The organism is Streptomyces sp. NPDC051218, assembly GCF_044455475.1.
Taxonomy (GTDB): Bacteria; Actinomycetota; Actinomycetes; order Streptomycetales; family Streptomycetaceae; genus Streptomyces.
In genome coordinates, this window is the sequence record NZ_JBITEU010000002.1 from 509,150 (window position 1) to 734,770 (window position 225,621).

The window sequence follows — 225,621 nt, forward strand, 5'->3', positions numbered from 1 at the left end:
TCACCGCGGGCAACACGGCACCGAAGGTGAAGGTCGAGACCCCGGTCGACGGCAAGCTCATCGAGTTCGGCGACAAGATCCCCTACAAGGTCACGGTCACCGACCCCGAGGACGGCACGATCGACTGCTCCAAGGTCACCGTCAACCCGGCCCTCGGCCACGACGACCACGAGCACCCCACGACCGACATCCCCGGCTGCGAGGGCACGGTGGACACCGGTGACCTGGGCGGCCACCCCGAGGGCGCCGACCTCACGTACGTCCTCAACGCCAAGTACACCGACAAGGGTGGCGACGGCGTCGGCGCGCTGACCGGCTACGGCCGCTCCGTGATGCATCCCAAGCACAAGCAGGCGGAGTACCACGACGACCAGTCGGGAACCCGCATCGTCTCCCAGGAGGGCGCCGAGAACGGCAAGCGCATCGGCGACATCAGCGACGGCGACTGGATCGCCTACAGCCCGATGAGCGTGGAAGGCGTCAGCAAGGTCGGTTACAAGCTGTCATCGCCGTACGGCGTCGGCTCGATCGAGCTGCGCGCGGACGCCCCGGACGGCAAGCTGCTCGCCACGACACCCGTCCCCAACACTGGGGGCTGGGACACCTACCAGGCCACACCCGATGTGCCGGTCGAAGCACTTGCCGGCACCCACAAGCTGTATGTGGTCTTCAAGTCGCCGCAGAACAATTCCTTTGACGTAGACGCGGTGCAGTTCACGACGTCATAGTCACTCGGAAGTAGCCGGGGGCATAGACAAGTCCGCAGTGCGCCGCTGTCCAAGGCGCACTGCGGACTTGTCTCCCCGTCGGCGAATGCCGACGTCAGCGAGTACCGACCGCCGCGCGCACGGCCCTGCGGGCCAGCTGGCAGTCGTCGTGCAGCCGCCTCAGGAGCAGCCGCTGTTCCTCACCGGACGGCGCGGCACCCGGGTGGGCGGGTCCCGGTGCCGTCGGGGCCGCGTCGTGCATCGATCGCTGCACGGCCATCTCGTACGTACGGATCTCCCGGGTCAGTACCAGCATCAGATTGACCAGGAACGCGTCACGCGCCGCCGGGCCCTGCTCCTGCGCCAGCTGACTGATCTCGCGGCGGGCGACCGGTGCGTCACCGAGCACCGACCACAGGGTCGCCAGGTCATAGCCCGGCAGATACCAGCCCGCGTGCTCCCAGTCCACGAACACCGGGCCCGCGGGGGACAGCAGGATGTTCGAGAGCAGCGCGTCGCCGTGGCAGAACTGCCACGTGCCGTGCGGCCCGGCCGAGTGCGCGATGCCGTGCAGAAGCTTCTGCAGGTCACCCATGTCCCGGTCGGTGAGCAGGCCGAGGTCATGGAAGCGAGAGATCCGCTTGCCGTAGTCCATGGGCCTGCCGAACAGCTCCTGCGGCGGACGCCACCGGTTGAGGTGACGGATCGCGTTCAGCGCCAACCGCACGTCCGCGCGCGGCGGCGACTCCACGGGGTGGCGGGACAGCGCGGCGACGCGTCCCTGCATGCGCTCGATCACCAGCGTGCAGTCCTCGGGGTCCGCGGCGATCAGCCGCGGGGCCCGGACCGGAGGACGGTGCCGGACGAACGAGCGGTAGGCAGCTATTTCGTGCCGGATCCGCTCGGTCCAGACGGGCGAGTGGTCCAGTAAGCATTTGGCGATCGCGGTGCTGCGTCCCGTGGTTCCGACGAGCAGTACGGTGCGTCCGCTGCGGCGGAGCACCTGCACCGGATTGAACTCGGGACAGATGCGGTGCACCGAGGCGATCGCGGTGCGCAGTTGCGCCCCCTGGGGGCCGGACAAGTCGAGTCTCCCGCTGAGCGGTTGCGTGCCCGGCCCCGGAACGCGTCGTGTTCGGCCGGCGCCGAACGACCCGGCCGCGGGGCGCGCGGGCTCCAGATACGGGCCGCTGCCCGGCTGTCGGCTGTGCAGCGGCCGGGGCGGGGCGGACACGGAGGACGATGCTGTGTACATGGGCGTTACAGATCCCTTCGTGTGCCTGCGAATTGCGGCGCCTCCCGCCCCGGCCGCCTTGGTACACCCTGGGGAATGTCCCGCGGTGGTCAGGGTCGGGGTGGCGCATTCCTACCTGACACCCGGCGCCCCCTGGCACACCATGTGGCGCACCCTGGCGAACCCTGGCGAATAGTCGCTCAGCAACTGACAGAGGGTTACTGTCAACTCAGCCGAGAACCTGGGGGCTTGAAGTGAACGGACAACCCAACACCCGACTTTCGGACCTCTTCGGCCTGGCAGGCTGGTCCAAGGGGGAACTCGCGAGACTGGTGAACCGGCAGGCGGCGGCCATGGGCCACCCCCAACTGGCCACCGACACCTCGCGGGTGCGGCGTTGGATCGACACGGGAGAAATCCCGCGCGATCCCGTGCCGCGGGTGCTGGCGGCTCTGTTCACCGAGCGTCTCGGCCGTGTCGTGACCATTGAGGATCTTGGTCTGGTCCGGCACGGGCGCGTGGGGAAACGGCGTGGCGACGGTGGTGTGGAGCACCCCGACGGCGTGCCGTGGGCGCCCGAACGGACAGCCGCGGTCCTCACCGAATTCACGGGAATGGACCTCATGCTCAACCGACGCGGCTTGGTGGGCGCGGGTGCCGCGCTCGCCGCCGGCTCCGCACTCAGCAGCGCCATGCACGACTGGCTGCACACCGATCCGGCTCTCGTTGCCGACGCTCCCCGAACCAACCATCCCCTGCATGCCGACCCCGCTGGGTACGACCGCTATGAGGCCGCCCCCATCGGGTCGCAGGAGATCGAGGAACTGGAGACCTCCGTCGAGGTGTTCCGGGCCTGGGACGCGGCCCGCGGTGGCGGGCTGCAGCGCAAGGCCGTGGTGGGACAGCTCAACGAAGTGGGCGGCATGCTCGCCTACCGACATCCCGACCATCTCCAGCGCCGCCTGTGGGGCGTCGCTGCCAATCTCGCCGTCCTCGCGGGCTGGATGTCGCACGACGTCGGCCTGGAGCCCACGGCACAGAAGTACTTCGTGATCGCCGCGCACGCGGCCCGCGAGGGCGGCGACCGGCCGCGCGCCGGTGAGGCCCTGTCCAGGGCCGCGCGCCAGATGGTGCACATCGGGCGTCCCGACGACGCTCTGGACCTGATGAAGCTCGCCCAGTCGGGCTCGGGTGAGGAGATGCTGCCGCGTACGCAGGCCATGCTCTACACCATCGAGGCCTGGGCGCAGGCGTCGATGGGCAAGGGGCAGGCGATGCGCCGCACACTCGGCATCGCGGAGGACCTGTTCGTCTCCGACAAGGGGGATGTGCCACCGCCGAGTTGGATGCAGATGTTCGACGAGGCGGACATGCACGGCATGCAGGCCCTGGCATACCGCACACTCGCCGACCACGACGCGTCCGCCGCCAACACGGCCCAGCGTCACGCCAGGGAAGCGATCGACCTGCGGTCCAAGGGCCGCGACCGCTCGCAGATCTTCGACTACATCTCGCTGGCCTCGGCATGCTTCATCGCCGACGACCCCGAACAGGCCGATCGGTACGCACGGTTGGCGCTGGTGTCGATGGGCTCGAACTCCTCGCACCGCACCTGGGACCGGCTGCGCGAGATGTACCGCCTGACAGCTCAGTACTCGGGCTACGCGAAGATCGAGGACCTGCGCGAGGAGATCAAGATGGCCCTGCCCAAGGCGGCGGCCAAGACCGGAGGTGGCAGCCGGGTCCGCGCATAGGGCCCGGCAGGGCTCGGGTGCGGGTCAGGAATTGACCCGCGCGATCAACAGACAGGCGTCGTCCTCACGCGGGGCCACGCCGAACTCTTCGACGACCGTCCGTACGCAGTCCTGCGCACCGCGCGTCTCCATGAAGCGTGGCGCGAGCGCGAGCAGCCTGCTCGTGGCCGCGTCCCGGGAACGCCGGGGGACCAGTCCATCGGTGTGCATCAACAACAGGTCGCCGGGCTCGAGTTGCTCTTCGGCCTGCTCGTACGTGGCTCCGGAGGTGGCCCCGAGGATCACACCGCCCGGTGGCGTCAGCGCGCGCCCCGTCCCGTCGCGAAACAGCAGCGGGGCGGGGTGTCCCGCCTGCGCCCAGCTGAGGGTGCGGGTGGCGGGGGTGTACTGGCAGCAGACGGCGCTGCCGAGGGCCGGTTGTGCGGTGGTGTCCAGTAACTGGTTGAGCCAGGCCATGAGTTGGCCGGGGCGTACTCCGGAGACCGCCATGCCGCGCACGGCGCCGAGCAGCATCGCCATGCCCGAGGTGACGGTGACGCCATGTCCCGTGAGGTCGCCGACGCTGAGCAGGAACTGGCCGTCGGGCAGCTCCATCGCGTCGTACCAGTCGCCGCCGATCAGTGCACTCGTCGAGGACGGGAGGTAGTGCGCGGCGAGGTCGAGCGCCGCGGGCCCGCCGTGCGGGAACCGCAGGGAGCCGCGCCACGGCGGCAGTACGGCCTCCTGCAGTTCGACCGCGAGCCGGTGCTCCGTCTGCGCGATGTGCCGCTGGCGCTGCAGAGAATCACGGGTCTCGCGCACCACTCGCTGGCTGCGGCGCAGCTCGCTGACGTCCCGCAGGACCGCCCACATCGAGGCGGTGCTGCCATCAGCGGCGAGCACGGGCTCGCCCATCATGTGCACCTGTCGAACGCCGCCGTCGGGGCGCACGATGCGGAACTCACCGTCGATCGGCTTTCCGTCGATCAGGCAGTCCGTGACCATGGTCGTCAGCATCGGCTGGTCGTCGCCGTGCACCAGGGAGGGCAGTTCGTCGAGGGAGAGCGGGGGAGCTTCCGGGTCCCGCCCGAGGATTTGGTACAGCTCGCCCGACCAACTCGCCTCGTCGCTCAGGAGGTTCCACTCCGCGCTGCCGACCCGGCTGAGCAGCGAGCCGCGCTGCGGTTCGAGCGGCGGCGGCACGGCCGGAGCGGCGGGCCGCACGGCCGGTTCCACGGGGCCGTCCCGCAATTGGGCGAGGTGGTCGTCCAGGTCGTTGAGCTGGTGGACCGCCAGGTCGCACAGGGCCCGCTGCCAGCGCCCCTGCGGGTCGCTCTGATCGGGCCGGGCATCACGCCGCACGGCGTCGACCTCGCCGCGGAGCCGGCGCGTCTGCGTGATCAGCGCTTCGACCGAGCCGCGCTCGGGCGGCTGGGCGGAAGGGCGGTCCGCGAAGACATGGGACGGCATGAGGTGCTCCGTTGAGGATGCGGTGCGACCAAACGGGCGGGAAGGACCGCTAATGACTTTCGCACAGCGGGGAGGGGCTCGTAAGGGATTTGGCAACACACGACGCGTGGGTGCTTCTGGCATATGACGGAGTCCTTCGGAACGATATGTTCCGACCGCATGGTCCCGATCACCCGCGCAAGTAGCGAATGACGGCCAGGACACGGCGGTTGTGGTCATGTGACGCGGGCAGCCCAAGCTTGTCGAAGACGGCGGCCACATGCTTCTCGACGGTGCCCGCGGAGACGACGAGACTCTGCGCGATCGCCGCATTGGACCGGCCCTCGGCCATCAGCGAGAGGACCTCGCGCTCGCGGTCGGTGAGGGGCGCGAGCTCCTCCGCACGGCGCCCCGCCCCGGCCAGCTGTGTGACGACCTCGGGGTCCAGTGCCGTACCGCCCGCGGCCACCCGCTCCAGCGCGTCGGTGAACTCCGCGACATTCGCGACCCGGTCCTTGAGCAGATACCCGACGCCCGCCGAACCCGCGGCGAGCAGCCGTGTGGCGTACTTCGTCTCCACGTACTGGGAGAAGAGCAACACCCCTGTGCCGGGGTGGTCGCGGCGGATGTCGATGGCCGCGCGCAGCCCTTCGTCCGTGTGCGTCGGCGGCATCCGGATGTCGGTCACCGTGACATCCGGGCGGTGCTCGGCGACCGCGGCGCGCAGCGTGTCCGCATCGCTCACGGACGCACAGATCTCGTGCCCGCGCTCCACGAGCATCTGACCCAGCAACTCCCGCAGTACAGCGGCATCCTCAGCGATCACGACGCGCATGGCGGCATGCTCTCACGCGTGCAGCGGAAGCTCGACGGTGACCGCCGTCGGCCCGCCCTCGGGACTTCTGACATCCATCCGCCCATCGACCGTCCGTACGCGTTGCAGGAGTCCCGTCAACCCGCTCCCCCCGGCCGCGTCCGCGCCCCCGTGCCCGTCGTCACCGACCTGGAGGAGAAGCCTGCCGTCCAACTGGGCCACCGTGACGGCGGCCCGCCGGGCCCCGCTGTGCTTGATGACGTTCGCGAGCAGCTCGGCGGCGCAGAAGTACGCGATGGTCTCGATCGCCGGGGTCGGCCGCTCCGGTATCTCCGTCACGAGGTCGACGGGGACGCTGCTGCGCGCGGTGAGCGTCGCGAGCGCTTCCGGCAGGCCGTCGTCGAGGACCGGCGGATGGATGCCGCGAGCCAGATCGCGCAGCTCTGTCAGGGCCTCGGTGGCGTTGTGGTGCGCTACGTCGACGAGTTGACGCAGGCGCGCGACGTCCAGCGCTCCACCGCCCTTGTCGCCGCCCCGCCCGTCACCGGAGTTCTCCTTCTGACTCTCGCCCTCGCCTTCGCTCTCGTTGAGCCGCTGCCGGATCATGTCGAGGCTCATCGCGACCGCGACGAGGCGGACCTGAGCCCCGTCGTGCAGATCGCGCTCGACGCGGCGGAGCAGCGCCACCGAGTCGTCCACGGCCAGCGCCCGAGTCTCCTCCAAATCCCGTACACGATCGGCCAGTTGCCCGGGGCTGAGAAGAGCACCGATCAGCCACCGATCGGCCTCGGTCACCAGTCTTGTCACCCAGGGCGCAGCCAGCAGGGTGCCCACACCGATGGCGACCGCGAGGAACGTGCCGGCGAAGGTGTCGGCGTCCAGGCCGCCGACGAAAATCGGCGTGAGTACGGGCATGCCCTCGGGGGAGCCGGGCTCGGGGTGCTGCCCGAAGAGCGCCCACCGCAGTGGCGCGGTGAGGTTGACGAGCCCCGCGAGCCACCACAGGACGGCGTACGCCCCCAGACAGCTGACCGGCAGCTTCGCCAGCGCATAGGCAGCCGCCCGCCAACCGGCCCCGTCCCACAGCCGGGCGTCGAGTCGGCTGACCAACCGCCCCTCCGGACGCAGCGGCGGCGGCCCGGTCGTCCGGTCCACCAGGAACAGGGCCGCAAGGCGACGATGGACGGCGCCCAACGCACGGGCCAGCTGGAGCCCGGTGATGAACAGCAGAGCGCCGAGCACGGCGAACACCACCGACACGGTGAAGCCCGCTCCCAGAGCCAGCGCCACCGCCAGCAGCACGCCGCCCGCGAGGCCCAGCGGGAACCCGACCAGACAGTAGGCAACCTCGGCCCACGCCCGCCGCGTGAATGGGGCGCGCCCCACGGCTCGCACCAGAGCGCGCGCCCCTCGCACGCGGGTCGGCGTTCCGGGGCGCTCCGGCGCACCCGACCTGTTCTCGTCGAAGCTTGGTGCGTCGACCGCGACATTGGGTCCATGCCGCGTGGTGAAGCCCTGTTCCTCGATCATCACTACTCCTGCTGCGGACCTGACGGGGTCGGACAACCTCACGTTAGGTGTCCGCCAGGGTCCGCCGGAACGCGGATTTCCTCCGTCTGGCCTGGGGGTTTACCCCCAGGCGCCGGGCGGCGATGCGCTGCGATGGGTGCGTCGTCGCCTAGCCGGAGACGGAAAACTTGGTGTGCGGGGGCGACGGGACCGGGTAACGTCTAGGTCATGTTCTTCCAGACGCTGATTTACGAGTGAGAGCGTGATGGGCCCCTGCTGACGTCGTTCGATGTCGCCGCGCCCATCCCCCACCGATGAATCCGTAGATCACTTCACATCATTCCGGGAGAACCCGTGAGTAAGAACATCAACAACCCCGTGGGCATGGGCGGCGGCAAGCGCAAGAAGCTGTCCCGCGCCGAACGGCAGAACAACGGCCCGCACCGCAACCTCGACCGCCAGGGCGCGGCCGACCAGAAGGCCGAGCTGGTGCGCAAGATGCGCGAGAAGATAGGCGCAGCCGAGGGCGCAGAAGGCGCCGAGCAGGCGAGCGAGGGCTCTGCACAGAGCTGACGCACCGCCGCCGCGATGCGGCACCGCATGGGGCAGGGCCCGGACCGCGACGCGCGGTCCGGGCCCTGCTGTCGTACCGGGCGAGGCCCCGCAGGGGTGGGCGACCCTGCCGACCCTGCCGGCCTGCCGCACCTGTCCTCCCGGCCAGGTGCGGCTTAGACGACTACCTGACGGCCCTGTAGATCACGGAAGTGTTCTTGCACTCGCCGTCGGCGAACACCGCGATGGCGTCCAGCTCGGCCGGGTTCGCGGCCAGGTCCCAGCGCAGTTTCGTGGACACCCAGTCGGAGAGGTACCGGCAGTGTGCGCCGGGCAGCGGCGGCATCCAGCCCGCGGGGTCCTGGTCCGCCTTCGAGCGGTCGGTGCGTTCCGTGACGGTCACCAGGCTCGCGGGCGCGCTCTGGTCGTTGGCGAAGTCCTCGCGGCGTCCCGGGCTCCACTCCGCGGCACCCGAGGCCCAGGCCTCCGCGAGCGGCACCATGTGATGCACGGCGAGCTTGTCCGGGTCCTCCACCTCTTGGTTGTCGAAGTACGACACCCACTCGCCCTCGCTCAGCGCACAGTCGTCGCCGACCTCGGGGGCCTCCACGGCCTCGGCGATGAGCACTTCCGAGCGGGTGTCGCAGTCGTCCTTCTTGTCGAGTCCGGCGTTCCAGTGCTTGAAGTGACCGCGGGAGTATCCCTCGTGCTGTTCATCCGCGACCGGAAGCCGGTGCACCGCATCGCCCAGCGTCGTGACCTCAGTGTTCTGTGCGAGGACGGACGTGGGGGCTGCCAGCGGGGCGAGGGACAGGGAGAGCACGGCCAGGCCGCGCGCGAAGTTCTTGATCATGTCCACAGGTGTAGTGGCCGGCGGATCTCCGCAGGTGGTGCACGGCAGGCGACCCGGCCAGGTGGGCCAGGAGATTCACCGCAGAAACGTCTCGCCCCGTGCGGCCCACGCCATGTTTCCGTGAGGTTACGCCACTTCAGCAGGTCCGCATGTGCCGCTTGACCAGGGCTTCGGTGCCGGTGGGTGCTAGTTGCGCCACCTGCCTTCTCAGCATGTGAATGCCGCATGCCGGAAGTCTTGTTCCACGAACGGCGGTAGTCCTAGGGTCGGGCCACCCCGCACGACCGACCTGGCGTACGGCTGACATCGGGCTTTGCCGTGCGCACGGCACCCCTGTGGCATCCGCACGCGGAGTTCGGCGTGCGCGAGTGACAACCGCGCAGGCATGCGAAGTACGAAGAAGTACGAAAGCGGGCGAGTGAGTTGGCGAGCGAGCAGCGGAACGAACGGTCGGCGGAGCAGAACCAGGGCGAAGGGCACGGGCAGGTCGAGGGGCACGGGCAGGGCGAGGGGCACGGACTCAGCGAAGGGCACGGTCACAGCGAAAGGCAGGGGCCGGAGCGGGCGGGGCTTGGGGAGCGGCCCGGCAGACGCAGGTTTCTGGTCGGGGCCGGGCTCGCGGGTGCCGCCGGGTTCATCAGCGCCCCGGCAACCGGGACCGCCGCCGCGGCAACGGGCGGCCACGGCGCCGGACGGCCGGGCGAGAAGAGGCAGGGCGCGGATGACGATGCCGATTCGCCCGGTGCGGTGCGGGCCGACCAGTTCAAGGGGGCAAGGAAGCTTCTCGTACCGGAGCTGTTGATGTTGCCCCAGGGCCCGAAGCGGGGGCAGGCCGTGCTCGTCGACGGCGGGAAGTTCCGGGCGGTCGGGTCCGCGAAGAAGCTCATGGCCGCGTACCCCGACCTGCGACCGGTGCGCCTGGACGGACAGTTGATCATGCCGGGCTTCGTCGACGCGCATCATCACTTGACGCAGAGCTTCGGCAAGGCCCAGTCGTTCGGACAGCCTTCGGAGATCTTCAAGACGATATGGGAGCCGCTCGAGCACGCCCTCGACGAGGAGAGCGCCTACGTGTCGGCGAAGCTGGCCTCCCTCGAAGCGCTGCGCGGCGGCTTCACGACGGTTGCCGACGCCGGCACGCGGGCGCCGGTCGATGTGGCCGCGGTGGCGAAGGGAACCGAGGAAGCCGGCATCCGGTGCGTACTGTCCAAGGTGGTTTCCGACGGGAAGGGCGGGCCGGAACATCTCGGCAGGTGGGACGGGCATCCGCTGGTCCACCCCTCGCTGGCCATACCCGTGCCCGAGGACGCGTCCGCGAAGGTCATCAAGCGGACGGCGGACCTGTGCCGCGAGGCCCACGCGGTCTTCCAGATCCACGTCAACGAACATCTGGCCTCCGTCGAACGGTCGTTGAAGAGCGTCGGCCGACGTCCGGTCGAGTACCTGCGGCATGTCGGGGCGCTCGGCCCGCAGACGCTGGGCTCGCATGCCACCCTGCTCACGCCCGGCGAGATGCGGATGCTCGCCGACTCCGGCGCGGCCATCAGCTATAACCCCGTGGCCAGCGCCTGGAAGGGCAACGCCGTCGCGCACGCCACCATGCTGGCCGCGATGGGGGTGCGCTTCGGTACGGGCACGGACGGCACGCGCGGCGACGGATTCCGTCTCGTCGATGCCGCGGAGACGGCTCAGCGGCTCGCGTACGGCATCGCGTCGGGGGATTCCTCGTGCGGCGCCGGGCGGTTGTGGCTGGAGCACGCGACATCGCTCAGCGCCGACGCGCTCGGCCTCGGCAAGGTGACCGGGGAGATCGCGGTGGGAAAGGCGGCCGACTTCCTCGTCGTGGACATCAACGTCCCTGAGCTGACGCCTTCCTGGGACCTGGAGTGGGAACTCGTCCGCCTGGCCAATCGTGACCAGATCACCGCCGTCGTGGTCGACGGAAAGCTGCGGCTGTGGGAGGGCTGGCCGCCGGACTGGGACGGCCGCGAGCTGGTGGCACGGGCGGCGAAGGTCGGCCCCGAGGTGGTGCGCCGCGCGGGGTTGCAGCGCGTGGAGCCGTGGTAGTCGTCGTGCGGCGAATTTCAGCGGTCCGGCCCCGGGGTCTTCGCCCGGGGCCTCCGTACGAAGTCTCTGTACGGGCCCTTCATCCGGGCCACCCCTTCCCGGCTCACCGCTCCGGAGGAAGCCACTTGGCGACGGCGAGCGCCACCAGGGCGATCGCGGCGGCCAAGGTCGACATAGCGACGTGCAGGCCCGCGGTGAACGCGTCGACGACCGCCCTGTGCAGGCGGGGGTCGGAGGTGCGGGCCACGGCCTCCGCGACCGTCGTCGGCCGATCGGCACCGGACAGCTGCGGGGGGAGGCGGGCCGTGAAGACGGCGGTGGTGATCGTTCCGGTGACGGCGATCCCGATGGCACTGCCCAGCTCCCTGGCGAGACTCTGCAAGGCGGAGCCCGTCCCCGCCCTCTCCGCGGGCAGCGCGCTCATCATGGCGTGCGAGAGCAGCGGGCTCGCGGTGCCGCAGCCGAGGGCGGTGAGTCCGGCGCCCAGGGCGTAGAGCGCGTACGGAGTATGGGCGTCGGCGGCCGACACCACGCACAGCCCGGCGGCCAGGACCAGCATCCCGATGAGGACGGTGACGCGTCGGCCGCACACCCGCTCGATCAGCAGGCCGAGGCGCGGGCCTGCCAGCAGCGCCGCTGCCATGGGCAGCAGCCGCAGTCCGGCCTCGAGCGGCCCGTATCCCTTGGCGTACTGGAGGTACTGGCCGTTGAGGTAGAAGAGGCCGAACATCCCGGCGAAGAGCGTGGCCATTCCTGCCGCCCCCGCCCGCACGGCGGGCCGCGCGAAGAGCCGTGGGTCCAGGAGCGGTTCACGGGCGCGCAGTTCATGCCGGGCCCAGGCGGTGAGGAGCACGACCGCCGCAGCGCAGGCGGCCAGCACCGAAGGGGCGCTCCAGCCTGACTGTGGACCGGCGACGATCGCGTAGAGCAGGGCAAGGAAGCCGGTGGTGAGCAGGGCCGCGGCGAGTGGGGCGGCGGGGCTCGGACGGCGGGCGGTGACGGGGGCCACCGCGGCCACCAGGAGCAGGGCGCACAGTGCGAGCGGGATCAGGCAGAGAAAGAGGGTGCGCCAACTGCCGTACTCGATGGCGGCACCGCCGCCCACGTTGCCCAGTACGGCCGCGAGCCCCGTCATGGACGCCCACACGGCGACGGCCTTGCGCCGGGCCCGATCGGGCAGGCCGTCGACCAGCAGGGCGAGCGTGGTGGGCAGCACTGCGGCCGCGCCGACGCCGCTGATCATGCGCCCGGCGATCAGTACGGCGGCATGCGGGGCCGCGGCGCAGATCACCGCGCCGAGGGTGAAGACTCCCATGCCGCACATGAGTGTTCCCTTGCGGCCTCTGCGGTCGGCGAGCGCGCCGGCGGGCACCAACAGGCAGGCGAAGACGACGACATAGCCGTCCACGACCCACACCACGGCTTGAGCCGAGGGCCGCAGAGCGTCGGCCGACAAGTCGGGGATGGCCAGATTGACGGCGGAGACCATGCCGATCACCAGGGTCACGCACAGGCACATGGCCAGGGTGGTCAGGGCGGGCGGACGGTGGGGGAGTGGGGCCGGGCCCGGCTGCGGGTTCCGGTGTGCGGCTGGAGTGGGATCGGCGGGCTTGGTGTGATCCAACAGTGCCTCCGTGGGCGGGAGTTGAGTGACGTTGAGTCCCCCCACCGCACAGTGCGGCTGGCGTTTCGTCACGCCCACGCGGCTGCACGGTCGTTGGCGGGTGGAGATCCGCTACAGCGAGGAACTCGCTGCGCGTTCCGCGCATTTGGTCGCTCGGTCGAGCGTGGCGTGCAGCGTCAGGCGGTCCCCGCGCAGGTGCAGGAACTCCAGGTCGGCGGGGCGGCCGTCGGCGAGACGGGTGAGGCGTTCGACGGCGAGGATCGCGCCCCCCTCCGGCATCTCCAGGACCGCGCAGGTCGCCGGATCGGTCACCGTGGCGTGGACGGACACCTCGGCCGAGCCGAGCGGCAGGCCCGTCGCGGTCTCGATCAGATCGAAGACGTCGTGGTTCTCCAGCGTGCGCGGTGTCTTTCCGGCGAGTGCCAGGAGCGCCTCGCCCACCTCGGGGATGAGGTAGGTGCAGTCCAGGGACAGCGGGATGCCGTCCACGCGGCGCAGCCGCTCCAGGTAGACGGCGTGGCTCCCTTCGGGCAGGTCCAGTCGGCGGGCGACCGTGAGGGGTGGCCGCAGGACCCGTGCTTCGCGCACCTCGTTGACGACGGTGCCGTGCCGCTGTAGCACCTCGGCGAGACCCGACAGTTCGCCCAGCGGATGCTCGTAGGCGCGGCCGATGACGACCGTGCCCACTCCCCGGCGGCGCTCGACGAGGCCTTCGTCGCGCAGGAGGCCCAAGGCCTCCCGGACCGTGTTCCGTGAGGTGTCGAACTCGGCGATCAGGGCTCGCTCGTCGGGCAGTACTCCACCGGGAAAGGCGCCGCGCATGACCTGCCTGCGCAGCACGCTGGCCACGGTCCGGGCCCGGTCGGCCCGCGTCAGCGGCACGCCGGACCCGTCGCCGCTGGGCTTCGGATCGCGCATGGCTCCCTCAAGGTGGCTGCGTGGGTGTCTGTCGCGGGCAGGACGGCCCGCGCCGGACACCGACGCTAGGCGAGCCATGTTGCCGCGAAGTTACGCCACCCTACGTGACCTGCGGTGATGTCGTGACCTCGGGGTTTTCGGAGCGCGCCGAAGGGTGCGCCACTGTTACCGTGCGCCGATGTCATCGATCAAGCAGTTCCAAGTGGCCTTCGACTGCGCGGAACCCGAGCGTCTCGCCCGCTTTTGGTGCGAGGTGTTGGGGTATGTCATACCGCCGCCACCGGGGCAGTTCGCCGACTGGGACGATTTCAACCGTTCCGTACCTCTTGAGGATCAGGGTTCATGGTTCGCGTGCGTTGATCCCTCAGGTGTGGGTCCGCGACTGTTCTTCCACCGTGTTCCCGAAGGCAAGGTCGTCAAGAACCGGCTGCACCTCGACGTGCGGGTCGGCACCGGGCTCGTGGGGGAGGAGCGCCTCGCCGCACTGGAAGCCGAGTGCGCACGGGTGGTCCCGCTCGGCGCGGTACGCCTGGAGTTGCTGTACGACGGCACCGACTCGTGCATCGTGATGCAGGACATCGAGGGCAACGAGTTCTGTATCGACTGAGCGTCCTGCGAGACGAGACGCCGGGCTTACGTGACTCTTCGGCGTACGCAGTACACGACCGCGCCCGCGGCCAGAACCGCGGCGCCGGCGACGGTGGAGGAGAGCGGCAGGCTGAAGGCCAGGAGCAGGCAGCCGGTCAGGCCGAGGACGGGGATGGCGCGCGGCGGGCGGCCTTCGCCCGGCGTCAGGGTCCAGGCGGAGGCGTTGGCCACGGCGTAATAGGCGAGCACTCCGAAGGAGGAGAAGCCGATCGCCCCGCGCAGGTCGGCGAAGGCTACCAGGCCCAATACGGCTGCGCCCACGGCGAGTTGAGCCCGGTGGGGGACGTGGAAGCGAGGGTGGACCGCGGCCAGCGCGTGCGGCAGGTGACGGTCGCGGGCTATCGCCAGTGTCGTACGTGAGATGCCGAGGATCAGGGCGAGGAGCGAGCCGAGCGCGGCGACGGTGGCACCGATGCGCACCACCGGGACCAGGGCGGGCACACCGTCCGCGCGCACCGTGTCCGCGAGGGGCGCGGTCGCGTCGGCCAGAGCGCCGGGGCCGAGTACGGCGAGCGCGGCGGTGGCGACCGCCGCGTACACCACCAGGGTGATGCCGAGGGCGAGGGGGATCGCGCGCGGGATGGTGCGCCACGGGTCGCGGACCTCCTCGCCGAGCGTGGCGATGCGGGCGTACCCGGCGAACGCGAAGAACAGCAGCCCGGCCGCCTGCAGGATGCCGCCCACGCTCGCGTCGCCGCTCAACTCCAGCCGGGTGGCGTCGGTTTGACCGCTGGTGAGAGAGGCGACCACGACGGCGGCAAGGACCGCCAGGACGACGGCGACGAGGGCGCGGGTCAGCCACACTGTCTTCTGTACGCCGACGTAGTTGACGGCGGTCAGGGCGATGACGGCGGCGATCGCCACCGGACGTTCGTGCCCCGGCCAGGCGTACGCGCCCGCGGTGAGCGCCATGGCCGCGCAGGACGCGGTCTTGCCGACGACGAAGCCCCACCCCGCGAGATAACCCCAGAAGTCACCGAGACGTTCACGGCCGTAGACGTAGGTGCCGCCGGACGCGGGGTAGCGGGCGGCGAGCCGGGCCGACGAGGTGGCGTTGCAGTAGGCGACCACGGCCGCGACCGCGAGACCGACGAGGAGCCCGGATCCCGCCGCGTCGGCGGCAGGGCCGAACGCGGCGAAGATGCCAGCGCCGATCATCGCCCCCAGGCCGACGAACACCGCGTCGCTCACCCCGAGCCGCCGTTGCAGGCCGGGGATGTTCGCGGCGGGTGGGGTGCTCATCGACGGCTCCTCGGCAGCGGAACGCCTGGTTCACGCCAGGAGACGCTATCCGGCATCGCCTCAACACTGCGCGAAGACGTACCCCTTGGTGCCCTCGGGGCTCACGTCGCGGTCGCGCAGGGTGATGGACAGGCGAGCGCCCCAGGCGGCGCAGGCGCCGCGGTAGTCCTGGCGGGTGTACTCGACGGCGAAGACCTTGTCGTCGTAGGCATCGGCGAAGTCCCCGCACTCCTCGTACGCCGCGCACTCCTCGACGACGGCGAAGTCGAACCCGATGCGGCCGCGCTCGGGAAGGAGGTCGGTGGTGTTCTTCTGGGCGATGGCGAGGCCGCGGTCGTGGGCCCGGTCGGCGAGCAACTCGGCGAAGGCGGCGGCGTGTTCGGGCGTGAGGAGATCGTCGGAACGCTCGTAGGAGTCCAGGTTGTCGGGCTCGACCGCGTCGTATCCCAACTCAGCGCAACCGTCGATCCACGGCCCGACCACGTTCATCAGCCGGCCGCGCTTGCCGGGCGTGGAGATGTCCAGGAGCGGTTCGTCCCAGTCGTCGTCGACCACCAGGGAGCCGTCGTCGTCCTTCAGGAGCAGGTCGGGGTGCTTCTTCTTCCACCAGGTGATGGCATCGCCCGGCTGGGTCTGGAAGGCGTTGACGTAGCACACGTTGTACAGGCCCTTGGCCGGCTCGGCGGAGCGGTCGCGCGAGACCGCCTGCACGGCGTCCCCGGGCTGGTAGGGCCCGCCGAGCTGGTAGTCGAAGACGGCGTCGGGCTTCGGCGCACGAACGGAGTCGGCCCGGTCCGTGGCCGGGGCTTCCTTGCCGTCGTCGGTCGCGCAGGCGGCGGCCAGGAAGAGGGCGGCGGCGCAGGCGGCCAACCGGACCGGGCGCGAGTGGTACGGGTGGTGCGAGTGGTGCGGGTGGTGCATCGAAGACTTTCGTTCAGGGTGACCTCGAAAGGACGGCAGACCTCAGTGCGCGATGGAGTCGATCAGTTCGCGCGCGCCCTGGCGCAGCAGCGTGACCGCCACGGACGTGCCCAGCGTCGCCGGGTCGAGCGGACCGGCCCACTCGTGGGTGTTCAGGACCGTCTTGCCGTCCGGGGTGAAGACCCGGGCGCGCAGCGAGAGGTCGCCGCCCCGCTCGCAGCGCGCGTACCCGGCGATGGGGGAGTTGCAGTGGCCCTGAAGGACGTGCAGGAACATGCGCTCGGCGGTGGCCTCCCGCCAGGCGTCGGGGTCACCGAGGCCCGACACGGCGTCGATGGTCTCCGTGTCGTCCTCGCGGCACTGCAGGGCGAGGATTCCCGCGCCGATCGGCGGGCACATCGTCTCCACCGACAGGACCTCGCTGATCACGTCCATACGGTCGATGCGCTCCAGGCCCGACACCGCGAGCAGCAGGGCGTCCGCGTCCCCGGCGGCCAGCTTCTCCATCCGGCGCCCGGCGTTCCCGCGCATCGGCACGCACTCCAACTCCGGGTGCGAAGCCGCGAGTTGGGCGATGCGCCGTACGGACGACGTGCCGATGCGGGTTCCTGCGGGCAGTTCGTCCAGGGTGAGACCGCCCGGGTGGATGAGCGCGTCACGGATGTCGTCCCGCTTGAGGAACGCCGCGAAGGTGGTGCCCGCCGGAAGCGGCCGGTCCGCCGGTACGTCCTTGACGCAGTGCACCGCGAGGTCGGCCTCACCCGCGAGCAGCGCCGCGTCCACCTCCTTGGTGAACGCGCCCTTGCCGCCGAGCTTCGCGAGGTCCCCCATCCAGCGGTCCCCGGAGGTGGTGACCGGCACGACCTCCGTACGGATCCCGGGGTGCAGGGCGGCGAGTTCGGCGCGTACGCGCTCCACCTGGGCCAGCGCCATGGGCGAGGAACGGGAGACGATGCGGATCAGCTCAGGAGCGGACATGCGCACCACGATAGGCGCTCACAACAGCAGTCTGTTAAAGGGCTGGTCGATACGGCGGGGGCCCGGTGGCGGTCGGTCTTGGGCGTGCGCGACGCCCCGAGCCCTCATAGCGTGAGAAGCAGCCGGTCACCGTCCCGCCCCCGCGCAGGTCCCGGCGTCAGCCACCCGGGAGGTCCCATGTCAGCCGCCGCCGCCCACCAGCGGTCCCTGATCGTTCTCGAACGGATGGCTCCCACCCATCTGGCCGACGTCCTCGCCCTGGGGCGGGAGCTGTACGACACCTCGGTGAAGCCGTACACGTCCTGGTCGCTCTCGGCGATCGCCCGGCACTTGGATGCCGATGCCTCATCGTGCTGGGTCGCGCTCGACGGTGACGCCCTGGCCGGGTTCGTCTGCGGCTCGATGGGGTTCGACCAGCGTACGGACTGGGGGAACCTGGAGTGGATCGCCAGTGCCCCCGCCTATCAGGGCCAGGGTGTGGCCAGCCATCTGGTGCAGGCCTGCTGCGCCACGCTGACCGCCGCGGGCGCCACCGCCGTGGTGACCGACGTCGAGTCCCGCAACACCGCATCCGCCGCCCTGATGCGGCGCAACGGCTTCGAGGAGAGCGTGACGGTGACCCTCTTCGTGCGCGAGGCCCCCGACGCGGCGGTCTGATTCTCCGGGGTCTGCTATCCCGCACAGTCCTTGCCCGGCTCCAACGGCGGTGCCTCTACGCCCAGATGGGACTTGCAGCGTGGCGTGTTCCCCGGGTCCTCGTGCCAGGAGGCGGGACGCGGACGGATGAAGACCGCCGCCGCTGCCGCCGCGAGGACGAACAAGCCCGCGCAGCCCACGGCCGCCTTGCCGAACGCGGAGTTCAGCGCGCCCGCGTCCGCGTACGCCGAGCCGGACAGACCCACCGCCAGCGGCAGCGCGGCGACGACGAGCAGCTGCGCCACCCGCGCGGCGCTGTTGTTGACGCCGCTCGCCAGACCCGCGCGCCCCGCGTCGACCGAGGCGAGGACGGTCGCCGTCAGCGGAGCCACGAACAGGCTCATCCCCAGGCCGAGGACCACGACCGCGGGCAGGACCTCCGTGACGTACGCGGCGCCGGGCTCGATCCGCAGCATCAGGAGCGCCCCGGTGGCCGCGATCAGCGGGCCCGCGACCAGCGGCAAGGTGGGACCGATCCGCCGCGACAGATCCCCGGCCGCGGCCGAGAGCAGCAGCATCAGGATCGTGATCGGCAGCGTCGCCGTGCCGGCCTGCAGCGCGTCGTAGCCCAGCGTCGTCTGCAACTGCACCGGCAGCATGAACAGCAGCCCGCCGATCGCCGCGTACAGGCACAGCGTCATGACGTTGGCCGCGCTGAACAGGCGGGAGCGGAAGAGGGAGAGCGGCAGCATCGGGTCGCGGCGGCGGTGCTCCACCACGACGAAGGCGACACCCGCCGCGATGCCGCCGAGCCCCGGCAGGAACGCCGCCGCCTTCGAGGAGTCGCCCGCGGCGCCGATCAGCGAGAAGCTGATGCCCGCGAGGAACAGCGCCGCAAGACACGCCCCCGTCACGTCGAACGGCTTGTCCGCGGCGCCTTCGGCCCTGCTCTCCGGCACATGACGCACCGCGAAGAGCACGAGCGCCGCCAGCGGAATGTTGATCAGGAAGATCCACCGCCAGCCGGGACCGTCGATCAGCCACCCGCCCAGGAACGGCCCGACGGCGCCTGCGACCCCGCCGAGCCCCGACCAGGCGCCCACCGCGCGTGCCTGGTCCCGCGGCCGGAAGGACGTACGCACCAGGGCGAGCGACCCCGGGGTCAGGAGCGCACCGCCGATGCCCTGCAACGCCCGCGCCGCGATGAGCATCCCTGCGTTCTGCGCGAGTCCGCACAGCGCGGAGGCCAGGGCGAACCACACCACGCCGATGACCAGGGTGCGCCGCCGTCCGATGCGGTCGCCGAGCGCTCCGCCGAGCAGCAGCAGCGCCGAGAGCGTCAGCATGTAGGCGTTGACGACCCATTGCAGGGACGCGAGCGAGGTGTCCAGGTCGCGGCCGAGGGTGGGCAGGGCGACGTTCACCACGGTGCCGTCCAGCATCGCCATGCCCGAGGCGAGTACGGCGCAGACGAGGACCCAGCGGCCCCGCGCCGAGGCCAGGGCGACACCCCCGCCGGCGTCTTCCGTCGCCGCAGCCTCGGATTCGGTCGCCATCGGCCCTCCGTCCGCCTTATGTCCGTCGGCTTTACATGTGCACCGCGCCGCCGCCCGCGTCCGCGTGGGCCGGGGCGCCCCTGCGGTACAGCACGACCGTAACGATCAGTCCGACCGCGAAGAAGACCGCGGACCATGTGTACGCCGTGGAGTAACTCTCCATCGCCGACTGGGCCTTGACGGCCGGCGAAGGCTGTCTTCCCACGAGGTAGTTGGCGGCGGCGCTCGTCGCGAGGGAGTTGAGCAGGGCCGTGCCGATCGAACCGCCCACCTGCTGGCTGGTGTTGACCATCGCCGATGCCACACCCGCGTCATGGGCGGCGACGCCCGCGGTGGCCATGCTCATCGCGGGGGCGAAGACCAGGCCGAGTCCGAGACCGGCGACGAGCAGCGGCGGCAGCACGTGCGCCGCGTAACCGCTGTGCACGTCCAGGGCGGTGAGCCAGGCCATCGCGGCCGCCGCGAGCCCCATGCCGAGCGGCACGATCGGTTTCGCGCCGAACCGCGGCACGAGCAGGTTGGTCGTGACGACGGAGATCACCACCATCACGGCGACCATCGGCAGGAAGGCGAGGCCGGTCTTGACCGGCGTGTAGCCGAGGATCTGCTGGAGGTAGTACGTCAGGAACAGGAAGACGCCGAACATCCCCGCGCCGGAGATGAACATCGCGAGGAACGACGCCCCGCGGTCCCGGTCGAGCACCACCCGCAGCGGCAGCAGCGGATGCGCGGCCCGCGTCTGCCACCAGGCGAAGGCGGCCACCAGGACGGCGCCGACCACCAGGAAGCCCCAGGTGTCGACGTCGCTCCAGGCGTGCGTCTCGGCGTTCGAGAACCCGTAGACGACGCAGAACAGACCCGCGGAGACCAGCAGGGTGCCGGGGACGTCCAGCTTCGGGCGGTCGGCGGGCCTGCCGCCGTGCAGCAGCCGGGCGCCGCCCAGCATGGCGAACACCGCGAAGATCAGGTTCACGTACAGGCACCAGCGCCAGTCCAGATACTCGGTCAGGACGCCGCCCAGGAGCAGTCCGACGGCGCCGCCCGCGCCCGCGATGGCGCCGTAGATGCCGAACGCCTTCGCGCGCTCCTTGGAGTCCGTGAACGTGGTGGTGAGGAGGGAGAGCGCGGCGGGCGCGAGGAGCGCGCCGAACACGCCCTGGAGCGCGCGGGCCACTACCAGCATGGTGAAGCTGGATGCCGCGCCGCCGAGGGCCGAGGCGAGCGCGAAGCCGCCGAGCCCGGCGAGGAAGACGAGCTTGCGGCCCAGCAGGTCGGCGATGCGTCCGCCGAGGAGCAGCAGGCTGCCGAAGGCGAGCGCGTACGCGGTGACGATCCACTGGCGGTTGCCGTCGCTGAACCCGAGGTCCTGCTGGGCCGATGGCAGCGCGATGTTCACGATCGTCGCGTCGAGGACCACCATGAGCTGGGCGATTCCCACGATGCCGAGGATCAGCCAGCGGTGTTCGTGCCGTCCGCCGCTCGGCTGTGGGGGAGCGGAGGCCGTGGATCCTGCGGCCTGTCCGGAGTCGAAGGGTTCCGGCGCGGGTGAGCGGTCCATCGGTGGCCTCCAGACGCCCCCGTCACGCGAGACACCCCCGTCACACCGTAGGCGCGCTGCTCAGAGGCCGCGACCGGGACGCCACGGGGGCCGCGACCGGGACGCCCCGGAGGCCGGCAAGGGGCAGTGTCCCGGTCGCGGAAGCCGTTCAGCTCTGCGGCTCGCTGATGTTGACCATCCAGGGGATGCCGAAGCGGTCCGTGCACATGCCGAAGACGTCGCCCCACATCTGCTTCTCCATCGGCACGGCCACCGAGCCGCCCGCGGACAGCTTCTCCCAGTAGCCGCGCAGCTCGGCCTCGTCGTCGCCGCTGAGGCTCACCGAGAAGTTGTTGCCCGGGGTGTGGTCCATGCCCGGCGGGGTGTCGGCGCCCATCAGGGTGAAGCCGTTCGGCGCCTCCAGCATGCCGTGCATGATCTTGTCGGCGCTCGGGGTGTCCTGCTGGCCGGCTTCGCCGAAGGTGTTGAGCGCGAGCTCGCCGCCGAAGACCTCCTTGTAGAACTCCAGAGCCTGGCGGGCATCGCCGCCGAAGCTGAGATACGGGTTGAGACGCGAGACCATGAAAACCTCCCGGAACGGGGTGGAACGGTCATTTGCGCGGAGAGTAGCGCGGGGCACTGACATCGGCCCGGCGAGCGGCCCGTCGAGCGGCGAGCTGAGCGGCGCGGGGCGGCACGGGGACGCTTCAGGGGTGGCTCGTCCCTTGATGGGGTGAAAAGTCCGCTGCATGTAGCGTGCAGCCATTTGTCGTCGCCGGTTATTCAATCTTCATCAAATGCGGCCCGGCATCCGGACGAGCCTCTTGTGTGCGGACTGTATGCGAAATACGTTCTGCCGTATTCCTTGATCGTCCACGATCAGCCGGAACCACCCTGGCGGAGGTACCTACTCGTGCGCCGAAAAGCGGTTGCCCTCGCGGCAGTTGCCCTGGTGATGTCCCTGACGGCCGGCTGCAGTTCCCTGCAGTCATCGGCCACCGAGGTCGGCGGTGAGCGTATGACCGACGACCGCCCCGTGCGGGACGGTGGCACCCTCACCGTCGCCCTCAACGCGGACCCGGACAAGCTCGATCCGACCCTCGCGCAGACCCTCGTGGGCCGCACCGTCTTCGCCGGGATGTGCGAGAAGCTCTACGACATCGACGAGCACGGGACCGTGATCCCACAGCTGGCGAGGGCCCTGCCCAAGACGTCGAAGGACGGCCGCACCGTCACCTTCGGCCTGCGCAAGGGCCTGAGGTTCAGTGACGGCACCAAGCTCGACGCGGACGCCGCCGTCACCTCACTGCTGCGCCACCGCGACCTCGCGGGCTCGGCGCGCGCCACCGAACTCGCCCCGCTCGCCGGGGCGAAGGCGACCGGACCGTACACGGTGAAGCTCACGCTCAAGCAGGCCTACGTCCCCCTCGCGGCCGTCCTCGCCGACCGTGCGGGCATGGTGATGTCACCCACCGCGCTCAAGAAGTACGGCAAGAACTTCACCAACCACCCTTCCTGCGTGGGCCCGTTCAAGTACGTGGAGCGCGTCGGCGGCGACCGCATCGTGCTCGCCAAGGACCCCAACTACTACGCAGCCGACCAGGTCCACCTCAACAAGGTGATCTACAAGCCGATACCCGACGGCAACGTACGCCTGGCCAATCTGCGCTCCGGCGACATCCAGATCGGCGACCAGATGACACCCGTCGACGTACGCAGCGCACTCACCGAGCCCGGCCTCCAGCTCTTCAACTCACCCTCGCTCGGCTATCAGGGCATCGGCCTCAACGTCGGCAACGTCAAGGGCCTGGGGGAGAAGCCGGGGCACATCGACACGCCCCTCGCGCGCGAGCCGCGCGTCCGTGAGGCCTTCGAGCTCGCCATCGACCGCGACCTCATCAACAAGGTCGTCTTCCAGGGCATGTACGAGCCCGCCTGCGGCCCCGTCTCCTCGGAATCCGCCATCGCGCCGGGCGTCGAGGCGTCCGAATGCCCCCAGCGGGACGTCGCGAAGGCCAAGCGGCTGCTCAAGGAAGCCGGGGTGAGGACGCCGGTGCGCATCGAGCTGAAGGTGTCCACCACGCCCGAGTCCAGCCGCCTCGGCCAAGTCGTGCAGGCCATGACCAAGGAGGCGGGCTTCGCGGTCACCCTGCGCCCCACGGAGTACGCCACGATGCTCGAAGAGACCGACTCCGGGCGCTACGACGCCTTCACCAGCGGCTGGTCGGGGCGGCTCGACCCGGACGGCAACATCGCAAGCTTCCTCCAGACGCGCGGCGCGATGAACGCCTACGGGCTGTCGGACCCCGCCATCGACCGGCTCGTCGAGCGCGGCCGGGCAGAGGCCGACCCGGACGAACGCGCCAAGATATATGCGGAGTTGACCCGACGGGCCCAGGAGCGGCGCGGGCTCATCTACCTCTACCGCCAGAAGAATTACATCGTCACCGGCAAGGACGTCGCGGGCGTCCGCGTCTACGGCGACGGCCTGGTCCGCGTCACGACTGCGGGGTACACCCGATGAGCCCGAGTCCCTTGCCATCGAAGACCGCCCGCGTGAGCCCGGTGCGCCTGAGTCCCATGACGTCCTATCTGTTCACCCGGGTCCGCCAGTCCTTCATCACGCTCGTCCTCGTCAGCATGGTCGTCTTCGCCGGTATCCGCGCCCTGCCCGGCGACCCGGCGCTCGCGCTGGCCGGTGAGGAGCGCAGCCCCGAGGCGCTCGCCGCCGTCCGCGAGAGCTACGGCCTGAACGACAACATCGTCGTCCAGTACGGGCGGTTCATCGGACACGCGATCACCGGTGACCTGGGGACCTCCTCACGCACCGGCCTCCCCGTCTCCGACGCGATCACCGCGGCCCTGCCCATCACCCTCGAACTCGCCGCCCTGTCCCTGCTGTTGGCGGTCACGGTCGGCATCGGCGCGGGCATCGTCGCCGCCGTGCGGCGCGGAAAGCCCGAGGAGTGGCTCGCCAACGCCCTCGCCCTGCTGGGCCTTTCCATCCCCACCTTCTGGCTGGGCATGGTCCTGGTCCTCGCGTTCGCCATCGCCGTGCCGGTCTTCTCGGCCTCCGGATACGTGCCCTTCGGCACCGACCCGATCGACAACCTGCGCCGCATGGTGCTGCCCGCGATCGTCCTCGGCTCGGGTCTCGCCGCCGTCGTGATGCGCCAGACACGCGCGGCGATGCTCGACTCGCTCTCCGCCGACTACGTACGCACCGCGCGGGCCAAGGGCCTGTCCCGGCGCGAGATCATCGGCGGGCACGCCTTGCGCAACTCCCTGGTCACGGTCGTGACCGTGCTCGGACTCCAGCTGGGCCACCTCATCTCCGGGGCGGTTGTCACCGAGCAGATCTTCGTCCTTCCCGGCTTCGGCAAGCTCACCATCGACGCCGTCTTCACCCGCGACTACGCGACCCTGCAAGGCGTGGTGCTGTGCACATCCGCCGCGTACATCCTCATCAACCTGCTGGTCGACGTGGCGTATTCGGTCATCGACCCGCGCATCCGGCTCGGAGGTGCCCGGTGACGACAGCGCTGCTCACACAACTGGGGCGAATACGTTCCGCGGGCGCGGGCGGCGGCAGCGGAAGCGGCAAGCTGCGCGCCCTGCGCAAGAACCGGCTCGCCATGACCGGTGGCATCATCGCCGCCGTCTTCGTCCTCGCGGCGCTCTTCGCGCCGCTGGTCGCGCCGTACGATCCCGCGCGGCCCGACTTCGCCAACGCCCTTGCCGCGCCCGGCTGGTCGCACTGGCTCGGCACCGACGACCTCGGGCGCGACCAGCTGTCCCGGGTCGTGTACGGGGCGCGGGCGTCCATGCAGGTGGGCGTGGTCGCGGTGGCGCTCGCGTTCATCGTCGGCGTACCGCTCGGACTGCTCGCGGGCTACTACGGCAAGTTCACCGACAGCGTGGTCTCGCGGCTCACCGACACGATGCTGGCCTTCCCCTTCCTGGTGCTCGCCGTCGGGCTCGCCGCCGTGCTCGGCCCCTCGCTCACCAACGCCACCATCGCCATCGGGATCTCACAGATCCCGGCCGTCATCCGCATCACCCGGGCCGAGACACTGCGGCTGCGGCACGTCGACTACGTCGCCGCGGCCGTCGCCAACGGAGGCGGCGACGCCACCGTCCTCTTCCGGCACATCCTGCCCAACGCCACCTCCGCGCTGACCGTCCAGGCGACCGTCGGCATCCCCGCCGCGATCATCGGCGAGGCGCTGCTCAGCTTCCTCGGCCTGGGAGTCCAGCCACCCGAGGCGTCGCTCGGCGTGATGCTCTCCGGCGCCCAGTCCTTCCTCGCGCCCGCGCCGTGGATGGCGGTCTTCCCCGGACTCGCGGTCGTCGCGGCCACCCTGGCGTTCAACCTGCTCGGCGACGGCCTGCGGGACGTCCTCGACCCCCGAGGAGCCACCCGATGAGCCATCCCGTCAGCACGCCCGTACCGAGTGTGAGGCCCGTACTGAGCGTGCGCGACCTGTCGGTCTCCTTCCGCTCCGACACCCGCACCGTGCACGCCGTCGACCATCTCTCGTACGACGTCGCGGCGGGCGAAGTGCTCGCGGTGGTCGGTGAGTCGGGGTGCGGCAAGTCCGTCACGGCGATGGCCGTGATGGGGCTCCTGCCGCCCACCGCGCACGTCGAGGGATCGATACGGCTCGGCGGCGCCGAGATCGCGGGAGCGAGCGAGAAGGAGCTCGGGCGGGTCCGCGGCAAGGACATCGCGATGATCTTCCAGGAGCCGATGACCTCGCTGAACCCGGTCCTGACCGTCGGCCGCCAGATAGGGGAGGTGCTCCGCCGCCACCAGGGCCTGTCGAAGAAGGAGGCACGCGCGCGTGCCGTCGAACTCCTCGACCTGGTGGGCATCCCCGCACCCGCCCAGCGCGTCGACGAGTACCCCCACCAGCTCAGCGGTGGCATGCGGCAACGCGTCATGATCGCCATCGCGGTCGCCTGCGACCCGTCCGTCCTGATCGCCGACGAGCCGACCACCGCGCTCGACGTCACCGTCCAGGCGGGCATCCTCGAAGTCCTCCAGTCCCTGCGGGAGCGGCTCGGCACCGCGATCGTGCTCATCACCCACGACCTGGGCGTGGTGGCCGACGCCGCCGACCGCGTCCTGGTCATGTACGCGGGCCGCCCCGTCGAACAGGCCCCGGTGCATGAACTGTTCGCCGAACCACGTCACCCGTACACCCGCGGCCTGCTGAGCGCGGTCCTGCGCCCCGGCGGTGAGGGCAAGCGGCGGCTGCCCGAGATCCCCGGCCTGGTGCCGAGCCTCGACGCGCAGCCGGACGCCTGTACCTTCGCCCCGCGCTGCGCGCACGCCGACGACCGGTGCACGACGGGCAGGCCCGGCTTCAAGGCGGTGTCCCGGAACGCCGGTGCCGATGCCGCGCACCGGGCGGCCTGCTGGCACCCGCAGGACGCCGCCGTGCCCACGCCCACCACCCAGGAGGCCGGCCAGTGACCCCCACGCCCGTTCTTGAACTGCGCGACCTTCAAAGGCACTTCGCGGGGCCCGGCGGCCTCGTGCGCGCCGCCGACGGCGTCACGCTCACCGTCGGCCGGGGCGAAGTCGTGGGCCTCGTAGGGGAGTCGGGGAGCGGCAAGTCCACGGTGGGGAAGTGCGCCGTGCGGCTCGACGAACCCACCGGCGGCACCGTCCACATCAACGGCACGGACGTCACCCGCCTCTCCCGGCGCGCCCTGCGGCCCCTGCGCAAGGACTTCCACCTCGTCTTCCAGGACCCCTCGTCCTCGCTCGACCCGCGCATGTCCGTCGGACAGATCATCGCCGAACCCCTGCGCCTGCACTCCATCGCCAAGGGAGAGGCGGCACGCGCGCGCGTGGCGGAGCTCCTCGGCCAGGTCGGCCTGCGCCCCGAGCACGCCGACCGGCATCCGCACGAACTCTCCGGCGGCCAGCGCCAGCGCATCTCGATCGCCCGCGCTCTCTCCGTCGACCCGGACCTCCTGGTGGCCGACGAACCCACATCGGCCCTCGACGTCTCCGTGCAGGCCTCCGTCCTCAACCTCCTCGCCGATCTCCAGCGGGACCGCGGCTTCGGATGCCTGTTCATCACGCACGACCTGGCCGCCGTGGAGTTCCTCGCCGACCGCATCGCGGTCATGTATCTCGGCCGGATCGTCGAACAGGCGCCGACCGCCGAGCTGTTCGCCGACCCCAAGCACCCGTACACGCAGGCGCTCCTGTCCGCCGCGCCCGTGCCCGACCCGGCTGTGCAGCGCTCCCGCGAGCGCATCGTCCTCAGTGGTGAACTGCCGAGCCCGCTGGCCCCGCCGCCCGGGTGCCGCTTCCACACGCGCTGCCCGCTGGCCGTCGACCGCTGCCGCGTCGAGGCGCCCGAGCTGCGCACGCTTCCCGGAGACGGCCTTCGCCAGGTCTCCTGCCACCTGGTCGCGGACGACGGCACGGCTCCGGACGCTGCCGCCGCCACGGCCCTCCGTACGATCCCCAGTACCCGCACCGCACGCTAGGAGCAGCACTCTTGTTCACCACTAGGCCGACCCTCCAAGGCACCTTCGGCATGGTGTCCTCCACCCATTGGCTCGCCTCGCAGTCCGCGATGGCCGTCCTGGAGGACGGCGGCAACGCCTACGACGCGGCGGTGGCCGCCGGTTTCGTCCTGCACGTCGTCGAGCCCCACCTCAACGGCCCGGCAGGCGAGGTGCCGATCATCCTGGCCCCCGCCGACGGGGAGGTGCGGGTCCTGTGCGGGCAGGGCGGCGCGCCGGCCGGAGCGACCGTGGACCACTACCGCTCGCTCGGCCTCGAACTGGTGCCGGGCACCGGGCCGCTCGCCGCCGCCGTACCGGGCGCCTTCGACGCGTGGATGCTGCTCCTGCGCGATCACGGGACCAAGTCCCTCGCCGATGTCCTCAAGTACGCCATCGGGTACGCCGAGGACGGGCACGCTCCCGTGGAGCGCGTGGGCGAGACCGTCGAGACGGTACGCGAACTCTTCGAGACCGAATGGCGCTCGTCGGCCGAGATCTACCTGCCGGGTGGCCATGCCCCACGCCCCGGCGAACTCCTGCGCAACCCCGCACTCGCCGCGACCTGGCGCCGCGTGATCGAGGAGGCGGGCACCGGCTCACGCGTCGAGCAGATCGAGGCCGCGCGGAAGATCTGGAGCGAGGGGTTCATCGCCGAGGCGCTGATACGCCAGGCGGGCCGCCCCACGATGGACACCAGCGGAACGAGGCACACCGGAACGCTGACGGCCGCGGACCTCGCCGGGTGGGAGGCGAGCTACGAAGCCCCCGCGACCTACGACTGGAACGGCTGGACGCTGTGCAAGGGGGGCGGCTGGAGCCAGGGCCCGGCGTTCCTGCAGCAGCTGGCCCTGCTCCCCGCCACCCTCGCGGAGCTGCCCGCGTACGGCTCCGCCGACTACGTCCACCTTCTGATCGAGGGCTGCAAGCTCGCCATGGCCGACCGCGAGGCCTGGTACGGCGACGCGGAGGGCGACGGCACGGTACCGCTCACCGATCTGCTGTCCGCGGCCTACAACGAGGTGCGGCGGACGCTCATCGGCGAGAAGGCCTCGCGCGACCTGCGTCCCGGGAGCCCCGGCGGACGCACCGCGAAGATCTCCGCCCATGCGAGCGCCGTGGCCGCGGGCGAGCCCGGCTTCGACGCGCTCGGCCTGCCCGGAGCGGGCGCCGGCGAGCCGACCGTGGCCAAGAGCAGTACCTCACCCGTGCCCGGCGAACCGGCGGTCTCGGCGGACGGCGCGACCCGCGGCGACACCTGTCACCTGGACATCGTCGACCGCTGGGGCAACATGGTCGCGGCCACGCCGAGCGGCGGCTGGCTGCAGTCCAACCCGGTCGTCCCCGAACTGGGCTTCCCGCTCGGCACCCGCCTCCAGATGGCCTGGCTGGAGGAGGGCCTGCCCAACTCCCTCACGCCGGGCCGCCGCCCGCGCACCACGCTCACCCCGTCCCTCGCGCTCAAGGACGGCGTACCGGTGATGGCGTTCGGTACGCCCGGCGGAGACCAGCAGGACCAGTGGCAGGTCCACTTCTTCCTGGCGGTGGCGCTGCGCGATTCCGTACGCGGTGGACTCGACCTCCAGGGCGCCATCGACGCCCCCAACTGGCACAACGACAGCTTCCCCGGCTCCTTCTACCCGCGCGGCATGCGCCCGGGGAGCGTCACGGTCGAGTCCCGCATGGACGAGGCGGTCATCGAGGAGCTGCGGCGGCGCGGGCACGACGTGACGGTCGGCGAGCCCTGGTCGGAGGGCCGCCTGTGCGCGGTGGCGCGGGACCCGCGCACCGGGGTGCTCTCGGCGGCGGCCAATCCGCGGGGGATGCAGGGATACGCCGTGGGGCGTTAGAGAACCCGGGGAGCCCCCCGGAGGGGGCGCGGGGAACTGCGCGAGGACGGACCAGGACCCGCGGTCGGCGATGGCGCGAACCCGGCGGACGCAGGACCGATGAGCACTGTGGCACGGCCGGGTACGCGACATCGCGTACCCGGCTTACGGCGGGCGTCAGACGGCGGGCGTCACGGCCGACCGCTCGTGCCCTGTCCGTCGAGTGACTCCTCCGAAGACCGCTCCGGCTCCTGCGGGGCGGGCACGGACACCGCGGTCGCCGCCTCCCTGCGGCGCGCCACGGCGCCGCCCACCAGCGCGGCCACCGGCTGCGCGAAGCGTGCGGTCAGGGGGCCGACGATCACCAGGATCAGGACGTACGCCGTGGCCAGTGGGCCGAGCGAGGGCTCGATACCCGCGGTGACGGCGAGACCCGCGATGACGATCGAGAACTCGCCACGCGCCACCAGGGCGCCGCCCGCCCGCCACCGCCCCTTCACGGAGATCTTGGCGCGCCGGGCCGCCCAGTACCCCGTGGCGATCTTCGTGCACGCCGTCACGACGGCCAGCACGAGTGCGGGAAGCAGCACCGGCGGGATGCTCGCCGGGTCGGTGTGCAGCCCGAAGAAGACGAAGAAGACGGCGGCGAACAGATCCCGCAGCGGCGCGAGGAGGCTGTGCGCGCCCTCGGCGACCTCACCGGACAGCGCGATGCCGACCAGGAACGCGCCCACGGCGGCGGAGACCTGGAGCTGCTGCGCGATCCCGGCGACCAGGATGGTCAGACCGAGGACGACCAGGAGCAGCTTCTCGGGGTCGTCGCTCGACACGAAGCGCGAGATGACGCGGCCGTAGCGCACGGCGAGGAACAGCACCAGACCGGCGGCCCCGAGCGCGATGCCCAGGGTGAGACTGCCCGCGGCCCAGCCGACACCGGCCAACAGGGCCGTGATGATGGGCAGATAGACGGCCATCGCCAGGTCTTCGAGGACGAGGATGCTCAGGATGACGGGCGTCTCGCGGTTACCGAGGCGGCCCAGGTCGTTCAGGACCTTGGCGATGACGCCGGACGAGGAGATCCACGTGACGCCCGCGAGCACGACGGCGGCGACCGGACCCCAGCCCATCAGCAGCGCGGCGATGGCGCCCGGCACGGCGTTGAGCCCCATGTCGACGAGCCCGGCCGGGTACTGGGTCTTGAGATTGCTGACCAGATCGCTCGCGGTGTATTCGAGCCCCAGCATGAGCAGCAGCAGGATGACGCCGATCTCGGCGCCGATCGCGACGAACTCCTCACTGGCGCCCAGTGGAAGCAGCCCGCCCTCGCCGAACGCGAGCCCTGCGAGCAGATAGAGGGGGATGGGGGAGAAGCGGAACCGTCCGGCGAATCTGCCGAGCAGCCCGAGCGCGAGGATGATCGCGCCGAATTCGATCAGGAAGACAGCGGAGTGCACCGGATCACTCCCGCCCGAGTATCGCGGCGGCGCTCTCCACACCCTCGCGGGTGCCGATCACGATGAGTGTGTCCCCGCCGGCGATGCGGAAGTCCGGCGCGGGCGACGGAATGGCCTCGGCCCTGCGCAGCACGGCCACGATGGAGGCACCGGTCTCGGTGCGCATCTGGGTCTCGCCGAGCAGCCGCCCGTTCCAGTGCGAGGTGCCAGCCACCTCGATGCGCTCGGCGACCAGACCGAGGTCGGTGGTGTGCAGGAGGTTCGGGCTGTGGTGCGAGGGCATCAGCGCGTCGATCAGCGCGTCCGCCTCTCCCGAACTCAGCCGCAGCGAGAGCGCGCACTCGTCGGGGTCGTCGGCCCGGTAGGCGCTGAGGGTGCGCGCGCCGTCCCGGTGCGCGACGACCGAGACCCTGCGGTGTTCTCGGGTGGTCAGGTCGTACCGGATTCCGATGCCTGGGAGTGGCGTCTGGCTGAGACGTGAAGCGGACACAGCTCTTCCCCTAGTTGCTGCTGGGCGTCAATACGGCGTTAAGGTCACCCTATCGGCCCGTTCTTTGCCAGAACTTGGTGGTAGAGGCCCCGCTCCGGGGATAGGGCTAGGGCTGACGCTCCGCCAGCACCGTCTCGACGGAATCGGCTTCCGCGGGAGACTTGTCCTCGCGATAGCGCAGGACCCGGGCGAAGCGGAGCGTGACGCCGGCCGGATAGCGCGTGGACTTCTGCAGTCCGTCGTACGCGATCTCGACGACGAGCTCCGGGCGTACGGTCACGACGAAGCCGTCGTCGCTGACGGCGAGCTCACGCAGCCGCTCGGTCTGCCAGGCGAGCATCACGTCGGTCATGCCCTTGAAGGTCTTGCCGAGCATGGCGAACGTCCCGTCCTCGCGCCGGGCGCCCAGGTGCAGGTTGGAGAGCTTTCCGGTCCGCCGCCCGTGTCCCCACTCGGCGGCCAGGACCACGAGGTCCAGGGTGTGCACCGGCTTGACCTTCAGCCAGCTCGCACCGCGACGCCCGGCGATGTACGGCGCGTCCAGGGCCTTGAGCACCACGCCTTCGTGACCGCGGCGCAGCGTGTCGGCGAAGAACTCCTCCGCGGCGCCGACTTCTGTCTCGTCGGCGGGGTCGGCGACGACGGTGCGCCGCACCCGCATCGGCTCGGGGACGAGCCGCGCCAGGTGGGTGTGCCGCTCGGCGAACGGCAGGTCGAGCAGATCCTGCCCTCCGGCGTACAGGACGTCGAAGAAGACGGGGGAGACGGGGAGTGCGGCGGCCGCGGTGGTGACGTCGACACGGGACCCGACGCGTCCGGCGATCTCCTGGAAGGGGCGGGGTCTGCCGTCGCCGTCGAGTGCGATGACCTCTCCGTCGAGGATGAAGGTATCGCCCGCCAAATCCCGGGCGGCTGCGGTGAGTTCGGGCAGGCGGTCGGTGATGTCGTCGAGGGTGCGGGTGTAGACGCGGACGTCGTCCCCGTCGCGGTGCACCTGGACGCGGATGCCGTCCAATTTCTCCTCGACGGCACATGGCCCGCCCAGCTTGCCGACGCCTTCGGTGACTGAGCCGGCTCCGTGCGCGAGCATCGGGAGCACGGGCCGCCCCACGCTGAGCCGGAACTCGTCCAGGGCGCCCGGCCCCCTCGCGAGCAGGGCCTCGGCGACCGGAGTCACCGCCCCCGCCAGCATCACCGCGCGCCGCACCGCGGCCGGCGGGGCCTCCGTGGCGCGGGCGAGGCCCTCCACGGCGATGGCGTCGAGCGCGCCCTGGCGCACCTCTCCGGTCAGGAGCCCGACGAGGAACCGCTGCTCTTCCCCCGTGGCCGCGCCCATCAGCTCCCGCACCAGCCGCTTGCGCTCGCCCTGCGACCCCTGCCCGGAGACGGCGCCGATGGCGGTCAGGGCCTGGTCCGTGTCCTGGACGGTGAGGGTGGGCTCGGTGGCGGGCGGCGGCGACTCCTTCAGGAGACTCCACCCGATGCCCAGCCTCCCCTGGGGGAGACGGCCGGCGAGGTAGGGAATGACGATGGGGGCGTCGGCCGGGGCGGCCGCGCGGAAGAGATCGGCGAGGAGGGCGATCTTCTGCGACCGGGCGGGGGTGGTGGCCACGGTGGCGGATACGTGGGCCAGGCGGGCTAGGAGCATGCGGTGTCCTTTCCCCGGTCCCGCCCCGTCCCCAAACCGGGCAGGCGCTCAGCTCCCTCAGGCGCCCAGCTTCCTCAGGCGTGCGGGGCCCGGCCTTCGGTCCGTCCGGAGAGCCGACCAGGTGGAAGTGGCGTAGATCACACTATTGATCCCGCGCAACGCGTAATAAACCACCGCGCTTCGGACTCGAACAGGCACGGAAGAAAGCAGTGCGAGCAGCGGCAGCTGCGCCGGAACAGGAGTCCGATCATGGCCGTCACCCTTGAGCAGCCCGCCCGCGCCCGCCTGATCACACCCGAGGGACGCGAGCGTCCGGTTCCGGTGACCCTGCGCTATGCGGCCGCCGACCCCCTGGCCGTCCAGATCGCCTTCCCGCCGGAGGCCTCCCTCGACGGCGCGGAGGTCACGTGGATCTTCGCCCGTCAGCTCCTGGCGGAGGGGCTGCGCGCCCCTGCGGGCGGCGGCGACGTCCACATCTGGCCGTGCGGGCGGGCGCGCACGGTTCTCGAGTTCCACGCGCCGCGGGGCCTTGCCCTGGTGCAGTTCGACAGAGCCGTGCTGCGGCGGTTCCTGCTCCGTACGTACGCCCTCGTCGCGGCGGGAGGCGAGGCCGCGGGCCTCGACCTGGACCTCGACCAGGACCTCGCCCGCCTGCTCGGCGGGGTCTGACCCGGTCCGAGGCGGTCTGCGATCACTCCCCCCGCCCCGGGACGCCGTCGGCCTGGGCCGACCTCCGCCGCCGGGTCACCACCAGCGCACCGGCGACCAGGGCGGCGGCACCCACGGCCACGGAAAGGAGCACCGTCCAGTACGAGCCCGCGGCCGTCGAGTGGGAGGCGAGCTCGGCACCGGGCGTGGGACCCTGCGCCGTGCCCCGCCTCTCGCTCTCGGGAATGAGCGAACCCACCGGCCTGACGTGCCCCGCCGCCTTGAAGCCCCAGTCGAGCAGCGCCCTGGTCTCCTCGTACACGCGGTGGCCTCCCTCTGCCTGAGGGTTCATCACCGACACGACGAGCGTGCGTCCGCCGCGCTGCGCCGCGCTGATCAAGGTGTTGCCCGCGTGGCTCGTGTAGCCGTTCTTGATGCCAAGCAGCCCGGGGTAGGGGGCGACGCCGTCGGCTCCGGTGAGGAGCCGATTGGTGTTCTGGATGGGGTAGGACCAGTTGCCGTTCGGGAACTTGGCGAGCGATGTCGAGCAGTAGCGGGCGAACTGCGGGTCCGCGAGCCCCGCCCGGCCGAACACCGCCAGGTCGTACGCCGATGACACCTGACCCGCCGCGTCATACCCGTCGGGAGAGACCACATGGGTGTCGTGGGCGCCCAATGCGCGCGCCTTGGAGCGCATCTGACCGACGGTCTTCTGCCAGCCGCCGTTGAGCTTCGCCAGCACGTGCACGGCGTCGTTGCCGGAGCTGAGGAACACGCCACGCCACAGGTCGGCGACGGTGTAGCTGCGCCCCGCCTCGATTCCCACGAGGCTGCTGCCGTCCCCGACCTCGGAGAGCTCACTCTGCGTGACCCGGTGACGGGCGACGGCGTCCAGGTGGGGCAGGGCCGTGAGGGCGAAGAGCGACTTCAGGGTGGAGGCGGGCGGCAGTTGACGGTGCGCGTTGTGGGCGGCGAGCACTTCGCCCGAACGGGCGTCGGCCACCAGCCAGGACAGCGCCGAGACGTCGCGCGGCACGGCCGGGGCGCCGGATTTCGGCCGGACCTGGACGCCCGACCGGTCGAGGAGGTTCGAGGAATAGGCGGGCCCCGGCTTGGGCGGCGTGGGCTCCTCGACGGCCACGGCGACGGGTGTGGGCAGGAGGACCAGAGCGGCTGCCGCGAGGGCCGCGGTGCGGACGGATGAGGAGCGCGGGAGGTACCTGATGACCATTCAGTCACCGTACGAGCGAGGCCCGAAGCCCGCAGGTCAGCTTGGTCCGGCTGGATGTACGGGGTGGTCGGAGGCCGTGTGTGCACGGGACCTTCCGAACCCGCCCGTCCGCGCCCACACTGCTGGGCGAGGACGGCGGAGGGGGCCTGATGACCACTCGACGGGGACGGCGCGGAACGACGTGGAAGCCGTGGAAGCCGTGGGCGGTGTGCGGCGCCGTGCTGCTCCTGCAGTTGATGCTGATCTGGTCGCCGCTCCGGCCCTACGTGGCAGGGGCCTTGATCCTCGGCCTGCTCGGGTCCGTGCTGTGGTGGCTGTGGCGCACGGACCGAATGGCCCGCGACCGTGATCGCGCGTGGCGGAAGGAGGACGCGGTCCGGACGGGCCACCGGTCCCTGACACGGGCCGACGCGATGACCGGCACCGAGTTCGAGGAGCTGGTCGCCGGGCTGTGCCGCAGGGACGGGTGTACCGACGTACGCAGGGTGGGCGGGGCGGGGGACAACGGCGTGGACGTGGCCGGGCGGCTCCCGGACGCCCGGACCATGATCATCCAGTGCAAGCGGTACGCGCCGAGCCGCGCCGTCGCCGCACGCGACCTGCGCGATCTCCTGGGCTCCCGCGTGCACTTCGGGGCCGACGTGGCGATCTGTGTGACGACCGCGCGCTTCAGCCACCCGGCGCACACCTTCGCGGCGGAACACGGCATCGCCACCCTGCACCGCGACCACATGGGCCTGTGGAACAGCGGGACCACGCTCGAAGCACTGCTCGGCGTCAGCGACGCGGGCCAGGGCGACGTACGGCATCGGGCGCGCTGGAAGAAGACGTATGGATGATCCCGCGCGCCAGGGGAGTCGGGGAGCCGACCTGAGGCCCCTTGCTCCCTGGGTGCGCCGTGCGCCCGGGTTACTTCGGAAGGTTCGCCTCGATCGCGGCGATGACCTCGGGAGCGTCCGGCTCGGTCTGCGGGGCGAAACGCGCCACCACCTCGCCGTCCGCACCGACGAGGAACTTCTCGAAGTTCCAGCGGATGTCGCCGGTGTGTCCCTCGGCGTCCGCCGTGTCCACGAGCTTCCGGTACAGCGCGTGCCGGTCGTCGCCGTTCACGTCGACCTTCTCGGTCATCGGGAACGTCACGCCGTACGTCGCCGAACAGAACTCGGCGATCTCGTCCGACGTACCGGGCTCCTGGCCCATGAACTGGTTGCAGGGCACGCCGAGGACCGTGAAGCCCCGGGGCGCGTACTTCTCGTGGAGGCGCTCGAGGCCCGCGTACTGCGGGGTGAGCCCGCACTTGGAGGCGACATTGACGATCAGGACGGCCTTGCCGAGGTACTGGCCCAGGTTCGCCGGGCCGCCCTGGAGGGCGCCGAGCTCTGCATCTTCGTAGACAGACATGCTCCGGAGCCTACGCTCACGGGGCCGCGCAGATCACTACGGTCCCGTCCGGTTCAGGTGTCCGCGGGCGACCAGCTCCACCGTCGTGGCCACCGCGATCGCCTGGACCGCCATCAGGGCGATCAGCACGAACAGCTGCACCGCACCCGCGAGGACGGGTGACGCGCCGCCCAGGAGCATGCCGACGAAGGCGCCGGGCAGCGTGACAAGGCCCACCGTGCGGGTCTGGTCGAGGCCGGGCAGCAGGGCGTCCGACGCGGCGGGGCGGATCACCTCAAGGCGGGCGTCCCTGGACGGCAGACCCAGCGCGAGGCCCGCCTCGAACTCGCCCTTGCGGCCGCGGAGTTCGTCGAGGGCCCGGCGGCCGCCGAGTACCGTCGCGGTGAGCGCGCCGCCGATGAGGATGCCCGTCACGGGGATCATGGCGATGCCGTTCACCGGCAGCAGGCCGGTCAGGGTCAGGCCCGCCACCACCGGGACGACGGGCCCCGCGATCGGCAGCGCCGCCCACCACCAGGTGCCGTTGGCGGTGATGCGGCGCCCCGCCGTACGCGCGGCGACCGCGAACATCAGGAGCAGGAAGGCGAAGAGCGCCGCGACGTGGTGGATGACCCAGCCGATCACCAGGGACACCACGCCCAGCTGCACGGCCGCCCGCGCCCCCGCCACGAGGATCTCCCGCGCCCTGCCGCGCGAACCGTCGGGGGAGAGGCGGAACACGGCGGCCGTCGCCGCCGCGGCGAGCACCAGGACGAGCAGCACCACACCGAGCGTCGTGTTGACCGGAAGCAGGGCCTGAGCGGCGAGATCGCGCACGCGCCCACCCTAGGCGGCGGCGCGACGGCGGTCCCCGGGGATCAGGGAAGGAGCCTGGAACCGGTGATCGGAACTCGTGCGTCCGGGGTCGTCGCGAGCGGGCTCCGGATGTGAGGATGCGGGAGGAAAGACGCGATGCCGGACGAGTACGCAACGCCGGAAGAAAGAAGGGCTGACCTCATGGCGCAGCAGGTACAGGGCGTGATCGCGCGCGCGAAGGGCGAGCCGGTACGGATCGAGACGATCGTCGTGCCGGACCCGGGGCCCGGGGAAGCCGTGGTGAAGGTGCAGGCCTGCGGGGTCTGTCATACCGACCTGCACTACCGCGAGGGCGGCATCAACGACGACTTCCCCTTCCTCCTCGGCCACGAGGCGGCGGGCGTCGTGGAGTCGGTCGGCGACGGTGTCACGGAGGTCGCGCCCGGCGACTTCGTGATCCTCAACTGGCGTGCGGTGTGCGGCCAGTGCCGCGCCTGCCTGCGCGGCCGCCCCCAGTACTGCTTCGCCACGCACAACGCGAAGCAGAAGATGACCCTCACGGACGGCACGGAGCTCTCGCCCGCGCTCGGCATCGGTGCCTTCGCGGAGAAGACCCTCGTCGCCGCCGGGCAGTGCACCAAGGTCGACCCGGCCGCGTCGCCCGCCGCGGCCGGGCTGCTGGGCTGCGGGGTCATGGCCGGTATCGGCGCCGCCATCAACACCGGCAACGTCGGTCGCGGCGACTCGGTCGCCGTCATCGGCTGCGGGGGCGTCGGCAACGCGGCGGTCGTGGGCGCACGCCTCGCGGGAGCCGCGAAGATCATCGCCGTGGACATCGACGACAAGAAGCTCGAGACGGCGAAGAGCCTCGGTGCCACGCACACCGTCAACTCCCGTTCGGCGGACCCGATCGAGGCGGTCCGCGAGCTGACCGACGGGAACGGAGCCGACGTAGTCATCGAGGCGGTCGGCCGCCCGGAGACCTATGAACAGGCCTTCTACGCACGCGACTTGGCGGGCACGGTCGTCCTGGTCGGCGTGCCGACACCGGAGATGCGCATCGATCTGCCGCTGCTCGACGTCTTCGGGCGCGGCGGCGCGCTGAAATCGAGCTGGTACGGGGACTGTCTGCCCTCACGCGACTTCCCGATGCTCATCGACCTCTACCAGCAGGGGCGACTCGACCTGGACGCGTTCGTCACGGAGACCATCGCGCTGGAAGACGTGGAGAAGGCCTTCGAGCGCATGCACCATGGGGACGTCCTGCGTTCGGTGGTGGTCCTCTGATGGCGGCGCGCATCGACCACTTGGTCACATCGGGCACGTTCTCCCTCGACGGAGGCACCTGGGACGTCGACAACAACGTGTGGATCGTGGGGGACGACAGTGAGGTCGTCGTCATCGACGCGGCCCACGACGCGGACGCCATCGCGGCGGCCGTCGGCGAGCGCCGCGTCGTCGCGATCGTGTGCACGCACGCCCACGACGACCACATCGACGCCGCCCCGGCGCTCGCGGCCCGCACCGGCGCGCCGATCCTGCTCCATCCCGCCGACGCGGAGCTGTGGAAGCAGACCCACCCCGACCGTGCCCCCGACGGCGAGCTGGCGGACGGGCAGGAACTGGCCGTGGCGGGAACGGAGTTGAAGGTACTGCACACCCCAGGTCACTGCCTGGGCGCCGTCAGTCTCTACGCACCCGCCCTGGGCACGGTCTTCACCGGCGACACGCTCTTCGCGGGCGGCCCCGGAGCGACGGGCCGGTCGTTCAGCGACTTCCCGACCATCGTCGACTCGATCAGGGACCGCCTCCTCACGCTGCCCCCGGAGACGGTGGTGCGGACCGGCCACGGCGACAGCACGAGCGTGGGCGCGGAGGCGCCGCACCTGGAGGAGTGGATCGCCCGCGGCCACTGACGCACCAAACGACGTACGCGACCGGGGCTCTGCCCGGCACACACGATCGGCCCCGCGTGGTTCACCGCGCGGGGCCTTTCGCGTACTGGCCCTGTTCCGCGATCTCCGATAAGTTAGGCAAGGCTTACCTAATGGAGGTTGAAGGATGGGTGTCCGTCACGCCAGCACGACCGTGCCCACTGCAGCGGCACGCGCTCGCTCACTGCTCACCACCGCGTGGTCCTGCGCGGTGACCACGGAGATCGGCAGGGATGAACTCGTCGGCGCGCACAGCGTCACGCCGGAGGGCATCCTTCTGCTGACCCCGCCCCCCGACAGTGCGCTGGCCACCGCGATGATCTGCGCGCCCCGCGGCGAACCGTCCACCCTCGTGGAGTTCGCGGACGTCGCCCCCGTACCCGTACGGGACCGGATCCGGGCCCGGCTCTGGCTCTCCGGGTCCCTGGTGCCCGACGGCGAGGGATTCATCTTCGCGCCGACGTGTGCCGTGCTGCACGACTCCGCCGGGGGCCGAGTCGGCATCGACCTCGACGAACTCGCCCTGGCCGCGCCCGATCCGCTGGCCGAGGCGGAGGCGCGCCTGCTCACCCATCTCGCCGACGCGCACGAGGACGCCGTCGAGCAGCTGACCCGGCTCGTGTGCGCGGACAGCCTGCACGGCGTGGTCCGGGTGCGCCCGGTCGCCATCGACCGTTACGCGCTCACGCTGCGCCTCGAAAAGGCCCGCAGCCAGGCGGACGTCCGCCTCGACTTCGACGAGCCCGTCGAGGACGTCGCCCAGGTGACCGAACGCATGCACATCCTGCTGACGAAGGCCCGGCACCTGCGCCGCCCCCTACTGCGCCCCACGCCCCCCGACGCCTGAATTCGCCGACTTCATGGACCGCAGCGCGAGCACGAGCACACCGATGTCATCGAGAAAAACCGGGTCCGGCAGCAGATCCGCCGGCAGGACGAGATAGGCGACAGCGCCCCAGAACACCCACTGGCGCTCGACCGGCAGCCCCGCCGCCCGCAACGTGCGGCGCGTGCGGACCAGGCGTACGAGCACCGCGACCGCGACCGCGAGCGTCGCGGCCACCACGACCGCGCCGGCCACAAGGAGGACCGTGACTTCCGTGCTCATCAGACCCTGACCTCCGTCCTGCGACGTACTGCGACGTTGCGACGTACTGAGACGTACTAAGACGTACCGCGCCATACTGCGACGTCCTGCGCGGGCACTCGGCCCAGGCTATGGGTACCCGCGGGACGCCGCGCGAACATCCCGCCCCGCCCTCGTACGACAGACGTCCCGCTCTCTTACGACAGACGTCCCGCTCTCCAGCGACGGACTTTCTGCCCTCCCATGACGGACGATGGAGGCCGGCACCACCTCCGGCACCTCCAACTCCACTGCGGGAAGGCAGAGATGAGCCAGACGCTGATCTTGGCAGGGCGGGTTCTGACCGGGCCGCATGGCCAGTGCGTCACAGACGGAGCCGTACTGACGGAGGGCACCGGCATCGTCGCCGCGGGCGCCCGAGCCGAGATCGAGGCCCTGGCGCACGGCGTGTCGCGGCGGTACGCACTGCCCGACGCCACGGTGCTGCCCGGCCTCATCGACGCCCACGTCCACCTGGTCTTCGACGCGAGCAAGGACCCCGTCGCGGTCCTGGACGCGCACAGCGACACCACCCTGATGGCGGCCATGGAGGAGCGGGCGCTGCAGTTCCTGCGCAGCGGCGTCACCACGGTGCGCGATCTGGGTGACCGGGGCCGCCTCACGCTGCGGCTGCGCGAGGAGATCGCCGCGTCCCGGGTGCCCGGCCCGCGGATCGTCGCCGCCACGACGCCGCTGACCACGAAAGGCGGCCACTGCTGGTTCCTGGGCGGTGAGGTCGAGGGCGAGAGCGAGATCCGCGCCCTGGTCCGGCGCAATGCCGAGCTCGGCGCGGACGTCATCAAGGTCATGGCCACCGGAGGCGGCCTCACGCGGGGCGGCCCGGCCACCTGGCAGGCCCAGTTCGACGCCCCCGAGCTCCGCCTGATCGTGCGTGAGGCGCACCGGGCGGGGCTGCCGGTCGCCGCCCACGGACACGGCACCGCGGGGATCGTGGCGGCCGTGATGGCGGGCGTCGACACCATCGAGCACTGCACCTGGATGACGCGCAAGGGCCTCGGCCTGCGCGAGGACGTCCTGGACGCCATCGTCGCCAAGGGCATCCGGATCTGCCCCACCGTCAGCCCCAACTGGCGGATGCTGCCCATGTTCTTCGGCGCCGAACGGGCCGAGGCGATGTTCGACCAGGTGCGCACGATGGCGGAGCGCGGCGCGCGGCTCATCGCCGGGACGGACGCGGGCGTCCAGCGTGCGGGCTGTGACGGCCTGGCCCAGAGTCTCGGCTTCTACCAGCACCTGGGCATCGAACCCGACCGCGTCATCGACATGGCGACCACGGAGGCAGCCGACGCCCTGGGCATCGCCGACCAGGTCGGACGCCTGGCCGCGGGCTACCGGGCCGACCTGATCGCGGTGCACGGTGATCCACTCAGGGACGTGGCCGCCCTGGGCGACGTACGCCTGATCATGGCGAACGGCAAGATGGTGGACCATGAGTGAGACGTCCGTACATTCCGCGCGGCCTGACCCTGCGAACCCCGGTCCGGCCAACCCCGGTCCGGCGAACCCCGATCCGAACAACCCCGCTCCCGCCGAGCCCGTTCAGGCGCTGATCGTCGTCGACATGCAGTCCGCCTTCGTCACCGGCGACGGCGCCGTGCCGCAAGCGGCCCGCCTCCTCGACCGTACGACCGATCTGATCACCCGGGCCCGTGCCGCGGGCGCCCTGGTGATCCAGCTCCAGAACGACGGCGAGCCGGCTGCCGTCGACGAACCCGGCACGCCCGGCTGGGAGATCCACCTGCCCGCAGACGCCGACCGGGGTGAGAAGGTCCTGCGCAAGACCGTCGACGACGGCTTCGAGGAGACCGGGCTCGCGGACCTGCTCGCCGAGGCCGGCGTGCGCGACCTCGCCTTCTGCGGGGTGCAGTCCGAGATGTGCGTGATGGCGACCGCGCGTACGGCCCTGGAGCTGGACTTCCGCGTCGTCCTGCCCCACGACGCGCACGCGACGTACGACATCCCGGCCGCCGAAGGCATCAGCGACCTGGTCCCGGCGGCGATGGTGTCCCGGGTGGCGGAGTGGGCCCTCGGCGACGAGGTCGAGATCGTCGCGAGGGCCCGGGACGTCGAGTTCACGAAGCCGTAGTGGACGACGGGGGACGCAGATCGAAGACGCCGTACCCGAACCCCCGCGCCGTGACGACGCCGCCCTCGATCTCCACGCCCTCCGACTCAAGCGCCCGCGGGCCCTCGCCCGCGGCGTCCGTGGAGAACGTCGCCGGTTCGCTGCGGGGGTTGATCACCACGAGATGGCGGCCGCCCCTGACGTACACGAACGGATAGCCGCTGTGCAGCACCTCCACCGACCCGTCGGGTCCCAGCTCCGGCGTGGCCTTGCGCAGGGCGATCAGGCGGCGCACGAGGTGCAGCAGAGAGGTCTCGTCGGCCAGCTGGGCGGCCACGTCGGGGCGCCGCGGATCGGGGTCGACGGGCAGATACAGGCGGTCGGCCGTGGCGGTGGAGAAACCGGCGTTCACGCTGCCGTCCCACTGCATGGGGGTGCGTGAGCCCGCCCTGTTGTAGCGCGGGCCGAGCACGCTGCCCTCGGTGTCGGGCAGGCCCGGGACGTAACGCATGCCGATCTCGTCGCCGTAGTAGACCGCGGGGAGCGTGGGCCAGGTGAGCTGGAAGGCGAAGGCCGCAGGGAGCTGATCGGCGGTGCGCGGGCCGCAGTTGAGGCGGGAGAAGTCGTGGTTGGAGGTCGGCAGCGCGACGTGCCCGGCGTCCCCGACGGCCTCACAGGCCGCCTGCCAGGCCTCGACGAACGTACGGGGTGAGCCCTTGCCGCTCGGGTCGAAGAAGCAGTCGACAGGGTCCCATGCCTCGTCGTCGGTGCCCTCGCCGTTGTTCCACAGGGAGCGCAGCGGTCCGCCGTTGGTGGGGCCGCCGAACTGGAGGAAGAAGTCGGCGTGGAACCCCGCGGGCACGGACACCGCCGGATCTCCCCACTCCGAGAGCAGTACGGCTTCCGGGTGGGTCGCGTCCAGCCAGCCGCGCAGCTCGGTCCACACCCGGGCCGTCGCGCTGCGGTCAGGGTCGTCCTTGACGAGGGAGTGCGCCATGTCCACGCGGAAACCCGCGAGGCCGAGCTCCAGCCAGTGGCCCATGATGTCGCGCAGCGCGGCCCGGTTTGCGCGCGGACCCTCGGCGTCGACGGACTGCCGCCACGGCTCGGCCGGATTCCCGCGTGCGTAACCGAAGTTGAGGGCGGGCTGCGAGTCGAAGAAGTTCGGCAGATACGCGCCGGGGCGGCTCCCCGGGGACCGCACGAAACCGTCCGGGCAGCCTTCGGAGGCCCAGATGTACCGATGGTCGTCGGGGTCACCAGCCGATGCGGTGAACCACGGATGCCGGTCGGAGGTGTGCCCGGCCACCAGATCGAGCAGGACGCGGATGCCGCGCCGCCCCGCCTCCGCCACCAGCGCGGCCAGGTCGTCGTTGGTGCCGTAACGGGGCGCGACGGAGAGGTAGTCCGAGACGTCGTACCCGGCGTCGCGGAACGGCGAGGCGAAACAGGGGTTGATCCAGACGGCGTTGACACCCAGCCAGGCCAGGTGGTCCAGGTGCGCGGTGATGCCGTTGAAGTCACCGATGCCGTCGCCGTCGGAGTCGGCGAAGGACTGCGGATAGATCTGGTAGAAGACGGCCTCGGAGAGCCAGTCGGGGGCGGGGCGGAACGACGTCATGGAACCTCTCTACAACGGCAGTGCGCACACCGCGACCGGAGCGGCGAACGGCGTGTCGGACAGGCGCAGTTGGCCGCTCTTGCCCACGTGGAAGACGCTCACCGAGCTGGACTTCTGATGGGCCGCGAACAGCAACCGCTGGGACGGCGAGAAGGCGATGTGCCGGGGGAAGTCCCCGCCCGCCAGCACCGTGTCGAGCAACCGCAGCCGGGCCCCGCCCGCTTCGATCGCGTACCGCGTGAGGCTGTTGTGCCCGCGGTTGGCGAGGAAGGCGAAGGTGCCCTCGCGCGTGACGAGCAACTGCGCCGGATAGCTGGTGCCTTCACCCGTCCCGGTGGGCTGCGGCGCACCGGGAGTCAGCCGCCCGCTCGCGGGGTCGTAGGCGCAGACGACGACGGTGTTGTCGTTCTCGTTGGCCAGATAGGCGAAGCGTCCCGAGGGGTGGAAGGTGAGGTGGCGCGGCCCGGCGCCGGGTCGCAGGGCGGCGTACGAGACCTGGGTGAGCTTTCCCTTCTTCGCGTCGAGGCGGTAGCTGTAGACCGTGTCGTTGCCCAGGTCGACGGCGAGGACGTGTCCGCCGTCCGGGCTCGTCACGATCTGGTGGGCGTGCGGCCCGTCCTGTCCCGGGCCGGGCGGCGGACTGGAATGGGTGACCACGTCACTCAACTCCCCAAGCGCGCCCGAGGGTTGGACCGGGTGGACGGCCACGCTCCCGGAGAGATAGTTCGCGCTGAGCAGCCAGCGTCCGCCCGGATGCACGGACAGCTGGCAGGGCCCGGCACCTCCGGTGTCGCGCGCACCGAGAACCTCGGGCCCTGAGGGGGACAGCGCGACCGCGGTCACGGCGCCCTGCTCCTGCTCGTTGACCGCGTAGAGCGTCCGGCCCGAGGGATGGACGCAGAGGTAGGAGGGGTCGGGTACGCCGGCCAGGGTTCCGGTGCCGGTGATGTGCCCCGTCGCTTCGTCGTAGGTGGCGAGTCCGATGCCGGTGCCGCCGCCGGGCTTGGTGGTGTACGTGCCGAGGAAGAGCGGGCGCGCGCGGTACGGGGGCCTTCTTGGCGGTGCGGCCGATACGGCGGGCACGGACGCGGCGACGGCAGAGGCGGCGAGCGCTCCGATGAACCCCCGCCGCCCCCAGCCGTCCGCCGTGCGCTGCCCGTAGTGCTCACCGGTCATGCCAGCCTCCATGTCCGCACGTCACGCGTCGGTGGTGACACGTGTGGCAGACACAGTGGTATCCGAGAACCCCCAAGGACAAGAGGCACCACCAGGGTTGCGTACCGTGCAACGCCGAGCCGCGCGTGTCAGGCGAGTGGGGCGCGCCCCGTGGGGCTGGTGGTGACCGTTGCTCCCGTGCTACTCCTGCTGCGCCCGACCCAGGACTCGGTTCGGGCGGCGAGGGTGGTGAGCACCAGGTTCAGCAGGATGAAGAGCAGGGCGACGACGGTGAAGGAGGCAATGGTGTTGGCGCCGTAGTTCGCGGAGATCAGACGGACCTGGTGGAGCAGTTCGTCGAACGCCAGCATCTCGCCGCCGAGCGCGGTGTCCTTGACGATGACCACCAGTTGCGTGGTGAGGGCGGGCAGCATCGCGGTGACCGCCTGGGGGAGCAGTACGGACGCCATGATCTGTCCCTTGCGCATCCCGATCGCGCGAGCGGCGTCACTCTGCCCCCGGGGCAGGGCGATGATCCCGGCGCGCACGATCTCGGCGAGCACGGCGGCGTTGAAGACGACGAGACCCGTCACGACCGAGTACAGGGGGCGCATCTGCGGGGTGACATCGCTGAAGCGCGCGTACACCTCGTTCGCCAGGAGCATCAGCATCAGCACAGGGACGGCCCGGCAGCAGTCGATCAGCGTGCCGACGGACCGGCGGAGCACCGCGTGCTCGGAGAGCCGCGCGATGCCGAGAAGTGCGCCGAGCGGCAAAGCGAGGACAAGGGCGAGAGCGGCGGCCTGGACGGTGTGCAGCAGGCCGGGCAGCAGGAACTCGGTCCACACCCGGGAGTCCTCGACGAAGGGGTTCCACTTCTCGGCGGCCAGTTGGTTCTTGTCGCCGAGCAGCTTCAGGACCCACAGGGCAGCGGCGGCGAGTGCCAGGAGGAAGAGCAGGGAGCACAGCAGGTTGCGGCGTCTCGCGCGCGGACCGGGGGCGTCGTACAGGACGGAGAGAGCCTTCATCGCCGGACCGCCACTCTGGTGCTGACCCACCCGAGGAGGATTCCGGTGGGCAGGGTGATGCAGACGAAGCCGAAGGCGAAGACCGCGAAGACGGCGAAGATGGCGTGGCTTTCGTTCTCCATCATCTCCTTCATCAGCAGGGCGGCCTCGCTGACCCCGATGGCGGCGGCCGTCGTGGTGTTCTTGGTCAGCGACATCAGTACGGTGCCCAGCGGGTTCACCACCGCGCGGAACGCCTGGGGCAGGACGACATGGCGCAGCACCTGGGGGAACGTCAGGCCCAGTGAACGGGCCGCCTCGGCCTCGCCGACCGGCACGCTGTTGATGCCGGAGCGCAGCGATTCGCAGACGAAGGTGGCGGTGTAGGCGGCCAACCCCAGCACCGCGAGACGGAACCCGGTCTCCTTCGCCGTGCCGCCGCCGAGCGTCGCGCCCATCGTCTGGTGCAGGGCGAGCGACGTGGCGACGATGATGACGGTCAGGGGCGTGTTGCGTACGACATGGACGTACAGGGCGGCGAATCCGCGTAGCAGAGGAACCGGACTGACCCGCAGACCGGCAAGCAGCGTGCCCCAGGTCAGGGCTCCGGCCGCCGCGTACAGCGCCAGTTGGATGGTCACCCAGAAGGCGCCGAACAGGTCGTAGCGCTGGAGGTCGAGGAACTGGAGGTCGAGGACGTCGGGCAGCAGCGCGGCGGTCTCGGGGGCGGACGTGCCGGACGGTGGGCGGCCGACCACGGCTGCTCAGCCGGTCTCGGTGATCTTCGGAGCCTGTTCGTGGTCGAAGCGGGCGGGGCCGAAGTGCTTGCGTACCGCCCGGTCCCAGGACCCGTCGGCGACCATCTTCCGCAGCGCCTTGTTGACCTTGTTCCGCAGCGCGGTGTCGGACTTGGCCACGCCGATGCCGTACCGCTCGTCGCTGAGCCTGAGGCCGACGAGCTTGAACTTGCCGCGGTGCGCGCGTTGCGCGGCGAACCCGGCAAGGATCGCGTCGTCGTTGGTGAGCGCGTCGACGACCTTGTTCTCCAGGCCGGTCAGGCATTCCGTGGGTGAACTGAACTCCTGGAGATCGGCCTTGGGAGCAAGCTCTTCCTTCACATTCTGCGCGGACGTGGACCCGGTGACCGAGCAGAGCTTTCTGGAGTTCAGGTCAGCGGCGCCCTTGATGGACGTGTCGTCGGTGCGGACCAGCAGGTCCTGGTGGGCGAGGAAGTACGGCCCGGCGAAGGAGACCTTCCGCTTGCGCTCGTCGGTGATCGAGTAGCTCGCGACCACCAGGTCCACGTCCCCGCGCACCAGCAGATTCTCGCGCACGGCCGGGACCGTCGCCTTCCAGGTGATCCGGTCCTTCGATACGCCCAACTGCCCGGCGACGTAGGTGGCGACGTCGATGTCAAGCCCGCGGTACTCGCCGTCGGGCCCTCGCAGACCGATGCCGGGGAGGTCGTCGCGGACCGCCACGGTTAGCTGGTCCCCGTCCTTGGCGCCGCCCGACCCACCGCAGCCCGCGGCGCCGGTCAGCACCAGAACAACCAAGGCCGAGGCCCCCCTGCAACGCCTCATCCGGTCTTCCCCTCGCCGTGCGGGCCCTGCTCGTCGATCTCGGTCGCACACCCCGTAGACCAGCCAACGTCCCACACGTCCACTGCCGCCACAACGACGCGATCCGGACATCTGCCTCGGATCGAACGGCAGGGCGAGTGCCCGGTTTGCGCGGACCGCCGCGGACCCCTGACCTTCGGCACGACCTCCAGCCACGGCCCGACGGCTTGCGGCTCCGCGCTCGCCCCGCGGGCCGTCAACCTCCGTGTCCGTGGCTCGATCGGCGTGACCACCGACGGGACCGCGGCCGTCCGCCCGACGGCACGCCGCACGGTTGGTGTCACGAACAGCGCGTCAAATACGGAGAGTAACTACGGTAGATGGGCCGTGAATATGCGCCGCACGGTGGCCGAGGATGTCACCCGGAGGTATGAACTAGCCCTGAGCGGGCAAGATGTAGATGCCATTCGCGGTGCCGCCCCAGACCCCGGCGGCGTCGGGCGCCGGCCTGAGGGCCTCGCCGCTCGCGTTGTCGTTACTCTTCGTATGCGGGGTGTAGGAATTGGGGGGTGGACCATGGGCACGCCCGACCCGGGCTTCGGACTGCACCACCGTGTGGTGGACGGATCGATCATTCTGACATTCCGCGGTGAACTGGACGCCTGGGCGGAGCTGGAACTCTCGCCGCGCATAGCCGAGTTACTGGACCGGCCGGGCACGGACGTGGTGGTGGACCTGCGGCAGGTGACCTTCCTGGACGCCGGTGGCCTGCGACTCCTCGTGCGCATCAAAGGCCGGACCATCGCGAAGCGGCGCACCCTGCGGCTGATCCGCAGCAGCCCGCGCGTCTGGCGGGTCCTGCGGATCACCCGGCTCGACCGCAGCTTCACCGTCCTGGACGGCATGCCCGCCGCCCTTGACGCACCCGAGGACCGCGAGGGAAACCTGAACAGACCGGCCTAAGGGCGCAGCAGCCCTCGCTCGTACGCCTTGGCCAGTCGCTGGGGGACCAGGTGGGCGGCACCGTCGACGGTGACCGGCACGAGCTGCGGGGTGGTCGCCTTCCACTGGGCGCGGCGGTGGCGTGTGTTGCTGCGGGACATTTTCCGCTTGGGTACGGCCATGGTCTCGGTCCTTTCTCGGCAGTGCGTCGACGAGGCTATATGAAAATGGTTCCCATTTCGAATCAGGTGCCGTGGCGAGGGTCTCTCGACGCCGGTCGACGGGTGTGGGCCACGGTTGACAGCCCGGACGCCCCCGGGACACCATCCCGCCGATGGAGATCACCGACCTGACATCGGCGGAGCACCGCGTCCGGCAGGCGTTTCCGCTCGGCGAGGGCGTCGACTTCCGCGAGAGCCCCGACGACGACCCCAGGGCCGGTGACTCCTGGGGCCCCGAACGGACGGTGCGCGCCGAGGTGTTGAGGGCCCTGCTGCTCAACGGTCCGACGCGGGAAGGCGAGATAGCCGGGATGAAAGTGACCGGCGCGCGCATCACCGGACGGCTCGACCTCATGTACGGGTGATGCTTTCGGACGAGAAGCTGTACCCGGTCAGTCTCGGCCTCTACACCTGGAACAGCTCGGCCACCGTCTCGCCCGAGTACTACCCCGTGGTGATCATCGGCTCGCTCCTCGCGGTGCTGCCCCTGATCCTCGCCTTCATACTGCTGCAACGCTTCTGGAAGTCGGGTCTGACCGCGGGCTCGGTCAAGTGAGCCGTGCGGACCACGTGATCCCTGCGGACCACGTGAACCATGTGAACCATGTGAAAGGGAATGTGCTGATGAACGGCAGTCGCCGGCCGCGTGCCGCGCTCGCCATGGCCCCCGACGCGGCGAAGGCCGTGCTCGGCCCCGATGCCCTGGCCGCACTCGGCCGGGTGTGCGATCTGGAGCCGGACACGGTCCTGGACGACTTCACCACGGAGCGGGCGCGCACTGTGCTCCGGGACGTGGAGGTCTTGGTCACCGGCTGGGGCTGCCCGCCGCTCGACGCCGCCGCGCTCGCGGCCGCGCCCCGGCTGCGGGCCGTCGTGCACACCGCCGGGTCGGTACGCGGCCACATCACCCCGGAGTGCTGGGACCGGGGCATCGAAGTGTCGTCGGCCGCCGCGGCCAACGCACTGCCCGTCGCCGAGTACACCGTCGCCATGATTCTGCTCAGCGGCAAGCAAGTCATGGAGCGCGTGAGGGAGTTCAGGTCTACCCGGCGCCGCGACGAATGGCTCGGCCTGTCGCACGGCGTCGGCAACTACGGCCGTACGGTCGGCATCCTCTCCGCCTCGATGATCGGCCGCCGCGTCATCGAACTCCTCCGCCCCTACGACCTCCGGGTGCTGCTGCACGACCCGTACGTCTCCCACGAGGAAGCCCAGGCGCTCGGCGTACGGCCCGTCGGCATCCGGGAGTTGTTCGCGAGCAGCGATGTCGTCAGCGTCCACACCCCGCTCCTTCCCGCCACCCGCGGCCTGGTCAGCCGTGAGCTCATCGCCGCGATGCGCCACCAGGCGGTGCTCATCAACACGGCCCGCGGCGCGGTCCTCGACCAGGACGCCCTCACCGAAGCCGCACTCGCCGGCCGCGTCCGCGCCGTCCTCGACGTCACCGACCCCGAAGTCCTGCCCCCGGAACACCCGTTGTGGGACTGCGACCACGTCACGATCACTCCGCACCTGGCGGGCTCGCAGGGCAACGAGTGGGGGCGCCTCGCCGATCTCGCCGTCACCGAGCTCGGCCGCTGGGCCGCTGGCGACGGTTTCGCCCATGCCGTACGACGCGAAAGGCTGGCCTACCTCGCATGAGCATCCCCGGACTGCCCGAGGAAAACCGGGAGTTGAGCCCGTACACCGGTTACACGCGCGAGCACTGGCAGGCGGCCGCCGACGGTCTCCTGGGCGCCGCCTGGAAGTGGGCGACCCCACACGGCGCCCTGCTCGACCTGCCGGGCCGTCCCTCCGCGTCCGGCGTGCGCTCGGACGGCCTCGAGGGATACGCCCGCACCTTCCTCGCCGCAGCGTTCCGTGTGGCGGGCGCCGATGGCAAGGACCCGCACGGCTGGCTCGACCGGTACGCGCAAGGCCTCGCGGCGGGCACGCGCACCCCGGGCCGCGACGACGCCGAGTCGTGGCCGCTGATCCTGGACCACACCATCCAGGGCCAGCCGATGGTCGAGTCCGCGTCCGTCGCCCTCGGCCTGCGGCTTACCCGCCCCTGGCTGTGGGACCGGCTCGACAGCGCCGTACAGGACCGGGCGGCGGAGTGGCTGCGCGGCGCGATACGCCACGTGCCCGCACCCAACAACTGGTACCTCTTCCCCTACACCGTGGCCGGGTTCCTGGAGTCGGTCGGCCGTGGTGACGCGGAGACGGCCAGGGCGCGCGAGCGGGCACTCGAACTCCTGGAGACCTGGTACCGCGGCCAGGGCTGGTACGCCGACGGGGACGGCCGCGCCTTCGACCACTACAACGGCTGGGCGCTGCACCTGTATCCGACGCTGGACGCCCAACTATCGGGCGACACAGCACAGTTGTCAGCGCACGGCACCCGTCTGAACGAGCACTTGGAGAGCTTCGGACTGCTCTTCGGCGGGGACAGCGCCCCGATCCACTTCGGCCGCTCCCTGACCTACCGCTTCGCCGCCGGGGCATCCGTGGCCCTCGGCGCACTCACCGGTCACACGCCCCTCACCCCCGGCACATCGCGCCGCCTGCTCAGCGGATCACTGCGCTACTTCCTGGACCGCGGCTCCGTCAGCGCCGACGGACTGCTCACCCTCGGCTGGCACGGCCCGCACGAAGCGACCCTGCAGTCCTACTCCGGCCCCGCGTCGCCCTACTGGGCGTCCAAGGCGTTCGTCGGCCTCCTGGCACCGGCGAGCCACCCCCTGTGGACAGCCACGGAGGAACCGGCCCCCAGCGAGAGTCGCGACTCAGTCCTCGCGCTCCCCGCGCCCGGCCTCCTCGTCCAGAGCACCCGCGCGGACGGGATCGTACGGCTGCACAACCACGGCAGCGACCACGCGCGCCCGCACGAGGCCGAGACCGCGGCCCACGAGGACCCGCTCTACGCCCGCCAGGCCTACTCCACGCGGACAGGCCCCACGGCGCGCGGCAATACCGCCGACAACCACATCACGGTGGATGTGGCGGGCGTACGCAGCGCCCGCACCCGCATCCATCCGCTGGGCGCCGGTCACGGCGACGGCTGGGGCTGGGCCGCGTCCCGCCACACGCCCGCCTTCGTGAGCGGCCCGCCGATGGTGCCGGGCCTGCGCGTGGAGAGCGTCACCGTGGCCAGGGGCCGTCACGAGCTGCGTGTGCACCGCGTCGTCGGCGCCCCGCACGGCGCCCGCGTCACCCACACGGGCTGGGCAACAGGCCCCGAGGAGCCCCTGCTCTCCGCGCTCCACCCCTTGCACGGCTGGACCGGCCAGGACGAACAGCGCGCACCCCAGGGCACGGCCTTCACCCACTGGGCTCGCATGCCACGCCTCACGGCCGAGACGTCGGGCACGACCGTGTACGCGGCGCTGGCCACGCTCACCGCCGAACCGGAACCCACGCCTTTGGCGGACGCGGCCACCGTGGTGAGCGCGACGGATGACGCCATGGAGGTGCGGTGGACGGATGACGGCTCCGTGACCCGGATCGTCTTCGCACCCCTGACCGTCGAGCACGAGTGAGTGCAGGGCCAGGGCCGACTTGACCCTCACGTCGCGTCAGGCTGCACGCTGTACGCGACGAAAGGCGAGGTCCATGAGTTACACGGTGGGGCAGGTCTCCGGGTTCGCGGGGGTCACCGTCCGTACGCTGCATCACTACGACCGGTCCGGGCTGCTCGTGCCCAGCGAGCGAAGCCCGGGCGGGTACCGGCTGTACGGCGAGGCCGATCTGGCCCGCCTCCAGCAGATCCTCTTCTACCGCGAACTCGGCTTCGCCTTGGAGGAGATCGCGGAGATCCTCGCGGACCCGCAGGCCAACGCGCTCGACCAGCTGCGGGCCAGGCACAAGGCGCTGGTGGAGCAGATCGGCAAACTGGGCCGCCTGGTGGAGGTCGCCGAGCGGGCCATGGAAGTGCAGCAGACCGGCGTGCGGCTCAACCCGCAGGAGCGGTTCGAGGTGTTCGGTGAGATCACCTTCGACCTGAGCTACGCCACCGAGACCGGCCTCAAGTGGGAGGGCAGCGCGGGGTATCGGGAGGCGATGGGCCGGGCCGCCGCGCACTCCAAGGAGGACTGGTCCCGGCTCATGAGTGAGGCGGCGGCCTGGCGGACCGAACTCGTCAAGGCCTTCGACGAGGGCGAACCCGCCGAGGGGCACCGCGCCATGGCCCTCGCCGAGGAGCACCGCCGGCACATCACCCACTGGTTCACACCCTGCCCGCCCGCCATGCACCTGCGCATCGCGGACGACTTCGCCGACGATCCCCGCGCCTTCGCTCTTGTCGTACCACCTTCGGAACAACGCCCCGGCCTCGCCGAGTTCCTGCACGCGGCGGTGCGGGCCAACGCGGAGCAGGGTGCGAGTGGGGAGGGAGACAGATGAGGCTCGTGATGGCTGCAGGCGGGTCTTATGGCGAAGGCGATGTCGCCCTGTATGCCGGTCTCGGTGTCCGGCTGCGGGAGATCGGGCGCGACGTCGCGGCCGCCACGCAGGAGTCCTTCGCGCCTTTGGTGCGGGGCGCGGGCGGGGTGGGTGCCCGGTGAGGGTCTTGATGGCTGCTGCCGGGTCGTACGGTGATGTCGCTCCGTACACCGGTCTCGGTGCCCGGTTGAGGGAGGCCGGGCATGACGTTGCCCTTGCCACGCAGGAGACCTTCGCGCCGCTCGTGAGGGAGGCGGGGCTCGACTTTCGTCCGTTGCCCGGCGATACGGGTGCCGGTGGCGGAAATCGACAGCTGATGCGCACCGCCGCCGCGTTCGTGCGGAAGCTGGGTGCTGGGCTCGTCGAGGCCGCGGAACTCGGTGCCGATGCGCTGCTGCTGTCGACGACCACGGCGCCCCTTGGGTGGCAGTTGGCCGAGGCCATGGACATTCCGTCCATCGGCGCCTACCTGCAACCCACGCACCCCACAGGCGAGTTCGCGCCCGTGGTGGGTGGCGGCAGGTCGATCGGCGGTCCCGGCAACCGGGCGCTCGGCCGTTTCTCCTTGCGGATGGCCGACCGTGTCTACGCCGAAGCGGTCGCGGACCTGCGGACGCGCCTCTCGCTGCCGCGCGCCACACCGGGCGCCGTCCGGCGGTGCCGAGAAAAGGCCGGGTGGCCTGTCCTGCACGGCTTCAGTACCGCCGTCGTGCCCCGGCCCGCGGACTGGCGCGATGGCCTCGACGTCGTCGGCAACTGGTGGCCGCACCACGACCCGGACACCCCGCTGCCGGGCCCCCTCGAGGACTTCCTGAGGGCCGGGCCGCCGCCCGTCTTCATCGGGTTCGGCAGCATGGCCGCGGGTGACGGCGCGCGGCTGAGCGAGCTGGCCGTCTCCGCGCTGCGCCTGGCCGGGTTGAGAGGAGTCCTCCAAGAGGGGCGGGCGGGGCTGATGGCGCATGGCGACGACATCCTCACCGTCGACGAGATGCCCCACGCGCTCCTCTTCCCGCGCATGGCCGCCGTGGTCCATCACGCGGGCGCCGGCACCACGGCGGCAGGGCTGCGGGCCGGGGTGCCCGCGATTCCCGTGCCCGTCACGGCGGACCAGCCCTTCTGGGCGTCACGGCTCGCCGGTCTCGGCGCGGCCACCAAGCCCATCCCGTTCAAGGAGCTCACGGCACAGCGCCTCGCCGAACAGATCCGGTGTGCGGTGAGTGAGGCCACGTTCAAGGAGGCCGCCGGTGCCGTCTCGCGCCGCATGGGCGCGGAGGACGGCGCCGGTCATGTCCTCAAGGCGGTGGAGAGGCTCGGCTAGTCCCGCACCACCTCACCGCCCACCACCACGACCTCGGCCCTCGTCCCCGGGATGTCCTGCGGACGCACCCGCAGGATGTCCCGGGACAGCACGACGAAGTCGGCCAGCTTGCCCACCGTCAGTGAACCCCGCTCGTCCTCAAGGAAGTTGGCGTACGCGGAGCCCATCGTGTAGCCGTGGACGGCCGTCTCCGCGTCGAGTGTCTCCTCCGGCTGCCAGGCTTCGCCGCCGCCGAGGGGGCGGCGGGTGAGGGCGGTGTAGATGCCCGCCATCGGGTCCATCTCGGCGACGTTCCAGTCGCTGGAGAGTGCGAGCACCGCCCCGGCCTCGTGCAGGCTCCGCATCGGCCAGGCCTTGTGCCACCGGTCGGCGCCGATGTTCTCGGCCCAGTCCTGGCCGGGGCCCGCGATCTCGGGGGCACAGTGGCGTGGCTGCATGCAGGCCACTACGCCGAGCTCCGCGAAACGCGGGGTGTCGGCGGGGTCCAGGCACTCGACGTGGACGACCTGGTGGCGGGCGTCGCGCGGGCCGTTGAGGGCGCGGGCGTGCTCGACGGCGCCAAGGACCGTACGGATGCCCCGGTCGCCGGTGGCGTGCACGAAGCACTGGAAGCCGCGGGCGTCGAGCTGCGCGAGCAGCTCCGCGAACTCGTGCGCGGGGTAGAACGTGTCGCCCCGGTGCCGCCCGCATCCCGAGTAGGGCTCCAGAAGCGCGGCCGTGCGGGGCTCAACGACGTCGTCTATGTAGAGCTTGAGCGGGCCGACGCGCAGTCGGTCGTCCGCGAACCGCCGTGCGGCGGCGGCGAAGTCGTCCAGGTCCGCGTCGGACGTGCCGCGGGGATGGAAGAGCGCCGCCACGATGCGCGAGCGCAGTCGGCCCTCCGCGCGGGCGCGGGTGAACAACTCCAGGTCGTCCAGGGAGTTCTGCGGCTCGACGACCGTGGTGATGCCGAAGCCGATCGCGTCGTCCAGGCTCTTGGCCAGGCGTCCGTACTGCCGGTCGGGTGACGCCCAGGGCAGACCGAGCTCGCGCAGCGCCCGGTGCCCGTCGTGAGAGAGCCCCTTGATCGCGAAGTCCTTGATGAAACCGGTGGGTTCGCCCGTCTCCGGGTCGGTCTCGGCGCGGCCGAACGGCAGCGACGTACGGTCGCGGTCGACCCCGAGTCGGCGCAGGGCGGCCGTGTTGAGCCAAGCGGTGTGGACGTCGTAGCTCAGGACGAAGGCAGGGGTGTCGCCGGTTACGGGGTCGAGGTCGGCGGCGTTCGGCATACGGCCGCCCGGGATGGCGGAGTAGTCGAACGCCTCGGCCTCGATCCAGTCGGCGTCCGGGTTCTCGGCGCGCCAGGCGCGGATGCGGTCGTGGATCTCGTCGAGGGTGCGGGCGCCGGCGAGCTGCACGCAGGCGTCGTCGGAGCCCAGGCGCACGTGGTTGTGGGCGTCGATGAAGCCGGGCAGGACCAGGCGCCCGCCGCCGTCGATGACCCGCGTGCCCTCGCCGGTCCAGGAGTCCGCTTTCGTGTCGGCTCCGAGCCATGCGATACGCCCGTCCACGACGGCGAGCGCCTCGGCGGACGGCAGCTCCGGGTCGACGGTGTGGATGCGGGCGTTGCGCAGGACGAGATCCGCGGGCCTGGGGGTGGTGCTGGTCATGAGAGGTAACTCCTGGGGTGATGCGGGTGGTTCGAGTTGTACGAGAGGGGCGGGAGGGATGCTTCAGGCGGCTGCCCGCGAGGAACCGGGGACGCTGCGGCGGGCCAGCGCCCAGTACGTGAGTGCGGCGACGACCGAGCCGAGCAGGGTGAGGTCACCGCCGCCGAGCGGAGCGACCAGTGGCCCTGTCCAGAGCTCCGAGTCGCAGGTCAGCGCGGCGAAGGCCATGCCGGTGACCAGGGCGGCCATCCCGGCGGGGTGGAATCCGGCCCGGTACCAGTAGGCCCCCTCGCGGCCGGTGGTGTGCAGAGCCCCGGTGTCGTACCGGCAGCGACGCAGCAGCATGTCGGCGAGGAACACTCCGCCCCACGGCGCGAAGACGATGATCAGGAGCGAGAGGAAGCTGAGCAGCGACTCGGTGAAGTCGGTCAGGAACAGCGCGCCGAGTGAGCCGAGCGCCGTCACGACGACGCTGATGACGATGGCCTTCGCGCGGCTCCAGGGGATGCCGAGCACCTGGAGGTTGAGGCTCGATGAGTAGAGCGTGAGGATCGAGTTGGTGACCGAGCCGCCGAGCACGAGCAGCAGGAACACCGGCTGGAACCAGCCCGGAAGCAGCTTCTCCACCCCCGCGACGGCGTCCGTCATATCGGCCTGCGTGGCAGCCGCGACGCCCGCGACGCCGAGCGCCACGGAGGAGACGAAGCCGCCGAGGGCGCCGCTGACGGTGATCGACCGCAGAGAGGTGTCCCGGGGCAGATAGCGGGTGTAGTCGGCGGGCATCGGCAGATACGAGAAAGGCCCCGCGAGCATCACCACGAAAGCGAGCGTCCAGCCGGAGAAGCCCGCGCCACTGCCCGCTGCCGCTCCGAAGTCGGCGTCGGGCAGCACGAAGACGAGCAGCACCCCGAAGCCGGCCGCCAGCACGTACGCCATCCAGCGCTCGGCGAACTGCACGGTGGCATGGCCCCACATGGCCACGGCGAAGGTCATCGCCAGGGTCACCGCGAGGGCGAGCGCACGCGCCGAGTCCCCGCCCGCCCAGCCGAGGTCGGTGAAGAGCGCTTCGAGGGCGAGCGTGCCGACCACGGTGTTGACGATGGTGTAGCCGATGGAGACCACCCAGTTGAGCAGCCCGGCGGGGAAGTTCCCGACGACGCCGAAGGCGGCGCGGGAGATGACGAGGGTCGCGGTGCCGGTGCGGATGCCGCTGAGGCCTGCCGCGCTGATGACGAAGAAGGCGAGCCCGCCGATGACGACCACGGCGGTGGCCTGCCAGAAGCTGAGGCCGAAGCTGACGGCGAGGGCGCCGTTGATGACATAGGTGAAGGTCAGATTGGAGCCGAACCAGAGCCAGAACAGGTCCTTGGCGCTGCCGTGCCGGTCCTCGTCCGGGATCGGGTCGATGCCGTGGGTCTCGACCCGGAACACCTCGTCGCTGGTGACGCCCGTGCCGATCCCGGCGGTCGCGGTGCCGGAGGACGTCGCTGCTTCGGTCCCTGTTCGGGCGGTCTTCGTTCCGGCGGAAACCGGGGCCTCTTCCGTCATGCGGGCACCTCACTCTCCGGCACCCAGACTTTGAATGCCGTTCTATTACCTAGAACGGCATTCAAAATGCGCCACGGGCCTGGGAGCCGTCAAGACCCTGCGGGAAATCAGCCGGGGACGGCGGGGATAGGGTCGGCGGGTGGAGCAGGGCGCGGGGACCGGAACGGGAGCAGGCGTGGCACGACGGCGGGACGGGCAGGTCGCGCGGGACCGGATGCTGGAGGAGGCGATGACGGCGATCGCCGAGAACGGCCTCGCCGCGCTCACCATGTCCGCGCTCGCCGAGCGCCTTGGCACCAGCGGCGGCCACATCCTGTACTACTTCGGCAGCAAGGATCGCCTGCTCCTGGAAGCCCTGAGCTGGAGCGAGGCCGCGCTCACCGAGGAACGGCGCGCCCTGCTCGCGGGCCGGGCGGCGCCCGGCCGCAAGCTCGACCGGTTCCTGCGGATGTACCTGCCCAAGGGGCCGCGCGACCCCCGCTGGATGCTGTGGATCGAGCTGTGGGCCCGCTCCGGTGCGAACGCACCGCTCCGCACGGCCCAGGACGAGCTGGACCTCGGCTGGCAGGCGGATCTGGAGGCCCTGCTGGCCCAGGGCGCGGCTCAGGGAGCCTTCGCGGTGGACGACGCCGCGGGCCGCGCGGGGGAACTCCTCGCACTCCTCGACGGCCTGAGCACGCGGGTCGTCCTCGGGCAGCGCGGAGCGGACCGCAAGGATGCCCTCGCCTCCGCGCGCTCGGCGGCCGAGCGGCTCGTCGGGCGCCCCGATGTGACCGGTACGTAGCCCGAGCGGCCGAACGGGCAGGTCGTGATGGTCATGACGGAGCCGGAGCGTGGAAGCCTCCAGACATGACCGAAAGCGCGTACCTCTATATGGCGAAGCCTCGGATCACGGTCCTTGGCGTCAACCCCGGCCGACCGCCCTTCCGCATCGTGGAGCTCGACGGCGAGGTGGTCGGCGAGGCCAGGGAACTTGTCGACGTCCTGGAGGTGGCAGCTCAGGCGGGCGTCGTCGTACACGACGTGGACGATCCGGATCTGGTGCGCTGGGTGGGCGGCGACAAGTTCACCTGGAAGCCCAAGGAGTCGACGGGACCTGCGGAGCCTGCGGAGTCCGCGGAGCCGAATTAGCTGAACTGGCCTGACTGGCCGAAGCGGGGCACGCCCGGGGATCGGGGCGGTCGGGCTCGAGGTCGTAGATCCTGTTCAGGAGCTCGGCCTCGTTGCCCGTCAGGCCCGCGCGGCGCAGCGCCTCGTCGGCCTCCGCCATGGGTCCGGCGAGGAGCGAGGCCGCCGCGGCCGGTGAGGGGCCGGACAGGGCGGCACGTGCGGTGTGCAGCAGCCGCAAGCAGGCCTGGGCTGCGGCCAGTTCCGGGGTCGGCGTGCTGGTCATGTCGAGAGCTCCTCTGCGCGGGTTCGAAAGGACCGGCGGCTCGCACCGGTGGACCCTCCACTCTTGCGCACGGGTCTGACAATCGAGCTCTACGCCGCCCTGGCGCGGCGGGTGAGCCGCAGCGTTAGGCCTTCCGGCATGAGGGTGAGGCGCTCGACGACCCGCAGGCGGTAGCCGGGGTCGGCGTGCAGGTCGTAGCGGCGCAGGAGCAGTCCCAGCACCAAGGTCGCCTCGTGCAGCGCGAACTGACGGCCGATGCAGGCCCGCGCGCCCGTGCCGAACGGCTTGAAGACGTGGGCGGGGCGCGCGCGTACCGCCGAAGGGGCGAACCGGTCGGGGTCGAACTCCTCGGGACGCTCGCCCCACGCCGCGGGATCGCGGTGCAGCAACGTGGCGAGGACGAGCGCCCAGGCCCCCTCGCGCATCGGGTGCACACCGCCGAGCGTCGTGTCGTGCAGAGCCTGGCGCGAGAAGCCGGGCGCCGTCGGCCACAGCCGCAGCGACTCGTCCAGGACGCGCCGCAGATAGCGGAGCTTGGCGACCTGCTCGTACGCGGGCTCCTGCGCGTCCCCCCAGACCTCGTCGACCTCCGCCTGGGCGCGGGCCAGGACTTCGGGGGAGCGCGCGAGATAGTGCAGCGCGAACGACAGGGAGCCCGACGTCGTCTCGTGCCCCGCGACCAGGAACGTGATGACCTGGCGGCGGATGTTCTCGGCGGAGAGCCGCTCACCGGTGTCGGGGTGGGCGACCTCCAGCATCCGGTCGAGCAGATCACCGTCGCCGGGGCCAGGGGCGGCGCGGCGGGCCGCGACCACGTCGTCGACGGTGCCGTTGAGATAGGCCATGTCGGCGGCGTTGCGCCGGGTGGCGCCGCGCAGCAGAAGCGGGGCGAGCGCGGGCGGTACGACGTTGCGGCGCTGGGCGTAGGAGAGCGTGCCGACCATGGCCGACACGAAGGGGTGCGGCCTTGACCGCTCGAAGGAGCCGAAGTCGTGCCCGAACCCGGTGCGGGCGATCGTCTCCAGGGTCAGCTTCGTCATGTCGCCGGGCACGTCGACGGGCCGCCCCGCTTCCTCCCTCTGGTCCCAGCGGGCGGTCAACTGCCGGGCCACGTCCAGCATCAGCGGGTGGTAGCCGGCCATCGCGTCCCGGCTGAAGCCGGGGGCGAGTATGTCGTGCGCGAGCTGCCAGTTGGGCTCGTGGTTGTACGCCGTGAACAAGCCGTCACCGGCCACCGGCCGCAGGTTGGCGACGCCCAGGCCCACATGCTTGGCGAAGCGCGACTCGTCGGCCAGCTCGGCCGCGAGTCCGGCGCCCCAGACGAAGACGATCTCCTTGCCGAACGCCTTGCGGCGGAAGATGGGACTGAGCCCGCTGCCGATGCGCATCGAATCCTGCACCGGCGTGCGGACGTTGGCGCCCAGGATGTCGCCCACCAGGGGCAGGCGGCGCGGCGGGTGCGGGATGAGATCGAGGCGCGGCCACCCCAGCTCGGCGCTGCGAAAGCCCTTGGGGGGAGCCTCGGGACCCTCCGCCACCTGCGATGTCTGCGACACCTGAGCCATGTGTGCCATCTCCCTTGTGCCGCAGACCCGTTGAGCCTGTTGTACGCGGATTCAATAAGGTGTTCCAGTCTGGGCCCGCTGTTGAATCCACGTCAAGTAAGGTGCTCCCATGGTCGCGAACCCGCCGGAGCGTACGCGCCGCAGACTCAGCACCGAGGAGCGCAGGGAACAGTTGCTCCAGGCAGGGGCGCGGCTCTTCGCCCAGAATCCGTACGACGACGTGTGGGTCGAGCGGGTGGCGGAGATCGCGGGCGTCTCACGCGGCCTGCTGTACCACTATTTCCCGACGAAGAGCGACTTCTTCGCCGCCGTGGTGCAGCGCGAGAGCCGGCGGATGCTGCGCCTGACGGCGGCGGTGCCCGGCGTCCCGGTCCGCGACCAGATCGGCACGGGCCTTGAGACGTTCCTCGCGTACGTCGAGTCGCACGCCGAGGGCTTCCGCGCCTTCCACCGGGCGGAGGAGACGGGCGACGCCACGGTCCGCAGGATCTACCGCGAGGGCCTCGCGGCCCACGAGGACCAGATCCTGCAAGCACTGGCCGCTGACCCCGAGACGGCTGCCACCCCCCACGACGTCCCAGCTCTGCGCCTGGCCGTGCGCGGCTGGCTCGCCTTCATGGTGACCGTCTGCCTGGAGTGGCTTGAGGAGCCCGAGCTGCTGCCGCGCGCACAGGTACGTGACCTGTGCGCGAGGACGTTGCTGGGCGCGATCGCCCCGTAGGGCGACCCCGTGGCGCGCGTCGGTCCGTGTTCTCAGGCCGCCATGGCCGGCGTCCTGGCCGCACCCACCACGCGGCCGTCCGGCAGCAGTTCGCCGGTGTCGTCGAAGACGATCGTGCCGTTGCACAACAGGCTCCAGCCCTGTTCGGGATGGGCGGAGACGATCCGGGCCGCGAGGTGGTCGGGGTTCGCGGCGAGCGGGCACGGGGGCTGGTGGGCGCACATGGTGTACCTCCGGGTGGGGGTCGCGAACCTTGTGCGCGGCCCGGTCTTGTTCGGTTTCTCGTTGCGTGAGTGAAGACTCCACGGGAGACATCAACTCATCGCTCGGAAAGGCTACTTGTGGCCTCAGGCGGGGAGGAAACCAGCCCGGAAGTGCGTCAGGAGTGTGGTATCCGACGCTGCGTCTCTGTCCGTCAGTCGGCCCGCCACCCAGAGGAAGAAGTCGTCCGCCTCCGCGTCCATCCAGTCGTACGTCGGGTCGAAGGGGCCGGGGTCCGGTGCGGGGTAGCGGAGTTCGAGAAGGGCCGTGCCCCGCGTGTCCTCGACGGTGAAGCGGCGGGTGCCGTCCGGGCGGGTGGACTGATGGACCGTCACCGTGGCGCAGTTCCAGCGGCGTCGGCCGTACTGGAGCCAGAGAACCGGCTCCTCGTCGGCGGGGTCCGCGTACAGCGCCGCTGCCGCCTCCCCGCCCGCGTGGACGAAACCGTGGCAGCGGCCGGACGCGGGCGACAGGAGCCCCGTGCGGGGGTCGAGGGCCCACGTACGGCCGTGCTGGTCGTAGTCCTTGAGCAGCATGAATGTCAGGCGCGTGGCGGGATGCCGAGTTCCTGGTCGACGGCGGCGCTGGTGCGGGTGGACGCCTCGATGACCTTGGCCCAGCTGCCGTACTTGGCGAACTGCTGGTCCGCGGTCGGGCCGAGAGGATTGCCGTACTTCTTCATGTTCCGCTCCTCCAGGGCCTGTACCGCCTCGGGGGTCATCCCGGCGCGGGTGATGTCCTTGGCCTCGTTGCGCATGTCGACGAGGACGCGGGCGATCTCCTCGTCGGAGCGGCCTTCCTCATGCATACGGTCCGCAACGCGCTCCATGGTGTCCAGGAGCTGGTGGTAGCGCAGCCGCACCTCACGGGCCTGCTCACGCTCCTCCGGAGTCATCTGCCGGATGAGGCAGACCGCGGCGTCCTTGCTGGTGCACGGCTCTTCGAGAGCGGGCGGCGGGGCATACAGGCTGGTGACGGCCGGCGCGTGCCGCGCGGGCGCGTCCGCGTGGGCATGGCCCGGGGCGATCAGGGTGCCGCTGAGGGTGGTGAGCAGGGGGAGCAGGAAGAGGACGACGAGGCGGGGGAGGAGCCGTGGGGGGATCCGGGGGGTCCGGTGGGCGCGCACGTAAGAAATCTCCTTCGCCTGGGGGTGGGGGTGAAGGGGACATTACGTCCGGATTTCGGGCGAGGGCGGCCACCCTCGCGGCGCGTCCGGGTGACGTACTCGGGACGCCGCGGACGCGTCGGTTCTGCGCGCCGACCTCGCCTGCGGCAGAGGTCGGCGTGCTCACGCTCGCGCCGAGGAGGACCGGGCCCACCTCGCGTTCGTCCGGGGCTTTCCGGGCTCAGCGCACCTTCACGTAAACGACGGGCGAGATGGCGCGGCCTCCGACGATGCGCAGGGAGTTGCGGCCCTTGAGGCCGAGCTTGACCCGCATCTTGTACGCGCCGTTGCGCGCGGTGTACACCGACGCGGGCAGCGAAACCCAACGCTTGCCCTGCTTCTGTTGCAGTGTGACGCGGGTGCCGGGCCGCATGTTGCGGCCGACTCCGTAGATGTAGAAGTCCTGCCACGCACGGACGCTGGCCGCGGTCGACTTCGCGGTGAGGGTCGGACGCGGGGCCGCGGTCGCCGCGTTTCCGGGTGCGTGCGAGGAATGCGGGCTCACGGCGCCGGCGCCGGGCACCGCCGGGCCCGCCAGCACGGCGAGGGCCGCGATGCCCGCCACTGACGTGTACTTCACCGACGCGTACTTCAGCTTCAACCGATTCACACGCTCGCTCCGTTCGTTCGCTTCCGGGTCGAACCACGTTCGCTACCGGGTCGAACCATGTGTAGACCGCGGGAAGATGAACGAATCAGATGGTTGGGCCTCTTTCGTGCATGTTGACCCGAGTGCCTCAAGTCCCCGGTGGATTCCACCCGCACGGAGGCGGCCACTCGATCCCGCCGAGCGCGGGCCCGTGCTCGATCGCGGTGATCAGCTGATGGACCGAGGCGGCGCCGGGCGGCCCGGCCACGGAGACGACCCCGGCGAGCGCCTTGTGTGCGCGGCGCCAGGCCCGGCTGCGCCGACCGCGCAGGTACTCGACGAGGGCGAGCGCGTACTGCGTCACGGAGCGCGTCCATATGTCGTGCCGCGTCTGCGTCCCGGCCGACGCACGGCGGACACTGCGCAGCGCGTCGGCCGGGCGGACGCGGGCCTGCGCCACGGCGAGTCCGGCCCAGCTGACCGCGGCGGACGGGCCGTGATGGGCGTGGGCGGGGACGGTGTGGGCGGCTTCCCGCAGATACTCGATGGCGCGTTCCGTCTCGCCGCCGCGCAGGGCGATGAGGCCCAGTACGTGGGCGACCCTGCCGATGGTCGCGTCGTCACCGGCGAGAACGGCTACGCGCCAGGCCTGACCGAGAAGTTCCTCGGCCTCCGGCGCGCCGTCGCACGCCGCGAGCCAGCCCGCGAGCCACAGGGCCTGCCCGCCGCGCGGGGCGTCCGCCTGGCTGAGCGGCAGCAGCCGCCGCAGATGCTCACGCCCCTCGGTGGCGTGTCCGCACACCGCCCACCAGAACCACAGGTCCACGACCATGCCGAGGGCGGTCGTACCCGCGGCGGTGATATCCGCGCTCGTACTCCGGTCGGCGGTGTGCGGGGGCGGATCCAGTGCTGCCCGTTCCAGTGCTGCCCGCAGGTCGGGTTCCTCGTCGCGCAGCAGGAGGGTCGCCCGGTCGTGCCGTCCGGTGCTCCACAACTCGTGGGCGGTCGCGGCGACGGCGCGGTACCAGGCGAGGTGGCGGGTGGCCGCCGTGCCGGACTCACCCGTGGATTCGAGGCGTTCGGCACCGAAATCGCGGGCCGCCGCCGGCAGCCGGTAGCGGGGCTGCAGTACGCCGCCGGGGTCACGCACGGGTTCCAGCACCGAAGCCAGGACGAGCCGCGCGAGGCAGGGGGCCACCCGTTCCGGGGCGAGCCCGCCGCCCGCGCACACGTAGACGGCGGCGTCCTCGTCGAACTCGCCCGCGAAGATGCTGAGCCGCGCCCAGACGCTGCGCTCGGCCTGCCCGCAGAGCGCGTAACTCGCGCCCACGGCGGCCCGTAGGGACCGGTGCCGCCGCAGGGGCGCCTCCGGTTTTCCGAGCCACCCCTGGCTGGGCCGCAGCATCCGGGCGAGCTGCGCGGGCGTATGTAGGCCGGTCTGCGCAGCGGCGAGCTCCACCGCGAGCGGTACGCCTTCCAACCGCGCGCAGATGTCCCTGACGGCGCGCAGTTCGGCTTCGTCGGGTGCCGGGGGCGAAGGGGTGGGCGCAGCGTCCGCCTGGCGCCTTGCGCCGCGCGCCCGCTCCATGAACAGCTCCACCGCGGGCCCCGGCTCCTTCTCCGCCCCCGGGGCGACGACCGGGAGGGGCCTGAGATGATGCACCAACTCCTGCCCGAGGCCCAGCGGTTGCCGCCCCGCCGCGAGCACGCGCACGCCCGGCGCCCCCAGCAGCAGCGACTGCACCAGGCGTACGCACTCGTCGCGTACGGGATCGAAGTCATCGAGCAGCACCAGGACCCGCCGAGCCCGAAGCCGCGCAACAAGCTCCGCCCCACCAAAGCCGCTGTTCGCGTCCCGGAGTGGCCCGCGGCTGCCCCACCCGCCTCCGCCTTGCCCGTCGTCGTCCTGCCCGGCACGCCCCTGCTCGCCATCCTGGTCGCCGCTGCCTCGCCCGCCGCCCTCCTGCTCGCCTCCGCGTGGTCCGTCGCCGTTCTGCTCGTTGCTGTTTCGCCTGCCACCGCCTCGTTCGCCTTCGCGTGGCCTGCCGCCGTCCTGTCCGTCGTCGTGTGGCCTGCCGCCGTCCTGCCCACCCCCGCCTCGCTCGTCGCCGTCCTGCTCGAGGCCGCGTCGCCCACCCCCACCCCGCCCGCCTCCGGCCACAGATGCGCCGTTCTCACCCCCGGCCATCTCCCCGGCCGTCACTTCGCCCGCCTCCCCGTCCATGGCCTCGGCCACCGCCCGCGCCACCGACTGGCCACGCGCGAGGCCGTCGTCCCACCACCGCACGACGATCACGCCGTCCGGCAGCTGGCTGCTCACCGCTGCTGCGGCGTGCGCGGCGAGGACGCTCTTGCCGACGCCCGCGGCGCCCGTCACCGTCACCAGCCTGCTCTGGGCCAGCAGGCGACGGAGTCTCGACAGATCCTCGGCCCGGCCCAGCAGGCCACCCCCGCGTACACGCACCCGCCTGTCCTCCCCCCGCCGCACCCGCCGTGCAGAATCGTCACTGCAAAGAATTCGACAGTCCCTCTAACTCCGTGTCCCGATCCGGGTTACGGGGCGAGGAGCCGGGCAACCGCGCAGCCGGTCAGGTAGGTAGGTAGGTAGGTAGGTAGGTAGGTCAGGCAATCTGCCGTCCCGGGCGTCCTCTCCCGCGTGACCAAGAACGAGCCGGAGCAGCCGGCCGACAAGAGACCGGCGGCGGAGATACCGGCGCAGGAGAGGCTCTCCGCCGGTGAGACCTGGCGGGCGCTGTATCGCTACTTCCGCCCGCACCGCTGGGCCGTCGCCCTCGGCGCCCTGTGCACGCTGATCGGCGCGGCGACCGGCCTCGCCCAGCCGCTCGCCGCGAAAACCCTGGTGGACCGGCTGGGCAGCGACGGCTCGATCGCCGGGATCATCCTCCTGCTCACCGCACTCGTGGTGGTCGGCACCGCCATCGAGTCCGTCGGCGCGTACGTCCTTGAACGCACCGCCGAATCCGTGGTGCTCGCGGCCCGGCGCACCCTGATCGGACGGCTGCTGCGGCTGCGCCTGCCGGAGGTGGAGCGCACACAGCCCGGCGACCTGATGTCCCGGATCACCTCGGACACCACACTGCTGCGCGCGGTCACCACGCAGTCCGTGGTGTCCGCCGTGGCGGGCGGGCTCACCTTCATCGCGACGATCGTGATGATGGGCCTCATGGACGTCGTCCTGCTCGGCGTCACCCTCGGCGTGATCGTGCTCATCGGCGGCGCGGTGGCCCTGGTGATGCCGAAGATCGCCCGAGCGACGGAACGGGCCCAGGAAGCGGTCGGCACGATCTCGACGGCGCTGGAGCGGGCGTTCGGCGCGTTCCGCACGCTGAAGGCGTCGGGCGCGGAGGATCGCGAGACCGCCGCAGTGCAGGCCGCCGCGCGGGAGGCCTGGCGGCACGGGGTGCGGTCCGCCAAGTGGCAGGCGGTGGCCTGGAGTTCGGTCGGCTTCGCCGTGCAGGTGTCCTTCCTCGCCGTCCTCGGCATCGGCGGCGCACGCGTCGCGTCCGGCGCCATCTCGGTCTCGACGCTCGTCGCCTTCCTGCTCTTCCTCTTCTACCTGATCGACCCGGTGTCCCGTCTCGTCGAGGGCGTCTCGCAGTACCAGGTCGGCTCGGCGGCCATCGCGCGGATCGTACGGGCCGAACGTCTGGAGACGGAGGACGTCACCGGGCCCACGCCGCGGACGGAACACAGCGGCCCCGCCGCCGTCACCTTCGAGGACGTGACCTTCCGCTACCGGGATGCCCTTCCGTACGTCCATCACGGCGTGAGCTTCGACATCCCGGGCCCCGGCATGACGGCCTTCGTCGGCCCCTCGGGCGCGGGCAAGACCACCGTCTTCGGCCTCATCGAGCGGTTCTACGACGCGACGGGCGGCCGCGTACTCGTCGACGGCCGCGACGTGCGGCAGTGGCCGCTCGCCGAACTGCGCTCCGTCATCGGCTACGTGGAACAGGACGCGCCCGTCCTCGCGGGCACCCTGCGCGAGAACCTCCTCTTCGGGGCGCCCGGCGCGACCGACGAGGAGATCCGTGATGTTCTCGTACGCGCCCGCCTCGACACCCTGGTCGACCGGTTGCCGGACGGTCTTCAGACGCTGGTCGGACACCGCGGCTCCCAACTGTCGGGCGGCGAACGCCAACGCGTGGCGATCGCGAGGGCGCTTCTGCGCAAGCCGCGCCTGCTGCTCCTCGACGAGGCGACGTCGCAGCTCGACGCGGTGAACGAACTGGCCCTGCGTGACGTGGTGTCCGAGATCTCACGGGAGGTGACGGTCCTCGTGGTGGCGCACCGCCTCTCGACGGTGACGCTCGCCGACCGGATCGTGGTGATGGACGCGGGGCGGGTCCGCGCGTCCGGCACCCACGAGGAATTGGTGGCGGCCGATCCCCTGTACGGGGAGCTGGCGGCGACCCAGTTCCTCGCGACGACGGCGTGATCGTCGAGGCGGCGAAAAGGCCTGGCCCAGGACAGGACGGGCAGGGTTGGATGAGGTCATGACCGGTGGACGCAGGCGCGCGGAACTGTTCGTCGAAGAGGAGCGGGACGGCCGGCTCGCCGCGCGCACGACAGGCGACGAGCGGCTCATGCTCGTGGACTTCCTCGCGGCGCAGCGCACCACACTGGAACTGAAGTGCACAGGCCTGGACGCCGAGTTGGCCCAGCGGTCCGTCGCGCCCTCCACCCTCTCGCTGCTCGGCCTCGTCCGGCATCTGGCCGATGTGGAGCGCCGCTGGTTCCGTCGCGTGCTGGCAGGTGAGGAGGCCCCGCCCCTCTACGGCTCGGACTCGGACCCGGACCATGACTTCGACGGCGCGGTGCCCGAACCGGCCGTCATCGCCGCCGCGTGGCAGGCGTGGCGCACCGAGGTGGCGTTCGCCGACCGCTTCGTCGCCGACGCGCCCGGCCTCGACATGGAGGGCGACGACGGGTGGCGCGGAACGGTGTCGCTGCGCTGGGTGCTCATCCACATGATCGAGGAGTACGCCCGCCACAACGGCCACGCCGACCTGCTCCGCGAGCGGATAGACGGCGCGATCGGCGTATAGCGGCAGGCGCGGCACCGGCGTGCCCTCGGCCGGGCGAGGTGGCCGCGGCTATGGCCCAGGCACCAGCCGGTCGACGAGGTCGTGCCACCCCGCCTCCACGCGGTCGAGGGGTATCCCGCGTTCGGTGGTCAGGTGGTGGACGAGGACGCTGTCGACGGAGCCGAGCAGGGTGTGGGCGAGCAGCTCGGCGTCCCCCGCCACGCCTGCCTGGCGCAGCAGCATCGTGACGTGCGTGAGGCGCAGCCGGTTCGCCGGGACGCCGTAGGTGCGCAGCGGGTCGGTCCGTGAGGACAGGATCAGCTCGTGGTGGTCGCGTTCGTGGCGGATGAGGGCAGGCCCGAACGCGTGCAGGCGCTCAAGGGGCGGCGCGTCGGGGCCGAGCGGGGCAGGACCGGACAGGAAGGCGGCCTGGAGCTGCTGCTCGCGGTGGTCGAGCAGGGCGACGAGCAGCCCGGTGCGGTCGCCGAAGCGCCGGAAGACGGTTCCCTTGCCGACTCCGGCCGCCGCTGCGACCGCGTCCATGGTCAGCTGCGCGGCTCCGCACCCCGCCATCAGCTGCGAGGCCGCCTCCAGCAGACGCGTGCGATTGCGCGCCGCGTCGGCCCTGAGCGAGGGCGGTTCGCCGACCGGGGTCAGCTCGAGCTCAGCCGCCCCGCCCGGGGCGTCGGGCGAGGGGAGGGGCGGGGGAACGGAGCCGGTCATGGAATCCAGCGTAGCGCCTAGACCAGCGAAGTGGACCGCGGTCCGGATAGGTGGTACAACTTTAAACGGACCTCGGTCCGCTTGATATCGCCCCTCCCGCACATGTTCCATGTTCCGTCCGCACGTCTTCAGGAGATCCGCCATGTCTGTACGCATCCTCGCCCTCGTCGGCAGCCTCCGCGCCGGCTCCCACAACCGTCAGCTCGCCGAGGCCGCCGTGAAGCACGCGCCCGCGGGTGCGGACATCGAGGTGTTCGAGGGCCTTGCGGACCTGCCCTTCTACAACGAGGACATCGACGTCGAGGGCAGCGTCCCGGCCGCGGCGCTCCGTCTGCGTGAGGTGGCCGGCGGCAGTGACGCGTTCCTCCTCTTCTCGCCGGAGTACAACGGCACCATGCCGGCGGTCCTGAAGAACGCGATCGACTGGCTGTCCAGGCCCTTCGGCGCCGGTGCGATCTCCGGCAAGCCGGTCGCCGTCGTCGGCACCGCCTTCGGCCAGTACGGCGGCGTGTGGGCGCAGGACGAGGCCCGCAAGGCCGCCGGCCTCGCCGGTGGCGTCGTCGTCGAGGAGGCCAAGCTGTCCATCCCCGCCTCCCTGACGCGCTTCGCCGAGACGCACCCGGCCGACGACACCGAGGTGGTCACGGCCCTCACCGAGATCGTCACCCGCCTCTCGGAGAAGGCCACGCTCGCCGCGGCCTGAGTCCCTCGGGGCCGGGGGCGCAGCGGGGCCGGACCAGGTCGCACCCTTGCGGAAAGGTGACGGCGGCTTCCGGCACGTGCTCCGGTAGTACGTCGGGCCGCCCGGGTGAGGGTGGAGCCGCACCGCCTCCTTCTTGAAGGGGGTGGCGCTGTCGCGGCCCCGTGGTCGAGGATGGCCGATACAGCGTGATCTCCCAGGAGTTGGAATGCCCGGTCACTGAAGCGCGCGTTGACTCGTAGGCCGCCATCGGCCCGTCAATCGCGTGCTGCCCACGAGTTGCGGCACGGCGAAACCTTCGCTGCCCCGAGGGACCCCTGTGCCGTTCACCTCCCGTCCTGTTCCCGCGCGTCCTGCTTCGAGCCTGTGGCGGGACGCCGACTTCCGCGGACTCTGGCTGGGGCAGACCGCCTCACAGCTCGGGGCGCAGGCAAGCCAAGTGACTGTGCCGCTCATCGCCGTGGTGGCACTCGGCGTCGGAGCCGGCCAGCTCGGCGCCCTGCGCGCGGTGGAGCAGGCGCCGATCCTGCTCTTCTCGCTCTTCGCGGGCGCGTGGGTGGACCGTCGGCGCGCTCGCGACGTGATGGTCCTCGCGGACCTCGGGCGCGCCCTTGCGCTTGGCGCAGTTCCCCTCGCGTACCTGCTCGGGCTGCTCGGGATGCCCGCGCTGCTCGTGGCCGCCTTCGTCGTCGGCGTACTCAGCGTGTTCTTCGATGTGGCCTACCAGGCTTCGCTGGTACGGCTGTTGCACCGCGACCGGCTGCAGGCGGGCAACAGTGCGCTCGAAGGCAGCAGATCCGCGGCCCAGATCGGTGGGCCCGCGCTCGGCGGGGCGATGGTGTCGCTGTTCTCCGCGCCCATCGCCACCGCCGTCGGCGCGTTCTTCTTCGCGGCATCCTTCCTGTCGATCCGGCGCATCCGCCGACGCGAGGCGCTGCCCGAGCGCGCGGGGCGGGCCGCGCCGGGCGAGCGGCCTCCGGGCGTCCGGCGCGAGATACACGAAGGCCTGCGCTTCGTCGTCACCCATGCGTCGTTGCGAGCGGTGGGTGTCGCCTCGGCCCTCTTCCAGTTCTCGTTCGCGGCGGTGATGACCGTCTACCTGCTCTTCCTGCCACGCGAACTGCACCTGTCCGGCATGGCGGTCGGCCTTGCGCTCGCCGCCATGGGGCCGGGCGCGGTGGCGGGGTCACTGCTCGCGGCGCGGCTGCCGCAGAGGTTCGGCTACGGCAGGGTGGTCGTGGCCTCAGCGGTCCTCGCCGACGGCGTAATGCTCCTCGTGCCCGCCCTGCACGGATCCGGGGTCGTCACCATCGCCTCGCTCATGGCGATCAACTTCGTGTTCGGCGTCTTCGGCCAGTTGGTCAACGTCACGCTCATGGCCGTACGGCAGGCCATCACACCCGTTCCGATGCAGGGGCGCGTCGTCGCGACCATCAACTTCGCCGGCATGGGCCTGATGCCCGTCGGATCGCTGCTCGGCGGTGTGCTGGCCGGTGCGTGGGGGCTGCGCGCGAGTCTGCTCCTGACCGCCGTCTGTCTGGCGCTCTCCCCGCTGTTCATGGCCCTTTCCCCACTGGCACGCCTCGGCGACCGGCTTCCGGAGGAGAGTGAGGTCCCGCGCGGACGGTCGGCATCCTAGATTGGGCCCATGTACTCGACACAGGTGTCAGGGCACGTGAACGCCCCGCGCGCGGCCGTCTACCAGGCACTTCTCGACGCGGACGCCATCGCGCGCTGGCGTGTCCCGGACGGCATGAGCAGTCATGTGCACACCTTTGATGCCCGCGAGGGCGGTCGGTTCCGCGTATCGCTCACTTACGACGGACAGGCGGGCACCGGCAAGTCGGCCTCGCACACCGACACGTACCACGGCCACTTCGCGAAGCTCGTACCGAACGAGCAGGTGGTCGAGGTGCTCGCCTTCGAGACCGAGGATCCCGAGCTCAGCGGCACGATGACGATGACGACCACGCTCACCGACGGGGGAGCGGACGGCGGAACCGACGTCCTGATCGTGCACGAAGGCATCCCCGACAGCGTGCCCGCCGCCGACAACGAGACGGGGACGCGCATGGCGCTGGCGCATCTCGCCCGGCTCGTCGAGTCGGCGCGGTAGGCGGCTCAGCGCGCACGCGACTCGGCCGCATCCCGCAGCGAGGCCGTCAGGGCCACGAGGGCCAGCAGGAGGAGCGCCGGCGCCAGCGCGGCGGCCGTCCCGTGGTGCAGCTGAAGGAACCCGCCCGCGAGCGCCCCGGCGAACATCGACGCGACGGCCGCGAACCTGCGCGTGAAGGCGGGGAACGGCCGGTCGGATGCCAGGCCCGTCAGGGTCATGGTGAGGACGGTGGTGGTCAGATCCGGTACGGCGAGGTTGCGGACCACGGCGTTCTGCAGCCCCATGCCGAGAGCGAGCAGCACGATCAGGACGTGCCGTGCCTCGACTACGAGGCCGAGCACCAGGGCGGCCGTCACCAGCACGGCGTGCGCCGCGACGAGGAGCGCGAACAGCCGCAGTGGCCGCGCGATCCGCGGCGTGAGCCGGCCACCCGCCCACGCGCCTGCGACGAACGCGCCGACCGCGAGGAGCGAGGCGGTCGCGGACAGCTGCACGTCGCCCGCGAGCGCGAAACCCAGGAAGACGACATTGCCGGTCATGTTGGCGACGAAGACACGATCGAGGCCGAGATAGCTGACGGCGTCGACGAGTCCCGTGGCGAACGTCAACACGACGAGGAGCGGGGGCAGCACGCCGTGATGGCCCTCGACGTCGGGAAAGAGGCGGGCGGCGGCCCGGTCGAGCAATGAGTTCATACCGCTTCTTCGGCAGACACGGGCCACCGCCCGACCCACCCGCGCCCTCCGCCCACCCTCACCTCACCGCACCCCTCCCCAGGCCCGGCGCACATCGCCGCGAACGTCTTCACGCACCGCCCAGCGGTCGCCCATCAAGAGCCCGGAGTTCGCCGCCCTGTGGGCCGGTCATCAGGTGCACCCCTGCGACTTCGCCCGCTACGAGATGCTCCACCCTCTCGTCGGTACCCTCACCGTCACTCAGCAGAGCCTGCACCTTCCCCAGGCGGAGGGCCAGCACTTGGTGCTCGCCGTGACGGAGCCCGGCTCGCCGTCTAGGGAAGCAGTGACCCTCCTCCAACAGGCCACGACCACCGATGGCCGCGATCGCCCGGAAGCCGACCATCTGGAAGCCGACCACCCGGAGGCCGGCCGCCCAAGCCGCGCCCTTGGCCGAGAAGTGCTCCTCTAGGACGGCTGGCGCCCCTCCAACGCGGTCTGCCAGCCCGGGAGTTCCGCCACCCGCACCGGAGCCGCGCGCCGCCCTCCCCGGGCGAAGAAGTCGGCCAGCGGCAGTGTCGCGGCGCCGACCGTCACCGCGTCCGGGCCCAGGCGGCCGAGGTCGATGGTGACGCGCCCCGCGGGGTAGGAGAGGGCGTACGTCGGGATGTAGCGCTTCACCGCGGTCAGGAAGCGCTGGCCGAGCTGGAGCCCGGCCCAGCCGCCGACGAGGATCCGCTCCGGCTGGAAGAGGTTGATCAGGTCGGCGAGGCCCGCGCCCAGGTACTCGGCGGTCTCCTCCAGCACGGCCAGGGCCGTCGGATCTGCCGCGCTGTCGCCCTTCGGGTAGGCGGCGTCGAGCATGGCGGTGAGCGTTCTCTCCTCGTCCGTGCCTCTGGGCGGGTGGCCGCCCGCCTCCTGCCACCGTTCGAGCAGCGCCTCCGCACCCGCGTACGCCTCCAGGCACCCGAGCCCACCACACCGGCATCGTCTGCCCTGCACCCGCACCGTGAGGTGACCCCACTCGACGGCGCGGCCCTGCTCCACGTCCTCGGTGACGACGCACGCGCCGACACCCGAGCCGAACAGGACCACCACCGCGTTGCGTGTCCCGCGCCCCGCGCCGAACCACATCTCCGCCTGGCCCAGCGTCTTGGCGCCGTTGTCGATGAAGTATGGGACGGAGTCGGGGAGTTGAGTGGACCCCCGGCCCGCCTCCCGCAGCAGTGATTCCAGCGGCACCGCGTCCCAGCCTATGGTCTGCCCGTGCACGACGGCACCGAGTTCGCCGTCGCGCGCGACGATTCCGGGCACGCCGATACCGACGCCGAGGAGCCCCTCCTCCGTGACGCCCGCCGCGTCGAGCACTTCGCCGATGCCGTCGCGGATGTGCTCCGCGATACCGCCGACGTCATGGCCCTTCAGGGTCAACGGGCGCTCGGCCCTGGCGAGTTCGGACAGGGAGAGGTCGAAGAGTTCGACGCGTACGCGGGTCTCGCCGACGTCCACGCCGATCAGCTGACCGCGGCCGGGCGCCACCCGCAGCAGCGTACGCGGGCGTCCGCCGTCGGACTCCACGCTGCCCGCCTCCTCCACCCACCCCTCCGTCACCAGCTCGGCCACGACATTGCTGATGGAACCTGAACTCAGCCCGGTGGCGGGCCCGAGCGTGAAGCGGCTCATCGGTCCTTCGAAGTACAGCCGCTGCAGAACGGCGGCGCGGTTCTCCCGCCGCAGGTCGTGCACCGTACGCCCGTTGCGCTGCCCTGCCATGTGGTTCCTTCCGGCCTGCTCTGCCTCGAAGTTGGTTCTGTGTGACCCCTTGACGGTATCTTCCCTGCCGGTTTAACTCACGTCCTAAATTAAGTCATGAGGGCATTCAAGAGTTGAACGCGGCGCTGCTCGACCCGGCGCTGGGCCAGCCATCCTCCCCATGACTCCCTCCGGAAGGGACACCTGGAGCCATGCGCAGATTCCGAGCCGCCGCCGTCGGCGCCGCCACTCTCTCGCTCGCCCTCACCGCGTCCGCCTGCGGCGGCGGTTCGACGTCGGGGGGCGGCGGATCCAACGATTCGCCGAAGACGCTGACCTACTGGGCGTCGAACCAAGGCCCCAACGTCGAGGCGGACAAGAAGATCCTCAAGCCCGAACTCGCCAAGTTCGAGAAGCAGACGGGGATCAAGGTCAAGCTCGAAGTCATCCCGTGGTCGGAGCTGCTCAACCGGATCCTGACCGCGACGACCTCGGGCCAGGGCCCCGACGTCCTGAACATCGGCAACACCTGGAGCGCGTCGCTCCAGGCCAGCGGCGCCCTGCTGCCCTGGGACGAGAAGAACTTCGACAAGATCGGTGGCAAGGACCGCTTCGTGGAGTCCGCGCTCGGCTCGGCCGGCGCACCGGACAAGGACCCGGCAGCCGTGCCGCTGTACTCCATGGCGTACGCCCTCTACTACAACAAAAAGATGTTCGACGAGGCTGGCATAGACAAGCCGCCCGCCACCTGGGACGAGCTGGTCGAGGACGGCAAGAAGATCTCCAAGGGCGGCAAGTGGGCCCTGGGTGCCGAGGGGGCGAACCTCTCCAACAACATCCACCAGGTCTTCGCCCTCGGCAAGCAGCACGGCGCCGACTTCTTCACCGCGGACGGCAAGGCGGACTTCACGTCGGACGGCGCGGTCGCTGCCGTCAAGCAGTACGTCGACATGATGGCGAAGGACAAGATCATCGCCCCGGGCAACGCGGAGTACGCGCAGAACCAGTCCCTGAGCGACTTCGCCAAGGACAAAACGGCGATGGTGCTGTGGCAGGCCGCCGCCACCACCTTCAAGTCGCAGGGCATGAGCGACGACGAGTGGGGCGTGGCGCCCGTGCCGGTCGACTCCGGCGCTCCGGGCGCGGGCAAGGCCACCAACTCGATGGTCGCCGGCATCAACATGGCCGTCTTCAAGAACACCAAGAACATCGACGGCTCACTGAAGTTCGTGAAGTTCATGACCAGCGACGCGGAACAGAAGATCCTGTGCAAGTCCTACGGATCCGTGCCGCCCGTCAAGGCGGCGCAGGAGGACGCAGCCTTCGACCGCCCCGAGCTGAAGGTTCTGCGCGACACCCTCGCCAAGAGCGCCGCGCCGCTGCCCCAGGTGCCCAACGAGTCGCAGTTCGAGACCGCGGTCGGCACCGCCGTCAAGAACCTCTTCGCGAACGCCGCGGACGGCCGTGAGGTCACCACCGCGTCGGTGAAGGCCGAACTGGTCAAGGCTCAGCAGCAGATGTCCTCGCAGTGAGCGACACGACCGTGACCGGGACCACGACCATCGTGCACAGTGCGAAGGAGCCGTCCGCGACCGCCCCGGAGACGGAGCGCGGCCCGCGCCGCCGTCCCGGACGGCTCCGCCGCATCGGCCTGCCGTACCTCCTGCTGCTGCCGGCCCTCCTGCTCGAACTCCTCGTCCATCTGCTGCCGATCGTCATCGGCATCACGATGAGCTTCAAGGAGCTCACCCAGTTCTTCATCCGCGACTGGGGCGCCGCGCCTTGGTCCGGCCTGGACAACTACGAGATCGCGGTCGACTTCGACGCACCGGTGGGCGAGGCGCTGCTGCACTCGTTCCTCGTCACCTGCGCGTTCACAGTGCTCTCGGTGGGCCTGTGCTGGCTGATCGGGACGACCGCCGCGATCTATCTGCAGGAGACGTTCAAGGGGAGGGGCTTCCTCAGGGCGCTCTTCCTCGTTCCGTACGCACTGCCCGTCTACGCCGCGGTGATCACCTGGGGCTTCATGTTCCAGCGTGACAACGGCCTCATCAACCACGTGCTGCACGACCAGTTGGGCCTCACCGACAGCGCGCCGTTCTGGCTCATCGGCGACAACAGCTTCGTCGCGCTGCTCACCGTGTCGGTGTGGAAGGGCTGGCCGTTCGCCTTCCTCATCATGATGGCGGGGCTGCAGAACATCCCGAGAGAGATGTACGAGGCGGCCGCGCTCGACGGCGCGGGCATGTGGCAGCAGATCCGCCGCATCACACTGCCGTCCCTGCGCTCCGTCAACCAGGTCCTCGTGCTCGTCCTGTTCCTGTGGACGTTCAACGACTTCAACACGCCGTACGTCCTGTTCGGCAGGTCGGCGCCCGAGGCCGCGGACCTGGTCTCGATCCACATCTACCAGTCCTCGTTCGTCACCTGGAACTTCGGCACCGGCTCCGCCATGTCCGTCCTGCTGCTGCTGTTCCTGCTCGCCGTGACGGGCGTCTATCTGTGGGTCACTTCGCGCGAGAGGAAGTCCGCTCATGTCTAGCGTCCGCACGGCCGCGCCGCCCCGCGGGGCCGCGAAGCCCCGGTCGCCGATGGCGGCGCCCCGCTCGTTCCTGTGGTCACGGCGGATCTTCCTGACGCTGCTCACGGGCTTCGTACTCCTCCCCGTGTTCGTGATGGTCTCCAGCTCGCTCAAGCCCCTCGAGGACGTGTCGGGCAAGTTCCGCTGGATGCCGAGCGGGCTCACGATCCGCCCGTACATCGACATCTGGAAGACCGTTCCGCTGGCGAAGTACTTCTTGAACTCGCTGATCGTGGCGGGCGCGGCCACCGTCTGCTCGGTGGTGATCGCCGTCTTCGCCGCCTACGCCGTCAGCCGCTACCAGTTCCGCGGCAAGCGCGTCTTCACGGTGACGGTCCTGTCCACGCAGATGTTCCCCGGCATCCTGTTCCTGCTGCCGCTGTTCCTGATGTACGTCAACATCGGCAACGCCACGGGGATCGCCCTGTTCGGCTCCCGGGGCGGGCTGATCCTCACGTATCTGACCTTCTCGCTGCCGTTCTCGATCTGGATGCTGATCGGGTACTTCGACTCGGTGCCGCGCGATCTGGACGAGGCGGCGCTCGTCGACGGCTGTGGGCCGATCGGCGCGCTCTTCAAGGTCGTCGTGCCCGCCGCGATCCCCGGCATCGTCGCGGTCGCCGTCTACGCGTTCATGACCGCGTGGGGGGAAGTGCTCTTCGCCTCCGTGATGACGAACGACGCCACCCGCACTCTCGCCATCGGTCTGCAGGGCTACTCCACCCAGAACGACGTCTACTGGAACCAGATCATGGCCGCGTCACTGGTCGTGAGCATTCCCGTGGTGGCGGGCTTCCTCCTGCTCCAGCGCTATCTGGTCGCCGGCCTCACCGCCGGAGCCGTCAAGTGACCCACTCCCCTGTCACCACCCCGTCTGAGAGGACGTCTGTGTCCGAGCTCATCGACCTTGCCGCACTGCCGAACGACTTCGCGTGGGGGACGGCCACATCGGCGTACCAGATCGAGGGCGCCGTCTCCGAGGACGGCCGTTCCCCCTCGATCTGGGACACCTTCTCGCACACCCCCGGAAAGATCGACAACGCCGATCACGGTGACGTGGCCTGCGACCACTACCACCGCTGGCGCGAGGACATCGCGTTGATGAAGCAACTGGGCACCAACGCCTACCGGTTGTCCCTCGCCTGGCCGCGCGTCGTACCGGGTGGTGACGGGCCGGCCAACGCCAAGGGCCTCGACTTCTACGACCAGTTGATCGACGGCCTGCTCGACGCGGGCATCACGCCGTCGGTGACCCTCTACCACTGGGACCTGCCACAGGTGCTCCAGGACCGCGGTGGCTGGCCCGAGCGGGAGACGGCCGAGCACTTCGCGGCGTACGCGTCCATCGCCGCCGAGCGCTTCGGCGACCGCGTCACGCAGTGGGCGACGCTGAACGAACCCCTCTGCTCGGCGTGGATCGGCCACCTCGAAGGCCGCATGGCGCCGGGCCTGACCGACCTGAACGCCGCCGTGCGTGCCTCGTACCACCTGCTGCTCGGGCACGGGCTCGCCACCCAGGCCATCCGCGCCGCGGCGCCCGGCGCGCAGATCGGCATCGTCAACAACCTCTCCACGGTCGAGCCCGCGAGCGACCGCCCCGAGGACGTAGCCGCCGCCCGCCGCGTGGACGGCCACACCAACCGCTGGTGGCTCGACCCGGTGCACGGCCGCGACTTCCCAGCCGACATGCTGGAGGTCTACGGGGTCGAACTCCCGGAGCGCGCGGGTGACTTGGCGACCATCGCGCAGCCGCTCGACTGGCTGGGCCTGAACTACTACTTCCCGGCTGTCGTCTCCGACGACCCCGCGGGGCCAGCTCCCTACGCCCACCAGGTGCGCCGCGAAGGCGTGCCCCGCACCGGCATGGACTGGGAGATCGACGCGAGCGGCATCGAGACGCTCCTGCTGCGCCTGACGAACGAATACGGCGCGCGCAAGCTGTACGTCACCGAGAACGGCTCGTCCTACCCCGACGTCGTACGCCCCGACGGCACGATCGACGACCCGGAGCGCACCGACTACCTCGTCCGGCATCTCGCCGCCTGCGCGAGCGCCGCCCGCAAGGGAGCGCCGCTGGCCGGGTACTACGCGTGGTCCCTGCTCGACAACTTCGAGTGGGCCTATGGCTACGACAAGCGTTTCGGCCTGGTCCACGTCGACTACGAGACGCAGCGACGCACCGTCAAGGGCAGCGGTCTGCGCTATGCCGACATCATCCGTGGCCATCGTGGGCGCGTGAGCCGCGCCGCCTGACGCGCTCGCACGACCGAAACGGCGGCTCCCGGCTCTCCGCCGATCCGGGGGCCGCCGCGCTGGTGTGGCTCCGTCTTCCCGTGTCAGGTCGAGGTCGCCTTTCGGCCCTCCTTCGCCGATGCGCCGATGCACACGAGGCCCAACAGGAGAGTGAGGCCGCCGATGATGATGTTGGTCAGGATGACGCCCATGTCAGGGCTCGAACCGACGACCCACGGCGACACGATCATCCACACGCCCATGGCGCACATGGCCCAGCTCAGGCCGTACATCCTGGCAGGCGCGACGGTGAACCCGAGGCCCAGCAGGCCGATCGCGATGCCCATGATGAGGTTGTGCGTCGTGAGGACTGGCTGGCTGGTGGCGAAGTGCACCACCCACGGGGAGATGGCACAGAAGAGGCCCGTGAGGAACACGGGCCCGTCCACGAGTGCCACATCTTTTCCACCGAGTACGCGGGCATACCGATCCCGCATTTCGGATACGTCAGGGTGAGCGGCTATGTCTCCCCTGTGTGAGACGTCGGCCATGAGACTCGTCTCCTCTGTTTGATACAGGCCTGATGACCTCGCGCGGCGGAATGTCGCACGTATCCATTCTGCGCTTATTTTTTCTTTATGTGTAGTCGTGGGCGATTCGCGTCCCATCGGTCGCCGCCCGTACGGGGGACCAGAACGCGCCGTCGCACGCCACGCCCGCTGGAATGAACACGTGACCGCGCCCCCGGACGACTGCCTCGCGCGCAACGAGTGGATCTGCGGTGAGTACCTGAGCACCCGCCGCCAGATCATCGTCGACGCGGTCCTCCAGCATCTGGAGCTGACCGCGGTCTCCGTGCTCATCGCGCTCGTCATCGCCGTCCCACTCGCCGTCGTCGCCCGCCGCTGGGCCCTGGCGGCCGGGCCCGTCCTCGCGCTGACCACGATCCTCTACACGATCCCCTCGCTCGCGATGTTCTCGCTGCTGCTCCCCGTGTACGGCCTCTCCGCCTCCCTCGTGGTCGCGGGGCTCGTCCTGTACTCGCTGACGCTGCTCGTGCGCAACATCCTGGCCGGGCTGCGCGCCGTCCCCGAGGACACCCGGCAGGCCGCCCGCGGCATGGGCTACGGACCGATCCGGCTCCTGCTCACGGTCGAACTGCCGCTCGCGCTGCCCGCCGCCATGGCGGGACTGCGCATCGCCACCGTCTCCGCGGTCTCCCTCGTCACGGTCGGCGCGATCGTCGGCTTCGGCGGGCTGGGCAACCTGATCTACGCGGGCATGAACACCTACTTCAAGGCGCAGGTCCTGACCGCGTCCGTGCTGTGCGTCGTCATCGCCGTACTCGCCGATCTGCTGCTCCTCGGCGTGCAGCGGATCCTCACCCCGTGGACGAGGGCGGTCCGCTCATGAACACCATCAGTGACGCCTGGCAGTGGCTCACCGACTCGGCCCACTGGGCGGGCGACGACGGCATCTGGCACCGGCTCACCCAGCATCTCGTCCTCACCGTCGTGTGCCTGCTGCTGAGCTGCCTGATCGCGCTGCCGGTCGCGCTCGTCCTCGGCCACCTCGGCAAGGGCGGTGCCCTCGCGGTCAACATCTCCAACGTCGGCCGCGCGGTGCCGACCTTCGCGGTCCTCGTCCTGCTGCTCCTCACCCCCATCGGACGATGGGGCGAGGGCCCCACCGTGGTCGCGCTCGTACTGTTCGCCGTGCCGCCGCTGCTCACCAACGCCTACGTGGGTATGCGCGGCGTCGACCGCAGCGTCGTACAGGCCGCGCGCGGCATGGGCATGACGGGACGGCAGATGCTGTGGCGGGTCGAGCTGCCGCTCGCGATGCCGCTGGTCCTCAGCGGGGTGCGGATCGCCGCCGTGCAGCTCGTGGCCACCGCCACGATCGCGGCCCTCGCGGGCGGCGGGGGACTCGGCCGGATCATCACGGCCGGCTTCAACCTCGCGAGCACCCCGCAGGTGGTGGCGGGCGCCGTGCTGGTCGCCGTGTTCGCGCTGATCGTCGAGGGGCTCTTCGAGATCGGCGAACGGCTCGCCCCCGGGTGGGCGCGGGGGAGAGGACGGACGGGATGAGGCGGCGCGTGGGGCGGGGTACGGCTGCCGTCGTCGGGGGCGTCCTGCTCCTGGGCGGCTGCGCCTCGGGGCCGTCCCTGGAGACCCAGGGCGAGGTGACCGCGCCACCCGGCGACAGCCGCCACCTGGTCGTCGGTTCGGCGGGGTTCACCGAGAGCGATCTGCTCGCCCAGATGTACTCCCTGCTCCTGCAGAAGGCCGGATACGGGGCGGAGATCCTCTCCGTGGCCAATCGCGAGCTCTACGAACCCGCCCTGGAGTCCGGGCAGATCGACGTCGTCCCCGAGTACGCGGCTACCTTCGCGGACTGGCTGAACGCCAAGAAGAACGGCGCCGACGCGAAGCCGGTCGGCTCACCCGACCTGGACGCCACCATGAAGGCCCTGCGCGGACTCGCAACGCCGCGCGGCCTCACCGTCCTCGACCCGGGCAAGGCCGTGGACCAGAACGCGTTCGCCGTCACGGCGTCCTTCGCCAAGGAGCACCACCTCAAGACGTTGAGCGACCTCGGCAAGTCCGGCCTGAAGGTACGCCTCGCCGCGGGCGACGAATGCGTGCAACGCCCGTACTGCGAACCCGGCCTGAAGGAGGTCTACGGCATCGACATCACGTCCGTCGACCCGAAGGGTGTGGGCACGACCCAGGCCAAGAAGGCCGTGCAGAGCGGTCAGGACCAGATGGTCCTCACCACGTCGACGGATGCCACGCTCGACAACTTCGGCCTCGTCCTGCTGAAGGACGACAAGAAACTCCAGAACGCCGACTACATCGTCCCGGTCGTCAACCGCTCCCGCGCCGGAAGCGAGGGCGTCGCGAAAGCACTCGGCCGCCTCAACTCCGTGCTGACCACGGCGGACCTGGCGTCCATGAACGAGCAGGTGGACAGCTGGAGGCGGCTGCCGCAGGACGTCGCGCGTACGTTCCTTGAGGAGAAGGGGCTGCTGTAAGTCCCGTCGTGGTGTGGTGAGGCCTGGTGAGGCCTGCCACTCGAGTTCAGGCGTCGGCCACCGAGTCGAACTCCACCTGATCCCGGGGCACGCCCTGCGCGTCCGCGTCCACCGAGCGGCGCAGGGCCTCGTGCAGCTTCGCCGGGGTCAGTACGCCGAGGAAGCGAGCGCCGTCGAGGACCGCGACCCAGCCCGCGTCGTGCTGGAGCATCACACCGAACGCCTGCTTGAGCGGGGCGCCCACCGGCACCCACGCCTTCATGCGGTGGGCCAGATCGCCCACTCTGCCGCCCTCGCCGGCGAGCGCGACCTCGTCGATGCCGACCCAGCCGTGCAGATCTCCGCCCGTGTCCAGGACGACGCCCCAGCGGGCGTCCTCCTCGCGCAGCCGGGCCGCGGCGTGCGCGGCGGGCTCGTCGAGCCTGACCACCGTCGGCTGCTCGAGGTCGTCCGGCTGGATCTCGGTGACCGAGAGCCGCTTCAGGCCGCGGTCGGCGCCCACGAACCCGGCGACGTACGGCGTCGCCGGAGTGCCGAGCACCGCGCCGGGAGTGTCGTACTGCTCGATGCGGCCCTCCCCGTAGACCGCGATCCGGTCACCGAGCCTGACCGCCTCCTCGATGTCGTGCGTGACCAGGAGAACCGTCTTGCGGACCGTCGCCTGCATCCGCAGGAACTCGTCCTGCAACTGCTCGCGCACCACTGGGTCGACCGCCCCGAACGGCTCATCCATGAGGAGAACGGGCGGGTCGGCGGCCAGGGCGCGCGCCACGCCCACCCGCTGGCGCTGCCCGCCGGACAGCTGCTCGGGGTAGCGGGAGCCGTAGGTCTTCGGGTCGAGGCCCACCAGGTCGAGCAGCTCGGCCGCCCGCGCCCGTGCCTTCGCCTTCTTCCAGCCGATCAGCGCGGGAACGGTCGCCGTGTTGTCGAGGATCGTCCGGTGCGGGAAGAGCCCTACCTGCTGGATGACGTAGCCGATACGGCGGCGAAGGCGGACGGGGTCGACGTCCGCGATGTTCTCGTCGTTCACGAAGATGCGGCCCGCGGTCGGCTCGATGAGACGGTTCACCATCATCATCGTGGTCGTCTTGCCGCAGCCGGAAGGGCCGACGAGCGTGACCAGTTCCCCCTCGGCGACCTCGAAGGACAGGTCGTCCACGGCCATCGTGCCGTCCGGGTAGCGCTTGCTCACCTGCTCGAACCGGATCATGCACTCACGCTAACCGCGGCCCTCACACTCCGCTCACCAGCACCACCTCCAGGGTGCGCGGGCCGTGCACGCCCTCCACCCGGTCCAGTTCGATGTCGCTGGTCGCGGACGGTCCCGAGATCCAGGTCAGCGGCCGGGCGGGGTCGAGCCGTTCGAGTGCCTGCGGTACGGAGGAGACCACCTGGTCCGGGACCCGTACGACACAGATGTGGTGGTCGGGGACGAGCGTGATCCGCCGGCGGCCCTGGTCGGGCCCGCCGTCCAGGACGATCGTGCCGGTCTCGGCGACGGCGACCGCGCAGCCGGTGACGACGCTGTCGACCGCGTCGAGCTCACGCGGAGTGCTCGCGGCGCGGTCCTCGACACGGGTCGCGCCGGAGGCCCCCAGCCACTCCGGCGGGAGACCGGGCGGCACGAGTACGGACCGTGCACCGCGTGCCGCGAGCAGACGCGTGAGCAGTTCCGGCAGCTCCGCGTCCGCGCAGCGGTGCACGAGCGCGCGATAGTCGGCGAGGTTCTCCGCTAGCAGGTCGACGGTCTGCTCGGTGGTGCGGTCGCCGTGTTCGCGCAGGTAGTCGCGGGTGACGGCTGCGTTGTCGGCGTCCCTCTCCTCCTGCTCCTCGCCGTCACGTACGTCGGCCAGCGCTCGTCGGACGCGGCCGAGGATCTGCTCCCTGCTGCTCACTTCGTGCCGCCCTTCCGCGCCTTCTCCACCTGGCCGCCGTTCGTACGCCGCCACCAGTCGCGGAACGGCTCCGCGGGCACCTTCGGCAGATCGCGCGTCCCGCTCCACGCCTGCCCGGGGCCGGGAAGCGTGCGCGGGTGGAAGCGCCGGGTGCCGGACGCCAGCCGCTGCCCGGCCCGCAGCACCCCCGGCCGGCCGAAGGCCAGGCCCGCCGCGCGCATCGCGGCCCGCTCGGCCGCGTGCCCCTTCGCGGGCCGCAGCGTCGCCTTCGTGCCGTTCCGTGTCACTTCACCGCCCTGGACCACCCGCTCCCGCAGATGGACGAGGACCTCGGGGATGTCGATGGCCACCGGGCACACGTCGTAGCAGGCGCCGCAGAGGGACGAGGCGTAGGGGAGCGAGGCGTCGATCTCGCTCTGCGTGCCCCGGAGTTGCGGGCTGAGGATCGCTCCGATGGGGCCGGGATAGACCGAGCCGTAGGCGTGACCTCCGGCCCGCTCGTACACGGGGCAGACGTTGAGGCAGGCCGAGCAGCGGATGCAGCGCAGCGCCTGGCGGCCCACCTCGTCGGCGAGCGTGTCGCTGCGGCCGTTGTCGAGGAGCACGAGGTGGAAGTCGCGCGGCCCGTCCTCGTCGGTCGTGCCGGTCCACATCGACGTGTACGGGTTCATCCGCTCGGCCGTCGAGGAGCGGGGGAGCGTCTGCAGGAAGACCTCCAGGTCCCGCCAGGTCGGCACGACCTTCTCGATGCCGACGACCGAGATCAGCGTCTCGGGCAGCGTCAGACACATGCGGCCGTTGCCCTCCGACTCGACGACGACCAGGGTGCCCGTCTCGGCGACCATGAAGTTGGCCCCGGAGACGCCGACCTTGGCGCGCAGGAACTTCTCCCGGAGGTGCAGACGGGCGGCCTCCGCGAGATCGGCGGGCGTGTCGGTGAGACCATCCGGGGCGGGGCGGCCCCACTCGCTCATCTCGCGCGCGAAGATCTCGCGGATCTCACCGCGGTTGCGGTGGATGGCGGGCACGAGGATGTGCGAGGGACGGTCCTTGCCGAGCTGCACGATGAGTTCGGCGAGATCGGTCTCGTACGCGGCGATGCCCTCGGCCTCGAGAGCTTCGTTGAGACCGATCTCCTGGGTCGCCATCGACTTGACCTTGACGACTTCGGACTCACCGGTGGCCTTGACCAGGTCCGCGACGATCCGGTTGGCCTCGTCGGCGTCCGCCGCCCAGTGCACGGTGCCGCCCGCCGCCGTGACCGACTTCTCCAACTGGACCAGATGGCGGTCGAGATGGCGCAGGGTCTCGTCCTTGATCTGCTTGCCCGCCTCGCGGAGCTGCGCCCAGTCGTCCAGTTCGGCGACCGCGCGGGCCCGCTTGTCACGGATGGTGTGCGTGGCGTGCCGCAGATTGGCGCGCAGGGTCTTGTCACCCACGGCCTCGCGGGCGGCGGCGGGGAAGGCGGGCATGCCTACGAATGTGCCGCTCATGACAGTGGCTCCTCTTCCGTGCTCGCCAGGATCTCCGCGATGTGGACCGGGCGCAGGCCGCTCTTGAGCCGGGACATCGTGCCCCCGATGTGCATCAGACAGGAGTTGTCCGCGGCGCACAGGGCGTCGGCGCCCGTCGACTCCGCGTTGCGCACCTTGTCCGTGCCCATCGCCGACGAGACATCGGAGTTCTTCATCGCGAAGGTGCCGCCGAAGCCGCAGCACTCGTCCGCTCCCGGGAGCGCCCGCAGTTCGAGCCCCTTCACCGCCTGGAGCAGTCGCGTGGGACGGTCACCGAGGCCGAGGCTGCGCAGGCCGTGGCAGGTCGGGTGGTACGTCACCGTGTGCGGGTAGTACGCCCCCACATCCGTCACGCCGAGAACGTCCACCAGGAACTCGGTGAGTTCGTACGTCTTGGGCACGACGGGCGCCAGCGTCGCCGCCAGGCCGCCACCTCGGCCCTCGGCACGGGCCCGCTCTCCCATGCGGGGGTAGAGTTCGCGGACCATCGCGCCGCACGATCCGGAGGGCGTGACGATCGCGTCGTACTCCTCCGAGCCGAAGACATCGGAGAAATGACGGGCGAGCGGCTCTGCCTGGTGGCGGTACCCCGTGTTGTAGTGCGCCTGCCCGCAGCAGGTCTGCGCCATCGGGAAGTCGACGTCAACTCCCAGTCTGGTCAGCAGTTTCACCACCGCTCGGCCTGTGTCGGGATAGAGCGTGTCGTTGACACAGGTCAGGAACAGAGCGACACGCATCGCGGGTTCCTCCTCGTCGATCATCGGATGGGTGCAGCGTATGCGCTGTGGGCGCTGTGCGGGAGTCGTGATGCGAGGCGCGTCAGGGGAGTACGCGGCGGGATGCCTCCTGCCACGCTGCCCTGTTCGCGGGGTCGCGGGTCGGCTCGTAGCGACTCAGTGGCTGGGTGCGGGCCAGCAGGGCGCGCATTGCGTGGCGGTCCTCGCCCAGCAGCCCATGTGCCCTGGCCTGGACGAGTATGTTGCCCAGTGCCGCTGCCTCTGCCGGCCCCGCGACGACGGGCAGTCCGCAGGCGTCCGCGGTGAGCTGACACAGGAGCGCGTTGCGGGCCCCGCCGCCGACTATGTGCACCACGTCCACGGCTCGGTCCGCGAGGCGTTGGGCGTCCTCGATGGCCCGCCGGTGGGCCAGGGCGAGGGAGTCGAGGATGCAGCGTGTCGTCTCGGCGGGGGTGGAAGGGACGGGCTGACCTGTGGCCTCGCAGGCTTGGGCGATGCGGTGCGGCATGTCGCCGGGGGCCAGGAAGGCGGGGTCTGCCGCGTCGACGAGGGAGCGCAGGCCGGGAGCGGCGGCGGCTTCGATCAACAGCGCTTCGAGGGTGGGGGCGCTTCCGTCTGTGTTCCAGGTGCGCAGGCACTCCTGGAGCAGCCACAGGCCCATGATGTTGCGCAGGTAGCGGATGGTGCCGTCGATACCCAGCTCGTTGGTGAAGTTCGCCTCGCGGCTCTGCTCCGTGCGGACGGGGGCGGTCAGCTCCAGGCCCGCGAGCGACCAGGTGCCGGTGCAGATGTAGGCGAAGTCGTCGGTCGTGGCGGGGACGGCGACGACGGCCGACGCGGTGTCGTGCGAGGCGACCGTCGTCACGGGAGTGGGCGAGGTCAGACCGGCGTCTTCGAGGACATGCGGGAGCAGGTGGCCGGCCGGGTCGCCGGGGTGGCGCAGGGCCGGGAACAGCCCCAGGTCCACGCCGAGGCGTCCGGCGACCTCGTGGGCCCAGCTGCCCGTGCCGGGGTCCATGAGCTGCGTGGTGGAGGCGTTGGTGAGTTCTGTGCCCAGTTCGCCCGTCAGCCAGTACGTCAGCAGGTCCGGAACGAGCAAGAGGTGCTTGGCTGCCGCCAGTTGAGCCGAGCCCTGGGCGGCCAGCAGTTGGTACAGGGTGTTGAAGGGTGCGTACTGGATTCCGGTGGTGGCGTAGAGCTCGGCGGCCGGGACAGTGGCCCACGCTTTGTCCGCGATGCCTTCGGTACGGGTGTCCCGGTAGTGCACGGGGTTGCCGAGGAGAGCGCCGTCCGCGTCGAGGAGACCGTGGTCCACGGCCCAGCCGTCGATACCGACGGAGGTCAGAGGGGCGACGGAACCTGCCGCGCGGAGACCATCGATGACCCCTGCGTAGAGGGACAGGACATCCCAGTGCAGGGTGCCTGCGGCGCGGACAGGCCGGTTGGGGAAGCGGTGCGCCTCCTGGAGGGCGAGCGTCTCGGCGCCGACCTTCGCCACCATGACGCGTCCGCTGGAAGCGCCGAGGTCGATCGCGGCGAAGTGGTGGTCCGAGGAGCGGGACTTCGGGGTGGCGATGGGCATGGTGGCTCGCAGTGTCGAGGGGCGAGTGAGGGGGCTGGCTTGGGTGGTTGGGGGGGTGTGGGTTGGGAGGCCGACTTGGGTGGTTGTAGGGGTGAGGGTCGGGGCTGACTTGCGTGGTCGCAGGGGTGAAGGTCGAGCACGGCCTTGCGTAGTCGCAGAGGAGAGGGGGGAGTGCGGTCCTGCGTAGTCGCAGGGATGAGGGTCGAATGCGGGTCTTGCGTGGGCGCATCCCCCGGGTGCGGGTGCCCGTGGTCGCGTGGGGCGAGGCGGGTCGGGTGCGGGTGCGGGTGCGGTGCCTGTGGCCGCCCAGGGCGGGCTGGGTGTAGGGCGCCGTGGTCGCCCGGTGCTCTGTGGTGCGGGGCCGCGCCGGTGTGTCCGTCCTCGCCATCTCGGTTGGCACGTAGGGCTACTGCGGCGCCGGAGCGCCGCGTGCCGTGCTCCGGGCGGACATACCGACACGTCCCCTCCGGTGGGATGCGCGGCTGCGGGTCGGTGGGGCGCCCGCCCCTCCGTAGGTGGTGGACGCCCCCGGGCATGGCGCGGCGGCCGGAAGGGCTGCGCTACCTGAGGAACGCCGCCGCGACGCCCGCGTCCACCGGTATGTGCAGGCCCGTCGTGTGGGTGAGGTCGCCCGCCGTCAGGGCGAAGACCGCGTTGGCCACGTGCTCGGGGAGCACCTCTCGCTTGAGGAGGGTCCGCTGGGCGTAGAACTCGCCCAGGTTCTCCTCCTCGATCCCGTACGTCGCCGCTCGCTGCGCGCCCCAGCCGCCCGCGAAGATTCCCGAGCCCCGCACCACCCCGTCCGGGTTGATGCCGTTCACGCGGATGCCGTGCTCGCCCAACTCGGCGGCGAGCAGCCGGACTTGGTGGGCCTGGTCCGCCTTGGTCGCGGAGTACGCGATGTTGTTCGGGCCCGCGAACACCGCGTTCTTGGATGTGATGTAGATGATGTCGCCGCCCAGGGCCTGGTCCCGCATGATGCGCGCCGCCTCGCGGGAGACGAGGAACGAGCCGCGGGCCATGATGTCGTGCTGCAGGTCCCAGTCCCGGGCCGTGGTGTCCAGCAGCGGCTTGGAGATGGAGATGCCCGCGTTGTTCACCACCAGGTCGACTCCGCCGAAGGCGAGGGCCGCCGACGCGAAGGCGGCCGTGATCTGGTCCTCGGACGTGACGTCCATGGGGATGGCCACGGCCTTGTCCGGGCCGCCGAGCTCTTCCGCCACCGCCGCCGCGTTCTCCGCGTTGAGGTCCGCGACCGCCACACACGCGCCCTCCGCCACCAGGCGGTGCGCTATCGCCTTGCCGATGCCGCTGCCCGCCCCGGTCACGAGGGCGACGCGGGTGGCCAAGGGCTTGGGCTTCGGAAGGCGCTGGAGCTTTGCCTCCTCCAGGGGCCAGTACTCGATGCGGAACTTCTCCGACTCGTCGATGGGGGCGTAAGCGGAGACCGCTTCGGCGCCGCGCATGACGTTGATCGCGTTCACATAGAACTCGCCCGCCACGCGTGCGGTCTGCTTGTCCTTGCCGAAGGAGAACATGCCCACGCCGGGAACGAGGACGATGGCCGGATCGGCGCCGCGCATCGCGGGAGAGGTCGGGTCGGCGTGGCGCGCGTAGTAGGCCGCGTATTCCTCTCGGTACGCCGCGTGCAGCTCCTTGAGGCGGGTGATGGCCTCCTGGAGCGGTGCGGTGGGGGGCAGGTCGAGGACCAGGGGCCTGATCTTCGTGCGGAGGAAGTGGTCGGGGCAGGATGTGCCCAGGGCCGCCAGGCGCGGGTGCTCCGAGGAGGCCAGGAAATCGAGGACGGTGTCGGTGTCGGTGAAGTGGCCGATCTGCGGACGGTCCTGCGAGGCCAGCGAGCGGATGTGCGGGGCCAGTTCGGCCGCACGGTGGCGGCGTTCGGCGGTGGGCAGGGGGCCGTACCCGTCCAGGGGCGAGCCGAAGGGCGCCGGCTTGCCGCGTTCGGAGAGGAACGCCTCCGCCGTGCGGATGATGCGCAGCGAATTGCGCTCGCACTCCTCCGCCGTGGCGCCCCATGCCGTGATGCCGTGACCGCCCAGGATGCAGCCGATGGCATCCGGGTTCGCCGCCTGTACTGCCGCGATGTCCAGGCCCAGCTGGAAACCGGGGCGGCGCCAGGGCACCCAGGCCACCGTGGGGCCGAAGCACTCGGCGGTCAGCTTCTCGCCGTCCGCGGCGCAGGCCAGGGCGATGCCCGAGTCCGGGTGCAGATGGTCCACGTGCGGCGCGTCCACCAAGGCGTGCATCGCGGTGTCGATGGACGGTGCCGCGCCCCCCTTGCCGTGCAGGCAGTAGTCGAAGGCGCCGACCATCTCGTCCTCGTGGTCAGGGCCCCCGTACACCTCCTTGAGTGCGTGGAGGCGGTCCAGGCGCAGGACCGCGAGGCCCTCCTCGGTGAGCGTGCCCAGGTCGCCGCCCGAGCCCTTGACCCACATCAGGTCGGTGTCCGCGCCCGTGACCGGGTCGGGGGCCGTGCCCTTCGCCGACGCGTTGCCGCCCGCGTAATTGGTGTTGCGCGGGTCGGCGCCCAAGCGGTGGGCGCGGTCGAGGAGTTCCTTGATCCGCGCGTGCTGTGCCTGCCGTGTGCCCTGTGCGTCTTGTGCGTGCTGTGTCATGCCGCTCATGCCCCCCATCCGGCCTGCTCGCCGCCCACGCGGTCCTTGACGATTCGCTCCTGCCAGCCTGACTCCTGATAGGCCCTCATGGGATCAGGGTCGAGCCCCGAGTCCTCCCTGACTTCTGCCAGTAGGGGGCGGACGTCGGTGTTGAAGGCGTCCATCAGGGCGGCGTTGGCGGCGAGCACATCGCCGGTCCGCTGGGCCTCGGCCAGCGCGTCCGCGTCCACGAGGAGCGCCTTCGCCGTGGCCTCCTGCACGTTCATCACCGAGCGGATGATCGCGGGGATCTTCGCCTCGATGTTGTGGCACTGGTCGAGCATGAAGGCGATGTCCGAATCCAGGCCGCCGCCCCGGACGACCTCGTACATGATCCGGAAGAGCTGGAAGGGGTCCGCGGCGCCCGCCATCAGGTCGTCGTCCGCGTAGAAGCGTGAGTTGAAGTCGAAGCCGCCGAGGCGCCCCTCGCGCAGCAGCGTCGCGACGATGAACTCGATGTTGGTGCCGGGCGCGTGGTGGCCGGTGTCGACGACGACCTGCGCCTTCGGCCCCAGCTTCAGGCAGTGCGCGTAGGCCGTGCCCCAGTCCGGGATGTCCGTCGCGTAGAAGGCCGGCTCGAAGAGCTTGTACTCGATGAGCATGCGCTGGTCGTCGCCGAGCCGGTCGTACGTCGTCCGCAGGGCCTCCGCCAAGCGGTCCTGACGGCTGCGGATGTCGTCCTGGCCGGGGTAGTTGGTGCCATCCGAGAACCACAGCTTCAGGTCGCGTGAACCCGTGGCGTCCATGATGTCCACGCACTCGAGGAGGTGGTCGAGCGCCTTGCGCCGGACGGTCGGGTTCGGGTTGGTGACCGAGCCGAGTTTGTAGTCGTCGTCCTGGAAGACGTTGGCGTTGATCGCGCCGAGCGTCACGCCGCGCTCGGTCGCGTACTGCGCGAGAGCCGCGTAGTCGTCGACCCTGTCCCAGGGGATGTGCAGGGCCACCCTGGGTGCCACGCCGGTGTGGGCGTGCACGCGGGCGGCGTCGTCCAGCTTCTCCCGGGGCGTGCGCGGGACACCTGGCTGCGCGAAGACCTTGAAGCGCGTACCGGAGTTGCCGTACGCCCAGGACGGGGTCTCCAGGGCCTGGGTGGTGAGTGCCGCTTTCACGGCGTCCTTGCTGGTTCCGGCGGTCATCGCGCAGCCTTCCGAAAGAGCGGTCGGGGTGGGTCAGTTGGAGAATCGGTGCGTGCCGGATGCGGCGGCGAAGACGGCGCAGCCGTCCTCCATCCGCAGGAACTCCGCCGCGCCGTGCGTCACTTGCGAGCGCTTGTCGGCGGGGATCCACACCTCGGCGGTGGTGTTGGCGGGCAGGGTCACGGTCAGCCGGAACCCGTCCGCGTCCGTCTTCCAGTGGGTGCTGACCGGGCCGTAGAGCGCGTCGAAACTGCTCTGCGCCTCGGTCACGCCGCCACCGGGGCGCGGGCGGACAAGGATCTTGCGGAAGCCCGGGTCGGCCGGTGCGATGCCCGCGATGTTGGCGTACATCCACTCGCCCACCGAGCCATAGGCATAGTGGTTGAAGGAGTTCATGCCGGCGTCCTGGAAGCTGCCGTCCGGCTTGATGGAGTCCCAGCGCTCCCACATCGTCGTGGCGCCCTTGTCGATCTGGTAGCCCCAGCTGGGGAAGGACTTCTGGACGAGGAGGCGATAGGCGACGTCCGTGTGGCCGGTGGACGTCAGGACGGGAAGCAGGCGCGGTGTGCCCAGGAAGCCTGTCGACAGGTGCCATTCCTTGGACTTGATGAGCTCCACCAGACGGGCGGCCGCCGGTGCGCGGTCGCTGTCGGCGAGCAGATCCATCGACAGGGCGAGCACGTACGCGGTCTGCGTGTCGCCCTTCACCCGTCCGTCACCGGTCACGTACGCCGCACGGAAGGCGTCACGGACGCTCCCGAAGAGCTTCTTGTACGGGGCCGGGTCCTTGCCCAGTGCTTCGGCCGCCCGCGCGACGAGGTCGGCGCTGTGGGCGAAGTAGGCGGTGCCGATGACGTCCTTGGGAGTCTCGTCCTGGATGTTGAGCCAGTCTCCGTAACCCTCGGCGGGGCGCAGATATCCGGTGCTGTGCTTCTCCAGGTAGTCGAGCCACTTCAGCATCGAGGACCAGGACTGCTCCAGGACGCGCTGGTCGCCGTACGCCTGGTAGAGCGCCCAGGGGACGGTCACTCCGGCGTCGCCCCAGCCGGCCACTCCCTTGCCGACCGTGCCGACGAACGGCGCGACGTCGGTGAAGGCACCGTCGTCGGCCTGGCCGTCGCGCAGGTCGTCCAGCCACTTGGTGAGGAAGCGCGCCGACTCCATGACGTAGGCGGCGGTCGGCGCGAAGACGTTGATGTCGCCGGTCCAGCCGAGCCGCTCGTCACGCGCGGGTGTGTCCGTGGGAACGGAGAGGAAGTTGCCGCGCTGCCCCCATGTGATGTTGCTGTGCAGCTGGTTGAGCATGGGGACGTCGGTCTCGAAGTCCATCGTGAACGGAGCCGACGTGTGGATCACGCGGCCCCTCACAGCGTCGCGCGGTGGCTTGCCCGGGTAGCCCGTCACCTCCACGTAGCGGAAGCCGTGGAAGGTGAACCGCGGTTCGAACGTCTCCTTGCCGCCGCCCTTGAGCGTGTAGGTGTCGGTGGCACGCGCGGTCCGCAGATTGGTGGTGTAGAGCGTGCCGTCGGGGTTCAGGACCTCCGCATGGCGCAACCGGACCTTCGTGCCGGCCTTCCCGGAGACAGCGAGACGCACCGCGCCGACCATGTTCTGACCGAGGTCGAAGACGAAGACGCCGGGCTTCGGCTCGGTCACCTTCTGGGCGGAGATCTCGCTCTCCACGCGCGTGTGCCCGTCGACTTGAGCCACGACGGCGGCCTTGACGTCATCGATGCCGTCGGCCGCCACCCACTTCGAGTCGTCGAATCCCGTGCGCGTCCAGCCCGAGGTCTCCAGGCGCGCGTCGTAGTCCTCGCCCGACAGGAGGTCGGCGGCGGTGACCGGCCCCATGGCGGCGCGCCAGTCGGTGCCCGACAGCACACGGTCCGTGGACCCGTCGGTGTACGTGACCTCCAACTGGGCCAGGAGCGCCGGGCGTTCGCCGTACTGATGCGGACCGAACATGCCGACGTTGCCCGCGTACCAGCCGACCGCGAGCGTCACGCCGAGCGCGTTGGCGCCGGACTTGAGCTGCTTGGTCACGTCGTATGTCTGGTAGTGGACCCGCTTGTCGTAGTCGGTCCAGCCGGGCGCCAGGCGGTCGTCGCCGACGCGCTCGCCGTTCAGCCAGGCGTCGTAGAGACCGAGGGCCGTGGAGTACAGGCGGGCCCGCGCGACCTTCTTGCCCGGCCGGAGGCGGAACTCGTGTCGCAGCTGGGCGGCGGGGCAGTGCTCGGGTGTGACCTTCCCCCACGGACCGGAACCCCAGGGCGCGAGGACCTTGGCCGCCGTCCAGGAGCCGTCGTCGTATCCCGTCGACCGCCAGTCGCCCGAGGGCTCCTTGTCGGTCGTCTTCCATGTGCCGTCGGTGGTCAGGGTGCGGACACCGTCGGCGGTCGTCAGCTCCAGGACACCGAGCAGACCCGCGGGCCCGGTCGTGGCGTTGGTGGCGGAGACGGCGATGACCGAGGCTCCGGCACCAAGCCGGTCGGTCACGTCGACGACCGCCGGCCGGCGCCAGTTGTCGGCGGCGCTGTCCGCTTCGGTGTGCGACACCTGCGTGCCGTTCACGTATGCGGTGTAACCGTCGTCGGCCGTCATGACGAGCCGCGCGCGGGTGACCCCTTCGGGGACATCGACGCGACCCCGGAACCAACGGGTGGCCGCAGGTGCGCTGTTCGCGGGGTCACCTTCGGGGAACCAGAGCCACGAGGCCCCGGTCAGGGAGGGCGCGCCGATGAGGGAGGCGGGGGCGCCGATCCACCGCGCCGTCCAGTCCTTCGCCCCGGAGAGCCCCGTTTCCCACCAGGAGGCCTCACTCCAGGCGGACGCCTTGCCGGCGGTGTCCCAGACCCGCACCGACCAGTAGTAGCGCGTACGGGACGTGAGGTCGGGTCCCGCGTAGGGGACCAGGACCGAGTCGCTGGAGGCGACCTTGCCGCTGTCCCACACGTCGGGCTTGGAGAGGCGCTCCGGGGTGGTGGCCACGTGCACCTGGTAAGCGCTCTGCGCCTGGCCGTCCGCATCGGACGCCAGCGGCCAACTCAGCCTGGGGCGAGGCACGTCGAGACCGAGCGGGTGTCTCACGTACTCGACGGTCGGTTTGGTCACGCGTAGGGCCCGGCCCCCCGCTGAGGGGGCGGCGTGGGCCGCCGGAACGGCCCCGGCGGCCATCGCCGTACCCAGGGCGGCCGTGGCGGTGGTGCTGAGCAGTCGTCTTCTGCTGATCACAACTTAACTCCGTAACGACTCGACGATGAATCGTTTCACGAGAGGCGAAGCTAGGGAGTACGGCGCCCGCTGTCAAGAGCCCTGGTGCGTCGGACCCTTGGCGCACAGAGCGTCATGAGGATTTTCAAGTCCTCCCCATTGACGACACAGTTGGCGCGGGTCTAGCTTCCCTGGAAATTGATTGAAACCTTTCACGCCGGGTGTCCGGCGGGTAACCGATCGGTGCTATCTATGAGAGAGCCCCCCGTCCTTGCCGTGCAGGGCCTGAGCAAGTCCTTCGGGGCTGTGCGCGCCCTGCACGACGTCTCCCTGGAGCTGTACGCCGGTGAGGCGCACGCCCTCGCGGGCGAGAACGGCGCAGGGAAATCCACCCTCATCAAGACCCTCGCCGGGGTCCATCGCCCCGACGCGGGGGAGCTGTCACTCGACGGGACCCCGGTCGTCTTCCAGGGCCCAGGAGACGCCAGGGACGCGGGCGTCGCCGTCATCTACCAGGAGCCGACGCTCTTTCCCGACCTCTCCGTGGCGGAGAACATCTTCATGGGGCGCCAGCCGCGCCGCTCGTTGGGCCGCGTCGACCACAAGGCCGTGCACGCCGCGGCCGCCGCGCTCTTCAAGCGCCTTGACGTGGACCTCGACCCCGACCAGCCCGCCCGCGGCCTGTCCATCGCCGACCAGCAGATCGTCGAGATCGCCAAGGCGCTCTCCTTCGACGCCCGGGTCCTGATCATGGACGAGCCGACCGCGGCACTCACCGGCAGCGAAGTGGCCCGCCTTTTCGGCGTCGTGCGCACGCTGCGCGAACAGGGCGCCGCGGTGCTTTTCATCTCGCACCGCCTGGAGGAGATCTTCGAGCTGTGCCAGCGCGTCACGACGCTGCGGGACGGCGGTCTGATCGCGAGCGAGCCGCTCGAAGGTCTGACCGAGGACGACCTCGTACGCCGCATGGTGGGCCGCGACCTCGACGAGCTCTACCCGAAGCAGGAGACGCGGGTCGGCGAAGTCGCGCTCAGCGTCCGCCGTTTGACCCGTGAGGGCATCTTCACCGACGTCTCGTTCGATGTGCGGCGCGGGGAGATCGTCGGGCTCGCGGGGCTCGTCGGGGCCGGACGGAGCGAGGTCGCGCGGGCCGTGTTCGGCGTCGACAAATGGGACGCCGGGACGGTCGAGGTGCAAGGCAGGGAGCTGGTCAACGGCGCCCCGAGCACCGCCATGGCGGCCGGGCTCGCGCTCGTCCCGGAGGACCGCCGTGCGCAGGGCCTGGTGATGGACATGTCGATCGAGCGCAACATCGGACTCACCGGCCTGCGTACGACCGTGCGCGCGGGCCTCATGGACCGCGGCGCCGAACGCAGCCGCTCGCTCGACTGGGCGGTGCGCCTCCAGGTGAAGTACGCGCGCATCGCCGACGCGGTCGGCACCTTGTCCGGCGGCAATCAGCAGAAGGTCGTCCTCGCCAAGTGGCTCGCCACCCGGCCCCAGGTCCTGATCGTGGACGAACCCACCCGCGGGATCGACGTCGGCACCAAGGCCGAAGTGCACCGTCTGCTCTCCGAACTCGCCGCCGACGGGGTCGCGGTCCTGATGATCTCCTCCGACCTGCCGGAGATCCTCGGCATGGCCGACCGGGTGCTCGTCATGCACGAAGGGCGGCTCGCCGCCGAGATCCCGCGCGCGCGGGCGACCGAGGAGTCCGTGATGGCGGCAGCCACGGGGAGGACGGCATGAGTGTGACCACCCAGAGTCCCGCGCCCACCGTCGACCCTGAGAAGGCCGCGGGCACGCGCCTGGTGGACCGCGTCTTCAAGATGCGCGAACTGGCCATCCTCCTTGTCTTCCTGGTGATGATCGGCATCACCCAGGCGGGCAACAGTGAGTTCCTGTCGGAGCAGGGCATCAAGGACCTGCTCCTGAACGCGACCATCCTGGTCCTCGTCGCCACCGGCCAGGCCCTCGTGGTCATCACCCGCAATGTCGACCTGTCGGTCGGCTCGACGCTCGGGATCAGCGCCTTCGCCGCCGGCAACTACCTTCAGGGCGGCGGCGACTCGACGGTCGCGATCCTCCTCGCGGTCGCGCTCGGCGTCGGCTGCGGCCTGCTCAACGGGGCGCTCGTCAGCCTCGGCCAGGTGCCCGCCCTCGTCGTCACCCTCGGCACCCTCTACGTCATCCGGGGCGTCGACTCCATCTGGGTCGGCTCCCGGCAGATCACCGCGTCCGACCTGCCGGACGGCTTCGTCGACTTCGGCTCCGGCGGGATCTCGGCGGTGCCGTACCTGGGTCTCATCGCGCTCGCCGTCCTGGTCGCGGTCGCCTACTACCTGCGGCACTTCGGCGGTGGACGCGAGCTCTACGCACTCGGCTCCAACCCCGAGGCCGCCCGGCTCGCCGGCATCCCGGTACGCAAGCGCATCCTGGCCGCCTACACCGCGTGCGGAGCGCTCGCCGGGCTCGCGGGTGCGCTGTACCTGGCCCGCTTCGGCAACGTCGACTCCGCCACCGGCAACGGCTACGAACTCACCGTCGTCAGCGCCGTCGTGGTCGGCGGCGTCGTCTTCACCGGCGGCTCCGGCAGCGTCTACGGCGCGGCACTCGGCGCGCTGCTCCTGACCTCCATCAACAGTGTGCTGCCCGCGCTCGGCGTCAGCTCCGTGTGGGTGCTCGCCATCAACGGCGTGCTGCTCGTCCTGGCCATCGCCGTCGACCGGATCGTCGCCCTGCGCGTCGCCAAGGCCCTGACGAAGAGGGCCGCATCGAACAGAAGGGCTGGCCGACATGGCTGACTCCAACCGGCTCGACGTCACGCGCGCCATCCGCTGGGACACCGTTGTCGGCGCTCTCCTTGTCGTGCTCCTCCTGATGTCGTTCTCCTTTGTCGACGGTTTCGGCAACGCCCTCAACCTGTCGTTCCTCATCGGCAACACGCTGCCCATCGCGCTGATCGCACTGCCGATGACGCTTCTCGTCGTCTCCGGAGAGATCGATCTGTCGGTGGCGTCGACCGCGGGGCTCTCCGGAGCCGTGATGGGCGCCCTCTGGAACGCCGGGATGGCCATCGAGACGATCATTCCGCTCGTGCTCCTCCTCGGAGTCGTCTGCGGGCTGATCAACGGCCTCCTCGTGACCCGCCTCGGGCTGCCCTCGCTCGCCGTGACCATCGGCACCATGGCCGCCTACCGTGGCATCGCGCAGATCGTCCTCGGCTCGGACGCCGTCACCGACTTCCCCTCCCAGTACCTGGACTTCGCGGCAGGGCGCATCGGCGACACCTTCCTGCCGTACGCCTTCCTGCCCTTCCTCGCGCTGCTCGCGATCGCCGTCGTCGTCCTGCACGCCACGCCCTTCGGGCGCTCGCTCTTCGCGATCGGCGCCAACGAGGAGGCGGCGCGGTTCGCCGGCGTCCGCGTCAAGCGGCACAAGCTGTGGCTGTTCGTCGCCACGGGGCTCATGGCTTCCCTCACGGGAATCTTCTGGGCCCTGCACTACGCGAGCGCCCGCTTCGACAACGCCACCGGCCTCGAACTGTCCGTCGTCGCCGCCGTCCTGCTCGGCGGCATCGACTTCGACGGCGGCAAGGGGACCCTCGGCGGCGCGATCGCCGGAGTCTTCCTGCTCGGCGCCCTGCAGAACGCGATGAGCCTGCTCAACGTCTCCGCACAGTCGCAGATCGTCGTCACCGGCGTGCTGCTCGTGGTGTCCGTCCTCGGGCCGCGCGTGGCCCGCCAGATCGCCGTCGCCCGAGCGGGCCGCCGCGCCGCGGCTCCCGCCCGCTGACCCCTCGTACCGTCTCGAAAGTCCGAAAGGGACCAACGATGCTCTCTCCCCGCCGATCCGTCCGCCGACCCGTGCGCCGCACCGCCCTCACCCGCGCCTGCGTGACCCTGGCAGCCGTCACCTCGCTCGCCCTCACCGCCACCGCCTGCGGCGGCACCACCAAGGAGTCGTCGAAGGACGACGACGCGGCCAAGGCATCGAACGCCAAAGCCGACCCCAACGCGCCGACCAAGAAGGACCTGACGGTCGCCTTCCTGCCCAAGCAGGTCAACAACCCCTACTTCACCGTCGCCGACAAGGGCGGTGAGAAGGCGCTCAAGGAGCTCGGATCGACGTACAAGGAGACGGGACCCAACAGCGCCACCGACACCAGCGGACAGGTCTCCTACGTCAACACGCTCACCCAGCAGCAGGTCGACGCGATGGCCGTCTCCGCGCAGGACCCCGGCGCCCTGTGCACGGCCCTCAAGCAGGCCATGAAGAACGACATCAAGGTCGTCACCTACGACTCGGACACCAACCCCGGATGCCGTGACGTGTTCGTCTCGCAGTCCAGCGCCGAGGCGCTCGGCCGCACCCAGGCGGAGCTCCTGGGCAAGCAGCTCGACTACAAGGGCGACATCGCGATCCTCTCCGCGGCCCAGACCGCGACGAACCAGAACACCTGGATCGGGTTCATGAAGGACGAGCTGAAGAAGCCCAAGTACAAGAACATGAAGCTGGTCAAGACCGCCTACGGCAACGACGACGCCCAGCAGTCCTTCCAGCAGACCCAGGGCCTCCTCCAGGAGCACCCGAAGCTGGCCGGGATCATCTCCCCGACCACCGTCGGCATCAAGGCCGCTGCCCAGTACCTCTCGGGATCGAAGTACAAGGGCAAGGTCAAGCTCACCGGCCTCGGCACCCCCAACGACATGCGCCAGTACGTGAAGAACGGCACCGTCGAGGGCTTCGAGCTGTGGGACCCGGCCAAGCTCGGCGCGCTCGCCGCGCACACCGCGGTGGCCCTGAAGTCCGGCCAGATCACCGGCAAGAAGGGCGAGAAGTTCGAGGCCGGCGACCTCGGCAGCTTCACCATCGGCGACAAGGGAGTCGTCGATCTCGGCGAGCCGACCGTCTTCGACAAGAAGAACATCGACCAGTACAAATTCTGAGGGGACCGCACGCGACGGCGCACAAGGCGCCGCACGCACCACGGAACAAGGGGACGCATGGTCGGCATCAAAGACGTGGCGAAGCACGCCGGCGTGTCGGTGGGCACCGTGTCGAACGTGATCAACCGCCCGGACGTCGTCTCCGAGGAGACACGCCACCGGGTGCAGTCCGTGATCGACCGCCTCGGCTACGTCCGCAGCGAGTCCGCGCGGCAGCTGCGCGCGGGGCAGAGCCGCATCATGGCGCTGCTCGTGCTCGACATGGGCAACCCCTTCTTCGTGGACGTCGCGCGCGGCGCCGAGCGGGCCGCGCTCGACGCGGGGCTGCGCGTCATGATGTGCAACAGCGGACAGAGCCCCTCCGAAGAGGCCGAGTATCTGGCGCTCTTCGCCGAACAGCGGGTACGCGGCGTGCTGCTGACCCCGGCGGACGCCACGGGACGCAACATCGAGGCCTTCCGCAGGCACTCCATCCCGTTCGTCCTGGTCGACCGGGTCGCCGAGGGCGCCACCGAGTGCTCCGTCTCCGTGGACGACGTCCTCGGCGGCGCGCTGGCGGTGCGCCATCTCGTCGACACCGGGCACCGCAGCATCGCGTACGTGAGCGGTCCGCCCGGACTCAACCAGGTCAAGGACCGCAGGCAGGGGGCGCTGCAAGCCCTCGCCGAGGCCGGGCTTCCGGCGTCGGCGCTGCGGGAGCTGCCCACCGAACGCCTCGACGTGGCCGCGGGACGCGACGCGGGCGCCCGCGTCCTCGGCCTCGCCGAGCGGCCGACCGCCGTCTTCTGCGCCAACGACCTGCTCGCTCTGGGGGTGCTCCAGGCGATGTACGCGGCCGGGGTGAGCGTGCCCGAGGACATCGCCATCGTCGGCTACGACGACATCGAGTTCGCCGCGGCGGCCGTCGTCCCGCTCACCTCGGTGCGCCAGCCCGCCATCAAGATGGGCGCGATGGCCGCGGAACTCCTCCTGGAGGAGACCGAGGCGGACGCCGGCCCCGGTGAGCACGGCCACCGGCGCGTGGTGCTCCAGCCGGAGCTCGTGGTGCGGCGCTCCAGCCTGACGCCCCGCTGATCGTCTCCGCGGCGGATGTGCTGGACTGGGGCGAAGTGTCCCGTTCACGTATGCCGCCAGGAGCCCTCTTGACCGCCACCGCCACCTACCGTCAGCCCGGCGTCGTCCTCACCGACCACCGCTTCTCCGTGCCCCTGGACCACGACGACCCGGCGGGGGAGCGGATCGAGGTCTTCGCGCGGGAGGCCGTGGCGAGCGCGCATGCGGACGGGAGCTTGCCGTGGCTGGTGTATCTGCCGGGCGGCCCGGGGTTCGGTGCCAACCGGTTCGTGGGCAAGGAGGCGTGGCTCGGCAGGGCTCTGCAGGACTACCGGGTGCTCCTGCTCGACCAGCGCGGAACCGGCAGCTCCACTCCGGCGACGCGCCAGACGCTCCCGCTGCGCGGCGGCCCTCGCGAACAGGCCGACTACCTCACGCACTTCCGCGCCGACTCCATCGTCCGCGACTGCGAGCTGATCCGCCGCGAGCTGACCGGCGGCGCTCCCTGGACCGTACTCGGCCAGAGCTTCGGCGGCTTCTGCGCGACCCACTACCTGTCGGCGGCCCCCGAAGGGCTGCACACCGCCATCATCACCGGCGGCCTGCCCACCCTCGACGGCCACGCGGACGACGTCTACCGCGCCGCCTATCCGCGCATGGAGCGCAAGACCCGCGCCCACTACGCCCGCTACCCCCAGGATGTCGAGCGCGCCCGCCGTATCGCCGCCCACATCGCCGAGCACGAGCCGGTCCTGAACGGCGGATACCGCCTCACCGTCGAGGCGTTCCAGTCCCTCGGCATGCTGCTCGGCTCGGGCGACGGCAGCCACCGCCTCCACTACCTCCTCGAAGACGCCTTCGTGCGGACCCCGGCGGGGCACACGCTCTCCGACGCGTTCCAGGAAGGCGTACAGGCCGCGCTCTCGCACGGGAGCCACCCCCTGTTCGCGCTCCTGCACGAGTCCATCTACGGCCAGGGCGACCGGCCCACCGACTGGTCGGCGCAGCGGCTGCGAGGCGAGTTCCCGCAGTTCGACCCGGGCAAGGCGCTCGCCGGTGACGCGCCGCTCCTGTTCACCGGCGAAGCCGTCCTGCGCCGGCAGTTCGACTGCGACCCCGCCCTGCGGCCGCTGCGCGAGACCGCCGACCTCCTCGCCGCACGCACCGGCTGGACACCCCTGTACGACACGGCACGCCTCGCCGCGAACGAGGTGCCGGCCGCGGCTGCGATCTACCACGACGACCTGTACGTCGACACCGAGCAGTCGCTGCGCACCGCCCGCTCCATCCGCGGCCTGCGGACATGGGTCACCGACGAGTACGAGCACGACGGACTCCGGGTGGGCTCGCCCCGCGTCCTCGACCGGCTTCTCGCCCTCGCCAGGGGCGAGGCCTGAGCCGCCCTCCGTGCGGGGGCCTGCGCGGCTAGGCTGCGGGCATGACAGTGCCGTTGAACGAGAACGACCAGCTCACCCCCATGCCCGAGGACTGGCAGCGGGCCCTCGCCGTCGTCGCCCACCCCGATGACCTGGAGTACGGCTGCTCGGGAGCGATCGCCGGATGGACGGACGGCGGGCGCGAGGTCGCCTATCTCCTGGCCAGCCGCGGAGAGGCGGGTATCGACACGCTCGACCCCGCCACGTGCGGTCCGCTGCGCGAGCGCGAGCAGCGGGCGAGCGCGGCGGTCGTCGGTGTGTCGGCCGTGGAGTTCCTCGACCACAAGGACGGCGTGATCGAGTACGGGACGGCGCTGCGCCGCGACATCGCCGCCGCGGTCCGCAGGCACCGGCCCGAGCTCGTGATCACGCTCAACCACCGCGACACGTGGGGCGGCGTCGCCTGGAACACCCCGGACCACGTCGCCGTCGGCCGCGCCACGCTCGACGCCGTCGCGGACGCGGGCAACCGCTGGATCTTCCCCGAGCTGATCGAGGAGGACGCGCTGGAGCCCTGGAACGGCGTGCGCTGGGTGGCCATCGCCGGTTCGTCGTCGCCCACCCACGCGGTGGACGCGACGGCCGGGCTCGAGCGCGCCGTGGCCTCGCTCCTCGAACACCGCACGTACATCGAGGCGTTGACGGCGGAGGACCCCGAGAAGTACTGCCGCGAGTTCCTCGTCGGCTACGCGGAGCAGCTGGCGCCGCGTTTCGGCGGTAAGCCCGCGGTGGCCTTCGAGGTCTTCAGTCGCTGACGAGGTCTTCAGGCGCTGAGCCGCCGCCACTAAGCTGACGACGCATCACATTACTGATGGGCCGTCAGAAACGCAGGCAGGAGCTGGTGCTTGATGATCGACACCATCGGCACGGACATCCCGGAGGGCGAGGAGAGGCTGCGCCTCGACATCGAGGACGGCCTGGGCATCCTCACCCTCTGCTACCCGAAGAAGCTCAACGCGTGGAGCTGGGAGTCCACGCGCCAGTTGGGCATCTTCGCCGACCGGATCCGTTTCGACGACTCGATCAGGGCGGTGCTGCTGCGGGCGGAGGGGCGGGCCTTCTGTGCGGGGATCGACATCACCGCGCACATCGGTGGTGTGATCGAAGGCCGTTCGGGCTCCGAGCAGACGCGCAACTACTACGAGGCCCTGCGCTGGGTCCATGAACGGTTCCGCGCCTTCGCCGGCCTTCCGCAGCCCATCGTCGCCGCCGTGCAGGGGTACTGCCTCGGGTTCGGCTTCGAGCTCGCGCTGATGGCGGACGTACGGATCGCGTCCGACGACGCGGTGTTCGCGCTTCCCGAGGCGCAGATCGGTGTCGCGGTGGACGCGGGCGGCGATCTGCGCATCGCGCGCGAGGCGGGCGCCGGCTGGGCGAAAATGCTCTCCCTCACCGGCCGCCGCATCGACGCGGCCACGGCCGAACGGCTTCGGCTGGTGCAACTCGTCACGCCCGTGGACGAGGTGACCAAGACGGCCCGTGAGATCGCCGCGGAGATCGCGGCGAACGGCCCGCTGGCCGTCCAGGGCATCAAGCGGGGCATCGACGCGTACGCGGACGCGGGGATGGGCGCCGCTCTCGACCGGGTCGCGATGAACGCGGCGATCACGCTGACGTCCGAGGACTCGCGTGCGGGGTACGCGGCGAAGGGGGAGAGGCGGACAGCGCAGTTCGAGGGCAAGTAACCGCCACCGCTGCCGCGAAGGGAGCAGGGTCGCGCAGGGTGCGGTCTGGGATACGGGGAGGCGAGGCGCCCCGCATCCCCCCGAGCGTCCGCGTCTCGTCTGCTCGCGCGGCGTGTACCCGCGGGTGCACCAGTCTGTCTCGCCGTCACGGGGGAGGGCCCGGGGTGTGTGGGCTCGCTATCCCCCGAATCGGCCCCGCCCCATCTGCCCCCGCACCGTCACCATTTCCGGGCTCACCAACCCCCGCCGTTGCCAGTTCGCGCCGTCGACCACCAGGGTGTGTCCGGTGATGAAGCGGGCGTAGGGCGAGGCCAGGAATGTCGCCGCCCAGCCCAGTTCGCGTGGGGCGCCTACGCGGAGGGCCGGCTGGCGTGCGTTCAACTCCCCGACTGCCGCGCCCGGTTCACGGGGCTCCGGCGGCGCCGCCCGGTCGAGGTTCGCGCGGATGTCGGGCGTCATGTCCTCGTGCGGCATCAGGCCCGGCACCAGGCCGTTGACCTGGATTCCGTACGGGCCCCACTCCACCGCCAGGGTTTCGACCAGGCTCTTCACGCCTGCCTTGGCCGCCGCGCTGTGGGCGAAGCCGGGGCCGCCCGTCCATGCGTACGACGCCCCGATGTTGATGACGGAGCCGGGCGTGCCCGCCGCGAGATGACGGCGGGCGAACTCCCGCGTCATGAAGAAGGTGCCGTTCAGCGTGATGTCCACGACCGAGCGCCACGCGTTGGGGGACATGTCCTCGGCGGGCACGGGGAAGTTCGCCGCCGCGTTGTTGATCAGGACGTCCGGCAGTCCGAACGCGCTCTGTGCCGCCTCGAAGACCTGGGCTATGCGGTCCGGGTCCCGGATGTCGCAGGGCGTGGCCGCCACCCGCCCACCGAGGCCCGCGAGTTCGTCCCGTGCCGCCTTGAGCCGCTCCTCCTTGCGGCCCGCTATCACCAGATCCGCCCCGAGCCGCGCGAACTCCGTCGCGATCGCCTTGCCGAGGCCGGTCCCACCGCCGGTCACCAGGACCACCACCCCCTCGTACGTTCCTTCGGGCAGGGCGCTCGTGCCCGGCGGGGCGGGGGCCGGCAGCCCCGGCAGCATGCCTTCGTTCGCGTGGTCCGTCATGGCCGCATCGCTATCGCGTAACGCTGTAAAGCTCCATGCCCGGTACGGAATTCATGTCCGCCCCCGTGCTTCCGGGCGGCGCACGCCCCGGATGTGGTGTGCTGGATTGACAATTGACTTTGCCGATACTGCAATGGGGGCATGGCAGACAACGATGACGACAGTGCGCATCTCGACGGCGTCCTGGCCGAGGTGGGCCCCCGCCTTCGGAGAATCCGCAAGGAGCGCGGTGCGACGCTGGCGGGCCTCGCCGCCGCCACCGGAATCTCCGTGAGCACCCTCTCCCGACTGGAGTCCGGCCACCGCAAGCCCAGCCTCGAACTCCTGCTCCCCATCGCCCGCGCCCACCAGGTCCCGCTGGACGAGCTGGTCGGCGCCCCGCCGGTCGGCGACCCGCGGGTGCGGGCGAAGCCGATCGTCCGGCACGGCCGCACGATGGTCCCGCTGACCCGCCAGCCCGGTGGCCTCCAGGCGTACAAGGTGTTCGAGCCCCGGCGTTCCGTGGAGCCCGACCTGCAGACCCATGAGGGGTACGAGTGGCTGTACGTGCTGTCCGGCCGGCTGCGGCTCGTCCTCGCTGATCACGACGTGGTCCTCACGGCCGGCGAGGCCGCGGAGTTCGACACCCGGCTCCCGCACTGGTTCGGGTCCACGGGAGAGGGGCCCGCGGAATTCCTCAGCCTGTTCGGGCCGCAGGGCGAGCGGATGCACGTACGGGCTCAGCCCTCCCGGCAGAAGCGCAAAACGGACTGACGAGACGGTTCCCCTGACTGCAAGCGACCGCTTAGTATGCGACGGAGCTCGGTCTACGAAAGCCCCGTGGAGGCCCCGCATGCAGGCATGGCAAGTGCACCAGAACGGCGAGCCGAGCGCGGTGATGCGCCTCGAAGACGTGGACCGGCCGGTGCCCGGCGAAGGACAGCTGCTCCTCAAGGTCCGCGCCGCCAACATCAACTTCCCCGACGCCCTGCTCTGCCGCGGGCAGTACCAGATCACGCCCCCGCTGCCGTTCACACCCGGCGTGGAGATCTGCGGCGAGACCGAGGACGGGCGGCGCGTGATCGCCAACCCCGCTCTCCCGTACGGAGGTTTCGCCGAGTACGCCATCGCGGACGCGGCGGCCGTGCTGCCCGCGCCCGACGCCCTGGACGACGCCGAGGCCGCAGCCCTGCACATCGGCTACCAGACGGGCTGGTTCGGCCTGCACCGCCGCGCGCACCTCCAGGAGGGCGAGACCCTCCTGGTGCACGCGGCCGCCGGGGGAGTGGGCAGCGCCGCCGTCCAGCTCGGCAAGGCGGCGGGCGCCAAGGTCATCGGAGTCGTCGGCGGCGCCGCGAAGGCCGAGGTCGCGCGGGAGCTCGGCTGCGACCTGGTCATCGACCGGCGTACGGAGAACGTCATCGGCGCGGTCAAGGAAGCCACCGGCGGTCGTGGCGCCGATGTCGTCTACGACCCCGTGGGCGGCGACGCGTACACGCAGTCCACGAAGTGTGTCGCCTTCGAGGGGCGGATCATCGTCGTCGGCTTCGCGAGCGGAGTCATCCCGACGCCCGCGCTCAACCACGCCCTGGTGAAGAACTACTCGGTCCTCGGCCTGCACTGGGGTCTGTACAACGCCAAGGACCCGCAGGCGATCCTGCGCTGCCACGAGGAGCTCACCCAGCTCGCGGCGAAGGGCGCGATCAAGCCCCTCATCAGCGAGCGTGTGCCACTGGGCCAGGCTTCCGCGGCCGTCCAGCGGGTCGCCGACGGTGTCACCACCGGACGGGTGGCCGTGGTCCCGGGCGGAGGCGACGCATGACGGACGCCGCCGAACTGCGCCGCCGGACGCAGGAGTTCCTCGCCGCGCACCCGCCCGCCACCACGGAGCGCGCGGCGTTCCTCAAGGCCCGCTTCGATGCCGGACTCGCCTGGGTGCACTACCCGGAGGGTCTTGGCGGGCTCGGGGCTCCGCGCTCCCTGCAGGCTGTCGTGGACGCCGAGTTGGAGGCCGCGGGCGCCCCCGACAACGAGCCGCGCCGCATCGGGATCGGCCTCGGCATGGCCGCGCCCACCATCCTGCGCTTCGGCACCGACGAGCAGAAGCGCAGCTTCCTGCGGCCGCTGTGGGTCGGCGACGAGGTGTGGTGCCAGCTCTTCAGCGAGCCCGGCGCCGGGTCCGACCTCGCGGCCCTCGGTACGCGCGCCGTCCGTGACGGCGACACCTGGGTGATCAACGGGCAGAAGGTGTGGACGTCCGGGGCGCACGCCGCCCGCTGGGCCATCCTCATCGCCCGCACCGACCCGGAGGTGCCCAAGCACCGCGGCATCACCTACTTCGTCTGCGACATGACCGACCCGGGCGTCGAGGTGCGGCCGCTGCGCCAGATCACCGGCGAGGCCGAGTTCAACGAAGTCTTCCTCACCGACGTACGCATCCCGGACGCGCACCGCCTCGGTGAGATCGGCGACGGCTGGAAGGTCGCGCAGACCACCCTCATGAACGAGCGCGTATCCATCGGCGGCAGCCGCATCCCGCGCGAGGGCGGCATGATCGGCCCCCTCGCCGAGGCCTGGCGGGACCGCCCCGAGCTGCGCACCCACGATCTGCACCAGCGGCTCCTCAAACTGTGGGTCGAGGCCGAGGTCGCCCGGCTCGCCGGGGAGCGCCTGCGCCAGCAGCTCGTCGCGGGGCACCCGGGCCCCGAGGGCTCGGGCATGAAACTCGGGTTCGCCCGCCTCAATCAGGAGATCAGCGGCCTGGAGGTCGAACTCCTGGGCGAGGACGGGCTGTTGTACGAGGACTGGACGATGCGGCGGCCCGCGACGGTCGACTTCGTCGGCCGTGACGCCGGCTACCGCTATCTGCGCGCCAAGGGCAACAGCATCGAGGGCGGTACGAACGAAGTGCTGCTCAACATCGTCGCGGAGCGCGTACTTGGACTACCGTCCGAGCCGCGCACCGACAAGGACGTCGCGTGGAAGGACCTCGCCCGATGAGTACGCAGCCCTCCCCGCCCCCGCAGCCCGCGCCGCGCGACCTGCTGTACTCCGAAGACGAAGAGGCGCTGCGCTCGGTCGTACGCGGCCTCCTCGCCGACCACTGCGACGCCACAGCCGTGCTCGCCCGTACCGAGTCCGCGGAGCCGCACGACCGCGAACTGTGGAAGGCACTCACCGACGGCATGGGTCTCGCGGGCCTGCTCGTGCCCGAGGAGCTCGGCGGCCAGGGTGCCACGCACCGCGAAGCCGCCGTGGTCCTTGAGGAGTTGGGCCACGCGGTTGCGCCCGTGCCGTATCTGACCAGTGCCGTCATCGCCACCGAGACGCTGCTGGCCTGCGACGGCGACGGGGCGCGGGAACTCCTGGCCGCGCTCGCGTCGGGGCGCAGGGTCGGCGTGCTCACCGTGCCACTGACCACCGCTCCCGGTGGCGCCCTGCCCGACGTACGCGTGGAGGACGGCGCGCTGCACGGGAGCATCACGGGTGTCGCCGACGCGGTCGCCGCCGATGTCCTCCTCGTGCCGACGGCCGTGGGGCTGTACGCGCTGGACGCGGAGGAGGCCGGGGTGACCGTCGTGCCCCGGACCTCCCTCGACCCCACCCGGCCACTCGCGACGGTCACCTTCGACGGGGCACGCGCGCGCGTGGTCGCTCCGGAATCCGGAACGCCGGTACGGCGTGGTTTGCGGGCGGGGGCCGGGCTCCTCGCGTCCGAGCAACTGGGCCTCGCCGACTGGTGCTTGACCGAAACCGTCCGGTACACGAAGGAGCGGCACCAGTTCAACCGGCCCGTCGGCTCGTTCCAGGCGCTCAAGCATCGCCTCGCCCAGCTCTGGCTCGAGGTCGTCAACCTCCGCGCCGCCGCCCGCAACGCGGCCGACACCCTCGCCGCCGGGAGCGCGGACGCCGATGTCGCGGCGGCTCTCGCGCAGGCCTACGCGTCGCCCGCCGCGGTGCACATCGCCGAGGAGGCGCTCCAGCTGCACGGCGGTATCGGGATGACCTGGGAGCACCCCGTCCATCTCTACCTCAAGCGGGCCAAGGCCGACTCGATCGCGCTCGGCACGGTGGGGCGGCACCGGGAGGAGCTGGCCGCGCTGGTGGACCTGCCCGCGCCCTGACCTCGGCGGTCGTGGCCATCGTGATCCACTCGGTACGGTCCGCACGTTTTACGCACCCATTACATGAGGCATAATTGCGACCCGTTCGCAATAACGTTTGATCTTCAGTAGGGGTGTGGAGCATGAGGGCCCGATCGATACGGGGCACGGGCGCGGTAGCGGCGGCCGCCTCACTGGCGGTCGCCGCTTCGGCCTGTTCGGCGCCGGGTGACGGCAAGAACGCGGGCGGCGCCAAGGACTCCGCGGTCGTCGGCATCGCGTACGAACCGGACACCCTGAGCCCGCTCCTCGGCTACGGCAAGGACGGCAACTCCAAGATCTTCGACGGTCTGCTCACGCACGACGCCGAGATGAAGCTCAAGCCCGCGCTCGCGGCCGAGCTGCCCAAGGTCGGCGACGACGGCAAGACGTACACGTTCAAGCTGCGCAAGGGCGTCAAGTTCAGCGACGGCAAGCCCTTCACCTCCAAGGACGTCGTCTTCACGTACGAGACGATCCTCGACAAGAAGACCAACAACGCCGCCAAGACCGAGCTCGACGCCGTCAAGAACGTCGAGGCGAAGGGCGACGACACCGTCGTCTTCCACCTCAAGTACCCCTACGCGCCCTTCGCCGAGCGCACCGTCCTGCCGATCGCTCCCGAGCACATCGCCGGCAAGCAGGACGTGAACACCGGTGAATTCACCACCAAGCCGGTCGGCACGGGCCCGTACGAGCTGGTGAAGTGGTCCAAGGGCGAGAAGCTCACCTTCAAGGCCAACCCCGGCTACTGGGGTGGCGCGCCGAAGGTCAAGAACTTCACCATGGCGATCATCAAGGACGACGACATCCGCGCCACCCGGCTCGACGCCGGTGAGCTGGACGGCGCGATCCTGCCGCCCAACCTCGCGAAGAAGTACGAGAGCGACGGCAACAAGAAGTCGTACGCCGCCAAGACCTTCGACTACCGCGTGGTGACCCTGCCCACCGGCAACAAGGTCACGGGCGACACCGACATCCGGCGCGCGCTCGACACCGGCGTGAACCGCAAGGCCATGGTCGACTCGATCCTGGACGGCGCGGGCAAGGAGGCCTACGGCCCCGTACCGACCGACAGCCCCTGGTTCACCAAGGGCACCGAGCGGAAGTTCGACGCCGCCAAGGCCAAGAAGATCCTCGACGACGCGGGCTGGAAGCCGGGCAAGGACGGCATCCGCGAGAAGGACGGCGTCCAGGCGAAGTTCCCGCTCTGGTACCTCTCCGGCGACAAGCTCCGCCAGGACCACGCCCTCGCCTACGCCTCCGACGCCAAGAAGCTCGGCGTCAAGGTCGAGGTGCAGGCCGGCACGTGGGAGGTCATCGAGCCGCGCATGCCCAAGGACGCGGTCCTCGCGGGCGGCGGCTCCCCGGCCGACCCGGACTTCGACCAGTACACCCTCCTGAAGTCCTCGCTCGCCGGTGACGGCTTCAACAACATGGCCCATTACGACAACCCGAAGGTCGACAAGGCCCTCGACGAGGCCCGCGAGAGCGGCGACCACGCCGAGCGGCAGGCCGCGTACGACACCATCCAACGCGAGCTGGTGAAGAACCCGGGCTACACCTTCCTCACCCACATCGACCACCTGTACGTCGTCGACAAGCGCTTCGGCGACCTGACCACCCAGACCGAGCCGCACGACCACGGCCTCGCGTCCGGGCCGTGGTGGAACGTCGAGGACTGGCAGCCGAAGCAGTGAGATCCGCGCTCCGGAAGCTCCCCTGGGGGCCGATGGCGCGCATGACGGGACGGCGGGCCCTGTTCGCCGTCCCGGTCCTGCTCGCCGTGACCTTCGGCGTCTTCGCGATCGCCGCCGCGTCCCCCTTCGACCCCGTCAAGGCGTACGCGGGCACGGCCGGGCTGACCGCCTCGCAGGAGAACCTCGACCAGCTGCGTGCCAACCTCGGTGTCGACCAGCCGCTCGCGCAGCGCTGGTGGGAGTGGCTGACGGCGGCCGTGCACGGCGACCTCGGCGATTCGAGCACCCTGCGCCAGCCCGTCTCCGACGTCATCGGTGAGCGCATCGGCTGGTCCGTGCTGCTCGCCGCCACCGCGTTCCTGCTCGCCATCCTCGTCGGCACCCTGCTCGGCGTCCTCGCCGCGCGCCGCCCCGGCGGCTGGCTCGACCGCGTCGTGACTTCGCTCGCGTACACGCTCGAAGCCGCCCCGCCGTTCTGGATCGGCCTGCTCGCCGTCTGGCTCTTCGCCCTGAAGCTGGGTGTGCTGCCATCGGGCGGGCTCACGGACACCGCGAGCTCGGCCGTGACCGCCGGGCAGGTCGCGAGCCACCTCGTGCTGCCCGCCTGCGTCCTGGCGATCTCGCAGCTGCCGTGGTTCGTCCTCTACGTACGCCAAGGGGTCGGCGACGCGCTCGGCGACGACCCCGTCCGTGGTGCACGCGCGCGTGGCCTCGCCGAACGGACCGTGCTCCTCGGGCACGCACTGCGCTCGGGCATGCTGCCGGTGCTCACGCTGATCGGCTCGCGCGTCCCCGAACTGATCACCGGCGCACTCCTGGTGGAGACCGTCTTCAGCTGGCCCGGCATCGCAGCGGCCACCGTGTCGGCGGCCACCGCCGTGGACTTCCCGCTGCTCGCCGCGCTCACCGTCCTCGCCACGGCCGCGGTGCTCCTGGGCAACCTCCTGGCCGACCTGCTGTACGGCCTCGCCGACCCGAGGGTGGGATTCGATGGCTGAGACGACGACCTGGCGCGCCTCTCTGGGGAGTGCCTCGAAGACTCGTTCCACGCGCGCGTGGCGGGTGCGTTCCTCCGCGGTGATCGTCGCGGCGGTCGTCCTCGCCGTCCTCGTCGTGCCGCCGCTGGTGAACCTCGACGAACAGGCCGTGGACCTCGCGGCCAAGCTGCAACCGCCGTCCTGGGGCCACCCGTTCGGCACCGACGACGTGGGCCGCGACCTGCTCCTGCGCTGTGTGTACGGGCTGCGGGTCTCGCTGCTCGTGGGTGTGGTGGCGGCCGTCGTCGCCACCGTCATCGGTACGGCCGTGGGTGCGCTCGCCGCCGCGTCGGGCGGCTGGGTCGACCGGATCGTGATGCGGCTCGTGGACGTCTTCTCGTCCGTGCCGCACCTGCTGCTCGGCATCTTCATCGTGGCGATGTTCCGGCCGGGGGTCTGGCCGGTGGTCGTCTCCGTGGCGCTCACCCACTGGCTGTCCACGGCCCGCATCGTGCGCGCCGAGGTCCTGTCACTGCGGTCACGTCCGTACGTCGACGCTGCCATCTCCGGCGGTGCGTCGCGGATGCGTGTGACCGTGCGCCATCTGCTGCCCGGCGTACTGCCGCAGGCCGGTCTCGCCGCCGTCCTGATGGTGCCCCACGCCATCTGGCACGAGTCCGCGCTGTCCTTCCTCGGGCTCGGCCTGCCCACCCACCAGGCGAGCCTCGGCACCCTCGTGCAGAGCGCGCGCGGATCGCTCCTCGCCGGGGACTGGTGGCCGACGCTCTTCCCCGGCCTGTTCATCATCGTGCCCACCCTGGCGATCGCGGGCCTCGCGGGCGCCTGGCGGGAACGGATCAATCCCCGGCGCCGATCGGAGCTGATGCTGTGACCGCCGAAACCGAGACCGAAACCGAAACCGAGACCGAAACCGAGACCGAGCCCGTCTCGTCCCCGACCTCGCCGCCCCCGGTGCTTTCCGTGCGCGGTCTCTCCGTACGGTTCCGTATGCGCGGCGACACCTTCGTCTCCGCCGTCACCGACGCGCACTTCGACCTGGCGGCGGGGGAGTGCCTCGCCCTCGTCGGCGAGAGCGGCTGCGGCAAGTCCGTGCTCGCGTCGGCGCTGCTCGGGCTGCTCCCGCAGAACGCGGAGACGGCGGGCTCCGCGCTCATCGGCGACGTGGACCTGCTGACCGCCGACGAGCGCACCCTGGCCCGCACGGTCCGCGGGCGGCGCGTCGGTCTCGTACCGCAGAGCCCGGCCGCGCACCTCACGCCGGTGCGCACGGTCCGCGCCCAGCTGGAGGAGACCCTGCGGGAGCTGGCGGACGTGCGCCGCCCGCAGCTGCACACGGCCGCCGAAGAAGCCGCCGAGCGAGCGGCGTTCCCCGCAGGGCATCTCGACCGCTACCCGCACGAGCTCTCCGGTGGCCTTGCCCAGCGGGCAGCCACCGCCCTCGCGCTCATCGGCGACGCACCGCTGCTGCTCGCCGACGAGCCGACGACGGGACTCGACCGCGATCTCGTCGACCGCACGGTGGACGAGCTGCGCAAACATGTGGGCGAGGACCGCGCGCTGCTCCTGATCACCCACGATCTCGCCGCCGCCGAGCGCATCGCGGACCGCGTCGCCGTGATGTACGCGAGCCGCATCGTCGAACTCGCCGACGCCGAGGACTTCTTCGGCGCCACCGGGCCCCGGCACCCGTACGCGCGCGGCCTCCTGAACGCCCTCCCGGAGCGGGAGTTCACGCCGATCCCCGGCATGCCGCCCGAACTCTCCGCGCTGCCGGGCGGATGCGCGTTCGCGGCCCGCTGCACCGGAGCGGACGAGGCCTGCGGAACCGTCCCGCAGGCCGTGGCCGGAGTCGCCTGCCACCACCCCCACAGGGCGGCCGTGCTGGAGGCACCCCATGCTTGAACTCCTCTCCGTCACCGCCGGGTACGACCGCCGCGCCCCCGTCATGCGGGGTGTGGACCTCACGCTCGCACCGGGCGCCTCCGTCGGACTTCTCGGCCCCAGCGGCTGCGGCAAGTCGACGCTCGCCCGAGTCGCGGCCCTGCTGCACAAGCCCGACGCCGGCCGCGTCGTCATCGACGGCGAGCCCGCCCGCGGGTGGCGGCACCGCGCCCCCCGCGCCCAGCGCACCGCCTTCGGTGTCGTCTTCCAGCAGCCCCGCCTCTCCGCCGACCCACGCCTCACCCTCACGGACCTGATCGCCGAGCCGCTGCGCGCTGCCGGCCGCGGCAGCGAAGCCACCGCGCGCGTACGGGAGTTGGCGGCCACGGTCGGCCTCGGCGAGGACCTCCTGGGCCGCAGGCCGCACGAGGTCAGCGACGGCCAGCTCCAGCGCGCCTGCCTGGCCCGCGCCCTGGTGCTGCGTCCGCGCTGGCTGATCTGCGACGAGATGACGGCGATGCTCGACGCCTCGACGACGGCGGCACTCGTGCACGCCGTGGAGGAGTACCGGCGCGAGAGCGGCGCCGGACTGCTCGCGGTCGGGCACGACCGGGTGCTCCTGGAGCGATGGTGCGAGCGGACCGTCCACTGGACCGAACTGGTGGGGGAGACCCCACGGGGCGCGTGAAGCGTCCGCAATGAACGAGGGGCGTCGATAGCGCCAACTCCCGTCACCGAGGGGTTTCTTGACGCGAGCATGGCCTCATACTCACTGAGGCCCGCCCGTCGTCCTCGTCCTCCCCGGGAGTCTCCGTGGCACTCGTCACCCGTCGTAGAGCCCTGACCATCGGCGCCGCACTCGCCGGCACCGCCGCCGTTCCCGCGTACGCCCAGGCCACCGAGCGAGGGCATCACCCCCGCCCCCTCATCCGCGCCCACGCGCACAACGACTACGAGCACCCCCGCCCCCTGTACGACGCGCTGGACCACCGCTTCGGCAGCGTCGAGGCCGACATCTACCTCGTCGACGGACAACTCCTTGTCGCGCACGACCCGATCGACCTCGACCCCACCCGCACCCTCGAATCCCTCTACCTGGACCCCCTGGCGGCCCGCGTGCGCGCCAACCACGGCTCCGTGTACCGCGGTCACCACCGCACCCCCTTCCAGCTCCTGATCGACATCAAGACCGAGGGCGCCGCGACCTACCTGGAACTCGACCGGCATCTGCGGCGCTACCGGCACCTGTTCACCACGTACTCCCACGGCAAGGTGCGTCGCGGACCCGTGACGGCGGTGATCTCCGGCGACCGCGCGGCCCGCGCGCCGATGGAGGCCCAGCGCGTGCGCCGCGCCTTCTACGACGGCCGCCTCGCCGATCTGGGCGGCCCGGCACCCGCCTCGCTCATCCCGCTGATCAGCGACAACTGGACGCTCAACTTCAGCTGGCAGGGCGTCGGCGCGATCCCCGCCGCCGAGCGCGACAAGCTGCGCGGCATCGTCGCCACCGCGCACAAGCGCGGTCAGCGCGTCCGCTTCTGGGCGACACCCGACCTGGCGGGCCCGGCACGCGACGCGGTGTGGGGCGAGCTGCTCGCCGCCGGCGTCGACCACCTGAACACGGACGACCTGGCGGGGCTCGAGGCGTTCCTCGACGCTCGCGGGCGCCAGGCTTCGGGCCGCTGAAGCAACGCCCCGGCACATAACACCCGTTCGGAGGACATGCCGGTCGTCCGGATGGTCCCTCCGCTGCGCCACACTCGGCCGAAAGCCGCGGTGTTGACGTGGCGGAGGAGGTTGTCCCCATGGCCATTTCGGTCTCTGTGGTGCTGCTGCTCGTGATCCTGGCAGTGGTCTTTCTGCGCAACGGCGCGCTGAAGTTCTCGCACGCCATCGTCTGTGCGCTGCTCGGCTTCTATCTGGCGAGTTCGAGCATGGCGCCGACCATTCACAACGGGGTCACGGCCGCCGCGGACATCGTCAGCGGTTTGCAGCCATGACCCTCGGGCCATGATCGTTGCGTGTTCGTGAACAACTGTCACGTTTCCATGGACACTTCAAGGCGCTGCCCCTAGCTTCGGCCCATGCCGCGTCGTAGAACCCTCAGCACCGCCGTCGCCCTGACCGCCCTCACGGTCTCGGCCGTGTCCCTCGGCCCTGCCGCCCTGGCGGACGACATACCGAAGGCGCCGGGGCACCGGCTCGTCGATCAGTACACCGGCGCGCCCGTCGATCCTCGGCCGCTGCCCGGTGAACAGCCGCCCCAGCACCCGTATCTCGCAGCGAACGGCCGCAGCGGTATGCACGCGGATGCCGCGGGCAGCGGGACGTATCCCTGGAACGGGCCGCTGGGGAAGAAGCCTCAGGTCAGCAGCGAGAAGATGGCGGCGCTCGGTGGCGAGTGCGCCACCGTCACCTTCGACCGGGCCGGCCGCATCATCACCGTCTGCGGCACGTTCACCGGCTTCCTGGTCAAGCTGCTCGACCCGGACACGATGGACACGCTCGCCGAGTACAAGCTCCCGCAGCGCCCCTCCACCGTCGAGGCGATCACGCGCCTGGACTTCTCGAAGATCTTCAAGGACACCTCGGGCGGCGCCTACTCCTACCTCGACAACGAGGACCGGCTCGTCCTCGCCGACTCCCGGCAGCACATCGTCCGCCTCGCGCACGAGCAGGCGGCGGACGGCAGTTGGCGCTTCGTCGTCGACAAGGACTGGGATCTGACGACGCACGTCCCGCACGACTGCGTGACCTGGTCGAATCTCTACCCGAGTGGTGAATGCGACCCGGTCACGTCGGTGATGCCCGACTGGGACGGCCGCATCTGGTGGGTGACCCGGCAGGGGCGCGTCGGCACCGTCGACCCCGCGTCCGGTGACGTCCGCTCCGTCCGGCTCGACGGCGAGGAGATCCAGAACTCGTTCTCCGTCGCCGAGGACGGCGTCTCGATCGTCTCCGACCACGCGCTCTACAGCTTCCGGGCGGACGCGGACGGCACCCCGAAGGCCGTCTGGCGTCAGACGTACGACCGGGGGACGGGCACCAAGCCCGGCTCGGTCAACCAGGGTTCGGGCACTACGCCCGACCTCTTCGGCAAGGGCGACGACGAGTACGTGGCGATCACCGACAACGCCGACGACCGCATGAACGTCCTCGTCTACCGCAGAGGCGAGGACATCGCCGACGACAAGCGCCTCGTCTGCAAGGTCCCCGTCTTCCGCTCCGGCGCGTCGACCACCGACAACTCGCTGATCACCTGGGGCAACAGCCTCGTCGTCGAGAACAACTACGGCTACGAGAACATCACCTCGCTCACCTTCGGGCGCAGTGTCGTCGGCGGCGTCAGCAGGATCGACGTACGCGAGGACGGCAGCGGCTGCGACACGGTGTGGGAGAGCGGCGTCCGCGCCCCGTCGAACGTGCCGAAACTGTCCACCGCCAACGGCCTGCTGTACTTCTACACGAAGGAGCCGAGCAGCATCGGCATCGATGCGTGGTACCTGACGGCCGTCGACTTCCGCACCGGCGAGACCAAGTGGAAACGGCTCGCCGGTACGGGCGTCGCGTACGACAACAACTGGGCGCCGGTGACTCTGGGGCCGGACGGCACCGCGTACGTGGGCGTGTTCAACGGCCTGGTGGCGGTGCGGGACACCGAGTGAACACGCCCGTCGGCTAGCCCTGGGAGAACACGCCGATGCCGTTCGGCACCGCGCGTTCCACGCCGCCGCTCGGGTTGTTGCGTACGGTGACGGCCTCGGCGCCCGGGGCCCTCGCGACCAGGGTGGTGGAGGAGGCCAGGGTCGATGAGCCGCCGCCGTCCAGGCTGAAGCCGTCCCGCATGCCCAACTCCCGCAGGGCCGATGCGACTTCGGCGATGGTCAGCCCCGTACGGAACTCGGGGGAGCCGTCGAGCGAGAGCAGCAGGAGGCGCCGGCCGTCGTCGGAGATCCCGACCGCTGTGCGCACGGCCGACGTGACGGAGTCGAGGCCGGGCAGCGGGGCGCCGTCGCGCAGGACGGGGAAGCCGCCGAGCGCGAAGCGGAACGGGGCGCCGGAGTGGGCCGCCACCAGCCGGTGCTTGACCTGCACCCGGTCGCCGATCGAGAGCTTGCGCAGCTCCTGAGCGCCCGCCTCGCGTCCGACGAGGACCGTGGTGCCGGCGGCCACCGGACCGCTGCCGGGTGTGCCCGCGGTTGCCACGACACGGCGGTCGCGCACCGTCACCTCATGGGTGTCCGTGCTGCAGGGGGCGCCGCGGCTGGTGTCGGTGCCGCAGGTGGAACGCACCCGCGATGTGCTGCCCCAGTCGCTGGTGAACGCGCCGACGGAGTCCACCGGGATGGCGTACTGGTTGAGCCCGCCGAGCGGCAATCGGGTCTGCGCGGTCCGTACTTCGCCGTCGAGGCTGAGGTTGTCCATGCGGGCCCTGCGGTCGAAGCCCACGCCGAGCACGGCTTCGGTGGTCACGCCGGGAGGCATCGCGGGCCCGAAGCGCTGACCGTTGGGCACCGCCGCCTTGAGGGCCCGGCCCCGTGCGACCGCCGGGCCGACGGGCGCGCCGGTGGGCTCGACGCCCGGATGCTGGGTCTCGGAGATGTTGAAGAAGTCGCCGTTGATCCCGCCGACCGCCCCCGCTCCGTCCGCGAGCGCGGAGACGACGGAGCGGGCGCCCACCGCGCCCGGATACAGCAGGTCGACTCCCGTGTTCTTGTTGCTCAGATCGACGTCGAGTACGTGTGCGCGGGCCGTGCCGTGGGAGGCCGGGATGTCGAACTGCCGGTACTCCACGCCCGGCGCGATCCGCGACGCCGCAGTCTTCTCGTCCGCCTCCACGCCGCCGGCCGGTGCCGCTCCCAGCAGAGCCGCACCGGCCAGCGTTCCGAATGCCGTCAATACTGAGAGCGCCGCTCTCGCCGTTCTGAACCGTCCCAAGATGTGCTTGCGAGGTGATGCCACCCGTAGCCCCCTGAAGTCCTTCTGGCCGTCCAACCGCCCCAGTCTGAGGGTCGGTCAGAAAGTCCACCAGAGGGCAGCGCCGGATGGGTGCAGGGTCGGTGTCTAGGTGCCGACCAGTCGGGAACGGATGAGGAAACGTACGCCTTCCGGGGCTTCGAGGGAGAAGCCACTGCCCCGGCCGGGCACCACGTCCACGATCAGCCGAGTGTGGCTCCACACGTCGTACTGGCTCTTCGACATCCAGAAGGAGACCGGTTCCGCCACTCCCTCCACGGTCAGCGACGCCAGGCGCACGTCGGAATCACCGGTGCGGAACTCGCCTTCCGGGTAGCACATGGGCGCACTGCCGTCGCAGCATCCGCCGGACTGATGGAACATCAGGGGGCCGTGGGCCTCCCGCAACCGCCGCACCAGATCGGCGGCGGCAGGGGTCAGCTCCACGCGCGGAGTATCGGTCATGGGCCCATGCAACCGCGCGCGAGGTTGCGAGGACGTTGCGGCCCAGGGTGCGAGCCACTAGGCCCTCCGGCGAACATCGCCCGAACGGCCCTAGGCGAGTACCGCCCGAACGGTCTTACCGCGTCGGCCGCTGCCGACGACCTCGAGGCGCGCGGCGAGATGACGCACCATGGCCAGACCCCGTCCGCTGTCCCGGTCGGTACTCGGCTTGAGCACGCGCGGGCCGACGGGGCTCGCGTCGTGGACCTCGACGGTCACCTTGTCGTCGGAGACCTCGAGGCGCAGTCGGCAGGAACTGCGGCCGTGCTGGGTGGCGTTGGCGACGAGTTCGGACACGATCAGCGTGGCATCGTCCACCCGCTCGGCGTCCACTTCTGTCAGGTGCCGACGAGGCCGGGTGAGGAACGCGGAGGTCAACTTCCGCGCCTGGCCGGCCGAAGCGGCTTCCTGCGGCAGTGCGTACTCAACGCGGGCGACGTGCCGATGGGCGCGCTTGTGCGCACGCATGGCGACTCACTTCCCTCCCCTGGGACAACCGGCTGCTCGCAACGACTTCCGCTCACCGGGGCCGCGGCATGTCTTGCGCGGCCGATCCTGCCCCTCGGTGATGCCCGCCCGCGCTGATCGTCAATCAAGCTCTGGGGAGCTGTCTGCACGAACGCGTTCGCTCCGAACGCGTTCATGACATCGACCAGGAACGACGAGGAACGGCAGGGGAGCGACTAGGGAATGCGCGCCACAGCCGCGTAGATCCCGCTGGCCTCCGCGTCCGGCCGCTCGGTGTCCTTGAACCACTCGGTGGCCGTCACCAGGCCCGGGTCGACGAGGTCGAGTCCTTCGAAGAAGCGGCTCACCTCCGCACGGGTCCGGAATCCAAGCTTGATGCCACCCTTCGCGTACTCGGCGGTGACCTGCTCGGCCAGCTCGGGGAAGATGTCGGACGAGGCGTGCGAGAGCACCAGATGGCTGCCGGACGGCAGCGCGCCCACCAGCGTGCTCACGATGCCGTACGGGTCCTGGTCGTCCGGCAGGAAGTGCATGAGCGCGATGAGGGAGAGGGCGATCGGGCGGTCGAAGTCGAGGAGGCCGCGGGCGTGTCCGAGTATCTCCAGCGGCTCGCGGACATCCGCCTGGATGTAGTCGGTCACCCCGTCGGGGTGGCTGACCAGCAGGGCCTCGGCGTGGCGCAGCACGATGGGGTCGTTGTCGGTGTAGACGACGCGCGCCGCCGGCACCGTCTCCTGGACGATCTGGTGCAGGTTCGGCGCGGTGGGGATGCCGGTGCCGATGTCGAGGAACTGGTCCACGCCCTGGGTCGCGAGCCAGGCGGTCGCGCGGTTCATGAACGCGCGGTTCTGCCGCGCCGCGTCCTTCGCCTCGGGCGGCAGCTTCTCGCCCACGGCCTCGTCGACGGGGTAGTTGTCCTTGCCGCCGAGCAACCAGTCGTAGACACGCGCGGGATGCGGCTTGCTGGTGTCGATCGTCGGCTGGGGCTCACCTGCGGTCATGACGTACTCCGTTGCTGCTGAGAGACGCTTGGATCGCCGCAGTCTGCCACAGCAACATCACCTGGGGCATGGGGTTGTTGACACTGTTGTGCTAGTCGGTGGTGTCCGGTGGGCTCACTTGCGGTAGAGGTCCGTCAGGAGCGCCACGGCGGCGTGCGTCACCGGATGTGGGTCGTGGCGACGCCAGATGAGATGGACGGCGATGGGGTCGGCGTCGCGCAGCGGGCGGAACACGACGCCGTCGCGGCGGTACTGGTTGGCGGTGCTCTCCGGCGTGAGGCCGACACAGCGCCCCGACGCGATGATGGCCAGCCAGTCGTCGATGTCCTGGGTGTACTCCACCGGGGGCCGGGCCTCCTCGGGCCACAGCTCGGCGGTGGTGGTGCCCGTGCGCCGGTCGATGAGGAGCGTGCGGTCCCGTATGTCGGCCAGGGGGACGGAGCGCCGCTTGGCCCACGGGTCATCGCTGGCCAGGGCGCAGAAGCGGCGCTCGTGACCGACGACGGCACTGGCGAAACGGGTCTCGTCGAAGGCGGTGCGGACGACGGCGAGGTCGCACAGGCCCTCGGCGAGGCCGCCGGTCGCGGAGTTCGTCCGGATCAAGTACAGCTCCACGTCGGGGTGGCCTGCGGCCCAGCGGCGCTGGAACTCAGCCGTGTGCCGGCCCATCGCCGACCAGGCGTGGCCGATGCGCAGCCGGGTGTGTCCGGTGGTCGCCTCGCGGATGAGGTCGTCGGCCTCCGCGAGCAGATGCCGGGCCCGTGCGAGCACCTGCACTCCCGCGGTCGTGGGCGTGATGCTCCGGCTGGTGCGGTGCAGCAGGCGCACCCCGAGCACCGCTTCGAGTCCGCCGAGGGTGCGGGAGACGGCCGCTTGGGAGACACCCAACTCGGCGGCGGCATCGGTGAAGCCGCCGGTGTCGACGATGGCGACCAGGCAGCGCAGATGCCGCAGTTCCAGATCCATGGCCTCAGTGTATGGACTGCTGGGGGCGCATGGATAACTCAAGCGTATGGATAACCAGAACGTATGGATGGTGGCTCGCATGCATTTCTCGTATGCGGTCGAGTGACGCATCCTGCGGTGCATGCGCATGTCCCAGAGCCGACCCGTGCCCGCCGAAGTCCAGGGACCCCCGACGAATGCCGGTGACCCGGCGCGGAGTTGGCGAGGCGGCCGCCTCCCGGGCATGGTGATGATGTTCGGCAGTGGTCTGTCCAACCAGGTCGGTGCCGCCACGGGCGCCTTGGCGTTCGGCGTCATCGGCCCCGTCGGCGTCGTGGCCGTACGGCAGTGGGTCGCGGGAGCCGTGCTCCTGGCCGTGGGCAGGCCCAAGGTGCGCGCCTTCACCTGGCGCCAGTGGTGGCCGCTGCTGTGCCTGGCGGCGGTCTTCGCCACCATGAACCTCTCGCTGTACACCGCGATCAACCGCGTGGGCCTCGGCCTCGCGGTGACCCTGGAGTTCCTCGGCCCGCTGACCGTCGCGCTCGCCGCCTCCCGCCGTGCGGTGGACCTCGGCTGCGCGGTCGTGGCGGGGGCCGCGGTGGTCGCGCTGGCCCGCCCGCAAGCCAGCACGGACTACGCCGGCATCGCGCTCGGTCTGCTCGCCGCGGCCTGCTGGGCCTCGTACATCCTGCTGAACCGTACGGTCGGAGCCCGTATCCCGGGCGTCGAGGGCGCGGCCGCCGCCGCGGGAATCTCCGGGTTCCTCTATCTGCCGGTCGGCATCGTCGTGTTCGCCCACCACACGCCGACGCCCACCGCCCTGGCCTGCGCTGCCGCCGCCGGGATCCTCTCCTCGGCGGTCCCGTTCCTGGCCGACCTGCTCGCCCTGCGCCGGGTCGACGCCCGCTTCTTCGGGATCTTCATGAGCGTCAACCCGGTCCTCGCCGCCCTGGTGGGCATGGTCGTCCTGGGGCAGTCCCTGGACGGGGTGGAGTGGCTGGCCATCGCCGCCATCGTGACGGCGAACGGGGTCAGCGTCCTGAAGTAGCCAGCGGAATGCAGCTGTGGATGTAGCAGAGCTTAAAGAAGCTTCAAAACCTTTTGCTTGTCCTTTCATGTCGGCGACGGCATCGTTCACTGACAACGGCCCGAGGACCACGGTGCGGCGAACCAGGCGCACCAGGTGAGCGAGGAGAGCAACAGTGAACGGCGTTCCCGGCAGAACGTGGGCAGCGGCAAGGGTGGGCGTACTCGCCCTCCTCTGGGGATCGACCTTCTTGTGGATCGAACTGGCCCTTGACGGCCTGTCTCCCGTGCAGGTGACCCTGGTGCGCTGCGCACTCGGGGCGGCGACCTTGGCGGTCCTGCTCCTCCTCACGCGCAACCGCCTCCCCAGGGGCCGCGCGATGTGGAAACACCTATTCATCGCCGCCTTCTTCTGCAACGCCCTGCCCTTCGGGCTCTTCAGCGTCGGGCAGCAGACGGTGGACTCCGGGGTGGCGGGGGCGCTGAACGCGACGACGCCGCTGTGGTCCGTCCTGATCGGCCTCGCCATCGGCACGGAACGGGGGCTGCGCCCGGTCCGCCTCGCCGGGCTCCTCGTCGGTTTCGCGGGTACGTCGCTGATCTTCGCCCCGTGGGAGCAGTCAGGGCTGACGAGTTGGGGCGCCCTCGCGATCGTGGGTGCGGCGGCGAGTTACGCCGTCGGCTTCGCGTACATGGGTCACCACCTGGTCGGGAAGGGCGTGCCCACCCTGTCCCTCTCCGCCGCCCAGCTCATGGCGGCGACGGGCCTGACGGCGCTTGCCCTGCCGGCCGGCGGCGCGCAGCCGCTCCAGGTCGCCCCCACGACCCTGATCGCCGTCGCCGTCCTGGGGATCTTCGCCACAGGCGTCACTTTCCACCTCACCTACCGGATCATCGCGGACGAGGGCGCGACCAACGCGGCGACGGTCGGGTATCTCCTGCCGGTGGTGTCGGTGGCGCTGGGCGCCGTCGTGCTCGACGAGGCCTTCAGCTTCCGGGTCGCCGCGGGGATGGCGGTCGTACTCGTCGGGGTGAGCATGACGCGCCGCCAGAAGCGAACCCCGGCCGCACCGCCGAAGCCAACTCCGGCCGCACCACCGAAGGAGGCCCCGGCAGCCTCGATACGTCCGGCTGGCATGGGACTCGGGTGGGTAGATTCCCCGCATGACTGACACCGTGGACGCCGACGAACTACTCCGCCGCATCCAGCGAGCCCGGACCTGGGCCCAGCAGGAGGAGCAGCACTGGAAGGCAGAGTCCGACAGCCCCGAGAAGAAGGACCCGAACGAGGCCCTGAAAGCGGAGATCTTCGCCTCCGTCTACGAAGCGGCCCGAAAGGTCCTGGACGAGGTCATCGAGCCGGGGGTCAATGATCGGGGCTAGGGGACCACGGGCGTCCCGGTGAGTGAGGCGCGGGCAGCCGCGATACGTCAGCGCGGTGTCCGATTTCCGCCAGCATCCCCGCTCGCGCCCCCGCACTGTTGGGGGTGGAAGTAGAGCAAGGGAAAGGGAGGTCACCCCATGACCGTCTACACCACCGTCCCCAGTCCGCTCGGGCAGCTGCTGCTTGTGGGTGTGCCTACGGCGGACGGGGTCTCGCTGACGTCACTGTCCATGTCCTGCCAGCGGAACGCGCCTGCCGTGCAGGGGAGTTGGGTCCACGAACCCGACCGGTTCTCCGGCATCGAACGACAACTGGCCGCCTACTTCGGCGGTGAACTCAGATCGTTCGACGTCGAGTTCACCCCGAGCGGCACCGACTTCCAGCGGCGCGTCTGGAGTGGCCTGGAGGAGATCCCGTACGGCACGACCACCACCTACGGCGAGCTCGCGGTGCGCGTCGGCGTGGACCGTGCGCGGGTCCAGGCCCTCGGCGCCGCGATCGGCGCGAACCCGCTGCTCCTCGTGCGCCCGTGCCACCGAGTGATCGGCGCCGACGGCTCCATGCGCGGCTACGCGGGCGGCGTGGAGCGCAAGGTCCACCTCCTCACCCACGAGGGCGCCCTGCAACCCACCCTCGTCTGATCCGCACGCCCATGAAGGACGTTTCATCATGACCGACACCACGCAGCCGGCGGACACCCGCGTCGGTGAACGCGTCGCAGCGTGCGACTGGGGCGCGCTCGCCGCCGAACTCGACGAGCACGGCCACGCCCTCACCGGCCGGCTCCTGACCCCCGGAGCCTGCCGCGCCATCGCCGCCCTGTACGACGAGACCGACCGCTTCCGCGCCACCATCGACATGGCCCGCTACCGCTTCGGATCCGGCCAGTACCGCTACTTCACCCACGAACTCCCCGATGTCGTACGGGATGTGCGCGAGGCGTTCTACCCCCTGCTGCTGCCCATCGCCCGCGACTGGGCCGCCAGGCTCGACAGGCCCGCCCCCTGGCCGACAGCCTGGGGGAGTGGCTGGAGATGTGCCACGCGGCCGGGCAGGCCAAGTCCGCGCAGATCCTGCTGCGTTACGGACCCGGCGACTGGAACGCCCTGCACCGCGACGTCTTCGGAGACATGCTCTTCCCGCTCCAGGTCGTCATCGGGCTCGACGCTCCGGGAACCGACTTCACCGGCGGCGAGTTCATCATGACCGAGCAGCGTCCCCGCGCCCAGTCACGCGGCTCGTCCACCACGCTGCCGCAAGGCCACGGGCTGATCTTCACGACCCGCGACCGGCCCGTGGCGTCCAAGCGCGGCTGGTCGACCGGGCCGATGCGGCACGGCGTGAGCACCGTCCGCTCCGGGCGCCGGCGCACACTCGGCCTGGTCTTCCACGACGCGGCGTGAACCCCTCCGGTCCCCCTTTCGGGGCTCCCTCCCGGGCCGGGGAGCCACGCCGCCCGCCTACGTACAGGTTGTGCGGCCCGGACGGGATGCCGTACCCAAGTGGCACGCCGGGAACGCTCGGCGGGCACCGCCGCGGACGTCTGTACGGCCGACTCGACTGCCCCTCCGCGCTGCGGGCCGTCGCCCGCGGCCCCTACGCCGCCCACCGGGTGTTCTTCGCCGACGAGGCCACCGCGGTCGCGGCCGGATACCGGCCCTGTGCGGTCTGCCTCCCCGCTCAGTACGCTCGATGGAAAGCAGACGCAGAAAGCACCCGCACATCATGAGCATCCTGAAGGAACGGGAATCCTCCCGCTCGCCCCTCATCCGCCCCGCCGAGCAGTCCGCCCACGCCGGCCTGCCCGCCCCCGCCGCCCACACCGAGGCTGAACTCGACGCTCTCGTCGGCCTGTTGACGATCCCGAAGGCCCGCATCGAGACCGTCACCCTCGGCCACAGCCGCGACACGGCGTCCCGCGCCGCCGCCGAAGCCTTCGCCGCCGCGTGGACGGAACGCGGCGGTACGGTCCTCACCGCGGTGAGCTGGCCGGAGACCGCCGCGTCCTGGCTGCGCCCCGCGCACCGGCTGACCGCGGAGCTCCCCGACGCCTGGGTGATGGCCGCGGCGCCCCTCGGCTTCGCCCAGCTGGCCCGCCGCCTGCGCCACTCCACCGACTGGGACCCGGCCCGCACCTACGCGTTCGCCTCCCTCCAGGACTCCCGCGTCCCCGCACTCGCCGGGGACGACGTCCTTGACGGCCTGCGCGGCGTCACCACGGACGGCGGCACCTGGGACGTACGCCACCGCTGGGTCACCGCCCGCCCGCCCGCGGAGGTGACCTCGTGAACGCCCTGATCCCCCGTCCCATCAGGGAGATCGCCCCCGGCGCCGTACATGTGCCGGAGTGGCTCACCCTCGACCAGCAGCGCGAACTCGTCACGGCGTGCCGGGAGTGGGCCACGGGGCCGGTGCCGATCCGCCACACCGAGCTTCCGCGCGGAGGCGTCATGTCCGTGCGGACGGTGTGCGTGGGCTGGCACTGGCAGCCCTACCGGTACACGCGCACCGCCGGTGACGTGAACGGCCGCCGGGTCGCCGCTTTCCCGGAGTGGATGGCCGACCTCGGCCGCCGTGCTCTCGCGGCGGCGTACGGCGACGGCGACCCGGCGGCCGCGGCCGACTACACCCCGGACACGGCGCTGATCAACTTCTATGACGGGCAGGCCAAGATGGGCATGCACCAGGACAAGGACGAGCGGTCGTCCGCCCCGGTGGTCTCCCTGTCCATCGGCGACACCTGCGCCTTCCGCGTGGGCAACACGGAGACCCGTACCAAGCCCTACACCGACGTCGAGCTGGCCTCCGGTGACCTGTTCGTCTTCGGCGGCCCCTCGCGCTACATCTTCCACGGCGTGCCCAAGGTCCACGAAGGCACCGCGGACCCCGCGACCGGCCTGACATCGGGCCGCCTGAACATCACGATGCGGGTCACCGGCCTCACCGGCTGACCCCCGGCGACTACTCGAACCGCGAGGTGTCGCCCGCCCCTCGGCGCACGATCTCGGCCTCGCCGCCGGAGAAGTCGATGACCGTGGTCGGGCTCGTCCCGCAGTCTCCCGAGTCGACCACGGCGTCCACCACGTGGTCGAGGCGCTCCTTGATTTCCCAGCCCTGGGTCAGCGGCTCCTCCTCGTCCGGCAGGAGCAGGGTGCTGGAGAGCAGCGGCTCACCGAGCTCGGTGAGCAGGGCCTGCGTGACGACGTGGTCGGGGATCCGGACGCCGACCGTCTTCTTCTTCGGGTGCAGGAGCTGGCGCGGCACCTCCTTCGTCGCGGGCAGGATGAAGGTGTAGCTGCCCGGGGTGGCCGCCTTGATCGCACGGAACACGTCGTTGTCGACGTGCACGAACTGACCGAGCTGCGCGAAGTTCTCGCACACCAGGGTGAAGTGATGGCGATCGTCGAGGTTCCGGATCTTCCGGATCCGGTCGAGGCCGTCGCGGTTGCCCAGCTGGCAGCCGAGGGCGAAACAGGAGTCCGTCGGATACGCGATCAACGCACCCGAGCGGATGCTGTCGGCCACGGTGCTGATGCTCCGCTGCTGGGGATTCTCGGGGTGCACGTCAAAATACTTCGCCATTCGCCGAGCCTACGGGATCGCAACAGCGGACTCCGGTTTCCCACCGGGCGCAGCGAGAACACCGGGGCCGGGCGTCAGGCCATGCGGGGTCAGTCGTCGTCGACGACCGTGATCAGCGCGAGCGTGATGTTGTCGGGGCCGCCGGCCTCGATCGCGGCCTTCCACAGTTCGAAGACCGCCCGGCCGCCGTCGTGGGCCGCGAGGATCTCGTCGAGGGTGTCCTCGGGCACGGGGTCGGTCAGGCCGTCGCTGCACACCAAGAAGCGTTCGCCTCCGATCAGCGGCAGGGTGCTGACGTGCGGTGTGATCGCGCTGAATCGCAGCGCGCCGCCGAGTGCCTGCGTGACGATCGACGTGGTGCGCCTGCCGGGCGCGGGCGGCGGGCTGTCGTCGACGCTCACCTGGCGGAGGGTGCCGTCCGCGCCGCGGCGGCTCACGTCGAGCACTCTGCTGTCACCGACGTTGAACACCAGCAATTCCTTCCCGAGGAGCACGAGACCGGCGACCGTCGTTCCCATGGTCGTCAGCTCCGGGTCCTGCTCGGCCGCCGCGTACACGGCGTGATTGCAGGCGTTCAACGCGTCATGGACGGCTTGCTCGCTGTCCAGCGAGTGCCCGATCATCGCCAGCTGCCGAACGACGAGGCCGCTGGCGACCTCGCCGCCGGGCTGACCTCCGATGCCGTCGGCGACCGCGACGACGAGGGGGTTGCCCAGCGGGAACCCCAGGGTCTGCGGGTTCTCGGTCATCGTCCCGCACAGCGTCCATGGGCCGACGGCAAGGCTGTCCTCGTTGTGATCGCGTACGAGTCCGGGGTGGCTCAGCGCGGTGACTGTTATGTACGGCATCCGTGGGCCGCCTCTCCGCAACGGCAGGCGTGTTCCGCACCACCATTGTCACGCCGGGAGCCGCTCCCGGCTCAGCGGCGCACTGTGGCCGCCCCCTGCCCGCCGGTGGCGCCGCGTGCCATGGTGAGGGAGTCAGCTGGTCTGGACCAGCCTCCGGTCAGGGTCTGGACCAGCCTCCGGTCAGGGTGAGGAGCGTACGCATGCGTGGCACAACGGTACTGCCCGGCGAGGGGAACAGTGGCTTACCCGGGGGCGGCAGCAGCGGATCACCCGGCGATCCGGGCATGCCGACGCATCGCCTGGAAGTTCCCATGCCCAACACGCTGCCCTTCGCCATCGGCACCTTCGACACCATCGGGCCGATGTCGCGTGCGTCGTTCCCGCACCGGCACACCTTCCACGAAATCGTCCACGTCACCGGCGGCACCGGCGAGCACGTCGTCGACCTGGCCCACTTCCCGCTGCGTCCGCCGAACCTGTGCTTCATCGCCCCCGGCCAGGTGCACCACTGGGAGAACGTCACCAGTCTCGAGGGGAGCGTCATCCTCTTCACCGACGACTTCCTCCTGGACCACCCCGCGGACATCCGCGCGCTGCGGGAACACGGGCGGCGCTCATGGCTCGAACTCCGCGACGACGCGGCCGACAAGGCCGCGCGCCTCGTCGCCGACCTCGACGGTGAATACCGTGCGGGGGCCGACGGGTTCGAGAGCGTGCTGCGGGCCCTGTTGCACGTCCTCGTGGTGCGGGCGGCGCGGCTGCCCGCACGCCAGTCGCAGGACCCGCCATCGCGGCGCACACGACCCGGCTCCGTCGCCGCCAAATTCGTAACGCTGCTCGGCACTCCGGAAGGCTCTTTGCAGTCCGTGCGCGCGTGCGCGCAGCACCTGGGCGTCTCCGAGAGCTACCTCAGCGACGCGGTGAAGACGACCACCGGCCGCACGCCCGGCGAACTGATCCGGCAGGCGCGGGTGCACGAGGCCAAACGCCTGCTCCTGCGCACGGAGTTGTCGGTCCGTCAGGTCGCGGGTCGTGTCGGCTTCGCGGACCCTGCCTACTTCTGCCGTTTCTTCCGCCGCGAGACCGGCGCGAGTCCCGGAAACTTCCGGCGCGGCGGTGGCGATATTCACCACGACCACCGACTTGAGTCCATCGCCCGCGCACGCCCCCGCGCATAGTTTCGGAGCCGATCCGGAACCCACCCCACCCCCTTCAGGAGGAGCGATGGAGCGCGAGATCGGCACCGGGGCAAGTAGGCCGAAGCAAACCGGCGACAGCGGTCCCAGCCGCAAGACCGTCCTGAGAGCGGCCGCCGCGGTGGGCATGTCCGTACCCGTGGCCCTCATGGGGGTCCCCGCTCTGGCGCGGACCGCCGGCGAGCGGGGCGTCGTGCCGGAGGCGACCCCGGCCTGCGACGACGGCGACGACCCGACGCCACCGCAGATGGAGGGGCCGTACTTCAAACCCAACTCGCCCCGGCGCACCTCGCTCCTGCAGCCCGGCACACCGGGCACACGGCTCACCGTCACCGGCTACGTCTTCGGACGCGCCTGCCGGCCGATACCCCGCGTCCTGATGGACTTCTGGCAGGCCGACACCTACGGGACGTACGACAACACGGGCTACCGCTTCCGGGGGCACCAATTCACCGACGCCAACGGCGCGTTCAGGCTCACCACGATCGTGCCCGGCCTCTACCCGGGCCGCACCCGGCACCTGCACGTCAAGGTGCAGGCCCCGGGACGCCCGGTCCTCACGACCCAGCTGTACTTCCCCGGCGAGCCGCGCAACGACACGGACCCGATCTTCGACGCCCGGCTGCTCATGAACGTACGTAGCGTCGGGAACGCGAAGGAGGCGGACTTCGATTTCGTCCTGAACGTGCCCCAGCAGCCCTGACCGCCCGCCAGTCGGGGGCGGGGCCTCCGCGCTCTGCCAGTGCGATCACCGCGCACTCCACCACCCGCCGCGGCCCGCCCGCCGACTTGAGGGTGACGGCCCCATTGGTGTCGTCAGGTCCTGCGGTCATCATGTCGGCATGCGGGATGACGACGATGTCGATGCTGCCGTCGCGAACGGCGAGGTCCTTTGGCGTGCCGCGGACCGGGGCGCGCACTTGCGGCGCCGGATACCGAGCGCCGCGGTCACGGTCGGGGCGGGGCTCGCTCTCGGGGGCCTGCTGCTCGCCGCCGACGAACACGTCGCCGCCGCCGTGGTCATGGGCTGCCTGCTGCTCGTCGCGCTGCCTGTGGGCGTCCATTGGGTGCGCGACAGCCGGGCCGTCGTCGAGGTGCACGTGGTCCCCGGCGAGCGGACCGCCTTGAGACTGCGCAGGGCCGTCGGGCGGGCCGTGGAGATCCCGGCGGCCTCGGTCAGCCGGGTGCACCTGGTGGTCACGCCGTTTCAGGAGCCCGACAGCCCTGGCGCCGGGACGGCCGTCCTGCACCTCCACATCCGTCAAGGCCGCCGCTTCCGTTTCCGCTTCACGGGCATGGACGATCGGGGGCACGCACGCTTCCAGGAGGCATGGAGCAGGGTGTGCCCCGCCGCGTCCTTCACGAGAGCGGCGCGGACCTGGCCGCTGCCTTCCGGAGACTACGACTGACGGGGTACGCGGACATGCGGGCCCGCAAAACGCGCCGGCGCCCGCGGGCGTCTTGACAGCAACTGCCTTGCGACGTTCGCCTGGAGGCCAGCCGCAAGGGGGCGAAGGGACACACGGGGGAGAGGCGGGCCATGTTGCGGGTGTACTTCACGGCCGAGGACCTGGCACGGGTGCGGGTCGCCTCGGGTCCTGACGTCCTCTGGGAGATCAGCAACAGCGTACAGACGCTGCAACGGCGCGACGGAGCAAGGGCGTTCGGGGAGTGGCGGCGCTGGGCGAGGCCGCGACTCTCGGAGAGCTGCCGACTCCTTTCGCCGCTCCTGCCGCCGCACGGCTGCTCCCCGGACTTCCTCACCCCCACCCACGGCGCGGGCGAAACGCTCCACGCCGCGGTCGACACCCTCGTACGCACCCCGCTGCCGCGGCTGCGCACCGACCTGTCACGGGTGGCCGCGTCCCGTCGGCTGCCGGGCTGGACGGAGTCGCTGGCGCGAGGCGACGCCGCCGCGCTGCGGAAGTTGGGGCGAGCACTCCACACGTATCACCTGGAGGCGCTCGCGCCGTTCTGGCCCCGCATCCACGCACAGATCGACGCCGACCGCATCATCCGCCTGCACAGCCTCCTCGACGGCGGGACCGACGGGCTCCTCGCCGGGCTCGGACCCCAACTGCGCTGGCAGCCGCCGGTGTTGGAGGTCGACTACCCGGTCGATCAGGAGCTGCTTCTCGACGGGCGAGGACTCACGCTGCAGCCCTCGTTCTTCTGCTGGCCCACGCCCGTCACGCTCGCCGACGGCGAACTGCCGCCTGTCCTGGTGTATCCCATAGACCACGCGAGCGACTGGACGCACGACCCCGCACCCGCCGACCGTCCGGACGGCGGCGCCTTGGGGCCGCTCATCGGACACACGCGCGCCGCCGTCCTCAGAGCGGCCGGCACCGGCTCGTCCACCGTCGAGCTCGCCCGTCTTCTGGCGGTCACCCATCCGGCCATAAGCCAGCACGTCAAGGTGCTGCGCGCCGCGGGCCTGGTGACCACGGTCCGCAGGGCGGGGCGTTCGCTCCACGTCGCGACGGCGGAAGGGCGCGCGCTGCTGCGCAGCTGCGGGGCGTAAGTCTGGGCTTTCATCGATTGCTTCTGGCATGGGCATGCAAGGAAGCTGGCCGGGCTGTTGCCCACGCATCCCCCCACCGCGTTGCGTCCCAACACCCCTCCCTGCGCGCGCCGTTCGACGCGCGTCCACGTGTGAAATCCCGCGCGCGGCAGGAGGGGGACGCAGCGACGATCCGATGAAGGAGTGGCGTTGCGCACTACTCGTACCCTCACCCGCCGTGCGGCCGTGGCCGCCTCGCTGGCCGTCGCAGGCACCCTCTGTGCCGTGCCCGGCATGGCCCAGGCCTCCACGCCGCCCACCGCCTCCGTGGCATCCTCCGGGCACGGCCTGAAGTGGTTCCAGGAGCGTCACGGCCTGCCACGAACCGGCTCGGTCGACAGTGCGACCGCCAGAGCCCTGCAGCAGGCCTCCGATGCCGAACTGCGCCGCACGTTCCGGACAGTTGCCGACCTCGGGCCCGAGGAACTCGCCAACGCGCGCACCGTCATCGGTGTCGGCAAGGGGGCGCAGATCCCGGAACAGGGCCTGGTCATCGCGTTGATGACCGCCATGCAGGAATCGAAGTTCGTCAACTACCTGACGCCGGTGGACCACGACTCCCTGGGGATCTTCCAGCAGCGCCCGAGCGCCGGCTGGGGCACTCCCGAGCAGATCACCGACGTCGCCACCTCGTCGAAGTCCTTCTACGGAGTGGCCCCCTTCGGCAACAACCCGGGGCTCATCCAGATCGACGGCTGGCAGACCATGCCCCCGGGCGACGTCTGCCAGGCCGTCCAGGTCTCCGCCTACCCCGACCGCTACGCGCAGTGGGAACAGTTCGCCCGCGACCTGCTCGCCCAGGAAGGGCCCACGGTCCCGCCGATTCCCTGATCCCCCCGCCGCTCTCCGTACCTCGCACCTCCCGCATCTCACCACCGTTCCCTCACCCCAGGAGCCCGTATGCGCAAGAGACTTGTCTCCACAGCGATCGCCGTGGCAGCGGTCGGCGCCCTCGTCACCCCGGCCGCCGCCCAGGCGGAGCCCGCCCACCCGCACAGCGTGTCCGTCCTCGGCCACGGCTCGAAAGCCGGCACCGCGGTCGTCAGCGGACAGAACGAGCCCGGCACCCGGCTGAGCGTCGGCGGTGCCCGGACCAGGAGCGCCCACACGCTCCCGGTCGACTACCAGGTCCAGGAGACCGGCTACTGGTGCGGCCCCGCCGCCACCCGCATCGCCCTGTCCGCAAGGATCGCCCCGCCGAGCCAGGGCGCTCTGGCCGCGCAGCTCGGCACCACCGAGGCGGGCACCGATCACATCAGCCAGGTGACAGGGGTGCTCAACGCCAACCTCGGCACCGGCTGGTACGAGACCAAGGAGATGCCGAACGACCCGCCCACGCAGGCGCAGAAGGACCTGCTGTGGAACGACATCGTCCTGGACATCGACAACAACTACCCGCTGGTGACCAACATCGTGGCGCCGCCCGGCAACCAGCCGCCCGGCTATCCGTCGGACCAGACGATCTACCACTACTTCACGGTCATCGGCTACGACGACGCGAACCGCACCGTCCTCATCGCCGACCCCGCCTCCTTCGGCGGCAACCAGATCTACTGGCTCTCCTTCGACCAGCTCGCCACCCTCATCCCGCCGAAGGGATACGCCGCCTGAGGGAGCCGTGAGCCGGGAGCCGTGAGCCGTGAGGTGCTGACCGTGGGTGGCGCCACCGACACATGCGCCACCCACAGCCCGCACGGTCGCCGTCTCGGGGGCGACGACGACAGCCTCAGCGGCACCGACTCCGCTGAGGCCGACAGGATGCAGGGTCCGGGCGGACCTGCCGACCTCAGGCTCCATGACGGTCACGACGAGCCACTTCTTGCTTCGGTCGAAACCGCGTCGATGGATGCACCCGCGCCCGAGAAATTCTCAGCCGCCGCCGTCCTGTACGTCCTCCAGGCGGAGCCGCAGACCGCGCATCCCGCGCCGGGCGTGGCTCTTGACCGTGCCCAGCGGCCAGCCGGTGCGCTCGGCGATCTGCGGATGGCTCAGGTCCTCGTAGAACGCCAGGCGCAACACCGTCCGCTGCGGCGCCGGCAGCCTCGCCAGCTCCTGCGTCATCAGCGTCCGGTCGAGCGCGAGGTCCATGCCCTCCTGGGCGCGGTGATCCATGGTGGCGTACTGCGCCCCCGCACCTTCGACGAGCGCCGCCCGTCGGGCGCGCGCGTGGAGCGCGTCCGCGATCCTGCGCCGCGTGATCCCGGTCAACCAGGCCGCCGGGCTGCCGAGTTCGGGTCGGTAGCCGGCCCGGCCGCGCCATGCGGCGAGGAACACCTGTTGCGTGATGTCCTCCGCCTCGCGACTGTCGCCGAGCGAGCGCTGGGCCAGGGCGTGCACCAGGGGCCCCCACCGGCGGTACACCGCCGCGAGGCTCGCCTCGTCCTCGTCCTCGGCGTCCGGGACGGGGGCTCGCGCCTGCTGTGGCGCCAGTGGGCTCATCGGCGTCTCGTCAGCTCCTCCCGGCGATCGCAATCGCCGTACGACCGAACGGAAACGGGCATCCGTACCGTCACCGTCTCCGCGATCCGGTCATCCTTGGAGCAGCCGCTCGCGCACGGCAACCTGGATCGTTCGTGCGTCGTATCGTGGCCGGATGAGCGAGGGGCAACGCCGCGGTCAGGGCAGCGATTCGACGGTCACCGGACTCACCACCGGCGCCCTGGCGCGGCGGCTCGGTGTGTCGCCGACGACGTTGCGGACCTGGGACCGCAGGTACGGACTCGGACCTGCCCGGCGCGATCCCGGGCACCATCGGCGCTGGTCCGAGGGGGACGTCGCCATGGTGGAGGAGATGGCCCGCCTCACCTCATCGGGGATGCCGCCGGCCGAGGCCGCGCACGAGGCGCTCAAGCTGCTCGACACCGGGACCGGCGCCGAAGCCGGTCGCCAACAGCCCCAACAGCCCCACCAGGACGCTGTGCCGCGACAGCGACAGCGACGGCCCGCGCGTCCCGCCCCGAAGCAGTCGCCCGACACGTTCGTGCGTCGGCGACGGGGCCTCTCGCGCGCCGCCGTACGGCTCGACGCCCCCACCCTGCAGGACCTGCTGGCCGACGCGGTGGAGAACCACAGTCTGGTCACCGCGTGGCAGGAGGTGATGGTGCCGACGCTGCACGCGGTGGGCCGTAAGTGGGAAGAGGCCGGCGACCGTTACGTCGAGGTCGAGCATCTGCTCTCCTGGCACGTCTCCCGGACCCTGCACCGCTGTGCCACGGCCCCGGCCGCTCCGACCGCCCCGGCCCAGCCGGGCGCGTCCGCCGCCGAAGCGCCCCTCGTCCTGGCCTGCGTACCGGGTGAACAGCACTCACTCCCGCTGGAGGCGCTCAGCGCGGCGCTGGGTGAACTCGGCGTCCCACAACGCATGTTCGGTGCTGCCGTGCCGGTCGAAGCGGTCTCGGCAGCCGTGCGCAGAACGGGTCCGGCCGTCGTCGTGCTGTGGGCCCAGGCCCGCTCCACCGCGAGCCTCCCGCTGGCCCGGCACATCGCCGACACCCGATGGGGGATGCGCGGCGCCCGCGGCCGCCCGGTGGTCATGCTCGCCGGGCCCGGGTGGGCGGGCCCCGCGGTCCGTGGCGCGCTGCGGCCCACCAGCCTGCGGGAGGCGCTGACCCAGATCGGCAGAGTGCGCGGGGAGAGCGCGGCCGACCGGGGGAGGTGACCCCGCCGTCAGCCTGCCGCCACCAACGGCGCGCGCAGGGCGCTGTGTTCGTCGCGCCAGGCGGCCAGAAGCCGTGCACCCAGGCGGTCCTCCAGGAAGCCCGTGGCCTCGATGCCGAAGACCACGTCGGTTTCGAGGCCGGGTTCGCTCGCGAGCAGGCCGCCGATCACGTCACGGCGCACCACCTGCTCATGAACGGCGTCGGCCTCCACATGCTCGTCGTAGAACCGCTCGGCCGCCTGCCCGGCGCCGCACCTGCGCATGGCCTTCGCCAGCCGCCGCGACCCCGGCGACGAGGTCACCTCCACGGCGGCGAAATGTCCGACCAGCGCGCCGCGCAGCGCCCGGTGCAGGCCGAGCAGGGACATCAGATTGACCGTTGCGAGCGCCTCGGCGGGAGCGGCGTCCAGGTAGTAGCCGTACGCCGTCTCCAACGAGAGGTCCGCCATGAGGTTGGCGAAGAGCCGTGCGTGGATGTCCTCGGCGCGGCCGGCCCCGAACTCGTCGAACTCGATGGCCACCATGCCCGCCTTGGCGCGGCCGTGCAGTCGGGGGATGACCCAGGCGTGCGGGTCGGCCTCCTTGAGGTGGTACAGCGAGCGCGCGGCCGCGTACTCCTGCAACTGCCAGAGCTCGCCGTCGCGTTGGAGGTGGTGGCTGACACTGGTGTCGCTGTGACCGATGGGTTCCAGCAGGAGGTCGGCCAGGGCGCGTTCGGCGCTGTCCGTGGAACGGCAGTTGGCGCGCAGGGCGTGGAGGAAGCGACCTTCGAGCGCGCGGCGCAGACCAAGAAGCTCGGGATCCCATTCGAGGTCCTCGCGGACCCCGTCGAAGCCTTGGTAGTGCAGCTCGTACAGCGTGTAGAGGGCGAGCTGGAGGTCGTCCCCGTAGGGGTCGGCGTCGTGCGTGTCGAGGGGCAGCGGACCCGGGCTCCCGCCGGAGCGCAGCGTGCTGATGACGAGGCGGGACAGCGGGCCGCGGGGCTCGGGAAGCGCGGGGCTGGTGTGGCGCGACTCGCGGACGGCGTCGGGGGCGACCTGGTTCTCAACGGACATCGGGTGCTTCCTCCCCCGTGGTGTTCTCGGCTTCCTTGGTGTTGGTGCCGGTGTCGGTGGCTGACGAGTCGTTGTCCTCAGGCTTCACGCGGCGGCGATGACTGGTGTCGCACCACGGATAGGTCCGGCTGCGGCGGCACGTGCAGATCGCGGCCGTGAAGCGCCGGGAAGCGATGACGGTGCCGTCGTCCGCGACCACTTCGACGGGCCCCTCGACGAGCAGGGGGCCCTCGGGGTCGATCGTGACCCGGCGGGGCCGTGCTTCCCGTGCGGTCGGCGGCGCGGGCTCAGGTGCGTTCGGCACGGATGACCACCAGTTCTTCCAAGTCCTCGTCCCCCAGGAGACCTTGACCGCGCAGGAAGGCCAGGCGTGAGCGCAGGACAGGGCCGAGCGGTATCAGGGCGCGGTCGGCGACCGAGGTCTCCAGGCCTGCTTTCGACAGGCGCCGCAGCGTCTCGTCGGTTCCGCACAGAGCCGAGTGGACCATGAGCAACACGCCTCCGGGGCGCAGCACTTGAGGCGCCGCGTCACAGATCCTGTCGACCACCGCGCGGCCGTCATGCCCGGCATCCCAGGCACGGGCCGCACCGCGTCGCGGCAGTCGGCCGGAGGGGGAGGGCACGTAGGGGGGATTGCTCGCCACGAAGTCGTAGGACCGGCCCGGTACGGCGGCCGTGAGGTCGCCCCGCAGCACGGTGACGCGCTGCCGCGCCGCCAGCGCGTTGAGCCGGGCGGTCAGGACGGCTCGCCGGGCTATGTCCACCGCCGTCACCCGGGCGCCGAGCCGCGCCGCGTGAACGGCCAGTGCGCCACTGCCGGTGCCGAGGTCCAGTACGTCCGTGCCCGGCCCGATGTCCTCGCGGCAGAGGGCGCGGGCGAGGAGGCCCGTGTCGTCCTGCGGTGCGTAGACCCCGGGAAGGGTCAGCAGACGGCCCGGGGCCGCACCCGCTGTCGTATCGGCGATCATCACGCACCTCCGGTCGTTCTGGGGCCGGCCGGGCGGTTTCCCTCCTTGCTCCGCCCTCCCACCACCCTCCGCTGTTCCAGCGCCGCCCACCACTCGAGTGATGACGCACGGTGACATGCCGGGCCGACTGCGTGTCCCTCTGGCCTCATGGGTTCCTTTTGGTACTCGGGGCTCGCTCCCGCGACTGTCGTCCGTCCCTGGTGCCCGACGAACCGTGAAGCACACGTGCGGCTCCCGCCCGGCGTCGCCGGACACGGGAGCGGTGCCGATGCGGGAGAGGGGTGGTGATTGCGCCCCTGTGCTGTGGGTACGCGGCCAGTCCTGCCACCCAGCAACACAGCTGTGGCACCCCACGACGAAAGGGCGCCATGCCGTACAACATCTTCGTACTCGGCCTCGACGAGGCCAACCTGCCGACACTGCGAGCGGTCCCGAACGCGCAGGACTACGTCTTTCACCCGCTGCTCACCGTCGACGAGCTGCAGAGCGGCGAGGTGTCGGTCCCCGGTCTGCTCACCAAGGCCGAGCAGATCCTCGACGCGTTCGACGGTCACATCGACGCGATCGTCGGCTACTGGGACTTCCCCGTCAGCACGCTCATCCCGATTCTCGCCGAGCGGTATGGGACGCGCAGCACCAGTCTGGATTCCGTGGTCAAGTGCGAGCACAAGTACTGGAGCCGACTGGAGCAGCGGCGGGTCACCGACGCGCACCCGCCGTTCGGCAGGGTCGACATGGAAAGCGCCGATCCCAAGCCTCCCGAGGGCATGGACTTCCCGATGTGGCTCAAGCCGGCGCTGTCGTACTCATCGGAACTGGCATACGGGGTCAAGGACCAGACCGAGTTCACCGAGGCGGCCGACCGCATCCGTGAGGGGATGGGGCGCATCGGGCGGCCCTTCGAGGACATCCTCGCCCGCGTCGAGCTGCCCCCGGAGATGGCCGACGTGGGCGGCCAGGTGTGCCTGGCCGAAGGCGCCCTGAACGGCATCCAGGTCGCGATCGAGGGGTACGTCCACGAGGGCGAGGTCACCGTCTACGGGATCCTCGACTCGATCCAGTACCCCGACTCGCCGTGCTTCCTGCGCCACCAGTACCCCTCCACCCTCCCCGAGCCTGTGCTCGAGCGGCTCCGGGACGTGTCCGAGAGGGTCATGCGGCAGATCGGCATGGAAGCGGCGACCTTCAGCATCGAGTACTTCTACGACCCGCGGGCCGACACGATCAACCTGCTCGAGATCAACCCCCGCCACTCCCAGTCGCACGCGGAGATGTTCGAGTTCGTCGACGGGGTGCCCAACCACCACTGCATGCTGAGCCTCGCGCTCGGCAAGGACCCCGAACTGCCGTTCCGCCAGGGCGAGTACAAGACGGCAGCCAAGTGGTACTACCGCTGGTTCGCCGACGCCACGGTCCACAACGTGCCCTCCCGCAAGGACATCGAGAGCATCGAGCGGCGTATCCCCGGCGTGCGCGTCGACGTGGTGGTCGAGGAGGGGCAGCGCCTGTCGGACGCGTCCGAACAGGACAGCTACAGCTACGAGTTGGCGCACATCTTCACGGGCGGGGAGAGCGAGGAGGACATACGGGCCAAGTACGACCAGTGCGTGGCCGCCTTGGGCCTCACCTTCGACGAGGCCGAACCGGGTGGTCGCGACACGAAGAACGACTGAACCGCGAACACCCTCCGCACCACGAAGGAGCGACCCGGCTTGCGCTATGTGAGCGACCTTCCGTACGAGACCAAGGAAGAGGAGAACGTCAGCATCCCCGTGGCGGACGGAACCCGCCTCGCGGCCCGCATCTGGCGGCCGACGTCCTCCGACCAGGAACCCGTCCCGGCGGTCCTGGAGTACATCCCCTACCGTCAGCGCGACCTCACCGCCGAGCGCGACTCCATCCACCACCCCTACATCGCCGGGCACGGCTACGCCTGCGTCCGCGTGGACCTGCGCGGCACCGGTGACTCCGAAGGGGTGCTCAAGGACGAGTACCTGGAGCAGGAGCAGACCGACGCCGAGGACGTCCTGGCCTGGCTCGCCGACCAGCCCTGGTGCGACGGCACCACCGGCATGATGGGGATCTCCTGGGGCGCGTTCGCCGCGCTCCAGGTCGCCGCGCGGCAGCCGGAGAGCCTGCGCGCCATCGTCATCGCGTCGTTCACCGACGACCGGTACGCCGACGACATGCACTACATGGGCGGCCAGCTGCTGTCGGACAACCTCGCCGAGGCGGGCACCATGTTCGCCTACGGCACCATGCCGCCGGACCCGGCCATGGTCGGTGACCGGTGGCGCGACATGTGGCACGAGCGGATGGAGGGCACCCGCCCCTGGGTGCTCGAATGGCTCAAGCACCAGCGCCGGGACGACTACTGGCGGCACGCATCGGTCTGCGAGGACTACCAGGCCGTACGCTGCCCCGTCCTCGCGTCGAGCGGCTGGGCGGACGGCTACTCGAACGCCGTGACACGGCTGCTCGGCAACCTGGACGTGCCGCGCAAGGGCCTGATCGGCCCCTGGTCCCACAAGTTCCCGCACCTCGGCGAACCGGGCCCCGCCATCGGCTATCTCCAGGAAGTGGTGCGCTGGTGGGACCACTGGCTGAAGGGCGTCGACAACGGCGTCATGGAAGGCCCGATGCTGCGGACGTGGATGCAGGACAGCGTCCCGCCCTCCACGTCGTACGAGGAACGTCCGGGCCGCTGGGTGGGGGAGCCTTCCTGGCCATCCCCGCACATCACACCCGTCGTGCGGCGCCTCACGCGCCACGGTCTGTCCGAGCCGGTCGACCAGAGCGACGCACCGGCCGACGCCGCTGGCCCCGACGAGGGGCTTTCCGTCCAATCTCCGCTGTCCGTAGGCCAGTTCGGTGGAAAGTGGGCCTCCTACAACGCGCCCCCGGACCTGCCCTACGACCAGCGTGAGGAGGACGGCGGCTCGCTGGTCTTCCAGACCGACCAGCTGACCGAGCGCACGGAGATCCTCGGCTCGCCCAGCGTCGAGCTCGACCTGAGCGTCAACGAACCCGTCGCCATGGTCGCGGCCCGCCTCTCCGACGTGGCCCCCGACGGCAGTGCCACCCGGGTCAGTTACGGGCTGCTCAACCTCACCCGCAGTGAGGCGCACGGCGATCCGCGTCCGCTCGAACCGGGGCGCCGCTACCGCGCGGTCATCCCGCTCAACGGTGTCGCCCAGGCCTTCCCGCCCGGCCACCGCATCCGCCTGTCCCTCTCCACCTCGTACTGGCCGCTGGCCTGGCCGCCGCCGAAGCCGGTACTCCTGACCGTGTACGAGACGTCGAGCACCCTGACACTGCCGGTCCGCCCGCTGGCGGAGCCCGACGCCTTGCCGGACCAGCCCTTCGACGAGCCGGAAGGGACCCGGCCGAGGTCTCCCGTCCAGCTGTCCCCACCCGAGTCGCGCTGGCAGGTCAAGCGTGACCTGGTCGACTACGCCGCGGAGCTGGAGATCGTCAAGGACCGGGGGACGATGCGGCTCGAGGACATCAACCTCGACGTCGGCCGCCGGGCCTACGAGCGCTACACCTCCGTGGCCGAGGACTTCACGTCCGCCACCGGCGAATCGACCTGGACGATGACCTTCCGGCGTGACGACTGGGACGTACGGGTGGAGACCCGCACGGTCCTCAGTTGCGACGAGGACAACTTCCGGGTGGACGCCACGCTGGACGGTTACGAGGGTGACAGGCGGGTTTTCTCGCGTACCTGGAATGAAACGGTGCCCCGCGACTTGCTGTGACACCACGGCAGAAGCAGCCGAGGTGAGACGGCCTGAAGTTTCTGTTTGGGCTCTTTCCCGCAGGGCACCCGAAGCCTTGGAGGTTGATCATCTCCTCGCGCTATGTGAATCCCTGCTTTTCAGGGAAAACCAATTGAGGAGTTCTCGTGAGCAACGAAATCTGGAGCTACACCCCGACCGCCGGTCACGGCCCGGACGCCGATCTGACGGGTTACAAGGTCGAGGCCGCGGACGGCCACATCGGCAAGGTCGACAAGCACTCGAACGAGGTCGCCAACCAGTACATCGTCGTCGACACCGGAGTGTGGATCTTTGGCAAGGAGGTGCTGCTGCCTGCGAGCACCGTCACCGCCATCGACCACGAGGCGCGGAAGATCCTGGTCTCGCGTACCAAGGAGCAGATCAAGGACGCGCCCGAGTTCGACAAGGAAAAGCACCTGGGCGACCCCGCCTACCGAGACCAGCTCGGTGGCTATTACGGCGGTCTTGGCCCGGGTCACTGAACCTCGCGCAGGCATGACCGGGGCGTGACCACACCGCCCCACTGAAATCGATGGCGCCCGAGGCATTTACTGCCTCGGGCGCCATTCAGCTGTTTCCGAGAAACAACCTGAACTTCTGCACCGCTGAATAACCGCGAGGCTGCGCAGCAGATCAGCGGACTCGGGCGGCGATGGCTCGCGCGCACTCCAGGGACTCGGTGCGCGTGGTGTCCACTTCCATGTCGTAGAGCACGCCGTGGTGGACCACCTCGGCCTGGGAGGATGCCATTCCGGCCACCCGGTCGCCCCGCGCCGTCTCCCGGCCGGCGGCGACCGTGCTGTCACAGCGGACTCCGACCCACAACACCCGCAGATCACCGAGGGAGTTGCGCCACCGCTCCTGCGATGCCGCACCGCCGAGGAAGACCTCGTCGACGATGACCCTGGCGCCGGCCCGCGCCATGGTCGCGATCCCCTCGATCCACGCCGCCTCCAGCGCCCGGAAGCCGGCGCCGACGATCACCTCGCCGTCGGCGCCGAACTCGATTCCCTCCGACGCGGTCCGCAGGGAGGCGGGCATCGCGTCGACCAGCGTGTCGCAGCCGAAGGCCAGCCACGGGTCGGGCAGCACCGCCTGCAGACACCGCGCGATGCCGGACTTCCCGGAGCTGGAACCGCCGTTGAGAACGATCACTTGAGTTGTCACGGCGCCACAGTAGAAGCAGCACCGCACCGCGGGAAACGCATTTCGCCGGTCAGCCCGTGCCGTCGTACGGGCTGACGCGGCGGTACGCGGCGCGCGCATGCAGCACGCGTCCCGCCGTCGTGCCGACCAGAGCCGCGGCCAGCAGGCACGTGATCCACTCGGGGTCCCGGTGCCCGGCCCAGGAGATCTCCCCGATGGGATGCGCGGCGAAGAAGTTCAGGAGCATCCAGCACAACAGGGCCGTCCCCGGCGCCGCGATGAAACGGCCACGCACCCCCAGCAGCGCGGCAAGCACGGAGAGAGCCGCGAGCGCGATCCCCGTGCGGTCGAGCGCACCGAGCAGATCGAGCACCGTCACCAGCACGAAGGCGCCCGCGTAGGCTCCCGTCCAGATGAAGGGCGTGGCCACAGGTTCGGGAACGACCCGTACGCCTTTGGCGATGTACCGCCACTCCACCACCATGGATTCCTCCCCACCGCCGGTCCGCCGGGGCGCCACTGCCCCGGGGACGTCCGTGACCGGCGCCTCCCGCAACGAGACCGACGCACCGGAGATCCGGAGACGGGGCACGGGGCGTTGTCTCGGGCAGATTGTCGCACCACATGGGAGGAGGGCCGTCCGGCGTCGTCCTCTGGTCGTGTCCCCGTCATAATTCCCGGATGAACCTCGCCTCAACTCCCGAGCCCTCCATGCCGCCACGGCGTGCCCGCGTCGTCGTCGTGGGAGCAGGACCGGCGGGCCTCACCGTCGCCAACATCCTCCGTGCCGCCTCCGTCGACTGCGTGGTTCTCGAGACGGAGAGCAGAGAGTTCATCGAACAGCGGCCCCGCGCGGGCTTCATCGAGGAATGGGCGGTGCGTGCCCTGGAACAGCGGGGGCTCGCCGACCGGCTCCTCGCACGCGCGCAGACGCACGGCGAGTGCGAATTCCGTTGGGCCGGGGAGCGCCACCGGTTCGCGTACGGCGAGCTCTCCGGGCACCGCCATTTCGTCTACCCCCAGCCCCTGTTGGTGACGGATCTGGTGCGCTCCTACGCCGACGAGGCGGGCGGGGACATCCGCTTCGGCGTACGCGACGTGGCCCTGCACGACATCGAAACGGACCGCCCCTCGGTGTCGTACACCGACCCGGAGACGGGCGAGCGCACACGCATCGACTGCGACGCCGTCGCGGGCTGCGACGGCGCGCGCGGCGTCACGCGCACCTACCTGGGTGCGGAGCGGGCCACCGTCGCCCGGCACGACTACGGCATCGGCTGGCTCGCCCTCCTCGCGGAGGCGCCACCCTCTTCGGACTGTGTCGTCTTCGGGATCCACCCGCGCGGCTTCGCCGCCCACATGGCGCGAAGCCCCCAGGTCACCCGCTACTACCTCGAATGCCCGCCCGGCGACGACCCCGAGAACTGGCCGCACGAGCGTGTCTGGTCCGAACTGCACGCCCGCCTCACGGTGGCGGGGGCGCCGCCGCTCACCGAGGGACGTCTGATCGAGAAGCGCGTCCTCGACATGCACAACTATGTCGTGGAGCCCATGTCCTACGGTCGGCTCCATCTCGCGGGCGACGCCGCGCACCTCGCCGCTCCGATCGCCGCGAAGGGAATGAACCTGGCCCTGCACGACGCCTTCCTGCTCGGCGACGCCCTCGTCGCCTACTGCGCGGAAGGCGACGACAGCGACCTGCGCGGCTACTCGGACGCCTGTCTGCCGCGGGTGTGGCAGTACCAGGAGTTCTCCCGGTGGCTCTCGGAACTCCTGCACGGGACGTCGTCGGGTGTCCCGTTCGAGGCGGGCACCGCTGCCGCCCGGCTGCGCAGAATCCTCGGCTCACCGGCCGCCGCGGCCGCGTTCGCCGAGATCTACATCGGCAAGGGCGCCGGCATCTGAGGCCGCCGGGGAGCCACCCTCGATCTCTGCCGTAACGTTAAGGTGGGCCGGCGGATGCCGGGCTCGGCCCGAGTGCTCTCCCCGCTCGCGGGTGCGGGAGCCTTCCGAGCCCCCGCCGTGTCGCAGCCGTCGGGAGCGGCGTTCTCGGCCCACTTTCTCTTCGCACGCCCAGGGTGATGCCCGGCGCTGCCCGAGCATGACAGGTACCTCTCTTGTCCACGTCCGCACCGTCCCCGGCCGCCCGGCTGCGTGGCCTGCGCCCCGACTGGCTCTCCGACCCGAAGGTCTGGCGCACCGAGGTGCTCGCCGGCCTTGTGGTCGCGCTCGCGCTGATCCCCGAGGCGATCTCGTTCTCCGTCATCGCCGGGGTCGACCCGGCGATCGGTCTGTTCGCGTCCTGCACCATGGCCGTGACCATCTCGCTCGTCGGCGGACGCCGAGCGATGATCTCCGCCGCGACCGGCGCCGTGGCCTTGGTGATCGCCCCGCTCAACCGCGAGCACGGACTCGGTTATCTGGTCGCCGCCGTCATCCTGGCCGGCGTCTTCCAGATCATCCTCGGCGCGGTCGGCGTCGCCAAGCTGATGCGCTTCGTGCCCCGCAGCGTGATGGTCGGCTTCGTCAACTCCCTCGCCATCCTGATCTTCATGGCTCAGGTCCCCGAGATGCACGACGTGCCCTGGCCCGTCTACCCGCTGATCGCGGCCGGCCTCGCCCTCATGGTGTTCTTCCCTAAGGTCACGAAGGTGATCCCGGCCCCGCTCGTGTCCATCGTGATCCTCACCGCGATCACGGTCGCCGCCGGGATCGCGGTGCCGACCGTCGGCGACAAGGGCGAGCTGCCGTCCTCGCTGCCGGTGCCCGGCCTGCCCGACGTGCCGTTCACCCTGGACACGTTGACGACCGTCGCGCCCTACGCGCTCGCCATGGCGCTGGTCGGTCTGATGGAGTCCCTGATGACCGCCAAGCTCGTCGACGACATCACCGACACCCGCTCCTCCAAGACCCGCGAGTCCATCGGCCAGGGCATAGCCAACATCGTCACCGGCTTCTTCGGCGGCATGGGCGGCTGCGCCATGATCGGCCAGACGATGATCAACGTGAAGGTGTCCGGGGCCCGCACCCGCCTGTCCACCTTCCTCGCGGGCGCCTTCCTGATGGTCCTGTGCATCGTCTTCGGACCCGTCGTCTCCGACATCCCCATGGCCGCCCTGGTCGCCGTGATGGTGATGGTCTGCTTCGCGACCTTCGACTGGCACTCCGTCGCACCGAAGACGCTGAAGCGGATGCCCGCCGGCGAGATCACGGTCATGTTCGTCACCGTGGCCTGCGTGGTCGCCACCCACAACCTCGCCGTCGGCGTGGTCGCGGGATCCGTCACAGCGATGGTCATCTTCGCCAGGCGCGTCGCCCACCTCGCCGAGGTCACCGCCACCACGGACAAGGACGACGGCAACGTCACGTACGCGGTGACCGGCGCGCTGTTCTTCGCCTCCGTCAACGACCTCGTCGGGCAGTTCGACTACGCCGGGGACCCCGACAAGGTCGTCGTCGATCTCACGGACGCTCATATCTGGGACGCCTCGTCCGTCGCCGCCCTGGACGCGATCGGGGCCAAGTACGCCCAGCGCGGCAAGACGGTCGAGATCGTCGGCCTGAACAGGCCGAGTGCCCAGCTCCACGAGAAGCTCAGCGGCGAACTCACCGGCCACTGACCGTCCGTGGCGGTGACATTTGTACCGGGGGACCGGCGACATCCGGATCTGCCGCGCACGGAGCTCGGCGGGCAGGCTGAGATGAGTGGCGGACGGCAGTAGAAGGAGGCGTGGGGATCATGGTTCTGGCGGTTCGGAAAGATCAGACGGTGCCGGAGAGCGGCACGTACGAGATCGACGCGGCGGCCTCGACGGTAAGCTTCCGTACGCGCACGGTCTTCGGCCTGTTTCCGGTCCGGGGCTCCTTCGGCATCAGCCGGGGACGGATCACCGTGGCCGATGCCGTCGAGGAGTCCTCGGTGGACGTGACGGTCGGGACGGACTCGTTCGACTCGGGTCTGGAGCGCCGCGACCGGCACGTCACCTCCGCCGACTACCTCGACGCGGCCGAGCATCCGGAGATCGGGTTCCGCAGCCGCCGGGTGTCGGAATCAGCGACGGAAACGGCAGTACTGCAAGGGGAGTTGACGGTACGGGGTGTCACACGGCCCGTCGCCGTCAGCATCGGGAGGGTCGCACTGAACGGGCGGCGGCTGACCGTCGAGGGCACGGCCACCATCGACCGGTACGCGTTCGGCGTGACCACGGCGAAGGGCATGACCGGTCGCCGCCTGAAGATCCAGCTCTCCGTCGAAGCGGTCGTCGTCGGATAGGCGCCGCCCTCGATCTCAGCCGGGGCGGCCGTGCGGACGGGTGAGGCCCGTGATGGACTCGGGGCATGGTTGTGAAGGCTCTCATCGTCGTCGACATGATCAACATGTACGACCACCCCGATGCGGAAATCCTCCGCAAGTCGGTCGAGGAAGTGCTGCCGAACGTCCGCAGGCTGATCGAGCGGGCGCGGGCCGAGGACGTCGTGGTGATCTACGCCAACGACAACTTCGGCCTGTGGCGCTCTCACCATGACGAGCTCCTGGACATCGTCCTGAGCGGGCCGCATGCCGATCTGGTCACTCCGATCCGCCCCCAAGGCGACTCGCTCTTCGTGGTGAAGGCTCGCCACTCGATCTTCTACGACACCCCTCTGGAGTACCTGCTGCGCCAGCGCGGCATCGACTCCGTGCTCCTCTGCGGTCAGGTGACCGAGCAGTGCATCCTCTACTCGGCACTCGACGCCCACATCCGGCACTTGGACGTGGAGGTGGCCGAGGACGCCTGCGCGAGCATCCACGGCGACCTGGCGAGCGCCGCGCTGCAGATGATGGAGCGGAACATGCAGGCACGCCTGGTCCGCTCCACGGACGCCGCGCTCTTCGGGGCCGAATGAACCCGCTGGACGAGTTGGACGCTCAGGTCGCCGGATGCTCGGCGTGCCCCCGCCTTGTCGCGTGGCGGGAGGAGGTGGGCCGGGTCAAACGGGCCGCCTTCATGGACTGGACGTACTGGGCGCGGCCGGTGCCCGGTTTCGGGCCGCCGGACGCCTCGCTGCTCGTCATCGGGCTCGCCCCCGCCGCGCACGGAGGCAACCGGACGGGCCGTATGTTCACGGGTGACCGGTCCGGAGACGTCCTGTACAGGGCGATGTACGACCTGGGTCTCGCATCGAGCCCGCACGCGGTGTCCATCGACGACGGCCTGACGCTGCGCGGGCTGCGGGTGACCTCACCGGTGCACTGCGCACCGCCCGAGAACAAGCCGACCCCCGGTGAGCGGGACACGTGCAGGCCGTGGCTCGTGCGGGAGCTGGAGCTGCTGGGACCGCGGCTGCGGTCGGCGGTGATCCTGGGGGCGTTCGGCTGGCAGGCCGCCCTGCCGGCGTTCGCGGCCGCGGGATGGCGCGTGCCCAGACCACGGCCGCGGTTCGCTCACGGGGCGCGGGTGACGCTGGAGCGTGAGACCGAACAGACGGCAGTCGCTCCCGGCGGGACCGCCCCGGGCCCCGTCACCCTGTACGGCTGCTTCCACGTCAGCCAGCGCAACACGTTCACGGGCCGGCTGACGCCGGACATGCTCAAGGACGTCCTGCGGGAGGCCGCGGGCGAGGCGGGCATCGCGCCGTACGCACCTCAGCCGCCCTCGACCCCCGTGGAGTCATGAGCCGAGCTCACCGGCTTCGATCAGGACGGCCGAAGCCCCCGCACGGGAGTGGGCGGGGGCTTCGGTTGTGGCTTCGGCTTCGGCGGAGCCGGTCAGGCGTCGCGGCGCTTCGTGGAGTCTCGCGCCTCCTGGGCGCGGTCGCGGACTTCGCCCATGGACTTCTTGGCCTCGCCCTTCGCCTGGTCCATCTTGCCCTCGGCCTGCTTGCCGCGGTCGCCCGTGACCTTGCCGGTCATCTCCTTGGCCTTGCCCTTCATCTTGTCCATGCCGCCCTTGTCAGCCATGCCCACTCCTTTGTCGGTACAGCGCCCACCGTTCTCACACACGGTGTCGGCCTCTGCGTTCAACGTAAGCGGGACATGGAGACCCTGCCCGTTCAGCCGTCACGCACGGTCACAACGGGGTGGAGTCAGTCCAGGCAGAACTCGTTGCCCTCGGGGTCGGTCATCACGATGAAGCCGGCGCTCACCGGGGGAGCGGGCTCGTCGCGGCGCACCCGCTTCGCCCCCAACGCGACGAGGCGCTCGCACTCGGCCTCAAGGGCCGCCATGCGCTGCGCGCCCTCGAGCCCGGGAGCCGCACGGACGTCGAGGTGGACGCGGTTCTTGGCGACCTTGTCCTCCGGGACCTGCTGGAAGAACACCCGTGGCCCGTCCCCCGCCGGGTCCTCGATGGCCGACTTGGAGTTGCGCTGATCCTCCGGTACGCCGATCTGCGCGAGGAAGTCGTCCCACGCGGCGAGCGCGTCGGCGCCCTCGGGCAGGTCGACCCCGGGCGGACCGGGGTGGACGTAACCCAGCACATCGCGCCAGAAGGACGACAGAGCCCGCGGGTCATGGGCGTCGAAGGTGATCTGGATGTGGCGGCTCATGGGATTGCTCCGTTCGTGGCGCGCTTCAGGTGGGTGAGGCGGGGTGCTTCTCGCCGGTCGGCGCACGCAGCCAGCGTCTCCGAGGCGCCGCGCGGACGCACGCCCGGCTGCGTTCCCGAAGCCACCGTGACACCCCTGGCGGACAGGATCGGTCCGCTGTCTCTGGCAGGCTGAGCGGCATGGACGGGGCACGCGACGACGAACTGGGCACGACGGAGCGGGTACTCACCCTGCTGGGGCTGCTGCAGCAACGCCAGGTGTGGACCGGCCCCGAGCTGGCCGACCGGCTCCGGGTCACGTCGCGCACCGTACGGCGTGACGTCGAGCGGCTGCGCACGCTCGGCTATCCCGTGCACGCGGGACAGGGCGTCGGCGGTGGTTACCGGCTCGGCCCGGGGCGGGACCTGCCGCCGCTGCTCCTCGACGACCAGGAGGCGATCGCCACCGCGGTGTCGCTGCTCGCCGGTGCGGGAGGCGCGGTCGCCGGTGCGGGTGACGCCGCCCTCCAGGCGCTGTCCAAGCTCGACCAGGTGCTGCCCGCGCGGCTGCGGCACGAGGTGCGTGCGCTCTCCGGCTCGGTGGAGTTCTTCGGCGGGGGCCGCACGCCCGTCGATCCCGAGGCGCTGATGACGCTGGCCAGAGCGTGCCGCGACGAGGTCGAGGCCGGCTTCGACTACCCCTCCAAGGGCGCAGTGCGACGGCGGCGGGTCGAGCCCTACCGCCTGGTCGCGTCCGACCGGCGCTGGTACCTCCTCGCGTACGACCTCGATCGCGAGGACTGGCGCAGTTTCCGCGTCGACCGGATGACCGACGTGTCCGCCCGGACCTTCCGCTTCCGTCCGCGCGAGGCCCCCGACGCCGCCCCGTACGTACAGGAGGGGGTGGCGAGCCGGGTCTACCCACATCAGGCGCGCTTCCTCGTTCACGCGCCGGCCGACACCGTGCGCGCGCAGATTCCGGCGTCGGCGGCGGTCGTTCGACCGCGGGGGAGCGAGCTCTGCGAGGTGCTCAGCGGCGCCGAGCACCTGGACGCCGTCCTCATGCGTGTGGTCCTGCTGGGGCACGACTTCGAGGTGCTCGAACCTCCGGAGCTCGGGGACCGCTGCCGCGCGCTGGCGCAGAGACTGCAGGCGGCCGGCACGACCGCAACGCCGTCGCCGCACACCAACAAGCCCTGAGTCACTGATCGTTGTCGCCCGACTGATCGCGGCAACCACTGAACACAACTCTCGTCGCCCCCGTATCTAGGACCGGACATGTCACCGGCTTCGGCCGGTCGGCACATTCGGTATCCCCCACAGGAGGCGACGAGTTGAGGCACAAGCGAATACCCAAGCGAAAGGCCGTTCTGGCGGGGTCCGCGGCCCTGGGCATGGTCGCGACGGCCGTCCTGCTGCAGCAGGCCAACGCCTCGCAGTCCGGGTCGGAGACCGCCTCAGGGGCCGCTGCCGGGAGGATCAGCGCGGCATCGGCGTCACAGCGGGTCGAGCCGCTGGCCGCGCAGCTCGGCGATGCCTATGCGGGGGCGTACTACGACGAGGAGAAGCAGCAGCTCGTCGTCAATGTCGTGGGCAGCGACAACGCGGTGGACGAACAGGTGAGAAAGGCCGGGGCGGTGGCGCGCAGCGTCGACAACAGCACCGGTGAACTGGGCTCCGCCACCAAGGCGTTGGCGAGTCGGGCCACCATGGCCGGGACCGCGTGGGCCACCGACCCGAGGACCAACCAGATCGTGGTCACGGCCGACCGCACCGTCACCGGCGAACGCTGGGACAAGCTCGAGTCGACCGTCGATTCACTCGGCTCGGGAATGGCCCGCATCCAGAAGTCCGCGGGAGAGTTCAAGCCCTTCGCCGCGGGCGGTGACGCCATCTTCGGTGGCGGCGCACGCTGCTCGCTCGGCTTCAACGTGACGACCGAGGACGGCAGCCCCGGCTTCCTCACCGCGGGACACTGCGGCGTCGCCACCGAAAGCTGGTCGGACGCGCAGGACGGCGCGGCCATCGGCACCGTCCAGGCCGCCACGTTCCCGGGGGACGGCGACTTCGCCCTGGTCACGTACGACGATCCGGCGACGGAGGCCCCGAGCACGGTCAACACGGGCGACGGCCAGACCACGGAGATCGTGCAGGCCGCCGAGGCCGCGGTCGGGCAGGAGGTGTCCCGCATGGGCAGCACCACCGGCCTCCAGTCGGGGACGGTCACCGGTCTCAACGCCACGGTGAACTACCCCGAAGGGACCGTCAGCGGTCTCATCCAGACCGACGTCTGTGCCGAACCGGGAGACAGCGGCGGCTCGTTGTTCACCGCCGACGGCAGCGCGATCGGCCTCACGTCGGGCGGCAGCGGTGACTGCACCGCGGGCGGCGAGACCTTCTTCCAGCCCGTGACCACCGCCCTGGCGGCGGTCGGAGCCGAGATCGGCGCGGGCGGCAACTGACCCGCGGAGTCAGTCGACCGGGCTGCCGGGCTGATCGTGCGTGGAGCAGTGGATGCCGCCGCCACCGGAGGCGATGGTGTCGATCCGGACCGGTACGACGTCGCGCTCGGGGAAGTGCTCCCGCAGAATGCTCCGGGCGCGGTCGTCGGCCTTCCGGTCCCCGAACCTGGGCATGAGGACGGAGCCGTTGGCGACGTAGAAATTGGTGTACGTCGACACGAAGTCGTCGCCCTCCCCGGTGATCCTGTCCAGGTCGGGCTGCGGCAGATCGATGATCTCGAAGGACCGGCCCTTGGCGTCCTTCGCCTTGCTGAGCACGGCCTTCGCCTGGTCGGCCGCGCGCGACCAGGAGTCGGCGGGCGTGCCGGGGGCGGCCCGGTCGAGAAGCACCACGCCGGGCGCGGTGAAGCGTACGAGGCTGTCCACGTGTGCGTCGGTGATGTCCTCGCCGCGCACGCCGGCCAGCCAGATCACCTTCTTGATGCCCAGCGTCCGCTTGAGTTCGGCCTCGACCTGGCCGCGGCTCTTTCCGGGGTTGCGGTTGTCGTTGACGATCGAGCTCTCCGTGATGAGGAGGGTTCCTTCGCCGTCGGTCTCGAAGGAGCCGCCCTCGGAGATCAGGGGAGCCTTCTCGCGCGGGATCCCGTACTTCGACAGGAGGGTGCGGCCCACGCGGGCGTCGTTCGTGTGCTCCTGCTTGTCGCCCCACCCGTTGAAGTTGAAGTCGACACCGACGACCTCGCCGTCCCGCTCCACGAACACCGGCACGGTGTCGCGGGCCCACAGGTCGTCGACCACCAGGGGGATGACCTCGACGTCGCGCCCGCAGGCCCGCTGGGCGGCCTTCCGCTGGTCGGGCCCGGCCAGCATCACGACGTACTCGTACTCCGCGATGGTCCGGGCGACGCGCGCGATGTCCTCGCGTACGTAAGGCAGGTCCTTGCCCCACACCGACTCCAGAGCCGGCCACGACATGAAGGTGCGCGCGTGGCTCTCCCACTCGGCACCCATGCGCAGCCCCTCGGTCTCCGTGTCGTCCGCGGCCTTCGCCGCCTCGGCGCCGGGCCCGCAGGCCGAGGCCCCGAGGACAGCGGTACCGATTCCGGCAACCGCGCGCAGAGCGGTGCGGCGGGAGGGCAACGAAGAGAGGAGAGACGGGCGAGACGGAAGAGGCGGGAGGAGGGGGGACACGGGTGAGCTCCGATCATCGCGGGGGCCGCTCGATGCCTCGACTGTGACATGAACTGAAAATTCAGTCAAAGAAGTCGGCTCCCCGAGATCACCGAGCCGGGGGAGGGCCGATAGGGTTCGGAATCATGGCGTCGTCCCGCACACTCCAGATCCTCGAAGCCGCCGCGCGGCTCATCGCCCGTCGCGGCGTACGCGGCCTGCGTGTCGAAGAGCTCGCCGCAGAGGCGGGTGTCTCGACCGGGTTGATCTACTACCACTTCAAGGACCGCACCGGAATCCTGCGCCACACGCTCGAGTTCATCAACGACCGCGCCGAGCGCTACACCACCGACCGCGCCGCGGACGCCGAGCCGCTGACACCGCGGGCGGAGCTGGAGGAGACCCTGCTCCTGGAACTGCAGGACCGCCAGGTGGTCAGGGAGAACAGCACCGCCTGGGGCGAGCTGCGGGCGAGCGCCATCTTCGACGAGGTGCTGCGGGAGGACCTCGCCAGGGCCACCCTCGTATGGGTGCAGGAGGTGGCGGCCCTCATCGGCCAGGTGCGGCCGACGGCGCCGCCGCCCGCCCTGGCCGCGGCGGGAGAGCGGCTCACCGCACTCCTCGAAGGACTCAGCATGCGCTGGCTCAGCGGCGGACTGCGCATCGACCACGCGCGTGACCTGATGCGCGGGGCCATCGACGCCGAGCTGGCGCTGCTGCAGGAGTGATGGATCCGGCACTACTGAAAATGTAGTCAGATTCTTTCTGGGCTCCCGGGCTCCCAGGCCGCCTGCCAGTCCGCCTCAGGCCATGCTCTGCGCGCCGTCCAAGGACTCACGGATGATGTCGGCGTGGCCGGAGTGCTGGGCGGTCTCCGTGACGATGTGCATCAGCACCCGCCGGGCCGACCACTGTGCGTCGGCCTCGAACCACGGAGCCTTCGGCAACGGCCACGTGACGTCCAAGTCGGGCAGTGTGGAGACCAGTTGGTCGGTGCGGAGCGCCACCTTCTCGTAGTCGTCCAGTACGCCGGCCAGAGTCTCGCCCGGCAGTAGCCGAAACCCGTCGTTCCGGTCGGCCCAGTCGTCCTCGGTCATGGACGTGAAGTCCCCCATCGTCGACGGGCCGTCCAGGATGAAGTCAACCCAGGCCTTCTCGACCTCCGTCACGTGCTTGATCAGACCGCCGATGCACAGCTCGCTTGCGGTGGTCCGCTGCCCCGCCTGCTCGTCGGTGAGGTCGCGTGCGGTGAAGCGCAGGAAGTGCCGGTGCTTGGCCAGTGCGTCCAGCCATTCGGCGCGCTCGCCGGTGACGGCCGGGGTTTCTGCCTGGTCGGGGGTCGTGGTCAGCTCGTTCGAAGTCATGGGCTCCGCCTTCCGAAGTTTTCCTGTCCCGCCGGTCGATGACCACGCTATGACCCCTATAGGCCAGATGCTGTCCTAGATCGGAAAAAGAAAGGAGGGAGCAGAGAGGAAAGAGAAGAGGTGTAAGCCGCCATGCCGCAGCCGTTGCCTGTCATCCCTGCGGGTTCTACTCTCACCTCCAGTCCACATCGCGAACGATGTTCATAGTTCTGAACTCGATGCCTCAACTCGCTCTCAAGGCTTGCCCGTTGAGTGGAACTGGAGTGTGTGATGCGCGCAAGATCCCGGGTACGGTTCGGCGCCTTGTTCACCGCGGCGGCGGCCCTCGCCTCCGTCCTGATGCCGGTCGCGAACGCCTCCGCCCGCGAGCCCGCCCCGCGAACCGCCGTGCTCGACGGCCAGCGGCTCCAGCAGACCAAGCTCCGGCTGGACCGCGGTGACCCCCAACTGAGGCGAGCGGTCAAGGACTTGACGACCCGCGCCGACGCCTGGCTCGGGCAAGGGCCCTGGACGGTCGTCGACAAGCCGAAGCCCGCGCCCGGCGGTGACGTGCACGACTACCTGAGCCAGGCGCCCTATTGGTGGCCCACGCAGCCCCCGACCGACGACAACCCGTGGGGCTGCCCGTACGAGCAGCGCGACGGGCAGCGCAACCCCGAGGTCGACACCGGAACGGACCGCCAGGACGTGGAGAAGGTCTTCGACTCGACGTACGACCTCACGCTGGCCTGGTACTACACGGGAAAGCAGCGCTATGCCGAGAAGGCGGCCTCCGTTCTGCGCACCTGGTTCCTCGATCCGGCGACGAAGATGAACCCGAACCTGGATCACGCCCAGTTCATCCCCTGCAAGTACGACGGCCGGGCCATCGGCATCATCGACTTCTCGCAGTCGTACACGAGCGTCGTGGACGCGGTCGCGATTCTCGGCACCGGCGCACCCGGTTGGTCCAAGAGCGACCGCTCGGCGATGGCGAAGTGGAACAAGGATTTCCTCGGCTGGCTCGTCCACAGCGAATTCGGCAAGCAGGAGAGCGCCGCGCAGAACAATCACGGCACGTTCTACGACATGCAGGTCGCCGCCCTCGCCTACGCCACCGGCGACACGGCGCTGGCCCGCCGCACCGTCCTCGATGCCCGTGCCCGCCGCATCGACCCCCAGATCGCGGGTGACGGCAGCCAGCCGCAGGAACTCGCCCGGACGCGCAGCTGGCACTACTCGACCTTCGACCTGGTCGCCTACACCCGGCTCGCCGCCATCGGCCGGCACGTCGGCGTGGACCTCTGGTCGCATCAAGGCCCTGACGGGCAGAGCCTGTTCAAGGCCGTCGACTATCTTCTGCCCGCTGCTACCGGGGCGGCGCGGTGGCCCCACCCCGAGCTGGAGTTCCACCGGTTCGCCGCGAGCGATGTCGTGCACGCGGCGGCCGACGCCGGGAACGCGGCGGCACGCAAGGCAGTCCCCGATCTTGAGACACCGCCCGGCGGTGACCTGTGGGCGCTGCGTCCCGCAGCCGAGCAGCTGGACTCGATCACGGGCTGAGCGGGCTGCCGGGATTCCCCGCCCCTGGCCGTCACCCGGCAGGCGTCCCTGGGGGTAGCCCTACCAGGAGCCCGGCGGCCAGCGGGATCGTCCCGGGCGGTCGCCTTCGGAAATGCTGGGACCGGCATATGCCGCTGGTTTCCGAGATTCCGTAGGAGTTGGCTCGTGCGTGAGCAGGTTTGGCAGAGGTCCCGTTCTTCCCGGCAGCAGTGCTTCGGCCTGCGCGGAACCGTCCCGGCCGCCGCCGCGATGGTCGTCGCCGCGATGGTCGTCGGCGTCATGACGCTGGGTGCCATCGCGCCGCCCGCGGCCTCCGCTGCGTCCGCAGCCGCCAGGCCGGACGCCGTCCAACAGGGCGTGAACTCGCTGGTGCGTGGCGACGGCCTGCCCGCCGCGCTGGCCAGTGCCCGGGACCGCGATGGCCGTACCCGCACCTACACCGCGGGAGTCGGCGATCTGACCACCGGCTCGAAGGTGCCCAGGGACGGTCGGGTCCGGATCGGCAGCAACACCAAGACGTTCACCGCGGTGGTCGTGCTGCAACTGGTCGGCGAGGGAAAGATCGACCTCGACGCCCCGGTCGACACCTATCTGCCGGGCCTCGTCCGCGGGGAGGGGATCGACGGACACCGCATCACCGTCCGTCACCTCCTGCAGCAGACCAGCGGGCTCCCCAACTACAGCAACTACCTGGAGGACGACGTCCGTTACTACGCGCCTCGGGAACTCGTCGACATCGCGCTCCGCCACAAGGCCGAGTTCGCCCCCGGGAAGAAGTGGGCGTACAGCAACACGAATTACGTCCTGGCGGGCCTGATCGTGGAGAAGGTCACCGAACGTTCCCTCGCGGAGGAGATGGACCGACGCGTCATCAAACGCATCGGGCTGCGCGACACCTACTTCCCCGCCCCGGGCGACGCCACCATCCGAGGGCCCCACCCGCACGGCTACCACCGGCCTTCGGCCGACGCGCCGTTGCAGGACGTCACGGAGATCGACCCTTCCTGGGGCTGGGCGGCAGGTGCGTTGATCTCCACCAACTCCGACCTCAACCGGTTCTACTCCGAGCTTCTGTCCGACCGCGGCCGCCTCCTCGCACCGGCCCAGCTCGCCGAGATGCGCCGCTCCACCCGCCCCGCCGATGACACCTTCGGTCCCGGCGCCCGCTACGGCCTGGGGATCGTGAGCAAGCCGCTCGCGTGTGCGGGAGGCGGCCTGTACTGGGGTCACGGTGGCAGCTTCCCGGGGTACGAGACCCGGGGCGGAGCCACGGACGACGGCCGCGCCGCCCATGTCGCTGTGACCATGCAACTCGGCGACGCGGCAGGCAGGAAGCGCGTGGACGAAGTCGTGGACGCGGCCCTGTGCCGCTGAAGCAGTCCGACCAAACCTGGATGTGACGGGCCGTCAGCGTCGACCGGCGGCCCGTGCACACCTCTTGAGTTGCCCGCAGTGCTCGACCTAGGCTTGCCGGGTCATGAATGAAACGTTTCATTTCTGTTGTGGACACTCGGATTCATCATGGGATTCATGATCCAAGGGGCGTGCGATGAGCGAAGAGCGTGAGACTGCGCGTGGCAGTGCCTGGAACCGGCGGGCCTTCCTGAGGACGTCAGCGGTGGGCGCCGGAGTGGGCGTCATCGGGCTGAGCCAGAGCGGGGAAGTGGTCGCCGCTGACGAGCACGGGGGCCAGGGGGAGGGGGAAGCGACGCTGAGAGTCGAGCGCACCACGGTCGAGTACGCGACCTCCCTCCTCGGCACCGACCTCGCCGAGCCGAGGCTGAGCTGGGAACTGTCGGGGCCGGGCCATGGCGCCCGGCAGAGCGCGTACCAGATCAGGGTCTCGCTGGGCCCGCCGGCCGGCGCGGGCGAGAAGGGCGCCAAGAAGGTCTGGGACTCCGGGCGGGTCACCTCCTCGCGCAGCATCCAAGTCCCCTACGGCGGACCGGCCTTGAAGCCCCGCACCCGCTATCACTGGCAGGTGCGGGTCTGGGACGCCGACGGCCGGCCCTCCGCCTGGAGCACCTCACGCTGGTGGGAGACCGCTCTGGCGAAGGACGCCTGGCGTGGGCACTGGATCGGCGCGGACGCCGCGCCGAAACCGCCGGGCTTCGAGGGGGCGTCATGGATCTGGTCGCCGGGCGCCACCGTGGAGGACGCCCCGGCGGGAGCGCGGTGGTTCCGCGGCGAGCTCGAACTGCCCGAGGGAACCGATGTGTCCGCCGCCCAGGTCGTGGCCACCGCCGACGACGACTTCACCCTCTACGTGGACGGCGAGGAGGTCCTGCACGCCGCCGAGCAGACCGACGGCTGGCGGACCGCACGTCTCGCCGACGTGACCGAGCGCGTACGGGGCGCGGGCCGGCGCGTAGTGGTCGCCGCCCGCGCGACGAACCGGGGCAGCGCCTCGGTCAACCCCGGTGGTCTGCTCGTCCGTCTGCTGGTGGAATCCGGCGGCGGAGCCCACGAGTTGGCGTCCGGAGAAGGGTGGCGATGCGCGGAGTCGGAGCAAGAGGGCTGGCAGGGCCGCGACTTCGACGACAGCGGCTGGCCCGAGGCAGAGGTGCTCGCGCCGTTCGGTGAGGGCCCCTGGGGCAGCGACGCACAGGTTCCGGCGCCCGAGCAGCCCGCGCCACTGCTGCGCCGCGAGTTCACCCTCCGCAAACCCGTGGCGCGCGCCCGCCTCTACATCAGCGGCCTCGCCTACTACGAGGCCCACATCAACGGCCGCCGGGTGGGCCGGCAGGTGCTCGACCCGGGCTTCACGGACTACGAGGAGACGGTGCTCTACGCCGTGCACGACGTGACGGACGACCTCCGCCGGGGTTCCAATGCCATCGGGGTCACGCTCGGTCGCGGCTTCTTCGGCATGACGACGCCCAACGTATGGAACTGGCACAAGCCGCCGTGGCACGGGGAGCCCCAACTCCTCGGCCAACTCGAGGTCGACCACTCGGACGGTTCCCGCACCACCGTCGCCACGGACGGCTCCTGGCGGATCACGGAGGGCCCGACCCGGACCAACTCCCTCTACGCGGGGGAGACCTACGACGCTCGCGAGCACCCCGCGGACTGGACCGGCCCGGGTTTCGACGACGGCGGCTGGAAGAAGCCCGTACGCCGTGATCCGCCGAAGGGAGAGCTGCGCGCGCAGCCGCACGACGCGATCGAAATCATCGACACCGTGCGTCCCGTGGCGGTGAAGGCGCACGGCGACGACTGGATCGTCGACATGGGGCGCACCATGGCGGGCTGGACGCGGCTGCGCGTGCGGGCCGACGCGGGCACCCTCGTGCGGCTCGCGCACGGCGAGAAGCTCAAGGACGACGGGAGCGTGCACGCCGAGACGGGCCATGTGCCCGGCCGCTTCCAGACCGACGAGTACATCTGCGCGGGTGGCGGAGCCGACGAGGCGTGGGAACCCCGCTTCTCGTACAAGGGCTTCCGCTATGTCCAGATCAGTGGGCTGCCGGGCAAGCCCGACCCGGATGATGTGCTCGGCCGTCTGGTGCACACGCCCGTCGACGACACGGGCACGTTCAGGTGCTCCGAGCCCTTCTACGAGCGGCTCGAACAGGCCATGCGGCGCACGATCCAGAACAACCTGCACGGCATCCCCACGGACACGCCGATGTACGAGAAGAACGGCTGGACGGGCGACGCGCAGGTCGGCGCGCCCGTCATGATGTACGCCCTCGGCATGCACCGTTTCCTGGGCAAGTGGCTCGGCGACCTGCGGGACAGCCAGAACAAGGACGGCCAGCTGCCGGTCATCGTGCCGAGCGGAGGCTGGGGGTACGGGGACCTCGGACCGTCCCCGGAGTGGACCACGGTCTACCCGTTCCTGGTGCGCGAGATGTACCGGGTCTATGGCGACGAGCGAGTCATCGAGACCCATCTGCCCACCCTGGCACGGTACTTGGACTGGGAGACCGACCGCCTGAAGGATGGCCTCGCGGTCACGGCGCTCGGCGACTACCTCTCGCCCGGTTACGGGGGCAACCCGCCCGAGGACACCCGGCTCACCGCGACCGCCTACCTGTACCGGGCGCTCACCGACACCGCCGAGATGGCACGCGTAGCGGGTGACAACGATGTCCGGCGGCGCTTTCTCGCCACCGCCGAAAAGCTGAAGAAGAGCCTCAACGCGACGTTCCTCGCCCCCGAGGGGCACTACCGCACGGCCAAGGACCCCGAATACCGGCAGACCAACAACTGCGTCCCGCTGGCCTTCGGCCTGGTCCCGCCCGGCGCGCGGGCGAGCGTCACGGCTTCGCTCCTGGAAGACATCAAGAAGCGGGGCAACCACCTCAACACCGGCTGCCTCGGGACCAGTGTGCTGCTCCGCTGCCTGAGCGCGCAGGGCCACTCGGACGTGGCCCACGCCATCGCCACCCAGCGGACGTACCCGAGTTGGGGCCACTGGTTCGACAACGGCGCGGACACCATGTGGGAGATGTGGCCGCTCGACTCGCGCTCGCGCGACCACTACTTCCAGGGCACCGTGGTGCAGTGGCTGTACGAGAACGTGGCGGGGCTGCGGCCCGGTGACGAGGGATACCGGACCTTCACCGTGCGGCCCGACGCGCGCACGGGCGTCAGCTGGGCGCGTACGGAGTTCCACACCGTGCGGGGACCGGCGGAGGTGTCCTGGTCGCTCGTCGACGAGACCGTGCGCCTGACGGTGCGGGTGCCGGTGGGCGCGACGGCCGAGGTCCATGTCCCCGCCGCGGCACGCAAGGCGGCCGAGGCGCCCCAGGGCACTGAGTTCGTGCGCATGGAACCGGGCTACGCGGTGTACCGGGCGCCGCACGGGACGTGGAGGTTCAGCGGGCGCCCCTGAGGCTCCCGGGTGTTTGTGCCCCCGCCTCGGCGCTCGGCGCCGAGGCGGGGGCTTCCGTTTGACCGCTGTGCTCTGCGGGCGAGCCCGGACCAGGTTCGTGGCGCGTGCCGCGCACGCAGCAGACGGGTCGTCAGCTGAGCCAGCTGTACAGGGCTCCTGCGGCCACGAGCAGGACGACCACACCCGTAAGGATCAGCGTGCCGGTCCCCGTTTGGAGGGAGCGTTCCTGATCGGCGTGCTTCTCCTCGATGAAGGCCTTCGCGTCTGCCTCTGTGCGCGTGCGGACCCACTGGCTGTTCTGTCCCGCGTTGGGGAACAACGTGCACCTCCCGTGTGAACTCCGGTGCGCCTCCCCGGATGTGACGCGCACAAACCACATCGGGAGCAGGGGTGCCGGGCGGCGCATGTCGTGGACGTACCGGGAGAGGCAGGCACCCTTCGGTGTGCCGTTCCGCGCGACCTGTCTCCGATGTCGGCCCAATGCCCCGCACCTTCGCGCTGCGCTCCCTGATGAGTCGGGTTAGTTTGTGCACGTTTTTCCGACTAATACCTTTTGCCCTACGCCCGGTAGGCCGGAAGAGGGAGCCCTGCCGCGTGTAGGGGGGAAGGCAGACGATGGTCAAGACCTTGAGTGCCCCGCTCGTCGGAGTGGAGAGCCGCGGCCCGACGCCGGTCGTCCGTACGCCGCGACGCGTCGCCGGCCGGGGGTGGCCGGCTGCCGTGGCAGTGGCCTTCACGCTGGCCCAACTGGCATTCGTACGGCCCGGAATGGGGCTCGGATGGGACGAGGCGGTGTACGTCAGCCAGGTCAGCGGCCACGCCCCGGCGGCGTTCTTCAGTGCACCACGATCCCGGGGGATCTCCCTCCTGGTCGCGCCGATCGCCTCGTGGTCGTCGTCCACCTCACTCCTGCGGATCTATTTGGCGCTGCTGTCCGGCCTCGGCCTCTTCCTGGCGCTGCGCGTCTGGCGGGGGCTCTTCCCCCAACGGGTGGTGGTCCTCGCCGGCGTCCTCTTCGCGACGCTCTGGGTGACCGTGTTCTACGGCCCGGAGGTCATGCCCAACTACTGGGTCGCGATCGGCGCCCTGGCCGGCGTCGGATGCTTCCTGCGTGCCCAGGCCGACCGCCGGGACCGGGCCGCGCTGTGGGGCGCGGGCGCCAGCGCGGCGCTGCTGGCGTGGATGCGGCCCACCGACGCCGTCTGGGTGGTCCTTCCGCTCCTCGTGCTGCTGGTGTGCGTCCGCCGGTGGCGGCGACCGCGGCTCCTGGCGGCGCTCGTCGCCGGACTCGGGACCGGGGCGCTCGGCTGGGTGGCCGAGGCGTACATCAGCTTCGGCGGCCTGAGTGAGCGGCTGGCCGATGCCTCCCGGATCCAGGGCGGCCTCGGCTGGAACATCGCCGTCCTGGATCAGCTGCGCAGCCTGGGCGGCCAGACCCTGTGCCGCCCGTGCGACTCCTCGGTCCCGGCTCCCGAGCTGATCGCGTGGTGGTTCGCACTGCCGCTGCTCGCCGCGCTGGGTCTCGCCGTCGCGGTCCGGGGCGGGCGTGCCGCGCGTACGCTCCTGCCGCTGGCCTGCGCCACCACGGCGAGCATCCCGTACCTGTTCATGATCGGTTATGCCGCGCCGCGCTTCCTGCTGCCGTTCTACGCGCTGCTTGCCATCCCGGTCGCCGACGCCCTCGTCCATCTGGTCACCGCCACGCGCCGCACGTGGCGGCCGGTGGCGGTGACCTTGGCCGCGCTGGTCTTCGCCGGTCACCTGGCCGTGCAGTACGCGATCCTCGAGGACGCCGTGGCCCGCTCCACCGCGGGCCGCCAGGCATGGGCCCGCACAGCGGCCGAGCTCCACCGGCTCGGGGTACGGCCGCCCTGCGTGCTGAACGGACATGAGGCGCTGCCGATCGCCTTCTACGCCGGGTGCTCATCCGCCCAGACCCAGGGGCACAACGCCAGCATCACCCGGGATGAGCTCCTGCGGACCGCGCGGCGGACGCCGACGGCCACCCTCGCCAGGGTGCAGGACGCGCCGCCGGGGTACGCGCGCGACTGGCCGTCCCACCGGTTCGGAGGGCTGAGCATCCATGTGGGTCCCGCGGCGCGGGCAGGCGACCGGGGGTGACGTCCGCCGCGCATCCGTCCGGCACAGAGCGCATACGCACCCTTTTTGGCATATGAACTGTTTGCCCCCTGCGATGACGGGTACCCCGGGATGGAGTCGGAACGTGACGTTCCGCCCTTTGCCTCACTGTCCCAGTCGTCGTTCTGGAGAGTTCATGTCGGATCAGCGCAAGAGTTCGTTCGCGACCGTGAGTCCGTACACGGGGGAGACCCTCGTGGAGTTCCCGGTCATCGAGGGCGAAGAGGTCGATGCGGCGCTCGAAACGGCGGGCGACGCGTTCGACGCATGGCGGAAGCGTCCGATCGCGGAGCGGGCGGCCGTCGTCGGACGCGCGGCCGGTCTGATGAAGGAACGCAAGGAAGAGCTCGCCCAGCTCATCACCCTGGAGATGGGCAAGCTCATCGCGGAGGCGCGCGGAGAGGTGGACCTCGCCGCGTCGATCCTGGAGTACTACGCGCACCGCGGCCCGGACTTCGCCGCGGCCGAGCCGCTGGACTTCGAGGGAGAGGGCGAGGCGTACCTCGTCAGCGAACCCCTCGGCGTGCTTCTGGGCGTCATGCCGTGGAACTTCCCGCTCTACCAGGTGGTCCGTTTCGCCGGGCCGAACCTGGTGCTCGGCAACACCGTGCTGGTCAAGCACGCGGGCATCTGCCCCCAGTCCGCTCTCGCCCTGGAGACACTCTTCCGCGACGCCCAGGCCCCCGAAGGCGTCTACACGAACCTCTTCGTGGGCCACGAGGAGATCTCGCGCATCATCGACAGCCCGGTGGTCCGCGGAGCCTCCCTGACCGGCAGCGAGGGGGCGGGGTCCAAGGTCGCCGAACGGGCCGGGCGGAACATGAAGCCCAGCCTGCTGGAGCTCGGCGGCAGCGACGTCTTCATCGTCCTCGACGGCGAGAGCCTCGACCGCACCATCGGTGCCGCGGTGGCGGGCCGGATGGCGAACACCGGCCAGAGCTGCGTGGCCTCGAAACGGTTCATCGTCCTCGACGACGTGTACGACGACTTCGTGGACGGGCTGCGTCGCAAGTTCGAGGCGCTGCGTCCGGGCGACCCCGCGGACGAGGCGACCACCCTGGGCCCGCTCTCCTCCGAGCAGGCGGCCACGGACCTGGCCGACCAGATCCGCGAGACGGTCGACCAGGGAGCCGAACTGGTCACCGGTGGGCACCGCATCGACCGTCCCGGCGCCTTCGTCGAGCCGACGATCATCACCGGCGTCAAGCCGGGGATGCGCGCCTACGCCGAGGAGCTCTTCGGGCCCGCCGCGGTCGTCTACCGCGTGGCCGACGAGGACGAGGCGATCGCCCTCGCCAACGACAGCCAGTACGGCCTCGGCGGTTCCGTGTTCTGCGCGGACGTGGAGCGTGGCCGCCGGGTGGCCGAGCGCGTGGAGACCGGCATGGTCTGGGTGAACCACCCGACATCGACCCAGCCCGACCTGCCGTTCGGCGGCATCAAGCGCTCGGGCTACGGGCGTGAGCTGTCGGAGCTCGGCATGCGCGAGTTCGTGAACCGCAAGCTCGTCCGCATCCTGCCGCCCGACGCGAAGCTGCACGGAATCGCCGGCTGAAAGCACCCTGACCACCACCAATGAGCAACGCCAAGGAGCCCATCGTGACCGCAGTACCCGACATCACCCTCAACAACGCAGTGCGCATCCCCCAGCTCGGCTTCGGCACCTTCCAGATCGAGCCGGAGGAGACCCGCGAGACGACGCTGGCCGCGCTGGAGGCCGGCTACCGGCACATCGACACGGCCGAGATGTACGGCAACGAGAAGGAGGTCGGCCAGGCGGTCAGGGACTCCGGCATCGACCGCGCCGACATCTTCGTGACCAGCAAGCTCAACAACGACGCGCACGCGCACGACGACGCACTCAAGGCGTTCGACCGCACCATGGACGACCTGGGCCTCGACTACCTGGACCTCTTCCTCATCCACTGGCCGCTGCCCGGCAAGGGCGACTTCGTGGAGACCTGGAAGGCCCTGGAGGAGATCTACCGCTCGGGACGGTCCAAGGCCATCGGTGTCTCCAACTTCCAGCCCCACCACCTGCGTCGCCTGCTGCAGGACAGTGACGTGGTGCCCGCGGTCAACCAGATCGAGGTGCACCCCTACCTCACCCAGGACGACGTCAGGGCCTTCGGCGCCGAGCACGACATCGCCACCGAGGCCTGGTCGCCCATCGCGCAGGGCAAGGTGCTCGACGACCCCACCCTCAACCGCATCGCGCAGCGGGTGGGCAAGTCGCCGGCCCAGGTGACCCTGCGCTGGCACATCCAGCGCGGCGACATCGTCTTTCCCAAGTCGGGGACCCAGAAGCGCATCGAGGAGAACTTCGACCTCTTCGACTTCGAGCTCACCGAGGGCGACCTCGGGGAGATCTCGGCGCTGAACCGCGACGAGCGGACCGGCCCCGACCCGGACCGCTTCAACGGCTGAGTCCCTCCGCAAGGGCTGAGCCCTAGAGGGCCGGGCGCCGTCTCAGCCGGAGGCCGGGAAGGCCTGTTCGGTCCAGATGGTCTTGCCGGAGCGCGTGTAGCGCGTTCCCCACCTCTGGACGAGTTGGGCGACGATGAACAGGCCGCGCCCGCCCTCGTCCTCGTCGCCGCTGTGGCGCAGGTGCGGTGAGGTGTGGCCCCTGTCCGCGACCTCGCACAGAAGGGTGCGGTCGCGGATGAGGCGCACCTGCACCGGCCCTTCGGCATATCTGACCGCGTTGGTCACCAGCTCGCTGACCACGAGTTCGGTCGCGAACGTCAGTTCCTCAAGCCCCCACTGGTGAAGCTGCTGGGTCGCCAGGTCACGGGCGCGTCCTACGGCGACCGGTTCCGGGGGCAACTCCCACTCGGTGACCTGCGACGTGTCGAGTTCCCGGGTGCGCACGAGCAGCAGGGCGGTGTCGTCGGCCGTCGAGCCGCTCGGCAGGAGTTCCGCCACCGCCCGGTCGCACAGCTCCTCAAGGGAGGCGTGCCGGTCGCTGAGCACCCGCGCCAGGGTGTCGAGTCCGTGATCGATGTCGCGGTCGCGCGCCTCGACCAGGCCGTCGGTGAACAGAGCCAGCAGGCTGCCCACCGGCAGCTCGATCTCCATCGACTCGAACGGCAGGCCGCCGAGGCCCAGCGGCGGGCCGGCCGGCAGGTCGGGGAAGGTCGGCCGGCCGTCCGCGGCGACGACGGCCGGTGGCAGGTGCCCGGCCCTGGCCATCACGCAGCGCCGCGACACCGGGTCGTAGACGGCGTAGAGGCAGGTCGCCCCGGTGGTCACATCGGCGTAGGTCCCGTCGGGCGTTCCGAGCTCGCTGCGCTGCTCCTCCGCCGACTGCGCCACCAGATCGTCGAGGCGCGAGAGCAACTCGACGGGGTCCATGTCCATCTGGGCGAACGCGCGCACGGTCGTGCGCAGCCGGCCCATGGTGGCGGCTGCCTGCAGCCCGTGGCCGACCACGTCCCCGACCACGAGCCCGACCCGGGTGCCGGAGAGCGGGATGACGTCGAACCAGTCACCGCCGACCCCTGTCACGTCGTCCGTGGGCAGGTAGCGGTGCGCGAGCTCGACCGCCGACTGCTCCGGCACGTGCTGCGGGAGCAACTGGCGCTGCAGGGCCAGCGAGGCGGTGCGCTCGCGGGTGAACCGGCGGGCGTTGTCGATGGACACGGCCGTACGGGCGACCAGCTCGTCGGCCAGTGCCACTTCGCCGTTGTCGAAGGTGGCCGAACCGATGCCGTCGCGCGTGAAGGTGACGAGCCCCAGGGTGTTGTTCCCGGCCCGCAGCGGCACCACCAGGTCCGAGCCGTCGAGCACGAGCCCGCCCGAGGAGAGGCTGCGATGCTGCGGCGAGCCTGGCGGGTAATCCACGTGCTCGTTCACGACTGGGTCGGGCGGAGGGGGCCGCCGCCCCGGCTTCTCATGGCCGGTCTCCCCGTCCGAGCAGCGGGCGACCCGCACCAGTGACGTCGCCGCCGCGCCGCTGGTGGCCGGCACCTCGCCCTCAAGCACCGCCTGGGCGAGATCGACCGTCACCGTGTGGGCGAACTCCGGCACCGCCACTTCGGTGATCTTCTCTGCGGTGACCCGCACGTCGAGGGCGGTGCCGATGCCCCGGCCCGCCTCGACGAGCAGGGCCAGACGCCGCTGGGCCTTGTAGCGGTCGGAGATGTCGAACGCGTCCTCGCAGACGCCGATGACCCGCCCGTCGGCGTCCTGGAGCCGGTAATAGGCGCAGGACCACAGGTGGACCGTCTCCGGGTCGCTGGGCGGCTTGCCCTGGAAGTGCAGGTCCAGGAAGGGTTCACCGGTGTCCAGTACATGGCGCATGACCGCTTCGAGGGTGGGCGGGTGCCCCTTGGTCACGAATTTCCCCTCGGAGTACAGCTCATCCGCCCTCCGTCCCTGGAACTCCGCGAACGGCTGTCCGATCTCTCGTTCGAACGCCGTATTGCACCAGGTCAGGCGCAGGTCGTCGTCGTAGATTCCCAGTCCTACGGGTGACTGCGTGGCAAGGCCGTGCAGCAGGGCCAGCCGGGATTCCCACAGCTGGAGGTCCTTCAGCTCCGTCGCGACGAGGACGCGCGCCGCCGGCCCGTCGCCCGGCAGGGCACACACCGCGATGGCGACGATCAGCTCATGCCCGTCCCGGTGCCGGGCGACACGGATCTCGTTGCCCCGGAACTCGGGGGGAAGAGGCAGAGCAGGGGGCACCGGGCCGGGGGAGAGGAACGTGCTCAGGGGCCGCCCGACGATGTCCTGCGGCCGGTGACCGAGGAGCCGCTGCGCCGCGGGGCTCCAGCCGATGACCGTGTCCTGGGCATCGACGACCGCCGTGGCCGCCCTGGTGACGTCGAGGGGTCCACGAAAGTCAGCACCTTGCTCCGCGTTCCATGCCGTCATGGCGCCACATCAGCCCCGTTCATCACCTACAGAATCCGCCGTCCGCCGGGCGCGCACAACCGCGGCTTGCCCTGACTCGGCCATACGGGCCGCGGTGCGGCTCCTCACGGGAGGGCGACCTCTTGACCTCGATGGCTCCAGCCCATTAGTTTGCGGTGGCTGTCGACCTGTCACCGGTGAAAGGGGGCGACCAGCAGATGAACACCAGCTCTGACCTCGGTCGCCTCGCCCAGCGCACCGTCTGGGTTCCGGGCCGGATCGCGCACGGCTGCTGAATCCGCCGTTCTGACCGGCTCTGATCGTCGGCTCCGATCGGCCGCTGAGCCGCCGTTTCGAACGGCCGCCGAGCCCGTCGTTCTGATGTGCCTGTGTCCGTGGCACTCGTATGCCCGCACGCTCGTGGCCCATCCCCGGGTTCCCCTCGCACCTCACCGCTCCCTGGCACGTAACTCTTGCGTGCCGTTTTGCGCCCGCTTCTTCCACTGGCGCCTTTGAACACAGAAAGCTGCCTGAAATTGGCGAACATGATGTATCGACCCATCACGCACCGAAAAGAAGGCCTGGCATGGTAGCGGCGCGGATCACAGTCAACGGGAAAGAAGCACCGATCTCACCGGCTGCACCCCACACCACCGCGCTGGACTTTCTGCGCGAGCGTGGCCTCACCGGCACCAAGGAGGGCTGCGCCGAGGGTGAGTGCGGTGCCTGTTCGGTTCTGGTGGCCCGCCCCGGGGTGAACAAGCCCACCGACTGGGTGGCGGTCAACGCCTGCCTGGTCCCGGCGGCTGCCCTCGACGGCCAGGAGATCATCACCTCCGAAGGCCTCGCCACCCCCGGGGAGCCCGGAACGCCTCCCACGCTGCACCCGGTGCAAGAGGAGATGGCGGTCCGCGGCGGCTCCCAATGCGGGTACTGCACACCGGGGTTCATCTGCAGCATGGCCGCCGAGTACTACCGGTCCGACCGTTGCGCGCACACCGACTCAGCCGACGGCGCCGAAGCCGACGGCGCCGAGGCCGGCGGCACCGCGGACGCCGAGCACGGCCCGAACGGCTTCGATCTGCACGCGTTGAGCGGAAACCTGTGCCGCTGCACCGGCTATCGCCCGATCCGCGACGCCGCGTTCGCCGTCGGTACGCCCACCGAGGAGGACCTGCTGGCTCAGCGGCGCGAGCAGTCGCCGCCCGCGCCGGTCGCCACCCGATACACCCAGGGCGACAGGTCGTTCCTGCGACCGGGCACCCTGGCGGAAGTGCTGCGACTGCTGCGCGAGCGGCCCGAGGCGGTGGTGGTCGCCGGAAGCACCGACTGGGGTGTGGAGGTGAACATCCGCTCCCGGCGGGAGAATTGCGTCGTCGCCATCGACCGGCTGCCCGAACTGCGGGAACTGCGGGTCGAATCCGACCACATCGAGATCGGGGCGGCCCTGACGCTCACCGAGATCGAACGCCGTCTGAACGGCGAAGTCCCGCTGCTGGCTCAGCTGTTCCCGCAGTTCGCGTCCCGGCTCATTCGCAACGGCGCGACCCTGGGCGGCAACCTCGGCACCGGCTCCCCGATCGGTGACAGCCCGCCGGCCCTGCTCGCGCTGGAGGCATCGGTGATCCTCGCCGACGCGGACGGCGAGCGCGAGGTCCCCCTGGCCGACTACTTCACCGGCTACCGGCAGAGCGTGCGCCGTCCCGGCGAACTCATCCGCGCGGTGCGCGTCCCGCTGCCGCTGTCGCCGGTCGTGGGCTTCCACAAGATCGCCAAGCGGCGTTTCGACGACATCTCAAGCGTGGCGGCCGCTTTCGCCCTCGACATCGAGGACGGAATCGTCCGCAAGGCACGGATCGGCCTGGGCGGCGTGGCCGCCACCCCGATCCGCTCCCACGCCACCGAGGCGGCCCTGGAGGGCAAGCCGTGGACGACGGAGACCGTCGAGGCCGCGGCCCGTGTGCTGCGGGGTGAGGGCACACCGATGAGCGATCACCGTGCCAGCTCTCTCTACCGTTCCGCGATGCTCGGCCAGAGCCTCCTGAAGCTGTACGCGCAGACGACCGAGGCGGTTTCCTCATGAGCCAACTGTCCCAACGCCCCGAAAAGCCCGTCGTCGGCGTCTCGATGCCGCACGAGAGTGCCTTCCAGCACGTCACCGGCGCCGCCCTCTACACGGACGACCTGGTCCAGCGCACCAAGGGCGTGCTGCACGCGTACCCGGTCCAGGTCATGAAGGCCTGCGGCAGGATCACCGCGCTGCGCACCGAGCCCGCGCTCGCCGTGCCCGGCGTGGTGCGCGTGCTGACCGGAGCCGACGTACCCGGCGTGAACGACGCGGGCATGAAGCACGACGAACCGCTGTTCCCCGACGAGGTCATGTTCTACGGCCACGCTGTCGCGTGGGTGCTAGGCGAGACCTTGGAGGCGGCCAGGCTCGGCGCGGAGGCCGTCGAGGTGGATGTCGACGAACAGCCTTCCCTGGTCACACTGCAGGACGCGATCGCGGCCGAGAGTTTTCACGGTGCTCGGCCCGTGATGCTGACCGGCGATGTCGACGCGGGCTTCGCCGACTCCGCGCACGTGTTCAGCGGCGAGTTCCAGTTCTCCGACCAAGAGCACTTCTACCTGGAGACGCACGCGGCGCTGGCCCATCTCGACGAGGCGGAGCAGGTGTTCGTCCAGAGCAGCACCCAGCACCCCTCGGAGACACAGGAGATCGTCGCGCACGTGCTGGGCCTGCACAGTCATGAGGTGACGGTGCAGTGTCTGCGCATGGGCGGCGGTTTCGGCGGCAAGGAGATGCAGCCGCACGGGTTCGCGGCCGTCGCCGCGCTCGGCGCCAAGCTCACGGGTCGGCCGGTCCGGCTGCGGCTCAACCGGACGCAGGACCTGACCATGTCCGGCAAGCGCCATGGTTTCCACGCCAGTTGGAAGATCGGGTTCGACGCCGACGGCCGCATCCGGGCCCTGGCCGCCACCCTGACGGCGGACGGCGGCTGGAGCCTGGACCTCTCCGAGCCGGTGGTGGCGCGAGCGCTGTGCCACATCGACAACACCTACTGGATTCCCAACGCCCGCATCGCCGGTCGCATCGCCAAGACCAACAAGGTCTCCAACACCGCTTTCCGCGGCTTCGGAGGTCCGCAGGGCATGCTGGTGATCGAGGACATCATGGGCCGGTGCGCGCCCCTGCTGGGCCTGGACCCCATGGAGTTGCGGGAGCGCAACTTCTACCAAGAGGGCCAGGCGACGCCGTACGGCCAGCAGGTCGTCCAGCACAAGCGCATCGCGGCCGTCTGGGACCAGGTCAAGGAGAACGCTGGGCTCGTCGACCGCAAGCGCGAGATCGCCGCGTTCAACGCCGCGCACCCGCACACCAAGCGGGCCCTCGCGGTCACCGGTATCAAGTTCGGGATCTCGTTCAACCTCACCGCCTTCAACCAGGGCGGCGCACTGGTCCTGATCTACAAGGACGGCTCGGTCCTGATCAACCACGGTGGCACCGAGATGGGCCAGGGTCTGCACACCAAGATGCTGCAGGTGGCCGCGACCACGCTCGGTATCCCGCTGCACAAGGTGCGGCTGGCTCCCACGCGCACCGACAAGGTCCCCAACACCTCGGCCACCGCCGCGAGTGCCGGGGCGGATCTCAACGGCGCTGCGGTGAAGAACGCCTGCGAGCAGCTGCGCGAACGGCTGTCGCAGGTGGCCGCCACCCAGCTGGGTTCGAACGCATCGGACGTGCGCATCGTCGAGGGCACGGCGCGCACGCTGGGCAGCGACAAGGAGCTGGCCTGGGACGACTTGGTGCGCACCGCGTACTTCCAGCGGGTTCAGCTGTCGGCGGCCGGTTTCTACCGGACCGAGGGGCTGCACTGGGACGCGAAGACGTTCAGGGGCTCGCCGTTCAAGTACTTCTCCCACGGCGCCGCCGCGGCCGAGGTGGAGGTGGACGGTTTCACGGGTGCGTACCGCATTCGGCGCGTGGACATCGTGCACGACGTCGGCGACAGCCTGTCGCCGATGATCGACATCGGTCAGGTCGAGGGCGGTTTCGTGCAGGGCGCGGGCTGGCTGACGCTGGAGGACATGCGCTGGGACGCCGGTGACGGGCCGAACCGCGGTCGTCTCCTCACGCAGGCCGCGAGCACCTACAAGCTGCCGAGCTTCTCGGAGATGCCCGAGGAGTTCAACGTCACGCTCTTGGAGAACGCCACCGAGGAAGGCGCCGTATACGGATCAAAGGCGGTCGGCGAACCTCCGCTGATGCTGGCGTTCTCCGTACGGGAAGCCCTGCGGCAGGCAGCCGCCGCGTTCGGGCCCAGCGGGGTCAGCGTCGAGTTGGCGTCGCCCGCGACGCCCGAGGCGGTCTTCTGGGCGATCGAGGCGGCCCGCCGGGCCGACGCCTCCCGGAACGGGTCCGCCCAGGGCGGACCCGCCACGAACGGCCACACCGGCATCGGCCGGACCGAGACCGGCAAGGTCCGAACCGACGCGTCGGCGTCAGCGTTGAACGGTGCCTGACATGACGTGGGTCGCCGCGGTCGCGCGGTTGCGAGCACGCCGGGAGCCCGGCGTGCTGGTGACGGTCGCGACCGTGCGCGGTCATGCCCCGCGCGACGCCGGAGCGAAACTCGTCGTGGGGCAGACCGAGGCATGGGGTTCGATCGGCGGCGGCAACGTCGAGGCCGTGGCGATCGACCGGGCCCGGGAAATGATCGTTGCGTCCAAGCAGGAGCCGGAGCTGATCGATTTCGCCCTGAACGACAAGGTGACCAATCAGCACGGCGTGCAGTGCTGCGGCGGCACGGTGTCGGTCCTGCTCGAACCCCTGGCGGTGGTGCGGGCGGTGGCGATCTTCGGCGTCGGCCACGTCGGGCTCGAACTGGCGCGCATCCTGGCACGCCAGGATCTCGACCTCCATCTGGTCGACAGCCGCTCCGACCTGCTCTCCGAGCGGCGGCTCGGCGTGCTTGCGGACGCGGCGGGGCAAGTGCACGTGCATCACACGCCGCTGCTGCCCGAGGAGGTGCTCGCGGAGCTGCCGCCCGGCACGCACGTCCTGATCATGACCCACGATCACGCCGAGGACGCCGCGCTGTGCGACGCCGCCCTGCGCACCACCCATCTCGGCTCCGTCGGGCTGATCGGATCGGCGGCCAAGTGGGTGCGGTTCCGCAAGCGCCTCGCGACCGAGGGCGGGCACGACGAGGCAACCATCGACCGGATCAAGACCCCGATCGGCCTCGCGGACATCACGGGCAAGGAGCCCGCGACGATCGCGGTGAGCGTCGCCGCCGATCTGCTGCGCACGTTCGAAACCGAGAGGTTCTGACCGAGGGCGTGCGAGACAGCTCCGTTATGGGTTCGCGGTATGGCGCGGCGTGGTCTTCTCCGCTTCCTGGCACTTCGAACAGCTCGGGTTGTGGCAGGAACCCGGCTTCCACTGCGGAACGTAGATTCCCATCGTCTTGTGCCGCGTGAGCTCCGCGGTCACGGGTTCGTGGCAGGCGGGGCAGACATCAGCGCCGGCCTGCGGGGGCTGTATGTGCTCTTTGCTGCGCATGCGACCAGAATAAGCTCTTTTGCCATAAAATGGGCAGAATTTTACAGCGATGGGGTGGTGTCCGGTGGCGGCGAGGGCGGACGGCGGATGCTCAGCGTGACGGAGGCAGCCAGGACCGCGACGATCACCGCGAGGCTGATCGGTGACGGGATCTCCGGGATGCTGCTGCTGATCAGCTTGTGGGACGCCTGCAGGATCAGCTTCACGCCGATGAACGAGAGGATCAGCGCCAGGCCCTTGCTGAGGTAGTGGAACCGGTCGAGGAGGCCGGCGAGCAGGAAGTAGAGCGCCCGCAGACCGAGGATGGCGAACGCGTTGCTGGTGTAGACGATGAAGGCGTCGTCGCTGACCGCGAGGACGGCGGGCACGCTGTCCACGGCGAAGATCAGGTCGGCTGCCTCGATCGCGGCGACGACCGCGAGCAGAGGCGTGGCGACGCGTTTGCCGGCCTCCCGCACGAAGAACTTCATTCCGGCGTACTCGTCCCTGACCGGCACCACTTTGCGCAGCAGCCGTACGGCGATGCTCTTGCCGGGGTCGAAGCTGTCCTCTTCCCCTTTGAGGATCTTGTAGGTGCTGTAGAAGAGGATCGCCGCGAAGGCGAAGAGCACCGCGGTGAACCGGCTGACCACGGCCACTCCGGCGGCCAGGAAGACACCCCGGAACACCAGCGCCCCCATGACGCCGAAGAACAGGACACGGTGCTGGTAGGCGCGCGGCACCCTGAAGTAGGCGAAGATCAGCGCGAAGACGAAGAGGTTGTCGACCGACAGGCTCTTCTCCAGCAGCCACGCGGTGGTGTATTCCACTCCCGGATCCGTGCCGAGCACCAGGAAGACGACCGCGCCGAAGATGAGGGCGAGTCCGATCCACACGCCGCTCCACGCGGCCGCTTCCTTGAACCCGATGACATGCGCCTCCCGGTGCGCCAGCAGGTCCACGGCCAGCGACACGACCACGGTGACGACGAACGTCGCCCAGAGCCAGAACGGCACATCCATGACGGGAGACCCCCTGACACGGTCGGGGGTGAAAGTCTTCCTTCCGACCAATTCTGACCCAGCGGTTCCCCCTTGTCGCCCGCAGCCCGCCCGGCCGGCCCGCCCGGCCGGAAGACCCCGCAGGACCGGCATTCCGTATCCTCGGCGCCGAATGATCGTTCAGGAGGGCATGAGGAACACAAAGCGCGTCGTCGTAGCCCTGACCGTTGCCGCCGCTGCCCTTGCCGTGACCGGCCCCGCCAGTGCGGAGGAATCCAGCGGCGAAGGAGGCATCAACCTCCCCGAGAATCCCCAGGAAGTCGTCGACGGGGTGCGCACGGGCCTGGATGTGGCGGCCACGAGCTGGGAGCTGGCCCAGGCCCGCTGAGGCACGGAAGCCTTCGTTCCCTCGGCATAACGGTCACGCGCCCGGACGAGGGCGACGAGGAGAAGCGGGTGATCGCCGAGCGGCACCTTCCACTGCGCCACACTTGACCTGCGGCGCCGCGGCACGCTCGAATCGTACGTCGACTGACCTGCCCGGCGGATACGGCGATACAGTCCGGCAAGATCGGATCGTGACCCAGGGGAGGGGCCGTAGTGCTGGAGATCGTGGCGCTGAGTGCGCTGACTGCTTTTCTCACGGCAGCGGGTAACGGCGCCGCAGGGGAGATGGGCAAACAACTCCTCCTGTCCACCGGTGCGTTGGCGAGAAGGACCATGGGCCGGGAGACACCACAGCCGACCGGCCCCGAAGAGTGGCGGACACTGGCCGGGCAGATGCACGTGCGGCTGAGCCGAGACCCGCAGCAGGCGGGTGAGTGGGCGCTCCTCGCCCGCAGCCTCCCGCAGCCAGCCTTGCCACTGGCTCCCAGCGGTGGACTGCCGCCTGCGGCAAGGGACTTCACCAACCGGCAGAAAGCGTTGAAGCAGCTCAAGCGGGAGGCGACCCGCCCCGCGGCAGGGCGGCCACGCGTCGCGTTGCTGCACGGGCCGCCGGGCATCGGCACCACCGCCGTCGCACTGCACTTGGGCGCCACCCTCTACGCACAGTTCCCCGACGGGCAGTTCTACGTCGACCTGCGTGACGCCGCTGCGGGACACGACCCGGAACCCGCCCATGTTCTGCTGCGACTGCTCCGGCAGATGGGTGTCGCGCCGGAGCAGATGCCCCCCACGGCCTCGGGCCGCGAACAGCTCTACCGTCAACTCACCGCGGGACGACGGGCCTTGTTGATCGTCGACCATGCCACATCAGCGGCACAGGTCCGGAACCTGATACCGGGAACGCCGGACGTCTTCCTGCTGGTGGTCGTCTCCGGCCGCCCCTTCGCGTTGGAGGCCGAGCGCGTCCACGTCGCTCCCCTCACCGACCGGTACGCGACGCAGATGGTGAAGAAGGTCGCTGGCCAGGACAACGTCGCGCGGGTCAAGGCGCGGATACCCGGACTGCTGGAGCACTGCGCGGGCAACGCCTTCGCGCTGAAGGCCGAGGCGATGCGTCTGTTGGCGGAAGAAGCCATCCCGGAGCCGGGCGACGACGCACCGGCGGGCGATCCCGTACGCGGTGCCGTCCGGAATGCCTGCGACGGCGTCGGGGCGGGCACGGCGCGGCTGCTGCGCCTGACGGCGCTGGGTGGCTGGCCCGCCATCGACGCCCACCTCGCTGCGGCAGCCGCCGGCGTCGCACCTGAAGAGGCGGCACGCATGCTCACCGAGGCGGCAGACGTCCAACTCCTGGACCCCGTGGGCGACGACCGCTACCGCTTCCGACCCGAGGTACGGCGCGTGCTGGCTGACGCCGCGGGGCCGCAGCACGGGATCCCCGAATGCTCCGCCGCCGTCGAGCGCACGCTCGACACCCTCCTGAACCGCGCTCTGCGCGCGGCCCACACCGCCCTGCCACAGAGCTGGCGTACCGAGCCCCTGCCGGCGGACAGCGACGCCTACCGCGACGAAGCGCAGGGCGTGACGGTGCTGGCAGCGGAGGTGGGCAATCTGGTCCGCGCGGTGAGCGTGGCGGAGGAGTACCAGCACATCACGACCGCCCTGCGGCTGGCGCGCACCCTGTGGCCACTCCAGCTGAAGGCAGGACACTGGGACGAGGTGCTGCCCGCGCTGCGTGTCGCGACCCGGTGCGCCGACGAGCATCAGCCCCGCTCGCGTACGGCGGCGGGGCTGCACTTTCAACTCGGGCACTGTCTGGGCGAACTCGGGCGATGGGAGGAAGCCGAGCAGGCTGCACACGCCGCCGCCGAGTGTGAGCGCGCAGCAGGCCATGTGCGGGGCGAGGCGTCGTCGGTCGAGCTGTTGGGTCTCCTGAACCTCTACCGGTGGCGTTACGCGGCAGCGCATGAGCGGTTCGTCGAGGCCGAGCGCATCTACCGGAGGATCGCTCCCGGCCAAGAGGGGGCGCAGGACGTGGCACGCGCACTAGCCCTGACGGGACGTCACCAAGGGCGTGCGCTACGGGGGATGGGGCGGCTGGAGGAGTCCCGGCATCTCCTGGAGGTCGCCACGGACTTCTTCAAGGAGCAGGGCGAGAGCTACAACCAGGCGCGCGCCCTCACCGACCTCGCCGAGGCCCTCCACGACGCGGGCGAGGACACCGAAGCTCTGGCGAGGATCACCGAGGCCGAGGGGCTGCTGGGCCCGACGGCTGCTCCACACCTGCGGTATCTGGATGGGTTGCGGCTGCGCTGCGAGGGTCGTCCTTAACCGTCGTCCTTAGCCGTCGTCCTTCGCGGGTTCCACGACCACCGGGTGTACGCCGCCTGCCGCGTGCACCGCCAGCGTGACACCGGCGGGCGGCACTCGGCCGCCGTCCGCAAGCCATGCGTACAGCGAAGAGGCATACGCCGCCGGATCGAGGTCCGCCCCCGGTCCCGCGGACAACCGGAGCAGGCCGTGCTGCCGGCTGCGGACCGTGCACTCGTGCGGGCCGCTCACGTACGCGGCGACCGCGCAGTGCGCGTGCCGGCCCAGAACCTCGGCGGTCCACACCTCCGGGCCACCCAGGCGCGGGTCGTCGGCGGCCCCCTCGCGCACGATCACGTCGGCCAGCTCCAGAACGCCCGGGTCCCGGGTGTCCTCGTGCACCGCGAGGTGGACGTCGCCGTCAGCCTCGTAGGGCTGCTCGGTGGATCTGGCGATGACGATGTCGGTGTGACGGACGCGTGTGAGCACCCGTAGGGGTGCGGTCCGCCGCGGCGGATCATGGGGAGTCAGGGGCAGCGGCTCCAGCAGGGCGGGGGCGGTGGGCTCGGGAAGATCCATCAACGCGTAGAAGTGGCGCCGCAGGAGCGCGGCCGAGCTGCCGGGTGCGGAGGTGACGAACTCGGCGGGATCTGCGGCCGGTTGATGGTCTGCGAGCAGTTTCTCCACTTGAGGGCGCAGGGGGCCGAGCGGGTCGAGCCGCGGTGCGTCGCGGACGAACGCGGCGAGCGGCGTCTCAGGGTCCAGCCTGTCCTGCCCGGTGGCAGCCATCAGCACGGGAACCCCCAGCGCGGACGCGTAATAGGTCGCCGCTCCGAAGTCGCCGATGACGACGTCAGCGGCGAGCAGCGCCTGCCGCCATGCCTGGGCGGGGTCGATCAGGGTCAGTCCGCTGCGGCGGGCCTGGTCCAGCCAGGCGCGGATCTGCCCTGGGCCGTGCCCGTACCAGATGTTCGGGTGCAGCACGACAGCGAGACGGTAGTCATCCGCCGGCAACTCCGCGGCGAGCCGCGGCAGAAGACTCGGCAGGAGGTCATGACCGCCTCCACTGCCGAAGAAACCCTCGGGATTCCAGGTGGAGTTCAGTACGACGAGCCGTTGGCCTCGCCGCACGCCGAGGCCGCGGCGGAAACGATCGCGGTACGGGCGCGCGGCGAGCATGCGGTCGAAGCAAGGGTCCCCGGCGAGAACGGAGACGTCCACGGCCCCCGGACAGACGCGACCCAACCGATCCATCTGTTCCGGATGCGACAGCACGAGGCCATCCATGAACGGTTTGCCGTCCGCCAAGAGCCACTCCGGCGAGAGGCCGAACGTCGGCTCCCGGCTCCCGGCTCCCGGCTCCCGGCTCCCGGCTCCCGGCTCCCGGCTCCCGGCTCCCGGCTCCCGGCTCCCGGCTGGGTTAGTTTCTTAGTGTACCCCACCCCATGTGAAAGAATGGACAACTTGCCCTGAATGGAGGTGAGTTGACCACCGAAGCTTGCAGAGACGGCGAGATTGACCGGTGTGGCCAGAGCTTGCTCCCAGGGGAGCACGGGGAAGCCCAAGCCGGAGAAGAGCTCGTCGATTCCGTCCTGGAAGGCGGAGGAACCCGTCGCGGTGACGAGCACCTGCACGCGGAAGTCGTCGTGGAACAGCGGCAGCACGTCCAGCAGGCGGCCGGCGGAGGTGACGTTGTGGACCACGAGCAGAACCCGGCGTTGCGTCGCGCGGCTGGCCCAGCGTCCGGAGTCGTATCCGACCGGCACGCGTATCGGCAGGGGTTCAGCCCGCACTGTTGCCCCTCCTGAGCGTGTGTGGCGCCATGGCGGGATCACCCTAGTCGCACGCAGGTATCACTCGTTCGCCCACGGTTAATAGGGCATTTATGGGCGTTTGGTGAGTTTTTGGTACTGATATGCGGGTAGTCGAACGTCATGGTTACGGCTAGCGGCGAATTGCATGTCCTCGCTGTCTCCGGCGCAGCCCTCGGCACGATTGCCGCCTTCGTCGGCGGTCTCGCCCTGGTCGGCGCGTTGCTCTGGGCCTTCTGGCTGGGAAACAGGGTGCGCGGGCGGGAGCCGAGGCCGCCGCGGCCGGAGGAGCAGCCGAAGCTGCCCGATTCCGGCCCGGTCCACGAGATCCGGGAGATGCGCGAGCCGGACGAGGTGCCGCACGCCAAGGACGAGAGCGAGCGGCTGCGTCCTGAGAACCTCCACGCTTCAGGGACGAAGCGAAGCGAGAACCAGAAGCGCCGCCGCTGGTCGCCGGGCTCAAGCGGTTCCTTCGGGGGCGGAGGACCCGGCAAGACGTAACGCTGTTGCACATATCCCCATCTGCTGGTTGATATCGGGTGTGCGGGGTACTTGAGGCGACCGGCAGACGTCCGGGCAGCCCCAGGCTCGCTGGAACCGATCGGCAAGGAGAAGGAATGTTCAACCACGACGACGAGACGAAGCGACTCGTCCTGGTGGGGGTCGAGCAAGGGAGTGACCAGGGCGCCGTCGTGCGGTACGCGGCCCGGCACGCGGCCTTGCACGGCAGCCCGCTGCACCTCCTGCACGTGGCGACGGGATCCCTCCCGGCCGGGTCCGCGGAAGAACGCGGAGAGCGGACAAGTCCGGTGGAGCAGGCGCTCTCGGCCGTCGTGGCGCCGATGGTGGAGCTCGTCGAGGCGGAGTTCCCCGAGGTGGTGGTGACGGCGGAGGCCGTCGTGGGAAAGCCCGCGGCCACCTTGGTGGAGCGTTCCGCCGAGGCGTCATGGGTGGTGGTCGGGCACCGCGGCAGTGGCGGATTCACCCGCCTGCCCCTGGGTTCGGTGAGCTGGCAGGTGGCCACGCACGCTCACTGCCCCGTGGTCGTCGTGCGCCCCGGTGCGGGTCCCGTCACGGACAACCCGGTCGTGGTCGGGGTGGACGTACACGATGTGGCCGGGGAGGCCTTGGATCTCGCCTTCGCCGAGGCCCATCTTCGAGGCTCCAAGCTTCGGATGGTGCACGGCGCCTTTCACATGAGCCAGATGCCCGCGGGACCCGGCATGGTGGCCCCCGACTTCGAGGCTCTGGACAAGAGGGCGCGCAAGGCGCTGGCTGAAGAGGCCGCCAAGCGTCTGCGCCGGTATCCGGACGTCACGGTCGAGGTGCACGTCGAGCGCGTACGCCCCGCGACGGTGCTCGCCGAGGCGTCACGGCGGGCCGGCCTGCTGGTGGTCGGTTCCCACGGGCGCAAGGGCCTGCGACGGCTCATGCTCGGCTCCGTCAGCGGCGAGGCGCTGCACACCGCGGAGTGCCCCGTGGCCGTCGTACCGTCCGCGAAGTAGGAGGGCGACGAGAAGCAGCAGGGATACGACCGGGGACCGTCACGCCCGGGTCGTCATGCCCGGGTCGTCATGCCCGGCCGCCGTCAGCGGAGGACGCGGCCGCAGCGGGTTCCCCGTGGGTGCGGTCCGGCAGGTGGTAGACGTTGAACGCCTTGCGGATGACCGGCTGGGCGACGTTGCGGACCGGCACGCCGCCGCTGGTCATACCGTGTTCGGTGCCCGCGTGGGCGTGGCCGTGGACGGCCAGGTCCGCGCCCGCCTCGTCGACGGCCTCCGCCAGCAGATAGCTGCCGAGGAACGGATAGATCTCCAGCGGCTCTCCCGCCAGGGTGTCCGGCACCGGCGCGAAGTGCGTGAGCGCTACCCGGGTGTCGCATCCCTGCTCGGCCAGTTCGTGCAGAGAGGCCCGCAGACCCTCGGCACAGCGGCGCGTGTACCGGATGAACTCCTTCATCAGGGGTTCGCCGAACTCGCTGCCGCACCGGCCGACGAACCCGCCGCCGAACCCCTTGGTGCCCGCGACGCCCACGCGCCTCCCCTCCACCTCGACGACGGTGCCCTGGCCTTCGAGCACCCGCACGCCCGCGTCGCGGAGGATGGCGGTGACCTCTTCGGGCCGCTCGTCGTGGTGATCGTGATTGCCGAGCACGGCGACGACCGGCACTGGCAGATCGGTCACCTCCCGCGCGACCACCCTCGCTTCTTCCGGGGTGCCGTGGCGGGTGAGGTCCCCTGCCAGAAGCAGCAGGTCGGCACAGTCGGGAAGGGTCTCGAACGCGGGCCTGAGCAGGCTCTGGCTGTCCAGACCCATGTGAATGTCCCCCACGGCTGCGACACGGATCATGCCAGTTCCTCCGGGTGGTCCGGGGCCGACGCATCGGCCACCGCGATGTCGAAGTGGACGGTCATACCGGCCAGTTCCTCGTTCACGGTGCGCACGAGCTCCTCGCGGCACTGGGTCGTGGGCGCGGTTCCGACGACCGTCACGGAGTTGCCGCGGATCGCGATGCGGATGCCCAGTTCGCCGAGTTCTCCCGCGGCGAGCCGCTCCTGCAGATGAGCGATGCGGTACTCGACATTGGCAGAGTCGGTCATCGGTCTCCTCCGTCCGGTGCGATGACTTCCAGGCGTTCGAGGAGGTACAGGAAGGCGGCGGGCATCGGTGCGTCCCCGCACGCCTGGCGCACGGTCCGCCAGTCGACCATCTCGCGCAGTTGCCGCGCGATGGGCAGCACGGCGCCGAAGTCGCAGTGATGCTCGGAGAAGGCGGACAGCAGGGCCCGCATCAGGTCCGTCGGTGCGAGCACCGGCATGAGCACCGAGTCCACCGGCAGGTCCACGGCCCGCCCCAGCAGCTCAGCGGTGACGGGCTGGTGGGCCAGCTCGAAGATGAGGTCGATGTCCTGCCCCAGGCACTTGGCCTTGAGCAGCCAGTCCTCGGGTGGCGCGTACACCGTGAGGCCGGCTTCCTGAAGGGTGGCCGAGACCGCCTCGGCGTCCTCGGGTTTGATGCAGAAGTCGGCGTCGTGCTGGAGGTTGGTGGTCCCGCCGTGCGCGTATACGGCGACGCTGCCGGCGAGGGCGAAGTCGTGCCGGTGTTTCTTGAGAACGGCGGCGACCTGTTTGGTCGCCTCCAGAATGGCTTGATTGAGATCGGGCGGAAGCTCTGTCACAGAACTCGGTCGGTCGAAAGTCGGGTGTCGCTCAGGACTGGGGCTTTCCGCGTTCCGCGTCACCTGCTGCTCCGTTTCCGGACGCCGACCGCCGCTCGTGCGGGTCGGCCCTCTTCGACGATCCCTGCTCCAGGCAGCACCGGTACCCCAACCGCCGACTGATATACGAAAACGGGTCTCTGTACGGCTCCGCGGCGCACAGGTAGGCGCGATTTCCCTTATACCGCAGGGGGTAGCACGCCACCTCCCCGCGAGAGGCGAACGGCCTCGGAAAGCTCAGGAGCGCCGCCCAGCGTCTCGCTCAGGGGCGCAACCTCACGTCAGTCGGCACGTCAGTCGGCCCCGCTCAGGGCCGCCGCCACTCGTCGGCCGAGTGGAATGCCGGGGCGGCTCCGGCTGTGGACGTCGATGTCCTCCTGCCCGGTCATCGGGGTGGCGATCTCACCGGGCGCGGTGGAATTGACGGTGATGCCGTGCTCGGCCAGCTCCAGGGCCATTACCTGAGTCAGCAGCCCGAGCCCACCCTTGGCGGCGCAGTACGGTGCGGCGCCCACCCGGGGCTGGTGCTCGTCCACGGAGGTCACGTTGACGATCCGGCCGCCGTCGCCCTGCTGGATCATGCAGCGCGCGGCGTGCTGGCCGCAGAGGAACGGTCCGACGAGGTCGACGTCGAGGACGTGCTGAACGTCTTCGTGAGCCAGGTCGAGGAAGGGGGTCGCCGTGCCGGTCCCGGCATGGTTGACCAGGACGTCGATCCGGCCGAGCTGTCCGGCGAGGTCGTCGATCACACGCGCGGCGGGCAGCCGGCTCAGGTCCATCCGGGCGACGGCAGCGCGACGGCCGTGCTGCCTCACCTCCTCAGCCGGGCGAGCTTTCGAGGAGCCCCGCGGCCTCCCATGGCCGAACCTGGGAGGAGGCCTGTGAGTGCTGCGCGGGCCGGGGCCCATCGTGGTCGGACGGCGGACCCGGCCACGACGTGGCAACTTGGATCACATGACCCCTTCCCAGAACCCGGATGCGGACCCGGATCCGCACCGCCGCGACACCCCAGGACCAGCACCCGGCGGGAGCGTGCCTCCGGGAGAGACGCCACCCGACGAGAGCAGCATGTCGGGAGCCGGTCCCCGGGATACCCACAACCCCACGAAGGGGTGGGCGAAGGGCCCCTTGACGCTGATCGGCGTCCTCGTGGCGCTGATGGCGGCGTTCTTCATCGTCTACGCCCTCGTCCTGCTGCTGTGAGGCGGTAGGGCGATACAGCCCGCACGACCCGTGCCGCGCATGCCCGCGTCCGCCGACAGGAAGGCCAACCCCGTGTCCACGAAAGTCTCGGACTACGTCCTTCGACGACTGCGTGAGTGGGATGTCGAGCACGTCTTCGCCTACGCCGGAGACGGCATCAACGGCCTGCTCGCCGCCTGGGGGCGCGCGGACGACAAGCCGCGGTTCATTCAGGCACGGCACGAGGAGATGGCCGCTTTCCAGGCGGTCGGGTACGCGAAGTTCTCCGGCAAGGTCGGCGTGTGCGCGGCGACCTCGGGGCCGGGCGCGATCCACCTCCTGAACGGCCTCTACGACGCGAAACTCGACCACGTTCCGGTCGTCGCGATCGTCGGGCAGACCAACCGCACCGCCATGGGCGGCTCCTACCAGCAGGAAGTCGACCTGCTGAGCCTCTACAAGGACGTCGCCTCCGACTTCTGCGAAATGGTGACGGTCCCCGAGCAGCTCCCCAACGTCATCGACAGGGCCATGCGCACCGCTTACGCCCGCCGTACGGTGACGGCGGTCATCATCCCCGCGGATGTCCAGGAGCTGGAGTACTCACCGCCGACGCACGCGTTCAAGATGGTGCCCTCCAGCCTGGGCCTGGCCCGGTACGCGCCCGTTCCCGCGGCAGATGAGATCACCAGGGCCGCAGAGGTGCTGAACGCGGGCGAGAAAGTCGCCGTGCTCATCGGCCAGGGCGCCCGTGGTGCCCGCGCCGAGGTCGAGGTGGTCGCCGAGACGCTGGGCGCCGGCGTCGCCAAGGCGCTGTTGGGGAAGGACGCGCTGCCGGACGATCTGCCGTATGTGACCGGGGCGATCGGCCTCCTGGGCACCCGCCCCTCGTACGACCTCATGCAGGGCTGCGACACGCTGCTCGTCATCGGGTCCAGCTTCCCGTACACCCAGTTCATGCCGGAACTCGACCAGGCCCGAGCCGTCCAGATCGACATCGATCCGCACATGATCGGGCTGCGATACCCCTTCGAGGTCAACTTGGTGGGCGACGCGAAGGAGACCCTCAAGGCCCTGCTGCCGCAGCTGAAGAAGAAGAGGCACGGCTCCTGGCGGAAGAAGATCGAGAAGGACACGGCGCGCTGGTGGAAGGTCATGGAGCGGCGCGCTGCCGTGGAGGCCGATCCCATCAACCCCGAGTACGTCGTGCACGCACTCGACGCCCTGCTGCCGAACGACGTGATCCTCGCCGCCGACTCCGGCTCCGCCGCGAACTGGTACGCCCGGCATCTGCGCATGCGAGGGACGATGCGCGGCTCCCTGTCCGGCACGCTCGCCACCATGGGACCCGGCGTTCCCTACGTGATCGGTGCCAAGTTCGCCCACCCCGGGCGGCCCGCCATCGCGCTCGTGGGCGATGGTGCCATGCAGATGAACGGTCTGGCCGAACTCATCACGGCCGCCAAGTACTGGCGGGAGTGGCAGGACCCCCGGCTGATCGTCGCCGTACTCAACAACCAGGACCTCAACCAGGTCACCTGGGAGATGCGGGCGATGTCCGGGGCCCCGCAGTTCCTGCCCTCGCAGGCGCTCCCCGACGTGCCGTACGCCGACTTCGCCAAGTCCATCGGCCTCGACGGCGTACGGGTGGAGAAGCCCGGGGACGTGGAGGCGGCGTGGCACCGCGCACTCGGCGCCGACCGGCCGTTCGTCATCGACTTCCGCACCGACCCCGCGGTACCGCCGATCCCCCCGCACGCGGAGCTCGACCAGATCGAAGCCGCCGCGTCGGCGATCGTCAAGGGCGACAGTGACCGCCTCGGCATGTTCCGGCAGGGACTCAAGGCCAAGGTGCAGGAGATGCTGCCGGGGCGCCGCTCCGACAGCGGACCTGGTGCGGCGGGGGAGAAGGACAACCGCCTCTCCTGAGCCCGCAACTACCGCCCCCGACACCGATGGAGAGGACGCCACGGCATGCCGAAGCCGGAATCGATCGACCCCGGCCCCGAGTTCCCTCCGCACGTGCTGCGGGAGTACGCCTTGCTGGCCGACGGCGAACGAGGCGCCCTGATCGGCCCGCACGGCGACATCGCCTGGATGTGTGCGCCGTACTGGGACTCCGACGCCGTGTTCTCGACGCTTGTCGGCGGCGGAGGAACGTACGCCGTCACGCCGCTCGAAACCCGGCACGTATGGGGCGGCTTCTACGAAACGGGAAGCCTGATCTGGCACAGCCGCTTCATCACCGGCGCCGGACCCGTCGAGTGCCGCGAAGCCCTCGCCTTTCCCGGCGAGGCCGACCGGGTGGTCCTGCTGCGCCGGATCCTGGCCACCGACTGCCCCGCACGCGTACGGGTGTTGCTCGAACCGCGCGGCGCGTTCGGCGACGACCGCAGCCGTCATGTCCGGCAGCACAACGGTGTGTGGACGGGCAGGACCGGGGCGCTGCGCTGGCGTTGGACCGGCGCGGAAGCGGCGCGGACGACCCGCTCCGAGAACGGCAATGGCGAGGTGCTCGCCTTCGACCTGACCGTGCCTCCGGGCGGACACCACGACCTCGTACTGGAACTGTCGCCCCACACGCTGCCCGACGAAGCGGTGGACCCCGATACCGCGTGGGCCGGCACCGAGGAGGCCTGGGCGCGGGCCTGTCCGCAGCCCGCGAAGACCATCGCGACGCGCGACGCGCACCATGCCCTCGCCGTCCTGCGCGGCCTCACCAGCAGCGCCGGCGGCATGGTCGCGGCCGCCACGATGTGCCTGCCGGAACGCGCGGGCGCGGGCCGCAACTACGACTACCGCTACGCCTGGATCCGCGACCAGTGCTACGCGGGTATCGCCGCGGCAAGCGTCGGCGCCACCGGCCTTCTCGACACCGCGGTCGGCTTCGTCGCGGCCAAGGTCCTCCAGGACGGGCCGCAGCTGAAACCTGCTTACACGGTCACCGGCGGCGCGGTGCCCTCCGAGCGGACCCTGGACCTGCCCGGGTATCCGGGAGGGACGGACAAGGTCGGCAACTGGGTGAACCAGCAGTTCCAGCTCGACGTGTACGGCGAGGCCCTGCAACTCTTTGCCGCCGCGGGCCAGTGCGACCGGCTCGACGGCGTCGGCTGGCGCGCCGTGCACACCGCGGTCGCCGCCATCGAACAGCTGTGGAACGAGCCCGAGGCCGGCATCTGGGAGATCGACGACCGGCGCTGGACCCACTCCCGGCTCGCCTGCGTCGCCGGGCTGCGTGCGGTGGCCGCGCTGCCGGGAGCCAGGAGGGACGTCACACGCTTCACCTCACTCGCCGACGCGCTTCTCGCCGAGACGGCACGCACCAGCCTGCACGCCGACGGTTACTGGCAGCGGGCCCCGGACGAGCCCGGCGTCGATGCGGCCCTTCTGCTGCCCCCGGTCCGGGGCGCACTGCCCGGCTCCGACCCTCGCACGATCGCCACCCTGCGTGCCGTACGGCAGGAACTGGCCCTCGACGAGTACGTCTACCGCTTCCGCCAGGACCAGCGGCCCCTGGGGGAGGCGGAGGGCGCGTTCCTGCTGTGCGGCTTCATGATGGCGTTGGCCGAGCACCAGCAGGGTCATACGGCGCGCGCCCTGCGCTACTTCGAACGCAACCGCGCGGCGTGCGGACCACCCGGACTGTTCTCCGAGGAGTACGACATCATCCAGCGGCAGATGCGCGGCAACCTACCGCAGGCGTTCGTCCACGCATTGCTCCTGGAGTGCGCGGGCCGGCTCACCGAGACCCCTTCGCCTCTGCTGTAGCCCCGCGCCGGTCTCGGGATGCCGGCGAGGTCTCAGTCGGTGGAGAGGGCCTCGATGAGGCGTCCCGCTTCGGGGGCTTCGAGAGCGCGGGCGGCGTCCGCGAGGGCGACCATGCCGACGAGGTCCGTGCCGTCGATCACCGGCAGACGCCTGACCTTGTGCCGGGTCATGGTCGTGAAGACCTCGTCCACGTCGTCGTCCGCGCCGATCGTCACGGCCCTTCCTTGCGCCAGGGTGCCCATCTCGACCTCCGTGGGATCGAGCCCCGCACCGAGGACCCTGACCACGATGTCCCGGTCGGTCACGACGCCGACGAGCCGGTTGTTCTCGCCGCAGATCGGCAGGGCGCCCACCTGAAGTTCCGTCAGTTTGCGTGCCGCGTCGAGGGCGTTGTCGTGAGCTTGTACGCACTGTGCGCCGCCGGTCATGATGTCTCGTGCCGTTGCTGTGGCCATGGTGAAGCGCCGTCCCATCTCTGCTGCCGGATGCTCCGGCGCGCTCTCTCTTCGACACCGGAGCCTGTCAGTTTCGGGTGACCGGGAGTGGCGCCGGTGAAACAGGATTGCCGTGAGATCCCCCGGATGGTCAGGCTCACGGGGCTCCGACGTCGCCGAGCGGCCTCCCCGGCGGTGGTGTGCGGGTGCGCAACCGGGAACGGAGGGTGTCCAGGGAGGGTATCTTCGGGCTGCCAGGATTCGCTTCGGCAGTGAGGCGGATCGGCACGCATTCGGGACTGACGATGAGCGAGCCTCCTCTGCCCCGTCTGGTCATCCAGCAGGGGCATGACCAGGCCGGATCCGGAATCATGGTCGCACTCACGGGGGAGCTGGATGGTTCCACCTCGGCCGACCTGCGGGAAGCCGTGGTGCTTCTCGCGGCGCAGCCCCAGATACGCGGACGTCTGCTGCTGGACCTGTCGGCCGTGACCTACTGCGACAACGCCAGCCTGTACACGCTGCTCGGCATCTGCGAGGCCCTGGACCTGGTCGGTATCTGCGTCGCCCTGACGGCGGTCAGCCCCGCCGTGGGCACCTGCATCCACCGCAACGCTCTTGAGGAACGGCTTCCCGTCGGGGCCGTCCTGGACGCCATCTCGGGCGCTGCGAACGAGGGTTCGGGAGGAACGACCTCGACCCGCTCCTGACGCGGCAGCCCGCCCCGCGTCACGACGTGGCGGGCCGCTGGGGGGAGCGGAGTACCAGGAGGGTGATCTCGCTGGGGGCGAAGACGCGGAACGGTGGGCCCCAGAAGCCGGTGCCGCGGCTGGTGTAGAGGAGGGTGCGGGCGCCGTGGCGGCTGAGACCGGCGAGGGCGGGCTGGTCGATGCGGACGAGGTGGTGGAAGGGCCAGATCTGGCCGCCGTGCGTGTGACCGGAGAGCTGGAGGTCGACGCCGCCTTCCGTGGCACGGTCGATGAATTTGGGCTGGTGGGCCAGGAGCAGGACGGGCAGCTCGGGGTCGGCTCCGTCCAGGGCTCCGGCGAGGTGGGCGCGGTGGCCTGCCAGGCCGGAGGACTCGGCGGTGACGTCGTCCACGCCGGCGACCACGAGGGTGTCCCCGCCGCGTTCGAGCAGCAGATGCCGGTTGCGCAGCGGCACCCAGCCGAGTTCGTCCATCAGGTCGACCCAGCCTTGGGCCTCGCTGTAGTACTCGTGGTTTCCGGTGACGTAGACCCGCGCCCGGGTGGCTTGCACGGTGCCGAGCGGAGCGGCCTGGGCGCGGCGGCGTTCGGCCGTGCCGTCGGCGATGTCGCCGGTGTGGCAGACCAGGTCGGCATCCAGGGTGTTGACCCTCGCGCAGACCCGCGCCGACCAGCGGGCGCGGTCGAGCGGGCCGTAGTGGGTGTCGGTGATGAGGACGACACGGGTGCCGTCCAATCCGGCTCCCAGGCGCGGGAGTTGCACGTCGAGGCGGCGGACCCGTGGCACCCTGCGGGCCTCGGCGTACCCCCAGGCGAGCAGTACGGCGGCGGTGCCGATCACCGCCCAGGTGACGATCCGGGCCCGGTCCTGACCGTCGCCCACGCCGGCCACGGCCAGGGCGAGACGCAGCAGGACGCCGAGCAGGACGGACCAGGTGAACAGGACCCAGCCGGTCCCGAGGAGGGTGTCTCCGACGATCGCCGCCCGGTCCTGCTGCCGTTTGCCGTGGCCGCGCGCCATCGTGAGCGGCATGGTGATCAGGCCGAGGACGAACAGGGCGGTGCCGCCCAGGGCCACAGGGAGCGGCCAGTGCTGGCCGGCGTGCAGGAGAACCCAGCAGGGCACGGCCCACAGCAGGACCGGGGCGATCAAGGGGATGTAGCGCATCAGGCGGCGCAGTCGGCTCGGCTCGGTCGCTCGCGCCGTACCGTCCGCGGGCCGGGCTTCGCTGGTGTCGGTCACGCTTCCCCTCCTCAAACAGCCGGACTGCCGGCAAGCTGCCGGACTGCCGACAAGCAGCAGGACTGCCAACTGGCAGCCGGACTGTCAACGCGCGCACTTTATCCGGTCGCCCTGTACGTAAGCTGGCGGGCATGAGGACGCGACCCACGTTGACCTGGGAGCCGCGCGGCGACCTGCCTCCCGCCTCGACGGACGTCTCGGCGGTCGTCGACGCCGTGCGTGCGGGAGGCGTCGTCGTGCTCAGTGGAGCGGGCCTGTCGACGGAGTCCGGTATCCCGGACTACCGCGGGGAGCGCGGAGCCTTTCGCCGCAACCACGTGCCCATGACGTTTCAGGAGTTCACGGACAGCGCTCACGCGCGTCGGCGGTACTGGGCCCGCAGCCAGCTCGGCTGGCGGTCCCTGACCCGGGCCCGCCCGAACTCCGGTCACCGGGCGGTCGCGGCCCTGGCCGGAACGGGGCGCGTCACGGGTGTGATCACGCAGAACGTCGACGGGCTGCAGCAGGCCGCGGGGCTGCGGGACGTCGTCGAGCTGCACGGCAGCCTCAGCCGCGTGACCTGCCTCTTCTGCGGGCATGCCACCGCGCGCTCGGAGCTCGACGCCCGGCTGCGGGCGGCCAACCCGGGGTTCGAGGCCATGGTCGAGCAGCACCGCGCGGCGCGGGTGAATCCTGACGGCGACGTGGACCTGCCCGACGAGGCAGTGCGTGAGTTCCAGGTGGTGGCGTGCGCGGCGTGCGGCAAAGAGGGACTCAAGCCGGACGTCGTGTTCTTCGGTGAGAACGTGCCGCCCGAGCGCGTGGCGGCGTGCCGGAGCCTGGTCGACGGGGCGACCACGTTGCTAGTCCTTGGGTCATCACTGACGGTGATGTCCGGGCTGCGCTTCGTGCGCCAGGCGGCGCAGGCCGGCACACCGGTTCTGATCGTGAACCAGGGCCCTACTCGCGGTGACCACTGGGCCGCCCGCCGCATCGACCTCCCCCTGGGGCGCGCACTGAACGATGTCCTGGCGCAGGTCGGCCGCTGACTGTTCGCACACGGCACCGCGCGGCGAACGCGAGAGCGACGCCCCACGGCGAACGCGAGAGCGACGAGCTGGACATCCCCGGGAGGCCTCTGGCATGGTCGCCCGTCCGGTACCCCATATATCCCTAAGGGAGAGCCACGTTGACAGAAGTGAGCACACGCAGCGTCACTGAAGCGGTTGCTGCCGAGGAGCTGCGGTCGAGTACGACGACGCTGGACATTCCAAAGGGTTTCGACCTGTGGACGGCTGAGGAGATCTCGGACTGGCTCGACCAGGTCGAGGACGATCCCGGCGTCTCTGACGCCGATTTCTACGCCGCGCAGCAGGCGGTGCAGCGGGTGGTGGGCGGCGGGGACGCCTGATCCCGCGCCCACGACCGCGTGGACGACGACAGCAGGGCCACGGTGCGACCGAGGCCCTGGGTCGTGGTCCGGCGGCCTGTGGAGGAGGCCGAGCAGAAGCCGAGCTTTCGCGCCTGGAAAAGCCGAGCTTCCGTGCCTAGAAGAAGCCGAGCTTCTGCGGCGAGTACGACACGAGAAAGTTCTTCGTCCGCTGGTGGTACACGCGCGGCGGCTGCGTTGATCTGTGAGAACGAGAGTGCTGTCGGTGACGGCCGCCAACCTTGGTCCGTGAATGGTCCGGATCTTGCGCGCCGGAACATCTCCGCTCGCGTGGGACGCACAACTCCCTGCGCTTTCCGGTCACCTGTGCCTCCAGTCAACTCCCGTCAGGAGGGGCCATGCCCGAAGTGCCCGGCATTCCCGACGCATCGGGCCGCTCCCGACCAGCCGGATCCTGACGCGGTCGTCGACTCCTTGCCGAGCCGAAGTCCCCTGTGCCTCGCGTAAGGGTTGGTATCGCCCGAGCGGATCTGGGCCGTGGAGCACGCCGCGATGCTGTACGTGTTGGAAGCCTGGCCCCCGGGCCGGGTCGCGCCCTTGCCTGTCAGGCGGCGTTTCCCGTCGCGGTCCGTGCGGCATCAGCGACCAGGATGGAGCCCGTGGCTTCGGCGACTGCGGCCTTCGCCGGTACCCCGATTCCGAGCTTTTCGAGGATCTTCTTCTCGATCTGGTCGGCGAGGCCGGGGTTGACCTTGAGGAAGTTGCGGGCGTTCTCCTTGCCCTGGCCGAGCTGGTCGCCCTCGTACGTGTACCAGGCGCCGGCCTTGCGGACGAAGCCGTTCTCCACGCCCATGTCGATCAGGCCGCCTTCGCGGCTGATGCCGTGGCCGTAGAGGATGTCGAACTCGGCCTGTTTGAACGGCGGCGCGACCTTGTTCTTGACGACCTTGACGCGGGTGCGGTTGCCGACCGCGTCGGCACCGTCCTTCAGCGTCTCGATACGCCGGATGTCGAGGCGCACGGAGGCGTAGAACTTCAGGGCGCGGCCACCGGTCGTGGTCTCCGGGGAGCCGAACATCACGCCGATCTTCTCGCGGAGCTGGTTGATGAAGATGACCGTCGTCCTCGTCTGGCTGAGCGCGCTGGTGATCTTCCGGAGGGCCTGGCTCATCAGGCGGGCCTGCAGACCCATGTGGGAGTCGCCCATCTCGCCCTCGATCTCCGCGCGCGGCACCAGGGCCGCGACGGAGTCGATCACGATCAAGTCGATCGCGCCGGAGCGGATCAGGATGTCGGCGATCTCCAGCGCCTGCTCGCCGTTGTCCGGCTGGGACAGGATGAGGTTGTCGGTGTCAACGCCGAGCTTCTTGGCGTACTCCGGGTCCAGTGCGTGCTCGGCGTCGATGAACGCCACCGAGCCGCCGGCCCTCTGCGCGTTCGCCACCGCGTGCAGCGTCAGCGTCGTCTTGCCGGAGGACTCCGGCCCGTACACCTCCACCACGCGGCCGCGGGGCAGGCCGCCCACACCCAGCGCCACGTCCAGCGCGGTCGACCCGGTAGGGATCACCTCGATGGGTTCATTGGGCCGCTCGCCGAGGCGCATGACCGCACCCCTGCCGAATTTCTGCTCAATCTGTGCGAGCGCGGTGTCCAGCGCCTTTTCGTGGTCCGTACCTGCCATGAGCTGTCACCCGGTCCGATCGTGTGGCACGCCGCACGTCGGAGACGTGAGCGTCTACTGCCGACAGCGGACGTCTCGGAGATCCCAGCAAACGAACATCCGATCGATTTTCGTGTCCAGTGAAAGGTACCGCACCGAGGGGGAGCGGAACGGGTCCCGCACCGGACCGCTCCGGACACAGACCGCGCCGCCGCCTGCTTCCCCGCGCTGAACCACGGCGCCGAATGCCGCCACTGCCTCCGAGAGCGGCCTCCACCGGCTTCGCGACATATGAGACCTCGTTGCAGCGCGATGCCAGTGCTGAGCCGTGGGGCCCATAGCCGGGGACGACGAACTCGTACAGGCCGTTGCCGTCGTCTCCGTCCCCGATGCGCGTGGTGGTCAGCCGGGCCAGGGAGGTATCGCGGACGATTGCGGTACCGGGCCAGTGTTTGGGCGGCGGGTTCAGAACTTTGTTGTCGCCGTCGAGGTCGACAACCCCTGGTCAGGCGTCGTCCTTCTGCGGCTAGAAGAAGCCCAGCTTCTTCGGCGAGTACGACACCAGAAGGTTCTTCGTCTGCTGGTAGTGCTCCAGCATCATCTTGTGCGTCTCGCGCCCGATCCCGGACTGCTTGTAGCCGCCGAACGCCGCGTGCGCGGGGTAGGCGTGGTAGCAGTTCGTCCAGACCCTGCCCGCCTGGATCGCGCGGCCCGCCCGGTAGGCGGTGTTCATGTCGCGGGTCCACACTCCGGCGCCCAGGCCGTACAGAGTGTCGTTGGCGGTCTTGATCGCGTCGTCGAAGTCGTTGAACGACGCGACCGAGACTACGGGGCCGAAGATCTCCTCCTGGAAGATCCGCATGCGGTTGTCGCCCTCGAAGATCGTCGGCTGGACGTAGTAGCCGCCTGCCAACTCGCCGTCGTACGTGATGCGCTGGCCGCCCGTCAGGACCTTGGCGCCCTCCTGCTGGCCGATGTCGAGGTAGGAGAGGATCTTCTCCAGCTGGTCGTTGGAGGCCTGGGCCCCGATCATCGTGTCGGTGTCCAGCGGGTGGCCCGGCACGATCTGCTCGGTACGGGCGACCGCCGCTTCCATGAACTCGCTGTAGTGACCCCGCTGGACGAGAGCACGCGACGGGCAGGTACACACCTCGCCGTTGTTGAGGGCGAACATCGTGAAGCCCTCCAGCGCCTTGTCGCGGAAGTCGTCGTTGGCGGCCCACACGTCGTCGAAGAAGATGTTCGGCGACTTCCCGCCCAGCTCAAGGGTCACCGGTTTGATGTTCTCCGAGGCGTACTGCATGATCAGCCGCCCCGTGGTGGTCTCACCGGTGAAGGCGACCTTCGCGACGCGCGGGCTCGAGGCGAGGGGCTTGCCCGCCTCGACGCCGAAGCCGTTGACGATGTTCACGACACCCGGCGGCAGCAGGTCGGAGACCAGGCTCATCCAGTAGTGGATGGACGCCGGAGTCTGCTCGGCGGGCTTGAGGACGACCGCGTTGCCCGCCGCGAGTGCGGGCGCGAGCTTCCATGTCGCCATCAGGATGGGGAAGTTCCACGGGATGATCTGCGCGACGACGCCGAGCGGCTCGTGGAAGTGGTACGCGACGGTGTCCTCGTCCACCTCGCTCAGCGACCCCTCCTGCGCGCGGATGACCCCCGCGAAGTAGCGGAAGTGGTCGATGGCGAGCGGGATGTCGGCGGCCAGCGTCTCGCGTACCGGCTTGCCGTTCTCCCAGCTCTCGGCCACCGCGAGCTGTTCGAGGTTCGCCTCCATGCGGTCGGCGATCTTCCGCAGGACGTCCGCGCGTTCGGTCGGGGAGGTGCGGCCCCACGCGGGCGCGGCGGCATGCGCCGCGTCGAGGGCCTTCTCCACGTCCTCGGCCGTACCGCGGGCGATCTCGGTGAACGGCTGCCCATTGACCGGGCTCGGGTTCTCGAAGTACTGCCCGCGCGCGGGCGGGACGTGCTCCCCGCCGATGAAGTGGTCGTAGCGGGACTGGTAGGAGACAACTGCGCCATCGGTGCCGGGCGCTGCGTAACGGGTCATCTTGGTGGCCTCCCGGGGAAGGCTGCCCGCCGTTGGGCAGCTCTCGCCCGGAGAGTAGGAGGACGGACGTTGCAGGTACGTTGCGGGAGCCGGCCCGCGGATCGTTCGTACCGGGCGTCCGCCCGGTCTGCGGCTTGTTCGAGTGGGGTGGTCGGTCCCCGCGCGGGGTACGCCCGCACCTCGCACAGGCCTCAACCCCGCACCTCCGCTCTCCTACCTCGCGCCAGTCAACTCCGCATCCAGCTCTCGAAGTCGAGCCAGCACCGGCGGCGTCGTCCGTACCTCGGCCAGCGCCCGCCATACCGCCAGGTCGTCCTCACCCCACGGGGCGTGGGCCCAGTCGGCCAGGAGATCCGGGTCGCGGCGGGCGATCAACGCGGCCCGCAGCTGATCGGCGAGCCTGCGCCGCAGCCTGGCCACCGCAGGAGCCTGTGAAGCGGGCAGAAGCGGACCTGCGTACGCGGCGGCGGCCGCGGTGACCGCTCCCGATCCGAGGCGCCGCTCCACGGCATCGATATCCGACTCGACCGGCACCGAAAGCCTGTACGGGCGCGACCGCAGCAGCTCCGGCCCCAGGAGCCGCCGCAGCCGGGCCAACTCGGCCCGCAGCGTCACCGGCGTCACCGACTCGTCCTCGTACAGCGCGCACAGCAGCTCATCGCCGGTCAGCCCCTCCGGGTGGCGGGCCAGCAGAACGAGGATCTCGCTGTGCCTTCGGCTCAGCCGCACCTTGCGCCCGCCGGTCAGCAGCAACGCCTCATCGCGGCCGAGCGCGGTGAGACCGACCCAGTCCGCGGCCTCCACCGGCGGTGACAGCAACGCCAGTTGTGACTCCGCTGCCCGAGCGACCGCCTGCACGAAGGCGAGGCTGTGCGGATGCGCCAGACCATCACCTCCGGTGATGTCCACTGCCCCGAGCAGCCGGCCGGTCCGCGGATCGTGCACCGGGGCCGCCGCGCACGTCCACGGCTGGACGCGCCGGATGAAGTGCTCGGCCGCGAACACCTGTACCGGCCGGTCCACCGCCACCGCCGTGCCCGGTGCGTTCGTCCCCATCGCGGACTCCGCCCACCGCGCGCCCGGCACGAAGTTCATCCGCCCGGCCTGGCGCCGGGTCGCGGAATGCCCCTCGACCCAGAGCAGCCTGCCGTGCGCGTCGCACACCGCGAGAAGATGCTCACCATCCATGGCGAACGTGCCCATCAGCTCACGGAACAGCGGCATCACCCCGGCCAAGGGATGCTCGGCACGGTACGAGCCGAGGTCTCCGTCGGTGAGCTCCACCGCCGCGCCGGTGTCCTCCGGGCTGACCCTGGCCCTGGCCGAGCGCCTCCACGACTCGGCCACCACGGAGCGCACCGGTCGCGTGAGCGTCCCCGCCTCCGTGAACCTCTCGTGGGCGCGCCGCAGCACCCGCACCCGCTCGGCAGGATCGGCACCGGCTTCCAGGGCCACCCATGGTTCGGTCAACTCGGCCTCCCGGGACGGCGATGCGGTTCTGCCATCGTCGCCCCGCGAGCGTGCCCCGACAAGCGCTCCGACACGTGCTCCGGCAAGCGCCTCGGCAACCGTGGCGGTGCGGGCCGGCCGACGTCAGGCAGAGTTGACCAGGCGGATATAGCGCGTCCAGTCCCAGTGCGGTCCCGGATCGGTGTGGTCGGCGCCGGGCACTTCGATGTGCCCGATGATGTGCTTGCGGTCCTTGGGAATGTCGTACTTGTCACAGATGGACGCGGTCAGCAGCGCGGACTGCTCGTACATCGCGTCGGTGAAGTACTCGGGCTGATCCACCCATCCTTCGTGCTCGATGCCGATGCTTCGGGTGTTGTAGTCCCAGTTGCCCGCGTGCCAGCCGACGTTGCGCTCGCGGACGCACTGGGCGATGCGTCCGTCCTTGGAGCGCACCACATAGTGGGCCGACACCTTCTTCGCCGAGTTCTGGAAGATGGCGAGCGTGTCGGCGTAGGTCTCCTGGGTGACGTGGACGACGACGTAGTCAACGGGGTAGGTGCTGGGGCGGTTGGCCGCCGTGTAGTTGGAGGTGCTGGCCGGCACCCACTCGGCGAGCGGATAGTCGACTGCCCGAGGCCGGGCCGTGGCGCGGGTGGCGGGGAGGAGCACGGCGGGGACGGCGGGGACGGCGGCCAGGGCCGCCCCCTGCAACAGCCTGCGCCGGCTGGGGAATCCTCTGGTTCGCTGATCCATGGCTGGCCTGCCTCTCGGTGGGGGAACAGCTGGACTTATCAGTGGGGCAGCAGCAGGGCCGTCTCTCGCAGGCGCGCGTGCAGCCCCCGGTGAGTTTCGCGCGCGGGCAGCCACTCCTTGCGGATCTTGGCCACGCACGTGTAGTTGGTGTCGCAGACGTTGGCGAGCGGGGACTCGACGGTCTGTGTCGCGAACTGGTAGGCGTCGAGCTCGCTGAAGCCGTAATCGCGCACCAGCCACTGGACAAGGTCGAGTTGGGATATTCGAAAGGCGTCCTCGAGCGGACGTGCCGAACCGGTGGAGATGATGTGGGTGTCGGACTCCAGCCTCGGCCAGGGCGTGGCGACCCCCTTCAGGAGTTCGACGATCACGACAGTGTTCATCGCGCACTCGACGGCGACTCCGCAGGTTTCCCCCTCGCCTTGCCGGGCGTGCCCGTCGCCCAGGCTCAGAAGCGCACCCTCCACATTCACCCCGAGGTAGCAGGTGACCCCGGCCCGCATCTCGGGGGTGTCCATGTTCCCGCCGTGCGCGTCGGGGACGAGCGCCGAGCGCACCTCCAGATTGGCGGGTGCGACGCCGACCGTGCCGTGCATCGGATCCATCGGCAGCGCGATCTCGAAGTCGCCGTCCCGCGCGCTGAAGTGGGCGGTGCGCCGGTCCCGGTCGAGCTGCCATATCCACACGGTCTCGGGCAGTGGCGGCTGGAGCGATGCGGTGGTGTGGGTAGAGGTGAGAGCCCCGAAGAGGGGGACCGTGGTGGACGCCGCCCAGTCGCGAGCCGGTTCGATCGACACGAAATGCACGGCGACGGTGTCACCCGGCTCCGCACCCTCGACATAAAAGGGTCCGGTCTGCGGATTCAGGAACGGGAACTGGCAGACCTCCGACACCAGATCCTTCTCGGAGCGGACGTTCCCCGCGAAACAGTCTTCGGTGAACAGGTCGAGCACTGTGCCCGGAGCGATCCGTGCCACGGGTGGCGCACCGCCGAATGTCCAGGCGTACTCGCCAGGTTCGGGCCGTACGGTCAGGATGCGAGGCTGGTTCATGGCAGGGCTGCTCTCTTCTGTCGCTCCGTGGGAAACTCGGCGACCGTGCTCGGCCCGATGGTCCCGCGACGCAGCCCAGGACGGCTCTGCTCCCGACACCTGATCCCCCCGATCCGCGTGGACACGACACCGCCGCCAGGGCCGGCCGGTGGTGTCCCGCGTCAATTACGTTACGGCGAGGGTCGGTTGGGTCGGAAGGGTGCAATCCAAATCTGTGTACAGCACCGTGATTGTGGAAAACGTGGTCACTCTGGCGGGTGAAGACGAGGGGACGAGCCAGCTTCAGCCCAAGGCGGCCGCACCCACAGCAGCCTGTTCCTCCGCGCGAGCGAGGGCGGTCGCTGCCTGAGCCGTGTCTCCGAGCCGGTCGGCGAGCCGGGCACGGGCCCGCCAGTTGTAGGGGCAGATGGGACGCAGGTTGATGCGTTCGCTGAGCAGAGCCCGCGCCAGGTCTTGCCGACCGGAGCGGATGGCAGCCTCCACGAGCGTCCGCTGGATGGCATCACGCTGTGCGTGACTGCCGCCGAAGGAGTTGAGGCGGTAGCGGATGGGGGCCAGCAACTCGACCACACGGGCGTACTGCTGCCGGCGGTAGGCGATGAGGGCGCGGCACACCGGGATGCCGATCTCGCGTGTCATCGCGTGGTTCGTCACCGAGGGGTCGGTCCGGGAGAGCCACTGCTCGCGCTCCGTCACCAGCCGCTCGGCATCGGAAAGCCGACCTGCCCCCACGTACGCCATCACGGCATGGACGTCGTTGAAGGCGTAGTAGGCACCGACCTCGCGGCCGGCCCATGCCTGGGCGAGCGCCACCCAGCGGGGCTCGACGTCGATGTCGGCCAGGAGCAGTCGCCAGAGCAGGGCGGAGGCGTCGAGGAGTTCCATGGCGACGGACTGCGATGCCTCGTTGTGGAGGGTGTTGTCGTAGACGGCGAGGACCCGTCCGATGCTGCCGGCCTCCAGTGCGTACAGGGCGTAGTGCCAAGCGTTGTGCACAGAGAGGTAGTTGCCGTCGGCCCAGTCCTCGGTCCGCGCGTCGAGATAGCGGATCCCTTCGCCGAACAGCCCTCGCATCTCGTACGTGTGGACGACCGCATGAATTCCCCACACATCCCGTGGGTGACGTTCGACCGCCCGCAGTCCGATCTCCTCGGCGTGGCCGTAGTGCCCGGCTTCTTCGAGCCCGAAGGCGTACATCCCCAGGAGCGGACCGTAGTGCGGATCCTCACCGTCCCACGCGGAGAGCGCGCCACCGATCCGGTCGCGCAGCCGCTGAGCGTCCCCGGTGAAGAAGTCGATCTGGTGTCCGACAGCCAGGGCGAGGGCGTCGCGGGGGAACTCGGTGCTGATCTCGCCGAGGATCTCACCGGCCCGCAGCATGTCCCCGTCCAACCACGTCTGGGCGGCCGCCGCATGCATTTTTTCGCGGGGCGAGAGCACGCCGGGATCGACCGTGCTTCGGAAAGCTCCGAAGGAACGCCGCGCGTCGGCCGCGTCCTTCTCCTCGGTGCCGAGAAGCCCGAGGTAGGCGCTGAAAACGTGCGCCATCACGGAATCCGGGGAGGCCGCCGCCATCGCCTGCGTCTCGTCGGCGACTTCGGCACGGAAGAACAACAGCGCGTCGAGCGCTCGCTCGTAGTGGCGAGCGGCTTCGTGGCCGGTGCCACTCAGCACGTGGGTATGCCGGTCCATTTCCATCGCTGTCCCTCTTCCGTCTTCCGTCGGATCGGCCCGCCCGACCGCCTGGCGGTTCAGTCGGCTCAGCCAGTTCAGCCAGTTCAGTCGGTTCAGTCGGTTCAGTCTGGCGATTCCACCCGTGGGATTCGAGGGCGACGCTCGGTTCGTCGATTCACCGATTCATCGATTCGGCGGTGCGCGACAGGGGCAGGGCGGTGATCGCCGCGGCCAGCAAGGCGACTGCCGGTATCAACAGCAACGCGGCCCGGCTTCCCCTCTCTGCCGCGATGTGTGCGAACACCGCCGCGCCCATCGCACCGCCAACCAGGTCGAGGCTGCTCAGCCAGGACATCGTCTCGGTGACCTGTCCTTCGGGCGCGAGGTCGCCGCCGGTCGCGCGCAGCGCGGCGAAGGTACAGCCGATCGCCAGCCCGGCCATCGGGCAGACCAGGAGCGCCGCCAGAGGAGACATCCCTGCGACGAGCGTCAGCGCACCGGCCCCTGCCGCGAACGCACAGAGGAGTATGGAGATCTTGGGCCCGCGGGACAACAGTTGAGGTACGGCGCCCAGAGCGAGGCTGCCCAGCACGCTGCTGACGGACAGGACCCCCAGGTACAGGCCGGTGAACTCGGCCGCGTCGTACTCCTGTGCGTAGATCGGCAGCACCACATCCACCGCGGTGACCGCCATGACGAAGAGGGCGTCCGCGGCCAGCAGGCGTCGCAGGGGAGCGGATGTCAGTGGTCCGAGCCAGTGGCCGGGCCGAGCGGGACGTGACGGTGGACCTGGTGTGTTGATCAAGAGGCCGACCGCTGCGGCCGTCAGAAGCGCGACGGCAGCGAACGGCATGACCGGCGAGATCGCCAGACTCAGCCAACTGGCGAGCACGGGGCCCATGACCAGCGCGGCGCCCATCATCGAAGAGTCGAGAGCCATCGCCGTGGCCAACAATCCGGTATTGGCGGGGCCGCTGCTGGTGGAGCGGTGCCAGGCCGAGCGCATCATGACGGCGACGGGAGGAGCGCTCGCCCCCATGGTTGCGGCAAGCGCGAGGATGGGGGCGACGGACCCACCACCCCGCACCACCAGCACCAGCAGGGGAGTGGCCACCAGGTAGGCGGCCAGAAAGCTCAGCAGGACCGGGCAGGGTGCATACCGGTCGATGAGCCGGCCGCGCAGGGGAGCGGTGACACCTTGGCCGAGCGCCAGCGCGCTCACCGCGAGGCCCGCGGCCCCGTACGAGTCGTCGTGACCGACCAGGAGCAGCAGGCTCAGGCCGATCATGGCGGCCGGTATTTTCGACGCCATCCCGATCGCGGTGAGGCGCCAGAAGCCGGGCACGTCCATCAAACTTCGGTAGCCGGAGCGGGATCCCCGGGGCGCCACGTCGGCCGCATCGGTCGGCTCTGCCGGATCGGAACAGGTTGCGCTTGCTCGGCCCACTACCGAGGCAGACGGGCACGCAGGGCCCGGACGGTCCAGTCGATCACCGGCGCCAGACTCTCGGGCAGGGGCCACCCGTTGATGGTTGCGAGCAGCGTCAAGTAACGGTCCCTGCGGGGGTCGTCCATGGTCTCCAGGCGGGCTACCAGGCGCCGGCGCACGGCGGTGCCGTCGGGAAGGCCGAGGATGTGCGCGTAATGCGTTGCGAGCGCTGTGACGATCGAGTCGGCCTCGGGCGAGGCCGGATCGATGCCTGCCGCCAGGGCGGGGGTGACCTGTGCCCGACCGGCATCGGCGAGGATACGTGGCAGGCCGGTGCGGTCGTCCGGGGCGCGGTCGACCGCCAGATCTTGGGCCATCCCCTGCATGGTGGAGCGGAACCCCTGGTCCTGGAACAGCTCGGCCAGTTCCACCCAGGCCTCGACCTGTTCGGCCTCGGGGTTGTCCGGCAGTTCGGGCGTGAGGGAGCGGGTGACCGCCGCGAAGGCAGGGTGGTCGTGCAGGCCGTCGAAAACGGTGCCGAGGAAGTCGTCGATCAGGCGTCGACGTTCGTCCTCGGAGAGCTTGGCCAGCTTGTGCATGAGATCCAACTCCTCAGGGGTGGACCCGCGCTTGGCCACCGCTGTCAGGACCGCGCGCCGCAGGTGCAGCACGCGGATCTGAACCTCAAGCGCGTCCGCGTGCGCCGCGGCGACCTCGGGGAGCGAGACCTCCCGGTCCACGACCTTCCGGATGGTGGGAAGGTCAAGACCCAGGTCGCGCAGCGTGCGTACGAGGTCGAGGCGGGCGACTGCGTCGGTGCCGTACAGGCGGTAGCCGGCCGGGCTGCGGTCGGCGGGCGGCACGATCCCCGCGTCGGAGTAGAACCGGACGGTCTTGACCGTCAGGCCGGTCCGCCGCGCCAGATCACCGATCGAGTAGAGCGTGTCGCCGTTCATGACCCCACCTTCGTGTCTCCCCCTACTGGAGACTCAAGTTGATTCGTTCACCGGGATGGAGGCCAGTACTTACTGCGCACTCGACCGGTTCGCGTGGTCGGCCGGAGCGTCACTGGTTGCGTCCACGTCTTCGGGGCGGTGCTGCTTCCCGAGCAAGGTGCCTACGAGGACAGCACCGAGTGAGAGGAGGGCGGCGGCGACGGTGAGCGCGAATGAGAAGCCTTCCGCCGATGCGTGCAAAGGGTCGTCCTGTACGGCCAGGGCGTCGCTGCGGCGCGCGGCGAGAGTGACCAGGACCGCCACCCCCACGGCGCCGCCGATTTGTTGAACGGAGCTCAGGATGGCCGACCCGAGCCCGGCGTTCTCCTCGGTGGTGCCCGTGAGAGCGGCGACGGTCAGGGCGGGCAGGCTCAGTCCGCATCCGAGGCTGGTGACGAGCATGCCGGGCAGCACTCCGGATGCGTAACCATCGCTCTGTGTCACGCCGGACAGCATGAGGAGCCCGGCCGCGCTGATCAGAAAGGACATAGCGAGGGCCGTTCGCACGCCGAGCCTGACGACCGCCCGGGAGGAGAGCCACATGCCCCCGAGGATGCCGGCACCGTAGGGCAGGTAGGCGACGCCCGCCGTGAGCGGGCGGTAGCCCAGCACGGTCTGCAAGTGCACCATCAACAAGAAGGCCATCGCGTACATGGCGGCGGAGAACAGCAGGGTGGCCCCGTTGGCGACGGTGCGGAGGCGAAAGGACACGAACGCCAACGGAACCAGCGGCTCGGCGGTCCGTGCCTCGACGGCGACGAAGGTGACGGCAAGGAGCAATGCCAGCACCAGGGACCCGACTGCGCCCGGGTCGCCCCAGCCCGACTCGCCGGTCCGGAGCAGACCGTAGACCAGGGAGACCAAGGCGCCGGTGCCAAGTACCGCACCAGGCACATCAAGTCGTACCGCACGCCCGGCCCGGCTCTCGGTGACCAGGCGAGGCAGCAGGGCTACTGCCGCCAGCGCCACCGGCAGGTTGATCAGGAAGATCCAGCGCCAGGACGCAAGGCCGGTCAGCGCACCGGAGATCACCAGGCCCATCGTGCCGCCGAGTGCCGCGATGCCGCCCCAGATACCGAACGCCTTGGCGCGCTCGTCGGTTCCGGGGAACAGCAGTGTGATCAGGGAAAGGGCGGCGGGACTGGCCATGGCCGAGCCGGCGCCCTGGACAAACCGTCCGACCACGAGCTGCCAGGGCTCCTGCGCGAGCCCGCAGACCAGGCTCGCCACCCCGAACAGCGAAACACCGGTCAGGAAGACGCGCCTGCGGCCCAGTAGGTCGGCCATGCGGCCGAACAGCAGCAGCAACCCGCCGAAGGCGAGGAAGTAGGCGTTGACGACCCAGGCCAGGCCCGCGGTGCTGAAGCCGAGGTCGTCGCGGATGCTGGGCAGCGCGACGCTCACCACGTTGTCGTCCAGAACGAGCATGAACTGCACGAAGCACAGCACCACCAGGGCGGGCCCGCGCCGTCCAGGGGAGTTGGCAGTGGCCGTGATCGGGAGCGACGTCATAGGGGGCGTCCTGTTCTCGTCAGCGGCCTGTGCGATCGGTGGTAGCGCCCGTGGCGCGGATGATGGATCGGCATAGAACGACGCTATGTACCGGCCGTGTTGGCCGCGATGCGCTACGAGGCCACGTCGTATCGCATTGAGGACATAGGTTGGGGGCATGACCGATGCCGTCATGGGGGCTGTCCCGGCCGGGGTGGGTGCGATCGTCGTCGGGAACTTTCCCCTGGCGTCCGGGCAGTGGTTCATCCCGCACAGCCACACCCAGCACCAGTTGGCCTGGGCGCGGAACGGTGTGCTCGGCGTCGCTGTCGACGACTCCTACTGGGTCCTGCCCCCCACACGAGCGCTGTGGCTGCCGGCGGGGGTCGTCCATCGGACCGGCGCGACCCGCGAAGCAGTGCTGTGCAGCCTCTACTTCGAACCCGATCGATGCGACGTGAGATGGTCAGAGCCCACACCGGTCGGTGTCGACGGGCTGCTGGCCCACTTGATCGCCTACCTCGGCCGCGAGGACCTCCCCGATGACGCGCGGCTACGGGCCGAGGCAGTCGTCCTGGATCTGCTGCATCCCTTGCCGAGCACCCCCATTGATGTCCCGCATCCCACCGATGACCGCGTGAGCACCGTGGCCGACGCTCTGCTTGCCGACCCCGCGGATTCACGGAGCCTGGAGGCGCACGCACGGGCCATCGGGGTGAGCCGACGCACCCTGACCCGGCTGTTCGTCCACCACACCGGCATGCACTTCGACCGCTGGCGCACCCATGTGCGGCTGCGTGCCGCGCTTCCGCTGCTCGCCGAGGGGCAGCCCGTCTCGCGGGTCGCACATACCGTGGGATACGCGACACCGAGCGCTTTCCTTGCTGCGTTCCGGCGAACCATCGGCACTTCCCCGGGGCGCTACCTCAGTGGCCACGCCTCTTTCGAGCCCCAGGCCGCGCGCACCGCCGATGAATGACCACTGAGGGGCGGAGCTAGTGCCGTATCAGGCAACGTTTGCCCTGTCGACGACGGCGCGTAGGCGCTGGTCGTCGGCGTGGCGGTTTCGCCAGATGATGTAGCAGCGGATCATGCTGCCCTGTTCTTTGTGATCGGCGTGGTCGGTGCCGTCGAGGGTGAAGTAGCGCAGGGCGGTGAACTGGGCTTCGATCCGGTTGAGCCAGGAGGAGTTCGTCGGGGTGTAGGCGATCTCGACGTTGTTCGCCGTCGCCCAGGACCTGACCCGCTGACATTTCTTCGTCGTCAGGTGCGGGGAGAAGTTGTCACAGACGATCGCGATGCGCATCGTCGTCGGGTAGAGGGTGCGCAGGTAGCGGCAGAACTCCAGGAACTGGGTCCGCTTCTTGATCGGTTTGATGTGGCCGTAGAGCTTGTCCTTGGCCAGGTCCAGGGCGGCGAACAGGTGCCGGATTCCGCCGTAGCGGTTGTAGGTAGCGCGCCGTCGCCGACGGGGTTCACGGTCAGAGTCCTTGTTCTTGCCGCCGCGCTCGGCCCACTGCCGCCCCGGATGGGGCATGAGGTTGAGGGGTCCGAACTCGTCCATGCAGAAGACGACTTCGGGCTCGTTCTTGTCGGGTATGACCTCACCGTCGGCAATCGCGTAGAGGTGCTCGACGCGGGCCTTCTTGGCCGTATAGTCCGGGTCGCGGGAGGTCTTCCAGGTTTTCAGCCGTTGAAAGGAGACGCCTTCCTCGCGGAGCAGAATGCGCAGGCCCTCGTGGCTGATGTCGTCGACCACCCCCTCGGCAACCAGGAAGTCCGCCAGCTTGGTCAGACTCCAGGTCGAGAACGGCAGGTCATGCTCGGGCCGCTGCGACTTCGCGATCTTCTTTATCTCGCGCCGCTCGGGCAGCGTGAACGTCTTCGGGCGGCCGCCCTTGTACTTGGGGTAGAGCGAGTCGAAGCCGTCGGTGTTGAAGTTGTGGATCACGTCGCGGACCCGGTCGCCGCTGGTGAACGACACCTCCGCGATCCTCGTCACCGCCATGCCCTGCACGGACAGCAGCACCATCTGAGCCCGCCGCCAGGTCACCACCGAGCCGGTGCCCCGACGGATGATGCGCAGCAGCCGTCGGCCCTCGTCATCGTCGATCTCGCGTACACGCACTCGCTCTGCCATAGGCGAACAGCCTGACGGCAAGCCGTGGGCAAGAACAGGACTTTGGCGGTGCGTCACGAGGCGCGTCGGCGCCGCAGCTCCTCAAGCCACCCGCGTACCTGATCGTCGTCGTACAGGTACGGCTCCTCCGGGCCCGACCTCAGGTCGATCCCGTACAGGAGCCGGAGCGCCCAGAGAGACAACTCGTCCCACTCGAGGGTGTCGTCGGCGTACCATCGCCCGGCCCACCGGTCAGCCGCGTCCCTGCTCACGCGTCCCTCAACCACACCAGCGAAGCATGCTTCGATCTTGTCCAGATCCGGCTGGCCAGCACCACTCATAGGACACACCGTATCTAGGACAGGGCAAACCTTGCCTGATGCGGCACTAGTAGGCAGTGGGCCCTACGCCGCTGCCGCCCCCGCCGGATCATCAAGCACAGCCCGTACGACCGAGTGTGCAGCCCCCAGCAACGGGCCGTCGGAGCCAAGGGCGGAGACGGCGACAGCGCACGCCGTGCCCGCCGTGCGGCGTTCCAACTCGCCCTCCAGTGACGGCAGCAGCCACGGTGCGAGCCGCGACAGGGCGCCGCCGAGCACCACCGAGCGCGGGTCCAGCAGATTCACCGCGCCGGTGAGCGCCATGCCCAGTGCGGCTCCCGCACCGTGCAACGCCATTCGTACATCCTCATCATCGCCCTGCGCGGCGCGCTCTGCGAGGAGACCGACGCGGTCCGCACCAGGATCAAGACCCGCCGCACGCAAGACCGCCTCCTCGCCCGCGTACTGCTCCAGGCAGCCACGGCCGCCGCACGGACACGGTGGACCGTCCGGCCACACCGGTACGTGCCCCAACTCGCCCGCGAAGCCGCGTGTCCCGCGCAGCAGCCGTCCGTCGACGACCAGCGCGGCGCCGATGCCGATCTCCGCCGACACGTGGAGGAAGTCCTGGGGCGCCGCGTCACCGAGCCACAGCTCGGCCAGTGCGCCGAAGTTGGCCTCGTTGTCCACCGTCAGTGGCAGCCCCTCGGGCAGGAGGGCGGCGAGATCGATGTCGTGCCAGTCGAGATTGGGGGCGCGCACCACCACCCCCGTGCCGCGGGCGACGAGGCCCGGGACGGCGAGTGCAAGGCCCGCCGGACGCAGCCCTGCCAGGTGGGCTTCGTCGCTCAGCTGCCGCACCAGTGCGATGAGTTCCCGTAGGACGGGTTGCGGGGCGCGCCCCCGGTTGTCTCCCTGTCGCACGGCACGCGCGCGTACCTCTCCGCGCAGGTCGACCACGCACACCGAGAGGTGGTCCACGCCGATTTCGGCGCCGATGCCGGCCGGCCCGCGCCCACTGACCGCGAGCGCGGATCCGGGGCGCCCCACCTTGCCGGGCCGCCCGGGGCCCAGCTCGTCCAGGAGACCGGAGCGGATCAACTCGTCCACCAGCGTGGAGACCGCCGCCCGCGTCAAGCCGATCCGGGTGGCCACGGCGGCACGGGACAGCGGTCCGTGCGCCGCGACGGCGTGCATGACACGCGAGAGGTTGCGGCGGCGCATCCCCTGCTGCGTGTCGGGCAGCGGGGCTCCGGACGTGCCCCGGCTCGCGTCGTGCGGTGGTGCGGTCATGCCCCCGTCAGTCCCTGTCTTCCGTCCTCATGGCCGGGTTTCCTCGTGGCCCTTGGCGTCGAGATGGCCCCTGGAGTCGAGCAGCGACGCCGCGTCGGAGACTACCCCGGCGATCCGGGCCAGCGCCGACTCGTCCCGCTCCACAGGGGGCAGCACAGGACCGTCAGCCGTACCCCAGCGGCGGGCGACAGCCGCAGGATCCTCGCCCGTCAGGAGGCCCGCGGCTTGGGCGGCGGCACCGAGGGCGACCAGTTCCCTGGCCTCGGGCACCTGAACGGCCCGCCCCGAAAGGCGCCGCACGGTGTCCTGCCAGGCCGCGCCCCGCGCCCCGCCGCCGATGAGCAGGAGCGGAGCCGAGCGGTCCGCGTCCGCGTCCAAGACCAGGTCGAGTGCGCCCAACAGCGAGTGCACAGCCCCGTCGTAGGCCGCTTGCAGCAGCTGCCCCGGAGTCGTGTCGTGGCGCAGCCCGTGCAGCAGTCCCGAAGCATGCGGCAGGTCAGGAGTGCGCTCACCGTCCAGGTAGGGCAGCAGGGTGACGGCGCCGCCCGCCTCCACCGCCTCACGGTCGAGGCTCAGCAGCGCGGCCACCCGGTCCACGGCCAGAGTGCAGTTGAGGGTGCAGGCCAGCGGCAGCCAGTCGCCGCGTGCGTCGGCGAACCCGGCCACGGTGCCCGTGGGATCCGCCTGGCGCCGCGTGGAGACCGCGTACACGGTGCCCGACGTTCCCAGGCTCAGGACCGGCGTTCCGGGGCGCAGGCCGAGCCCGAGCGCCGCCGCCGCGTTGTCGCCGGTTCCGGGGGCGACGAGGGTGCCCTTGGAGAAGGGCAGCTCGCCGCTCCCGCGCACGGTGCCGACGACCTCACCGGGGCGCACCACACGCGGCAGCAGCTCGGGGGCAAGGCCGACGAGTCCCAGGATCTCCTCGTCATACGCCTCCGTCGCCGACGCCCACCACCCCGTGCCGGAGGCATCGCCCCGGTCGGTCGTGCCGGATCCCGTGAGGCGTTCGGTGAGGTAGTCGTGGGGGAGCCGCACGGCTGCGGTGGCCCGCGCCGCCTCGGGTTCGTGCTCGCTGAGCCAGGCCCACTTGGTCACCGTGAAGGAGGGCCCCGGCACGCTGCCGACGCGCTCGGCCCACGCCTTCGGGCCCCCCAGGCGGTCCACCAGAGAGCGGGCCTGCGCCGCCGAGCGCACGTCGTTCCACAGCAGCGCGGGCCGCACCGGCCTGGACCGCGCGTCCAGCGTGACAAGCCCGTGCTGCTGGCCACCGACCGACACCGCGGCGGCCTCGCGCGCCGGTTCGCCGCACTGGTCGAGAGCCGCACACAGGGCGTTCCACCAGTCCTCGGGGTCACTCTCGCGGGCGGGCCCCGAGCTGACGCGGTGCGGGGCCTGACCGCTCGCCACCACCCTGCCCGTGGCGGCGTCGACGACCAGGACCTTCGTGGACTGCGTGGAGCTGTCCACGCCGACGACGAGGGGCCCGTCGGCTGCTGGCGCTGATGACATCGGGGGTCTCCGTTCCCGCGGCTCTTTCCGGGCACGCCCGGACTTCTTTCCGTCCGACCTTCCCAGGGATGCCTCCGGATACTAATTTGTTAAGCGCCATGACGAAATAGTCGCGGCAGCCGCGCACGAGCGGGCACGCAGCCATGCCCACTCCGCCACACAGCTGTGCACCAGCCATCCAGGGAGCGAACATGACGTACCAGCCCACTCCTGAGGACAAGTTCACCTTCGGCCTGTGGACCGTCGGCTGGCAGGGAAGGGACCCGTTCGGCGACGCGACCAGGGCGGCCATCGACCCGGCCGACTCCGTGCGGCACCTGGCCGAACTGGGGGCCTACGGAGTGACCTTCCACGACGACGACCTGATCCCCTTCGGCGCCACGGACACCGAGCGCGAGTCGCACATCAAGCGCTTCCGGCAGGCACTCGACGCGACAGGCCTCGTCGTGCCGATGGCGACCACGAACCTCTTCACACACCCCGTCTTCAAGGACGGGGGGTTCACCGCCAACGACCGGGACGTACGCCGCTACGCGCTGCGCAAGACCATCCGCAACATCGATCTCGCGGTGGAACTGGGCGCACACACCTACGTCGCGTGGGGCGGCAGGGAAGGCGCCGAATCCGGTGCGGCGAAGGACGTACGCGTCGCCCTCGACCGCATGAAGGAGGCCTTCGACCTGCTCGGCGACTACGTGACGGAGCAGGGTTACGACCTGCGCTTCGCGATCGAGCCCAAGCCGAACGAGCCGCGCGGCGACATTCTTCTGCCCACCGTGGGGCACGCCCTTGCCTTCATCGAGCGTCTGGAGCGCTCCGAACTGTTCGGCGTCAACCCCGAAGTGGGCCATGAACAGATGGCCGGCCTCAACTTCCCGCACTCCATCGCCCAGGCCCTGTGGGCGGGCAAGCTCTTCCACATCGACCTCAACGGCCAGACCGGCATCAAGTACGACCAGGACCTGCGCTTCGGGGCGGGCGATCTGCGCAGCGCCTTCTGGCTGGTCGACCTCCTGGAGAGGGGCGGTTACGAAGGTCCGCGCCACTTCGACTTCAAGCCGCCGCGCACGGAGGACTACACGGGCGTGTGGGCGTCGGCCGCCGGCTGCATGCGCAACTACCTCATCCTTCGGGAGCGTTCGGCCGCCTTCCGCGCCGACCCGGAGGTCCAGGAGGCCCTGCGCGCGTCCCGCCTGGACGAGCTGTCCCTTCCCACCGCCGAGGACGGCCTCTCCGGGCTGCTCGCCGACCGGGCCGCCTTCGAGGACTTCGACGTGACGGCAGCCGCGGACCGGGGCATGGCCTTCGAGCACCTCGACCAGCTGGCCATGGATCACCTTCTGGGGGCGCGGGGCTGACCCGACGCCCCGATTGCGGAGGCATCAAGTTCTGCGCAGGGGTCGCATCTTGACCCTTTCGAGGCGACTCTGGACGGTATGGCCATGCCGCCCGTACCGCCACCGCCGCCCCCTCCGCCGGGTGACCCGCCCCCTCCGGGTGACGGCGGCTACGGTCCGCCCGGTGGAGGCTACGGTCCGCCCGGAGGAGGGTACGGCCCGCCTCCGGGCGACGGGTTCGGACCACCTTCGGGCGGCGGGGGATGGCCTCCAGCGGGAGGCGACGGTATGCCCCCGGGCGGTGGCGGATGGCCGCCTGCTCCGCCGCCGGGCGGGCCGTCAGGGCGCCGGGGCGGCCTTTTCGTCCTGCTCGCGCTGATCGTCGCGATCGGCGCCGTCGTCGCTGTAGTCCTGGTGGCGACTGGTGGTGACGGCTCGGACGACAAGAAGGGCCCATCCGAGAGCAGTGAGAGCTCGGGCGGCAAGCCCACGCCCTCGCTGAGCATCCCGTCGGAGATCCCCTCCGAGCTGCCGACGGACCTGCCGACGGAGGTGCCCTCGAACCTGCCCAGCGGTCTGCCGTCGGAGCTTCCCAGCGATCTGCCGAGCGACTTGGACTCCCTGCTCCCGTCACGCGCGGACAACGAAGCGCGCTTCTACTTCCTGAAGATGGAGGTCATCAAAGCGGGCGTCACCGAACGGGGTTTCTGATCGGCGTATCGGGCGCGAGACCACCGGACTCAGAGGCCTTTCGGCAGCCGCACGTACGTCACCGTGGTCTGCACGTCACTGTCCACGAGCCGCCCCTCCTCGTCGAACGCCTCCGCGCCGTCCGTCATCCCGAAGTCGTTGTCGTTGATCAGGGCGAGCGTGTGACGGTTCACGCGGGCAACGCCCTCGATCTTGTCGGGTACGCCCTCCATGGCGCCGAGGTCGACCAGGAGACGCTTCCTCAGGACGGGCACTCCGGAGGCCGCCGGATCGTCGAGCTCCTCCAAGGAGGGCTTCGTCGAGGCGTCATCCCACCGCTCGCCGAGGATGTCGGAGCCACGGTCCAGCTTCACCGTCTGCAGCCGAGCGGCCTTGTCGGTGCGCTCCTCGACCAGGAGCCGGTCACGGCCGACGGCCACCACGGAAGAGATCTTCAGCTCGGACGTGTCGTCCTCGCCCGGGTCGACCACACCGACCGCGTCGAAGTGGTACGCGTACTCGGCGGTGACCGCCTGCTTCTTCGGCGAGAAGCGCAGCAAACGTGCCGTCCGCGACGCGTCACCCGCGTCTTCGTCCGGCACCGACAGAGGGCTCTGCACCGCCATCACCAGGTCACCGCCCGGTAGTTGCGCGAGCCCCTCGAAGCCGCGATTGGCCTTGCGGTGCAACAGGACGCCCGGAAGCGCCTCGACGACCGGATAGTCGGCACCCGTCAGCTTCAGGCCCTCGGGGGCATAGCGCTTGAGCACCTTTCCGCGCGCGGAGACGTGGACGAGCGAGGGGCCGTATTCGTCCACCAGCCAGAAGCTGCCGTCGTGTGCCCGCACGATGCCCTCGGTGTCGAGGCCGTTCGGATCGTAGGTCAGCGCCGTCTTCGCGTCGTACGTGTACGGGGTCTCGTCGCGCCTCTCCTGGTTGGGAAGTCCGGTGACGGGCTTACCGGAGGAAGTCGTCAGCGGGAGCGCGTCGATGACCTTCACCGTGTCACCGGAGACGCGGATCTTGACGATCGCCGGATCGAAACCGGGGACGGGGAATGTGCGTCGCTTCTTGCCGTCCACCTTGATCTGGCCGTTGGGCCCGCGGTCCGTGACCGTCCAGAACTCGCCCTTGCGGCCCGCCGGATAGATGTCACTGCCGATGCCGCCGAGATCGACACCGCGGTCGTCGCTCACCGTGCCGGGCAGCAGGGAGTTGCTGAACGTCCCCAGCGGAACGTCACCGAGGGTCGCCGTCGAGGTGATCCGAGGCGCCTTCTCCTTGCCGCTGGTCTGGGCACCCGTGGCCGTGCCGGTCACCGCGATCGCCGCGAGCACGGCGAACGGCACACCCGCGGCGACGGAACGGCGGACGCGACGCTTTCGGGCGGCGTGCGGGGACATGAGTGCCTCCTGGGGTGCAAGTGTTCGGTGACAGCGATCAGGCTTCGCCGTCGCCACGAACACAGGGAGGCAGAGAGGTGAACGTGAGGGGGCGCACTGGCGGCGCCTCCCGCGAGGGGCAAGAGGCGCCGCCGTCACCTACGGGCCGGTCAGCGGTAGTTGGGCACCTGGCCCTTGTCGCCCCCCTTCGGCTGGATCGCGCTGACGTACTCCATCACTCCGGGGCCCTGCGGGACGGGGGAGCCCAGTCGCGGTCGGCACCCCTGAACCGGTGGGGTCCACCCTGGCGGATGTCATGCTCGCGCTCAATCGCTGGTCAGGGGGAGTGCACGTGCCGGTGTTCCCGGCGTGCGCATGAGCGGCTCGGATGCGCCGGAGGGCGCCGGGCCGGGAAGTCGGACGCTTCCGGGGTGTTGGTGTGAGCGGGGGACTGTTGTGAGTGCGTTGTGGCTGGGGTCCAGTGCTGGGTTCGGGGGCCGGTGCTGTTGTGGACGAGCCGTGGCTGGCGGCCGGTGCGGGCACGTGGAAGGCTCGCACCGGACCTGCCCGGCCTATTCGCCGCCGGTCGCCACGGCCAGTGCCGTCGCGGGGTCGTGGGCCGCTGGACCCGCCGGGGTCCAGCGTCCGCGCTCCTTGCGGTAGGGCCACCAGCGACCGTCGCGGCCCTGCCGCAGCTGGGCGTCGCCGCCCACCACGGTCCAGCGGTTGCGGGCGGCGCGCAGCTGCGGCCGCTCCCCGTCGTCCCAGGCCACGTCCAGCGCCGCACGCGCGCGTGCCAGTGCGTCCGCCTCCGGGGCCCACTCCTCCTCGAGGACGGACAGTGCGGCCGGACCTCCGTACTCCCAGGCCCGTACGGCCAGCGCGAGGCCGTCCTTGCCGCGGTCCCCGGCGGTCGCGAGGCGTGAGGCCACCGGCGCGGGAGCTGTGGCGGCGAGGCGTACGGCATCCTCGTCGAGCGTCAATTCCGGCTCGACCGGGTGCCGTTCGTGCCCCGGGGACAGCGCCTCGGCCAGCATCCGGTGCGCCTCCACGGCCGCCTGGGTCGCCAAGAACTCGAGTGCCGCCACATCGAGACCGGGCGCGGGTTCCGCCTCTGTGTCGAGGGAGGGCGGCAGGCCCGGCTCTGGCGGCAGCGGAGGCAGCTCGGGCAGCGGAGGCAGGATGGCACCCTCCGCGTACGCCTCGTCGGCATCCACGCCCTCCTGGGCCCCCTCCTGCTCCTCCGTCGGCGCCTCCTCGGCCTCTGTCCGCGCCACGCTGCGTACTTGCAGCTCGTCCAGCAGCTCGCGCTCCGCCCGTCCACGCATCAGGAACAGCACGAACGGATCCTGGTCGAGGAGCCGGGCCACCTGGTAGCAGAGGGCGGCGGTGTGCCCGCAGTGGTCCCAGGCCTCGCAGTCGCACTCCGGCTCCAGGTCGCCGATGCCCGGCAGGAGTTCGACACCCGCTGCCGCCGCGTCCTCCACCAGATGCGGCGGCATCTCCCGGTCGAGCAGCGCCGCGATGTGCCCGGCCCGCTCGACGGCCATGCCCAGGAAGCGGTCCCACTCGTCCTCGCCGAGCCGCTGCAGCAGTACGTCGGAGCGGCGCGGGGTGCCGTCGCGGTCCTGGACGACCGCGGTGATCCGGCCGGGACGCACCGAGACCGCGCCCACGGCTCCCGCGCGCGCGAGCCTGCGTCCGGCCTTCAACTGCGCGAGGTCCAGTGCAGTGTCCTCCAGGGCCTTCAGCCAGGCCTGGCCCCACCAGCTCTGCGCGAACCCCCGGCCGTGCGCGGGCGGCAGCGCGGCAAAGGTGCGCTCCTGCCCGTCCCCGCCCTCCCCGTGACCGCCGTCCCCGTGGGTCTCGCCGCTCGGCCCTTCGTACATGTCGTTCATGTCGTTCATCGAGTCCCCCCACGCAGTTCCACCAGATCCGACAGCTCGGCGTCGGTGAGTTCCGTCAGCGCCGCCTCCCCGGAACCGAGCACCGAGTCCGCCAACTCCCGCTTGCGCAACAGCATGTCGGCGATGCGGTCCTCGATCGTCCCCTCCGCGATCAGGCGGTGCACCTGCACCGGCTGCGTCTGCCCGATGCGGTACGCGCGGTCGGTGGCCTGTGCCTCGACTGCGGGGTTCCACCAGCGGTCGTAGTGCACGACGTGCTCGGCGCGCGTCAGGTTCAGTCCGGTGCCGGCCGCCTTCAACGACAGCAGGAAGACGGGGACTTCGCCGTTCTGGAAGCGCTCCACCATCGCCTCGCGCGCCGCGATGGGTGTGCCGCCGTGCAGGAACTGGGACGGGGTGCCGCGGGCCGCCAGGTGCTGCTCGATGAGGCGCGCCATCTGGACGTACTGCGTGAAGATGAGCACGCTCGCGTCTTCGGAGAGGATCGTTTCGAGCAACTCGTCGAGCAGTTCCAGCTTTCCGGAACGGCCATCGATCCGAGGCTTGTCCTCCTTGAGGTACTGCGCGGGGTGGTTGCAGATCTGCTTGAGACCGGTGAGCAGCTTGACGATCAGGCCCCGCCGCGCGAAGCCGTCGGCGCCGGAGATCTCGGCGAGCGTCTCGCGCACCACCGCTTCGTAGAGGCCCGTCTGCTCCGTGGTGAGGGAAACGGCTCGGTCGGTCTCCGTCTTGGGCGGGAGTTCGGGTGCGATGCCCGGGTCGGACTTGCGCCTGCGCAGCAGGAAGGGGCGTACGAGTTGGCCGAGCCGCTCGGCGGCCGCCGGGTCCTTGCCGCTCTCGACGGCTTGGGCGTAGCGGGTACGGAAGGTGCCGAGCTTGCCGAGCAGGCCCGGGGTGGTCCAGTCGAGGATGGCCCACAGCTCGGAGAGGTTGTTCTCCACGGGCGTGCCGGTGAGCGCCACGCGCGCGCGTGCGCCGATGGTGCGTAGCTGCTTGGCGGTGGCCGAGTACGGGTTCTTGACGTGCTGGGCCTCGTCGGCGACGACCATGCCCCACGGGGCGTGCGCCAAGGCGTCCGCGTCGAGCCGCATCGTGCCGTACGTGGTGAGCACGAACTCCCCGTCGGCGAGGCCTTCCAGGCTGCGCTGAGCGCCGTGGAAGCGGCGTACGGGGGTGCCGGGGGCGAACTTCTCGATCTCGCGCTGCCAGTTGCCCATGAGGGACGTGGGGCAGACGACGAGGGTGGGTCCGGCGGAGTCGGTGTCGGTCTGCCGGTGCAGATGAAGGGAGATGAGCGTGATCGTCTTGCCGAGGCCCATGTCGTCCGCGAGACAGCCGCCCAGGCCCAGGGAGGTCATCCGGGCCAGCCAGTTCAGGCCGCGCAGCTGGTAGTCGCGCAGGTTCGCGGCGAGCGCCGCTGGCTGGCCGACGGGCTCCATGCCCTCGGGGTCCGCGAGGCGTTCGCGCAGCGTGGCGAGCCAGCCGGTCGGTTGGACGTCGATGCGTTGCCCGCCCACTTCGGTGGTGCCCGTCAGGACGGCGCTCAGGGCGTCGATCGGGGTGACCTTGTGGTCCTGGTGCGCGCGAGCACGCCGGGCTTCTTCGGGGTCGATGAGCACCCACTGGTCGCGCAGGCGCACCACCGGACGGTTGGCTTCGGCGAGACGGTCGAGCTCCGCGCGGGTCAACTGCTGATCGCCCAGCGCGAACCGCCAGTTGAAAGCGAGCAACGCGTCGGTGGAGAGGTACGAGGGTGTGTCCGACGACGGCTTGCCCGGATCCTTCGCGTCGTCGTCGGGCGGGCCGATGACCGCACGGGCGGTCAGGTTGCGTGCCAGTTCCCTGGGCCAGTGCACCTCGACGCCGGCGGTGGCGAGCATGCGGGAGCCTTCGCCCAGCAGTGAGGTGACTTCTTCGTCGGCGAGCTCGATCGCATCGGGGACGGTGGCCGAGAGGAGCGGAGCGAGTGGCGGCCACGCGCGCGTGGCGCGCCGCAGCGCGAGCAGGGCGTCCATCCGCGACCGCGCCCCGAAGGCCTGCCCCGACGCGCCCGAAGCGGCCCACACCTCCGCCGCGTCCGCGACGAGCGAGGGGTCGCTGACGCTGTGCATCTGCAGCACGGCGCGGAACGGCAGGCGGGTCCCGTCGGGGGTGTCCGACACCAGGCCGGGCACCTCGACGCGCAGCGAGATCCGTACGCCGGCATCGTGCCCAGCGGCGACATCGGTGGCCCAGGGGCGCTGTGTGGGGACGTGCTGGGGCTGCGCGGAGGCGAAGGCCGGGGCGCCGGCGGCCAGCGTCGCGGCGGGGGAGCGCGGCAGCGTGTCGGCCACCGCATCGAGGAACTGGCGCAGCAGCCGCTCCGGTTCGGGCAACCGCAAGGGCTCCGAGCCGCCCTCCAACGGAAGGGCGTGCGCGGCGGGGGGCATCGCAGCGGCGAGCTCCCGCAGGCGTCGCAGATCGTCGGCGCCCAGGGGGCCCGAGCGCCATGCGTCGTGATCACTCGGCGTCAGGCCGGGCAACAGCAGTCCACGCGCGGCGAGTTGCAGCGCGAGCACGCCTGCCGTGCCCCAGAAGGCGGCCGTCGGGTGGACTCCTGCCGACGCACGCGCGCGTGTCAGGACGGGCAGTGCTGTGCGTAGCGGGAGCACCAGTGCGGACACGTCGCTGAGCTGGACGCCCTCGGCGCCGGGCACCGCGACGGTCAACTCCTCGACGGTGCCTGCCGAGCAGCTGGGCGGTGCGTCCCCCTCGGGGCGCCAGAAGGCGACGCGGCCGGTGCGCGCCGGGTCGCCGGAGACGAACAGGACGGAGCAGCTGGACAGTTCAGAGATCTCGGAAGGTGACACAGCAGGGGGCCTGGGCACGGCGATGGCGCATTCCTCAAACTTGACTACTGGGACCGGAGCGGCCGAGAGTACAACACGTACTGCCTTAGACGTTAGCGATCACGTAGTGATCCACGTCACGAAAGCGAGGGGGCGCTACCCGGAGGTGTACCTAGCCCCCCTTCCGGGCGGTGCTGGCCCCCTCCCAAGACGGGTGAAGGCGTCATGGTTTGCGCAGGTCACGGGCTCATACGTTGTGCAACGTCAGCCCGATCCAGTCAGAGACCGGAGACCTCACCATGTCCCAGGCCGTCGCAGCAGTCGCGGATCGTCCCTCGAGTACCAGCGCAAGGCAGCCCGCCGGGAGCGATTTCGCACCTCTCCTGCGCACCGTCAAGGAGCAGGGGCTGCTGGGCCGCCGCACCGGGTGGTACGCCCGCACCATCGTGGTCAACGCCGTTGCGCTGGCCGCGGTGGCGACGGGCATGGCCCTCATCGGAGGCTCCTGGTGGGTGCTGCTCCTCGCACCCGTCCTGTCCGTGCTGTGCGCCCGAACGGCGTTCATAGGTCACGACGCGGGGCACTCCCAGATCACCGGCGACCGCAACGTGAGCCGCGCCATCGGGCTCGTGCACGGCAACCTCCTCCTCGGCATGAGCTCGGCCTGGTGGAACGACAAGCACAACCGCCACCACGCCAACCCCAATCACCTCGAGAAGGACCCCGACGTCGCCGCGGACGTCCTCGTCTGGACCAGCAAGCAGGCCAAGGTCCGTGTCGGATTCCGGCGCTGGCTCACCCGCAACCAGGCCTGGCTGTTCTTTCCGCTGACGCTGCTACAGGGCGTCGCCATGAAGATCTACGGCTTCCAGGACCTGCGCCGCCAAGCGCCGCGCGAACGCGTGCTCGAAGGCGCTCTCCTCGTGGCGCACCTCGTCGGATACGTGACGCTGCTGCTCGTCACCATGCCGGTGGGCCACGCCCTCGCCTTCGCCGCCATCCACCAGGCACTCTTCGGCCTGCACCTCGGACTGGCCTTCGCGCCCAACCACAAGGGCATGGAGATGCCCGACCCGGACGGGGAGCGCTGGGGCCACCTCAGCCGCCAGGTCCTCACCTCGCGCAACATCCGCGGCAGCGCCCTGACCGACTGGTTTCTGGGCGGACTCAACTACCAGATCGAGCACCACCTCTTCCCGAGCATGCCCCGCCCCAGCCTGCGGCGCGCCCAGCCCCTGGTCCGCGCCCACTGCGCCCAGCTGGGCATGCCGTACACGGAGGCCAAATTCATCGACTCCTACCGGCAGGTACTGCGTCACATGTACGAGGTCGGCGAGCCGCTGAGGGTTGAGTAGCCACGCGGACACGCGCCGCGGCTCAGGGTTGCGTCAGGGTCGCTCCTCAGGGGTCTATCAGGGGAGCAGTCTGGAACTGTGGGCGGTCAAAGCCCGTTTCTCAAGACAGAGAGCGGCAGCAGCCGCGAAGGAGGCGACGCACATGTCGAAGAACGCGAAGATCGCCGCAGGGGGTGTGGCGGCCGGCCTCATCCTGTTGATCTGGCTGCCCTGGTGGGCCGCCCTCCTGATCGTGCTCGGGGTCCCGGCCGCGGCCTATCTGACCCTGGATCCCGGACAGCGGCGCAGGCTGCGCCGTGTCTCGCGCAAGGAACTCGGCCACTGACCCGGCACCCCGGGCGGGCACAGCACCAGGGGCGCACCCCCATGCGCAGGTGCTGACGGCCTCTCCGTTCGCGGTCCCGCCCAAGGCGGCACCGCGAGCGGAAAACCCATGCGCCCCAGCAGTTCCGCGGCGCGTGGGGCCGGTGAGCGTATCCGCGGGCGCGGCGTGGTTCACACCGACATCGGCCGATGGTCATGCGAGCTGTGACAAGACGCGGGACCAGCGGGACCAGAGGGATCAGGCGGGGCGTACGGCCATCTTGTCGAGCGCGTCGAGGAGCCAGGGGAGTTCGGGCCCGCGGCCCACCGGCAGCACCTCTCCCGGCTCTTCGTCGAGCAGCACGAACGCGATGTCGTCGGTCCTGGCGACCATGGACCAGCCGGGACCGTCGGCTCGCAGGGTGCGCGCCTCTCCGGAGGCGAAGGACGACCGCACGCGACCCAGGGGCGGCGGAGTGCTCACGTAGTCCCGAGCTTCCGCCAGCACGCGACGTATGCCGGTGAGGGGCGCCTGTTCGGCGTCGGAATCGGCGCCCGCAGCGATTTTGGCCTGGGGGGTCTCGCCGCTCTCCGGGGTGGCTTCCTCGTCATCCTGCGCCGCGTCCTTCTCGGCGCTGTCGGTCAAGAAATCCGCGTCGTCGATCTGCTCGCGCCACGCCGCCCACTGGAGCGCGATCTCGTCGGCGCCGAGCCGACGTTGAGCAGGTCCCCAGGTGTCGGACTGCGGAGGAGAGAGCGGCTTCTGGTCCGCTTCCTCGGGCTCGGGGTCGTGCGGAGGGGGCACGTTGGGCGCCGCGACGGCGACCGCGAGCGGCCAGCCGGGCAGCGCGGCGACCACCGTACGTTCGTCGGGCGACAGGTCGTACTCCATGCCGCAGTCCCAGGAGGCGATGGCGACGGCCACGAGTGACACGTCGTCGACCACGACCGTCCACCGGGCGCCCGCACCGTCCTGACCGAGCACCAGACCGTAACCGGCGGCGAGCGGCGCGAGCCCCAGGGCCGCGCACGCCTCCGGATAGTCGTCACCGAGCACACTCGGGAACTTCGCGGGTGTCAGCAGCACCGCGGTCAGCACGTACAGCGCGTCGTCCTCGGCGGCGACAGCGTCGTCCGTTCCGGCCATGCCAGCCTCCCCATCGGTTCATCCGTCGGCGCACCCTAACCACAGGTCCGCTTGATCGTCGAGGGGTGCGTGACCAGGAAAGTCGCTCGTACGCACCGGGAAACTCGCTCGTGCACCCTCGTGTCCGACGCCTACGCTGGGTGTCATGCCCAGAGCCAGTTCGCACTTCGTCTGTCTGCCGTGCCGTGCTTCTTTCAAGAAGGAGGCCGACTACAGCCGTGTGCGTGTCGACAACTGCCCTCAGTGCGGAGGCCAGTTGCTCAACGCGGGCTCCGCGCTTGCCGTGCCCAAGCGCCGCGACAGGGCGGCCTGGCGCGCCTTGAGCGCGGTCCTGCTGGCCGGGCTCCGCTTCCGGCAGGGCTGCTGCGGCGGCCCCGGCTACCGCCCACGCACCCCGCGCGAGGTCCGAGAGCGCCTCACGCACGCGACCGGGACAGGCAACCCCGTCCATGAGGCACTGGCCTGCCCCGATCCCACGCACGCGGATGTCAGGCGGCAGGCAGGCCAAGGAGCGTACGCGCCACGTCCGTCGGCGACTCGTCGCGTTCCCGTGCGAGGGCGATGACCGCTCGGCAGGCGAGTTCGCTGACACCGAAGGACAGGGCCTCCGGCGAGACCCAGCCCGTGGCCTCGTCCTGGCGGTCCTGATCGTCCTCGGCGCACGCCGCCACGTAGACGGCGGCCGCCTCGAAGAGGTTGTGCGGGCGCCCCTCCTTCTGAACGAGCACAGATCCCTCCGAGCGCCACAGCTTGCGGAGCTTGTCGAACATGTGGGCCACCTTCCCCCGGTTGTGGTTGCCGCTGATGATCATTCATCTGTTGTACCCCAACGTAGAGTTGGAGCTCCGACGACAGAAGGGGGACGGTGCGGTGAAGCGCTATGACCGGCTCAAGGAGATTCGGCGTCTCGACCCGGAGAAGGACGCCCTGGCGATCTACCGGCTCACCGCGACGTACGAGTTCCCCTGGGATTACACCCGCGCTCTGGAGCTTGCGCTCTACCGCACCTACGCCGTGCCCACCATCGGTCGACTCCTGGCCGAGACGGCGGAACTGACGGACCGTACGCAGAAGCGGTACGACGACACGGCCCTGCTCCTCGACACCGTTGTGGAGCACGGCTTCGGCACGGACGAGGGCCGCACCGCGATCCGCCGCATCAACCAGATGCACCGCAGCTACGACATCAGCAACGAAGACATGCGCTACGTGCTGTGCACGTTCGTGGTGATGCCCAAGCGCTGGATCGACGCCTACGGATGGCGCAAGCTGTCACGCCACGAGAGGACCGCGGCCGCCGTCTACTACCGCACCCTGGGGCGCCACATGGGGATCCAGGGCATACCGGACTCCTACGAAGCCTTCGAGAAGTGTCTCGATGACTACGAAGAGGCCCACTTCGCGTGGGACGAGGGAGCGCGCAGGGTCTCCGACGCGACCCTCGACCTCATGGCCTCGTGGTATCCGCGTCCGCTGGCACCCATGTTGCGCGCCTCGACTCTCGCACTGCTCGACGAACCCCTCCTGCGCGCCTTTCGCTACGAACCGCCCAGCTCCGCAACCCGGACGCTGGTCAGGCGCGCGGTGCGGCTGCGCGGGCGTGCCGTGCGCCTGATGCCGCCCCGCAAAGCGCCGCACTACGCCCGGCAGAACTGGGAGATCAAGGGTTACCCGAAGGGGTATCGGGTGGGCGAGCTCGGCACGTTCCCGGTGCCCGGTGTCCGGGGCTGCCCTGTGGTCCACATCGACGAGTCGGCGGCCACTTCGGCGGAGTGAGCTCGACTTCAGCGGAGCGCAGCCAACGTCGTTCGCAGCCACGCGAGTTCGGCCCGGCTCGTCGCCCGTGCGATGGTGAGGATGCCGCGCCGGAACGGGTCGTCCAACTCCTCGGCGCGCAGCGGCCGCTCACCCTCGTAGAAGAAGCTGGCCGGCTCCTCGAGGAACGTCAGGCGGCGTTCGAGGACCGTGGCCTGGACCGCTCTGTCGTCGACGTGGCGGAGAAAGGCGAGGACCGTGAACCAGCGGTTCTCGTCGGTGATGTCGGCCTGCTGCGGTTCCGTGAGCCTGCGGCGCAGTTCGCTTCTGCCTTCCGCCGTGAGGTTCAGGACGTGGCGGGGGGCCGCCACGGAACCGGGCTGTGTCTCGCGGGCCAGCAGGCCCGCCTTCTCCAGCCGTTTGATGGCGGGGTACAGGGTGCTCTCCGCGACCGGTCGTACGTGCCCGGTCAGCGCGGTGATGCGCTTGCGCAGTTCGTAGCCGTGCAGGGGTGCGTCGTAGAGGAATCCGAGGATGGCCAGTTCGAGCATGCCGTGCATTCTGCCGCACCAACGGTGTACCTCCTCTCTGCAATACATCGGTTGCGATGTACTCTCCCTCGGAGGTAGGAGTGGACGATTCGAAGGAGAGCGGCGATGCGACAGGCACGGTTCGACGGGCAGGGCAGCTGTGTGCGCTGGACGGAGAGCGCGGGAGCCGAGCCTGCCCGGGTGTATGTGCATGGGCTCGGCGCGGCGTCGGCGGCCTATCACGCACACATCGCCGCCAGGCCCGAGTTGTCCGGACGCCGATCGCTCTTCGTCGACCTGCCGGGCCACGGCATCAGCGACCGCCCGGCTGATTTCGGCTACTCCTTGGAGGAACACGCGGACGCCCTGGCCGCGGCGTTGGATGCGGCCCAGGTGACCGGAGCGGAGATCGTCGCGCACAGCATGGGCGGCTCCGTCGCCATCGTGCTCGCGCACCGTCGCGGCGACCTGGTGTCACGACTGGTCCTCACCGAGGCCAACCTGGACCCCAACCCGGCCGCGACACAGGGCAGCAGCGGCATCGCGGCCTACGAGGAGGAGGACTTCGTGGCCGAGGGCCACGCGCGCGTGCTCGCCGAGGTCGGCCCGCTGTGGGCAGCGACCATGCGGCTGGCTGATCCCCGCGCCCTGCACCGAAGTGCGACGGGACTCGTGAAAGGCACGCAACCCACGATGCGCGCGATGCTCATGGAGCTGCCCGTGGAGCGTGTCTTCTTGCAGGGTGAGCGCAGCGGGAAACTCGTGGGCGCGGACGAGCTGGTGGCGTCCGGGGTGCGGGTGGTGGACGTGCCGGAGGCGGGGCACAACGTCATGTTCGAGAATCCGGAGCTGTTCGCCTCCGAAATCGCCAGTCCGGATGTGTTCGCCTCCGAGACCGCCCAGCGCCAGTGAGCAGCCTCCCCGGGAGAGTGGCCGACCCCGAGGGTTAGTCCTCCCGTACGGCAAGCGCCAGGAAACGCGCATCCTCGTCGATGTACGACGTCAACTGCCAGCCCGCGTGGGCGAGCAGGGGGCGGAGGTTCGCCTCGGCCCGCAGATCGTCCGGGGTGAGCCTGCGGCCCTGGCGCGCCGCGAGCGCCGCTCGTCCGATGGGGTGGAAGAGGGCGAGAATGCCTCCGGGGCGCACGACGCGACTCAACTCCCGCAGGTTCGCCGCCGGATCGGGCAGATGAGAGACCAGCCCCGCGCCGAACACGGCGTCGAGTGATGCGTCGCGCAGCGGGAGACGGGTCACGTCCCCGAGCAGAAGCTGCCCTTCGCGGTCTCTGCCCGCCCGTGTGGCGGCTTCCAGCATGGCGGGAGTCAGGTCGATCCCGACGACGACCCCGGAGGGCCCCACGGCCTCCCTGAGGGCGGGCAGCGCACGTCCGGTGCCGCACCCGGCGTCGAGAACGCGGTGACCGTGGCGCAGGCGGAGCTCGAACGCGGCGTCCCGATAGGCGGGGCCGTCGTCGGGGAACCGGCTGTCCCAGTTGGCAGCTCGGGCGGAGAAGAAGTCACGGACGCGCGTCTGGTCATCGCTCATGTGGACATGATTACGCAACGACTCGGCTGCGCGCTGGGGGCACACGTTCGAGCGTGACGCGATCGTTCTGGACCGTCTCTCTGTCATATTCCAACACCTTTCGAACTGCGCCCCCGTTGTGCGCCCCTGTCCGGACTAGCGTCCCGGAGCCATGGGACACCTGGACCACGCCACCTTCGGCTGGCTGACCCCCGTGCTGTCGTACGCGATGGCCTGTATCGGCGCCGCCCTCGGGCTGCGCTGCACCGTCCGAGCGCTCGGCGCCACGGGCACCTCACGCCGTAACTGGCTCATCACCGCGGCCTCGGCCATCGGCACGGGTATCTGGACGATGCACTTCGTGGCGATGCTCGGCTTCGGCGTCACCGGCACCGAGATCCACTACAACGTGCCACTGACGATCTTGAGCCTCGTCGTCGCGATGGCCGTCGTCGGAGCCGGCGTCTTCGCCGTCGGATACGGCCGTGACCGCGGGCGTGCGCTGGCGCTCGGCGGGCTCACGACCGGTCTCGGCGTCGCGAGCATGCATTACCTGGGCATGGCCGCACTGCGACTGCACGGCAACGTTCGGTACGACCCCGTCCTCGTCGGCCTCTCCGTGGTCATCGCCGTCGTAGCGGCGACCGCGGCCCTGTGGGCGGCGCTCAACATCAAGTCGCCTCTCGCGGTCGCCGTCGCATCACTGGTCATGGGCGGGGCGGTGAGCAGCATGCACTACACCGGAATGCTGGCCGTGAGCGTACGGGTCACCGAGTCGGGTGCGGCGCTGCCCGGGGCGACGACCATGCAGTTCATCTTCCCCCTCGCGGTCGGCCTCGGTTCCTACCTCTTCCTGACCGCGGCTTTTGTCGCGCTCTCGCCGACCTCGGGAGAGCGCGAGGCCTCCGTGGCGGCCCAACGACCAGTGGAGGGCGCCGCCCGGTAGCGGCACGGCCGGACCGGTCACGGCCGGGCGGACACCCCAGAAATCTCCCCGAGCGAGGAGGCCATGCGTACACCCCGTAGGACCCCCGACCCGGCCGACGGCACAGTGCCGCCGAAGCCCGGGGCCCCGGCGCGCGGTCGACGCGCACACGCGGGACCGCCCGCCGACGAACGGCCCGCCGCTGAAGCCTCCTTGGAGCCAGGGCCGCTCACGAACCCCGCGGCGCGCGAGCGCTCGTGGTGGCCGCGCCCTCGCACCGTACGGGCCAAGATCGTGTGCCTGCTCATGGTGCCGGTGGTCTCCCTGCTCGGGCTGTGGGGATACGCCACCGTCACCACGGCCCAGGACGTGGCGAGCCTGCGGCAGTTGCAGCGCGTCGACACACAGGTGCGCGACCCCGTCGAAGCGGCCATCGCCGCACTGCAGGCCGAGCGCCTGGCCGCCGTGCGCTACGCGACCGAGCCCGCGGCTGACCGCGGCGGCGCACTCGAGAGGCAGGCGGAACGCACGGACCGCGCGGTGGCGAAGCTGCGCCGCGGAGAAGGCGGAACGGTCGCCGACGGCGCCGGACTGCCCACCGGTGTGGCGTCCAGGCTTGAGACGTTCGTATCCGCTGCCGAGGATCTGAGCACGGTGCGTACCGACGTCCTCGACCGGCGCACCGGCTGGGACGCGGTCTACGGCCAGTACACCAAGACCATCTCGGCCGCCTTCGGAGTCGGTGGCGCGCTCACCGGCATCCATGACGCCGAACTCGGCTCCGACGCGCGCGTGCTGCTCGAATTCTCCCGGGCCGCCGAGATGCTGGCACGTGAGGACGTGGTCCTGTCCAGCGCACGGCTGGAGGGCACCCTGGAAGGCGAGCGGCTGCGGCAGTTCACCGGAGCCGTCGACACCCGGCGCACCCTGACCGACGCGGCGGTGGCGGATCTGCGCGGACCCGAACGAGCAGCCTGGCAGGACCTCGTGGAGGGGAGCGCGTACGCCGACGTGCGCGTCGTCGAGGACAAGGTGCTCGTCGCGCCACCGGGACGCAAAGCCGCCGACGCGTCGTCCGCCGCCAAGTGGGACAGCGCCCATGCGGCCGTACGGGACGAACTGCGCGCGATCGACGAGGGCGCGAGCCGCAGCGCCGCCGGCCGCGCCGACCCGTTCACGCGCGGATTGCTCACCCCGGCAGGCGCCGCCGTGCTGCTCGGGCTCCTGGCCGTCGCCGCCTCACTGGTCATCTCCGTACGCATCGGGCGAGGCCTGGTCGTCGAGCTGGTGAGCCTGCGTAACGGCGCCCTGGAGATCGCACGGCACAAAGTCCCGCACGCCATGCGGCGGTTGCGCGCCGGTGAGG

At 70.5% G+C, this 225,621-nt stretch carries 208 protein-coding genes and 5 pseudogenes (2 of these 213 only partly in view); 118 read left to right on the top strand and 95 right to left on the bottom strand.

Going from position 1 to position 225,621, the window contains the following annotated elements; translation table 11 throughout:
* On the top strand, nt 1-728 hold the 3' portion of the coding sequence (locus ACIBCK_RS08670) for a ThuA domain-containing protein (protein WP_399388886.1). 2,389 nt of this gene lie to the left of the window's left edge; 728 of the gene's 3,117 nt are visible here — the last part of the coding sequence; the start codon falls outside the window, past its left edge; it ends in the stop codon at nt 726-728.
* Between the two features lie 94 nt (nt 729-822).
* Here ACIBCK_RS08670 and ACIBCK_RS08675 read toward each other — a convergent pair whose 3' ends face one another.
* Complete coding sequence (locus tag ACIBCK_RS08675; RefSeq protein WP_399388055.1) at nt 823-1,962, bottom strand: aminoglycoside phosphotransferase family protein; 1,140 nt, start codon at nt 1,960-1,962, stop codon at nt 823-825.
* A 233-nt stretch (nt 1,963-2,195) separates the two neighbouring features.
* On the opposite strand from ACIBCK_RS08675, the gene ACIBCK_RS08680 reads away from it, so the two are divergent.
* On the top strand, nt 2,196-3,695 hold the full coding sequence (locus ACIBCK_RS08680; RefSeq protein WP_399388057.1) for a hypothetical protein: 1,500 nt from the start codon (nt 2,196-2,198) through the stop codon (nt 3,693-3,695).
* A gap of 24 nt (nt 3,696-3,719) precedes the next feature.
* Here the strand turns inward: ACIBCK_RS08680 and ACIBCK_RS08685 are convergent, their stop codons facing one another.
* The 3 genes from ACIBCK_RS08685 to ACIBCK_RS08695 all read right to left on the bottom strand — a co-directional run bounded on the left by ACIBCK_RS08685 (nt 3,720) and on the right by ACIBCK_RS08695 (nt 7,467).
* Nucleotides 3,720-5,144: a PP2C family protein-serine/threonine phosphatase gene (locus ACIBCK_RS08685; RefSeq protein WP_399388059.1), complete on the bottom strand. Its 1,425-nt coding sequence runs from the start codon at nt 5,142-5,144 to the stop codon at nt 3,720-3,722.
* A gap of 169 nt (nt 5,145-5,313) precedes the next feature.
* Nucleotides 5,314-5,958, bottom strand: a complete 645-nt coding sequence (locus ACIBCK_RS08690; RefSeq protein WP_399388060.1) for a response regulator — start codon at nt 5,956-5,958, stop codon at nt 5,314-5,316.
* A gap of 12 nt (nt 5,959-5,970) precedes the next feature.
* Entirely contained in the window at nt 5,971-7,467 is a 1,497-nt protein-coding gene (locus ACIBCK_RS08695) for a sensor histidine kinase (protein ID WP_399388062.1), read from the bottom strand.
* 333 nt (nt 7,468-7,800) lie between these two features.
* On the opposite strand from ACIBCK_RS08695, the gene ACIBCK_RS08700 reads away from it, so the two are divergent.
* A complete protein-coding gene (locus tag ACIBCK_RS08700) occupies nt 7,801-8,019 on the top strand; it encodes a DUF6243 family protein (RefSeq protein WP_399388064.1) in 219 nt (72 codons plus the stop codon).
* A 163-nt stretch (nt 8,020-8,182) separates the two neighbouring features.
* Here the strand turns inward: ACIBCK_RS08700 and ACIBCK_RS08705 are convergent, their stop codons facing one another.
* Nucleotides 8,183-8,851 (bottom strand): DUF1524 domain-containing protein, encoded by a 669-nt coding sequence (locus ACIBCK_RS08705; RefSeq protein ID WP_399388066.1) that lies wholly within the window; start codon nt 8,849-8,851, stop codon nt 8,183-8,185.
* Between the two features lie 747 nt (nt 8,852-9,598).
* Between ACIBCK_RS08705 and ACIBCK_RS08710 the strand changes: the two genes are divergently transcribed.
* Nucleotides 9,599-10,918, top strand: a complete 1,320-nt coding sequence (locus ACIBCK_RS08710) for an amidohydrolase family protein (RefSeq protein WP_399388887.1) — start codon at nt 9,599-9,601, stop codon at nt 10,916-10,918.
* A gap of 103 nt (nt 10,919-11,021) precedes the next feature.
* Here ACIBCK_RS08710 and ACIBCK_RS08715 read toward each other — a convergent pair whose 3' ends face one another.
* Both ACIBCK_RS08715 and ACIBCK_RS08720 read right to left on the bottom strand, forming a co-directional pair.
* Nucleotides 11,022-12,542, bottom strand: a complete 1,521-nt coding sequence (locus ACIBCK_RS08715; protein WP_399388067.1) for an MFS transporter — start codon at nt 12,540-12,542, stop codon at nt 11,022-11,024.
* A gap of 111 nt (nt 12,543-12,653) precedes the next feature.
* A complete protein-coding gene (locus tag ACIBCK_RS08720; protein WP_399388070.1) occupies nt 12,654-13,460 on the bottom strand; it encodes a GntR family transcriptional regulator in 807 nt (268 codons plus the stop codon).
* Between the two features lie 178 nt (nt 13,461-13,638).
* On the opposite strand from ACIBCK_RS08720, the gene ACIBCK_RS08725 reads away from it, so the two are divergent.
* Nucleotides 13,639-14,067, top strand: coding sequence for a VOC family protein (locus ACIBCK_RS08725; protein WP_399388073.1), 429 nt, complete (start codon nt 13,639-13,641; stop codon nt 14,065-14,067).
* 26 nt (nt 14,068-14,093) lie between these two features.
* On the opposite strand, the gene ACIBCK_RS08730 is transcribed toward ACIBCK_RS08725, so the two are convergent.
* Genes ACIBCK_RS08730 through hemC form a run of 3 tightly spaced genes read right to left on the bottom strand, consistent with a single transcriptional unit; the run spans nt 14,094 to nt 17,249 of the window.
* Nucleotides 14,094-15,350 (bottom strand): APC family permease, encoded by a 1,257-nt coding sequence (locus tag ACIBCK_RS08730; RefSeq protein ID WP_399388075.1) that lies wholly within the window; start codon nt 15,348-15,350, stop codon nt 14,094-14,096.
* 60 nt (nt 15,351-15,410) lie between these two features.
* Nucleotides 15,411-16,271, bottom strand: a complete 861-nt coding sequence (locus tag ACIBCK_RS08735) for an endo alpha-1,4 polygalactosaminidase (protein WP_399388077.1) — start codon at nt 16,269-16,271, stop codon at nt 15,411-15,413.
* 42 nt (nt 16,272-16,313) lie between these two features.
* A complete protein-coding gene (gene hemC, locus ACIBCK_RS08740; RefSeq protein WP_399388079.1) occupies nt 16,314-17,249 on the bottom strand; it encodes a hydroxymethylbilane synthase in 936 nt (311 codons plus the stop codon).
* A gap of 177 nt (nt 17,250-17,426) precedes the next feature.
* Here hemC and ACIBCK_RS08745 point away from each other — a divergent pair, with 177 nt between their 5' ends.
* Nucleotides 17,427-17,906, top strand: coding sequence for a GNAT family N-acetyltransferase (locus tag ACIBCK_RS08745; RefSeq protein WP_399388081.1), 480 nt, complete (start codon nt 17,427-17,429; stop codon nt 17,904-17,906).
* Nucleotides 17,907-17,920: 14 nt separating this feature from the next.
* Here ACIBCK_RS08745 and ACIBCK_RS08750 read toward each other — a convergent pair whose 3' ends face one another.
* The 3 genes from ACIBCK_RS08750 to ACIBCK_RS08760 form a co-directional block, all read right to left on the bottom strand.
* On the bottom strand, nt 17,921-19,441 hold the full coding sequence (locus tag ACIBCK_RS08750; protein WP_399388083.1) for an MFS transporter: 1,521 nt from the start codon (nt 19,439-19,441) through the stop codon (nt 17,921-17,923).
* Between the two features lie 31 nt (nt 19,442-19,472).
* A complete protein-coding gene (locus tag ACIBCK_RS08755; RefSeq protein WP_399388085.1) occupies nt 19,473-20,999 on the bottom strand; it encodes an MFS transporter in 1,527 nt (508 codons plus the stop codon).
* A gap of 148 nt (nt 21,000-21,147) precedes the next feature.
* Nucleotides 21,148-21,561, bottom strand: coding sequence for a VOC family protein (locus tag ACIBCK_RS08760; protein ID WP_399388086.1), 414 nt, complete (start codon nt 21,559-21,561; stop codon nt 21,148-21,150).
* Between the two features lie 435 nt (nt 21,562-21,996).
* On the opposite strand from ACIBCK_RS08760, the gene ACIBCK_RS08765 reads away from it, so the two are divergent.
* Genes ACIBCK_RS08765 through ACIBCK_RS08790 form a run of 6 tightly spaced genes read left to right on the top strand, consistent with a single transcriptional unit; the run spans nt 21,997 to nt 29,356 of the window.
* Complete coding sequence (locus tag ACIBCK_RS08765; RefSeq protein WP_399388088.1) at nt 21,997-23,502, top strand: ABC transporter substrate-binding protein; 1,506 nt, start codon at nt 21,997-21,999, stop codon at nt 23,500-23,502.
* A gap of 56 nt (nt 23,503-23,558) precedes the next feature.
* The gene (locus ACIBCK_RS08770; RefSeq protein ID WP_399388090.1) at nt 23,559-24,512 is read left to right on the top strand and encodes an ABC transporter permease; all 954 of its coding nucleotides are present in this window, start codon (nt 23,559-23,561) and stop codon (nt 24,510-24,512) included.
* Nucleotides 24,509-25,405, top strand: coding sequence for an ABC transporter permease (locus tag ACIBCK_RS08775; protein WP_399388092.1), 897 nt, complete (start codon nt 24,509-24,511; stop codon nt 25,403-25,405). Before ACIBCK_RS08770 ends, ACIBCK_RS08775 begins: the two co-directional genes overlap by 4 nt.
* Nucleotides 25,402-26,457, top strand: coding sequence for an ABC transporter ATP-binding protein (locus ACIBCK_RS08780; protein ID WP_399388094.1), 1,056 nt, complete (start codon nt 25,402-25,404; stop codon nt 26,455-26,457). Before ACIBCK_RS08775 ends, ACIBCK_RS08780 begins: the two co-directional genes overlap by 4 nt.
* On the top strand, nt 26,454-27,488 hold the full coding sequence (locus tag ACIBCK_RS08785; RefSeq protein ID WP_399388096.1) for an ABC transporter ATP-binding protein: 1,035 nt from the start codon (nt 26,454-26,456) through the stop codon (nt 27,486-27,488). Before ACIBCK_RS08780 ends, ACIBCK_RS08785 begins: the two co-directional genes overlap by 4 nt.
* Nucleotides 27,489-27,499: 11 nt before the next feature.
* The gene (locus ACIBCK_RS08790) at nt 27,500-29,356 is read left to right on the top strand and encodes a gamma-glutamyltransferase family protein (protein WP_399388099.1); all 1,857 of its coding nucleotides are present in this window, start codon (nt 27,500-27,502) and stop codon (nt 29,354-29,356) included.
* Between the two features lie 170 nt (nt 29,357-29,526).
* Here the strand turns inward: ACIBCK_RS08790 and ACIBCK_RS08795 are convergent, their stop codons facing one another.
* From ACIBCK_RS08795 to ACIBCK_RS08805, 3 genes are all read right to left on the bottom strand, one after another.
* The gene (locus tag ACIBCK_RS08795) at nt 29,527-30,789 is read right to left on the bottom strand and encodes a cation:proton antiporter (RefSeq protein ID WP_399388101.1); all 1,263 of its coding nucleotides are present in this window, start codon (nt 30,787-30,789) and stop codon (nt 29,527-29,529) included.
* Between the two features lie 4 nt (nt 30,790-30,793).
* Nucleotides 30,794-31,279, bottom strand: a complete 486-nt coding sequence (locus tag ACIBCK_RS08800; protein ID WP_367039023.1) for a TrkA C-terminal domain-containing protein — start codon at nt 31,277-31,279, stop codon at nt 30,794-30,796.
* 106 nt (nt 31,280-31,385) lie between these two features.
* The gene (locus ACIBCK_RS08805; protein WP_399388103.1) at nt 31,386-32,927 is read right to left on the bottom strand and encodes an ATP-dependent DNA ligase; all 1,542 of its coding nucleotides are present in this window, start codon (nt 32,925-32,927) and stop codon (nt 31,386-31,388) included.
* A 249-nt stretch (nt 32,928-33,176) separates the two neighbouring features.
* Between ACIBCK_RS08805 and ACIBCK_RS08810 the strand changes: the two genes are divergently transcribed.
* Nucleotides 33,177-33,596, top strand: coding sequence for an SsgA family sporulation/cell division regulator (locus ACIBCK_RS08810; protein WP_399388105.1), 420 nt, complete (start codon nt 33,177-33,179; stop codon nt 33,594-33,596).
* A 22-nt stretch (nt 33,597-33,618) separates the two neighbouring features.
* Here ACIBCK_RS08810 and ACIBCK_RS08815 read toward each other — a convergent pair whose 3' ends face one another.
* Nucleotides 33,619-34,806: a D-alanyl-D-alanine carboxypeptidase family protein gene (locus ACIBCK_RS08815; RefSeq protein WP_399388107.1), complete on the bottom strand. Its 1,188-nt coding sequence runs from the start codon at nt 34,804-34,806 to the stop codon at nt 33,619-33,621.
* Between the two features lie 149 nt (nt 34,807-34,955).
* Between ACIBCK_RS08815 and ACIBCK_RS08820 the strand changes: the two genes are divergently transcribed.
* Nucleotides 34,956-35,645, top strand: coding sequence for a restriction endonuclease (locus ACIBCK_RS08820; RefSeq protein WP_399388109.1), 690 nt, complete (start codon nt 34,956-34,958; stop codon nt 35,643-35,645).
* 70 nt (nt 35,646-35,715) lie between these two features.
* Here ACIBCK_RS08820 and ACIBCK_RS08825 read toward each other — a convergent pair whose 3' ends face one another.
* Both ACIBCK_RS08825 and ACIBCK_RS08830 read right to left on the bottom strand, forming a co-directional pair.
* Nucleotides 35,716-36,207 (bottom strand): glutathione peroxidase, encoded by a 492-nt coding sequence (locus tag ACIBCK_RS08825; protein ID WP_399388111.1) that lies wholly within the window; start codon nt 36,205-36,207, stop codon nt 35,716-35,718.
* A gap of 36 nt (nt 36,208-36,243) precedes the next feature.
* Nucleotides 36,244-37,023 (bottom strand): ABC transporter permease, encoded by a 780-nt coding sequence (locus ACIBCK_RS08830; RefSeq protein ID WP_399388113.1) that lies wholly within the window; start codon nt 37,021-37,023, stop codon nt 36,244-36,246.
* 180 nt (nt 37,024-37,203) lie between these two features.
* On the opposite strand from ACIBCK_RS08830, the gene ACIBCK_RS08835 reads away from it, so the two are divergent.
* The 3 genes from ACIBCK_RS08835 (at nt 37,204) to ACIBCK_RS08845 (ending at nt 39,783) form a co-directional block, all read left to right on the top strand.
* A complete protein-coding gene (locus ACIBCK_RS08835) occupies nt 37,204-38,289 on the top strand; it encodes an S-(hydroxymethyl)mycothiol dehydrogenase (protein ID WP_399388115.1) in 1,086 nt (361 codons plus the stop codon).
* On the top strand, nt 38,289-38,918 hold the full coding sequence (locus ACIBCK_RS08840) for an MBL fold metallo-hydrolase (protein ID WP_399388117.1): 630 nt from the start codon (nt 38,289-38,291) through the stop codon (nt 38,916-38,918). The genes ACIBCK_RS08835 and ACIBCK_RS08840 overlap by 1 nt, the downstream gene beginning before the upstream one ends.
* 145 nt (nt 38,919-39,063) lie before the next feature.
* Nucleotides 39,064-39,783 carry a DUF2470 domain-containing protein gene (locus ACIBCK_RS08845; RefSeq protein WP_399388119.1) on the top strand — a complete coding sequence of 240 codons (720 nt, stop codon included), beginning with the start codon at nt 39,064-39,066 and terminating at the stop codon, nt 39,781-39,783.
* On the opposite strand, the gene ACIBCK_RS08850 is transcribed toward ACIBCK_RS08845, so the two are convergent.
* Nucleotides 39,754-40,044: a DUF1232 domain-containing protein gene (locus ACIBCK_RS08850; RefSeq protein ID WP_367039013.1), complete on the bottom strand. Its 291-nt coding sequence runs from the start codon at nt 40,042-40,044 to the stop codon at nt 39,754-39,756. The genes ACIBCK_RS08845 and ACIBCK_RS08850 overlap by 30 nt on opposite strands.
* A 285-nt stretch (nt 40,045-40,329) precedes the next feature.
* On the opposite strand from ACIBCK_RS08850, the gene ACIBCK_RS08855 reads away from it, so the two are divergent.
* The gene (locus tag ACIBCK_RS08855) at nt 40,330-41,520 is read left to right on the top strand and encodes an amidohydrolase family protein (protein WP_399388122.1); all 1,191 of its coding nucleotides are present in this window, start codon (nt 40,330-40,332) and stop codon (nt 41,518-41,520) included.
* On the top strand, nt 41,513-42,169 hold the full coding sequence (locus ACIBCK_RS08860) for an isochorismatase family protein (protein ID WP_399388124.1): 657 nt from the start codon (nt 41,513-41,515) through the stop codon (nt 42,167-42,169). Before ACIBCK_RS08855 ends, ACIBCK_RS08860 begins: the two co-directional genes overlap by 8 nt.
* Here ACIBCK_RS08860 and ACIBCK_RS08865 read toward each other — a convergent pair.
* The 5 genes from ACIBCK_RS08865 to ACIBCK_RS08885 all read right to left on the bottom strand — a co-directional run bounded on the left by ACIBCK_RS08865 (nt 42,156) and on the right by ACIBCK_RS08885 (nt 47,514).
* Entirely contained in the window at nt 42,156-43,769 is a 1,614-nt protein-coding gene (locus ACIBCK_RS08865) for an alpha-amylase family glycosyl hydrolase (RefSeq protein ID WP_399388125.1), read from the bottom strand. The two genes, ACIBCK_RS08860 and ACIBCK_RS08865, sit on opposite strands and share 14 nt — an antisense overlap.
* Before the next feature lie 9 nt (nt 43,770-43,778).
* Complete coding sequence (locus tag ACIBCK_RS08870; RefSeq protein ID WP_399388127.1) at nt 43,779-44,945, bottom strand: lactonase family protein; 1,167 nt, start codon at nt 44,943-44,945, stop codon at nt 43,779-43,781.
* A 128-nt stretch (nt 44,946-45,073) separates the two neighbouring features.
* Nucleotides 45,074-45,952, bottom strand: coding sequence for an ABC transporter permease subunit (locus ACIBCK_RS08875; RefSeq protein ID WP_399388888.1), 879 nt, complete (start codon nt 45,950-45,952; stop codon nt 45,074-45,076).
* The gene (locus ACIBCK_RS08880) at nt 45,949-46,638 is read right to left on the bottom strand and encodes an amino acid ABC transporter permease (RefSeq protein WP_399388889.1); all 690 of its coding nucleotides are present in this window, start codon (nt 46,636-46,638) and stop codon (nt 45,949-45,951) included. Before ACIBCK_RS08880 ends, ACIBCK_RS08875 begins: the two co-directional genes overlap by 4 nt.
* 57 nt (nt 46,639-46,695) lie before the next feature.
* Nucleotides 46,696-47,514: a glutamate ABC transporter substrate-binding protein gene (locus ACIBCK_RS08885; RefSeq protein ID WP_399388129.1), complete on the bottom strand. Its 819-nt coding sequence runs from the start codon at nt 47,512-47,514 to the stop codon at nt 46,696-46,698.
* A 555-nt stretch (nt 47,515-48,069) separates the two neighbouring features.
* On the opposite strand from ACIBCK_RS08885, the gene ACIBCK_RS08890 reads away from it, so the two are divergent.
* On the top strand, nt 48,070-48,456 hold the full coding sequence (locus ACIBCK_RS08890) for an STAS domain-containing protein (RefSeq protein ID WP_399388131.1): 387 nt from the start codon (nt 48,070-48,072) through the stop codon (nt 48,454-48,456).
* Here ACIBCK_RS08890 and rpmF read toward each other — a convergent pair.
* Nucleotides 48,453-48,617: a 50S ribosomal protein L32 gene (gene rpmF, locus ACIBCK_RS08895; RefSeq protein WP_399388133.1), complete on the bottom strand. Its 165-nt coding sequence runs from the start codon at nt 48,615-48,617 to the stop codon at nt 48,453-48,455. The two genes, ACIBCK_RS08890 and rpmF, sit on opposite strands and share 4 nt — an antisense overlap.
* A gap of 152 nt (nt 48,618-48,769) precedes the next feature.
* On the opposite strand from rpmF, the pseudogene ACIBCK_RS08900 reads away from it, so the two are divergent.
* The 7 genes and pseudogenes from ACIBCK_RS08900 to ACIBCK_RS08930 all read left to right on the top strand — a co-directional run.
* Nucleotides 48,770-49,015 (top strand): annotated as a pseudogene (locus ACIBCK_RS08900) (membrane-associated oxidoreductase); the annotation flags it as partial.
* Nucleotides 49,016-49,017: 2 nt separating this feature from the next.
* Nucleotides 49,018-49,212: pseudogene (locus ACIBCK_RS08905) on the top strand (carbohydrate ABC transporter permease); the annotation flags it as partial.
* Between the two features lie 68 nt (nt 49,213-49,280).
* Nucleotides 49,281-50,297: a hydroxyacid dehydrogenase gene (locus tag ACIBCK_RS08910; protein WP_399388135.1), complete on the top strand. Its 1,017-nt coding sequence runs from the start codon at nt 49,281-49,283 to the stop codon at nt 50,295-50,297.
* Nucleotides 50,294-52,177, top strand: coding sequence for a DUF2264 domain-containing protein (locus tag ACIBCK_RS08915; RefSeq protein WP_399388137.1), 1,884 nt, complete (start codon nt 50,294-50,296; stop codon nt 52,175-52,177). The genes ACIBCK_RS08910 and ACIBCK_RS08915 overlap by 4 nt, the downstream gene beginning before the upstream one ends.
* 73 nt (nt 52,178-52,250) lie before the next feature.
* The gene (locus ACIBCK_RS08920; RefSeq protein WP_399388139.1) at nt 52,251-53,039 is read left to right on the top strand and encodes a MerR family transcriptional regulator; all 789 of its coding nucleotides are present in this window, start codon (nt 52,251-52,253) and stop codon (nt 53,037-53,039) included.
* A gap of 8 nt (nt 53,040-53,047) precedes the next feature.
* The gene (locus ACIBCK_RS08925) at nt 53,048-53,200 is read left to right on the top strand and encodes a hypothetical protein (protein WP_399388140.1); all 153 of its coding nucleotides are present in this window, start codon (nt 53,048-53,050) and stop codon (nt 53,198-53,200) included.
* Nucleotides 53,197-54,396, top strand: a complete 1,200-nt coding sequence (locus ACIBCK_RS08930) for a glycosyltransferase (RefSeq protein WP_399388142.1) — start codon at nt 53,197-53,199, stop codon at nt 54,394-54,396. The genes ACIBCK_RS08925 and ACIBCK_RS08930 overlap by 4 nt, the downstream gene beginning before the upstream one ends.
* Here the strand turns inward: ACIBCK_RS08930 and ACIBCK_RS08935 are convergent.
* Nucleotides 54,393-56,045 (bottom strand): amidohydrolase, encoded by a 1,653-nt coding sequence (locus ACIBCK_RS08935; protein ID WP_399388144.1) that lies wholly within the window; start codon nt 56,043-56,045, stop codon nt 54,393-54,395. The genes ACIBCK_RS08930 and ACIBCK_RS08935 overlap by 4 nt on opposite strands.
* A 63-nt stretch (nt 56,046-56,108) precedes the next feature.
* The gene (locus ACIBCK_RS08940; protein WP_399388146.1) at nt 56,109-57,593 is read right to left on the bottom strand and encodes a purine-cytosine permease family protein; all 1,485 of its coding nucleotides are present in this window, start codon (nt 57,591-57,593) and stop codon (nt 56,109-56,111) included.
* Between the two features lie 214 nt (nt 57,594-57,807).
* On the opposite strand from ACIBCK_RS08940, the gene ACIBCK_RS08945 reads away from it, so the two are divergent.
* Complete coding sequence (locus ACIBCK_RS08945) at nt 57,808-58,377, top strand: TetR/AcrR family transcriptional regulator (protein WP_399388891.1); 570 nt, start codon at nt 57,808-57,810, stop codon at nt 58,375-58,377.
* Between the two features lie 65 nt (nt 58,378-58,442).
* On the top strand, nt 58,443-58,724 hold the full coding sequence (locus ACIBCK_RS08950; RefSeq protein ID WP_399388148.1) for a hypothetical protein: 282 nt from the start codon (nt 58,443-58,445) through the stop codon (nt 58,722-58,724).
* On the opposite strand, the gene ACIBCK_RS08955 is transcribed toward ACIBCK_RS08950, so the two are convergent.
* The gene (locus tag ACIBCK_RS08955; protein ID WP_399388150.1) at nt 58,660-58,986 is read right to left on the bottom strand and encodes a hypothetical protein; all 327 of its coding nucleotides are present in this window, start codon (nt 58,984-58,986) and stop codon (nt 58,660-58,662) included. The genes ACIBCK_RS08950 and ACIBCK_RS08955 overlap by 65 nt on opposite strands.
* A gap of 89 nt (nt 58,987-59,075) precedes the next feature.
* Complete coding sequence (locus ACIBCK_RS08960; protein WP_399388152.1) at nt 59,076-60,551, bottom strand: cytochrome P450; 1,476 nt, start codon at nt 60,549-60,551, stop codon at nt 59,076-59,078.
* 109 nt (nt 60,552-60,660) lie between these two features.
* Between ACIBCK_RS08960 and ACIBCK_RS08965 the strand changes: the two genes are divergently transcribed.
* Nucleotides 60,661-61,272, top strand: a complete 612-nt coding sequence (locus ACIBCK_RS08965) for a TetR/AcrR family transcriptional regulator (RefSeq protein ID WP_399388154.1) — start codon at nt 60,661-60,663, stop codon at nt 61,270-61,272.
* 32 nt (nt 61,273-61,304) lie between these two features.
* Here the strand turns inward: ACIBCK_RS08965 and ACIBCK_RS08970 are convergent, their stop codons facing one another.
* From ACIBCK_RS08970 to ACIBCK_RS08990, 5 genes are all read right to left on the bottom strand, one after another.
* On the bottom strand, nt 61,305-61,496 hold the full coding sequence (locus tag ACIBCK_RS08970) for a DUF5999 family protein (RefSeq protein ID WP_399388156.1): 192 nt from the start codon (nt 61,494-61,496) through the stop codon (nt 61,305-61,307).
* A gap of 123 nt (nt 61,497-61,619) precedes the next feature.
* A complete protein-coding gene (locus tag ACIBCK_RS08975; protein WP_399388158.1) occupies nt 61,620-62,069 on the bottom strand; it encodes a hypothetical protein in 450 nt (149 codons plus the stop codon).
* Between the two features lie 5 nt (nt 62,070-62,074).
* Complete coding sequence (locus ACIBCK_RS08980; RefSeq protein WP_399388160.1) at nt 62,075-62,659, bottom strand: hypothetical protein; 585 nt, start codon at nt 62,657-62,659, stop codon at nt 62,075-62,077.
* A 220-nt stretch (nt 62,660-62,879) separates the two neighbouring features.
* Complete coding sequence (locus ACIBCK_RS08985) at nt 62,880-63,308, bottom strand: hypothetical protein (RefSeq protein WP_399388162.1); 429 nt, start codon at nt 63,306-63,308, stop codon at nt 62,880-62,882.
* 127 nt (nt 63,309-63,435) lie between these two features.
* A complete protein-coding gene (locus ACIBCK_RS08990) occupies nt 63,436-65,751 on the bottom strand; it encodes an ATP-binding protein (protein WP_399388164.1) in 2,316 nt (771 codons plus the stop codon).
* Nucleotides 65,752-65,994: 243 nt separating this feature from the next.
* Here ACIBCK_RS08990 and ACIBCK_RS08995 point away from each other — a divergent pair, with 243 nt between their 5' ends.
* Together ACIBCK_RS08995 and ACIBCK_RS09000 are read left to right on the top strand one after the other, a co-directional pair.
* Nucleotides 65,995-67,746, top strand: coding sequence for an ABC transporter ATP-binding protein (locus tag ACIBCK_RS08995; RefSeq protein ID WP_399388893.1), 1,752 nt, complete (start codon nt 65,995-65,997; stop codon nt 67,744-67,746).
* A 58-nt stretch (nt 67,747-67,804) separates the two neighbouring features.
* Entirely contained in the window at nt 67,805-68,356 is a 552-nt protein-coding gene (locus ACIBCK_RS09000; RefSeq protein ID WP_399388166.1) for a DinB family protein, read from the top strand.
* Between the two features lie 48 nt (nt 68,357-68,404).
* On the opposite strand, the gene ACIBCK_RS09005 is transcribed toward ACIBCK_RS09000, so the two are convergent.
* Entirely contained in the window at nt 68,405-69,058 is a 654-nt protein-coding gene (locus ACIBCK_RS09005; RefSeq protein ID WP_399388169.1) for a TetR/AcrR family transcriptional regulator, read from the bottom strand.
* A gap of 142 nt (nt 69,059-69,200) precedes the next feature.
* On the opposite strand from ACIBCK_RS09005, the gene ACIBCK_RS09010 reads away from it, so the two are divergent.
* From ACIBCK_RS09010 to ACIBCK_RS09020, 3 genes are all read left to right on the top strand, one after another.
* Nucleotides 69,201-69,761 (top strand): NAD(P)H-dependent oxidoreductase, encoded by a 561-nt coding sequence (locus ACIBCK_RS09010; RefSeq protein ID WP_399388171.1) that lies wholly within the window; start codon nt 69,201-69,203, stop codon nt 69,759-69,761.
* A 316-nt stretch (nt 69,762-70,077) separates the two neighbouring features.
* Nucleotides 70,078-71,397 carry an MFS transporter gene (locus tag ACIBCK_RS09015; RefSeq protein ID WP_399388174.1) on the top strand — a complete coding sequence of 440 codons (1,320 nt, stop codon included), beginning with the start codon at nt 70,078-70,080 and terminating at the stop codon, nt 71,395-71,397.
* Nucleotides 71,398-71,406: 9 nt separating this feature from the next.
* Entirely contained in the window at nt 71,407-71,874 is a 468-nt protein-coding gene (locus ACIBCK_RS09020; RefSeq protein WP_399388176.1) for an SRPBCC domain-containing protein, read from the top strand.
* Between the two features lie 5 nt (nt 71,875-71,879).
* Here the strand turns inward: ACIBCK_RS09020 and ACIBCK_RS09025 are convergent, their stop codons facing one another.
* Nucleotides 71,880-72,569 carry a YoaK family protein gene (locus ACIBCK_RS09025; protein ID WP_399388178.1) on the bottom strand — a complete coding sequence of 230 codons (690 nt, stop codon included), beginning with the start codon at nt 72,567-72,569 and terminating at the stop codon, nt 71,880-71,882.
* Between the two features lie 133 nt (nt 72,570-72,702).
* Between ACIBCK_RS09025 and ACIBCK_RS09030 the strand changes: the two genes are divergently transcribed.
* Nucleotides 72,703-73,020, top strand: coding sequence for a hypothetical protein (locus ACIBCK_RS09030; RefSeq protein WP_399388894.1), 318 nt, complete (start codon nt 72,703-72,705; stop codon nt 73,018-73,020).
* On the opposite strand, the gene ACIBCK_RS09035 is transcribed toward ACIBCK_RS09030, so the two are convergent.
* Entirely contained in the window at nt 73,017-74,321 is a 1,305-nt protein-coding gene (locus tag ACIBCK_RS09035; protein ID WP_399388179.1) for an ROK family protein, read from the bottom strand. The two genes, ACIBCK_RS09030 and ACIBCK_RS09035, sit on opposite strands and share 4 nt — an antisense overlap.
* A 191-nt stretch (nt 74,322-74,512) precedes the next feature.
* Between ACIBCK_RS09035 and ACIBCK_RS09040 the strand changes: the two genes are divergently transcribed.
* The 4 genes from ACIBCK_RS09040 to ACIBCK_RS09055 are packed head-to-tail and all read left to right on the top strand — an operon-like array spanning nt 74,513 to nt 79,134.
* Nucleotides 74,513-75,832, top strand: a complete 1,320-nt coding sequence (locus ACIBCK_RS09040; RefSeq protein ID WP_399388181.1) for an ABC transporter substrate-binding protein — start codon at nt 74,513-74,515, stop codon at nt 75,830-75,832.
* 29 nt (nt 75,833-75,861) lie between these two features.
* Nucleotides 75,862-76,842: a carbohydrate ABC transporter permease gene (locus tag ACIBCK_RS09045; protein ID WP_399388896.1), complete on the top strand. Its 981-nt coding sequence runs from the start codon at nt 75,862-75,864 to the stop codon at nt 76,840-76,842.
* Nucleotides 76,835-77,731, top strand: coding sequence for a carbohydrate ABC transporter permease (locus ACIBCK_RS09050; protein ID WP_399388183.1), 897 nt, complete (start codon nt 76,835-76,837; stop codon nt 77,729-77,731). Before ACIBCK_RS09045 ends, ACIBCK_RS09050 begins: the two co-directional genes overlap by 8 nt.
* A 38-nt stretch (nt 77,732-77,769) precedes the next feature.
* Nucleotides 77,770-79,134, top strand: coding sequence for a GH1 family beta-glucosidase (locus ACIBCK_RS09055; RefSeq protein WP_399388184.1), 1,365 nt, complete (start codon nt 77,770-77,772; stop codon nt 79,132-79,134).
* A gap of 83 nt (nt 79,135-79,217) precedes the next feature.
* On the opposite strand, the gene ACIBCK_RS09060 is transcribed toward ACIBCK_RS09055, so the two are convergent.
* Nucleotides 79,218-79,664 carry an SPW repeat protein gene (locus ACIBCK_RS09060; protein ID WP_399388186.1) on the bottom strand — a complete coding sequence of 149 codons (447 nt, stop codon included), beginning with the start codon at nt 79,662-79,664 and terminating at the stop codon, nt 79,218-79,220.
* Between the two features lie 181 nt (nt 79,665-79,845).
* Between ACIBCK_RS09060 and ACIBCK_RS09065 the strand changes: the two genes are divergently transcribed.
* The 3 genes from ACIBCK_RS09065 to ACIBCK_RS09075 are packed head-to-tail and all read left to right on the top strand — an operon-like array spanning nt 79,846 to nt 82,150.
* On the top strand, nt 79,846-80,526 hold the full coding sequence (locus ACIBCK_RS09065; protein WP_399388188.1) for an ABC transporter permease: 681 nt from the start codon (nt 79,846-79,848) through the stop codon (nt 80,524-80,526).
* Nucleotides 80,523-81,203 carry an ABC transporter permease gene (locus tag ACIBCK_RS09070; protein ID WP_399388189.1) on the top strand — a complete coding sequence of 227 codons (681 nt, stop codon included), beginning with the start codon at nt 80,523-80,525 and terminating at the stop codon, nt 81,201-81,203. The genes ACIBCK_RS09065 and ACIBCK_RS09070 overlap by 4 nt, the downstream gene beginning before the upstream one ends.
* Nucleotides 81,200-82,150 (top strand): ABC transporter substrate-binding protein, encoded by a 951-nt coding sequence (locus tag ACIBCK_RS09075; protein ID WP_399388191.1) that lies wholly within the window; start codon nt 81,200-81,202, stop codon nt 82,148-82,150. The genes ACIBCK_RS09070 and ACIBCK_RS09075 overlap by 4 nt, the downstream gene beginning before the upstream one ends.
* Nucleotides 82,151-82,196: 46 nt before the next feature.
* On the opposite strand, the gene ACIBCK_RS09080 is transcribed toward ACIBCK_RS09075, so the two are convergent.
* The 8 genes from ACIBCK_RS09080 to ACIBCK_RS09115 all read right to left on the bottom strand — a co-directional run bounded on the left by ACIBCK_RS09080 (nt 82,197) and on the right by ACIBCK_RS09115 (nt 94,920).
* Nucleotides 82,197-83,360: an ABC transporter ATP-binding protein gene (locus ACIBCK_RS09080; RefSeq protein ID WP_399388193.1), complete on the bottom strand. Its 1,164-nt coding sequence runs from the start codon at nt 83,358-83,360 to the stop codon at nt 82,197-82,199.
* A 22-nt stretch (nt 83,361-83,382) separates the two neighbouring features.
* Nucleotides 83,383-84,045 carry a lactate utilization protein C gene (locus ACIBCK_RS09085; protein ID WP_399388194.1) on the bottom strand — a complete coding sequence of 221 codons (663 nt, stop codon included), beginning with the start codon at nt 84,043-84,045 and terminating at the stop codon, nt 83,383-83,385.
* Nucleotides 84,042-85,538: a lactate utilization protein B gene (locus ACIBCK_RS09090; protein WP_399388196.1), complete on the bottom strand. Its 1,497-nt coding sequence runs from the start codon at nt 85,536-85,538 to the stop codon at nt 84,042-84,044. Before ACIBCK_RS09090 ends, ACIBCK_RS09085 begins: the two co-directional genes overlap by 4 nt.
* Nucleotides 85,535-86,296, bottom strand: a complete 762-nt coding sequence (locus tag ACIBCK_RS09095; protein WP_399388198.1) for a (Fe-S)-binding protein — start codon at nt 86,294-86,296, stop codon at nt 85,535-85,537. Before ACIBCK_RS09095 ends, ACIBCK_RS09090 begins: the two co-directional genes overlap by 4 nt.
* A gap of 82 nt (nt 86,297-86,378) precedes the next feature.
* Nucleotides 86,379-87,878 (bottom strand): rhamnulokinase family protein, encoded by a 1,500-nt coding sequence (locus ACIBCK_RS09100; RefSeq protein WP_399388200.1) that lies wholly within the window; start codon nt 87,876-87,878, stop codon nt 86,379-86,381.
* A gap of 560 nt (nt 87,879-88,438) precedes the next feature.
* On the bottom strand, nt 88,439-90,514 hold the full coding sequence (locus tag ACIBCK_RS09105) for a bifunctional aldolase/short-chain dehydrogenase (protein WP_399388898.1): 2,076 nt from the start codon (nt 90,512-90,514) through the stop codon (nt 88,439-88,441).
* 5 nt (nt 90,515-90,519) lie between these two features.
* Nucleotides 90,520-91,689: an L-rhamnose isomerase gene (gene rhaI, locus ACIBCK_RS09110; RefSeq protein ID WP_399388202.1), complete on the bottom strand. Its 1,170-nt coding sequence runs from the start codon at nt 91,687-91,689 to the stop codon at nt 90,520-90,522.
* A 33-nt stretch (nt 91,690-91,722) separates the two neighbouring features.
* Complete coding sequence (locus tag ACIBCK_RS09115; RefSeq protein ID WP_399388203.1) at nt 91,723-94,920, bottom strand: alpha-L-rhamnosidase; 3,198 nt, start codon at nt 94,918-94,920, stop codon at nt 91,723-91,725.
* Nucleotides 94,921-95,151: 231 nt separating this feature from the next.
* On the opposite strand from ACIBCK_RS09115, the gene ACIBCK_RS09120 reads away from it, so the two are divergent.
* The 8 genes from ACIBCK_RS09120 (at nt 95,152) to ACIBCK_RS09155 (ending at nt 104,022) form a co-directional block, all read left to right on the top strand.
* Entirely contained in the window at nt 95,152-96,648 is a 1,497-nt protein-coding gene (locus ACIBCK_RS09120) for a sugar ABC transporter ATP-binding protein (RefSeq protein ID WP_399388205.1), read from the top strand.
* The gene (locus ACIBCK_RS09125; RefSeq protein WP_367038972.1) at nt 96,645-97,703 is read left to right on the top strand and encodes an ABC transporter permease; all 1,059 of its coding nucleotides are present in this window, start codon (nt 96,645-96,647) and stop codon (nt 97,701-97,703) included. The genes ACIBCK_RS09120 and ACIBCK_RS09125 overlap by 4 nt, the downstream gene beginning before the upstream one ends.
* On the top strand, nt 97,696-98,694 hold the full coding sequence (locus tag ACIBCK_RS09130; RefSeq protein WP_399388207.1) for an ABC transporter permease: 999 nt from the start codon (nt 97,696-97,698) through the stop codon (nt 98,692-98,694). Before ACIBCK_RS09125 ends, ACIBCK_RS09130 begins: the two co-directional genes overlap by 8 nt.
* A gap of 38 nt (nt 98,695-98,732) precedes the next feature.
* Nucleotides 98,733-99,848, top strand: coding sequence for a rhamnose ABC transporter substrate-binding protein (gene rhaS, locus ACIBCK_RS09135; RefSeq protein WP_399388209.1), 1,116 nt, complete (start codon nt 98,733-98,735; stop codon nt 99,846-99,848).
* Nucleotides 99,849-99,905: 57 nt separating this feature from the next.
* Nucleotides 99,906-100,922: a LacI family DNA-binding transcriptional regulator gene (locus tag ACIBCK_RS09140; protein WP_399388211.1), complete on the top strand. Its 1,017-nt coding sequence runs from the start codon at nt 99,906-99,908 to the stop codon at nt 100,920-100,922.
* Between the two features lie 50 nt (nt 100,923-100,972).
* Nucleotides 100,973-102,298 (top strand): alpha/beta fold hydrolase, encoded by a 1,326-nt coding sequence (locus tag ACIBCK_RS09145; protein ID WP_399388213.1) that lies wholly within the window; start codon nt 100,973-100,975, stop codon nt 102,296-102,298.
* A 41-nt stretch (nt 102,299-102,339) separates the two neighbouring features.
* On the top strand, nt 102,340-103,092 hold the full coding sequence (locus tag ACIBCK_RS09150) for a PIG-L deacetylase family protein (RefSeq protein ID WP_399388215.1): 753 nt from the start codon (nt 102,340-102,342) through the stop codon (nt 103,090-103,092).
* Nucleotides 103,093-103,185: 93 nt separating this feature from the next.
* The gene (locus tag ACIBCK_RS09155; protein ID WP_399388217.1) at nt 103,186-104,022 is read left to right on the top strand and encodes an enoyl-CoA hydratase/isomerase family protein; all 837 of its coding nucleotides are present in this window, start codon (nt 103,186-103,188) and stop codon (nt 104,020-104,022) included.
* A gap of 177 nt (nt 104,023-104,199) precedes the next feature.
* On the opposite strand, the gene ACIBCK_RS09160 is transcribed toward ACIBCK_RS09155, so the two are convergent.
* The gene (locus ACIBCK_RS09160; RefSeq protein ID WP_399388219.1) at nt 104,200-105,135 is read right to left on the bottom strand and encodes an SDR family oxidoreductase; all 936 of its coding nucleotides are present in this window, start codon (nt 105,133-105,135) and stop codon (nt 104,200-104,202) included.
* 141 nt (nt 105,136-105,276) lie between these two features.
* Between ACIBCK_RS09160 and ACIBCK_RS09165 the strand changes: the two genes are divergently transcribed.
* From ACIBCK_RS09165 to ACIBCK_RS09220, 12 genes are all read left to right on the top strand, one after another.
* The gene (locus ACIBCK_RS09165) at nt 105,277-105,888 is read left to right on the top strand and encodes a helix-turn-helix domain-containing protein (RefSeq protein ID WP_399388221.1); all 612 of its coding nucleotides are present in this window, start codon (nt 105,277-105,279) and stop codon (nt 105,886-105,888) included.
* A gap of 79 nt (nt 105,889-105,967) precedes the next feature.
* Nucleotides 105,968-106,936: an NADPH:quinone oxidoreductase family protein gene (locus tag ACIBCK_RS09170; protein ID WP_399388223.1), complete on the top strand. Its 969-nt coding sequence runs from the start codon at nt 105,968-105,970 to the stop codon at nt 106,934-106,936.
* Nucleotides 106,933-108,114 (top strand): acyl-CoA dehydrogenase family protein, encoded by a 1,182-nt coding sequence (locus ACIBCK_RS09175; RefSeq protein ID WP_399388224.1) that lies wholly within the window; start codon nt 106,933-106,935, stop codon nt 108,112-108,114. Before ACIBCK_RS09170 ends, ACIBCK_RS09175 begins: the two co-directional genes overlap by 4 nt.
* Entirely contained in the window at nt 108,111-109,238 is a 1,128-nt protein-coding gene (locus ACIBCK_RS09180) for an acyl-CoA dehydrogenase family protein (RefSeq protein WP_399388226.1), read from the top strand. The genes ACIBCK_RS09175 and ACIBCK_RS09180 overlap by 4 nt, the downstream gene beginning before the upstream one ends.
* Nucleotides 109,239-109,360: 122 nt before the next feature.
* Nucleotides 109,361-110,956, top strand: a complete 1,596-nt coding sequence (locus ACIBCK_RS09185; RefSeq protein WP_399388227.1) for an ABC transporter substrate-binding protein — start codon at nt 109,361-109,363, stop codon at nt 110,954-110,956.
* Between the two features lie 32 nt (nt 110,957-110,988).
* On the top strand, nt 110,989-111,954 hold the full coding sequence (locus tag ACIBCK_RS09190; RefSeq protein WP_399388229.1) for an ABC transporter permease: 966 nt from the start codon (nt 110,989-110,991) through the stop codon (nt 111,952-111,954).
* Nucleotides 111,947-112,825 (top strand): ABC transporter permease, encoded by an 879-nt coding sequence (locus tag ACIBCK_RS09195; RefSeq protein WP_399388231.1) that lies wholly within the window; start codon nt 111,947-111,949, stop codon nt 112,823-112,825. Before ACIBCK_RS09190 ends, ACIBCK_RS09195 begins: the two co-directional genes overlap by 8 nt.
* 116 nt (nt 112,826-112,941) lie before the next feature.
* The gene (locus tag ACIBCK_RS09200) at nt 112,942-113,856 is read left to right on the top strand and encodes an ABC transporter ATP-binding protein (RefSeq protein WP_399388900.1); all 915 of its coding nucleotides are present in this window, start codon (nt 112,942-112,944) and stop codon (nt 113,854-113,856) included.
* Entirely contained in the window at nt 113,849-114,523 is a 675-nt protein-coding gene (locus ACIBCK_RS09205; protein WP_399388233.1) for an ABC transporter ATP-binding protein, read from the top strand. Before ACIBCK_RS09200 ends, ACIBCK_RS09205 begins: the two co-directional genes overlap by 8 nt.
* A gap of 125 nt (nt 114,524-114,648) precedes the next feature.
* Entirely contained in the window at nt 114,649-115,521 is an 873-nt protein-coding gene (locus ACIBCK_RS09210) for a phosphatidylinositol-specific phospholipase C/glycerophosphodiester phosphodiesterase family protein (protein ID WP_399388235.1), read from the top strand.
* 119 nt (nt 115,522-115,640) lie between these two features.
* Nucleotides 115,641-115,835, top strand: coding sequence for a hypothetical protein (locus ACIBCK_RS09215; protein WP_383313680.1), 195 nt, complete (start codon nt 115,641-115,643; stop codon nt 115,833-115,835).
* A gap of 84 nt (nt 115,836-115,919) precedes the next feature.
* Nucleotides 115,920-117,500, top strand: coding sequence for a hypothetical protein (locus tag ACIBCK_RS09220; protein ID WP_399388237.1), 1,581 nt, complete (start codon nt 115,920-115,922; stop codon nt 117,498-117,500).
* 13 nt (nt 117,501-117,513) lie between these two features.
* On the opposite strand, the gene ACIBCK_RS09225 is transcribed toward ACIBCK_RS09220, so the two are convergent.
* The 5 genes from ACIBCK_RS09225 to ACIBCK_RS09245 all read right to left on the bottom strand — a co-directional run bounded on the left by ACIBCK_RS09225 (nt 117,514) and on the right by ACIBCK_RS09245 (nt 121,730).
* Nucleotides 117,514-118,734 carry a phosphodiester glycosidase family protein gene (locus tag ACIBCK_RS09225; RefSeq protein WP_399388239.1) on the bottom strand — a complete coding sequence of 407 codons (1,221 nt, stop codon included), beginning with the start codon at nt 118,732-118,734 and terminating at the stop codon, nt 117,514-117,516.
* Nucleotides 118,735-118,899: 165 nt separating this feature from the next.
* The gene (locus tag ACIBCK_RS09230) at nt 118,900-119,256 is read right to left on the bottom strand and encodes a DUF779 domain-containing protein (RefSeq protein WP_399388241.1); all 357 of its coding nucleotides are present in this window, start codon (nt 119,254-119,256) and stop codon (nt 118,900-118,902) included.
* 90 nt (nt 119,257-119,346) lie between these two features.
* A complete protein-coding gene (locus ACIBCK_RS09235; RefSeq protein ID WP_399388243.1) occupies nt 119,347-119,763 on the bottom strand; it encodes an ATP-binding protein in 417 nt (138 codons plus the stop codon).
* A 215-nt stretch (nt 119,764-119,978) separates the two neighbouring features.
* Entirely contained in the window at nt 119,979-120,764 is a 786-nt protein-coding gene (locus tag ACIBCK_RS09240; RefSeq protein ID WP_399388245.1) for an SAM-dependent methyltransferase, read from the bottom strand.
* Between the two features lie 114 nt (nt 120,765-120,878).
* Nucleotides 120,879-121,730: a LysR family transcriptional regulator gene (locus tag ACIBCK_RS09245; protein WP_399388247.1), complete on the bottom strand. Its 852-nt coding sequence runs from the start codon at nt 121,728-121,730 to the stop codon at nt 120,879-120,881.
* Between the two features lie 121 nt (nt 121,731-121,851).
* Between ACIBCK_RS09245 and ACIBCK_RS09250 the strand changes: the two genes are divergently transcribed.
* The 8 genes and pseudogenes from ACIBCK_RS09250 (at nt 121,852) to ACIBCK_RS09285 (ending at nt 127,070) form a co-directional block, all read left to right on the top strand.
* Nucleotides 121,852-122,757, top strand: a complete 906-nt coding sequence (locus ACIBCK_RS09250; RefSeq protein ID WP_399388248.1) for an EamA family transporter — start codon at nt 121,852-121,854, stop codon at nt 122,755-122,757.
* Nucleotides 122,758-122,911: 154 nt separating this feature from the next.
* A complete protein-coding gene (locus tag ACIBCK_RS09255) occupies nt 122,912-123,907 on the top strand; it encodes a DMT family transporter (RefSeq protein WP_399388250.1) in 996 nt (331 codons plus the stop codon).
* Nucleotides 123,900-124,118 carry a hypothetical protein gene (locus tag ACIBCK_RS09260; RefSeq protein ID WP_399388251.1) on the top strand — a complete coding sequence of 73 codons (219 nt, stop codon included), beginning with the start codon at nt 123,900-123,902 and terminating at the stop codon, nt 124,116-124,118. Before ACIBCK_RS09255 ends, ACIBCK_RS09260 begins: the two co-directional genes overlap by 8 nt.
* 138 nt (nt 124,119-124,256) lie before the next feature.
* Nucleotides 124,257-124,760, top strand: a complete 504-nt coding sequence (locus tag ACIBCK_RS09265; protein ID WP_399388253.1) for a methylated-DNA--[protein]-cysteine S-methyltransferase — start codon at nt 124,257-124,259, stop codon at nt 124,758-124,760.
* A 28-nt stretch (nt 124,761-124,788) separates the two neighbouring features.
* A pseudogene (locus ACIBCK_RS09270) lies at nt 124,789-125,522 on the top strand (2OG-Fe(II) oxygenase).
* An 86-nt stretch (nt 125,523-125,608) separates the two neighbouring features.
* Complete coding sequence (locus tag ACIBCK_RS09275) at nt 125,609-125,848, top strand: Ada metal-binding domain-containing protein (protein WP_399388256.1); 240 nt, start codon at nt 125,609-125,611, stop codon at nt 125,846-125,848.
* Complete coding sequence (locus tag ACIBCK_RS09280) at nt 125,845-126,408, top strand: hypothetical protein (RefSeq protein ID WP_399388258.1); 564 nt, start codon at nt 125,845-125,847, stop codon at nt 126,406-126,408. Before ACIBCK_RS09275 ends, ACIBCK_RS09280 begins: the two co-directional genes overlap by 4 nt.
* Nucleotides 126,405-127,070, top strand: a complete 666-nt coding sequence (locus tag ACIBCK_RS09285) for an alpha-ketoglutarate-dependent dioxygenase AlkB family protein (protein ID WP_399388260.1) — start codon at nt 126,405-126,407, stop codon at nt 127,068-127,070. The genes ACIBCK_RS09280 and ACIBCK_RS09285 overlap by 4 nt, the downstream gene beginning before the upstream one ends.
* A 10-nt stretch (nt 127,071-127,080) precedes the next feature.
* Here the strand turns inward: ACIBCK_RS09285 and ACIBCK_RS09290 are convergent, their stop codons facing one another.
* Nucleotides 127,081-127,701, bottom strand: coding sequence for an L-threonylcarbamoyladenylate synthase (locus tag ACIBCK_RS09290; protein WP_367038942.1), 621 nt, complete (start codon nt 127,699-127,701; stop codon nt 127,081-127,083).
* 89 nt (nt 127,702-127,790) lie between these two features.
* Nucleotides 127,791-128,549: a PP2C family protein-serine/threonine phosphatase gene (locus ACIBCK_RS09295; protein WP_399388262.1), complete on the bottom strand. Its 759-nt coding sequence runs from the start codon at nt 128,547-128,549 to the stop codon at nt 127,791-127,793.
* Between the two features lie 200 nt (nt 128,550-128,749).
* Here ACIBCK_RS09295 and ACIBCK_RS09300 point away from each other — a divergent pair, with 200 nt between their 5' ends.
* The 6 genes and pseudogenes from ACIBCK_RS09300 (at nt 128,750) to ACIBCK_RS09325 (ending at nt 133,919) form a co-directional block, all read left to right on the top strand.
* Nucleotides 128,750-129,727 (top strand): AraC family transcriptional regulator, encoded by a 978-nt coding sequence (locus tag ACIBCK_RS09300; protein ID WP_399388264.1) that lies wholly within the window; start codon nt 128,750-128,752, stop codon nt 129,725-129,727.
* 46 nt (nt 129,728-129,773) lie between these two features.
* A pseudogene (locus ACIBCK_RS09305) lies at nt 129,774-130,445 on the top strand (dioxygenase); the annotation flags it as partial.
* A gap of 142 nt (nt 130,446-130,587) precedes the next feature.
* Nucleotides 130,588-131,154 carry a hypothetical protein gene (locus tag ACIBCK_RS09310; RefSeq protein WP_399388265.1) on the top strand — a complete coding sequence of 189 codons (567 nt, stop codon included), beginning with the start codon at nt 130,588-130,590 and terminating at the stop codon, nt 131,152-131,154.
* A gap of 131 nt (nt 131,155-131,285) precedes the next feature.
* Nucleotides 131,286-132,269: an ArsR/SmtB family transcription factor gene (locus ACIBCK_RS09315; protein WP_399388267.1), complete on the top strand. Its 984-nt coding sequence runs from the start codon at nt 131,286-131,288 to the stop codon at nt 132,267-132,269.
* Between the two features lie 189 nt (nt 132,270-132,458).
* The gene (locus ACIBCK_RS09320) at nt 132,459-133,139 is read left to right on the top strand and encodes a peptidoglycan-binding domain-containing protein (RefSeq protein WP_399388269.1); all 681 of its coding nucleotides are present in this window, start codon (nt 132,459-132,461) and stop codon (nt 133,137-133,139) included.
* A gap of 69 nt (nt 133,140-133,208) precedes the next feature.
* Entirely contained in the window at nt 133,209-133,919 is a 711-nt protein-coding gene (locus ACIBCK_RS09325) for a C39 family peptidase (RefSeq protein ID WP_399388271.1), read from the top strand.
* 258 nt (nt 133,920-134,177) lie between these two features.
* On the opposite strand, the gene ACIBCK_RS09330 is transcribed toward ACIBCK_RS09325, so the two are convergent.
* Entirely contained in the window at nt 134,178-134,747 is a 570-nt protein-coding gene (locus tag ACIBCK_RS09330) for an RNA polymerase sigma factor (RefSeq protein WP_399388273.1), read from the bottom strand.
* Nucleotides 134,748-134,901: 154 nt separating this feature from the next.
* On the opposite strand from ACIBCK_RS09330, the gene ACIBCK_RS09335 reads away from it, so the two are divergent.
* The gene (locus tag ACIBCK_RS09335) at nt 134,902-135,966 is read left to right on the top strand and encodes a MerR family transcriptional regulator (RefSeq protein WP_399388275.1); all 1,065 of its coding nucleotides are present in this window, start codon (nt 134,902-134,904) and stop codon (nt 135,964-135,966) included.
* 8 nt (nt 135,967-135,974) lie between these two features.
* On the opposite strand, the gene ACIBCK_RS09340 is transcribed toward ACIBCK_RS09335, so the two are convergent.
* The 3 genes from ACIBCK_RS09340 to ACIBCK_RS09350 are packed head-to-tail and all read right to left on the bottom strand — an operon-like array spanning nt 135,975 to nt 137,989.
* Nucleotides 135,975-137,021: an iron-containing redox enzyme family protein gene (locus tag ACIBCK_RS09340; RefSeq protein ID WP_399388277.1), complete on the bottom strand. Its 1,047-nt coding sequence runs from the start codon at nt 137,019-137,021 to the stop codon at nt 135,975-135,977.
* Nucleotides 137,011-137,325, bottom strand: a complete 315-nt coding sequence (locus tag ACIBCK_RS09345; RefSeq protein ID WP_399388279.1) for a CDGSH iron-sulfur domain-containing protein — start codon at nt 137,323-137,325, stop codon at nt 137,011-137,013. The genes ACIBCK_RS09340 and ACIBCK_RS09345 overlap by 11 nt, the downstream gene beginning before the upstream one ends.
* Entirely contained in the window at nt 137,309-137,989 is a 681-nt protein-coding gene (locus ACIBCK_RS09350; RefSeq protein ID WP_367038931.1) for a HemK2/MTQ2 family protein methyltransferase, read from the bottom strand. The genes ACIBCK_RS09345 and ACIBCK_RS09350 overlap by 17 nt, the downstream gene beginning before the upstream one ends.
* Before the next feature lie 368 nt (nt 137,990-138,357).
* Between ACIBCK_RS09350 and ACIBCK_RS09355 the strand changes: the two genes are divergently transcribed.
* From ACIBCK_RS09355 to ACIBCK_RS09365, 3 genes are all read left to right on the top strand, one after another.
* Nucleotides 138,358-139,662, top strand: coding sequence for an acetyl-CoA carboxylase biotin carboxylase subunit family protein (locus ACIBCK_RS09355; protein WP_399388281.1), 1,305 nt, complete (start codon nt 138,358-138,360; stop codon nt 139,660-139,662).
* Between the two features lie 39 nt (nt 139,663-139,701).
* Nucleotides 139,702-141,750 carry a CocE/NonD family hydrolase gene (locus ACIBCK_RS09360; RefSeq protein WP_399388283.1) on the top strand — a complete coding sequence of 683 codons (2,049 nt, stop codon included), beginning with the start codon at nt 139,702-139,704 and terminating at the stop codon, nt 141,748-141,750.
* Between the two features lie 146 nt (nt 141,751-141,896).
* Entirely contained in the window at nt 141,897-142,253 is a 357-nt protein-coding gene (locus ACIBCK_RS09365; protein WP_399388284.1) for a PRC-barrel domain-containing protein, read from the top strand.
* Between the two features lie 151 nt (nt 142,254-142,404).
* On the opposite strand, the gene cpt is transcribed toward ACIBCK_RS09365, so the two are convergent.
* Together cpt and ACIBCK_RS09375 are read right to left on the bottom strand one after the other, a co-directional pair.
* The gene (cpt, locus tag ACIBCK_RS09370; protein WP_399388286.1) at nt 142,405-142,938 is read right to left on the bottom strand and encodes a chloramphenicol phosphotransferase CPT; all 534 of its coding nucleotides are present in this window, start codon (nt 142,936-142,938) and stop codon (nt 142,405-142,407) included.
* Nucleotides 142,939-142,987: 49 nt separating this feature from the next.
* Complete coding sequence (locus tag ACIBCK_RS09375; protein ID WP_399388287.1) at nt 142,988-143,509, bottom strand: hypothetical protein; 522 nt, start codon at nt 143,507-143,509, stop codon at nt 142,988-142,990.
* Nucleotides 143,510-143,598: 89 nt separating this feature from the next.
* On the opposite strand from ACIBCK_RS09375, the gene ACIBCK_RS09380 reads away from it, so the two are divergent.
* From ACIBCK_RS09380 to ACIBCK_RS09400, 5 genes are all read left to right on the top strand, one after another.
* Complete coding sequence (locus tag ACIBCK_RS09380; RefSeq protein WP_399388289.1) at nt 143,599-144,822, top strand: 4-hydroxybenzoate 3-monooxygenase; 1,224 nt, start codon at nt 143,599-143,601, stop codon at nt 144,820-144,822.
* A 212-nt stretch (nt 144,823-145,034) separates the two neighbouring features.
* Nucleotides 145,035-146,537, top strand: a complete 1,503-nt coding sequence (locus ACIBCK_RS09385) for a SulP family inorganic anion transporter (protein WP_399388291.1) — start codon at nt 145,035-145,037, stop codon at nt 146,535-146,537.
* A gap of 119 nt (nt 146,538-146,656) precedes the next feature.
* Nucleotides 146,657-147,190, top strand: a complete 534-nt coding sequence (locus ACIBCK_RS09390; protein WP_399388293.1) for a YceI family protein — start codon at nt 146,657-146,659, stop codon at nt 147,188-147,190.
* Between the two features lie 65 nt (nt 147,191-147,255).
* Nucleotides 147,256-147,804: an isochorismatase family cysteine hydrolase gene (locus ACIBCK_RS09395; protein WP_399388295.1), complete on the top strand. Its 549-nt coding sequence runs from the start codon at nt 147,256-147,258 to the stop codon at nt 147,802-147,804.
* A complete protein-coding gene (locus tag ACIBCK_RS09400; RefSeq protein ID WP_399388297.1) occupies nt 147,801-148,574 on the top strand; it encodes a uracil-DNA glycosylase in 774 nt (257 codons plus the stop codon). Before ACIBCK_RS09395 ends, ACIBCK_RS09400 begins: the two co-directional genes overlap by 4 nt.
* Before the next feature lie 92 nt (nt 148,575-148,666).
* On the opposite strand, the gene ACIBCK_RS09405 is transcribed toward ACIBCK_RS09400, so the two are convergent.
* Together ACIBCK_RS09405 and ACIBCK_RS09410 are read right to left on the bottom strand one after the other, a co-directional pair.
* On the bottom strand, nt 148,667-148,858 hold the full coding sequence (locus ACIBCK_RS09405; protein WP_399388300.1) for a CsbD family protein: 192 nt from the start codon (nt 148,856-148,858) through the stop codon (nt 148,667-148,669).
* Between the two features lie 125 nt (nt 148,859-148,983).
* A complete protein-coding gene (locus tag ACIBCK_RS09410) occupies nt 148,984-149,445 on the bottom strand; it encodes a VOC family protein (protein WP_399388301.1) in 462 nt (153 codons plus the stop codon).
* A 179-nt stretch (nt 149,446-149,624) separates the two neighbouring features.
* Here ACIBCK_RS09410 and ACIBCK_RS09415 point away from each other — a divergent pair, with 179 nt between their 5' ends.
* Together ACIBCK_RS09415 and ACIBCK_RS09420 are read left to right on the top strand one after the other, a co-directional pair.
* Nucleotides 149,625-150,623, top strand: a complete 999-nt coding sequence (locus tag ACIBCK_RS09415) for a helix-turn-helix transcriptional regulator (RefSeq protein ID WP_399388303.1) — start codon at nt 149,625-149,627, stop codon at nt 150,621-150,623.
* Nucleotides 150,624-150,757: 134 nt separating this feature from the next.
* Nucleotides 150,758-151,885, top strand: a complete 1,128-nt coding sequence (locus ACIBCK_RS09420) for a S1 family peptidase (RefSeq protein WP_399388305.1) — start codon at nt 150,758-150,760, stop codon at nt 151,883-151,885.
* A 9-nt stretch (nt 151,886-151,894) separates the two neighbouring features.
* Here the strand turns inward: ACIBCK_RS09420 and ACIBCK_RS09425 are convergent, their stop codons facing one another.
* Nucleotides 151,895-153,025, bottom strand: a complete 1,131-nt coding sequence (locus ACIBCK_RS09425) for an agmatine/peptidylarginine deiminase (RefSeq protein WP_399388307.1) — start codon at nt 153,023-153,025, stop codon at nt 151,895-151,897.
* Nucleotides 153,026-153,201: 176 nt separating this feature from the next.
* On the opposite strand from ACIBCK_RS09425, the gene ACIBCK_RS09430 reads away from it, so the two are divergent.
* On the top strand, nt 153,202-153,783 hold the full coding sequence (locus ACIBCK_RS09430; protein ID WP_399388309.1) for a TetR/AcrR family transcriptional regulator: 582 nt from the start codon (nt 153,202-153,204) through the stop codon (nt 153,781-153,783).
* Nucleotides 153,784-153,858: 75 nt separating this feature from the next.
* Here ACIBCK_RS09430 and ACIBCK_RS09435 read toward each other — a convergent pair whose 3' ends face one another.
* Nucleotides 153,859-154,419: a DinB family protein gene (locus ACIBCK_RS09435; protein ID WP_399388311.1), complete on the bottom strand. Its 561-nt coding sequence runs from the start codon at nt 154,417-154,419 to the stop codon at nt 153,859-153,861.
* 270 nt (nt 154,420-154,689) lie between these two features.
* Here ACIBCK_RS09435 and ACIBCK_RS09440 point away from each other — a divergent pair, with 270 nt between their 5' ends.
* From ACIBCK_RS09440 to ACIBCK_RS09450, 3 genes are all read left to right on the top strand, one after another.
* A complete protein-coding gene (locus ACIBCK_RS09440) occupies nt 154,690-155,961 on the top strand; it encodes an alginate lyase family protein (RefSeq protein WP_399388313.1) in 1,272 nt (423 codons plus the stop codon).
* Between the two features lie 165 nt (nt 155,962-156,126).
* Nucleotides 156,127-157,335, top strand: coding sequence for a serine hydrolase domain-containing protein (locus ACIBCK_RS09445; protein WP_399388314.1), 1,209 nt, complete (start codon nt 156,127-156,129; stop codon nt 157,333-157,335).
* A gap of 175 nt (nt 157,336-157,510) precedes the next feature.
* On the top strand, nt 157,511-160,804 hold the full coding sequence (locus ACIBCK_RS09450; RefSeq protein WP_399388316.1) for a family 78 glycoside hydrolase catalytic domain: 3,294 nt from the start codon (nt 157,511-157,513) through the stop codon (nt 160,802-160,804).
* A gap of 130 nt (nt 160,805-160,934) precedes the next feature.
* Here the strand turns inward: ACIBCK_RS09450 and ACIBCK_RS09455 are convergent, their stop codons facing one another.
* Complete coding sequence (locus ACIBCK_RS09455) at nt 160,935-161,123, bottom strand: hypothetical protein (protein WP_399388318.1); 189 nt, start codon at nt 161,121-161,123, stop codon at nt 160,935-160,937.
* A gap of 296 nt (nt 161,124-161,419) precedes the next feature.
* Here ACIBCK_RS09455 and ACIBCK_RS09460 point away from each other — a divergent pair, with 296 nt between their 5' ends.
* The 3 genes from ACIBCK_RS09460 to ACIBCK_RS09470 all read left to right on the top strand — a co-directional run bounded on the left by ACIBCK_RS09460 (nt 161,420) and on the right by ACIBCK_RS09470 (nt 165,370).
* Nucleotides 161,420-162,925 carry a DUF2142 domain-containing protein gene (locus tag ACIBCK_RS09460; protein ID WP_399388320.1) on the top strand — a complete coding sequence of 502 codons (1,506 nt, stop codon included), beginning with the start codon at nt 161,420-161,422 and terminating at the stop codon, nt 162,923-162,925.
* A gap of 154 nt (nt 162,926-163,079) precedes the next feature.
* Entirely contained in the window at nt 163,080-164,498 is a 1,419-nt protein-coding gene (locus ACIBCK_RS09465) for an NAD-dependent succinate-semialdehyde dehydrogenase (protein WP_399388322.1), read from the top strand.
* A 44-nt stretch (nt 164,499-164,542) separates the two neighbouring features.
* Complete coding sequence (locus ACIBCK_RS09470) at nt 164,543-165,370, top strand: aldo/keto reductase (protein WP_399388323.1); 828 nt, start codon at nt 164,543-164,545, stop codon at nt 165,368-165,370.
* Between the two features lie 42 nt (nt 165,371-165,412).
* On the opposite strand, the gene ACIBCK_RS09475 is transcribed toward ACIBCK_RS09470, so the two are convergent.
* Nucleotides 165,413-167,818, bottom strand: a complete 2,406-nt coding sequence (locus tag ACIBCK_RS09475) for a SpoIIE family protein phosphatase (RefSeq protein ID WP_399388325.1) — start codon at nt 167,816-167,818, stop codon at nt 165,413-165,415.
* Nucleotides 167,819-168,383: 565 nt separating this feature from the next.
* Between ACIBCK_RS09475 and ACIBCK_RS09480 the strand changes: the two genes are divergently transcribed.
* From ACIBCK_RS09480 to xdhC, 3 genes are read left to right on the top strand one after another with little or no spacing between them, the layout of a single operon-like run.
* Nucleotides 168,384-169,880 (top strand): xanthine dehydrogenase small subunit, encoded by a 1,497-nt coding sequence (locus ACIBCK_RS09480; protein WP_399388327.1) that lies wholly within the window; start codon nt 168,384-168,386, stop codon nt 169,878-169,880.
* Nucleotides 169,877-172,324 carry a xanthine dehydrogenase molybdopterin binding subunit gene (xdhB, locus tag ACIBCK_RS09485; RefSeq protein WP_399388329.1) on the top strand — a complete coding sequence of 816 codons (2,448 nt, stop codon included), beginning with the start codon at nt 169,877-169,879 and terminating at the stop codon, nt 172,322-172,324. The genes ACIBCK_RS09480 and xdhB overlap by 4 nt, the downstream gene beginning before the upstream one ends.
* 1 nt (nt 172,325) lies before the next feature.
* On the top strand, nt 172,326-173,135 hold the full coding sequence (gene xdhC, locus ACIBCK_RS09490) for a xanthine dehydrogenase accessory protein XdhC (protein ID WP_399388902.1): 810 nt from the start codon (nt 172,326-172,328) through the stop codon (nt 173,133-173,135).
* Nucleotides 173,136-173,407: 272 nt separating this feature from the next.
* Here the strand turns inward: xdhC and ACIBCK_RS09495 are convergent, their stop codons facing one another.
* Nucleotides 173,408-174,367, bottom strand: coding sequence for a TerC family protein (locus tag ACIBCK_RS09495; protein ID WP_399388331.1), 960 nt, complete (start codon nt 174,365-174,367; stop codon nt 173,408-173,410).
* A gap of 169 nt (nt 174,368-174,536) precedes the next feature.
* Here ACIBCK_RS09495 and ACIBCK_RS09500 point away from each other — a divergent pair, with 169 nt between their 5' ends.
* Complete coding sequence (locus ACIBCK_RS09500) at nt 174,537-174,734, top strand: hypothetical protein (RefSeq protein ID WP_399388334.1); 198 nt, start codon at nt 174,537-174,539, stop codon at nt 174,732-174,734.
* Between the two features lie 212 nt (nt 174,735-174,946).
* Nucleotides 174,947-177,064, top strand: a complete 2,118-nt coding sequence (locus ACIBCK_RS09505; RefSeq protein ID WP_399388335.1) for an ATP-binding protein — start codon at nt 174,947-174,949, stop codon at nt 177,062-177,064.
* A 9-nt stretch (nt 177,065-177,073) separates the two neighbouring features.
* Here ACIBCK_RS09505 and ACIBCK_RS09510 read toward each other — a convergent pair whose 3' ends face one another.
* Nucleotides 177,074-178,264, bottom strand: coding sequence for a hypothetical protein (locus tag ACIBCK_RS09510; RefSeq protein ID WP_399388337.1), 1,191 nt, complete (start codon nt 178,262-178,264; stop codon nt 177,074-177,076).
* A 713-nt stretch (nt 178,265-178,977) separates the two neighbouring features.
* Between ACIBCK_RS09510 and ACIBCK_RS09515 the strand changes: the two genes are divergently transcribed.
* Together ACIBCK_RS09515 and ACIBCK_RS09520 are read left to right on the top strand one after the other, a co-directional pair.
* A complete protein-coding gene (locus ACIBCK_RS09515) occupies nt 178,978-179,355 on the top strand; it encodes a DUF6479 family protein (RefSeq protein ID WP_399388339.1) in 378 nt (125 codons plus the stop codon).
* Between the two features lie 116 nt (nt 179,356-179,471).
* Nucleotides 179,472-180,359, top strand: a complete 888-nt coding sequence (locus ACIBCK_RS09520) for a universal stress protein (RefSeq protein ID WP_399388341.1) — start codon at nt 179,472-179,474, stop codon at nt 180,357-180,359.
* A gap of 67 nt (nt 180,360-180,426) precedes the next feature.
* Here the strand turns inward: ACIBCK_RS09520 and ACIBCK_RS09525 are convergent, their stop codons facing one another.
* The 4 genes and pseudogenes from ACIBCK_RS09525 to ACIBCK_RS09540 form a co-directional block, all read right to left on the bottom strand.
* A complete protein-coding gene (locus tag ACIBCK_RS09525; protein ID WP_399388342.1) occupies nt 180,427-181,203 on the bottom strand; it encodes a metallophosphoesterase in 777 nt (258 codons plus the stop codon).
* A complete protein-coding gene (locus tag ACIBCK_RS09530; RefSeq protein ID WP_399388344.1) occupies nt 181,200-181,454 on the bottom strand; it encodes a hypothetical protein in 255 nt (84 codons plus the stop codon). The genes ACIBCK_RS09525 and ACIBCK_RS09530 overlap by 4 nt, the downstream gene beginning before the upstream one ends.
* Entirely contained in the window at nt 181,451-182,032 is a 582-nt protein-coding gene (locus ACIBCK_RS09535; RefSeq protein ID WP_399388348.1) for a nucleotidyltransferase domain-containing protein, read from the bottom strand. The genes ACIBCK_RS09530 and ACIBCK_RS09535 overlap by 4 nt, the downstream gene beginning before the upstream one ends.
* 335 nt (nt 182,033-182,367) lie before the next feature.
* Nucleotides 182,368-182,895, bottom strand: a pseudogene (locus ACIBCK_RS09540) (SDR family NAD(P)-dependent oxidoreductase); the annotation flags it as partial.
* 130 nt (nt 182,896-183,025) lie between these two features.
* Here ACIBCK_RS09540 and ACIBCK_RS09545 point away from each other — a divergent pair.
* From ACIBCK_RS09545 to ACIBCK_RS09555, 3 genes are all read left to right on the top strand, one after another.
* Nucleotides 183,026-183,274 carry a DUF6480 family protein gene (locus tag ACIBCK_RS09545; RefSeq protein WP_399388350.1) on the top strand — a complete coding sequence of 83 codons (249 nt, stop codon included), beginning with the start codon at nt 183,026-183,028 and terminating at the stop codon, nt 183,272-183,274.
* A 72-nt stretch (nt 183,275-183,346) separates the two neighbouring features.
* A complete protein-coding gene (locus tag ACIBCK_RS09550) occupies nt 183,347-185,182 on the top strand; it encodes a thiamine pyrophosphate-requiring protein (RefSeq protein WP_399388352.1) in 1,836 nt (611 codons plus the stop codon).
* Nucleotides 185,183-185,227: 45 nt separating this feature from the next.
* On the top strand, nt 185,228-187,021 hold the full coding sequence (locus ACIBCK_RS09555; protein WP_399388353.1) for a glycoside hydrolase family 15 protein: 1,794 nt from the start codon (nt 185,228-185,230) through the stop codon (nt 187,019-187,021).
* A 32-nt stretch (nt 187,022-187,053) separates the two neighbouring features.
* Here ACIBCK_RS09555 and ACIBCK_RS09560 read toward each other — a convergent pair whose 3' ends face one another.
* Nucleotides 187,054-187,476, bottom strand: a complete 423-nt coding sequence (locus ACIBCK_RS09560; RefSeq protein WP_399388355.1) for a CBS domain-containing protein — start codon at nt 187,474-187,476, stop codon at nt 187,054-187,056.
* Between the two features lie 284 nt (nt 187,477-187,760).
* On the opposite strand from ACIBCK_RS09560, the gene ACIBCK_RS09565 reads away from it, so the two are divergent.
* Nucleotides 187,761-188,165 (top strand): STAS domain-containing protein, encoded by a 405-nt coding sequence (locus tag ACIBCK_RS09565; protein ID WP_399388357.1) that lies wholly within the window; start codon nt 187,761-187,763, stop codon nt 188,163-188,165.
* A gap of 19 nt (nt 188,166-188,184) precedes the next feature.
* Here ACIBCK_RS09565 and ACIBCK_RS09570 read toward each other — a convergent pair whose 3' ends face one another.
* Nucleotides 188,185-189,405: a metallophosphoesterase gene (locus ACIBCK_RS09570; RefSeq protein ID WP_399388359.1), complete on the bottom strand. Its 1,221-nt coding sequence runs from the start codon at nt 189,403-189,405 to the stop codon at nt 188,185-188,187.
* A 131-nt stretch (nt 189,406-189,536) separates the two neighbouring features.
* Here ACIBCK_RS09570 and ACIBCK_RS09575 point away from each other — a divergent pair, with 131 nt between their 5' ends.
* Nucleotides 189,537-190,433 carry an NAD-dependent protein deacetylase gene (locus ACIBCK_RS09575; RefSeq protein WP_399388361.1) on the top strand — a complete coding sequence of 299 codons (897 nt, stop codon included), beginning with the start codon at nt 189,537-189,539 and terminating at the stop codon, nt 190,431-190,433.
* A 149-nt stretch (nt 190,434-190,582) separates the two neighbouring features.
* Nucleotides 190,583-190,795 (top strand): hypothetical protein, encoded by a 213-nt coding sequence (locus tag ACIBCK_RS09580; RefSeq protein ID WP_399388363.1) that lies wholly within the window; start codon nt 190,583-190,585, stop codon nt 190,793-190,795.
* A 583-nt stretch (nt 190,796-191,378) separates the two neighbouring features.
* Here ACIBCK_RS09580 and recA read toward each other — a convergent pair.
* From recA to ACIBCK_RS09625, 9 genes are all read right to left on the bottom strand, one after another.
* On the bottom strand, nt 191,379-192,455 hold the full coding sequence (gene recA, locus ACIBCK_RS09585) for a recombinase RecA (RefSeq protein ID WP_399388364.1): 1,077 nt from the start codon (nt 192,453-192,455) through the stop codon (nt 191,379-191,381).
* A gap of 505 nt (nt 192,456-192,960) precedes the next feature.
* The gene (locus ACIBCK_RS09590; protein WP_399388366.1) at nt 192,961-194,484 is read right to left on the bottom strand and encodes an aldehyde dehydrogenase family protein; all 1,524 of its coding nucleotides are present in this window, start codon (nt 194,482-194,484) and stop codon (nt 192,961-192,963) included.
* Between the two features lie 213 nt (nt 194,485-194,697).
* Nucleotides 194,698-195,954, bottom strand: coding sequence for a GAF domain-containing protein (locus tag ACIBCK_RS09595; protein ID WP_399388368.1), 1,257 nt, complete (start codon nt 195,952-195,954; stop codon nt 194,698-194,700).
* A gap of 123 nt (nt 195,955-196,077) precedes the next feature.
* Nucleotides 196,078-196,689, bottom strand: a complete 612-nt coding sequence (locus tag ACIBCK_RS09600) for an N-acetylmuramoyl-L-alanine amidase (protein ID WP_399388370.1) — start codon at nt 196,687-196,689, stop codon at nt 196,078-196,080.
* A gap of 38 nt (nt 196,690-196,727) precedes the next feature.
* A complete protein-coding gene (locus tag ACIBCK_RS09605) occupies nt 196,728-197,741 on the bottom strand; it encodes an acetamidase/formamidase family protein (RefSeq protein ID WP_399388371.1) in 1,014 nt (337 codons plus the stop codon).
* 282 nt (nt 197,742-198,023) lie between these two features.
* Entirely contained in the window at nt 198,024-199,439 is a 1,416-nt protein-coding gene (locus ACIBCK_RS09610) for a tetratricopeptide repeat protein (RefSeq protein ID WP_399388373.1), read from the bottom strand.
* A 151-nt stretch (nt 199,440-199,590) separates the two neighbouring features.
* Nucleotides 199,591-200,766, bottom strand: coding sequence for an MFS transporter (locus ACIBCK_RS09615; protein WP_399388375.1), 1,176 nt, complete (start codon nt 200,764-200,766; stop codon nt 199,591-199,593).
* A gap of 95 nt (nt 200,767-200,861) precedes the next feature.
* On the bottom strand, nt 200,862-201,800 hold the full coding sequence (locus ACIBCK_RS09620; RefSeq protein WP_399388377.1) for a MerR family transcriptional regulator: 939 nt from the start codon (nt 201,798-201,800) through the stop codon (nt 200,862-200,864).
* A 69-nt stretch (nt 201,801-201,869) separates the two neighbouring features.
* Entirely contained in the window at nt 201,870-203,351 is a 1,482-nt protein-coding gene (locus tag ACIBCK_RS09625) for an MFS transporter (RefSeq protein ID WP_399388378.1), read from the bottom strand.
* A gap of 157 nt (nt 203,352-203,508) precedes the next feature.
* On the opposite strand from ACIBCK_RS09625, the gene ACIBCK_RS09630 reads away from it, so the two are divergent.
* Nucleotides 203,509-204,309 carry an AraC family transcriptional regulator gene (locus tag ACIBCK_RS09630; RefSeq protein ID WP_399388380.1) on the top strand — a complete coding sequence of 267 codons (801 nt, stop codon included), beginning with the start codon at nt 203,509-203,511 and terminating at the stop codon, nt 204,307-204,309.
* 27 nt (nt 204,310-204,336) lie between these two features.
* On the opposite strand, the gene ACIBCK_RS09635 is transcribed toward ACIBCK_RS09630, so the two are convergent.
* The 4 genes from ACIBCK_RS09635 to xylB form a co-directional block, all read right to left on the bottom strand.
* Entirely contained in the window at nt 204,337-205,470 is a 1,134-nt protein-coding gene (locus ACIBCK_RS09635) for an IS630 family transposase (RefSeq protein ID WP_399388382.1), read from the bottom strand.
* 53 nt (nt 205,471-205,523) lie between these two features.
* Nucleotides 205,524-205,790, bottom strand: a complete 267-nt coding sequence (locus ACIBCK_RS09640; RefSeq protein ID WP_399388384.1) for a hypothetical protein — start codon at nt 205,788-205,790, stop codon at nt 205,524-205,526.
* 63 nt (nt 205,791-205,853) lie between these two features.
* The gene (locus ACIBCK_RS09645; RefSeq protein ID WP_399388385.1) at nt 205,854-207,062 is read right to left on the bottom strand and encodes an ROK family protein; all 1,209 of its coding nucleotides are present in this window, start codon (nt 207,060-207,062) and stop codon (nt 205,854-205,856) included.
* A 27-nt stretch (nt 207,063-207,089) separates the two neighbouring features.
* Complete coding sequence (xylB, locus tag ACIBCK_RS09650) at nt 207,090-208,571, bottom strand: xylulokinase (RefSeq protein WP_399388388.1); 1,482 nt, start codon at nt 208,569-208,571, stop codon at nt 207,090-207,092.
* 191 nt (nt 208,572-208,762) lie between these two features.
* Here xylB and xylA point away from each other — a divergent pair, with 191 nt between their 5' ends.
* Nucleotides 208,763-209,929, top strand: a complete 1,167-nt coding sequence (gene xylA / locus ACIBCK_RS09655; RefSeq protein ID WP_367038832.1) for a xylose isomerase — start codon at nt 208,763-208,765, stop codon at nt 209,927-209,929.
* 267 nt (nt 209,930-210,196) lie between these two features.
* On the top strand, nt 210,197-210,619 hold the full coding sequence (locus ACIBCK_RS09660; protein WP_399388390.1) for a hypothetical protein: 423 nt from the start codon (nt 210,197-210,199) through the stop codon (nt 210,617-210,619).
* A 29-nt stretch (nt 210,620-210,648) separates the two neighbouring features.
* Here ACIBCK_RS09660 and ACIBCK_RS09665 read toward each other — a convergent pair whose 3' ends face one another.
* From ACIBCK_RS09665 to ACIBCK_RS09675, 3 genes are all read right to left on the bottom strand, one after another.
* Nucleotides 210,649-212,001: an esterase-like activity of phytase family protein gene (locus tag ACIBCK_RS09665; protein WP_399388391.1), complete on the bottom strand. Its 1,353-nt coding sequence runs from the start codon at nt 211,999-212,001 to the stop codon at nt 210,649-210,651.
* A gap of 551 nt (nt 212,002-212,552) precedes the next feature.
* Nucleotides 212,553-213,878, bottom strand: a complete 1,326-nt coding sequence (locus ACIBCK_RS09670; protein WP_399388903.1) for an SWF or SNF family helicase — start codon at nt 213,876-213,878, stop codon at nt 212,553-212,555.
* Nucleotides 213,879-213,883: 5 nt separating this feature from the next.
* Nucleotides 213,884-216,754, bottom strand: a complete 2,871-nt coding sequence (locus tag ACIBCK_RS09675; RefSeq protein ID WP_399388393.1) for a DEAD/DEAH box helicase — start codon at nt 216,752-216,754, stop codon at nt 213,884-213,886.
* A 260-nt stretch (nt 216,755-217,014) separates the two neighbouring features.
* Here ACIBCK_RS09675 and ACIBCK_RS09680 point away from each other — a divergent pair, with 260 nt between their 5' ends.
* The gene (locus ACIBCK_RS09680; RefSeq protein WP_399388395.1) at nt 217,015-218,070 is read left to right on the top strand and encodes a fatty acid desaturase family protein; all 1,056 of its coding nucleotides are present in this window, start codon (nt 217,015-217,017) and stop codon (nt 218,068-218,070) included.
* Nucleotides 218,071-218,212: 142 nt separating this feature from the next.
* Nucleotides 218,213-218,395 (top strand): hypothetical protein, encoded by a 183-nt coding sequence (locus ACIBCK_RS09685; RefSeq protein ID WP_361042450.1) that lies wholly within the window; start codon nt 218,213-218,215, stop codon nt 218,393-218,395.
* Nucleotides 218,396-218,632: 237 nt separating this feature from the next.
* Here the strand turns inward: ACIBCK_RS09685 and ACIBCK_RS09690 are convergent, their stop codons facing one another.
* Entirely contained in the window at nt 218,633-219,520 is an 888-nt protein-coding gene (locus ACIBCK_RS09690; protein WP_399388397.1) for a hypothetical protein, read from the bottom strand.
* Between the two features lie 145 nt (nt 219,521-219,665).
* On the opposite strand from ACIBCK_RS09690, the gene ACIBCK_RS09695 reads away from it, so the two are divergent.
* Entirely contained in the window at nt 219,666-220,085 is a 420-nt protein-coding gene (locus tag ACIBCK_RS09695; RefSeq protein WP_399388399.1) for a zf-TFIIB domain-containing protein, read from the top strand.
* Here the strand turns inward: ACIBCK_RS09695 and ACIBCK_RS09700 are convergent.
* Nucleotides 220,009-220,290: a hypothetical protein gene (locus ACIBCK_RS09700; protein ID WP_399388905.1), complete on the bottom strand. Its 282-nt coding sequence runs from the start codon at nt 220,288-220,290 to the stop codon at nt 220,009-220,011. The genes ACIBCK_RS09695 and ACIBCK_RS09700 overlap by 77 nt on opposite strands.
* Nucleotides 220,291-220,390: 100 nt before the next feature.
* On the opposite strand from ACIBCK_RS09700, the gene ACIBCK_RS09705 reads away from it, so the two are divergent.
* Nucleotides 220,391-221,296 (top strand): oxygenase MpaB family protein, encoded by a 906-nt coding sequence (locus ACIBCK_RS09705; protein WP_399388401.1) that lies wholly within the window; start codon nt 220,391-220,393, stop codon nt 221,294-221,296.
* Between the two features lie 8 nt (nt 221,297-221,304).
* Here ACIBCK_RS09705 and ACIBCK_RS09710 read toward each other — a convergent pair whose 3' ends face one another.
* A complete protein-coding gene (locus tag ACIBCK_RS09710) occupies nt 221,305-221,826 on the bottom strand; it encodes a PadR family transcriptional regulator (RefSeq protein ID WP_399388402.1) in 522 nt (173 codons plus the stop codon).
* Between the two features lie 105 nt (nt 221,827-221,931).
* On the opposite strand from ACIBCK_RS09710, the gene ACIBCK_RS09715 reads away from it, so the two are divergent.
* Nucleotides 221,932-222,717: an alpha/beta fold hydrolase gene (locus tag ACIBCK_RS09715; protein ID WP_399388404.1), complete on the top strand. Its 786-nt coding sequence runs from the start codon at nt 221,932-221,934 to the stop codon at nt 222,715-222,717.
* 34 nt (nt 222,718-222,751) lie between these two features.
* On the opposite strand, the gene ACIBCK_RS09720 is transcribed toward ACIBCK_RS09715, so the two are convergent.
* On the bottom strand, nt 222,752-223,351 hold the full coding sequence (locus ACIBCK_RS09720; protein ID WP_399388406.1) for a class I SAM-dependent methyltransferase: 600 nt from the start codon (nt 223,349-223,351) through the stop codon (nt 222,752-222,754).
* Between the two features lie 151 nt (nt 223,352-223,502).
* Here ACIBCK_RS09720 and ACIBCK_RS09725 point away from each other — a divergent pair, with 151 nt between their 5' ends.
* Both ACIBCK_RS09725 and ACIBCK_RS09730 read left to right on the top strand, forming a co-directional pair.
* Nucleotides 223,503-224,276 (top strand): MHYT domain-containing protein, encoded by a 774-nt coding sequence (locus ACIBCK_RS09725; protein ID WP_399388408.1) that lies wholly within the window; start codon nt 223,503-223,505, stop codon nt 224,274-224,276.
* Nucleotides 224,277-224,339: 63 nt separating this feature from the next.
* Nucleotides 224,340-225,621: the 5' portion of a nitrate- and nitrite sensing domain-containing protein gene (locus ACIBCK_RS09730; RefSeq protein ID WP_399388410.1), read on the top strand. It continues 1,271 nt past the right edge of the window; the window shows 1,282 of its 2,553 coding nt (coding positions 1-1,282); its start codon is at nt 224,340-224,342; its stop codon lies off the right edge, out of view.

Coding starts and splice junctions, on each gene's coding strand:
- ACIBCK_RS08675 (WP_399388055.1), bottom strand. CDS start 1,962: ATGTACACAGCATCGTCCTCCGTGTCCGCCCCGCCCCGGCCGCTGCAC.
- ACIBCK_RS08685 (WP_399388059.1), bottom strand. CDS start 5,144: ATGCCGTCCCATGTCTTCGCGGACCGCCCTTCCGCCCAGCCGCCCGAG.
- ACIBCK_RS08690 (WP_399388060.1), bottom strand. CDS start 5,958: ATGCGCGTCGTGATCGCTGAGGATGCCGCTGTACTGCGGGAGTTGCTG.
- ACIBCK_RS08695 (WP_399388062.1), bottom strand. CDS start 7,467: ATGATCGAGGAACAGGGCTTCACCACGCGGCATGGACCCAATGTCGCG.
- ACIBCK_RS08705 (WP_399388066.1), bottom strand. CDS start 8,851: ATGATCAAGAACTTCGCGCGCGGCCTGGCCGTGCTCTCCCTGTCCCTC.
- ACIBCK_RS08720 (WP_399388070.1), bottom strand. CDS start 13,460: ATGCGCGATCCGAAGCCCAGCGGCGACGGGTCCGGCGTGCCGCTGACG.
- ACIBCK_RS08725 (WP_399388073.1), top strand. CDS start 13,639: ATGTCATCGATCAAGCAGTTCCAAGTGGCCTTCGACTGCGCGGAACCC.
- ACIBCK_RS08730 (WP_399388075.1), bottom strand. CDS start 15,350: ATGAGCACCCCACCCGCCGCGAACATCCCCGGCCTGCAACGGCGGCTC.
- ACIBCK_RS08735 (WP_399388077.1), bottom strand. CDS start 16,271: ATGCACCACCCGCACCACTCGCACCACCCGTACCACTCGCGCCCGGTC.
- hemC (WP_399388079.1), bottom strand. CDS start 17,249: ATGTCCGCTCCTGAGCTGATCCGCATCGTCTCCCGTTCCTCGCCCATG.
- ACIBCK_RS08745 (WP_399388081.1), top strand. CDS start 17,427: ATGTCAGCCGCCGCCGCCCACCAGCGGTCCCTGATCGTTCTCGAACGG.
- ACIBCK_RS08750 (WP_399388083.1), bottom strand. CDS start 19,441: ATGGCGACCGAATCCGAGGCTGCGGCGACGGAAGACGCCGGCGGGGGT.
- ACIBCK_RS08755 (WP_399388085.1), bottom strand. CDS start 20,999: ATGGACCGCTCACCCGCGCCGGAACCCTTCGACTCCGGACAGGCCGCA.
- ACIBCK_RS08760 (WP_399388086.1), bottom strand. CDS start 21,561: ATGGTCTCGCGTCTCAACCCGTATCTCAGCTTCGGCGGCGATGCCCGC.
- ACIBCK_RS08765 (WP_399388088.1), top strand. CDS start 21,997: ATGACCGACGACCGCCCCGTGCGGGACGGTGGCACCCTCACCGTCGCC.
- ACIBCK_RS08770 (WP_399388090.1), top strand. CDS start 23,559: ATGACGTCCTATCTGTTCACCCGGGTCCGCCAGTCCTTCATCACGCTC.
- ACIBCK_RS08780 (WP_399388094.1), top strand. CDS start 25,402: ATGAGCCATCCCGTCAGCACGCCCGTACCGAGTGTGAGGCCCGTACTG.
- ACIBCK_RS08805 (WP_399388103.1), bottom strand. CDS start 32,927: ATGCTCCTAGCCCGCCTGGCCCACGTATCCGCCACCGTGGCCACCACC.
- ACIBCK_RS08810 (WP_399388105.1), top strand. CDS start 33,177: ATGGCCGTCACCCTTGAGCAGCCCGCCCGCGCCCGCCTGATCACACCC.
- ACIBCK_RS08815 (WP_399388107.1), bottom strand. CDS start 34,806: ATGGTCATCAGGTACCTCCCGCGCTCCTCATCCGTCCGCACCGCGGCC.
- ACIBCK_RS08820 (WP_399388109.1), top strand. CDS start 34,956: ATGACCACTCGACGGGGACGGCGCGGAACGACGTGGAAGCCGTGGAAG.
- ACIBCK_RS08825 (WP_399388111.1), bottom strand. CDS start 36,207: ATGTCTGTCTACGAAGATGCAGAGCTCGGCGCCCTCCAGGGCGGCCCG.
- ACIBCK_RS08835 (WP_399388115.1), top strand. CDS start 37,204: ATGGCGCAGCAGGTACAGGGCGTGATCGCGCGCGCGAAGGGCGAGCCG.
- ACIBCK_RS08840 (WP_399388117.1), top strand. CDS start 38,289: ATGGCGGCGCGCATCGACCACTTGGTCACATCGGGCACGTTCTCCCTC.
- ACIBCK_RS08845 (WP_399388119.1), top strand. CDS start 39,064: ATGGGTGTCCGTCACGCCAGCACGACCGTGCCCACTGCAGCGGCACGC.
- ACIBCK_RS08850 (WP_367039013.1), bottom strand. CDS start 40,044: ATGAGCACGGAAGTCACGGTCCTCCTTGTGGCCGGCGCGGTCGTGGTG.
- ACIBCK_RS08855 (WP_399388122.1), top strand. CDS start 40,330: ATGAGCCAGACGCTGATCTTGGCAGGGCGGGTTCTGACCGGGCCGCAT.
- ACIBCK_RS08860 (WP_399388124.1), top strand. CDS start 41,513: ATGAGTGAGACGTCCGTACATTCCGCGCGGCCTGACCCTGCGAACCCC.
- ACIBCK_RS08865 (WP_399388125.1), bottom strand. CDS start 43,769: ATGACGTCGTTCCGCCCCGCCCCCGACTGGCTCTCCGAGGCCGTCTTC.
- ACIBCK_RS08870 (WP_399388127.1), bottom strand. CDS start 44,945: ATGACCGGTGAGCACTACGGGCAGCGCACGGCGGACGGCTGGGGGCGG.
- ACIBCK_RS08875 (WP_399388888.1), bottom strand. CDS start 45,952: ATGAAGGCTCTCTCCGTCCTGTACGACGCCCCCGGTCCGCGCGCGAGA.
- ACIBCK_RS08885 (WP_399388129.1), bottom strand. CDS start 47,514: ATGAGGCGTTGCAGGGGGGCCTCGGCCTTGGTTGTTCTGGTGCTGACC.
- ACIBCK_RS08890 (WP_399388131.1), top strand. CDS start 48,070: ATGGGCACGCCCGACCCGGGCTTCGGACTGCACCACCGTGTGGTGGAC.
- rpmF (WP_399388133.1), bottom strand. CDS start 48,617: ATGGCCGTACCCAAGCGGAAAATGTCCCGCAGCAACACACGCCACCGC.
- ACIBCK_RS08910 (WP_399388135.1), top strand. CDS start 49,281: ATGAACGGCAGTCGCCGGCCGCGTGCCGCGCTCGCCATGGCCCCCGAC.
- ACIBCK_RS08915 (WP_399388137.1), top strand. CDS start 50,294: ATGAGCATCCCCGGACTGCCCGAGGAAAACCGGGAGTTGAGCCCGTAC.
- ACIBCK_RS08920 (WP_399388139.1), top strand. CDS start 52,251: ATGAGTTACACGGTGGGGCAGGTCTCCGGGTTCGCGGGGGTCACCGTC.
- ACIBCK_RS08925 (WP_399388140.1), top strand. CDS start 53,048: ATGGCTGCAGGCGGGTCTTATGGCGAAGGCGATGTCGCCCTGTATGCC.
- ACIBCK_RS08935 (WP_399388144.1), bottom strand. CDS start 56,045: ATGACCAGCACCACCCCCAGGCCCGCGGATCTCGTCCTGCGCAACGCC.
- ACIBCK_RS08940 (WP_399388146.1), bottom strand. CDS start 57,593: ATGACGGAAGAGGCCCCGGTTTCCGCCGGAACGAAGACCGCCCGAACA.
- ACIBCK_RS08945 (WP_399388891.1), top strand. CDS start 57,808: ATGCTGGAGGAGGCGATGACGGCGATCGCCGAGAACGGCCTCGCCGCG.
- ACIBCK_RS08950 (WP_399388148.1), top strand. CDS start 58,443: ATGACCGAAAGCGCGTACCTCTATATGGCGAAGCCTCGGATCACGGTC.
- ACIBCK_RS08955 (WP_399388150.1), bottom strand. CDS start 58,986: ATGACCAGCACGCCGACCCCGGAACTGGCCGCAGCCCAGGCCTGCTTG.
- ACIBCK_RS08960 (WP_399388152.1), bottom strand. CDS start 60,551: ATGGCTCAGGTGTCGCAGACATCGCAGGTGGCGGAGGGTCCCGAGGCT.
- ACIBCK_RS08965 (WP_399388154.1), top strand. CDS start 60,661: ATGGTCGCGAACCCGCCGGAGCGTACGCGCCGCAGACTCAGCACCGAG.
- ACIBCK_RS08970 (WP_399388156.1), bottom strand. CDS start 61,496: ATGTGCGCCCACCAGCCCCCGTGCCCGCTCGCCGCGAACCCCGACCAC.
- ACIBCK_RS08975 (WP_399388158.1), bottom strand. CDS start 62,069: ATGCTGCTCAAGGACTACGACCAGCACGGCCGTACGTGGGCCCTCGAC.
- ACIBCK_RS09000 (WP_399388166.1), top strand. CDS start 67,805: ATGACCGGTGGACGCAGGCGCGCGGAACTGTTCGTCGAAGAGGAGCGG.
- ACIBCK_RS09005 (WP_399388169.1), bottom strand. CDS start 69,058: ATGACCGGCTCCGTTCCCCCGCCCCTCCCCTCGCCCGACGCCCCGGGC.
- ACIBCK_RS09010 (WP_399388171.1), top strand. CDS start 69,201: ATGTCTGTACGCATCCTCGCCCTCGTCGGCAGCCTCCGCGCCGGCTCC.
- ACIBCK_RS09020 (WP_399388176.1), top strand. CDS start 71,407: ATGTACTCGACACAGGTGTCAGGGCACGTGAACGCCCCGCGCGCGGCC.
- ACIBCK_RS09025 (WP_399388178.1), bottom strand. CDS start 72,569: ATGAACTCATTGCTCGACCGGGCCGCCGCCCGCCTCTTTCCCGACGTC.
- ACIBCK_RS09035 (WP_399388179.1), bottom strand. CDS start 74,321: ATGGCAGGGCAGCGCAACGGGCGTACGGTGCACGACCTGCGGCGGGAG.
- ACIBCK_RS09040 (WP_399388181.1), top strand. CDS start 74,513: ATGCGCAGATTCCGAGCCGCCGCCGTCGGCGCCGCCACTCTCTCGCTC.
- ACIBCK_RS09050 (WP_399388183.1), top strand. CDS start 76,835: ATGTCTAGCGTCCGCACGGCCGCGCCGCCCCGCGGGGCCGCGAAGCCC.
- ACIBCK_RS09060 (WP_399388186.1), bottom strand. CDS start 79,664: ATGGCCGACGTCTCACACAGGGGAGACATAGCCGCTCACCCTGACGTA.
- ACIBCK_RS09070 (WP_399388189.1), top strand. CDS start 80,523: ATGAACACCATCAGTGACGCCTGGCAGTGGCTCACCGACTCGGCCCAC.
- ACIBCK_RS09075 (WP_399388191.1), top strand. CDS start 81,200: ATGAGGCGGCGCGTGGGGCGGGGTACGGCTGCCGTCGTCGGGGGCGTC.
- ACIBCK_RS09080 (WP_399388193.1), bottom strand. CDS start 83,360: ATGATCCGGTTCGAGCAGGTGAGCAAGCGCTACCCGGACGGCACGATG.
- ACIBCK_RS09090 (WP_399388196.1), bottom strand. CDS start 85,538: ATGAGCGGCACATTCGTAGGCATGCCCGCCTTCCCCGCCGCCGCCCGC.
- ACIBCK_RS09095 (WP_399388198.1), bottom strand. CDS start 86,296: ATGCGTGTCGCTCTGTTCCTGACCTGTGTCAACGACACGCTCTATCCC.
- ACIBCK_RS09100 (WP_399388200.1), bottom strand. CDS start 87,878: ATGCCCATCGCCACCCCGAAGTCCCGCTCCTCGGACCACCACTTCGCC.
- ACIBCK_RS09105 (WP_399388898.1), bottom strand. CDS start 90,514: ATGACACAGCACGCACAAGACGCACAGGGCACACGGCAGGCACAGCAC.
- rhaI (WP_399388202.1), bottom strand. CDS start 91,689: ATGACCGCCGGAACCAGCAAGGACGCCGTGAAAGCGGCACTCACCACC.
- ACIBCK_RS09120 (WP_399388205.1), top strand. CDS start 95,152: ATGAGAGAGCCCCCCGTCCTTGCCGTGCAGGGCCTGAGCAAGTCCTTC.
- ACIBCK_RS09125 (WP_367038972.1), top strand. CDS start 96,645: ATGAGTGTGACCACCCAGAGTCCCGCGCCCACCGTCGACCCTGAGAAG.
- ACIBCK_RS09130 (WP_399388207.1), top strand. CDS start 97,696: ATGGCTGACTCCAACCGGCTCGACGTCACGCGCGCCATCCGCTGGGAC.
- rhaS (WP_399388209.1), top strand. CDS start 98,733: ATGCTCTCTCCCCGCCGATCCGTCCGCCGACCCGTGCGCCGCACCGCC.
- ACIBCK_RS09140 (WP_399388211.1), top strand. CDS start 99,906: ATGGTCGGCATCAAAGACGTGGCGAAGCACGCCGGCGTGTCGGTGGGC.
- ACIBCK_RS09145 (WP_399388213.1), top strand. CDS start 100,973: ATGCCGCCAGGAGCCCTCTTGACCGCCACCGCCACCTACCGTCAGCCC.
- ACIBCK_RS09150 (WP_399388215.1), top strand. CDS start 102,340: ATGACAGTGCCGTTGAACGAGAACGACCAGCTCACCCCCATGCCCGAG.
- ACIBCK_RS09155 (WP_399388217.1), top strand. CDS start 103,186: ATGATCGACACCATCGGCACGGACATCCCGGAGGGCGAGGAGAGGCTG.
- ACIBCK_RS09160 (WP_399388219.1), bottom strand. CDS start 105,135: ATGACGGACCACGCGAACGAAGGCATGCTGCCGGGGCTGCCGGCCCCC.
- ACIBCK_RS09165 (WP_399388221.1), top strand. CDS start 105,277: ATGGCAGACAACGATGACGACAGTGCGCATCTCGACGGCGTCCTGGCC.
- ACIBCK_RS09170 (WP_399388223.1), top strand. CDS start 105,968: ATGCAGGCATGGCAAGTGCACCAGAACGGCGAGCCGAGCGCGGTGATG.
- ACIBCK_RS09175 (WP_399388224.1), top strand. CDS start 106,933: ATGACGGACGCCGCCGAACTGCGCCGCCGGACGCAGGAGTTCCTCGCC.
- ACIBCK_RS09180 (WP_399388226.1), top strand. CDS start 108,111: ATGAGTACGCAGCCCTCCCCGCCCCCGCAGCCCGCGCCGCGCGACCTG.
- ACIBCK_RS09185 (WP_399388227.1), top strand. CDS start 109,361: ATGAGGGCCCGATCGATACGGGGCACGGGCGCGGTAGCGGCGGCCGCC.
- ACIBCK_RS09190 (WP_399388229.1), top strand. CDS start 110,989: ATGGCGCGCATGACGGGACGGCGGGCCCTGTTCGCCGTCCCGGTCCTG.
- ACIBCK_RS09195 (WP_399388231.1), top strand. CDS start 111,947: ATGGCTGAGACGACGACCTGGCGCGCCTCTCTGGGGAGTGCCTCGAAG.
- ACIBCK_RS09200 (WP_399388900.1), top strand. CDS start 112,942: ATGCGCGGCGACACCTTCGTCTCCGCCGTCACCGACGCGCACTTCGAC.
- ACIBCK_RS09205 (WP_399388233.1), top strand. CDS start 113,849: ATGCTTGAACTCCTCTCCGTCACCGCCGGGTACGACCGCCGCGCCCCC.
- ACIBCK_RS09215 (WP_383313680.1), top strand. CDS start 115,641: ATGGCCATTTCGGTCTCTGTGGTGCTGCTGCTCGTGATCCTGGCAGTG.
- ACIBCK_RS09220 (WP_399388237.1), top strand. CDS start 115,920: ATGCCGCGTCGTAGAACCCTCAGCACCGCCGTCGCCCTGACCGCCCTC.
- ACIBCK_RS09230 (WP_399388241.1), bottom strand. CDS start 119,256: ATGACCGATACTCCGCGCGTGGAGCTGACCCCTGCCGCCGCCGATCTG.
- ACIBCK_RS09235 (WP_399388243.1), bottom strand. CDS start 119,763: ATGCGTGCGCACAAGCGCGCCCATCGGCACGTCGCCCGCGTTGAGTAC.
- ACIBCK_RS09240 (WP_399388245.1), bottom strand. CDS start 120,764: ATGACCGCAGGTGAGCCCCAGCCGACGATCGACACCAGCAAGCCGCAT.
- ACIBCK_RS09245 (WP_399388247.1), bottom strand. CDS start 121,730: ATGGATCTGGAACTGCGGCATCTGCGCTGCCTGGTCGCCATCGTCGAC.
- ACIBCK_RS09250 (WP_399388248.1), top strand. CDS start 121,852: ATGCGCATGTCCCAGAGCCGACCCGTGCCCGCCGAAGTCCAGGGACCC.
- ACIBCK_RS09260 (WP_399388251.1), top strand. CDS start 123,900: ATGACTGACACCGTGGACGCCGACGAACTACTCCGCCGCATCCAGCGA.
- ACIBCK_RS09265 (WP_399388253.1), top strand. CDS start 124,257: ATGACCGTCTACACCACCGTCCCCAGTCCGCTCGGGCAGCTGCTGCTT.
- ACIBCK_RS09275 (WP_399388256.1), top strand. CDS start 125,609: ATGCCGTACCCAAGTGGCACGCCGGGAACGCTCGGCGGGCACCGCCGC.
- ACIBCK_RS09280 (WP_399388258.1), top strand. CDS start 125,845: ATGAGCATCCTGAAGGAACGGGAATCCTCCCGCTCGCCCCTCATCCGC.
- ACIBCK_RS09290 (WP_367038942.1), bottom strand. CDS start 127,701: ATGGCGAAGTATTTTGACGTGCACCCCGAGAATCCCCAGCAGCGGAGC.
- ACIBCK_RS09295 (WP_399388262.1), bottom strand. CDS start 128,549: ATGCCGTACATAACAGTCACCGCGCTGAGCCACCCCGGACTCGTACGC.
- ACIBCK_RS09300 (WP_399388264.1), top strand. CDS start 128,750: ATGCGTGGCACAACGGTACTGCCCGGCGAGGGGAACAGTGGCTTACCC.
- ACIBCK_RS09310 (WP_399388265.1), top strand. CDS start 130,588: ATGCGGGATGACGACGATGTCGATGCTGCCGTCGCGAACGGCGAGGTC.
- ACIBCK_RS09315 (WP_399388267.1), top strand. CDS start 131,286: ATGTTGCGGGTGTACTTCACGGCCGAGGACCTGGCACGGGTGCGGGTC.
- ACIBCK_RS09325 (WP_399388271.1), top strand. CDS start 133,209: ATGCGCAAGAGACTTGTCTCCACAGCGATCGCCGTGGCAGCGGTCGGC.
- ACIBCK_RS09330 (WP_399388273.1), bottom strand. CDS start 134,747: ATGAGCCCACTGGCGCCACAGCAGGCGCGAGCCCCCGTCCCGGACGCC.
- ACIBCK_RS09335 (WP_399388275.1), top strand. CDS start 134,902: ATGAGCGAGGGGCAACGCCGCGGTCAGGGCAGCGATTCGACGGTCACC.
- ACIBCK_RS09340 (WP_399388277.1), bottom strand. CDS start 137,021: ATGTCCGTTGAGAACCAGGTCGCCCCCGACGCCGTCCGCGAGTCGCGC.
- ACIBCK_RS09350 (WP_367038931.1), bottom strand. CDS start 137,989: ATGATCGCCGATACGACAGCGGGTGCGGCCCCGGGCCGTCTGCTGACC.
- ACIBCK_RS09355 (WP_399388281.1), top strand. CDS start 138,358: ATGCCGTACAACATCTTCGTACTCGGCCTCGACGAGGCCAACCTGCCG.
- ACIBCK_RS09380 (WP_399388289.1), top strand. CDS start 143,599: ATGAACCTCGCCTCAACTCCCGAGCCCTCCATGCCGCCACGGCGTGCC.
- ACIBCK_RS09390 (WP_399388293.1), top strand. CDS start 146,657: ATGGTTCTGGCGGTTCGGAAAGATCAGACGGTGCCGGAGAGCGGCACG.
- ACIBCK_RS09395 (WP_399388295.1), top strand. CDS start 147,256: ATGGTTGTGAAGGCTCTCATCGTCGTCGACATGATCAACATGTACGAC.
- ACIBCK_RS09400 (WP_399388297.1), top strand. CDS start 147,801: ATGAACCCGCTGGACGAGTTGGACGCTCAGGTCGCCGGATGCTCGGCG.
- ACIBCK_RS09405 (WP_399388300.1), bottom strand. CDS start 148,858: ATGGCTGACAAGGGCGGCATGGACAAGATGAAGGGCAAGGCCAAGGAG.
- ACIBCK_RS09410 (WP_399388301.1), bottom strand. CDS start 149,445: ATGAGCCGCCACATCCAGATCACCTTCGACGCCCATGACCCGCGGGCT.
- ACIBCK_RS09415 (WP_399388303.1), top strand. CDS start 149,625: ATGGACGGGGCACGCGACGACGAACTGGGCACGACGGAGCGGGTACTC.
- ACIBCK_RS09430 (WP_399388309.1), top strand. CDS start 153,202: ATGGCGTCGTCCCGCACACTCCAGATCCTCGAAGCCGCCGCGCGGCTC.
- ACIBCK_RS09435 (WP_399388311.1), bottom strand. CDS start 154,419: ATGACTTCGAACGAGCTGACCACGACCCCCGACCAGGCAGAAACCCCG.
- ACIBCK_RS09440 (WP_399388313.1), top strand. CDS start 154,690: ATGCGCGCAAGATCCCGGGTACGGTTCGGCGCCTTGTTCACCGCGGCG.
- ACIBCK_RS09450 (WP_399388316.1), top strand. CDS start 157,511: ATGAGCGAAGAGCGTGAGACTGCGCGTGGCAGTGCCTGGAACCGGCGG.
- ACIBCK_RS09460 (WP_399388320.1), top strand. CDS start 161,420: ATGGTCAAGACCTTGAGTGCCCCGCTCGTCGGAGTGGAGAGCCGCGGC.
- ACIBCK_RS09465 (WP_399388322.1), top strand. CDS start 163,080: ATGTCGGATCAGCGCAAGAGTTCGTTCGCGACCGTGAGTCCGTACACG.
- ACIBCK_RS09475 (WP_399388325.1), bottom strand. CDS start 167,818: ATGACGGCATGGAACGCGGAGCAAGGTGCTGACTTTCGTGGACCCCTC.
- ACIBCK_RS09480 (WP_399388327.1), top strand. CDS start 168,384: ATGGTAGCGGCGCGGATCACAGTCAACGGGAAAGAAGCACCGATCTCA.
- xdhB (WP_399388329.1), top strand. CDS start 169,877: ATGAGCCAACTGTCCCAACGCCCCGAAAAGCCCGTCGTCGGCGTCTCG.
- xdhC (WP_399388902.1), top strand. CDS start 172,326: ATGACGTGGGTCGCCGCGGTCGCGCGGTTGCGAGCACGCCGGGAGCCC.
- ACIBCK_RS09495 (WP_399388331.1), bottom strand. CDS start 174,367: ATGGATGTGCCGTTCTGGCTCTGGGCGACGTTCGTCGTCACCGTGGTC.
- ACIBCK_RS09500 (WP_399388334.1), top strand. CDS start 174,537: ATGAGGAACACAAAGCGCGTCGTCGTAGCCCTGACCGTTGCCGCCGCT.
- ACIBCK_RS09515 (WP_399388339.1), top strand. CDS start 178,978: ATGGTTACGGCTAGCGGCGAATTGCATGTCCTCGCTGTCTCCGGCGCA.
- ACIBCK_RS09520 (WP_399388341.1), top strand. CDS start 179,472: ATGTTCAACCACGACGACGAGACGAAGCGACTCGTCCTGGTGGGGGTC.
- ACIBCK_RS09525 (WP_399388342.1), bottom strand. CDS start 181,203: ATGATCCGTGTCGCAGCCGTGGGGGACATTCACATGGGTCTGGACAGC.
- ACIBCK_RS09530 (WP_399388344.1), bottom strand. CDS start 181,454: ATGACCGACTCTGCCAATGTCGAGTACCGCATCGCTCATCTGCAGGAG.
- ACIBCK_RS09545 (WP_399388350.1), top strand. CDS start 183,026: ATGACCCCTTCCCAGAACCCGGATGCGGACCCGGATCCGCACCGCCGC.
- ACIBCK_RS09555 (WP_399388353.1), top strand. CDS start 185,228: ATGCCGAAGCCGGAATCGATCGACCCCGGCCCCGAGTTCCCTCCGCAC.
- ACIBCK_RS09560 (WP_399388355.1), bottom strand. CDS start 187,476: ATGGCCACAGCAACGGCACGAGACATCATGACCGGCGGCGCACAGTGC.
- ACIBCK_RS09565 (WP_399388357.1), top strand. CDS start 187,761: ATGAGCGAGCCTCCTCTGCCCCGTCTGGTCATCCAGCAGGGGCATGAC.
- ACIBCK_RS09575 (WP_399388361.1), top strand. CDS start 189,537: ATGAGGACGCGACCCACGTTGACCTGGGAGCCGCGCGGCGACCTGCCT.
- recA (WP_399388364.1), bottom strand. CDS start 192,455: ATGGCAGGTACGGACCACGAAAAGGCGCTGGACACCGCGCTCGCACAG.
- ACIBCK_RS09590 (WP_399388366.1), bottom strand. CDS start 194,484: ATGACCCGTTACGCAGCGCCCGGCACCGATGGCGCAGTTGTCTCCTAC.
- ACIBCK_RS09600 (WP_399388370.1), bottom strand. CDS start 196,689: ATGGATCAGCGAACCAGAGGATTCCCCAGCCGGCGCAGGCTGTTGCAG.
- ACIBCK_RS09605 (WP_399388371.1), bottom strand. CDS start 197,741: ATGAACCAGCCTCGCATCCTGACCGTACGGCCCGAACCTGGCGAGTAC.
- ACIBCK_RS09610 (WP_399388373.1), bottom strand. CDS start 199,439: ATGGAAATGGACCGGCATACCCACGTGCTGAGTGGCACCGGCCACGAA.
- ACIBCK_RS09615 (WP_399388375.1), bottom strand. CDS start 200,766: ATGGACGTGCCCGGCTTCTGGCGCCTCACCGCGATCGGGATGGCGTCG.
- ACIBCK_RS09620 (WP_399388377.1), bottom strand. CDS start 201,800: ATGAACGGCGACACGCTCTACTCGATCGGTGATCTGGCGCGGCGGACC.
- ACIBCK_RS09625 (WP_399388378.1), bottom strand. CDS start 203,351: ATGACGTCGCTCCCGATCACGGCCACTGCCAACTCCCCTGGACGGCGC.
- ACIBCK_RS09630 (WP_399388380.1), top strand. CDS start 203,509: ATGACCGATGCCGTCATGGGGGCTGTCCCGGCCGGGGTGGGTGCGATC.
- ACIBCK_RS09635 (WP_399388382.1), bottom strand. CDS start 205,470: ATGGCAGAGCGAGTGCGTGTACGCGAGATCGACGATGACGAGGGCCGA.
- ACIBCK_RS09640 (WP_399388384.1), bottom strand. CDS start 205,790: ATGAGTGGTGCTGGCCAGCCGGATCTGGACAAGATCGAAGCATGCTTC.
- ACIBCK_RS09645 (WP_399388385.1), bottom strand. CDS start 207,062: ATGACCGCACCACCGCACGACGCGAGCCGGGGCACGTCCGGAGCCCCG.
- xylB (WP_399388388.1), bottom strand. CDS start 208,571: ATGTCATCAGCGCCAGCAGCCGACGGGCCCCTCGTCGTCGGCGTGGAC.
- xylA (WP_367038832.1), top strand. CDS start 208,763: ATGACGTACCAGCCCACTCCTGAGGACAAGTTCACCTTCGGCCTGTGG.
- ACIBCK_RS09660 (WP_399388390.1), top strand. CDS start 210,197: ATGCCCCCGGGCGGTGGCGGATGGCCGCCTGCTCCGCCGCCGGGCGGG.
- ACIBCK_RS09665 (WP_399388391.1), bottom strand. CDS start 212,001: ATGTCCCCGCACGCCGCCCGAAAGCGTCGCGTCCGCCGTTCCGTCGCC.
- ACIBCK_RS09670 (WP_399388903.1), bottom strand. CDS start 213,878: ATGAACGACATGTACGAAGGGCCGAGCGGCGAGACCCACGGGGACGGC.
- ACIBCK_RS09680 (WP_399388395.1), top strand. CDS start 217,015: ATGTCCCAGGCCGTCGCAGCAGTCGCGGATCGTCCCTCGAGTACCAGC.
- ACIBCK_RS09685 (WP_361042450.1), top strand. CDS start 218,213: ATGTCGAAGAACGCGAAGATCGCCGCAGGGGGTGTGGCGGCCGGCCTC.
- ACIBCK_RS09690 (WP_399388397.1), bottom strand. CDS start 219,520: ATGGCCGGAACGGACGACGCTGTCGCCGCCGAGGACGACGCGCTGTAC.
- ACIBCK_RS09695 (WP_399388399.1), top strand. CDS start 219,666: ATGCCCAGAGCCAGTTCGCACTTCGTCTGTCTGCCGTGCCGTGCTTCT.
- ACIBCK_RS09700 (WP_399388905.1), bottom strand. CDS start 220,290: ATGTTCGACAAGCTCCGCAAGCTGTGGCGCTCGGAGGGATCTGTGCTC.
- ACIBCK_RS09710 (WP_399388402.1), bottom strand. CDS start 221,826: ATGCTCGAACTGGCCATCCTCGGATTCCTCTACGACGCACCCCTGCAC.
- ACIBCK_RS09715 (WP_399388404.1), top strand. CDS start 221,932: ATGCGACAGGCACGGTTCGACGGGCAGGGCAGCTGTGTGCGCTGGACG.
- ACIBCK_RS09720 (WP_399388406.1), bottom strand. CDS start 223,351: ATGAGCGATGACCAGACGCGCGTCCGTGACTTCTTCTCCGCCCGAGCT.
- ACIBCK_RS09725 (WP_399388408.1), top strand. CDS start 223,503: ATGGGACACCTGGACCACGCCACCTTCGGCTGGCTGACCCCCGTGCTG.